Annotated in this window: 197 protein-coding genes, 4 tRNA genes and 6 pseudogenes (2 of these 207 running past the window's edge); 95 read left to right on the top strand and 112 right to left on the bottom strand. The window is 59.9% G+C overall.

Annotated elements, in window-relative coordinates:
* Positions 1-1,292, top strand: the 3' portion of a protein-coding gene (locus tag D7I37_RS16760) for an efflux transporter outer membrane subunit (protein ID WP_061798288.1). It extends 73 nt beyond the left edge of the window; 1,292 of the gene's 1,365 nt are visible here — the last part of the coding sequence; its start codon lies beyond the left edge, outside the window; the stop codon is at positions 1,290-1,292.
* Positions 1,293-1,451: 159 nt separating this feature from the next.
* Here the strand turns inward: D7I37_RS16760 and D7I37_RS16755 are convergent.
* Positions 1,452-2,809, bottom strand: a protein-coding gene (locus D7I37_RS16755) for an IS3 family transposase (RefSeq protein ID WP_129543185.1) whose coding sequence is annotated in 2 segments (ribosomal slippage) — positions 1,452-2,347 and positions 2,347-2,809 — 1,359 coding nt in all. Because the reading frame shifts where the segments join, the coding sequence is not laid out codon by codon here.
* Positions 2,810-3,156: 347 nt separating this feature from the next.
* On the opposite strand from D7I37_RS16755, the gene proP reads away from it, so the two are divergent.
* Complete coding sequence (proP, locus tag D7I37_RS16750; protein ID WP_061798287.1) at positions 3,157-4,659, top strand: glycine betaine/L-proline transporter ProP; 1,503 nt, start codon at positions 3,157-3,159, stop codon at positions 4,657-4,659.
* Between the two features lie 60 nt (positions 4,660-4,719).
* Here proP and D7I37_RS16745 read toward each other — a convergent pair whose 3' ends face one another.
* Positions 4,720-5,127, bottom strand: a complete 408-nt coding sequence (locus D7I37_RS16745; protein ID WP_061798286.1) for a helix-turn-helix domain-containing protein — start codon at positions 5,125-5,127, stop codon at positions 4,720-4,722.
* Between the two features lie 96 nt (positions 5,128-5,223).
* Here D7I37_RS16745 and D7I37_RS16740 point away from each other — a divergent pair, with 96 nt between their 5' ends.
* Positions 5,224-5,832: an FMN-dependent NADH-azoreductase gene (locus D7I37_RS16740; protein ID WP_061798378.1), complete on the top strand. Its 609-nt coding sequence runs from the start codon at positions 5,224-5,226 to the stop codon at positions 5,830-5,832.
* Positions 5,833-5,914: 82 nt separating this feature from the next.
* Entirely contained in the window at positions 5,915-6,823 is a 909-nt protein-coding gene (locus tag D7I37_RS16735; protein ID WP_061798284.1) for a pirin family protein, read from the top strand.
* Positions 6,824-6,936: 113 nt separating this feature from the next.
* On the opposite strand, the gene eptB is transcribed toward D7I37_RS16735, so the two are convergent.
* From eptB to D7I37_RS16710, 5 genes are all read right to left on the bottom strand, one after another.
* On the bottom strand, positions 6,937-8,589 hold the full coding sequence (eptB, locus tag D7I37_RS16730; protein ID WP_061798283.1) for a kdo(2)-lipid A phosphoethanolamine 7''-transferase: 1,653 nt from the start codon (positions 8,587-8,589) through the stop codon (positions 6,937-6,939).
* A gap of 219 nt (positions 8,590-8,808) precedes the next feature.
* Complete coding sequence (gene celB, locus D7I37_RS16725) at positions 8,809-10,170, bottom strand: PTS cellobiose transporter subunit IIC (protein ID WP_061798376.1); 1,362 nt, start codon at positions 10,168-10,170, stop codon at positions 8,809-8,811.
* Positions 10,171-10,232: 62 nt separating this feature from the next.
* Positions 10,233-11,534: a 6-phospho-beta-glucosidase gene (locus D7I37_RS16720; RefSeq protein WP_095096941.1), complete on the bottom strand. Its 1,302-nt coding sequence runs from the start codon at positions 11,532-11,534 to the stop codon at positions 10,233-10,235.
* Positions 11,527-11,850 (bottom strand): PTS lactose/cellobiose transporter subunit IIA, encoded by a 324-nt coding sequence (locus D7I37_RS16715; protein ID WP_061798280.1) that lies wholly within the window; start codon positions 11,848-11,850, stop codon positions 11,527-11,529. The genes D7I37_RS16720 and D7I37_RS16715 overlap by 8 nt, the downstream gene beginning before the upstream one ends.
* A 115-nt stretch (positions 11,851-11,965) precedes the next feature.
* Positions 11,966-12,271: a PTS sugar transporter subunit IIB gene (locus tag D7I37_RS16710; RefSeq protein WP_061798279.1), complete on the bottom strand. Its 306-nt coding sequence runs from the start codon at positions 12,269-12,271 to the stop codon at positions 11,966-11,968.
* 400 nt (positions 12,272-12,671) lie between these two features.
* On the opposite strand from D7I37_RS16710, the gene D7I37_RS16705 reads away from it, so the two are divergent.
* Together D7I37_RS16705 and D7I37_RS16700 are read left to right on the top strand one after the other, a co-directional pair.
* The gene (locus D7I37_RS16705; RefSeq protein ID WP_061798278.1) at positions 12,672-13,820 is read left to right on the top strand and encodes a MurR/RpiR family transcriptional regulator; all 1,149 of its coding nucleotides are present in this window, start codon (positions 12,672-12,674) and stop codon (positions 13,818-13,820) included.
* A gap of 81 nt (positions 13,821-13,901) precedes the next feature.
* The gene (locus tag D7I37_RS16700; protein WP_129544017.1) at positions 13,902-14,171 is read left to right on the top strand and encodes a hypothetical protein; all 270 of its coding nucleotides are present in this window, start codon (positions 13,902-13,904) and stop codon (positions 14,169-14,171) included.
* Positions 14,172-14,282: 111 nt separating this feature from the next.
* On the opposite strand, the gene D7I37_RS16695 is transcribed toward D7I37_RS16700, so the two are convergent.
* The 8 genes from D7I37_RS16695 to uvrY form a co-directional block, all read right to left on the bottom strand.
* Positions 14,283-14,837 carry a hypothetical protein gene (locus D7I37_RS16695; RefSeq protein ID WP_061798276.1) on the bottom strand — a complete coding sequence of 185 codons (555 nt, stop codon included), beginning with the start codon at positions 14,835-14,837 and terminating at the stop codon, positions 14,283-14,285.
* Positions 14,838-14,879: 42 nt separating this feature from the next.
* A complete protein-coding gene (locus D7I37_RS16690) occupies positions 14,880-15,089 on the bottom strand; it encodes a DUF2767 family protein (RefSeq protein ID WP_061798274.1) in 210 nt (69 codons plus the stop codon).
* A gap of 237 nt (positions 15,090-15,326) precedes the next feature.
* Positions 15,327-15,412 (bottom strand) — tRNA-Leu (locus D7I37_RS16685).
* 10 nt (positions 15,413-15,422) lie between these two features.
* Positions 15,423-15,496: transfer RNA gene (locus D7I37_RS16680), tRNA-Cys, on the bottom strand.
* A 55-nt stretch (positions 15,497-15,551) separates the two neighbouring features.
* Positions 15,552-15,627, bottom strand: a tRNA-Gly gene (locus D7I37_RS16675).
* A 145-nt stretch (positions 15,628-15,772) separates the two neighbouring features.
* Complete coding sequence (gene pgsA / locus D7I37_RS16670; RefSeq protein ID WP_061798273.1) at positions 15,773-16,321, bottom strand: CDP-diacylglycerol--glycerol-3-phosphate 3-phosphatidyltransferase; 549 nt, start codon at positions 16,319-16,321, stop codon at positions 15,773-15,775.
* Positions 16,322-16,379: 58 nt separating this feature from the next.
* A complete protein-coding gene (uvrC, locus tag D7I37_RS16665) occupies positions 16,380-18,212 on the bottom strand; it encodes an excinuclease ABC subunit UvrC (protein ID WP_061798272.1) in 1,833 nt (610 codons plus the stop codon).
* Positions 18,205-18,861, bottom strand: coding sequence for a UvrY/SirA/GacA family response regulator transcription factor (gene uvrY / locus D7I37_RS16660; RefSeq protein ID WP_061798271.1), 657 nt, complete (start codon positions 18,859-18,861; stop codon positions 18,205-18,207). The genes uvrC and uvrY overlap by 8 nt, the downstream gene beginning before the upstream one ends.
* Before the next feature lie 700 nt (positions 18,862-19,561).
* Between uvrY and D7I37_RS16655 the strand changes: the two genes are divergently transcribed.
* Positions 19,562-19,786: a DUF2594 family protein gene (locus D7I37_RS16655; protein WP_061798269.1), complete on the top strand. Its 225-nt coding sequence runs from the start codon at positions 19,562-19,564 to the stop codon at positions 19,784-19,786.
* 118 nt (positions 19,787-19,904) lie between these two features.
* Positions 19,905-20,246, top strand: coding sequence for a GlpM family protein (locus tag D7I37_RS16650; protein WP_095096932.1), 342 nt, complete (start codon positions 19,905-19,907; stop codon positions 20,244-20,246).
* Positions 20,247-20,265: 19 nt separating this feature from the next.
* Here D7I37_RS16650 and D7I37_RS16645 read toward each other — a convergent pair whose 3' ends face one another.
* The 3 genes from D7I37_RS16645 to D7I37_RS16635 all read right to left on the bottom strand — a co-directional run bounded on the left by D7I37_RS16645 (position 20,266) and on the right by D7I37_RS16635 (position 22,135).
* Positions 20,266-20,697 (bottom strand): hypothetical protein, encoded by a 432-nt coding sequence (locus D7I37_RS16645; protein ID WP_061798267.1) that lies wholly within the window; start codon positions 20,695-20,697, stop codon positions 20,266-20,268.
* Between the two features lie 180 nt (positions 20,698-20,877).
* On the bottom strand, positions 20,878-21,192 hold the full coding sequence (locus D7I37_RS16640) for a hypothetical protein (RefSeq protein ID WP_083950374.1): 315 nt from the start codon (positions 21,190-21,192) through the stop codon (positions 20,878-20,880).
* Positions 21,193-21,436: 244 nt separating this feature from the next.
* On the bottom strand, positions 21,437-22,135 hold the full coding sequence (locus D7I37_RS16635; RefSeq protein WP_129544016.1) for an extensin family protein: 699 nt from the start codon (positions 22,133-22,135) through the stop codon (positions 21,437-21,439).
* A gap of 175 nt (positions 22,136-22,310) precedes the next feature.
* On the opposite strand from D7I37_RS16635, the gene D7I37_RS16630 reads away from it, so the two are divergent.
* Complete coding sequence (locus D7I37_RS16630) at positions 22,311-22,670, top strand: hypothetical protein (RefSeq protein ID WP_061798263.1); 360 nt, start codon at positions 22,311-22,313, stop codon at positions 22,668-22,670.
* A 53-nt stretch (positions 22,671-22,723) separates the two neighbouring features.
* On the opposite strand, the gene D7I37_RS27070 is transcribed toward D7I37_RS16630, so the two are convergent.
* The 5 genes from D7I37_RS27070 to D7I37_RS16610 are packed head-to-tail and all read right to left on the bottom strand — an operon-like array spanning position 22,724 to position 26,511.
* The gene (locus tag D7I37_RS27070; protein ID WP_165283108.1) at positions 22,724-22,879 is read right to left on the bottom strand and encodes a hypothetical protein; all 156 of its coding nucleotides are present in this window, start codon (positions 22,877-22,879) and stop codon (positions 22,724-22,726) included.
* 45 nt (positions 22,880-22,924) lie between these two features.
* Positions 22,925-24,190 (bottom strand): FAD/NAD(P)-binding oxidoreductase, encoded by a 1,266-nt coding sequence (locus tag D7I37_RS16625; RefSeq protein ID WP_095096930.1) that lies wholly within the window; start codon positions 24,188-24,190, stop codon positions 22,925-22,927.
* Positions 24,183-24,443 (bottom strand): (2Fe-2S)-binding protein, encoded by a 261-nt coding sequence (locus D7I37_RS16620; protein WP_061798261.1) that lies wholly within the window; start codon positions 24,441-24,443, stop codon positions 24,183-24,185. Before D7I37_RS16620 ends, D7I37_RS16625 begins: the two co-directional genes overlap by 8 nt.
* Positions 24,440-25,564, bottom strand: coding sequence for an FAD-binding oxidoreductase (locus D7I37_RS16615; protein ID WP_061798260.1), 1,125 nt, complete (start codon positions 25,562-25,564; stop codon positions 24,440-24,442). Before D7I37_RS16615 ends, D7I37_RS16620 begins: the two co-directional genes overlap by 4 nt.
* A complete protein-coding gene (locus D7I37_RS16610; RefSeq protein ID WP_095096924.1) occupies positions 25,564-26,511 on the bottom strand; it encodes a 4-hydroxyproline epimerase in 948 nt (315 codons plus the stop codon). The genes D7I37_RS16615 and D7I37_RS16610 overlap by 1 nt, the downstream gene beginning before the upstream one ends.
* Positions 26,512-26,902: 391 nt before the next feature.
* Between D7I37_RS16610 and D7I37_RS16605 the strand changes: the two genes are divergently transcribed.
* From D7I37_RS16605 to D7I37_RS16585, 5 genes are all read left to right on the top strand, one after another.
* Positions 26,903-27,748, top strand: coding sequence for an AraC family transcriptional regulator (locus D7I37_RS16605; protein WP_061798257.1), 846 nt, complete (start codon positions 26,903-26,905; stop codon positions 27,746-27,748).
* 208 nt (positions 27,749-27,956) lie between these two features.
* Positions 27,957-28,877: a dihydrodipicolinate synthase family protein gene (locus D7I37_RS16600; protein WP_061798256.1), complete on the top strand. Its 921-nt coding sequence runs from the start codon at positions 27,957-27,959 to the stop codon at positions 28,875-28,877.
* Between the two features lie 55 nt (positions 28,878-28,932).
* Positions 28,933-30,546, top strand: a complete 1,614-nt coding sequence (locus tag D7I37_RS16595; protein WP_061798255.1) for an aldehyde dehydrogenase (NADP(+)) — start codon at positions 28,933-28,935, stop codon at positions 30,544-30,546.
* A gap of 44 nt (positions 30,547-30,590) precedes the next feature.
* Positions 30,591-32,156, top strand: coding sequence for an APC family permease (locus D7I37_RS16590; RefSeq protein WP_061798254.1), 1,566 nt, complete (start codon positions 30,591-30,593; stop codon positions 32,154-32,156).
* Positions 32,157-32,176: 20 nt separating this feature from the next.
* The gene (locus D7I37_RS16585; protein WP_061798375.1) at positions 32,177-33,190 is read left to right on the top strand and encodes an Ldh family oxidoreductase; all 1,014 of its coding nucleotides are present in this window, start codon (positions 32,177-32,179) and stop codon (positions 33,188-33,190) included.
* Positions 33,191-33,230: 40 nt separating this feature from the next.
* Here D7I37_RS16585 and D7I37_RS16580 read toward each other — a convergent pair whose 3' ends face one another.
* Both D7I37_RS16580 and D7I37_RS16575 read right to left on the bottom strand, forming a co-directional pair.
* Entirely contained in the window at positions 33,231-33,659 is a 429-nt protein-coding gene (locus D7I37_RS16580; RefSeq protein ID WP_061798252.1) for a universal stress protein, read from the bottom strand.
* Between the two features lie 180 nt (positions 33,660-33,839).
* Positions 33,840-34,538: an autoinducer binding domain-containing protein gene (locus tag D7I37_RS16575; protein WP_129544015.1), complete on the bottom strand. Its 699-nt coding sequence runs from the start codon at positions 34,536-34,538 to the stop codon at positions 33,840-33,842.
* A 230-nt stretch (positions 34,539-34,768) separates the two neighbouring features.
* On the opposite strand from D7I37_RS16575, the gene D7I37_RS16570 reads away from it, so the two are divergent.
* On the top strand, positions 34,769-35,944 hold the full coding sequence (locus D7I37_RS16570) for an MFS transporter (protein ID WP_129544014.1): 1,176 nt from the start codon (positions 34,769-34,771) through the stop codon (positions 35,942-35,944).
* Between the two features lie 65 nt (positions 35,945-36,009).
* Positions 36,010-36,564, top strand: a complete 555-nt coding sequence (locus tag D7I37_RS16565) for a hypothetical protein (RefSeq protein WP_129544013.1) — start codon at positions 36,010-36,012, stop codon at positions 36,562-36,564.
* A gap of 127 nt (positions 36,565-36,691) precedes the next feature.
* Here the strand turns inward: D7I37_RS16565 and D7I37_RS16560 are convergent, their stop codons facing one another.
* On the bottom strand, positions 36,692-36,994 hold the full coding sequence (locus tag D7I37_RS16560; RefSeq protein ID WP_061798247.1) for a putative quinol monooxygenase: 303 nt from the start codon (positions 36,992-36,994) through the stop codon (positions 36,692-36,694).
* 139 nt (positions 36,995-37,133) lie between these two features.
* Here D7I37_RS16560 and D7I37_RS16555 point away from each other — a divergent pair, with 139 nt between their 5' ends.
* Together D7I37_RS16555 and cycA are read left to right on the top strand one after the other, a co-directional pair.
* Positions 37,134-37,643, top strand: coding sequence for a DedA family protein (locus D7I37_RS16555; protein ID WP_061798246.1), 510 nt, complete (start codon positions 37,134-37,136; stop codon positions 37,641-37,643).
* Between the two features lie 640 nt (positions 37,644-38,283).
* Positions 38,284-39,684 (top strand): D-serine/D-alanine/glycine transporter, encoded by a 1,401-nt coding sequence (cycA, locus tag D7I37_RS16550; protein ID WP_061798245.1) that lies wholly within the window; start codon positions 38,284-38,286, stop codon positions 39,682-39,684.
* 45 nt (positions 39,685-39,729) lie between these two features.
* Here cycA and rutR read toward each other — a convergent pair whose 3' ends face one another.
* A complete protein-coding gene (gene rutR, locus D7I37_RS16545; RefSeq protein WP_061798243.1) occupies positions 39,730-40,368 on the bottom strand; it encodes an HTH-type transcriptional regulator RutR in 639 nt (212 codons plus the stop codon).
* Positions 40,369-40,699: 331 nt separating this feature from the next.
* Between rutR and rutA the strand changes: the two genes are divergently transcribed.
* The 6 genes and pseudogenes from rutA to rutG all read left to right on the top strand — a co-directional run bounded on the left by rutA (position 40,700) and on the right by rutG (position 45,672).
* Positions 40,700-41,800, top strand: a complete 1,101-nt coding sequence (rutA, locus tag D7I37_RS16540; RefSeq protein WP_061798240.1) for a pyrimidine utilization protein A — start codon at positions 40,700-40,702, stop codon at positions 41,798-41,800.
* Positions 41,800-42,584: pseudogene (gene rutB, locus D7I37_RS16535) on the top strand (pyrimidine utilization protein B); the annotation flags it as partial. The gene rutA and the pseudogene rutB, both read left to right, overlap by 1 nt.
* Positions 42,580-42,966 (top strand): pyrimidine utilization protein C, encoded by a 387-nt coding sequence (gene rutC, locus D7I37_RS16530; protein ID WP_061798236.1) that lies wholly within the window; start codon positions 42,580-42,582, stop codon positions 42,964-42,966. The pseudogene rutB and the gene rutC, both read left to right, overlap by 5 nt.
* Before the next feature lie 10 nt (positions 42,967-42,976).
* Entirely contained in the window at positions 42,977-43,762 is a 786-nt protein-coding gene (gene rutD / locus D7I37_RS16525) for a pyrimidine utilization protein D (RefSeq protein WP_061798234.1), read from the top strand.
* A gap of 20 nt (positions 43,763-43,782) precedes the next feature.
* Positions 43,783-44,319: an NADH-dependent FMN reductase RutF gene (gene rutF / locus D7I37_RS16520; RefSeq protein ID WP_095096914.1), complete on the top strand. Its 537-nt coding sequence runs from the start codon at positions 43,783-43,785 to the stop codon at positions 44,317-44,319.
* 33 nt (positions 44,320-44,352) lie between these two features.
* Entirely contained in the window at positions 44,353-45,672 is a 1,320-nt protein-coding gene (gene rutG / locus D7I37_RS16515) for a pyrimidine utilization transport protein G (RefSeq protein ID WP_061798230.1), read from the top strand.
* A 27-nt stretch (positions 45,673-45,699) separates the two neighbouring features.
* Here rutG and D7I37_RS16510 read toward each other — a convergent pair whose 3' ends face one another.
* On the bottom strand, positions 45,700-46,617 hold the full coding sequence (locus D7I37_RS16510; RefSeq protein WP_061798229.1) for a DMT family transporter: 918 nt from the start codon (positions 46,615-46,617) through the stop codon (positions 45,700-45,702).
* 67 nt (positions 46,618-46,684) lie between these two features.
* Between D7I37_RS16510 and D7I37_RS16505 the strand changes: the two genes are divergently transcribed.
* The gene (locus tag D7I37_RS16505; protein ID WP_129544012.1) at positions 46,685-47,260 is read left to right on the top strand and encodes a helix-turn-helix domain-containing protein; all 576 of its coding nucleotides are present in this window, start codon (positions 46,685-46,687) and stop codon (positions 47,258-47,260) included.
* A gap of 9 nt (positions 47,261-47,269) precedes the next feature.
* Here D7I37_RS16505 and D7I37_RS16500 read toward each other — a convergent pair whose 3' ends face one another.
* Positions 47,270-48,193 carry a LysR family transcriptional regulator gene (locus D7I37_RS16500; RefSeq protein WP_129544011.1) on the bottom strand — a complete coding sequence of 308 codons (924 nt, stop codon included), beginning with the start codon at positions 48,191-48,193 and terminating at the stop codon, positions 47,270-47,272.
* Between the two features lie 68 nt (positions 48,194-48,261).
* Between D7I37_RS16500 and D7I37_RS16495 the strand changes: the two genes are divergently transcribed.
* The 4 genes and pseudogenes from D7I37_RS16495 (at position 48,262) to D7I37_RS16480 (ending at position 52,281) form a co-directional block, all read left to right on the top strand.
* The gene (locus D7I37_RS16495; protein WP_095096902.1) at positions 48,262-48,879 is read left to right on the top strand and encodes a LysE family translocator; all 618 of its coding nucleotides are present in this window, start codon (positions 48,262-48,264) and stop codon (positions 48,877-48,879) included.
* A 78-nt stretch (positions 48,880-48,957) separates the two neighbouring features.
* Positions 48,958-49,557 (top strand): NAD(P)H:quinone oxidoreductase, encoded by a 600-nt coding sequence (gene wrbA / locus D7I37_RS16490; protein ID WP_061798222.1) that lies wholly within the window; start codon positions 48,958-48,960, stop codon positions 49,555-49,557.
* Between the two features lie 303 nt (positions 49,558-49,860).
* A pseudogene (locus D7I37_RS16485) lies at positions 49,861-51,320 on the top strand (TrkH family potassium uptake protein).
* Positions 51,321-51,483: 163 nt separating this feature from the next.
* Complete coding sequence (locus tag D7I37_RS16480; protein ID WP_061798374.1) at positions 51,484-52,281, top strand: DNA/RNA non-specific endonuclease; 798 nt, start codon at positions 51,484-51,486, stop codon at positions 52,279-52,281.
* Positions 52,282-52,344: 63 nt separating this feature from the next.
* Here D7I37_RS16480 and D7I37_RS16475 read toward each other — a convergent pair whose 3' ends face one another.
* From D7I37_RS16475 to fes, 5 genes are all read right to left on the bottom strand, one after another.
* The gene (locus D7I37_RS16475) at positions 52,345-52,557 is read right to left on the bottom strand and encodes a hypothetical protein (protein WP_061798371.1); all 213 of its coding nucleotides are present in this window, start codon (positions 52,555-52,557) and stop codon (positions 52,345-52,347) included.
* A gap of 150 nt (positions 52,558-52,707) precedes the next feature.
* A complete protein-coding gene (gene entS, locus D7I37_RS16470) occupies positions 52,708-53,991 on the bottom strand; it encodes an enterobactin transporter EntS (protein ID WP_061798370.1) in 1,284 nt (427 codons plus the stop codon).
* A gap of 98 nt (positions 53,992-54,089) precedes the next feature.
* Positions 54,090-61,229 carry a non-ribosomal peptide synthetase gene (locus tag D7I37_RS16465; RefSeq protein ID WP_129544009.1) on the bottom strand — a complete coding sequence of 2,380 codons (7,140 nt, stop codon included), beginning with the start codon at positions 61,227-61,229 and terminating at the stop codon, positions 54,090-54,092.
* A 35-nt stretch (positions 61,230-61,264) separates the two neighbouring features.
* Positions 61,265-61,483, bottom strand: coding sequence for an MbtH family protein (locus tag D7I37_RS16460; protein ID WP_269458458.1), 219 nt, complete (start codon positions 61,481-61,483; stop codon positions 61,265-61,267).
* Between the two features lie 69 nt (positions 61,484-61,552).
* Positions 61,553-62,875: an enterochelin esterase gene (gene fes / locus D7I37_RS16455; RefSeq protein ID WP_129544008.1), complete on the bottom strand. Its 1,323-nt coding sequence runs from the start codon at positions 62,873-62,875 to the stop codon at positions 61,553-61,555.
* A 310-nt stretch (positions 62,876-63,185) separates the two neighbouring features.
* Here fes and D7I37_RS16450 point away from each other — a divergent pair, with 310 nt between their 5' ends.
* Positions 63,186-65,324, top strand: a complete 2,139-nt coding sequence (locus D7I37_RS16450) for a TonB-dependent siderophore receptor (protein WP_129544007.1) — start codon at positions 63,186-63,188, stop codon at positions 65,322-65,324.
* Between the two features lie 104 nt (positions 65,325-65,428).
* On the opposite strand, the gene D7I37_RS16445 is transcribed toward D7I37_RS16450, so the two are convergent.
* The 8 genes and pseudogenes from D7I37_RS16445 to D7I37_RS16405 all read right to left on the bottom strand — a co-directional run bounded on the left by D7I37_RS16445 (position 65,429) and on the right by D7I37_RS16405 (position 72,649).
* A complete protein-coding gene (locus D7I37_RS16445; RefSeq protein ID WP_129544006.1) occupies positions 65,429-66,853 on the bottom strand; it encodes a VasL domain-containing protein in 1,425 nt (474 codons plus the stop codon).
* A 173-nt stretch (positions 66,854-67,026) separates the two neighbouring features.
* On the bottom strand, positions 67,027-67,464 hold the full coding sequence (locus D7I37_RS16435; protein WP_165283107.1) for a DUF1283 domain-containing protein: 438 nt from the start codon (positions 67,462-67,464) through the stop codon (positions 67,027-67,029).
* A gap of 52 nt (positions 67,465-67,516) precedes the next feature.
* On the bottom strand, positions 67,517-67,966 hold the full coding sequence (gene tssE, locus D7I37_RS16430) for a type VI secretion system baseplate subunit TssE (protein WP_129544005.1): 450 nt from the start codon (positions 67,964-67,966) through the stop codon (positions 67,517-67,519).
* On the bottom strand, positions 67,966-68,514 hold the full coding sequence (gene tssJ, locus D7I37_RS16425) for a type VI secretion system lipoprotein TssJ (RefSeq protein ID WP_242502701.1): 549 nt from the start codon (positions 68,512-68,514) through the stop codon (positions 67,966-67,968). The genes tssE and tssJ overlap by 1 nt, the downstream gene beginning before the upstream one ends.
* Positions 68,420-69,541: pseudogene (gene tssK, locus D7I37_RS16420) on the bottom strand (type VI secretion system baseplate subunit TssK); the annotation flags it as partial. The gene tssJ and the pseudogene tssK, both read right to left, overlap by 95 nt.
* 15 nt (positions 69,542-69,556) lie before the next feature.
* Positions 69,557-71,104 carry a type VI secretion system contractile sheath large subunit gene (tssC, locus tag D7I37_RS16415; protein ID WP_061798179.1) on the bottom strand — a complete coding sequence of 516 codons (1,548 nt, stop codon included), beginning with the start codon at positions 71,102-71,104 and terminating at the stop codon, positions 69,557-69,559.
* Between the two features lie 32 nt (positions 71,105-71,136).
* On the bottom strand, positions 71,137-71,634 hold the full coding sequence (tssB, locus tag D7I37_RS16410; RefSeq protein WP_061797986.1) for a type VI secretion system contractile sheath small subunit: 498 nt from the start codon (positions 71,632-71,634) through the stop codon (positions 71,137-71,139).
* A 927-nt stretch (positions 71,635-72,561) separates the two neighbouring features.
* Positions 72,562-72,649, bottom strand: a tRNA-Ser gene (locus D7I37_RS16405).
* 228 nt (positions 72,650-72,877) lie between these two features.
* On the opposite strand from D7I37_RS16405, the gene yccA reads away from it, so the two are divergent.
* The 3 genes and pseudogenes from yccA (at position 72,878) to tusE (ending at position 75,416) form a co-directional block, all read left to right on the top strand.
* The gene (yccA, locus tag D7I37_RS16400; RefSeq protein WP_061797988.1) at positions 72,878-73,537 is read left to right on the top strand and encodes an FtsH protease modulator YccA; all 660 of its coding nucleotides are present in this window, start codon (positions 72,878-72,880) and stop codon (positions 73,535-73,537) included.
* 120 nt (positions 73,538-73,657) lie between these two features.
* A pseudogene (locus D7I37_RS16395) lies at positions 73,658-74,994 on the top strand (IS4 family transposase).
* 92 nt (positions 74,995-75,086) lie between these two features.
* Entirely contained in the window at positions 75,087-75,416 is a 330-nt protein-coding gene (gene tusE, locus D7I37_RS16390) for a sulfurtransferase TusE (protein ID WP_061797989.1), read from the top strand.
* A 4-nt stretch (positions 75,417-75,420) separates the two neighbouring features.
* Here the strand turns inward: tusE and yccX are convergent, their stop codons facing one another.
* Positions 75,421-75,699, bottom strand: a complete 279-nt coding sequence (gene yccX, locus D7I37_RS16385) for an acylphosphatase (RefSeq protein ID WP_061797990.1) — start codon at positions 75,697-75,699, stop codon at positions 75,421-75,423.
* Between the two features lie 1,775 nt (positions 75,700-77,474).
* On the opposite strand from yccX, the gene D7I37_RS16375 reads away from it, so the two are divergent.
* From D7I37_RS16375 to hspQ, 3 genes are all read left to right on the top strand, one after another.
* Positions 77,475-77,618, top strand: coding sequence for a hypothetical protein (locus D7I37_RS16375; protein WP_207205533.1), 144 nt, complete (start codon positions 77,475-77,477; stop codon positions 77,616-77,618).
* Between the two features lie 124 nt (positions 77,619-77,742).
* On the top strand, positions 77,743-78,927 hold the full coding sequence (gene rlmI, locus D7I37_RS16370) for a 23S rRNA (cytosine(1962)-C(5))-methyltransferase RlmI (protein WP_129544003.1): 1,185 nt from the start codon (positions 77,743-77,745) through the stop codon (positions 78,925-78,927).
* A gap of 61 nt (positions 78,928-78,988) precedes the next feature.
* Positions 78,989-79,306, top strand: a complete 318-nt coding sequence (gene hspQ, locus D7I37_RS16365) for a heat shock protein HspQ (RefSeq protein WP_061797992.1) — start codon at positions 78,989-78,991, stop codon at positions 79,304-79,306.
* Between the two features lie 57 nt (positions 79,307-79,363).
* On the opposite strand, the gene D7I37_RS16360 is transcribed toward hspQ, so the two are convergent.
* Positions 79,364-79,777, bottom strand: coding sequence for a CoA-binding protein (locus D7I37_RS16360; RefSeq protein WP_095096838.1), 414 nt, complete (start codon positions 79,775-79,777; stop codon positions 79,364-79,366).
* Positions 79,778-80,030: 253 nt separating this feature from the next.
* On the opposite strand from D7I37_RS16360, the gene D7I37_RS16355 reads away from it, so the two are divergent.
* Entirely contained in the window at positions 80,031-80,696 is a 666-nt protein-coding gene (locus tag D7I37_RS16355; protein WP_061797995.1) for a DUF2057 family protein, read from the top strand.
* Positions 80,697-80,818: 122 nt separating this feature from the next.
* Positions 80,819-81,277 carry a methylglyoxal synthase gene (locus D7I37_RS16350; protein ID WP_061798181.1) on the top strand — a complete coding sequence of 153 codons (459 nt, stop codon included), beginning with the start codon at positions 80,819-80,821 and terminating at the stop codon, positions 81,275-81,277.
* A gap of 32 nt (positions 81,278-81,309) precedes the next feature.
* Here the strand turns inward: D7I37_RS16350 and helD are convergent, their stop codons facing one another.
* On the bottom strand, positions 81,310-83,364 hold the full coding sequence (helD, locus tag D7I37_RS16345; protein WP_061797996.1) for a DNA helicase IV: 2,055 nt from the start codon (positions 83,362-83,364) through the stop codon (positions 81,310-81,312).
* Between the two features lie 166 nt (positions 83,365-83,530).
* On the opposite strand from helD, the gene D7I37_RS16340 reads away from it, so the two are divergent.
* Both D7I37_RS16340 and yccS read left to right on the top strand, forming a co-directional pair.
* The gene (locus D7I37_RS16340; protein WP_061797997.1) at positions 83,531-83,983 is read left to right on the top strand and encodes a YccF domain-containing protein; all 453 of its coding nucleotides are present in this window, start codon (positions 83,531-83,533) and stop codon (positions 83,981-83,983) included.
* 26 nt (positions 83,984-84,009) lie between these two features.
* A complete protein-coding gene (yccS, locus tag D7I37_RS16335; RefSeq protein ID WP_129544002.1) occupies positions 84,010-86,145 on the top strand; it encodes a YccS family putative transporter in 2,136 nt (711 codons plus the stop codon).
* Here yccS and D7I37_RS16330 read toward each other — a convergent pair.
* Positions 86,142-86,804 (bottom strand): TfoX/Sxy family DNA transformation protein, encoded by a 663-nt coding sequence (locus D7I37_RS16330; protein WP_061797999.1) that lies wholly within the window; start codon positions 86,802-86,804, stop codon positions 86,142-86,144. The two genes, yccS and D7I37_RS16330, sit on opposite strands and share 4 nt — an antisense overlap.
* A gap of 232 nt (positions 86,805-87,036) precedes the next feature.
* Here D7I37_RS16330 and sulA point away from each other — a divergent pair, with 232 nt between their 5' ends.
* Both sulA and ompA read left to right on the top strand, forming a co-directional pair.
* A complete protein-coding gene (sulA, locus tag D7I37_RS16325) occupies positions 87,037-87,543 on the top strand; it encodes an SOS-induced cell division inhibitor SulA (protein WP_061798001.1) in 507 nt (168 codons plus the stop codon).
* Positions 87,544-87,901: 358 nt separating this feature from the next.
* Entirely contained in the window at positions 87,902-88,978 is a 1,077-nt protein-coding gene (gene ompA, locus D7I37_RS16320; protein WP_061798002.1) for a porin OmpA, read from the top strand.
* Positions 88,979-89,078: 100 nt separating this feature from the next.
* Here ompA and matP read toward each other — a convergent pair whose 3' ends face one another.
* Complete coding sequence (matP, locus tag D7I37_RS16315; protein ID WP_061798003.1) at positions 89,079-89,537, bottom strand: macrodomain Ter protein MatP; 459 nt, start codon at positions 89,535-89,537, stop codon at positions 89,079-89,081.
* Positions 89,538-89,746: 209 nt separating this feature from the next.
* Here matP and D7I37_RS16310 point away from each other — a divergent pair, with 209 nt between their 5' ends.
* The 4 genes from D7I37_RS16310 (at position 89,747) to fabF (ending at position 94,011) form a co-directional block, all read left to right on the top strand.
* Positions 89,747-91,498 carry a Lon protease family protein gene (locus tag D7I37_RS16310; protein ID WP_174524361.1) on the top strand — a complete coding sequence of 584 codons (1,752 nt, stop codon included), beginning with the start codon at positions 89,747-89,749 and terminating at the stop codon, positions 91,496-91,498.
* A gap of 68 nt (positions 91,499-91,566) precedes the next feature.
* A complete protein-coding gene (fabA, locus tag D7I37_RS16305; RefSeq protein ID WP_061798005.1) occupies positions 91,567-92,085 on the top strand; it encodes a bifunctional 3-hydroxydecanoyl-ACP dehydratase/trans-2-decenoyl-ACP isomerase in 519 nt (172 codons plus the stop codon).
* Between the two features lie 127 nt (positions 92,086-92,212).
* A complete protein-coding gene (locus D7I37_RS16300) occupies positions 92,213-92,740 on the top strand; it encodes a helix-turn-helix domain-containing protein (protein WP_061798007.1) in 528 nt (175 codons plus the stop codon).
* Positions 92,737-94,011 carry a beta-ketoacyl-ACP synthase II gene (gene fabF, locus D7I37_RS16295; protein ID WP_129544001.1) on the top strand — a complete coding sequence of 425 codons (1,275 nt, stop codon included), beginning with the start codon at positions 92,737-92,739 and terminating at the stop codon, positions 94,009-94,011. The genes D7I37_RS16300 and fabF overlap by 4 nt, the downstream gene beginning before the upstream one ends.
* 65 nt (positions 94,012-94,076) lie before the next feature.
* On the opposite strand, the gene rmf is transcribed toward fabF, so the two are convergent.
* The 6 genes from rmf to rlmKL form a co-directional block, all read right to left on the bottom strand.
* Entirely contained in the window at positions 94,077-94,247 is a 171-nt protein-coding gene (rmf, locus tag D7I37_RS16290; protein ID WP_004928150.1) for a ribosome modulation factor, read from the bottom strand.
* A gap of 271 nt (positions 94,248-94,518) precedes the next feature.
* Positions 94,519-95,079 carry a membrane integrity-associated transporter subunit PqiC gene (gene pqiC, locus D7I37_RS16285; protein ID WP_095096826.1) on the bottom strand — a complete coding sequence of 187 codons (561 nt, stop codon included), beginning with the start codon at positions 95,077-95,079 and terminating at the stop codon, positions 94,519-94,521.
* Positions 95,076-96,722, bottom strand: coding sequence for an intermembrane transport protein PqiB (gene pqiB, locus D7I37_RS16280; protein ID WP_095096823.1), 1,647 nt, complete (start codon positions 96,720-96,722; stop codon positions 95,076-95,078). The genes pqiC and pqiB overlap by 4 nt, the downstream gene beginning before the upstream one ends.
* Complete coding sequence (gene pqiA / locus D7I37_RS16275) at positions 96,709-98,025, bottom strand: membrane integrity-associated transporter subunit PqiA (RefSeq protein ID WP_165283106.1); 1,317 nt, start codon at positions 98,023-98,025, stop codon at positions 96,709-96,711. The genes pqiB and pqiA overlap by 14 nt, the downstream gene beginning before the upstream one ends.
* A gap of 74 nt (positions 98,026-98,099) precedes the next feature.
* Positions 98,100-100,004 (bottom strand): ABC transporter ATP-binding protein, encoded by a 1,905-nt coding sequence (locus D7I37_RS16270; RefSeq protein WP_129544000.1) that lies wholly within the window; start codon positions 100,002-100,004, stop codon positions 98,100-98,102.
* A gap of 5 nt (positions 100,005-100,009) precedes the next feature.
* Complete coding sequence (gene rlmKL, locus D7I37_RS16265; protein ID WP_095100090.1) at positions 100,010-102,130, bottom strand: bifunctional 23S rRNA (guanine(2069)-N(7))-methyltransferase RlmK/23S rRNA (guanine(2445)-N(2))-methyltransferase RlmL; 2,121 nt, start codon at positions 102,128-102,130, stop codon at positions 100,010-100,012.
* Positions 102,131-102,233: 103 nt separating this feature from the next.
* Here rlmKL and D7I37_RS16260 point away from each other — a divergent pair, with 103 nt between their 5' ends.
* Positions 102,234-103,337, top strand: a complete 1,104-nt coding sequence (locus D7I37_RS16260) for a YcbX family protein (RefSeq protein ID WP_129543999.1) — start codon at positions 102,234-102,236, stop codon at positions 103,335-103,337.
* Between the two features lie 6 nt (positions 103,338-103,343).
* Here the strand turns inward: D7I37_RS16260 and D7I37_RS16255 are convergent, their stop codons facing one another.
* Positions 103,344-103,895 carry a cell division protein ZapC gene (locus D7I37_RS16255; protein WP_061798018.1) on the bottom strand — a complete coding sequence of 184 codons (552 nt, stop codon included), beginning with the start codon at positions 103,893-103,895 and terminating at the stop codon, positions 103,344-103,346.
* Between the two features lie 176 nt (positions 103,896-104,071).
* Positions 104,072-105,082 carry a quinone-dependent dihydroorotate dehydrogenase gene (gene pyrD, locus D7I37_RS16250; RefSeq protein ID WP_061798019.1) on the bottom strand — a complete coding sequence of 337 codons (1,011 nt, stop codon included), beginning with the start codon at positions 105,080-105,082 and terminating at the stop codon, positions 104,072-104,074.
* A gap of 258 nt (positions 105,083-105,340) precedes the next feature.
* On the opposite strand from pyrD, the gene ssuE reads away from it, so the two are divergent.
* From ssuE to ssuB, 5 genes are all read left to right on the top strand, one after another.
* Positions 105,341-105,919 (top strand): NADPH-dependent FMN reductase, encoded by a 579-nt coding sequence (gene ssuE, locus D7I37_RS16245; RefSeq protein WP_129543998.1) that lies wholly within the window; start codon positions 105,341-105,343, stop codon positions 105,917-105,919.
* A 69-nt stretch (positions 105,920-105,988) separates the two neighbouring features.
* Positions 105,989-106,906: a sulfonate ABC transporter substrate-binding protein gene (locus D7I37_RS16240; RefSeq protein WP_165283137.1), complete on the top strand. Its 918-nt coding sequence runs from the start codon at positions 105,989-105,991 to the stop codon at positions 106,904-106,906.
* A 16-nt stretch (positions 106,907-106,922) separates the two neighbouring features.
* Complete coding sequence (ssuD, locus tag D7I37_RS16235; protein WP_061798022.1) at positions 106,923-108,068, top strand: FMNH2-dependent alkanesulfonate monooxygenase; 1,146 nt, start codon at positions 106,923-106,925, stop codon at positions 108,066-108,068.
* 11 nt (positions 108,069-108,079) lie between these two features.
* Positions 108,080-108,874, top strand: a complete 795-nt coding sequence (ssuC, locus tag D7I37_RS16230; protein ID WP_129543996.1) for an aliphatic sulfonate ABC transporter permease SsuC — start codon at positions 108,080-108,082, stop codon at positions 108,872-108,874.
* On the top strand, positions 108,871-109,644 hold the full coding sequence (ssuB, locus tag D7I37_RS16225; protein ID WP_061798025.1) for an aliphatic sulfonates ABC transporter ATP-binding protein: 774 nt from the start codon (positions 108,871-108,873) through the stop codon (positions 109,642-109,644). The genes ssuC and ssuB overlap by 4 nt, the downstream gene beginning before the upstream one ends.
* A 47-nt stretch (positions 109,645-109,691) precedes the next feature.
* Here ssuB and pepN read toward each other — a convergent pair whose 3' ends face one another.
* On the bottom strand, positions 109,692-112,310 hold the full coding sequence (gene pepN, locus D7I37_RS16220; RefSeq protein ID WP_129543995.1) for an aminopeptidase N: 2,619 nt from the start codon (positions 112,308-112,310) through the stop codon (positions 109,692-109,694).
* 336 nt (positions 112,311-112,646) lie between these two features.
* On the opposite strand from pepN, the gene D7I37_RS16215 reads away from it, so the two are divergent.
* From D7I37_RS16215 to D7I37_RS16195, 5 genes are all read left to right on the top strand, one after another.
* Positions 112,647-114,347 (top strand): GGDEF domain-containing protein, encoded by a 1,701-nt coding sequence (locus tag D7I37_RS16215; protein ID WP_061798184.1) that lies wholly within the window; start codon positions 112,647-112,649, stop codon positions 114,345-114,347.
* Positions 114,348-114,602: 255 nt separating this feature from the next.
* Positions 114,603-115,808: a nicotinate phosphoribosyltransferase gene (gene pncB / locus D7I37_RS16210; protein WP_061798027.1), complete on the top strand. Its 1,206-nt coding sequence runs from the start codon at positions 114,603-114,605 to the stop codon at positions 115,806-115,808.
* Positions 115,809-116,020: 212 nt separating this feature from the next.
* Complete coding sequence (gene asnS, locus D7I37_RS16205; protein ID WP_061798028.1) at positions 116,021-117,421, top strand: asparagine--tRNA ligase; 1,401 nt, start codon at positions 116,021-116,023, stop codon at positions 117,419-117,421.
* Between the two features lie 301 nt (positions 117,422-117,722).
* Positions 117,723-118,832 carry a porin OmpC gene (gene ompC, locus D7I37_RS16200; protein WP_305792261.1) on the top strand — a complete coding sequence of 370 codons (1,110 nt, stop codon included), beginning with the start codon at positions 117,723-117,725 and terminating at the stop codon, positions 118,830-118,832.
* 244 nt (positions 118,833-119,076) lie between these two features.
* Positions 119,077-120,267: an amino acid aminotransferase gene (locus tag D7I37_RS16195; protein WP_061798031.1), complete on the top strand. Its 1,191-nt coding sequence runs from the start codon at positions 119,077-119,079 to the stop codon at positions 120,265-120,267.
* A gap of 72 nt (positions 120,268-120,339) precedes the next feature.
* On the opposite strand, the gene D7I37_RS16190 is transcribed toward D7I37_RS16195, so the two are convergent.
* From D7I37_RS16190 to cmoM, 7 genes are all read right to left on the bottom strand, one after another.
* Complete coding sequence (locus D7I37_RS16190; protein WP_061798032.1) at positions 120,340-120,987, bottom strand: MBL fold metallo-hydrolase; 648 nt, start codon at positions 120,985-120,987, stop codon at positions 120,340-120,342.
* Positions 120,988-121,055: 68 nt separating this feature from the next.
* On the bottom strand, positions 121,056-121,604 hold the full coding sequence (locus D7I37_RS16185; protein WP_095096804.1) for a YcbK family protein: 549 nt from the start codon (positions 121,602-121,604) through the stop codon (positions 121,056-121,058).
* A 180-nt stretch (positions 121,605-121,784) separates the two neighbouring features.
* Positions 121,785-123,617 (bottom strand): L,D-transpeptidase, encoded by a 1,833-nt coding sequence (gene ldtD / locus D7I37_RS16180; RefSeq protein WP_061798034.1) that lies wholly within the window; start codon positions 123,615-123,617, stop codon positions 121,785-121,787.
* A 221-nt stretch (positions 123,618-123,838) separates the two neighbouring features.
* Entirely contained in the window at positions 123,839-128,287 is a 4,449-nt protein-coding gene (gene mukB, locus D7I37_RS16175) for a chromosome partition protein MukB (protein WP_061798036.1), read from the bottom strand.
* Positions 128,284-129,012 (bottom strand): chromosome partition protein MukE, encoded by a 729-nt coding sequence (gene mukE, locus D7I37_RS16170; protein WP_061798037.1) that lies wholly within the window; start codon positions 129,010-129,012, stop codon positions 128,284-128,286. Before mukE ends, mukB begins: the two co-directional genes overlap by 4 nt.
* Positions 128,993-130,315: a chromosome partition protein MukF gene (mukF, locus tag D7I37_RS16165; protein ID WP_061798038.1), complete on the bottom strand. Its 1,323-nt coding sequence runs from the start codon at positions 130,313-130,315 to the stop codon at positions 128,993-128,995. The genes mukE and mukF overlap by 20 nt, the downstream gene beginning before the upstream one ends.
* Positions 130,312-131,097 carry a tRNA uridine 5-oxyacetic acid(34) methyltransferase CmoM gene (cmoM, locus tag D7I37_RS16160; protein ID WP_061798039.1) on the bottom strand — a complete coding sequence of 262 codons (786 nt, stop codon included), beginning with the start codon at positions 131,095-131,097 and terminating at the stop codon, positions 130,312-130,314. The genes mukF and cmoM overlap by 4 nt, the downstream gene beginning before the upstream one ends.
* 151 nt (positions 131,098-131,248) lie before the next feature.
* Between cmoM and elyC the strand changes: the two genes are divergently transcribed.
* Positions 131,249-132,022, top strand: a complete 774-nt coding sequence (gene elyC, locus D7I37_RS16155) for an envelope biogenesis factor ElyC (protein ID WP_061798041.1) — start codon at positions 131,249-131,251, stop codon at positions 132,020-132,022.
* Between the two features lie 5 nt (positions 132,023-132,027).
* Here the strand turns inward: elyC and D7I37_RS16150 are convergent, their stop codons facing one another.
* The 4 genes from D7I37_RS16150 to D7I37_RS16135 all read right to left on the bottom strand — a co-directional run bounded on the left by D7I37_RS16150 (position 132,028) and on the right by D7I37_RS16135 (position 135,526).
* The gene (locus tag D7I37_RS16150) at positions 132,028-132,924 is read right to left on the bottom strand and encodes a YcbJ family phosphotransferase (RefSeq protein WP_095096795.1); all 897 of its coding nucleotides are present in this window, start codon (positions 132,922-132,924) and stop codon (positions 132,028-132,030) included.
* A gap of 146 nt (positions 132,925-133,070) precedes the next feature.
* Positions 133,071-133,820, bottom strand: a complete 750-nt coding sequence (kdsB, locus tag D7I37_RS16145) for a 3-deoxy-manno-octulosonate cytidylyltransferase (RefSeq protein ID WP_061798043.1) — start codon at positions 133,818-133,820, stop codon at positions 133,071-133,073.
* Positions 133,817-133,999: a Trm112 family protein gene (locus D7I37_RS16140; RefSeq protein ID WP_061798044.1), complete on the bottom strand. Its 183-nt coding sequence runs from the start codon at positions 133,997-133,999 to the stop codon at positions 133,817-133,819. Before D7I37_RS16140 ends, kdsB begins: the two co-directional genes overlap by 4 nt.
* A 300-nt stretch (positions 134,000-134,299) precedes the next feature.
* The gene (locus D7I37_RS16135) at positions 134,300-135,526 is read right to left on the bottom strand and encodes a winged helix-turn-helix domain-containing protein (RefSeq protein ID WP_129543994.1); all 1,227 of its coding nucleotides are present in this window, start codon (positions 135,524-135,526) and stop codon (positions 134,300-134,302) included.
* Positions 135,527-135,760: 234 nt separating this feature from the next.
* Between D7I37_RS16135 and D7I37_RS16130 the strand changes: the two genes are divergently transcribed.
* On the top strand, positions 135,761-136,441 hold the full coding sequence (locus tag D7I37_RS16130) for a hypothetical protein (RefSeq protein ID WP_129543993.1): 681 nt from the start codon (positions 135,761-135,763) through the stop codon (positions 136,439-136,441).
* A 293-nt stretch (positions 136,442-136,734) separates the two neighbouring features.
* Here the strand turns inward: D7I37_RS16130 and D7I37_RS16125 are convergent, their stop codons facing one another.
* On the bottom strand, positions 136,735-136,956 hold the full coding sequence (locus D7I37_RS16125; RefSeq protein ID WP_061798050.1) for a cold-shock protein: 222 nt from the start codon (positions 136,954-136,956) through the stop codon (positions 136,735-136,737).
* Positions 136,957-137,177: 221 nt separating this feature from the next.
* Positions 137,178-137,387: a cold-shock protein gene (locus tag D7I37_RS16120; protein ID WP_004942663.1), complete on the bottom strand. Its 210-nt coding sequence runs from the start codon at positions 137,385-137,387 to the stop codon at positions 137,178-137,180.
* Between the two features lie 527 nt (positions 137,388-137,914).
* Between D7I37_RS16120 and D7I37_RS16115 the strand changes: the two are divergent.
* A pseudogene (locus D7I37_RS16115) lies at positions 137,915-139,320 on the top strand (VOC family protein).
* A 6-nt stretch (positions 139,321-139,326) separates the two neighbouring features.
* Here the strand turns inward: D7I37_RS16115 and lpxK are convergent.
* The 9 genes from lpxK to ansB all read right to left on the bottom strand — a co-directional run bounded on the left by lpxK (position 139,327) and on the right by ansB (position 151,622).
* Entirely contained in the window at positions 139,327-140,307 is a 981-nt protein-coding gene (gene lpxK / locus D7I37_RS16110) for a tetraacyldisaccharide 4'-kinase (protein ID WP_129543992.1), read from the bottom strand.
* The gene (msbA, locus tag D7I37_RS16105) at positions 140,307-142,055 is read right to left on the bottom strand and encodes a lipid A ABC transporter ATP-binding protein/permease MsbA (RefSeq protein ID WP_129543991.1); all 1,749 of its coding nucleotides are present in this window, start codon (positions 142,053-142,055) and stop codon (positions 140,307-140,309) included. The genes lpxK and msbA overlap by 1 nt, the downstream gene beginning before the upstream one ends.
* A 35-nt stretch (positions 142,056-142,090) precedes the next feature.
* Positions 142,091-144,391 carry a ComEC family protein gene (locus tag D7I37_RS16100; protein ID WP_371415261.1) on the bottom strand — a complete coding sequence of 767 codons (2,301 nt, stop codon included), beginning with the start codon at positions 144,389-144,391 and terminating at the stop codon, positions 142,091-142,093.
* A gap of 225 nt (positions 144,392-144,616) precedes the next feature.
* Positions 144,617-144,901 carry an integration host factor subunit beta gene (ihfB, locus tag D7I37_RS16095; protein ID WP_015671760.1) on the bottom strand — a complete coding sequence of 95 codons (285 nt, stop codon included), beginning with the start codon at positions 144,899-144,901 and terminating at the stop codon, positions 144,617-144,619.
* Between the two features lie 62 nt (positions 144,902-144,963).
* A complete protein-coding gene (gene rpsA / locus D7I37_RS16090) occupies positions 144,964-146,637 on the bottom strand; it encodes a 30S ribosomal protein S1 (RefSeq protein ID WP_061798056.1) in 1,674 nt (557 codons plus the stop codon).
* Positions 146,638-146,820: 183 nt separating this feature from the next.
* Complete coding sequence (gene cmk / locus D7I37_RS16085; RefSeq protein WP_061798059.1) at positions 146,821-147,510, bottom strand: (d)CMP kinase; 690 nt, start codon at positions 147,508-147,510, stop codon at positions 146,821-146,823.
* 273 nt (positions 147,511-147,783) lie between these two features.
* Positions 147,784-149,070 (bottom strand): 3-phosphoshikimate 1-carboxyvinyltransferase, encoded by a 1,287-nt coding sequence (gene aroA, locus D7I37_RS16080; protein WP_129543990.1) that lies wholly within the window; start codon positions 149,068-149,070, stop codon positions 147,784-147,786.
* 116 nt (positions 149,071-149,186) lie between these two features.
* The gene (serC, locus tag D7I37_RS16075) at positions 149,187-150,272 is read right to left on the bottom strand and encodes a 3-phosphoserine/phosphohydroxythreonine transaminase (protein WP_061798063.1); all 1,086 of its coding nucleotides are present in this window, start codon (positions 150,270-150,272) and stop codon (positions 149,187-149,189) included.
* Between the two features lie 303 nt (positions 150,273-150,575).
* Positions 150,576-151,622 (bottom strand): L-asparaginase 2, encoded by a 1,047-nt coding sequence (gene ansB, locus D7I37_RS16070; protein WP_061798065.1) that lies wholly within the window; start codon positions 151,620-151,622, stop codon positions 150,576-150,578.
* Positions 151,623-151,770: 148 nt separating this feature from the next.
* Between ansB and ycaO the strand changes: the two genes are divergently transcribed.
* The 5 genes from ycaO (at position 151,771) to D7I37_RS16045 (ending at position 159,667) form a co-directional block, all read left to right on the top strand.
* Positions 151,771-153,534 carry a 30S ribosomal protein S12 methylthiotransferase accessory factor YcaO gene (ycaO, locus tag D7I37_RS16065; RefSeq protein WP_095096778.1) on the top strand — a complete coding sequence of 588 codons (1,764 nt, stop codon included), beginning with the start codon at positions 151,771-151,773 and terminating at the stop codon, positions 153,532-153,534.
* Between the two features lie 459 nt (positions 153,535-153,993).
* Positions 153,994-154,854 carry a formate transporter FocA gene (gene focA, locus D7I37_RS16060; protein WP_129543989.1) on the top strand — a complete coding sequence of 287 codons (861 nt, stop codon included), beginning with the start codon at positions 153,994-153,996 and terminating at the stop codon, positions 154,852-154,854.
* A gap of 59 nt (positions 154,855-154,913) precedes the next feature.
* Positions 154,914-157,196, top strand: coding sequence for a formate C-acetyltransferase (gene pflB / locus D7I37_RS16055; protein WP_061798069.1), 2,283 nt, complete (start codon positions 154,914-154,916; stop codon positions 157,194-157,196).
* A 289-nt stretch (positions 157,197-157,485) separates the two neighbouring features.
* Positions 157,486-158,226: a pyruvate formate lyase 1-activating protein gene (gene pflA / locus D7I37_RS16050; RefSeq protein WP_061798071.1), complete on the top strand. Its 741-nt coding sequence runs from the start codon at positions 157,486-157,488 to the stop codon at positions 158,224-158,226.
* Between the two features lie 83 nt (positions 158,227-158,309).
* A protein-coding gene (locus D7I37_RS16045; RefSeq protein WP_129543185.1) for an IS3 family transposase occupies positions 158,310-159,667 on the top strand; the annotation gives its coding sequence in 2 pieces (ribosomal slippage) (positions 158,310-158,772 and positions 158,772-159,667; 1,359 coding nt in all).
* 55 nt (positions 159,668-159,722) lie between these two features.
* Here the strand turns inward: D7I37_RS16045 and D7I37_RS16040 are convergent.
* The 6 genes from D7I37_RS16040 to lrp all read right to left on the bottom strand — a co-directional run bounded on the left by D7I37_RS16040 (position 159,723) and on the right by lrp (position 168,810).
* A complete protein-coding gene (locus tag D7I37_RS16040; protein WP_061798073.1) occupies positions 159,723-160,874 on the bottom strand; it encodes an MFS transporter in 1,152 nt (383 codons plus the stop codon).
* A 172-nt stretch (positions 160,875-161,046) separates the two neighbouring features.
* Positions 161,047-162,339: a serine--tRNA ligase gene (gene serS, locus D7I37_RS16035; protein ID WP_061798075.1), complete on the bottom strand. Its 1,293-nt coding sequence runs from the start codon at positions 162,337-162,339 to the stop codon at positions 161,047-161,049.
* A 110-nt stretch (positions 162,340-162,449) separates the two neighbouring features.
* The gene (locus tag D7I37_RS16030) at positions 162,450-163,793 is read right to left on the bottom strand and encodes a replication-associated recombination protein A (protein ID WP_061798077.1); all 1,344 of its coding nucleotides are present in this window, start codon (positions 163,791-163,793) and stop codon (positions 162,450-162,452) included.
* Positions 163,794-163,800: 7 nt separating this feature from the next.
* On the bottom strand, positions 163,801-164,412 hold the full coding sequence (gene lolA / locus D7I37_RS16025) for an outer membrane lipoprotein chaperone LolA (RefSeq protein ID WP_061798079.1): 612 nt from the start codon (positions 164,410-164,412) through the stop codon (positions 163,801-163,803).
* A 198-nt stretch (positions 164,413-164,610) separates the two neighbouring features.
* The gene (locus tag D7I37_RS16020; protein ID WP_129543988.1) at positions 164,611-168,195 is read right to left on the bottom strand and encodes a DNA translocase FtsK 4TM domain-containing protein; all 3,585 of its coding nucleotides are present in this window, start codon (positions 168,193-168,195) and stop codon (positions 164,611-164,613) included.
* 120 nt (positions 168,196-168,315) lie between these two features.
* Positions 168,316-168,810 carry a leucine-responsive transcriptional regulator Lrp gene (gene lrp, locus D7I37_RS16015; RefSeq protein ID WP_004928318.1) on the bottom strand — a complete coding sequence of 165 codons (495 nt, stop codon included), beginning with the start codon at positions 168,808-168,810 and terminating at the stop codon, positions 168,316-168,318.
* 651 nt (positions 168,811-169,461) lie between these two features.
* On the opposite strand from lrp, the gene trxB reads away from it, so the two are divergent.
* The 5 genes from trxB to infA all read left to right on the top strand — a co-directional run bounded on the left by trxB (position 169,462) and on the right by infA (position 175,326).
* Positions 169,462-170,433: a thioredoxin-disulfide reductase gene (trxB, locus tag D7I37_RS16010; RefSeq protein WP_061798083.1), complete on the top strand. Its 972-nt coding sequence runs from the start codon at positions 169,462-169,464 to the stop codon at positions 170,431-170,433.
* A gap of 308 nt (positions 170,434-170,741) precedes the next feature.
* Positions 170,742-172,508 (top strand): cysteine/glutathione ABC transporter permease/ATP-binding protein CydD, encoded by a 1,767-nt coding sequence (gene cydD / locus D7I37_RS16005; protein WP_095096771.1) that lies wholly within the window; start codon positions 170,742-170,744, stop codon positions 172,506-172,508.
* Between the two features lie 2 nt (positions 172,509-172,510).
* On the top strand, positions 172,511-174,247 hold the full coding sequence (gene cydC / locus D7I37_RS16000; RefSeq protein ID WP_095096767.1) for a cysteine/glutathione ABC transporter ATP-binding protein/permease CydC: 1,737 nt from the start codon (positions 172,511-172,513) through the stop codon (positions 174,245-174,247).
* 29 nt (positions 174,248-174,276) lie between these two features.
* Complete coding sequence (gene aat / locus D7I37_RS15995; RefSeq protein WP_061798089.1) at positions 174,277-175,002, top strand: leucyl/phenylalanyl-tRNA--protein transferase; 726 nt, start codon at positions 174,277-174,279, stop codon at positions 175,000-175,002.
* A gap of 105 nt (positions 175,003-175,107) precedes the next feature.
* The gene (gene infA / locus D7I37_RS15990; RefSeq protein WP_002211347.1) at positions 175,108-175,326 is read left to right on the top strand and encodes a translation initiation factor IF-1; all 219 of its coding nucleotides are present in this window, start codon (positions 175,108-175,110) and stop codon (positions 175,324-175,326) included.
* 206 nt (positions 175,327-175,532) lie between these two features.
* Here infA and clpA read toward each other — a convergent pair whose 3' ends face one another.
* The gene (gene clpA, locus D7I37_RS15985; protein WP_061798091.1) at positions 175,533-177,812 is read right to left on the bottom strand and encodes an ATP-dependent Clp protease ATP-binding subunit ClpA; all 2,280 of its coding nucleotides are present in this window, start codon (positions 177,810-177,812) and stop codon (positions 175,533-175,535) included.
* A gap of 27 nt (positions 177,813-177,839) precedes the next feature.
* Positions 177,840-178,160: an ATP-dependent Clp protease adapter ClpS gene (gene clpS / locus D7I37_RS15980; protein WP_061798093.1), complete on the bottom strand. Its 321-nt coding sequence runs from the start codon at positions 178,158-178,160 to the stop codon at positions 177,840-177,842.
* 357 nt (positions 178,161-178,517) lie between these two features.
* Between clpS and cspD the strand changes: the two genes are divergently transcribed.
* Positions 178,518-178,739: a cold shock-like protein CspD gene (gene cspD / locus D7I37_RS15975; protein ID WP_004942590.1), complete on the top strand. Its 222-nt coding sequence runs from the start codon at positions 178,518-178,520 to the stop codon at positions 178,737-178,739.
* An 85-nt stretch (positions 178,740-178,824) separates the two neighbouring features.
* Here cspD and macB read toward each other — a convergent pair whose 3' ends face one another.
* Both macB and macA read right to left on the bottom strand, forming a co-directional pair.
* Complete coding sequence (macB, locus tag D7I37_RS15970; protein WP_129543987.1) at positions 178,825-180,771, bottom strand: macrolide ABC transporter ATP-binding protein/permease MacB; 1,947 nt, start codon at positions 180,769-180,771, stop codon at positions 178,825-178,827.
* Positions 180,771-181,886 carry a macrolide transporter subunit MacA gene (macA, locus tag D7I37_RS15965; protein WP_095096758.1) on the bottom strand — a complete coding sequence of 372 codons (1,116 nt, stop codon included), beginning with the start codon at positions 181,884-181,886 and terminating at the stop codon, positions 180,771-180,773. Before macA ends, macB begins: the two co-directional genes overlap by 1 nt.
* Positions 181,887-182,084: 198 nt before the next feature.
* On the opposite strand from macA, the gene D7I37_RS15960 reads away from it, so the two are divergent.
* A complete protein-coding gene (locus D7I37_RS15960) occupies positions 182,085-183,038 on the top strand; it encodes a VirK/YbjX family protein (protein ID WP_061798098.1) in 954 nt (317 codons plus the stop codon).
* A gap of 14 nt (positions 183,039-183,052) precedes the next feature.
* Here D7I37_RS15960 and D7I37_RS15955 read toward each other — a convergent pair whose 3' ends face one another.
* Positions 183,053-184,711, bottom strand: a complete 1,659-nt coding sequence (locus D7I37_RS15955; protein ID WP_095096756.1) for an ATP-dependent endonuclease — start codon at positions 184,709-184,711, stop codon at positions 183,053-183,055.
* Between the two features lie 185 nt (positions 184,712-184,896).
* On the opposite strand from D7I37_RS15955, the gene D7I37_RS15950 reads away from it, so the two are divergent.
* The 5 genes from D7I37_RS15950 (at position 184,897) to ltaE (ending at position 191,707) form a co-directional block, all read left to right on the top strand.
* The gene (locus D7I37_RS15950) at positions 184,897-185,793 is read left to right on the top strand and encodes a lysine exporter LysO family protein (RefSeq protein WP_061798102.1); all 897 of its coding nucleotides are present in this window, start codon (positions 184,897-184,899) and stop codon (positions 185,791-185,793) included.
* Between the two features lie 174 nt (positions 185,794-185,967).
* On the top strand, positions 185,968-187,617 hold the full coding sequence (gene hcp, locus D7I37_RS15945) for a hydroxylamine reductase (RefSeq protein WP_129543986.1): 1,650 nt from the start codon (positions 185,968-185,970) through the stop codon (positions 187,615-187,617).
* Between the two features lie 54 nt (positions 187,618-187,671).
* Positions 187,672-188,673 carry an NADH oxidoreductase gene (gene hcr, locus D7I37_RS15940; protein WP_095096752.1) on the top strand — a complete coding sequence of 334 codons (1,002 nt, stop codon included), beginning with the start codon at positions 187,672-187,674 and terminating at the stop codon, positions 188,671-188,673.
* Positions 188,674-188,866: 193 nt separating this feature from the next.
* Entirely contained in the window at positions 188,867-190,588 is a 1,722-nt protein-coding gene (gene poxB, locus D7I37_RS15935; protein WP_061798106.1) for a ubiquinone-dependent pyruvate dehydrogenase, read from the top strand.
* A 102-nt stretch (positions 190,589-190,690) separates the two neighbouring features.
* Entirely contained in the window at positions 190,691-191,707 is a 1,017-nt protein-coding gene (gene ltaE, locus D7I37_RS15930) for a low-specificity L-threonine aldolase (RefSeq protein ID WP_061798108.1), read from the top strand.
* Positions 191,708-191,741: 34 nt separating this feature from the next.
* Here the strand turns inward: ltaE and D7I37_RS15925 are convergent, their stop codons facing one another.
* On the bottom strand, positions 191,742-192,437 hold the full coding sequence (locus D7I37_RS15925) for an N-acetylmannosamine-6-phosphate 2-epimerase (protein WP_061798110.1): 696 nt from the start codon (positions 192,435-192,437) through the stop codon (positions 191,742-191,744).
* Entirely contained in the window at positions 192,434-193,990 is a 1,557-nt protein-coding gene (locus D7I37_RS15920; RefSeq protein ID WP_129543985.1) for a PTS transporter subunit EIIC, read from the bottom strand. Before D7I37_RS15920 ends, D7I37_RS15925 begins: the two co-directional genes overlap by 4 nt.
* Positions 193,991-194,157: 167 nt before the next feature.
* Here D7I37_RS15920 and D7I37_RS15915 point away from each other — a divergent pair, with 167 nt between their 5' ends.
* Positions 194,158-194,985, top strand: coding sequence for a MurR/RpiR family transcriptional regulator (locus D7I37_RS15915; RefSeq protein WP_095096743.1), 828 nt, complete (start codon positions 194,158-194,160; stop codon positions 194,983-194,985).
* Between the two features lies 1 nt (position 194,986).
* Here the strand turns inward: D7I37_RS15915 and D7I37_RS15910 are convergent, their stop codons facing one another.
* Positions 194,987-195,334, bottom strand: coding sequence for a DUF1294 domain-containing protein (locus tag D7I37_RS15910; protein WP_061798115.1), 348 nt, complete (start codon positions 195,332-195,334; stop codon positions 194,987-194,989).
* Positions 195,335-195,491: 157 nt separating this feature from the next.
* Here D7I37_RS15910 and D7I37_RS15905 point away from each other — a divergent pair, with 157 nt between their 5' ends.
* Positions 195,492-196,931: a DUF2867 domain-containing protein gene (locus tag D7I37_RS15905; protein WP_129543984.1), complete on the top strand. Its 1,440-nt coding sequence runs from the start codon at positions 195,492-195,494 to the stop codon at positions 196,929-196,931.
* Between the two features lie 157 nt (positions 196,932-197,088).
* Positions 197,089-198,099 carry an NAD(P)-dependent oxidoreductase gene (locus D7I37_RS15900; RefSeq protein ID WP_061798119.1) on the top strand — a complete coding sequence of 337 codons (1,011 nt, stop codon included), beginning with the start codon at positions 197,089-197,091 and terminating at the stop codon, positions 198,097-198,099.
* On the opposite strand, the gene D7I37_RS15895 is transcribed toward D7I37_RS15900, so the two are convergent.
* Positions 198,100-198,936 carry an N-acetylmuramoyl-L-alanine amidase gene (locus D7I37_RS15895; RefSeq protein ID WP_095096737.1) on the bottom strand — a complete coding sequence of 279 codons (837 nt, stop codon included), beginning with the start codon at positions 198,934-198,936 and terminating at the stop codon, positions 198,100-198,102. It abuts the gene before it with no gap.
* Positions 198,937-199,058: 122 nt separating this feature from the next.
* On the bottom strand, positions 199,059-199,382 hold the full coding sequence (locus D7I37_RS15890; protein WP_061798123.1) for a heavy metal-binding domain-containing protein: 324 nt from the start codon (positions 199,380-199,382) through the stop codon (positions 199,059-199,061).
* A gap of 159 nt (positions 199,383-199,541) precedes the next feature.
* Here D7I37_RS15890 and D7I37_RS15885 point away from each other — a divergent pair, with 159 nt between their 5' ends.
* The 6 genes from D7I37_RS15885 to artJ (D7I37_RS15860) all read left to right on the top strand — a co-directional run bounded on the left by D7I37_RS15885 (position 199,542) and on the right by artJ (D7I37_RS15860) (position 204,178).
* The gene (locus tag D7I37_RS15885) at positions 199,542-200,090 is read left to right on the top strand and encodes a lipoprotein (protein WP_061798125.1); all 549 of its coding nucleotides are present in this window, start codon (positions 199,542-199,544) and stop codon (positions 200,088-200,090) included.
* A gap of 261 nt (positions 200,091-200,351) precedes the next feature.
* A complete protein-coding gene (gene artP / locus D7I37_RS15880) occupies positions 200,352-201,080 on the top strand; it encodes an arginine ABC transporter ATP-binding protein ArtP (protein ID WP_129544776.1) in 729 nt (242 codons plus the stop codon).
* A gap of 33 nt (positions 201,081-201,113) precedes the next feature.
* Positions 201,114-201,845 carry an arginine ABC transporter substrate-binding protein gene (gene artJ, locus D7I37_RS15875; protein WP_129543983.1) on the top strand — a complete coding sequence of 244 codons (732 nt, stop codon included), beginning with the start codon at positions 201,114-201,116 and terminating at the stop codon, positions 201,843-201,845.
* Positions 201,846-201,854: 9 nt separating this feature from the next.
* The gene (gene artQ / locus D7I37_RS15870) at positions 201,855-202,571 is read left to right on the top strand and encodes an arginine ABC transporter permease ArtQ (protein ID WP_129543982.1); all 717 of its coding nucleotides are present in this window, start codon (positions 201,855-201,857) and stop codon (positions 202,569-202,571) included.
* Positions 202,571-203,239 carry an arginine ABC transporter permease ArtM gene (gene artM, locus D7I37_RS15865; RefSeq protein ID WP_061798134.1) on the top strand — a complete coding sequence of 223 codons (669 nt, stop codon included), beginning with the start codon at positions 202,571-202,573 and terminating at the stop codon, positions 203,237-203,239. The genes artQ and artM overlap by 1 nt, the downstream gene beginning before the upstream one ends.
* A gap of 204 nt (positions 203,240-203,443) precedes the next feature.
* Entirely contained in the window at positions 203,444-204,178 is a 735-nt protein-coding gene (gene artJ / locus D7I37_RS15860; RefSeq protein ID WP_129543981.1) for an arginine ABC transporter substrate-binding protein, read from the top strand.
* A gap of 43 nt (positions 204,179-204,221) precedes the next feature.
* Here artJ (D7I37_RS15860) and rlmC read toward each other — a convergent pair whose 3' ends face one another.
* From rlmC to D7I37_RS15815, 9 genes are all read right to left on the bottom strand, one after another.
* On the bottom strand, positions 204,222-205,349 hold the full coding sequence (gene rlmC / locus D7I37_RS15855) for a 23S rRNA (uracil(747)-C(5))-methyltransferase RlmC (protein ID WP_095096727.1): 1,128 nt from the start codon (positions 205,347-205,349) through the stop codon (positions 204,222-204,224).
* 158 nt (positions 205,350-205,507) lie between these two features.
* A complete protein-coding gene (locus tag D7I37_RS15850; protein WP_061798138.1) occupies positions 205,508-205,987 on the bottom strand; it encodes a YbjO family protein in 480 nt (159 codons plus the stop codon).
* 103 nt (positions 205,988-206,090) lie between these two features.
* Positions 206,091-206,936: a putrescine ABC transporter permease PotI gene (gene potI, locus D7I37_RS15845; RefSeq protein ID WP_061798140.1), complete on the bottom strand. Its 846-nt coding sequence runs from the start codon at positions 206,934-206,936 to the stop codon at positions 206,091-206,093.
* Positions 206,933-207,883, bottom strand: coding sequence for a putrescine ABC transporter permease PotH (gene potH, locus D7I37_RS15840; RefSeq protein WP_061798141.1), 951 nt, complete (start codon positions 207,881-207,883; stop codon positions 206,933-206,935). The genes potI and potH overlap by 4 nt, the downstream gene beginning before the upstream one ends.
* 30 nt (positions 207,884-207,913) lie before the next feature.
* Entirely contained in the window at positions 207,914-209,047 is a 1,134-nt protein-coding gene (potG, locus tag D7I37_RS15835; protein WP_061798142.1) for a putrescine ABC transporter ATP-binding subunit PotG, read from the bottom strand.
* 140 nt (positions 209,048-209,187) lie between these two features.
* Positions 209,188-210,297 carry a spermidine/putrescine ABC transporter substrate-binding protein PotF gene (gene potF / locus D7I37_RS15830; protein WP_061798143.1) on the bottom strand — a complete coding sequence of 370 codons (1,110 nt, stop codon included), beginning with the start codon at positions 210,295-210,297 and terminating at the stop codon, positions 209,188-209,190.
* Positions 210,298-210,703: 406 nt separating this feature from the next.
* A complete protein-coding gene (locus D7I37_RS15825) occupies positions 210,704-211,183 on the bottom strand; it encodes a YbjN domain-containing protein (protein WP_061798145.1) in 480 nt (159 codons plus the stop codon).
* A gap of 136 nt (positions 211,184-211,319) precedes the next feature.
* On the bottom strand, positions 211,320-212,222 hold the full coding sequence (rimK, locus tag D7I37_RS15820; protein ID WP_061798147.1) for a 30S ribosomal protein S6--L-glutamate ligase: 903 nt from the start codon (positions 212,220-212,222) through the stop codon (positions 211,320-211,322).
* A gap of 55 nt (positions 212,223-212,277) precedes the next feature.
* On the bottom strand, positions 212,278-212,592 hold the full coding sequence (locus D7I37_RS15815; protein WP_129543980.1) for a YbjC family protein: 315 nt from the start codon (positions 212,590-212,592) through the stop codon (positions 212,278-212,280).
* A gap of 242 nt (positions 212,593-212,834) precedes the next feature.
* Between D7I37_RS15815 and D7I37_RS15810 the strand changes: the two genes are divergently transcribed.
* Positions 212,835-213,098: a GrxA family glutaredoxin gene (locus tag D7I37_RS15810; RefSeq protein WP_061798151.1), complete on the top strand. Its 264-nt coding sequence runs from the start codon at positions 212,835-212,837 to the stop codon at positions 213,096-213,098.
* Positions 213,099-213,140: 42 nt separating this feature from the next.
* Here the strand turns inward: D7I37_RS15810 and D7I37_RS15805 are convergent, their stop codons facing one another.
* Complete coding sequence (locus D7I37_RS15805; protein ID WP_129543979.1) at positions 213,141-213,530, bottom strand: inner membrane protein YbjM; 390 nt, start codon at positions 213,528-213,530, stop codon at positions 213,141-213,143.
* A gap of 316 nt (positions 213,531-213,846) precedes the next feature.
* Between D7I37_RS15805 and D7I37_RS15800 the strand changes: the two genes are divergently transcribed.
* A complete protein-coding gene (locus D7I37_RS15800) occupies positions 213,847-215,535 on the top strand; it encodes an aspartate:alanine antiporter (protein WP_073970309.1) in 1,689 nt (562 codons plus the stop codon).
* 266 nt (positions 215,536-215,801) lie between these two features.
* Here the strand turns inward: D7I37_RS15800 and D7I37_RS15795 are convergent.
* From D7I37_RS15795 to D7I37_RS15780, 4 genes and pseudogenes are all read right to left on the bottom strand, one after another.
* Positions 215,802-215,978, bottom strand: a pseudogene (locus tag D7I37_RS15795) (immunity protein Tsi6 family protein); the annotation flags it as partial.
* 34 nt (positions 215,979-216,012) lie between these two features.
* Positions 216,013-216,405: a hypothetical protein gene (locus D7I37_RS15790; protein WP_095096706.1), complete on the bottom strand. Its 393-nt coding sequence runs from the start codon at positions 216,403-216,405 to the stop codon at positions 216,013-216,015.
* Positions 216,406-216,526: 121 nt separating this feature from the next.
* The gene (eco, locus tag D7I37_RS15785) at positions 216,527-217,039 is read right to left on the bottom strand and encodes a serine protease inhibitor ecotin (protein ID WP_129543978.1); all 513 of its coding nucleotides are present in this window, start codon (positions 217,037-217,039) and stop codon (positions 216,527-216,529) included.
* A gap of 140 nt (positions 217,040-217,179) precedes the next feature.
* Positions 217,180-218,025 (bottom strand): 5'-methylthioadenosine/S-adenosylhomocysteine nucleosidase, encoded by an 846-nt coding sequence (locus tag D7I37_RS15780; RefSeq protein ID WP_129543977.1) that lies wholly within the window; start codon positions 218,023-218,025, stop codon positions 217,180-217,182.
* A gap of 155 nt (positions 218,026-218,180) precedes the next feature.
* On the opposite strand from D7I37_RS15780, the gene D7I37_RS15775 reads away from it, so the two are divergent.
* Together D7I37_RS15775 and ybjG are read left to right on the top strand one after the other, a co-directional pair.
* The gene (locus D7I37_RS15775; protein ID WP_061798161.1) at positions 218,181-218,915 is read left to right on the top strand and encodes a phosphatase PAP2 family protein; all 735 of its coding nucleotides are present in this window, start codon (positions 218,181-218,183) and stop codon (positions 218,913-218,915) included.
* Between the two features lie 5 nt (positions 218,916-218,920).
* On the top strand, positions 218,921-219,526 hold the full coding sequence (ybjG, locus tag D7I37_RS15770; RefSeq protein ID WP_061798163.1) for an undecaprenyl-diphosphate phosphatase: 606 nt from the start codon (positions 218,921-218,923) through the stop codon (positions 219,524-219,526).
* Between the two features lie 37 nt (positions 219,527-219,563).
* Here ybjG and D7I37_RS15765 read toward each other — a convergent pair whose 3' ends face one another.
* The 3 genes from D7I37_RS15765 to rbsK are packed head-to-tail and all read right to left on the bottom strand — an operon-like array spanning position 219,564 to position 222,851.
* On the bottom strand, positions 219,564-220,577 hold the full coding sequence (locus D7I37_RS15765) for an aldose 1-epimerase family protein (protein WP_061798164.1): 1,014 nt from the start codon (positions 220,575-220,577) through the stop codon (positions 219,564-219,566).
* The gene (fucP, locus tag D7I37_RS15760) at positions 220,577-221,920 is read right to left on the bottom strand and encodes an L-fucose:H+ symporter permease (protein ID WP_129543976.1); all 1,344 of its coding nucleotides are present in this window, start codon (positions 221,918-221,920) and stop codon (positions 220,577-220,579) included. The genes D7I37_RS15765 and fucP overlap by 1 nt, the downstream gene beginning before the upstream one ends.
* Position 221,921: 1 nt before the next feature.
* Positions 221,922-222,851 carry a ribokinase gene (rbsK, locus tag D7I37_RS15755; RefSeq protein ID WP_061798169.1) on the bottom strand — a complete coding sequence of 310 codons (930 nt, stop codon included), beginning with the start codon at positions 222,849-222,851 and terminating at the stop codon, positions 221,922-221,924.
* Between the two features lie 202 nt (positions 222,852-223,053).
* On the opposite strand from rbsK, the gene deoC reads away from it, so the two are divergent.
* From deoC to D7I37_RS15735, 4 genes are all read left to right on the top strand, one after another.
* Entirely contained in the window at positions 223,054-223,734 is a 681-nt protein-coding gene (deoC, locus tag D7I37_RS15750; RefSeq protein ID WP_095096697.1) for a deoxyribose-phosphate aldolase, read from the top strand.
* A 145-nt stretch (positions 223,735-223,879) separates the two neighbouring features.
* Positions 223,880-224,644 carry a DNA-binding transcriptional repressor DeoR gene (gene deoR / locus D7I37_RS15745; RefSeq protein ID WP_061798173.1) on the top strand — a complete coding sequence of 255 codons (765 nt, stop codon included), beginning with the start codon at positions 223,880-223,882 and terminating at the stop codon, positions 224,642-224,644.
* A 957-nt stretch (positions 224,645-225,601) separates the two neighbouring features.
* A complete protein-coding gene (locus D7I37_RS15740) occupies positions 225,602-226,900 on the top strand; it encodes an HAAAP family serine/threonine permease (protein ID WP_061798175.1) in 1,299 nt (432 codons plus the stop codon).
* A gap of 92 nt (positions 226,901-226,992) precedes the next feature.
* Positions 226,993-228,360 (top strand): L-serine ammonia-lyase, encoded by a 1,368-nt coding sequence (locus D7I37_RS15735; protein WP_061798177.1) that lies wholly within the window; start codon positions 226,993-226,995, stop codon positions 228,358-228,360.
* 49 nt (positions 228,361-228,409) lie between these two features.
* On the opposite strand, the gene D7I37_RS15730 is transcribed toward D7I37_RS15735, so the two are convergent.
* Entirely contained in the window at positions 228,410-229,615 is a 1,206-nt protein-coding gene (locus D7I37_RS15730) for a serine hydrolase (protein WP_061798533.1), read from the bottom strand.
* A 466-nt stretch (positions 229,616-230,081) separates the two neighbouring features.
* Between D7I37_RS15730 and D7I37_RS15725 the strand changes: the two genes are divergently transcribed.
* Positions 230,082-230,686, top strand: the start of a protein-coding gene (locus tag D7I37_RS15725; RefSeq protein ID WP_129543975.1) for a cystathionine beta-synthase. The gene runs 763 nt beyond the window's last position; only the first 605 of its 1,368 coding nucleotides appear in the window; its start codon is at positions 230,082-230,084; its stop codon lies off the right edge, out of view.

Below are 230,686 nucleotides of genomic sequence, written 5' to 3'. Positions count from 1 at the left end.
GCGATTATCAAACGCCGCAGGTCGCGTATCCGGCCCAGTGGCAACATGCCGATGCCGGCGACGTTCCGCCGCCGTTTGACTGGCGCGATTTTCGCGATCCGCAGCTCGACCGGTGGCTGCGGCAGGTAATGGCCGGCAACAATGACCTGGCCGCCGCGGTGCTGCGGCTCTACCGCGCCCGGCTGAATGCTGAACGGGTCGACGTCAGCAACGCCCCCAGCCTCAGCGCCACGCTGAACGCCGGCAGCGGCAGACCGTTGTCCGAATCCTCGCCCTGGACCAAGAGCAGCAGCGCCAGCCTCAGCACCGGCTATGAGCTCGACCTGTGGGGCAAGATTGCCCGCCAGCGCGACGCCGCCGAGTGGGCCAGCCAGGCCAGCGAGCAGGATTTGCAGGCATTCCGCCTGACGTTGCTGAGCGACGCCAGCAACAACTACTGGCGCCTCGGCTACATCAACCAGCAGATCGCCGTCAGCCGGCAGAGCATCGCCTATGCCAGAGACACGCTGCGGCTGGCCAACGCCCGCTTTCACGCCGGCAGCATCTCGGCGCTCGACGTGGTGAATGCCGAACGCAGCCTGCTGACTCAGGAAAACCACCTGCTGGCGCTGCGGCATCAACGCCAGCAGGCGCTGAATGTGCAAACGGTGTTGCTGGGCGCGCCGCCGGGTCATGCCGTAGTGGAACCCGCTCATCTGCCGACGCAGCCGCTGCCGCAGGTCAACGGCGGTATTCCGGCCAGCGTGCTGGGCAACCGGCCGGACATTCGCGCCAAAGAGCTGCAGCTGCGCGCCGCACTGGCCAACGTCGACATCAAACGCGCCGAGTATTACCCGACCTTTAATCTGACCGGCTCTCTGGGCACCAGCAGCACCGCGCTGCTGGAGTTTCTGCGCAATCCGATCGGTACCGTCGGCGCCAGCCTGACGCTGCCGTTTCTCCAATGGCGGCAAATGGGCCTGGACGTCAAAATCGCCCGCAACGACTATGAGCAGCGGGTACTGGCGTTCAAGCAGTCGTTGTACAAAGCGATGGCCGACGTGGACGACGCGCTGTCGCTGCGGGCGCAGCTGATGGCGCAGGAGACGCGTCAACGGGCGGTGCTGGCGCTGGCGCGCAAATCAGAACGGCTGAATGAGCTGCGTTACCGACAGGGCGCGGTCGCCATCACCGACTGGCTGGATGCGCAGGAACAGCGCCGACAGGCGGAACTGGCGCTGGATGAAAACCGATTCAGCCAATATCAAAACCTGGCGAAAATTTATCTGGAATTCGGCGGTTCGCCGCCATGATTCACCGGCCTGGCCCTGGCGTCAGGCCGTTCCTTTTCTTCGCGCGAAAACGCATTAATTTTGCCCGCATTCGCCGCGCCGGCTCCTATACTTCAATCACGGTCAATCAGACAAAAAACCGCCGATTTGAACTGACCCCATAAAGTTGGACGGTTTATATTAGGCGGCTATCTGAGCCTGGGTTCGGTACTCTACCGGACTCAGGCCTTTTAATTTCTGTTTTATTCTTTCGTGATTGTAATAGTCGATATATTCGTCAATAGCTACGCGTAATTCACTGATACTTTTATGCTCTTCCAGATACAGGCATTCCACCTTCAGCGTGCCAAAGAAGCTTTCCATCACCGCATTGTCATAGCAGTTTCCTTTGCGGGACATGCTCTGTTTCAACCCTGCGTCCCTGAGCCGTTTCTGATAGTGCCCCATCTGATACTGCCAGCCCTGATCTGAATGCAGCAGCGGATGTTCACCTTCACTCAGCACTGACTGTGCCTTAGTCAGCATATCGTCCACCATCGATAGATGCGGACGAGCTTCCATCTGATACGCGACGATCTCACCGTTGTACAGGTCAAGAACCGGTGATAAATAGAGTTTTTCACCGTTAATTTTAAATTCAGTAACGTCAGTTACCCACTTCTGGTTCGGTTTGTCCGCGCTGAACTGGCGGTTCAGAACATTGCCTGCGGCTTTGCCATAATGACCTTTGTAGGAGGTATATTTCTTCCTTCTGATACAGGATGTTAACGCCAACTGCTGCATCAACCTTTGAACCGTTTTATGATTCAGCTGACTTCCTTCCCGGCGAACGGCAAGCGTTATCCTGCGGTATCCATACCGTCCTTTATGCTTATGAAATAGCGTCAAAATCTGACGCTTATCGTCGGCGTATTTGTCTTCCTTTTTGCCGCTCGTCATCTGCCAGTAAAAAGTACTTCTGGCTAATCCGGCAGCTTTCAGTAAGCGAGCCAGAGGAAACAGCAGCCTTAACTCATTCACGACCTGCGTTTTATCTCGCGCTTTGGTGTGTTCTTTTCCCTGAGTAAGGCCTGCAGCTTTTTTAAATAGGCCACCTCAACGCGTAGCTGCTCAAGTTCTTCACGTTCGTCCGAGCTAAGCGAGTCTTTGGAAGGGAGTACTGACTTATTTCCAGAGATTTCCGGCATCGTTTTTTTCCTGCGACGATTGTCTGTGAGGGCTTCTATACCGCCTTCATCATACAGTCGTTTCCACTGACAAACCGAGGAAAAAGCAGGGATAGTGAACTTTGCACAGGCTTCGCGAACAGACATCTGGCGTTCACGCATATGCAGGATAACGGACTCTTTGAAAGCAGGAGAATAGATGAAATGTCGGGTAATCAGTCCGGCTTCACCATGAAGTTTCCAGGCAACAGACCACTTACGAACGGCGCTGTGGTCGATACCAAAGCGCTTTGCCGTCGCCTTCTGCCCTTCCAGCCCGGAAAGATAGTGCTGCACGACCTGAAGCTTAAAGCTAAGAGAATATTTGCTCATAAAAAACTGCACCTTACTCAGTTGGGTGTCCAACTTTTGGGGTGCAGTTCAGATTTGCACAATTATCATTCTAAAATAGCACTATTTCGGTGCAAACATATAAGATAAACTGCTAAATTTGATCGCCACGGGATATAACGTTAAGCTATAGATGCAAAATAATTAGTCACCTGAATGACATAATATCGGTAAAAACCACTTTGTTTTGTGATCCATATCTCATGAAGATCATGGAGGCTCACCACCTGAAACAACAATATGATTAGCCAAACTGATGGCTCGCGACAGAAAAGTGAACGGGGATTACGAATTCACGAACAACTAAAAATTCATTAAGGGATGATTATATGAAGTTAAGAAAAAAACGTCATAAACCGATGCACATTAATGACATCACCATCATCGACGACAGCAAGCTGAAGAAGGCGATCACCGCGGCCGCATTGGGCAACGCGATGGAGTGGTTCGACTTCGGCGTTTACGGCTTCGTAGCCTACGCCCTTGGGCAAGTCTTCTTTCCCGGCGCCTCTCCCGGCGTCCAGATGATCGCCGCGCTGGCGACCTTCTCGGTGCCTTTCCTGGTACGTCCGCTAGGCGGCCTGTTCTTTGGCGCCATGGGTGACAAATTCGGTCGCCAAAAAGTCCTGTCCATCACCATCATCATCATGGCGGTGAGCACCTTCTGTATCGGCCTGATCCCGTCCTACGCCTCGATCGGCATCTGGGCGCCGATCCTGCTGCTGCTGGCCAAGCTGGCGCAGGGTTTCTCCGTCGGCGGCGAATACTCCGGCGCGGCTATCTTCGTGGCCGAATACTCGCCGGACCGCAAGCGCGGCTTTATGGGCAGCTGGCTTGATTTCGGCTCCATCGCCGGCTTCGTGCTGGGCGCAGGGGTGGTGGTACTGATCTCGAGCATCGTCGGCGAAGCCAACTTCCTCGACTGGGGCTGGCGTATTCCGTTCTTCATCGCCGCGCCGCTGGGCCTGATCGGTTTGTACCTGCGCCACGCGCTGGAAGAAACCCCGGCGTTCCAGCAGCACGTGGACAAGATGGAGAAAGACGATCGCAACGCCATCGAAAACCCGCCGAAGACCTCGTTCAAAGAGATCGCCTCCAAACACTGGAAAAGCCTGTTGGTATGCGTCGGCATCGTGATCTCCACCAACGTGACCTACTACATGTTGCTGACCTACATGCCGAGCTACCTGTCGCATAATCTGCACTATTCGGAAGATCACGGCGTACTGATCATCATCGCCATCATGATCGGCATGCTGTTCGTGCAGCCGGTGATCGGCCTGACCAGCGACCGCGTCGGCCGCAAGCCGTTCATCATCGGCGGCAGCATCGGCCTGATGGCGCTGGCGGTGCCCTGCTTCATTCTGATCAACAGCAACGTGATCGGCCTGATCTTCCTCGGCCTGCTGGTGCTGGCGGTGCTGCTGAACTGCTTCACCGGCGTGATGGCCTCCATCCTGCCGGCGATGTTCCCGACCCACATCCGCTACAGCGCCCTGGCGATTTCGTTCAACATCTCGGTGCTGGTCGCCGGCGCCACCCCAACGGCCGCCGCCTGGCTGGTGGAATCTACCGGCAACCTGTACATGCCGGCCTACTACCTGATGGTGGTCGCGGTGATCGGCCTGATTACCGGGCTGTACATGAAAGAAACCGCCAATAAACCGCTGCGCGGCGCCACGCCGGCCGCTTCGGACCGTGCCGAGGCCAAGGAGCTGCTGCAGGAAACCTACGACAACATCGAACAGAAGGTCGAGGATATCAACGCGCAGATCGCCGAGCTGGAAAAGAAAAAGCAGACGCTGATCGACCAGCATCCCAAGCTGGACTAAGGACGTCTGATGTCAAAAAGCCACCCGCGGGTGGCTTTTTCATTGGTGGCGCGGCGTGAATTATTTGAATTGAGACGGAATATTGCTTTGGCTCGCTTGCTGCGCATCAAATGCCTCTCTGGCGGCATCGATATCTGCAATATGATCATTTGCCCAGGTTCCAAGCGCGATAACAGGCTCCGTAAGCGAGCGTCCAAGCGGCGTCAATTCATATTCCACATGCGGCGGCATCACCGCATAAACCGTTCTTTTGATAAGCCCGTCCCGCTCAAGCCCACGGAGGCACAGCGTCAACATTCTTTGCGATATTCCATTGATAGCCCGCTTGATTTCCGTAAACCTGCGCGGGCCGCTGGCCAGAAGCATAATAATGAGGATGCTCCATTTTTCCCCGACGCGGGCCAATACCTGGCTGATCTTTTGACAGTCGGAATTTCGAAGATCATGGGGTTGGCCGGTTACATTCATGATACTGAGTTCTCTTAATGTGCCGTATTGCACGCGGTTAATGGGGTAGTTACATTGCTAGTCCAGGTTACAATTTTATACCAGAGGACCGAGCAAATGACACTTCTTCATATCGACGCCAGCATTCTGAACGAACAATCAGTGAGCCGCCAGCTCACGGCCGCCATCGTCAAGCGGTTGAGCGAAACCGCTTCTGACATCGAGATCGTCCGCAGCGACCTTGCCGCAGAACCGATCGGCCACCTCTCCACGCCTGAGTTCCTGGCCTTCCAGGGAATCGAGCCAGAGGACGCCGCCGCCAGGCAGGCAGTCAGCCGCAACGCCAAGCTATTGAACGACTTCCTCGCCGCCGACACCGTCGTCGTGGGCGCCCCCATGTACAACTTCTCGCTGCCCTCGCAGCTCAAGGCTTGGCTCGACCGGATCGCCGTGGCCGGCAAAACCTTCCGTTACAGCGCCAGCGGTGTTGAGGGACTGGCCGGCGGCAAGCGGGTCATAGTGGCGTCCACCCGCGGCGGACAGTACAGCGAAGGAGCCCCGGCGGCTTTCCTCGATCATCAGGAAACCTACCTGCGCGGCTTCTTCGGCTTTCTGGGCATCACCGACGTGACCTTCGTACGCGCCGAGGGGCTGGGTTTGGGCGACGACGCCCGCAAGGCGGCCATCGACGCGGCGGTGGCCGACGTCGAGAAACTTAGCGCCTGAGACGCAAAACGACCATTCGAGAAAGGCCGCCATGAGCGCTTCACTGGCGCCAGGCGTGCCGACACCCGACAGGAGAAAGCTTATGAACACCGTTTTTGCCCGTAACGCCGAGCCCCCAATGCGGCGCATCGCGCATCGCACGCGGGGCCAGGGCCACGGGCCTATCACCCGGCTGATGAGTCCTTCCGATCTGGGCCAGGTAGTCAAGCCCTTCGTGTTTCTCGACCTGTTCGATGCGGACCAGCACACCATGCAGGCGATGAGCGCGATGCCACTGCATCCGCACTCGGGCATCGCCACTGTGACCGTGCCGGTCGAAGGCGCTTTCCGCTACGCAGATCCCGCCAGCGGCACCTCCAGCACGCTGACCTACGGTGGCGTGGAATGGTCACATGCCGGGGGCGGCATGTGGCATGGCAAGGAATTGTCCGCCGCCGACGTACCGCGCATTCAGGGTTTTCAGCTTTGGCTGGCCTTGCCCGCGGAACTCGAGGGCAGCGAGTCGATAAGCTGCTACATCGAAGCCCAAAACATGCATCAGGACGGGCCGGCGCACGTCATCGTCGGCAAGCACCAGGGGGCGCAAAGCCCGGTGCCCGCACCGGCAGGCATCAACTACCTGCTGGTGACGCTGCCGGCCGGTGAACGCTGGTCTTACCGCCCGCCTTCCGGCCATACCGTCGGCTGGTTGGCAATGGCGAAGGGCAGCCTCGATGCCGGTGCCGGCGCTTCGGTCAGCGCGGGAGAAATGGTGGTGTTCGAGCCGGGCGAAATGCCCATTGAGCTTGAAGCAACCGGCAAGAAAGATGCCGTATTCGTCCTTGGTTCGGCCGTACCGCATCCCTACCCGCTGCATCTTGGCTCTTACTCGGTGCATACCTCCGCGCAGGCGCTGGAAGCCGGCGAGCGCCGCATCGCTGAACTGGGCAGGAAGTTGAAGGAAGCCGGAGATCGTCGTACGGCATCGGGGACGATCCCGGTATTCCGCTGAGCGCCATAGGCCACCGACGCCCCCATGGCCGCTATCCGGACCGTTTCGCTGCCGAGTCAGCGTTGAATAAAAAAACCGCCGTCCGGCGGTTTTTCTTATTCAACGGCGGCGGATCAGTTAACCTGGCACCAGTTGCGCTGTTTGACGATGCCGCCGTCCGGCGAAGTGTAGCCAATGCAGCCCAATATGCTGTCGAACAGCTTCTCATGGAACACCGGCGTCTTGGCCTGCTGCAGCGCCTTCAGCTGGTTGAACGCCGCCTGATGATCGGGCTGGCTGAGAAACTTGTCCGACGCCCAGACCATGATCGGAATGGTGCGCTGCTCTTTGGGCGCGTGGTCGCGCGGCGTGCCGTGGAAATGCAGGTTCTCGGAGATCGATTCACCGTGATCCGAAGCGTAAAACACGATGGCGTTGCGGCTGCGCAACTGGTTGAACACCTGCTCCAGGAAGGCGTCGGTGTACAACAGGCTGTTGTCATAGGAATTGATCATCTCCTCGGTGGAGCAGGCGTCGTCGATGCCCTGGCATTCCGGCTTATAGCGGGCGAAGGCGCGCGGGTAGCGTTCGGTATACATATAATGCGAGCCTTTGGTGTGCAGAATCACCAGGTGCTTGCCCTGCGGATGGCGGCCCAGAGAGTCCTGCAGCTCGTTAATCAGCGCCATGTCGTCGACGGGTTTGCCGGCGTTGCGTTTTTCCGCCTGAATGGTTTCCCGCAGCGCATAGTCATCTGCCTGAGTCTTGTTATAGAACCAGGCCTCGCTCTGCATCGAGAACAGCTCCGAAGAAAAGCCCTGCTTTTTCAGCACCGAGAAAACGTTCATTTCCTTCAGCGTGCGCTGCGGCGCCTCCGAGGCGCCGCCCTCGCGCACGAACATGCAGCGCAGGGAGAGCTTGGTCGAAGTATCGCAGGAGTAGCCCTGCAACACCGCCAGATTCGCCTCTTTGTCCAGGTTGGGCGTATTGTCGCGCCGGTAGCCGTAAACCCCCATATGGTCACGCCGCGCACTTTCGCCGATCACGAACACCACATAAAGGTCATCGACGTCCTTCGGCGGCTGATAGGTAAAATGCGCCGCCGGGTCGAACAGATTGCGGCTGTCCTCCGCCTGGGTGTAGGCGCTGTAGGTGAATAGGCCCAGCGCGGACAACCAGTTGGAAGGCGAATAGCTGCCGGCCACCACGCCGCCGTAGCTGGCCATCATCTGGTTATTCTCTTTGTCGTGCTGGTCCTGCACCTGCCCCATCAGCTTCAGCGGCAGCCAGCAGCACAGCCCGGCGGCCAGCATGATCCCGCTCTTTTTCAGCAGCGTACGGCGGTTGCCGGCGCGCAGCGAGGCCTCCGCCATCGGCGCCAGCCAGATCAACAGCAGCGGCAGCAGGCTGACCAACACCATCCACACCACGAAATGCCAGCCCACCGATTCTTTGGACAGGTCGACGTCGGTAGTCATCACCGCGGCCAGAATGCCGTAGCCGATATCGACATGGAACAGCACCATATAATAGCTGGCGGCCACCGAGCTCAGCACCAGCAACGTAGCCAGCATGCGGAACAGACGCCGCCCCAAATGGGAAATCAGCAGCATGATGAAGCACACCAGGCTGAAGGCGGCGAACGCTTCAATGCTGATGGACAACACATTGTCATAGCGCAGCTGCTGATAGCGACGATAGAAAATGGGGATATTGAGTAATACGCCAAGATAAAACGCAATGAAGAAGCAGACCTGCAACTGGGTCCAACGTCGGAATTTCTGCATTATTTGATACCGTTCCCGCCAAAAAAAGTAGCTTGTTAGCCGATTGCTGACACAGCTTGTTGAGAGCCATGCCCTCACCTGCTGTTTAATTAATGGATGTCAGACAGACAATATGGCCGGGCGTTGCCGAAAAGGAATGGTTTAGCGTTGTTATAGTGTAACAAGTCATGTGCAACGCGGCGGCGGCGCTGCAGGAACGCCGCCGCCGCGAGGTTGCCGTTAGGACGATACCGGGCTTTCTGCGTTGACGGCAGGCTCCGCCGCCTGCGCCGCCTGATGCTCTTCGCGGTATTTCAGCCGGTCCCAAGCGCGGAAGAACGGATAGTAGATTGCCATCGAGATCAGCAAGTTAACCACCTGAATCACCGTGCCGGAAATATGGCCGCCGGTCGCCAGATAGCCGCTGATGAAAATGGGCGTGGTGAACGGCAGCGCAATCCCTACCGGCGGCGTCACCAGCCCGGTGGCCATCGCGCTGTAGGTGACGATCACCAGCACCACCGGCGTTAAAATAAACGGCAGGAAGAAATACGGGTTCATCACCAGCGGAATGCCGAACACCATCGGCTCGCTGATATTGAACAGGCAGCCCGGCGCGGCGATTTTGCCCAGCTGCTTCATTTGCGCGCTGCGGCTGCGGATCAGCATAAAGATCACCAGCCCCAGCAAGGCGCCGGTGCCGCCGGGCGCGATCCATAAATCATAAAACTGTTGGGTAATGATGTGCGGGATCGGCTGGTTATTCTGGAACGCCACCAGGTTTTCCGACATGTTGGCCAGCCACACCGGCTGGATAAACACCAGCACGATGGCGTCGCCGTGCAGCCCCAGCGTCCACAGCAGCCCGATCAGGATCACCGAGAAAATCATCCCCGGCAGGGTGCCGCCGACGTGATGCATCGGGATGCCGATCAGCGTGGCGATCATGGTGTTGATGTCGCCAAACGGCGTCGCCTCGACGATCAGGCGCAGTATCAGGATCACCGCCAGCACGCAAAAACCGGGGATCAGCGCCAGGAACGATTTGGCCACCGCCGGCGGCACCCCTTCGGGCATGTTGATCACCAGATTGCGGTTGTGGACGAAACGGTAGATCTCCGTCGACAGCAGCGCCACCACGATCGCCACGAACAGCCCCTGGCTGCCGATAAAGTTCATCGGCAGCACCCCTTTGACAATCTGTTCCGCCGCGCCCTTCACCGGGGCGAACAGCGTATGCTGCGGAATGGTCATGATAAACGCCACCAGCGACACCGCGCCGGTGCTGAGCGGATCCATGCCGCGGTACTTCTCCGCCAGCCGGTAGGCGATGCCGAAACTGGAAATGATCGCCATGATGTCGTAGGTCGCCTTGACCGGGTACAGCAGCTTGTCGCGCCAGGCCGCGCCGAACACCTCGCTCATCAGCCCGGCGTAGCTGGGGATCGGCAGGTAGGCGAAAATCAAAAAGAACGAACCGATCAACATGAACGGCATATTCAAAATAATGCCGTCGCGCACCGACAGAATATGTTTTTGCCCGGCAATCTTCAGCGCCGTCGGCAATACGTAACGTTCCAGAATGCTATTGAGTCCCGCCATCGTTCCCCCCGTCCGGCCGCGCCGGCTATCATCATGTGCGATTGTTATTATGGCGCCGCAGCTCAGTTGAACTGCGGCAAGTAATCCCGATTCAGGCTCAACACCTCGTCCAGCAACGGCTCGGCGATGCCGGCGCCGCCGATCAGCGGGTTCACCACCAGCGCCAACAGCGCGCTTTGCCGATCGCCGTGCACCGCCGCCTCGATGGTCAGCCGCTCGAAGTCTTTCACCTGCTGCGTCAGGCCGTTCATCGCCAGCGGCAATCGCCCGAAGCTCAGCGGATGCGCCCCCTGCGCGTCGATCACGCAGTTGGTTTCGATCACCGCATCATCCGGCAACCCCTGAATGGCGCCGTTGTTGCGGGTGTTGACCACCATAACTTTACCGCTGTTGTTGTGAATGGCGCGGAGCAGCTCCACCGCCACCTCGGAATAAAAGGCGCCGCCGCGCAAGCTCAGCTGCTCCGGCTTTTTATCCAGCGCCGGATCGGCATAAAGTTCGAACAGCTCCGCCTCCACCTTCATCACCTGTTCGGCGCGGGTGCCCTGCGCGGCGGCGGCTTCCAGCTCCTCTTCCAGCATGTCGGCGGTCTGATAGAAATAGCGGTGATAAGGGCAAGGAATGGCGCCCAGCGCCTGCAGGAACGCCGGCGGCCAGGGCAAATCCTTGATGTTGTTCATCGACAGCGTTTCGCCGCTGCTCAGCATCTCCAGCACCGCGGCGGTCACGTCGACGCCGTTTTGCGTCACCTGATGGACCCACACCATATGGTTCAGCCCGGCGAAGCGCAGGTCCACCCGATCGAAGGGCGCCTTCAGCATATTGGCTATCATATGGTGCATGGTGATCGGCACGTTGCACAGGCCGATAATCTTCGCCTTGCTGTAACGGGATACCGCCTCGGTGACAATGCCCGCCGGGTTGGTGAAGTTGATGATCCAGGCGTCCGGCGCCACCGCCTCCACCACCCGCGCCACCTCCAGCATCACCGGAATGGTGCGCAGCGCCTTGGCGAACCCGCCAACGCCGGTGGTCTCCTGCCCCAGCCGCCGGTATTTCAGCCCCAGCCGTTCATCGGCGGCGCGCGCCGCCAGCTGCCCGACCCGCAGCTGCGTCAATACGAACTGCGCGCCGCGGATCGCCGGCTCCAGCGAAAAATGCACCGACACTTTCACCTGATCCAGCCCGCTGCGTTTCAGCATTCTTTCGGTCAGTTCGGCGATGGTCGTCACCTTCTCCCGACCGGCCTCAACGTCCACCAGCGCCAGCTCGCTCAGAGGCACCTCCCGGTAGTGGGCGATCAGCCCTTCGACCAGTTCCGGCGTATAGCTGCTGCCGCCGCCGATTACCGCTATCTTAGTCATGGTTCGCTCCCGATGTTGAACGGCGATAAAGTTCGATCATGTCGGTGGCCAGGTCCTGAATCAGCATGGCGTTCATCAAATGATCCTGCGCATGCACCACGATCAGGCTGAGCGGTATTTTTCCCGCGCCCTGGTCGATGCCAATCAGCGCGGTCTGCATGCCGTGCGCTCTGCCTATCGCCGCCCGCGCTTCGGCCAACGACGCCTCTGCGGCGTTAAAGTCGCCGCCGCGCGCCTGCTGCAGGCCCGCAAGCAATGCGCTGCGCGCGCTGCCGGCCTGCACCAACAGCTCCATAACGCTGGTTTCCAAATCCATTCGCTCCTCCCCGCCGGCTTATTCAAGGCAAAACGATGCCGCGGCGAATTAATCAAATAACCCGCCAGCCGAACGATAAATTGTATTATTCGGCGGGAAGTCCGCCGATGACGGTTTAAGCCAGCAGGCCCAGCGCCTTATCCAGCACCTTGTCTCCGCGCAGGGTGCCGTAATCCAGCATATCGATCACCTCCACGGTCTTGCCCAGGGGTGCGGCCAACGCCGACAGCCGCGCATGTTCGTATTTCACCTGCGGCCCCAGCAGTACGATATCCGCTTCCCCGACCACGCGTTCAAAATCCGCCACCGGCACCGCTTCAATCTCGATCTCCAGCGCGCGCTTTTGCGCTTCGGTTTTCATTTTTTGCACCAGCATGCTGGTAGACATGCCTGCGGCGCAGCATAAGACGATTCGTTGCATGTTTTATTCTCCCTGTGGTGAGCCACGTCGGCTGCACAAACATAAAACAACCCTGCAACACGCTTGTAAATACCTTGATTCCATACGATTTAATTATGATTTTCACTTAAATCATATAAAACAATCGGTTAAAGAAAACGTTTCGTGAAAATTTTTTTCAACACTGTGATCCATGATCGGATTATCTTTATGCCGGTGGCTACGGTTAACTATTTATCCTTTAAAAACATAGAAATACTTTGGATCCGAAAAAGATTGCGAGAAGGTCGCGGTTTTTGGCTCCGGCTGATTGAAAATTATTTTCATTAATTTATTCTGTCGGTTATGACTTTATGCCGCACGAAAAACAGGCTAGTTTGGCTAAGATCGCCGGTTGGCGTAACCAAGGGACACCGCTGTCATGGATCTCGTTTACCACATCCAGTTTCGACAAAATCCGTTCAGCCGGCAGGAAGCGAAAGTAGCCCGCACGCTGCTGGATAACCCGGGTTTTGCCGCCACCGCCACCATCGAACAGCTGGCGGCGCGCGCCGGCGTCAGCACCGAGATCGTCGGCCACTTCGCCAAATCGCTCGGTTGCCAGGATCTCAACGATTTTATCGGCCTGATGCGCGCCCAGCCGGCGGCGCAGGCGGCCGACGGCACCGCCGTGCCCCAGCCGGTACTGGGCGGCATGGACGTCGCCTTCGCCACCGCCGCCGACATCGGCAAGCTGCCGGGCGTCAGCCCGGATACCCTCAGCCGCTTCGCACGATCCATCGGCTGTGAAGACATCGCCGACATCGTCTACCAAATTCGCGCCCGGCAAAATCAGCTGAGCCAACAGGAAGCCAAGGTGGCGCAAACCATCCTGGACGATATCGCCTTCGCCTCCTCCGCCACGATCGAACAGCTGGCGGCCCAGGCCGCCGTCAGCCCGGCCACCATCACCCGCTTCGCCAAAACCCTGGGCTGCGACGACATCCGCGATTTGCGCATGAAGCTGGCGCAGGCCAGCGTGGCGGGGTCCCGTTATCTGAACGGCGCGCCGCCCGCCGACGACAGCGGGCCGCGCCTGTGGCGGCAGCGGCTCGGCGATGTGGAAAGCACCCTGCATCAGCAGATGCAATCGCTGGATCACGCCGCGCTGATCGCTGTCTGCCAGCGCCTGAGCCAGTCGAAAAGCGTCCATATTTTTGGCGTCGGCAGCATGACGCTGTATGTCAACGACCTGCAGCAGCGCCTGGTGGGCATGGGCTGCCCGGCCTTCGCCTGCCTGGATCCGGCGTTGATGCGCATGACCGCCTCCACCCTCGGCGCGCTGCAAAGCGTGATCTTGCTGTCGGGCGGCGGCGAAAACGGCGACCTGCTCAATGCCGCCCGGCTGACCGCCGCTACCGGCGCCTACAGCGTCGCCCTTGCGCCCGCCGGCAGCACGCTGGCCGGATTGACGGACAGCCTGTTGCCGATCGGCACCGGCAGCGCGGCGCGCTATGGGCTGATGCTGACCCTCGATCTGCTGCTGGCGCAGCTGTTGCCGGAGAGCCTGAACGCGCAGGCGGCGGATTGATCGCCGGCGCGGCGCTCTGTGGCGCAGAGTCATCTACACTTACTGGCAGCGCAGCCAGATGCCGTGCATAAGGATGATAAAATGACCGACTACGTATTCTGCAATCAGATTTTAACCCGGCTCGCCGCCAACCACCCCGGCACGCTGGACGCCAAAACCTACGAGTATTGGAAGCAGGACGCCACCAGTCCCCACGCCTTCGCCGACCCCTTCGCCTATCAGCAGGCCAAGGGACTGATACAGGCCTACGTGATGAGCGACATCGACGAAAATAATTACGATATCGACCCGCACCAGACCAAAATAACCGCCGCCGGGCTCGATTTCATTCGCGACGGCGGCTTTAAATAACCTTATCGCCCCTCGAATTTCAGGCATAAAAAACTGCACCTTACTCAGTTGGGTGTCCAACTTTTGGGGTGCAGTTCAGAAAGGCGGTTTTTTATTCGCTGGCCGCTGTTTTCAGCCAACCGGGAAGGGGCGGTAAAAGATCCGCAACACTTCAGTATCGCCCGGGCGCACAAATCCGCCATCCGGCTGCCAGCGCAAATCGCGCGCCAGGTTAAGATTCTCCCAACCGACCGCGCCGCCAACGCCGATACAGGCATTCTTGTTACCGGCCGCGAATCCCGCTCCGGTGCCGATCATCGCATGCAGAAGCCGCGGTGCGGCGGCATCCCGCATCGAGAAAAAACCAATGAAACACCCCTGCGGCGCACGCAGCATATCAGCCATGGTGCTTATTTCCGTGTCGTCCGGGCTCACGAAATGCTTATATTGCTTATCGAACACCTTATACCACAGCTGATTATATTTGGCCTGACTGATGGCCCCGGATTTATGGGCGCAGAGCACTACCGCATCCCAACAGATCTCTCCGCTCAGCGACATGAATTCTGCCGAGCCGAACTGCGACTGGTCCGCATAATGTCGCGCATATTCGGCCGCATTCAAATGTGGGGGCACGGTCTGCCTGGCGGCGCCGCCGGTGTTGCGCTTGAAATTAAACCATTGCATGGGGGTTCCTCTCCCTTGTAATTGATGATAACCCCTGCGGGATCATTGTATCAGACGGGCCATCAGGTCCAGGGCGTCGTCAGCGGCCGCAACCGCGCTCTCGGTCACTCCCGGGCGCTCCACCGCCACTTCGATGGCGTCCATCACCGCAGGCGCGCTGGTTTCCCCGCCCAGCTTCACCACCTCCAGGACCGCTCTGCCGATGACCAGGCAAATCTCTTCGTCAAACTCAATGGGTTTATTCGGATGCATAGCCACCTCAGTCAATTTTTTACCGATAAATACTAGACCAGAATGCGCTATTTCGCCTGGGATCGGTTGACGGCTGTCACAACAAGGATGAAAAAATGGCTCTGGAATCAAACAAATCGCGGAACGGCGTAAAATAGCACCGGAGGAGTGGAACGAAATTGCGGGCACAAAAAAACCGCCTCTCGGCGGTCACGACATTACTGCTTATTGCTTTGATTATTCGGTATTTTTATTCCCTGGTACCCGGGGCGGGACTTGAACCCGCACAGCCATAAGCCGAGGGATTTTAAATCCCTTGTGTCTACCGATTTCACCACCCGGGCTCGGGAAAATTGGAGGCGCGTTCCGGAGTCGAACCGGACTAGACGGATTTGCAATCCGCTACATAACCGCTTTGTTAACGCGCCTTAATTCTGTTTGCCTTTTCAGGCTAAAGCCGGAAAACACCAGCTTCATTAAATTTGGAGCGGGAAACGAGACTCGAACTCGCGACCCCGACCTTGGCAAGGTCGTGCTCTACCAACTGAGCTATTCCCGCGTTAATCAGAACTTACTGATTTTTTTGCTATCTTTCGGCGATTCGTCGCTGCCGTCTGATGCGATGCATTCTACTTACCTGACGTAATGAGTCAATAAAATTGTTGGCTCATTACGTTCGTTTGCCGATTTTTGCAGCGCTTTGATCAGGGTTCAAGCAGATCGTTTCGCGCAGCGTTCAAATATTGGAACATCGACCAGAAAGTCAGCACCGCCGCGATGTACAGCAGGCCAAACGACACGTACTCGACGGAGCGATCGGGGCGCCACAACAGCCCGACCAGCGACATCATCTGCGCCATGGTCTTCACTTTGCCGATCCACGATACCGCCACGCTGCTGCGCTTGCCGATCTCCGCCATCCACTCGCGCAGCGACGAGATGATAATTTCGCGGGCGATCATGGTCGCCGCCGGCAGCGTGATCCACCAGCTGTGGTAGTGCTCGGCCACCAGCACCAGCGCCACGGCAACCATCACCTTGTCCGCAACCGGGTCGAGGAACGCCCCAAAGCGGGTGGTTTGCTTCCAGCGACGGGCTAAAAAGCCGTCAAACCAGTCGGTTACAGCAGCAAACACAAAGATGATGGCGCAAACCATCGGAGCCCAGGTGAACGGCAGATAAAATGCCAGCACAAAGAATGGGATCAGAACTACGCGAAACAGGGTAAGCCACGTCGGTATATTCAATTGCATAATGCTACGGTAACTATCTGGCTGGAGTGGGAATTAAGAGTATGTTGCTACATTGCCCTCAGTGTTTCAATGCATTGTAGATCTTTTCTGCCAATGCTTGTGAAATACCCGGCACTTTTGCAATTTCCTCAACGCTGGCGTTCAATAATGGTTGAAGTCCACCCATATACTTCAACAGCACCTGTCGCCGTTTTGGTCCAACGCCATCGATCAGCTCCAATGCGCTGGTATTTCTTACTTTTGCCCTTCTCTGGCGGTGCCCGGTGATCGCATGGTTGTGCGAATCATCGCGGATATGCTGGATCACGTGCAGCGCCGGCGAATCCGGCGGCAGCGAAATCCCCTCGCCTTCCGGCACGAAGAACAGCGTCTCGAGCCCGGCCTTGCGATCGGCGCCTTTCGCGATGCCGATCAGCAGCGGCTTGTTTTTATCCCAGCTGACGTTCAGCGCGTTGAACACCTCGATCGCCATGCCTAGCTGCCCTTTGCCGCCGTCGATAAAAATCACGTCCGGAATTTTTTTCTCTTCCAGTGCCTTACCATAGCGGCGTTTCAACACCTGCGCCATCGCTGCGTAATCATCGCCCGGGGTAATGCCGGTAATGTTGTAGCGCCGATACTCTGAACGCAGCGGCCCGTTGCCGTCGAACACCACGCAGGAAGCGACCGTTTGCTCGCCCATCGTATGGCTGATGTCGAAACATTCCATGCGGTTGATCTCGGAAAGGTTCAATACCTTGGCCAACTCCGCCAGCCGTTGATGAATGGTCGACTGCTGCGAAAGCTTGGTGGTCAGCGCGGTCGCCGCGTTGGTGCGCGCCAGCTTCAGGTAGCGGGCGCGGTCGCCGCGCGGCTTGCTCTGAATTTGAATCTTGCGCCCCGCCAGCTCGGAGAGCGACTCCGCCAGCAGGTCTTTTTCCGGCAGATTGAAATCCAACAGGATCTCCGCCGGCAGCGTGCGCGCCTGGCTGCCCTGCAGGTAGAATTGGCCGACGAAGGTCTGCACCACCTCGCCCATATCCGTGCCGCCCGGCACCTTCGGGAAGTAGCTGCGGCTGCCCAGCACCTTGCCCTGACGGATGAACAGTACGTGCAAGCAGGCCATGCCGGCCTCAAACGCCACGCCGATCACGTCCAGATCGTCGCTGTTGCCGGAAACAAACTGCCGTTCGGTCACCCGCCGTACCGCCTGGATCTGATCGCGAATGCGCGCCGCCTCTTCGAAATTCAGCAGCTTGCTGGCGTTTTCCATTCGCTCGATCAGCTGATGCAGCACCTGCTGATCTTTGCCGGACAGGAACAGGCGCACGTAGTCCACCTGTTGCCGGTACTCCTCTTCGCTCACCAGCCCGGCTACGCAGGGCCCCAGGCAGCGGCCAATCTGATATTGCAGACACGGGCGCGAGCGATTGCGGTATACGCTGTTCTCGCACTGGCGGATCGGGAACAGTTTCTGCAGCAGCGCCAGCGTCTCGCGCACGGCATAGGAATTGGGGAAAGGACCGAAATACTCGCCCTTGGCGTGTTTGGCGCCGCGGTGTACCGCCAGCCGCGGATGGCTATCCGCACTGAGGAAGATCAGCGGATAAGATTTATCGTCACGTAAAAGAACATTATATCGCGGCTGGTACAACTTAATGTAGTTATGTTCCAGCAACAGCGCTTCTGTTTCGGTATGCGTAACAGTTACGTCTATTTGCGCAATATTTTTGACCAACGTCTCGGTTTTGCGGCTGCCGACCTGCTGGCGGAAGTAGCTGGCGAGACGTTTTTTCAGGTCTTTGGCTTTACCGACGTAGATAACCGTGCCAGTGGCGTCATACATACGGTAGACGCCGGGCTGGCTGGTTACGGTGCTGAGAAAAGCTTTGGCATCAAAACGGTCACTCACTGCTTAACAACGTCTCCGCATTGAACAATCCGTGTCGGATAGCCAGATGGGTCAGCTCAACATCGCCGCTGATATTCAGCTTGCTGAACATCCGGTAGCGATAACTGTTCACCGTTTTCGGGCTGAGACTCAGCTGCTCCGAGATCTCATTAACCTTTTTGCCCTTGGTGATCATCAACATGATCTGCAACTCCCGCTCGGACAGGCAGCTGAACGGCGTTTCGGTCTGCGGCTCCAGCTGGCTCAACGCCATCTGCTGGGCGATATCAGACGCGATGTAACGCTGCCCGGCATGCACCGAACGCAAAGCGTTGATCACTTCTTGCGGCGCGGCCCCTTTGCTCAGGTAACCGGCGGCGCCCGCCTGCATCACTTTGGCAGGCAGTGGATTTTCTGTGTGTATAGTCAACATGATGACCTTGACATCCGGCGCGTAACGCACAATTTTGCGCGTGGCTTCCAGCCCGCCAATGCCCGGCATATTCATATCCATCAAAACGATGTCAACGGCGTTGCCACGGCACCATTTTACGGCGTCTTCACCGCACTGAGCCTCTCCGACAACTTTTATACCTTTGATATCTTCAAGAATGCGTCGTATCCCTGCGCGCACCAGTTCGTGGTCATCAACAAGAAGAACGCTAATCAAGGAAAAATCTCCAAAAAAAGGGAGTAACGCAATCAGCCTCTGTTTTCGCCAGAGATATTACTTGTTTTTCAGCCAAGAATGAATACAGATTAATACATATTCCCGATTAACTTTGCGGAGCAGAGCTGATTTTTCAATTTTAGCCGTCTATGCCGCCGATAAACCGTCCCTATAGCGAGAATCAGACGATAAAAATAACCGCGCCCCGCGACCGACAACATATGATACTGCAGCAATCGCGCAACGGAGGGAAAATCAGTGTAAGCAAGCGCAACAGGAATAATATTAGCATGCGCGCCCGGCTTTTGTAATCCTTTGAAATTCAACAATACCGCGAGGGTCCCTGCCAACAGACCGGTATAGTGCCGCACCAAAAAACAATTATTCAGCGAAAACTCCGGAAAAAGCGGAGAAAATGCCGCTATGCCAATTAAAATAACCGGGGATGTTTAACAATGCCGCCTCGGGTAAATACTTATTACCGCGATCAAAATAACTCGGCCATTATTGCGCCCGCCATACCGGCCCCTTCCCACCGGCATGGCGGGCAGTGCGCTCGGTACAGATGAGCGCCGCATGCTATGCTATACTCCGCGCCCAGTTAAATGCGCCTCCGCGCGTCCGGCCGTTCTGCCGCGCCGCGGAGGCGCACCGAAATGCATTGTGCTTCAGGCTTCGGCCTCAAAAATCAGGAGAGAAAATGAGCAACGTTGACTTCACTACGTCTGCAAACCCGGAAATCTTGGCGACCGAAGTCGCCTGCCTTAAAGCCACGCTGACGCTGATCCTTAAATCGATCGGCCAGGCTGACGCCGGGAAAGTCATTATCAACATGGAACGCTTTATCGCTCAGCTCGAGGACCCGACCCAGGCTGAAATCTTCAAAAACAGCATCCAGCAGATTAAACACGCCTACCGTCAATAATCCGCCGCAGTGCAGGTCTGCTCGCCCCGCAGACCTGCTTTTTCTGCCGGCCTCTCGCCAAGGATTGATCTTGCCCGCGCTTTCGGGCAGTGTATTTTCTTTTACTTCAGAGGGGCTTATGGGCATCCTTTTCAAAGCGCTGATCGGCGCTCTGGTGGTGGTGTTAATCGGTGTGCTGGCCAAAACCCGCAATTATTACATCGCCGGCCTGGTGCCGTTATTCCCCACTTTTGCGCTAATCGCCCATTATATCGTCGGCAACGAACGCTCGATCGCCGCGCTGAAAACCACGCTGATTTTTGGCATGTGGGCGGTTTTACCCTACCTGGTGTATTTGATATCGCTGTATTTTTTGCTCAACAGCCTGCGCTTGTCACTGGCGTTGGCCGCGGCGGTACTGTGCTGGATTGCGGCGGCATGGCTGCTGATCACGCTGTGGGGATGGTGGCAAGGGCGCTGAATGCCCCTTGCCGAGCATATCAAGGCTGGCTGGCCTGCAGGACGAACCCGCGCTGCATATCGCCAGCTACGCGGAAGTAACGGCTCTCCCCGGCGCGCAGCGTCATCGGCAATGCGCCGCGGGTGTCGCGCCAGATGCACAGGCTGTTTTCGATCATATCCTGTCCGATGCTCACCTCGTTATTGCCCACCGGTACCCGGAACGTCGCTTTTTCCTTGGCGGCCAAAGAGGCGGCGAACTCGCCGTTAATATAAACGCCGGTACGGCAGCTGCCCGCCAGCATGCCGCTATCACGCACCACCACAATGCTGGCGTAGGGGGTTTGCGGCGTGTTCTGGTACAGCAACAAACGGCTGGGCGGCGGCGACTCGGCCTGCTGAGGCGGAACGGCCTGTGTGGCGCACCCCGTCAACAAAGCAGAAGTAAGAAATAACGCGGCGTAATGCTTCATCCTGAGCTCCTGAGGAAAACCAACGTTTATAGTAGCAATAGAATACCCCGCGCCTGTAGCACTCATCCGCCAGAGAGAGAAAAATAGGATAACTTCCCACTCTCGGCCGGGCTGCCCGGCATGAGGATAAGAAGATTCTGTGTTTAGCGCCTTGAAATAAATAGTATTTTTATGTTTACCTCATAGTTTTACCATGCCGTTTTTGATGTCAGCCTCAAAGAGATTGACGACATAGTTAAATCCATCTCGCGTCACGTACACCCGCGAATATCCGGTATCCAACAGCGCCGTGACCATATATCCCGCACTGATCATCTCTGTAGACGGGGCATTCATCGGCGTCAGAAATCCACGCCCGCGGCACCATTGATAAAAACGGGTACGCCCATACCCCAGGGCGACCCCTACCTCGGAAAGCGGCTTCATTTGATCATAATCGTCTGATAGTGAAGATAAAGCGTCACTACCTTCAGGTGTTTTCTTTTTCCCCTGCAAAATAAAACTCCCTTTATCATTTTGGCATCATCATGACCGCTATCGTTCTGCGCTGAATCTAAAAAAACCGCTATTAAAATGCAAACTCATTACCTCAATACGATATGCAATTATCGAGAAATAAAAAATAAAATTTTGCCCGATTAAAATAGAAAAATGGAGAAATGACGCATAAATCCAGATAAAAATATTGCCGATAGGTAAATATCCTAATTATGAATTTCACTTTTCAGCTAAAAAAAACTCAGCGACAGACGCCATAGCCGCGCATGCCCAGATGAAAATGATTGGCGTGCGCGGCGTTATATTCCGGCCCCAGGGCACTGCCGAAAAACCCGCATCCTTCCTGAAACAATGTCCGCAAATAGCGACCTGACGCGTCCGACGACGCCCAGTCGTTCAACACCCGAAGCCGACGACCGTTGGCCAGACGAAAGCCGGCGATGTCCAGCGCCTCCGCCGTGGCATGCTCGCTGCGCCGGCCTACCGGCCGGTGATACACATTGCGGCAGGCATAACTGCCGAGATAGTCAATGCGCGCCAACCCAACGCCAAACTGCTGCTGCGCCTGCGGCGCGGCGACCTGCGCCACCCACATGGCGCTGCTCAGCGCCAGCGGGCAACTGGCCAGGAAACTTGAGCTGAGGCGCACCGCGCCGAAATTTCTCACCCGCACCGGCGCAACCAGCGGGCATTCGCCGCGGCTGTCGCCCGGCAGGCTGAAGGCGATCATCCCGGCTTCGCGCGCCTGGTTTATGATTCGCATGCAGGCCGCGGGATCTCCGGCCAGCAGTCTGAGCTTAATGCGGGTTATCAAGGTAGGCGGATCGTTCAGCTTTAACGCGGCAAAAGGCCGATAACCGGGCGGAAAATAACGGCTTAGCCAAAAAAACAGCGTCAACAGCGCCAGCAATACCGCGCCAGCTCGGATAATTCGCCCCATCTCCCCTCCTGACATGCTCGGCGAAACGCGCGGCCATGACCTCAATCGCAGTTAAACAAGAACTATTATCATTTCCAATTCACCCCTCAGTTTATTACACTCTTTCGGGCCATTGACTAGGAATATTCCTAGCAAGAGCCGTTTTATAATGGATAGAGGAATCGTTAGGGACACCATGAAGAACTGCCGTTTTTTGATCGTATTATCGATATTGACGCTGACCGCCTGCACGCAATGGGAAAGACCCGGCGCGGTGAACAGCACCCGCGATGCTGAATATGCCGAATGCCGAAGCCGGGGCTATGAGCGTTTTCCGCCCGATATGGTGAGAGACGTTGAGTTCGGCTATGAAGACGAATATGTGCGCTGTGAAAAAAATAAGAAAGACTGCCCGGCAGGTTATCGCTATGAAAAGCAACCGTCGTTTAAAACGGTGCAAAACGATCGCAACGCCGCCGCCCGAGACGCCACCATCGAGGCCTGCATGTATGGCAAAGGCTGGCGCGAGAAAACCTACTACTGGCCACAGTGGTAATGCAGCCCGAAGGCGGAGCCAGGCCCGGCTCCGCCTTCGGGCTTTCCGGCCCGCTATTGATCGTCGCCATGCGGCATGCCGGTTTTAGGCTTGCCTTTGTCCCCCTGCGGTTTTCTATACTTCGCCGAGGCCAGCGCCCGGCCAACCAGCCACAGCAGCAACGGTATCAACAGCAGGCATAGCCCCAGCGTAATCAGTGCGTTAGTCATCCATCAACCGCCTAAATCATCCAATCATTATCTCTGAGTGTAGCATTATTGGCCGTCGCGCTCTCCTCGCCCCAGGCTAACCAAGGTTTCAGTCCGCACCGGCGTTAACGGCGCCCTCGGCGTCGGCAGCGGCCAACCGAACAGCTGGCGCGTGGCGGCAGCGCAAATTTTACCCTGGCAAGCGCCCATGCCACAGCGGCTGGTCAGCTTCGCCGCCCCCCAGTCCGGTTGCCCGGCAACCTGCGATATCGCCACGTCTTCACAGCGACACAGCAGGGTTTCGGGCGTAGCCAGCGAGTTCAGCTGCGGATCGAGCCTGAAGGTTCGCGCCACCGCGCCGGCGAAACGCCGCCATTTATCGCGTTGCGCCATCAGCGCCTCGGCCCGTAGCTCTTCGCCGGCCGCGGCATAGCCGGCGATTGCGCCCTCGACCAGCGACAGCTCGCTGCCGCCAACGCCGGTGCATTCTCCGGCGGCATAGACCTGCGGCAGGCTGGTGCGCTGCCAACCATCGACAGCCACGGCGTCATCAACAATGCGGCATCCCAGCAGCATCGCCGGCTCGATATTGGCCACCAGCCCGAAACCGCAGGCCAGACGATCGCAAGCGATGGTCCTGACGCCGCTCCCCTGCCTGACGCGCACCGCTTCCAGCCGCCGTGAACCCAACGCTTCCAGCACGTGGCTGCCGCTGCGGTATCGGCGATTGAACAGCGAGCAAGCCTGCCGCAGCTTCGTCGGCCAGCGCCACAGGCCGGCGGCGAAGGCCGCCAGGCGCGCCGCGGATGCCTGCTCCGCCAGCAACACCACCTCGCCGCCGCCGCGCACCACGCTGTCCGTCACCGCCAGCAGCAAAGGGCCGCTGCCGGCAATCGCCACCCGTTCGCCCGCGATCGGTACCCCCTGCTTGATCTGCGCCTGCAGCCCGCCGGCGCCGGTCACGCCCGGCAGCGTCCACCCCGGAAAGGGCAACAGCAGCTCCCGCGCGCCGCAGCACAGCACCAGCCGCCGATAGCCGATGACGCCGCAGCCGGCGGCATCCTCATAGACCAATTGCCCTGGGCCGCGCTGCGCCACCAGCCGGCAACCGCGATGCAGCGTCACGTTGGGCAGTTCTTCAACGGCGCGCCGATACTCGCGCGCCAGCGCCGGCAGCCGCACCTGCGGGCCGTCGCGCCAAATTTGCCCGCCCGGGTGCGGATTATCATCCAGCAACCGCACCGCCTGGCCGCTTTCCGCCGCCGCGCGCGCCGCCGCCAGCCCCGCCGGCCCTGCGCCGATAATCAGCACCTCACAGTGAATTTCATTCATCGCCGATCCTCTCGATACGCATCTCGGGCTGACACAGGGTCTGGCACGCCAGGCGTCGCAGCCCGTTGATCGTCACCCGGCATTCCTGGCAAATGCCCATGCCGCAAAAGGGCGCGCGCGGTTTTTGGTTGACCGACAGCCGACAGCGGTCCTGGCCGCTGAGGTTAAGCGCCGCCGCCACGCTGATGCCCGCCGGCACGCGGCGGCGTTCACCGTCGATTGTCAGCGTCAATAGTTTGCGATTTTCGCTCATGCCGTCGCCTCCCCGGCGGTCAGCATGCGCGCCGCAAGATAGGGGGTATCATCAATCTCCGGCCGCCGTCGCCGGATCTGCGCCGCAATCAGGGCGGCGCTGCCCAGGGCGGTTGTCACTCCCAGCCCCTCATGCCCCAACGCCAACCACAGCCAGGGATGCCGCGGATGCGGCCCCAGCAGCGGCAGCCCATCGGCGGAAGCGGCGCGCAGGCCGGTCCAGCAACGGATAATGTTCATCTGCGCCAGAGAGGGTAAAAAATGTTGCGCGCGCGCCAGCATCGCCGCCAGCAGCGGCGGGTCCAGCGAGGCGTCGGGAGCGTCGAACTGCCGGGAGGAGCCGATCAGCAGCTGGCCGGTGGGCCGGGCCTGCACGTTAAAGGCCACCGAAGTGCCGTCGCTGGCGTGCGCGCTGGCGCCATAGCCCAATTCAACCAGCTGATGCCGAACCCGCGGCGGATAACGATCGGTGATCGCCAGGTGCCCCTTCTTGGCCTTCAGCAGCGGCCGCTCCAGCAAACTGTCCGCCCGCAGCCCGCAGGCCAGCACCACCACCGGCGCCGCCAGGCGTTCGCCATCGGCCAGCCGCACCGCCCCCTGCTCCAGCGCAACCGCTTCGCCGCCGGTCACGGTTAGCGCGGCGCCGCCGTCCGCCAGCAGCCAACGCGCCACGTTAGGCGCATACAGGATGCCGTCGCCCGCCACCCGCAACCCTCCGGCCAAACCGGCGCGCAGCATCGGTTCCCGTTCGGCAATCTGGCCGGCGCTCAGCATTTCCGCCGCCACGCCCTGTTCCTCCAGGCGCGCGCGTTTCAGTTCGGCAATGGCCATTTCGTCCGGCCGCTCCGCCAGCCACAGCGTGCCGCAGCCGCGCCAGGCGCAATGCGCCGGCATGCGCGCCACCACGTCGCGCCACAGCCGCAGCGAATAGGCGCTCAGCGCCAGCTCGGCGGGGTTGTCGTCCATGCAAACCAGGTGCCCCATGCCGGCGGCGGTCGCCCCGGCACGCCGATCGTCCACCACCCGCACGCGGTATCCTTCCTGCGCCAGCCGCCAGGCGCAGGCGGCGCCGATGATGCCGGCCCCCACCACAATCGCATCCGCCGATTGGCCGCCGGGCATCAGCGGATCCCCCAGACAAAGGGATCCCGCTCATCCAGCAGCAGCCGGCTGTCGGCGCACACATAGGCTTGCCCGCGGATAAAAGGCGTCACCCGGTCGCCGCTGCGGCGGTAGTGGGCGCTAAACTCGCTGCCGATCACGCTGGCCTGCCGCCAGATCTCGTCCGGTTGCAGCTTGCCGTCCGCCGCCAGGCAGGCCAGCTTGGCGCTGGTGCCGGTGCCGCACGGCGAGCGATCGTAAGCCTTGCCGGGACACAGCACGAAATTGCGGCTGTCGGCCCGCTCATCGTCGGCGAAAAGTTCGATATGGTCGATCGCGCCGCCGTCTTCGCCGCAAATCCCCGCCTGTTCCAGCGCCTGTCTGACCGCCCAGCAGAAGGCGGTCAGGGCGTCCAGATTTTGCGTAGTGATAGCCAACGGCGTCTCGCCAATCAGGAAAAACCAGTTGCCGCCCCAGGCGATATCGCCCACCACCGGGCCATAACCGCTGACCTGAACCTGAACCTGCCGGCGGTAACGGTATGCCGCCACGTTTTCCACCGTGACGCTGCCGTCGTCATGCAGCGTGGCGCTCACCGTGCCGACCGGGGTTTCAATCAGGTGCAGCCCGGCGCCGATGCGGCCCAGATACGCCAGCGAAGCCACCAGCCCGATGGTGCCGTGGCCGCACATGCCCAGATAGCCGGCGTTATTGAAGAAAATCACCCCGGCGGTGGCCTGCGGTGAACAAGGACGGCACAACAGCGCCCCCACCAGCACGTCGTTGCCGCGCGGCTCGAGGATCGCCGCGCTGCGCCAGCGGTCGTAATGCTGCGCAAACCGCGCTTTTCGCTCGGCCATGCTGCCGGCGCCGAGATCGGGAAACCCGTCAATAATCAGGCGGGTGGGTTCCCCGCCGGTATGGGAATCAATCGCCCGCAAGGCGGTCATCTGCGAAGGAAGAGCCATCGGAATCTCCTGAGTTAACGAAATGTTACCAATGGCGTTAGCCTGAACGAATACGCCCGCGGCGGCTTGATGCATTTCGGCGCGGTGAATGAAGAAATCAGCACAGTGCTCACCGCAGGATCCCCCGGGCGCATGCCCCAACGCCGTCGAGGGGCCATAAGAAGAGGTTATTTATCATGGCATTACTTATGTGCTACACCGGATAATTGCGTGATGTGCCGCCGTTTTCCGCAGGTTATCCCAGGGCCGTTCGGCAAAAGTATGCGGCAAACCGCATATTTGGCAGCGGCCGGGAAATAGCGCTTGATAAGTTACATAAAAGTTAATATTGATGCGAAAGCGCCAACCTGAACCTCAGACTCTGCGGCATAACGCCGAAAAAGGTATTGCCATGCGATTAACCCCAGACCATCAGGTTTCCTCCCCGCCGCCACCGGTGATTGGGCCGGCGGAAGATAACGATTTCGCCGTTGAGCACCTTTCACGCCTGTGCGACGGGCTGGCGCAGCAGCGTCCCGGCAGCCTGCGCGACCTGCTGAATTCCCTGGCGTTGATCGCTCCGCTGCTCAACGCCATTCCCAACGTGGTGTTTTTTATCAAGGATGAGCGGGCCCGCTACCTGTTGGCCAACCTGACGCTGGCCAGGCGCTGCGGCTTCAAGACCGTCGCGCCGCTGCTGGGCAAGACCTCGGCCGACGTTTTTCCGGCGCAGCTCGGCTCCGGCTATACCGAGCAGGATCTGCGCGTGTTGCGCCACGGCGTGGTGATTCAGGATCAGTTGGAAATGCACCTGTACAACGGCCGGGAAACCGGCTGGTGCCTGACGCAAAAGCTGGCGCTGTACGACGCGCAGGACAAAATAATCGGCATGGCGGGCATTTCGCACGATCTGCAGGAGGCCAAGGCCAACCACCCGGCCTATCAGCGGCTGGCGGCGATCGATGTGTATATCCGCCGCCATTATGCCCGCGCGATCGCCCTTGAAGAACTGACCGCGCTCACCGGGCTGTCGGTGGCGCAAATCGAGCGTTACTGCAAGCGCATCTTCCATCTCACGCCGCGCCAAATGATCCATAAGGTGCGGCTGGAGAAAGCCACCGAGCTGCTGGCCGGCGATCTGCCGATCACCGATATCGCCCTGCAGTGCGGCTACACCGATCACAGCGCCTTCAGCCGTCAGTTCAAAGCGCTGACCGGCTCCACGCCGCGCGACTTCCGCCTGACGCTTTCGACTTAATGATCTGATTTACCTGATGAATACTCCCGCCTCTGGCGCTCCCGGCGCCAGGCTTTCCCACGCGCGTTTTACCCGGTTACTGTGCCAATTTCGTCATGGCAATCGGCGAAAACCGTCAAGCCCCGGCGCGCAATACCGGTCAATCTGTTAGTGAAGTTCACCAATAATTCACCATTCATTAACAACATTGGACGACAGGATAAACACTATGAGCCATAAAGCCATCAGCTGGAGCGGCGTGTTCCCGGCGGTCAGCACCCAGTTTCGCAGCGATTTCTCACTGGATCTCGACGCCACCCATACGGTGATCAAAAATCTGGTCCGCGACGGCGTGTCCGGCCTGGTGGTTTGCGGCACCGTCGGCGAAAACACCTCGATGACGGTGCAGGAAAAACTGGCGGTGATCGAAGTGGCGAAAGACGCCGCCGACGGCAAAGTGCCGGTGATCGCCGGCATCGCCGAGTTCACCACCGCTTTCGCGCAGAACATGGCGCGTGAAGCGCAAAAGGTCGGCGTCGACGGCATCATGGTGATGCCGGCGCTGGTTTACTCCGCCAAACCGCATGAAACCGCCGCGCACTTCCGCAGCGTCGCCGGGGCGACCGATTTGCCGATCATGGTCTACAACAACCCGCCGATTTACAAAAACGACGTCACGCCCGATATCCTGACCTCGCTGGTCGACTGCGACAACATCGTGTGTTTCAAGGACTCCTCCGGCGATACCCGCCGCTTTATCGACCTGCGCAACGAAGTTGGCGATCGCTTCGTGCTGTTCGCCGGCCTCGACGACGTGGTGCTGGAAAGCATCGCCGTCGGCGCTCAGGGCTGGATCTCCGGCATGTCCAACGCTTTCCCGCGCGAAGGGGAAACCCTGTTCCGCCTGGCGAAAGACAAGCGCTTCGAGGAAGCGCTGGCGCTGTACAGCTGGTTTATGCCGTTGCTGCACCTGGATGCGCGGCCGGATCTGGTGCAATGCATCAAGCTGTGCGAGCAGTTGGTGGGCCGCGGCAGCGCCGTCACCCGCCCACCGCGCCTGGCGCTGCAGGGCGACGCCCTGGCCGAGGTCACCGCGGCGGTTGAAAAAGCGCTGGCCACGCGCCCAGCGCTGCCGAACGTCGGCCTGTAATCCCACTCAGCGCCCGGCCATGCCGGGCCTCGCCATTTCGCTATCGGGGGGACCCATGCCCAACGACCACCACGCCGCCATTCGCGGCCAACAGTTTATCGGCGGTCAGCGCTGCGCCAGCGGGGCGGCAGAGCTGATTAGCCTGCGCGCCGACAACGGCCAGCCGACCGGCTACCGCTTTCATCCGGCCACGCCGGCCGAAGCCGCCGCGGCAGCAGAGAGCGCCGCACGGGCCTTTGCCGGCTACGCCCAGCTCAGCGCCGATCGCCGCGCCGATTTCCTCGACGCCATCGCCGACCAACTGGACGCGCTGGGCGATGATTTCTTCACCTTCGCCACGCAGGAAACCGCCCTGCCTTTGGCGCGCCTGAACGGCGAACGTACCCGCACCAGCGGCCAGATGCGGCTGTTCGCCGGGCTGCTGCGGCGCGGTGACGTGCACGGCGCGCGCATCGACTGCGCCTTGCCGGATCGCACGCCGCTGCCGCGCCCGGATCTGCGGCAATATCGCACCGCGCTCGGCCCGGTCGCGGTGTTTGGCGCCAGCAACTTTCCGCTGGCGTTTTCCACCGCAGGCGGCGACACCGCCGCCGCGTTGGCCGCCGGCTGCCCGGTGGTGTTCAAGGCGCACAGCGGCCACATGATCACCGCAGAGCTGACCGCGCAGGCCATAGAGCGCGCCAGGGTGCAACAAGGCATTCCCGCCGGGACATTCAACATGATTTTCGGCGAACGCGCAGGCGCCGAGCTGGTGCAGCATCCGGCGATTCAGGCGGTGGGGTTTACCGGTTCGCTGCGCGGCGGGCGGGCGCTGTTCGATATGGCGATGCGTCGCCCGCAGCCAATCCCGGTATTTGCCGAGATGTCGAGCATCAACCCGGTGGTGATTTTGCCGCAGGCGTTGGCGCGGCGCGGCCGGCAGATAGCGCAGGAGCTGGTGGGATCCTTCACCTTGGGCTGCGGCCAGTTTTGCACCAAACCGGGGCTGATTATCGGCCAACGCGGCCCGGCATTCAGCCGGCTGATTGACGAACTCGTCGCCAGGGTCAACGCCGCCGCCCCGCAGCCGATGCTGAATGCCGGCACGCTGGAACATTATCACCACGGGCTGCGGGCGCTGGACGCCCATCAAAGCCTCCGCCACCTGGCCGGCCAACGCCAGGCCGCGCCTTATCTGGCGAACGCCCAGCTGTATCAGGCCGACGCCGCCCTGCTGCTGCAGGCCGATCCGCTGCTGCAGCAGGAAGTCTTCGGCCCCGTCGCCGTTCTGGTGGCGGTCGATAGCCCCGAACAGCTGCAAACGGCGCTGGAAGCCCTGCAGGGCCAGCTGACCGCCACGCTGCTGGCGGACGACGATGACCAGGCCGCCGCCGGGCTGGCCCAGCTGCTGACCCGCAAGGCCGGCCGCGTGCTGTTCAACGGCTATCCGACCGGCGTCGAGGTCTGCGACGCGATGGTGCATGGCGGCCCTTACCCGGCCACGACCGATGCGCGCGGCACCTCGGTGGGCTCCCTGGCCATTGAACGTTTCCTGCGGCCGGTATGCCTGCAAAATTATCCCGCCGCGCTGCTGCCGCCGCCGCTGCAGGACGCCAACCCGCTCAACCTGCTGCGGCAGGTTAACGGCGTGTACACCAGAGACCCGATAGATTCATCAGCCAAAAACTAGCCCGGCCGCATCTGCATGCCATCCAATAACAAAAGGGTCATACCATGACAACCCAAGGCAAATTCAAGAAGCAGCTTACGCTCACCGATTTGACGTTTATCGGCCTGGGCGCAATTTTCGGTTCCGGCTGGCTGTTCGCCGCCAGCCACGTCTCTTCCATCGCCGGCCCCGCCGGCATTTACTCCTGGCTGATAGGCGGCCTGGCGGTGCTGTTGCTCGGCATCGTTTACTGCGAGCTGGGCGCGGCGCTGCCGCGCGCCGGCGGCATCATTCGCTATCCGGTGTTTTCGCACGGCGAGTTGATGGGTTACCTGCTGGGCTTTATCACGCTGATCGCCTTCTCCAGCCTGATCGCCATCGAGGTGGTGGCGGCGCGCCAATACGCCGCCGCCTGGTTCCCTTTCCTCAGCCAACCCGGCTCCGGCGACCCGACGCCGATCGGCTGGCTGGTGCAGTTGGCGCTGCTGTGTTTTTTCTTCGCGCTGAATTACTACAGCGTGAAAACCTTCGCCAAATCCAACAACCTGATCAGCGTGCTGAAATTTCTGGTGCCGTTGCTGGTGATCGTGGTGCTGTTCAGCTTCTTCAAGCCGGAAAATCTGCACAGCCAGGGGTTTGCGCCCTTCGGCTCCGCCGGGGTTGAGGCCGCCATATCCGCCGGCGGCATTATCTTCGCCTACCTGGGCCTGACGCCGATCATCTCGGTCGCCAGCGAGGTGCAAAATCCGCAGCGTACCATTCCGATTGCGCTGATCCTGTCGGTGGTATTGTCCACCGTCATCTATGTGCTGCTGCAAATCGCCTTCCTCGGCAGCATCCCCAGCGACATGCTGAACGGCGGCTGGGCCCACATCAGCCAGCAGTTCTCCCTGCCGTTCCGCGACATCGCCATCACTCTGGGCATGGGCTGGCTGGCGTTTCTGGTGGTCAGCGATGCGATCGTTTCGCCGAGCGGCACCGGCAATATCTACATGAACGCCACGCCGCGCGTGATTTACGGCTGGGCGCGCGCCGGCACCTTCTTTAAAATTTTTACCCGCGTCGACGGCGAGTCCGGCATTCCGCGCCCGGCGCTGTGGCTGACCTTCGCCCTGTCGGTGTTCTGGACGCTGCCTTTCCCTTCCTGGGAGAAACTGATCGGCGTAGTGTCCGCCGCGCTGGTGCTGAGCTACGCCATTGCGCCGGTGACCGCCGCCGGCCTGCGGCGCAACGCTCCCGACCTGCCTCGCCCGTTCCGGGTGCGCGGGTTCTGCGTGCTTGGCCCGCTGTCGTTTATCATCTCGGCGCTGATCGTCTTCTGGTCGGGTTGGGACACCGTTTCCTGGCTGCTCGGGCTGCAAATCCTGATGTTTGCGGTCTATATATTGTTCAAAAATCAGGTGCCGACGCACGCCGTCGGCCTGAAGCAGCAGATTTGGTCCTCTCTGTGGCTGATCGCCTTCTATGCGCTGGTGATCGTCGTCTCCTATCTCAGCAGCTTCGGCGGCATCGGCGCCATCAGCCATCCCTGGGACACCCTCACCATCGCGGCGATTGCGCTGGTGATTTACTACTGGGGCGCCTATACCTGTTTACCTCAGGCGAATTTCGTCGGAGATGAAGAAGAGTGATTGAAAAGGAGGAAACGGAGATGACGCAAACCCATAACCTGTCGTTGGATCAGGCCTACCAGCTGGCGCTGCGCGCCCTGCTCAGCAATGGCTTCAGCCAGGCGCACGCCGAAGCGGTGGCGCAAAATGTCACCCGGGGCGAACGCGACGGCTGCGCCTCGCACGGCCTTTACCGCCTGCTGGGCTGCGTCCGTTCATTGCACGCCGGCAAAGTTTCCGCCGACGCGCAGCCCAGGCTTCTCGACAGTGCGCCGGCGATCCTGCGGGTGGACGCCGGCGGCGCCTTCTCGCTGCTGGCCTATCGCCACGCGCTGCCGGCCTTTATCGACAAGGTGCGCGCCAACGGCATCGCCGCGCTGGCGATTAACCGCTGCGTGCATTTTTCCGCCCTGTGGGCCGATATCGAACCCCTGACCGAGCAGGGCCTGGTGGCGCTGGCCTGCACGCCGAGCCATGCCTGGGTGACGCCGGCCGGAGGCAGCCGCCCGCTGTTCGGCACCAATCCCATCGCCTTCGGTTGGCCACGGCCCGGGCTGCCGCCGTTTTTATTCGATATGGCGACCAGCGCGGCGGCGCGCGGCGAAATTGAGCTGCACCGCCGCGCCGGCACTCCGCTGCCCGAGGGCTGGGGCATCGACAGCGCCGGCAATCCCAGCACCGACGCCGCCAGCGTGCTGGAGGGCGCGATGCTGACCTTTGGCGGGCATAAGGGATCGGCGCTGGCGGCAATGGTGGAACTGCTGGCCGGGCCGCTGATTGGCGATCTGACCAGCAAGGAGTCGCTGGCCTACGACGAACGGACCGGCTCTTCGCCCTACGGCGGTGAACTGATTATCGCCCTGGATCCCGAACGCTTTCTCGGCGCGGATAAGGCGAAGTATTTCGCCCGGGCGGAAGCGATGTTTGCCGATATGCGGGATCAAGGCGCGCGCATCCCCGGAGAACGGCGCTATCAGCGGCGACAACAGAGCGAGCGCCTGGGGGTAGAGATCCCGACGGGGCTGTACGACGAGATTGTGGCGCTGTGCCGTTAACGGAGGCAGGCCGCGGGAACGGCGGCCTGCCTTGCGCGAATTAACGGACCACCATCACCGATATATTGGCGTGGCGAACGATAGCGGCGGCGTTGGAGCCCAGCAGGTAGGTTTTCACGCTCGGGCGGCGCGAGCCAATGACGATCAGGTCGGCGTCGATCTCTTCGGCCAGTTCCAGCGCCTGATCGCGCGGCGAGCCAAAGCTGATGGTGTAATTCAGGCGATCCAGCGGAATGTCGATTTCGGACATGATTTTCTTCAGCTTATCGACCGCTTTCACTTCCGCCTGGTTCTCGAATTCCTTGATGCCAAACGAATAAGCGGTAACAAATGCCGAGGCATCCGGCAGCGCATGGAAGAAATGCACCCGGGCGCCGGACATTTTCGCCAGATACTCCACGTGCTGAAGCGCATGCTCGGTCAACAAATCCTCTTCAATGTCTATCGGCACTAAAATGGTCTTGTACATATCACGTCCTTTCTATGTAAACCGGGGAGCTTATAGGGTACTGCCGGGCATGCGCGGGGTGAACCGCTTTATCGCGCTTTTGTGATCGGCGGTAAATACTGGGGCAGGCAATTGATATTTTAACAAAATATAAACATAGCGCGGTTAACGGATAGTCAATTAATTATTATTTTCTCGCGATTAAATAAGCTGCAAATAAACCGCCTTGGCGGTGGCCGCGGTTTTATTGGCGACCGAGAGCTTTCTAATGGCGTTGCCGATATGAAAATTAACCGTACGTTCCGCAAGGCTCATGATAATAGCGATCTCCTGCGCCGTTTTCCCTTCGCTGCACCAGCGTAAAACGTCTTTTTCTCGCGGCGTCAGCACGTCTTTAATCGCCTCGTCGCTTTCCGGGAGCAAGGCTTCGCGCAATGTTTGATGCGCCGCCTGCGCCAGCCCAAGAAACTGGTGCTGCCTCGGCATATCGGCGGCGCTCTCCAGCGGCGGAGCCTGGCTTCCCGCCAACGTCAGAATGCCCACCCGCCCATGGCAATCCTTCACTGACTGCGTCCAGCCGGCGGCCAGCCCCTGTTCGGCCATGCGTTGCCACAGCGCGAGGTTGCCCTGATAGAAGCCATGGTCCCAGGCGAACCTCAGGGTGGAACGCTGCGCCTGTTCAATGACCGGATCGCGCAAATAATCGCGACCATGACGATAATCCTCGATAAATTCCAGCGGATAATTGCTCTCCATCGCCATTTTGGGGTGGCGAAGCGGGTAACCGGAGAAAACAATATAACAAAAGCGCTCAAATCCCAGCGCGCGCGTCTGCACTTCAAGCTGCACCAGGAAATTATCGGCCTGAGCGTTTAACGCCTGTCGGTGGTCAATAATCATCACTGCCTCTTCGATAACCTGAATATTCCGCAGCTAACTGTATAACAGCCAGGCATTTTATCGACAGCCGTTTTATATAACGAAATGGACGGTCATAAAACCCATCGCCACCGTCGCCGGCCTGGCACAGGCGGAGGGCCGGATGAAGCTGTCAGTTTTGCCACTTAGCCGGGATCGGTAAACCGATTATTCTGCCTGCGAACATCACCGTTTTTAACCAGAGAGTTAACATGCTTAAACGCAGTGACGACGGGTACTTGATCGCCTCAGGTCTGATGGCGCTCGGCACCTTTGCCATCGGCACCGACGCCTTTATTGTCGCCGGCATGCTCAGCCCCCTCGCCGCTACCCTGGCGGTCGCTCCCGCTCAGGCGGGGTGGCTGATTTCAATCTTCGCCCTGGCCTACGCGCTGTTCGCTCCACTGAGCGCCTGGCTGCTGGGCCATCTTAACCGCAGGCGCATTCTGCAGTTGGCGCTGGCGTTGTTTATCGTCGGCAATCTGACGTGCGCATTTGCCGCCGGCTATCTGCAGCTTTCGCTTGGCCGCATATTGGCCGCGCTGGGCGCGGCCTGTTACACCCCGCAAGCGGCGGCGGCCGCCGCCGAGCTGGCGCCCGAAAAACGCCGGGGCCGGGCCATTTCCATCGTCTATGGCAGCATGACGCTGGCTATCGCCCTCGGCGTCCCCTTCGGCACCTTCTTCACCCAGCTCATCGGCTGGCGGGAGGTGTTTGCGCTTATCACCCTGCTGGGCGCCGCGGCGCTGCTGGGGCTTTCGCTGGCGCTGCGCCCGCTGGCGGCGCCGGGCAGCTACGGCCTGAAAGCACGGCTTGCCCCGCTGCGGCAAAAAGCGGTGCTGACCACCTTGCTGATCGCTTTCTTCGCCGTCTGTTCCGAACACCTGGTATACAGCTATGTCAGCGTGCTGCTGCGGCATACCCGGCTTGGCTCGGAACGGATCCTGCCCTTCGCGTTGCTGGCGTTCGGCATCGGCGCGGTCATCGGCAATGCCGTTTCCGGCAAGCTGACCGATACGCTCGGCAGCAGGCTTACCCTGTTGCTTTCGATCACGGCCCAGACGCTTACACTGCTGTTGCTCGGTTTCTCCCTGGCCTCGCCCTGGCGGGTGTTGACCCTTTTTCTGGTTTGGGGCATTGCCGGTTGGATGTATCTTGTGCCCCTCCAGCATCACCTGCTGGCACTGTCAAAACGCGCCGGCCCGTTAACCGTCGCACTGAACGGCTCGGCGCTGTACGCCGGCATCGCCGCAGGCGGCATGCTGGGCAGCTTCGCGTTAGCCGGCCAGCCCGCTGACCGGTTGCCGCTGTTCGCGCTGCCGTTCGGTGCCATCGCCCTGCTGCTGACGCTCATCGGCTTCAAGAAAGAGGAAAATACGGGGGGGTAAATCGACCGCCGCGCCAACGTTCGGTAAACTTGGCGCATCAGAGCGATATTTCAGGGAAAGATAACATGGGACTGCTGGACAAGTATTTGCATGAATACCAATTCTCGGAGCGCCACGCTATCGAGATCCTAGCCTCGTCCTCCCGGGTGATCGCGGCCGTTGCGGCCTACGATCCGCAGCATGACCGTTTCTTTCGCGCCATGATAACCATACGGGAGCTGCCATCCCGGCTGATGGCGCGCCAGGCGCCCCCAGCGTCGTTTGGCCTGCATGACTTTTGCCTGCTGGAACAAAACGACGTGGCGCTGGTTTATGGCCTGATTGGCCGCTTCTGGCAGGCCGGCTACGGCCTGGTCAAGATAAACGATGGCGCGGCATTCCTCACCTTTCGGCAGCCGGGAGTGGCCAAGCTGGCATTGGGTTATGCCGTACACCCCGGGCGAAACGGCCGTTGTCGCCTGGTGACGGAGACCCGCATTTTCTGCCCCGATCGCGCCAGCCGCCGGCGATTTACCCCTTATTGGCTCGCCATCCGGTTGGTCAGCGGCCTGATCCGTCGCCGGATGTTGCACGCTATCAAAGCCGCCAGCGAGGCCGCTCCGGCTGCGTCCCGCCCATGATTCACCGCATCAATGTTCGTTTAGGAGCATTCTTAGTGAATGACAATCATTATCAGCCTATTTTTTAATCACTATAAGATATGTTAGAGAAGCCATTGACCCCGCTCCCCTGCGGGGCTTTTTTTGTCTATTCATCGCCCGCATCCGGGAAAGGCTGCATAAACAGAAAGGCGCAGGGCTGGCGCTGATGCAGGTTAATCTGGGGCACCAGGCGCTTGAAATGCTCGCTTTGGCAGTGCGCGTCCAGCGCGGCGCGATCGGGCCAGCTCTCGACAAAGATAAAGTGCCCGGGGTCCTGATGATCGATACACAGCTCATAGGAGATGCACAGCGGTTCCCGCCGGGTTTTCTCCACCAGCTCGCGATACAGCGGCATGACCTTGTCGATATGCTCCGGCTTGATAAAATCTTCTGCTATGACCTTCAACATAATCCTTCCCCTCGTGAGTTTTGCGTTTGTATGGCGTCACCCTAACCTAAAGAGGCGGACGCGCGCCCAGCTGATTGAGCTCTTATTGATGTTATAAATGGGACACTGGTCACCAAACGACAATTATCCGAGGTGGCCGATGGCTCCGCTCACGCAGATGATCGCCAAATACAGCCCGGAACCTGAATTCCTGCTGCTGCTTATCTTTCTGTTCTCGCTGGGGAAGTCGGTTATTTTTGTTTCATCCGTGCTGCCCCCGGCTTCCGTCACGCTGTTGTTGGCGATCCTGGCGGGCAAACATGCGCTGCCGCTCGGCGCTGTCTGGAGCGCCATCACGCTGGGGGCCGCTCTGGGTTCGATCCTGTCATTCCACTGCGGCGCGCTGCTGTGCCGCCGCGGGCCGATGACCTGGCTGCCGGCGCGGTTTGATGCTCCGCTGCGCAAGGCGCGGCTGGCGCTGCAGGAACAAGGCATGCCGCTGCTGTTCGCTTCGCGCTTTTTGGCGGTGATGCGTTACACGGTTCCGCTGATGGCCGGGATGCTTTCGCTGCCGCTGAAGCCGGTATACCTGACTTCGGCGTTTTCTGCCGCCGCCTGGGCGCTGGCGCTGATGTCGGTCGCTCACCTGTTTCCGCCCATTTTGACCTGAAAGATTCTTGGGTGAACCGCGACGCCAGCGCGTGGCCGCACAAAAAATCAGGGGGACGATTGGCCGCCAAAGCCGCCGATAACACCACAATTTGCGCCAGATCACCTTTCTGAACATCGGTCAAAAAACTCGGATTTATTGTTGAACGGCGAGCGGAAAAAACCGCCGAAGAAGCGAAGCGAGAGAAAACGTCGGGCGTAACGCCCTGATTTGGTTGGTGGGTGCTCCAGGATCCGCGCCTGCGCCCCATTGAGTCACCGCCAACGGAGCTGCCCGCTGAGCTCACGGCCCCGCAGGTTAGATTCATCGTCTCCGCATCGTCGGTGTCAAACGCTTACACTCATTACTTTTTTTCATGCGAAATTATCAACCCTCTGTTTTATCAACGAGATAAGCCGCATAAGGTCTGTTAATCCGGCGTTTTGAAGAGTAATCTTCCGCCCCCTGAACGTCCGATTTGCCTCCGCAGTGTAAAGAACAATCGACTTTTATCCCTCGCATAAATGTTGTAAACATGTTGCACAAAGGTGGCGTTATTGCACTACCTTACTGAAACCGGACCAACCGGATAAACGTATAAAAAAGAGCCACTTCAGAGCTCACTATTTCACCAATGACAGGTAAAACAGGACATCATCAGATGGTAGATCACTCTAAAATAGCGACGGATGCGACGCCCGCATCAGAAGATCATCTACGGCGAAACCTAACCAACCGACATATTCAACTGATCGCCATCGGCGGTGCCATCGGTACGGGTCTGTTTATGGGTTCAGGAAAAACCATCAGCCTGGCCGGTCCTTCCATCATCTTCGTGTACATGATCATCGGCTTTATGCTGTTCTTCGTGATGCGCGCCATGGGCGAGCTGCTGCTGTCCAACCTGGAATACAAATCCTTCAGCGACTTCGCGGCGGACCTGCTCGGCCCCTGGGCCGGCTTCTTCACCGGCTGGACCTATTGGTTTTGCTGGGTGGTGACCGGCATCGCCGACGTGGTGGCGATCACCGCCTACGCCCAATTCTGGTTCCCCGGGCTGTCGCAATGGATCGCCTCGCTGTTGTGCGTGCTGTTGTTGCTCGGTCTGAACCTGGCGACGGTGAAGATGTTCGGCGAGATGGAATTCTGGTTCGCGATGATCAAGATCGTCGCCATCGTCGGGCTGATCGTCGCCGGGCTGGTGATGATCGCCATGCAGTTCCAGTCCCCGTCGGGCAGCGTGGCCTCATTCTCGCACCTGTGGAATGACGGCGGCATGTTCCCGAAAGGCATCAGCGGCTTCTTCGCCGGCTTCCAGATTGCGGTGTTCGCCTTCGTCGGCATCGAGCTGGTGGGCACTACCGCGGCGGAAACCAAAGATCCGGAAAAAGTGCTGCCGCGCGCCATCAATTCCATCCCGCTGCGCATCATCATGTTTTACGTGTTCGCGCTGATCGTTATCATGTCGGTCACGCCCTGGAGCTCGGTCGTCGCTGACAAAAGCCCGTTCGTCGAGCTGTTCGTGCTGATCGGCCTGCCGGCCGCGGCCAGCGTCATCAACTTCGTGGTGCTGACCTCGGCCGCCTCTTCCGCCAACAGCGGGGTGTTCTCCACCAGCCGCATGCTGTTCGGCCTGGCGCAGGAAGGCGACGCGCCAAAATCGTTCGCCAACTTGTCAAAGCGCGCGGTGCCGGCCAACGGCCTGACCTTCTCCTGCATCTGCCTGTTGGGCGGCGTGGTGCTGATTTACCTGATCCCGAACGTCATGACGGTATTTACCCTGGTCACCACCGTATCGGCGATCCTGTTCATGTTCGTCTGGACCATCATCCTGTGTTCGTATCTGGTTTACCGTAAACAGCGCCCGGCGCTGCACCGGAAATCGATCTACAAGATGCCGGCCGGCAAGCTGATGTGCTGGGTGTGCATGGCGTTCTTCGCCTTCGTGCTGGTGCTGCTGACGCTGCGCGAAGATACCCGCCAGGCGCTGATCGTCACGCCGCTGTGGTTTGTGGTGCTCGGCCTGTCCTACCTGTTCCTGCGCAAGAAGAAAACCGCTTGATGTGGCAAGGGGACGGGCAACCCGTCCCCAGGCTTCTCCGGCGGCTCAGCGCGGCCGGATCCCATCGATAATCACCCGCTGCACATTCTCTACCGTTTGCCGGAAAAAGGCGTCGTCGTCCAGCGTCTTGCCGGTCACCGCTTCCACCTGCACCCAAAAATCCGCGTAGTGCTGGGTGGTGGCCCACAACATGAAAATCAGATGGTGCGGCTCCACCGCCGCAATGTGGCCTGCGGCCACCCAGCGTTCGATCATCGCCGACTTTTCGTCCACCAGCGTCTTCAGCCCCCCTTCCAGCTCGCGCTTCAGCAGCGGCGCCCCCTGGATCATTTCCAGGCAAAACAACCGCGAAGCCTGCGGATGATGGCGCGAAACCTCCAGCTTCAGGCGAATGTAATCGCGGATCGCCTGCAGCGGCTCCTGATCGGCGCGCAGCGCCTTCAGCGGCGCCAGCCAGACGTCAAGAATGCCTTTCAGGACCGCAACGTACAGATCCTCTTTCGACGGGAAGTAGTACAGCAGATTGGTTTTGGAGACGTCGGCGCGCTCCGCCACCTGATCGAGGCTGGTGCCATGAATGCCGTACAGCGAGAAAAACTCCAGCGCCGCATCCATGATGGTGCTGCGTTTGGCGGCCACCGCGCGTGAACGGCGCGTAGACGGTTTGACGGTGGGTGACTTCACTGCGGCTCCCTGGGGTTAGCGAACTCGGCAGCCAGCATAGCAAAGCCTTCGGGTGAAACCCACGCTTTTGCCTACCTCCTTCAGGGGATAACCTGCACCTTTTACGAGCAAGGCCGCCTGTTTATCGTGCAGTTATTTTTGACCAAATGGTCTGTTTTGGACCATTCGCTCCGACCGGAAACCGCAAACCACAGACAACAAACTGATAAATAACCCGTTTTAAAAACTGGCACCGGGTTTGCAAAACCTCTTCAGCGCCGCGCAATTCGGAACCCGCAGGAAGCACTCAAGCAGCGCCTGAAACCGTCCCTTAGCAGACCGAGGTGTTTACATGAAAATTGGCGTATTTATCCCGATCGGCAACAACGGCTGGCTGATTTCCAGCGCCGCGCCGCAGTACCAACCGACGTTCGAATTGAACAAGACCATCGTGCAGCAGGCGGAACGCTATAACTTCGACTTCGCCCTGTCGATGATCAAGCTGCGCGGCTTCGGCGGCAAAACCGAATTCTGGGACCACAATCTGGAGTCGTTCACTCTGATGGCCGGGCTGGCGGCGGTCACCACCAGGATCAAGATCTACGCCACCGCCGCCACGCTGACCATGCCGCCGGCGATAGTCGCGCGCATGGCGTCCACTATCGACTCCATTTCCAACGGGCGCTTCGGTCTGAACGTGGTGACCGGCTGGCAAAAGCCGGAATACGAGCAGATGGGCATGTGGCCGGGCGATGATTACTTCAGCCGCCGTTACGACTATTTGGCGGAGTATGTCAGGGTGCTGCGCGACCTGTGGGGCAGCGGAAAATCCGACTTCAAGGGCGAGTTCTTCCAGATGGACGACTGCCGCGTCAGCCCGCAGCCGCAGGCGGACATCAAGGTGATCTGCGCCGGTCAAAGCGATGCCGGCATGGCGTTCTCGGCCAAATACGCCGACTACAACTTCTGCTTCGGCAAGGGCGTCAACACGCCGGCCGCCTTCGCGCCGACCGCCGCACGGCTGAAAACCGCCGCCGACGCCGCGGGCCGCAGCGTCGCCTGTTACGTGCTGTTCATGATCATCGCCGACGAAACCGACGAAGCCGCCCGCGCCAAATGGGAAAGCTACAAGGCGGGCGCCGATACCGAAGCGCTGGCCTGGCTGACCGAGCAAAGCGGCAAGGACACCCGCTCCGGCGCCGACGCCAACGTGCGCCAGATGGCCGATCCGACCTCGGCGGTGAACATCAATATGGGCACGCTGGTCGGCTCTTACGCCAGCGTGGCGCGCATGATGGATGAAATCGCCGCCGTGCCCGGCACCGAAGGCGTGTTGCTGACCTTCGATGACTTTATCAAAGGGGTGGCCGACTTTGGCGAACGCATCCAGCCGCTGATGAAAAGCCGCGCCGACGTCTGCCCGCAGACCGCCGAAAAACGCGAGGTGGCCTGATGGAACGCACGAATAGTCAGCCGGTGGTTCATCGCGGTTCGCCGGACGCCGGCCCGGCAGTCACCCTACCCGCCCGTCCGGAGGCCATTGCGTTTTCGCCGCAGGAAACGGCGCTGATCGTGGTCGACATGCAAAATGCCTATGCCTCGCAGGGCGGCTATCTCGATCTGGCCGGCTTCGACGTTTCGGCCACCGCGCCGGTGATCGCCAATATCAAGCGCGCCATCGCCGCCGCGCGCGCCGCCGGCATCCGGGTGATCTTTTTCCAGAACGGCTGGGACAATCGGTACCTCGAGGCCGGCGGGCCGGGTTCGCCCAACTGGCATAAATCCAACGCGCTGAAAACCATGCGCCGGCGCCCGGAGCTGCTGGGCAAGCTGCTGGCCAAGGGGGAGTGGGACTACGCCCTGGTGGATGAACTGCAGCCGCAGCCGGGCGACATCGTGCTGCCGAAACCGCGTTACAGCGGCTTCTTCAACACCCAGCTCGACAGCCTGCTGCGCTCCTACGGCATTCACCACCTGGTGTTTACCGGCATCGCCACCAACGTCTGCGTCGAATCCACGCTGCGCGACGGCTTTTTCCTCGAATATTTCGGCGTCGTGCTGGCGGACGCCACGCATCAGGCCGGGCCGGCGTTCGCTCAGCAGGCGGCGCTGTACAACATCGAAACCTTCTTCGGCTGGGTATCGGACGTCGACAGCTTCTGCGAGGCGTTGAGCGCCCCGCTCCGCCAGTCGGCGTAACCGCGACCTTCAGCCTGCATCAGGAGCAACGCTATGCCAAAAACACCCATTACGCCGCCGGGCAGCGGCACGCCGCTGGCCCCCTTCGTTCCCGGCACGCTGGCCGACGGCGTGGTTTACGTCTCGGGCACGCTGGCGTTCGACCGGCACAATAACGTGCTGCACGTCGGCGACGCCGCGGCGCAAACCCGCCACGTGCTGGAGACCATCAAGCGCGTGATCGAAACCGCCGGCGGCACGATGGACGACGTCACCTTCAATTCGATATTCCTGACCGACTGGCAAAACTACGCCGCCGTCAATCAGGTCTATGCGGAGTATTTCCCCGGCGACAAACCGGCGCGCTACTGCATTCAGTGCGGGCTGGTCAAGCCGGACGCACTGATAGAAATCGCCACCATTGCCCATATCGGACGCTGAGGAACCCTCGATGTATTTTGAAATTACGGGAAAAGACACCCCGCTGGCGCCTACGCTGGTGCTCTCCGCCGGCCTCGGCGGCGCCGGCAGTTTCTGGCAGCCGCAGCTCGCCGCGCTGGGAGAGCATTTTCGCGTGGTGGCGTACGACCACCGCGGCACCGCCCGCAGCCCGGCGAGCCTGCCGGACGGCTACAGCATGGCCGATATGGCGGAGGAGGTGCTGCAGCTGCTGAATTCGCTCGATATTGAACGCTGCCATTTCGTTGGCCATGCGCTCGGCGGCATGATCGGTCTGCAGCTGGCGCTCAGCCACCCGCAACGGGTGGAAAAACTGGCGGTGGTCAACGGCTGGCCGGCGCTGGACAGCCAGACCCGGCGCTGCTTCAGCGTTCGGCAGGATTTGTTGCTCAACAGCGGCGTCGCGGCCTACGTGCGCGCCCAGCCGCTGTTTCTGTTCCCCGCCGACTGGCTTTCCCGCCATGACGCGCTGCTGGCGGAGGAGCTGGCGCATCAGGTGGCGCACTTTCAGGGCACGGAGAATCTGCTGCGGCGCCTGCAGGCGCTGATGAATGCCGACTTTCGCCCCCACCTGGCGGACATCGCCACGCCGACGCTGGCGCTGTGCTCGCGCGACGACCTGCTGGTGCCCCATCACTGCTCCCGCACGTTGGCGGACCTGCTGCCGAACGGCGAACTGGCGCAGATGAGCTATGGCGGCCATGCGATGAGCGTCACCGACCCGGAAAACTTTAACCGCATCCTGCTCGACTGGCTGTTGCAGCCGCGACGGATTTAGGCCACAGGAGACATCTTATTATGCCTGGCACCCCTTTGATCTCCGGCGCGCCGTCGCGGCCGCCGCAGGTGGAAAAACAGGAGTTTCGCGACGCCATGGCCCGCCTGGGCTCGGCGGTGAACATCATCACCACCGACGGCCCCGCCGGCCGCGCCGGATTTACCGCTTCGGCGGTTTGCAGCGTGACCGACTCACCGCCGACGCTGCTGGTGTGTCTGAACCGCGCCGCGTCGGTGTACGCGGCGTTCAAGCAAAATCAGGCGCTGTGCGTCAATACGCTGGCGGCCGAACATGAGTCGCTGTCCAACCTGTTCGGCGGCAAAACGCCGATGGAGCTGCGCTTTTCCGCCGCTCGCTGGTCAACGCTGGCCACCGGCGCGCCGCTGCTGCATGGCGCGCTGGCCTCGTTCGACTGCCGGATCGAGCAAATCGTCAGCGTCGGCACCCATGACATTCTGTTCTGTCGGGTGGTTGCGCTGACGTGCAGCGAAGACGGCCACGGCCTGGCCTATTTCGATCGCCGCTACCACCCGCTCCCGCGGGCGGCCGCGCAGTAACGTTCGACGTTCCCCCACACTCTGGAGATGACGATGGCGAATACCTGGTTTCCCCAATGGCGCATCAAACAAGGCAGCCTGGACGGCGCGGTAGTCGCCCCCGATGAGCGGCTGCCGCTGGGTCAGACCCTGATCATGGGGTTGCAGCACGCGGTGGCGATGTTTGGCGCCACCGTGCTGATGCCGTTGCTGATGGGGTTCGACGCCAACCTGGCGATATTGATGTCCGGCATCGGTACCCTGCTGTTCTTTCTGGTGGTGGGCGGCCGGGTGCCGAGCTACCTCGGATCCAGCGCCGCCTTCGTCGGATTGGTGATCGCCCTGACCGGCTACGGCGGCCAGGGCGCCAACCCCAACATCGCGCTGGCGCTGGGCGGCATTATCGCCTGCGGCATGGCGTATCTGTTGATTGGCCTGGTGGTGATGAGGATCGGCACCCGCTGGATCGAGCGGCTGATGCCGCCGGTGGTCACCGGCGCGGTGGTGATGGCCATCGGGCTCAATCTGGCGCCGATTGCGGTGCGCAGCGTTTCCGCCACCGCATTCGACAGCTGGATGGCGGTGGTGACCATCCTGTGCATCGGCACGGTAGCGGTGTTTACCCGCGGCCTGATGCAGCGGCTGTTGCTGCTGGCCGGGTTGATCGCCGCCTACCTGATTTATGTGGCGGCGACCAACGGCCTCGGGCTGGGCAAACCGGTGGATTACCGCGCGTTGAGCCAGGCGGCCTGGTTCGGCCTGCCGCAGTTCACCGCGCCGGTGTTCAACCTGCACGCCATGCTCTTGATCGCCCCGGTGGCGATCATTCTGGTGGCGGAAAATCTCGGCCACGTCAAGGCGGTGGCCAGCATGACCGGCCAGAATCTCGATCGTTATATCGGCCGCGCCTTCGTCGGCGACGGGCTGGCGACCATGCTGTCCGGATCGGCGGGCGGAACCGGCGTCACCACCTATGCCGAGAATATCGGCGTAATGGCGGTCACCAAGGTGTACTCCACGCTGGTGTTCGTCGCCGCTGCGGCGGTGGCCATCGCCCTGGGCTTTTCGCCGAAGTTCGGCGCGTTGATCCACACCATCCCCGGGCCGGTGCTCGGCGGCGCGTCGGTGGTGGTGTTCGGCCTGATCGCCGTCGCCGGCGCGCGCATCTGGGTGCAAAACAAGGTGGATCTGGCGGACAACGGCAATCTGATTATGGTGGCGGTCACCCTGGTGCTGGGCGCCGGCGATTTCGCGCTGTCGCTCGGCAGCTTCACGATGGGCGGCATCGGCACCGCAACCTTCGGCGCCATCTTCCTCAATGCGCTGCTGCGCAACCGCAGGATTTTACCGCTGGCGGAGAAGCAAGCGCCCTGAAACCGGTGCGGCCCGGTACGCCGGGCCCTATTCCGCCACTGCGGCGGGCTTTCCCTTGCGGCGCAGGCGCAGCTCGCTCACCAGCACCCCGATCACGATCATCGCCCCGCCCAACAGCGCGACGCCCGGCAGACGTTCCCCGGCGATGCGCCCCACCACCCCGGCCCATACCGGTTCACCGGCATAAATCACCGTTGCGCGCGTCGGCGACATGCTGCGCTGCGCCCAGTTCATGGTCAGCTGGATCATCGCGCTGGCGAGCCCCAGACCGATGGCGCTGTACAACAGATAGTCCGAATACGGCGGCGCCGATTCACCGGTCGGCGCCATCATCAGGAACGAGGCCAGCGAAGCGGTCGCCAGCTGTACGATGGTTACCCGGCGGATATTCACCTTGCCGGCGTAGGCGCCGATCAGGACTATCTCCGCGGCCATGCCCAGGGTGCCGACCAGCGTCAGGATCTCGCCGATGCTCAGCGTCATGTCGGCGCTGCTCGGCGCCGCCAGCAGCATCAGCCCGGTGAAGGCCAGTAAAATACCGATCCAGGACATGATGCCGGGGAACCGCCCCAACACCAGCCACTGCAGCAACGGGACAATCGGCACGTACAGGGCGGTGATAAACGCCGACTGGCTGCTGCTGATGGTTTGCAGCCCGACGGTTTGCAACCCGTAGCCGAACATGATCGACACGCCGATCAGCATGCCGGCCTTCAGTTCGTACCAGGTCAGGCCGCGCAGCGCCCGCAGGGAAAACAGCGTCAGCACCAGCGTGGCGGTGGCGAAACGCAGCCCGACGAAAAAGAATGGCCCGCTGACCTGCATCGCATGCTGCACCGCCAGGAAGGTTCCGCCCCAGATCATGGTGATGAAGATCAACACCGCCTCCTGCAATCTAATCTGCGGAATAACGGCGGAAATAAAGGATTTTTTTACTGCTGACACCGGCTTGCCCTTCCTGCTGGGTGCAATATAATGCACAGATCCTGCCAGTATGAGACAAAGCCTTGTTATGAGCAATACGCCGCACAACGCGAAAAGCCACCCGCCCAAGGTGCTGCAATATCTGAGCAGCAACCTGCGCGGTTACCGCCAGCAGGCGGGTCTCAGCCAGATGGCGCTGGCCGAACTTTCGGGCGTCAGCCGCCGCATGCTGGCGGGGATCGAGGCCGGCGATCGCAACGTCAGCCTGGCGGTGTTGGACAAGCTCGCCGCCGCGCTGGGCACCTCGTTCACCGACCTGATCCAGGCGCCGGAAGCGCGCGGCAGCCATCTGGTCGGCGAGCTGGCCTGGCAAGGCGCGCAGCCGGCCAGCCAGGCGCTGTTCGCCGCCAGCGTGCCGGCGCACCAACGGGTGGAGCTGTGGGAATGGACGCTGATGCCGGGTGAACATTACGACTCGGTGCCGGACGCCGAAGGCTGGAACGAGATCATCTATGTGCTCGCCGGCACCCTGACGCTGTTGCTGGAGCGGCAAACCCTGACCCTGGCGGCCGGTGAAACCCAGGTGTTCAACAGCGACCAAAAATACGCCTACGCCAACCGCGGCGAGCAGCCGCTGCGCTTCATCCGCAACGTCGCCTTTTGATTTTCACGTTCAGGCGTCTGCCGCAAGCTGCAGCCATGCCGCCAGCCGGGCCAGCGCGCTGCCCGGCGCGATGGCCTGCCGCGTCAGCAAATAGTAGCCGCTGCCGTCCGGCGTGAAGCCGAAGGGGGCGCTCAGCAGCCCGGCGGCCAAGTCGTCCCGCACCTGCTGCCACGGACCTATCGCCACGCCGAGCCCCGCCGCCGCGGCCTGCAAACTGAAATAGAAATGGTCGAAGCGCTGCTCGGGATGGCCTTCCAGCGAGACTCCCTGTTGCTGCGCCCAGCGCCGCCAGGCGCCCGGCCGGGTCGCGGCATGCAACAGCAGGGCATCGTCCCGCAGCCGCTGCAGACCGCCAACCGCAGACACCACCCGCGGCAACGCCTGCGGCTGGCACACCGGTCCCACTTTTTCGTTGAACAGCGCCACGCTGTGCGTCTGATCGCCCCAGTCAAAATCATTGCGCCTGATCGCCGCCGTAATGCCGTCGTGAAACGAAAACGCCCCGCCGCCGGCCACCAGCTGCAGAGTGATATCCGGATGCGCCCGTTGAAAGGCCGGCAGACGCGGGATCAGCCAGCGCATCAGCAGCGTCGGCTCGCAGGACAATACCAGCGGCGCGTCCTGCGCCTGTTGCCGCAGCTCTTGAGCCGTGTGCTGCAGGATGCCAAACGCCTGCTGCGCCGCCTGAAACAGCCGGCGCCCCGCCGCGGTGAGGTATACCCGCCGGTGGCGGCGCTCGAACAGCGCAATGCCCAGTTCCTGTTCCAACCCCCGCACCGCGCGGCTGACGGCGCCGTGCGTCAGGCTCAGACTATGCGCCGCCTGGGTGAAGCTTTCCAGCCGCGCGGCGGCTTCGAAGCAGCGCAGGCCGCCCAGCGACAGCGGCCTATCGATCTTGCGTGAGTTTTTCTCACCGATATCGTCAGTTTTCATCGTTTGTCACCCTCGGTGATACCCCTTATAAATCAGTCACTCTCTGCTGATTTATCGATAGGATAACTATGACCGAACTCATCGCCGTCGTCACCATCACTTTACTCGCTGTGATCAGCCCCGGCCCGGACTTCGCGATGGTGTCGCGCAACGGCCTGCTGCTTTCCCGCCGCGCCGGCATGCTGACCGCCTGCGGCATCGGCGCCGGCGTGCTGGTTCACGTCAGCTACACGCTGGTCGGCGTCGGCGTGCTGATCCAGCAATCGTTATGGCTGTTCAACCTGCTCAAGGGGATCGGCGCCGCCTATTTGATTTATCTCGGCATCAAACTGCTGCGTAACGCGGCCCGGCACGCCGACGCCGCAGAGGCCCCTGCAGCCGCGATCGGCGATTTCGCCGCGCTGAAAACCGGTTTCCTGACCAACGTGCTGAACCCCAAGACCACCATTTTCATCGTCAGCCTGTTTATGCAGGTGGTGGATCCGCATACCTCGCTCGGGGTGCAAATCGGCTATGGGCTGTTTATCGCCGCAGCCCACGTGCTGTGGTTCAGCGCCGTGGCGCTGCTGTTCTCCGCGCCGGGGATCAACGCCCGTTTCCTGCGGCTGCGCACCGGCATCGACCGCGCCTTCGGCGGGCTATTGATCGCCTTCGGCGCGCTGCTGGCGATAGCCGGCATAAAATGACGCGGCAGGCCAAGTTCGCCATTCGCTTCTATGCTTAGCAAGGCATCTCTGTTAATCATCCAAGCGGGAGTACGGAACATGGCGAAGGTCCTGGTGCTTTATTACTCAATGTACGGACATATCGAAACCCTGGCGCAGGCGGTGGCCGAAGGCGCGCGCCGGGTGAGCGGCGTGGAGGTCAGCGTGAAGCGGGTGCCGGAAACCATGCCGGCGGAGGCGTTCGCCAAGGCCGGCGGCAAAAGCGATCAGCCCGCGCCGATCGCCACCCCGCAGGAGCTGGCCGACTACGACGGCATCATTTTCGGCACCCCGACGCGCTTCGGCAACATGTCCGGGCAGATGCGCACCTTCCTCGATCAAACCGGCGGGCTGTGGGCCTCGGGGGCGCTGTACGGCAAGGTGGGCAGCGTGTTCTCTTCCACCGGCACCGGCGGCGGCCAGGAGCACACCATCACCTCCACCTGGACCACGCTGGCGCATCACGGCTTTATCATCGTGCCGATCGGCTACGCCACGCCGGAGCTGTTTGACGTCTCTCATACCCGCGGCGGCACGCCCTACGGCGCCACCACCATCGCCGGCGCCGACGGTTCGCGCCAGCCGAGCGCCGAAGAGCTGACCATCGCCCGTTATCAGGGCGAACATGTGGCAAAAATCACCGCCAAGCTGAAAAGTTAAGCTATTCCTGCCAGTTAGCCGCCTAATGGGGCCGGGCATACGCCGGCCCCATCTTGTTGCCGACCCGCCGCAGGGTTAAAATGCCGCTCTCCCGCCCTTCACTGCCTGAAGGGCGGGATCCAATTCGTTCTGCCCGTCACTCAGCGGCGCTTGCCCCGAGGACGGGCGTTCTGTTGAGCGGTTAAAAAACGTGCCAACAGTGCCAGGCGATATCAATTTTTACGCCTTTTTTATATCGCCTGCCTTATTCTTTATACACTTAACATTACTGACTCATCATTGGCAGGCAATTCGGGCAACAGCATGGTTAAAACCAAACAGATTCTGGTCGTTATTCATCTTTGCAGTTTTTTGGTCCTTCTTTATAGCCTTTCAATGATCCCCCGCTGGCAGTGGCGCTGTTGTATAAAGAAAAGAGCGTGTTTTCTTTTTTCTATACGCTGGCGATCGCCGGCACCTTCGGTGCGCTGGGATGGTTCAGTACCCGGCAAGCGAAAGTACAGTTGCGCACTCAGGACGGATTTCTGATTATCGTGCTGTTTTGGCTGCTGTTTTCCGTCATCAGCGCCCTGCCGCTGTGGATCGACGACACGTTGAATATCGGCCTCGCCGACGCGATGTTTGAAGGGGTGTCCGGCATCACCACCACCGGCGCTTCGGTACTGAACGATGTCTCGGGCGTGCCGAAGTCCTTCCTCTATTATCGCTCCCAGCTCAATTTTATCGGCGGCCTCGGCGTTATTGTGTTGGCGGTAGCGGTATTGCCGCTGCTGGGCATCGGCGGCGCAAAGCTCTACCAGTCGGAAATGCCCGGCCCATTCAAGGAAGAACGCCTGACGCCGCGGCTGGCCGACACCTCCAAAAACCTGTGGCTCATTTATCTTGGCCTGGGATTGGCCTGCACGCTCGCCTTCCGACTGGCCGGCATGCCCTGGTTTGACGCGCTCTGTCACGGGATCTCCACCGTTTCGCTGGGCGGCTTTTCCACTCGCAACGAAAGTCTGGGCTATTTCGACAGCGCGGCGGTGGAAATGGTCGGCGGTATTTTCTCCATCCTGGCGGCGGTTAATTTTACCCTGTATTTCGTCGCTGTCGGACGCCGCAGCCTGAAACCCTTGTATCGCAACCCAGAACTGCGCTTCTTCCTGCTGGTGCTGGCGATTATCGTCGCTATCGTCTGCATCGAGCTGTACCGCTCCGGCATGTACGGGGCGGAAGATGCCTTCGTGCACGGTTTTTTCCTCACCAGCTCGATGATGACCGACAACGGCCTGGCCATCGCCGACTACGCCAAAATACCCTCGCACACCATCATGCTGTTGTTGGCGGCCAGTTTTTTCGGCGGCTGCGTCGGTTCGACCTGCGGCGGCATCAAGGCACTGCGTTTTCTGATCATGTACAAGCAGAGCCGGCATGAAATCAACCAGCTGGTGCACCCCAACGCTATTTTCACCATTAAGGTCGGCAACGCGCCGATCCAGGATCGGGTGTTGCGCTCGGTATGGAGTTTCTTCTTTCTCTATGTCTTGTTCAGCTGCCTTTTCATCTGGCTGCTTAACCTGATGGGCTATGACATGGTCACCGCTTTCGCCACCGTCGCCGCCTGCATCAACAACATGGGGCTGGGGTATGGCGAAACCGCCGCCGGATTCGGCACGCTGAGCGATGCGGCCAAATGGCTGATGTGCGCCGCGATGCTGCTTGGCCGCCTGGAGATCTACCCCATGCTCATCCTCTGCTCGCGCGCTTTCTGGCGCTTTTGACCGACGGCGCGCCGCCATCGGTGCTTTTCTGCGCCGCTCCCGCCCTGCCAAGCTCGACACATTAATAATATGAATGTGTTGCATTGTTGTATTCACATCACTGCGGTAAGTTCAATTTACTGTAAATACATACAGTATTTTTAAACTTATTGAGGATATGAATATGCGCTTAAACAAGATGTTAGCCCTGGCCACCCTGCTGCTCGCCGCACAGGCTTCAGCCGAAACGCTCGAATCCATCGACAACTGCGCGGTGGGGTGCCCGACCGGCGGCAGCAGCAATATGTCCCTCGTGCGCCATGCCTACACGCTGAACAACAACAGCACCACCAAGTTCGCCAACTGGGTGGCCTATCACATCACCAAGGAGACCCCGGCCAGCGGCAAGACCCGCAACTGGAAAACCGATCCGGCGCTCAACCCGGCGGATACCCTGGCGCCGGCGGACTATACCGGCGCCAACGCGGCGCTGAAGGTTGACCGGGGTCATCAGGCGCCGCTGGCCTCGCTGGCCGGCGTGTCCGACTGGGAATCGCTGAATTACCTGTCCAACATTACGCCGCAGAAATCCGACCTGAACCAGGGCTCCTGGGCGCGGCTGGAGGATCAGGAACGCAGGCTGATCGAGCGGGCCGACGTCAGCTCGGTGTATACCGTCACCGGTCCGCTGTTCGAACGCGATATGGGCAAACTGCCGGGAACCCAGAAGGCGCATACCATTCCCAGCGCCTACTGGAAGGTGATTTTCATCAACAACAGCCCGGCGGTGAACCACTATGCGGCCTTCCTGTTCGATCAGGATACGCCGAAGAACGCCGACTTCTGCCAGTATCGCGTGACGGTGGATGAAATCGAGAAACGCAGCGGCCTGATCATTTGGGCCGGCCTGCCGGAAGACGTGCAGGCCTCGCTGAAAAGCAAGCCCGGCGTGCTGCCGGAACTGATGGGCTGTAAGAACTGATAAAAAACCCCGGTTTCAACGAAGCCGGGGTCATTCAGTAGGCGAGATGGCACAGGCGCCGTATCAGGGCTGTTTTTCTACCCGGGTGATCCCATGTTTTTTCATGACTTCATCCATGGTCAGCTTTTCGTCATAGGGCGTTTCGTCAACCTCTACCCCTTCCGGGCGAACATAGGGCTTGGTCGCACGTTTGAACATCCACCACCAAACGAAAACCAAAAATGCACCGGACTTCAGAAAGATCATGGTCCACAGTGCCACTTGATACCAGTTCATCTCTATCTCCATGAAAGCGTTAAGCGCAGACGATAAGATCGGCGTCCGTCCTGTCTCAGGCGATGATACCCTAAATATTCCGCTGAGAGCCCCTCTTATCGCCCGCAAAATGCGAAAAAAGCGGCGGGCTCCCATCGCCCGGAACGCGTTTTACGAGGACGTCGCCTGCGGCGTTTCGGCCGGCTCTGGCTCCTCATGCAGCGATGGGGCGCCCATCACCGCCTTACGCAGCGGCCCGACGCACAAGGCGATGCCCACCCCGCACAGCGCCGCCACGCCGCCAAACGCCAGCACGCTCAACGCCGGCGTCAACATGCGCCCCAGCACGCCGAGCCCCAGGGCGCCGATCGAATCGCCGGTGACGTCCTGCGTCGTCCACACGCTGTTAACCCGCCCCAGCAGGCGATCCGGCGTGTGGCTTTGCACCAGCGTATATTGCAGCAGCGAAGCCATGGCGCTCAGATAGCCGTAACAGGCCAGCGCGATCAGGGCCAGCGGCAACCAGCCGACCACGCCCAGCGCGGCAATCGCCAGAAAAGCGCCGATCGCGCAACCCAACAGCAGCATGCCCGGGCGGGCGACATGCGTCACCCACCCGCTGGTGAAGGCGCCGATCATCGCGCCCAGCGGGACCGCCGAATACATCAGGCCGATGGCCGCCGGGCCGGCATGGTAGGCCGTTTCTGCCAGCGCCGGAAACAGCACGCGCACCGCGCTTATCACGCTGATCAGCGCGCCGACGATCACCACCGAACAGACGATTTTATGGCTGAAGACAAAGTGAATGCCGGTAGCCAGAGAACGCAGAGGATGCTCCGGCTCTTGCGGTTCCGGGCGCATGCCGGGCAGGCTGAACAACGGGATCAGGGTAATCAGGGTGCCGATCGCCGCAATCGCATAGTTCCATTCGACGCCGTAAGCCACGATCACCACGCCGCCCACCGCAGGCGAAACAATCGCGCCCAGACGCACCGTCAACATGCTCAGCGCCCCGGCGGTCGCCAGATTTTCACGGCCGACCAACGCCGGGATCGCCGCCATTAACGCCGTCATGCCCAGCGCGCCAAAGAAGCCGTCCCAGACCGCCAGAATATACAGCGCCGCCAACGAAGGGGCCGCCAGAAACGCGTTATAGCTGAGCGCGGCAAAGCCCAGGCCGCAGGTGGTGCGGGCGAACAGGATCAAACGGCGGCGATCCAGACGATCGGCCAATACGCCGCCCAACAGCAGGCCGACAAACATGCCGGCGCCGTCCAGCGCAACCGCAATCCCCACCTGCAGGGTGGAGCCTGTCATCGCCTGGATCTGCACCGGCACGCCCACCGCCAGCATGCCCAGCGCCAAAACCGACAGCAGGCGCGCGATAAAAATGGCGCGAAAATTCGCATTACGCTTCAGCAAGCCGAAGTTTACAAAGATTGAGGGTTTAGCCATGTTCATTCCAAACTGCATCAAAAATACGGGCGTGCGGCGACGCATTCCTGCGCCGCCGCACGCGGTTCACGGTCCCGGCGAGCTGCGCCGGGTTTCGGTCAGCGCCCCAACGCGTCGCACCCCGCCAGTATCCGCCGCAGCAAAGGCCCCAATACCGTCATGGTTTCCGGCGACATCATGGTGATGTGCGAGCAGTCCAAAACGTGGGTTTCCAACTGGCTGACATAAGGCGCCCAAACCGCCTGCGGGTCGGCATCCAGCGTCTGCGAGGCGGCAAACAGCGTGATCTTGCCGTCGTAGCGCGGCGTTTTGGCGGCGGACAGCAGGCCGACCGAATCGTCATAGTTGGCCTGGATCTGATCGAACATCGCGCGTTTCTCCGCTTCGTCGTCGCCGGCGGACGCCATAAACAGGGCGCGCTCTCGCTCGACCTCCTCAAGCGCTTCGGCGGAAATCGGCGCATGCCAGTCCTGCGTTTCCGACGGATAGGTGTCGAGCAACCCAAGGAAGGCCACCTCTTCGCCCTGCTCGCGCAGCTTGACCGCGATGGCTTGCGCCACGGTGCCGCCCAGCGAATAGCCCATCAGGTGATACGGCCCGCTCGGCTGCAGCCGCCGCAGGGTGGCCAGATGCTGCTCGCACAGCGCATCCATATCGCGGTTGGCGGCAATCGCCCCGTGCGGCCGCGGCGACTGCAGGCCGACGATGGGGATCTGCCCCGGCAAATAGCGCGGCAACAGGCTGAACTGCCAGGCGAATCCCGATGCCGGATGCACGCAAAACAGCGGGCGCCCTTCGCCGGCGCGCAGCGGCAGCGCTTCGTCGAAGCCCACGCCGTCGGCCGCCGCCTCCGACGCCAACGCCGCCGCCAACGCCGCCACGCTGGAGGCTACCATCACCTGCCCGACGGCCACCGGGCGCATCAGCTCGCGCTTAAGCTCGGCGGCCAGGCGCATCGCCAGCAGCGAATGCCCGCCAAGGGCGAAGAAATCGTCTTCGGCATCGACCCGCTCCACCCCCAGCAAGCGGCAGAACAGCGCGGCGATCTGCCGCTCCAGGCCGGCGGCGGGCGCCCGGCCCTGGCCGGTTTTGCCCGTCGGCGCCGGCAACGCCTTGCGATCCAGCTTGCCGTTGGCGCTAAGCGGGAAGGCGTCCATGGCGACCAGGGCCACCGGCACCATATGCGCCGGCAGGCGTGAAGCCAGCTGGGCGCGCAGCGCGTCGACATCCAACCGGGCGCCGCTCGCCGGGATCACATAGCCCACCAGCTGCCGCTCATCGGCGCCGGCCATGCGCCCCTTGCCCTCGCCCGGCAGGCGCGCATGCACCACCGCCTGCCCTACCTGCGGCAGCTCCAGCAATGCCGCTTCAATCTCCCCCAGCTCAATGCGCTGGCCGCGGATCTTCAGCTGATCGTCACTGCGCCCGAGGTATTCCACCGTGCCGTCCGGCAGCCAGCGCGCCACGTCTCCGGTGCGGTACATGCGCTGCCCCGCGTGAAGCGGGTTGGCGACGAAGCGGGCGGCGTTTAAATCCGGCCGCGCATGATAGCCCTGCGCCAGCTGCACGCCGCCGAGGTACAGTTCCCCCGCCACGCCCAGCGGCACCGGCCGCAACAGGTGATCGAGGATGATCAGCTGCGTGTTCCACACCGGTTTGCCGATCGGCACGCTGACGCCGCTGACCTGCGCCAGGCTGGCGCCAAACGCCGGCTGATAGCTGACATCCACCGCCGCCTCCGTTGGGCCATACAGGTTATGCAGCGGCGCGGCGGACAGCCGCTGCCAGGATCCGCAGAGTTCGCGCTGCAGGGCTTCGCCGCTGCAGAACACCTGACGCAGCGTCGGGCAAGCGCCGCGCCGTTGGTCGAGCGAAGCGACAAAAGCGGCCAGCATCGAAGGAACGAAGTGCAGCGTGGTCACGCCGCGGCTTTCAATCAGCCCGCGCAGAGTTTCCGGTTCACGATGCGCTTCCGGTGGCGCCATAAACAGCCGGGCGCCGACCATCAGCGGCCAGAAGAATTCCCACACCGAGACGTCGAAACTGCACGGCGTCTTTTGCAGCACAACGTCTGCCGGCGTGAGCGGATACTGCGCCTGCATCCAGCGCAGGCGGTTGACGATGGCGCCATGCGACACCACCACCCCTTTCGGCCGCCCGGTCGATCCTGAGGTATAGATCAGATAAGCGGGATGCTGCCGGGTAATGCGCACCGGCCGGAAGCTCGCCTCAGGCAACGGCTCGTCGGTCAGCAGCAGCGGCGCCAGATCATTGAAACGCTCGGCCTGCCGGCTTTCGGTTATCAGCAAACGCGGCTGGGCGTCTTGCAGCATATAGGCCAGGCGTTGATCGGGATATCCGGTATCCAGCGGCAGATAGGCGGCGCCGGCCTGCAGGATGGCCATCAACGCCAGGCTGAGTTCGGCCGAGCGAGGCAAGGCCACCGCCACGCGGTCTCCCGGGCGCACGCCCTGCAGCTGAAGCTGGGCGGCCAGCGCGTTAACCCGCTGCCGCACCTGCCGATAGGTCAACTCGCCGTGAATATCCGCCAGCGCGATCGCCTGCGGCGTCGCCTCGGCCTGGCGCGCCAGCGCATCGCACAGCGTCTCGGCGGGCAGCGCCATCTGGGTGGCGTTCACCCGCTGCTGCAAGGCCATTTCCTCCGGCGTGCGCAGGTCCATCGCCGCCAGCGGCTGCGCCGGGTTTTCAACCAGCGCGGTCAGGATCGTCAGCAACCGCTGGGCCAGCGGCCGCGCATCGCCGACCGCCGCGCGGTATTCCAGCTGCAGACGCAGCCTTTCGCCGGGCAGCGCCAGCAGGGTCAACGGATAGTGGGTATAACCGTGGTTATCCATCGCCGGGCAGCGCAGCCCCTGGAATCGCCGCTGGTGCAGCCCCTCGTCTTCCGGGTAGTTCTCCACCACCAGCATGGTGTCGAACAGCGTGCCGCTGCCGGCCAGGCGCTGAATTTCGCCCAGCCCCAGCCCGTCGTGCTCGAGCATTGGGATCTGTTGCTGCTGTTGCGCCTGCAGTTGGGCCAGCAAGGGCCGCTCAGGCTGCAGGCGGAAACGAACCGGCAGCGTATTGCTGAACAGGCCGACATGCTGTTCGATGCCGCTGATTTCGCTGTAGCGGCCGGATACCGGGGTGCCGAACACCACATCGTCGCGGCCGGCCAGCGCCCCCAGCAAGGTGGCCCAAACGCCCTGCAGCAGGGTGCTGAGCGTAATGCCCTGCTCGCGCAGCAACGCTTTCAGCGCCTGTTCCAACCGCGCCGGGATCGGCACCTCCAGCTCATGGACTTCCCCGGCGATGTCCGCATCCGGGTACAGCAGCGTCGGCACAACGCCGAGCAGCCTTTCCCGCCATGCATCGCGCTGCGCGTTGCGATCGCGCTGCGCCATCTCGCCGATCAACGCCGCATAGTCGACCTTAAGCGCCGGCAGCGTTTCGCCCCCGTACAGGTGCAGCAGGTCGTGCAGCAAGATGGCCGATGACCAGCCGTCGCCCACCAGATGATGCGCCGCGATCAGCAGCGTATGGCGCTGCTCGCCAAGGCGCAGCAACACCGCCGACAGCAACGGCTGCGGGCTGGCCGCCATCAGGTCCTGCGCCAACAGTTCCTTCTCCAGCCGCCCGAGCGCCTCTCGCTGCTGCGGTTCCGCCATGGCGGACAGATCGAGGGTCCGCCATGGCCAGGCCGCGGCGCCGGGCTGCGGCAACACCTGCAGCGGCTCGTCGTGCAGGTCGCTGTCAAAAATGGCGGCCAGCTGAGGATAGCGCACCAGCAATTGCGCCAGCGTATCGCGCAACCGCGCGGCGTCCAGCGGGCCTTCCAGGTCGAAACGGCTGATGGCGTTGTAATTGTTGGCCTGGCTGCCCAGCTGGGCGTGGAACAACAGGCCCTGCTGCAACGGCAGCACCGGCAATACGGCATGCATCGCGCCGTATTTATCCCGGGCGCGCTTCAGGACGGCGTCCGGCAACCGCAGCGCCGCCGCCGGGCGCCGGGTCTGCGCCAGCGCTTGCAGCGCCAACGCCATGCGCGCCGGCGTGCGTTGCGAGAACACCTCTTTCGGCCGCAGCTGATAGCCTTCGCGGCGCAGCAGGGTGCCGAGCCCCATGGCGGAAATGCTGTCGCCGCCCAGGGTAAAGAAGTCGTCGTCCGCCCCCACCCGCGCCAGCCCCAGCAGGCCGGCCATCGCCCGGCAGATCAGGATTTCCTGCGGCGTCTGCGGCGCGCGGCTGGCCTGTTGAACCGGCCGCTCCGGCACCGGCAGCGCCCGCCGGTCGATTTTCCCGTTCACCGTTAAAGGCAGCTCATCGAGCACCACCAATACGGCGGGCACCATATAATCCGGCAGGCTGAGCGCCAGCTGCTCCAGCAAATTCGATGACAGCGCCGGGTTGGCGCGCAGCGCGGCGTCCGGCACCGAGCAGTAGCCGATCAACCGGTGCGTCGCGCCGATCGCCTCGGCGATCGCCACCGCGGTACTGACCTGCGGCAGAGCGACCAACGCATTCTCCACCTCGCCCAGCTCTACGCGGAAGCCGCGCACTTTAATCTGGTGATCGGTCCGCCCGACGAAATCGAGCTGGCCGTCGCAGCGCCAGCGCATCAGGTCGCCGCTGCGGTACATCACGCCGCCCGGCCGGAAGGGGTTGGCCACAAAGCGCGCCGCCGTCAAATCCGGCCGCCGCAGGTAACCGCGCGCCAGCCCGGCGCCGGCGATATACAGCTCGCCCACCACGCCCACCGGCACCTGCCGCAGCTGCCCGTCGAGCAGATACACTTCGGTATTGGCGACCGGCCGGCCAATCACCGGCTGTTCGGCCACCCGCGCGCTGGCGCCCAGGGTATCGATGGTGTATTCCGACGGACCATAATAGTTGTGCACGTTCAATTCAGGATGCTGCCGGAGCAAGTTCCACAGCCGCGGCGTGGCCGCCTCGCCGCCGATCATGATAAAGGCCGGGCGGTGCCTGCCGGCCTCCAGCAGGCCGCCGTCGATCATTTGCGTGAAGAACGACGGCGTAATGTCCATCGCATCGATCGGGATCCGATCCATGGTCTGCACCAGCGCATAGGCGTCGCGCCGCAGCTCTTCGTCGAAGATGTACAGCTCGCAGCCGATCATCATCCAGAACAGGGGTTCCCATGAGGAATCGAAGGAGAAGGAGGCGGTGTGGCCGGCGCGCATGCGGCGCGTATTGTGCCGCTGGAACTCGGCCATCGCCGGGCCATAAAGATGGCTGGCATGGGCGTGCAGCAAATTCAACAGGCCCTGGTGGGTGCTCATCACCCCCTTCGGCCGCCCGGTGGAACCCGAGGTGTAGATCATGTAGGCCAGGTGCGCGCCGTGCAGCGGCACCCGCCGCTCGGCGTCGCTGACCGGCCGCGCCGAATGCCGGGCGCAGGCGGCGAGGAAGTCGGCATCGTCCAGCAGCAGGATCTCCGGCAAAGGCGGCAGCTGCGCCTGGGTGGCGGCATGCGCCAGCAGCAGCCGGGGCCGGGCGTCGTCGCACATCAGCGTCAGACGGTCGCGCGGGTAGTCGAGATCGAGCGGCATATAGGCCGCGCCGCTCGCCAGCACGCCAAGGATCGCCACCAGCGAATCCACCGAACGCGGAATGCCGATCGCCACCACGTCTTCGGCGCCGACGCCGCGCGCGATCAGCTCGCGCGCCAGCTGCGCCACCCGGCCCGCCAATGCCTGATAGCTCAGCTGCGCATCGCCGCAGGCCACGGCGATATCCTGCGGCTGCGCCATGACCCGCTGCCGGAAGATATCCAGAACCGAAACGGCCCCGGCGGGCATCGCCAGCGCCGGGCCCTTGGCCCACTGTTTCATCATGGCCAGTTCGGCATCCGCCGCCAGCGCCAACGCTCCCAACGGGGTTTCGGGCCGCGCGATCAGCTGCCGCAGCAGGAACAGGAGCCGTTCGCCGTGCAGGCGCAGGCTGGCGTCGTCATAGCGGGATGGGTTGGCCGCCAGCTCAATCGTCAGCTCGCCCTGCTGGAGATAAATTTCAAACTCCAGATCGTCCACCGGACCGGTCGCCAGCGCATGGGTGCTGCCCGTAACGCCGCCCAAATCCAGGGCGTAGTCAAACATTTTGAAGTTGAACACCGGGCCATACAGCCCGCGCTGCTGGCCGACCAGCCCCAGATCGCGGCGCAGTTGTTCCGCCTCATAGCGCTGGTGCTTGCGCGCCCGTTTGATTTCCGCCGCCAACGCCTGCGCCACGTCCGCCAGGCGCTGTTCATCCCCCAGTTGCAGCTGCAGCGGCAAGATATTGACCACCGGCCCCAGCGCGTTCAGGGCTGCGGACCCCATTCGGCGCATAAACGGACAACCGATGGAAAGGTGGCTCTCGCCGCTCATGCGATACAGATACACCGCCAGCGCCGCCATCAGCGTTTCCGGCACCGCAACCTGAGCGCCCTGGGCGATGGCCAACAGCCCTTCGACCCCGGCGGCGTCCAGGCTGGCGCGATAGCGCCGCACGCGCAGATCGCCGGCATCCGCCTCGCCGCCGCTCGCCAATGAAACTGCCGCCGGCAGCGCGGCGCAGTGTTGCTGCCAAAATGCCGCGTCGCGCCGTGCGGCTTCGCTCTGCCGATAGCGTTGATACTCCTCGACCACCGCGGCGAACGGCGTAAACGGAGAGTCGCCGATCGGTTTACCCAGCGTTAGCGCGCGGTAAATGTCGACGATGCGCCGGGTCAGCGCGGCGAAGCTGAAACCGTCGATAGTCAGATGATGGAAACGCTGGAACCAGAACCAGCAAGGCGTGGCGCCGCCGTCCGCTGCGGGCACCCGCGCCAGCAGCTGGCGATAAAGCGGCGCATCGCCGTCCGCGGGCAGCTCGGCGGCGAGATCGGCCTGCATCAACGCCAGCGCGGCGGCGCGGCCATCCTGGCGCCCGCTGAAATCCAGCAGCTCCAGCGGCTGCACCTGCGCGGGCGTGCAGCGCCGCGGAATGCGTTGCAAGGGGCCCTGCTCGCCCTGCAGGAAGGTGGCGTGCAGGGTATCGGCCTCCGCCAGGCCATGACGCACGGCGACATCGAGCCGCGCGGGATCGATGTCGCCCTGCAGCTCGATATAGTGAGCGACGGCGAAAATATTACGACGGTCGGCGATTTGTTCGGCCAACCAGATACCGGGTTGCGCGGCAACCAGCGGCAATTCATGATAGCCCGCCGCAAGGGCGGGAGTAACGAGAGCTTCTGACACGATGGCAATTCCTTTGTCCGTTGACGACGTCTGGTTTAGCGGCCGGCGTTTTGCAGCCTGAGCGGGCGCATATCTTGCCAGTGGGCCTCGATATAGCCGACACAGGCCGGGCGCGCTTCGGGGCCGAACACCGCCCGCCAACCGGCGGGCAAAGCGGCGAACGCCGGCCACAGGCTGTATTGCGCTTCGTCATTGACCAGAACGTAAAACGGATGGTTTTCATCGTCGAAGGGATTCGCTTGCATTTGACTCATTTTCCTTACCTTTAAAGTAACGTTGTTCTGCGGCGCCTTTCCGGCTGCCTTATGGGGTAATGCTTTCCTTTAGGAAGTTAAGAGGATCTTCAGGCCGTCGATCAGGCCGCCGCGCCAGCAAACGGCGTCATGCCCGCCGGCCACGGCGCGGTAATGCACCCGATGGCCGGCAGCCGACAACGCCCGGTTCATTTGCCGATTCACGTGCGCGATCTCTTCTTCCCGATCGCCGGCCTCTTGAAACACGGTCAGCGGCGCCGCTGCCCCAACGCCCTGCGCCACCTGCTCCGTCAACCAGCCGACGCTGGCGGGTTGGCCGGCGCGGGCTTCAATGACGAATTCCAGATGCGGCCACCAAAAGGAGCCGGACTGCGTCAATACCCGGCCGAACCGCTGCGGCCAATGCAGACCGGCGTACAACGCCGCCAGGCCGCCGTAGCTCTGGCCCGCCACGACGGTGCGCTGCGGATCCGCGCTATAGCGCGCGCGCTCGCTGACCAGAGGCAACAATTCCGCCTGCACCGCCTGCCAGAAAAGCGGGTTGCACGGCAACTCTTCCGCGCGCTGCGTCATGTCGATGGCGTCAATCAGCAAATAGACCGCCGGCGGCAACGCGCCGGCCTGCGTTTGTGCGTCCAGCGCGCTAAATGCCGGAATGCCCTCAGCCCAGAACTGGCCGTCCAGCAACAGCACCAACGGCCGTTCATCGGCCTGGGCCTCGCCGCCGGTGGTGTAAAGCCAGATGCGCCGTTGGTTCGCCAGGCGATCGCTGTGCCAGTGAAAATGCTGCAGCCGGCGCGGATCGGCGCTGGCGCTTCCGGCGTCGAGCGCCAGCCAGGCGGATTGGTCCGGCGCGGCGGGCAGATGAATGGCGGAAAGCGGGAAACCGCGGCTGCTTCGATGGGGGGCGATCCGATTGAGCGGATCGTGGCGCATCAGCGGAAATAATGAGCACCACCAGCGGCGTTGCCGGCGATTTTGCTCTTCCGGCGTGCCGGAAAATACCGGCGGAAGCTGCTCGCGTTCGATGGGGATAAAACTGTAGCTGCCGCGCCAGTCGTGCTGAATAACCACCTGCCAGTACCACACGTCGGTACCGGGGCAGCGCGCCAGGCTTTGCGGGGAAAAGCTGTGGTGGTCGGTGACGCAATTGACGTCGGCATACACCCTTTCAATCCGTGAATGCCGCTCATCACCCTGCTCATCGCGCCAGATGAACGTCACGCAGACCTGATTAGCGGGTAACGCATCGATCAGCGGCGCGCCAGTCGTCGCCAGCCGTTGCCACCAGGCTTCACTGCCGATATCGGCGGCTTGCAGCCACTGCCGGGCGGTCGACGTTGCCTCTCCATTAGCGCTATCGATAACATATCCATTTGACTTTAAAGACATAAATTAAATCTTTTTTTGCTGCCATTCTCCATAATTGAATGCAAATACTATTGATAATCATTATTGTTTGCAATAACATGTAACACATTCTCAAAAAAAAAAACCTTATTTTGCCGACGCTTCCCACACGAAAACCGGCAGAAGAAATCGGTGCGCCTGTCGGTTCGCCGCCGTTACCGACGGCGGGCCGAGGCTCCGGGAGCAGGCAAGGCTCGCGGCATGCCCGCCATGGCGGGGCGCATTTACCCCATCAATAACAACCTATTGATAACAAGTTCTTATTTAGAGAATGATTTTTAAGGGATGAAATATGTCTGATACATCAAAGAAAGGAACCGGTTTGCTGTTCGCCTCTACGCTGTTCATGGTGCCGAACCTGTACGCGACGGCGGCGGATAACGCCACGGAAAAAGACATTACCGTGGTCGCCGGCAGGCAGGAAAGCGTCGCCGCGCCGCTGAAGGGCATTGTGGCGAAGCAGAGCGCCGCCGGCACCAAAACGGAAACGCCGCTGGTGAAAACCCCTCAGGCGATTTCGGTGGTGACGCGCGATCAAATGGATGCCCAGGGCGCCACCTCCATTCAGGAAGCGTTGCGCTACACCAGCGGCGTGGTCGCCGAGTATCGCGGCTCCTCCAACCGTTTTGACGAAGTGCTGATCCGCGGTTTCCGTTACGCGCCCAAGTATCTGGATGGCCTCAGCTTCGGCGACAGCAGCAAAATGAACGCCTGGCTGTTGGAACGGGCGGAAGTGATACATGGCCCGGCCTCCGTGGTCTACGGCCAGGCCAAACCCGGCGGGCTGGTGATGATGACCAGCAAGCGCCCGACGGCGGAAAATATCCGCAAGGTGCAATTCAGCGCCGGCAATCAACGCTACGGCGAAGCGGCGTTCGACTTCGGCGGTGCGGTAAACGATGACGCCAACCTGCTGTTCCGCCTGAACGGCGTGGCCAGCACCAAAAACAGCTTCGTCAAAGACTACAAGGAGCAGGCATTCGCCATCGCGCCGGCGCTGACCTTTATCCCCAATGAAGACACCACCTTTACCCTGCTGACCAGCTATCAAAAAGAACCCAAGGCCGGATACCGCAATTTCCTGCCGGCTATCGGCACGCGCGTCGCCTCTTCCGCCGGCTATATTCCGCAGGATTTTAACGTCAGCGATCCCAACTTTAACCAGTCCTGGCGCGAGCAGGCGGCTATCGGCTACAGCCTGAGCCACTACATCAACGAGGTGTTTTCCTTCCAGCAAAACCTGCGCTTCGCCAGCACGGAAGAGCGTTACAAATATCTGGTGTTTATGAAGTCTACGACGCCGGATACGCTGCTGAGCCGGCGCCCGCAGCGCGAACAGGTGAAATCGAAAGATCTGGGCATCGATAACCAGCTGAAGGCGGAATTCGCCACCGGGGAGATCGACCACAGCATGGTCGCCGGCCTGGATTACCGCTGGCGCGACGTGGACAGCAAACTGTGGCGCGGCAGCACCAGCGGCTACGACATTGACTGGACGCACCCGGTCTACGGGCTGAACATCGACGCCGGCGCCCTGCCGCTCGCCACCAGCACCCGCAAAAAGCTCGATCAGCTGGGGCTGTACCTGCAAGATCAGCTGAGCTACGGCGGCTGGAATATGACGCTGTCCGGCCGTTATGACTGGAGCGAAACCCGCACCCAGGACCGCGTCGAATCCACCCTGTCGCAGCAAAACGACACGGCCTTCACCGGCCGCGCCGGGTTGCTGTACGCCTTCGATTCGGGCATTTCGCCTTATGTCAGCTACAGCACCTCGTTCGAACCCAATCTGGACACCGGCGCGCCGGGTTCCGACCCCTTCAAACCGACCAAGGGGGAGCAAACCGAAGTTGGGGTAAAATATCAGCCGAAAGGCACGGAGATGATGATGTCGCTGGCGCTGTTCGACCTGACGCAAAAAAACGTCACCAGCTTCAACAGCACCACCAAATATAACGAGCAAATCGGCAAGATCCGCTCAAAGGGCCTGGAGGCTGAAGTGCACGCGCAGGTCACGCCGGCTTTCAACCTGATCGCCAGCTACACCTATACCGATATCATCAATAAGGAAACCAACAGCGCCGACGAGTTGGACAAGACGCCGCCGGCCATTCCGACCCATGCGGCTTCGCTGTGGGGCAGCTACAGCTTCCGGGACAGTCTGTTGCAAGGCTTCACCACCGGCGTGGGCGTGCGCTATACCGGCACCTCTTACGCCAACAGCACCAATACCGCCAAAGTGCCCGCGTTCACCCTGTATGACTGGATGGCGCGCTATGAGCTTGGCGAAGTTTCCCCTGCGTTGAAAGGCGCCGCCGTGCAGGTGAACGTGAATAACCTCAGCAACAAGAAATACATCGCCTCTTGCTCCAACGATTGCTTCTACGGCAACGGCCGCACGGCCTTCGCCACGCTGAGCTACAGCTGGTAACTCCCTCTTTACCGCAGCCGCCTAAACCGGCTGCGGTAAAAAATGCCCAAACAAAAAACCCCGCGCTCATCAGAGCGCGGGGTCAGGGTCAGTATTATTCTTTTTTATTTGTTGATATTACTTTCCGTATCAGTGATACGATCCATTTCGGGCTGGACCAGTCGCGCATATCGGGCAATCAATTGCTTCAGATGCATCTCCAGTTGAGCCTTGGCAGCGGCAGGTAAAGGTTCTCCAGCAGGGTTTTCTGACAATGCTCGCAGTTGCTCTTCAGCCGGTATGGATTGATTAAATGACTGCATGGCGGAAAATACCACTGATTTCAGTTCACTGACCGTCATGTATTTACCCTTCTGCTCGTCCAGCCCGCTCAGCCGGTCACTCAGTTGCTGTAGCTTCGTCATTCCCTGATGCCAGCCATTCAGGTTTTCTGTCGGTATGCTGGCGGCGTTCAACTGCCGCAGCCACTGCTGTGCCAGTGGTTTAGCCTGTTCAGGCCACAGCATCCGAGCCTGTTCTATCAGTTGATTACCGTAGTCAAGAGCCCAATCCGGCGGTAACTGACTCAGGCGAGCAAGCTGCCGCTGTGTCTCTGTGATAAGCGTTTCCGGTAAGGGAGATTGCTGACGCAGCGTATCCCGCTGTTCGGGTGAGAGTACTGCAGGTAAAGGCGCCAGGGAGGCAGCGAACCGAGTCTGCAACGGGTCAGGTCGGTGCGAGACATGCCAGCCCCACCCCGTTGCTGCACTTATCACCAGCATGGTACACATTCCGGCGGTGAAGGATTTCCAGTTTTTTGCCGGAACCGGTACCGCCGCCAACACGGCCACATTCGGCTGATGTGCCGGCTGTGCTGCATCCACCGATTGCACCGCGTTAGCCGATTCGTTGTTCTCTGCGACCGGAATACCAGCCAGAGCATTAACGGATGTTCCTGGATTATTGATTACCGTTACGGGCAGCGCAACACCGGGGCAAGTGACCGCGCCTGGAGCGGACGCGCAATCACTGTTTTCCAGCCGAACCGCACTGTTATGCATCAGGGTGCGCAGCGTATCGAACTGGCTAAGATGCTTGAGCTCCAGGCGCTGCAGCACCGCCCCCAGGCTGGCAAGTTGCTGTTCCGCTCGATAAAGCTGGCTGAGGTCACTGTAATTCAGGGGGAGCGTGCGCATCAGCTGCTGTATCCGCTGGCTCAGACCGCTGAGGATTTCCATCCGGGCGTGTACCGGCTGCGGCCAGAGTACGCCCCACCGATGGCTCATCAACGCGTCCAGTATCGCCAGCCCTTCATTCAGGCCGAGCAACCCGGCCAGTTGCGTACGGGCCAATGTGTACCAGGCCGCCGTCTGCAACTCCACGCCGTTTTGTTCAAACAAGGAGAGACAGAGCTTTTCGGCATAACGCCAGTTCACATCCGGACGCGCCGGATGCGTCAGTTTGCTCAGCTCATCGCGCAGGGCGGCATAATCCGATAGCGTACGCGGGTCGCTGCCGGTTTTAATTTTACGGGAGGGAATGTCATTCATAACCAGATATCCATTTGGCCGCATACAGCATTGGAGAGTTATTATTTAGGCCGCTTCACTCTCTGCATACTCCTTGCTCTGCAGATACTGTAATGCAGCCGGATCGGCAATTTTGTAAACATCTAAAATAAGAAAGGTAAAATAATTGCCTTTCAATACCTTGCTGCTATCGCTCAGGGGATAACCAGTTCTCTTCCCGTGCTTCTGTCCAGGCAGCGCCTGGTAACCGCTTCCCAATAGGCATTGAAATTTTTGCTGTTGATACATTGCACCTGAACATCAGGTGGTGGAGCGACGGGATCTGGCCTGGAGTCGCCAAGGCCTTTATCTCTCCTGACCGAGCCCGTTTTAGCTTTACTCATCCCAATCTCTTTTTTCGTCGAATACGGCTTTGTTTTTTTGGCCGGGGCTGCCGTCGTTTTATTATCCGATTGCTTATCCTGACCATAATAATCAACGCGCCGGCTTTTGCTGCCGTGGCAATGATATTCACCGGTTTTACGGTTGGTATGGCAGCCATCCGCGTTGGTTCGTCCGGGGTGTGCCATGACAGGCGTGGCGATCATGATGCAGAGCAGCAGCGACAATTTAATGCCGGTTTGCAGTTTCATTTGGAATATCCCTATAAGTTAAACGGTGCTGACCTCGCCTGTTTTCTTAAGTTTACGCTGAATTATCAAGATACTGCTGTTGCTTCAGATGCCTCAACAGCACTCTCCCTTCCGGCATAAACTCGGTGCCGTAGCGCACCAACCCCACGCCTTTCAGCTCGACGTCAATGGCATAGCGCAGTTCGCCGGGGACGTTCTGTTCCAGCAGGACAACGGTTATTTTTTTCAGGCGCGGCTCATATTTGAGCAGAACCGCCGACAGGGTGCCCATCAGTTCATGGGCCGTACCCGGCATTCCCTGAAGGATTTTGGTCATATCCGGCAGGCCGTAATCGAGTAAATGGGCCAGCGTGCCGGCGCGACAGTTGAGGATGCGCTGCATGTTGTCCAGTACCGACAGGATAACCTGATTTTCTTCACTGACCTGGCGGAGGCTCAGGCCACCGGAGAAATTACCACTCAGCGTTTCATACAGCGATGGCGTGTTGTGTCCCTGTGGCATCAGTCATCCTTCAGCGGTTGTAACCTCAGGTGGTTATTCCCGGCTTCCAGAATACGGGGCTTATCCGGATCGAGATCTTCACGTTTGAGAACCTGCTTCCAGCCGTTGTCGAGCATATCCGGATGGCGAAACAGCCCTGCCACCGCGACAAACCGTGCGTTTTCTTCCATTGGCATATCAAGATTCGCATCCCCGCCCGGTTTTACCACCACGTCGCGGGTCGCCAGCAGGTCGGCTTTCAGGATCGTTTCGCCGTCCTTGAGCAACTGCTGGTACAGCGTTTTGTCGAAGGTTTTGCGGTCTTTCAACTGGTAAACGCGAACCACAACCGGCTCAGACAGCGAATGGCTCTCTCGGGCATCGGTATTCAGCGCCTCGCGCGCGGTGAAATCCAGACGCAGGACTTTAATCTTCTTGTAAAAAACGGCGGTGAAGGCCGATTTTGTGCCGTCCGTGACGCTCTGCGCCACCCCGCAGCCGGTCAGGCTGAACGCCAGCAGTGCAGGTAGCCAGCATCGGGGAACGCACCGACAGGTAGTAGTCGGCACCTTCACGCAGACGGGGATCGTGCAGACGTGCCTGCCAAAAGTGCAGCCGCTTATCGTGCTCAAGCTCAATTGACACCACCCGAGACGGCAGGCTCGCCTCCAGCAAGTCGCTTAGTAAATCAAACAGCGGTGGGAAAACGGCATTCAGTCGCTCGTGCTGATAGGCCGGTATCACACTCACCTGATGTTCCAGGGAGAAGGTCAGCAGACTGCCGGCCAGGCGGGACAGTTCGGTATGAAGGCGTTCTGCCGGGCTCTGCAGATTGCGCTGGAACTGGCCCAGTACCGGCTCGGCACTGTTCAGGGCATTGAGCAGCCAGAAGAGAGACACGTCGGCCACCGCAAAATCCGCCATCCGCTCATTGCTTTCGCGGCGCATGGCCATCAAACGGGTCAGACGGGCGCGCAGCTGTGTCATCAGCTGTTCGAGTTGGGTCGCCAGCCAGCGGCTGCTCTGTACGGTCAGCAGCGGCGGGAGAAAGCCGTCATCAAGCCGCCAGACGCCCTGCAAGTCCTGCTGCAGACGGGCCACCGGGCAGGTCAGATAATCGCTGTTGTTCTGATGGGCAAAGCGCAGCGTCAGTTCCGGCTGCATCACCGCAATCTGGCGGAGGTCTTCACCAAACTGGTTACGCACGTCTCGCCAACGCTGACGGAAACGCACCGGACGATCGGCCACCTCATCAGGTTTCAGGCAGTTGCCGCCATTCGCCCGCAGCAGGGGCAGCGCCAGTAACACCACCACGTCACGCGATTCGCTGTCCAGTGACAGAACCGGGGGCAGCGCATCGGCATTATCTGTATCGATAAGCGTCCCGTCCGGGAAACGGACATGCAGCTTACGGGCCTGCAGACGGCCGAGCTTCAGTGCGTCCGGTTCAAAGACAGACTCAATCATCCCCCAGGGATGATTGAGTCCCATTCGGGCAATGCATTCCGCGGACCAGGCCGCATACGCGGCCTGTTGCTGGAAATGCTGGGGAGAGATCATGATGCCCCTGCCCCATAACGGTTGTTCCATTTTCATCGGCTTCCTGCCTTATTAGGCTTTTGCTTTCGGCATCTGGGAAACCAGCGACAGGTTCACGTCCATACCTTCCACCTGGAAATGCGGTACCGCATACAGCTTCACGCGGAAGAAACCCGGGTTGTCCTCGATATCTTCCACGATGACTTGCGCATCGCGCAGCGGGTGAGACGCCTGCAGGTCGTCGCCCGGATCGGTCATTTCCGTCACCAGACCGCGAACCCAGGCGTTAAGCTCCAGCTCCAGGAGACGACGGTCCTTGGTAGTACCGATGTTTTCACGCTGAATAAGCTTCAGGTAATGCGCAATACGAGACAGCAGGAAGATGTACGGCAGACGCGCGTTGATGCGGCTGTTGGCCGTCGCATCGGCGGTGTCGTACAGTGCCGGTTTCTGGGTGGAGTTTGCCGAGAAGAAGCAGCTGTAGTCGCGATTTTTGTAGTAGGACAGCGGAATGAAGCCGAGGTTGGCGAATTCAAACTCGCGGGTTTCCGGGATCATCACCTCACTCGGGATCTTCACCTGATTGCCGGTGCCCAGATCGTACAGATGGATAGGCAGGTCCTGAACGGCGCCACCGGCCTGCGGGCCACGGATTTGCACGCACCAGCCGTTGTTGATGAAGCTGCGCACCATGTTGGCGGCAAACGCAAAGGAAGCGTTGGTCCACAGATATTTGTCGTGATCCGGGCCTTTCACTTCTTCGACGTAGTTGAAGCTGCGCACCGGCACGGTGTCCGGACCGTACGGCAGGCGGCCCAGTACGCGCGGCATCACCAGACCGATATAGCGGGAGTCGTCCGTCTCGCGGAAGGATTTCCATTTGATGTATTCGGCGCGGTCAAAGTAGTTACCGATATCTTTGATGGCCGCCACGTCCTCCATATTGTCTTTGAGGAAGAACTTAGGTCCAGCCGAACCGATAAACGGCATATGCGCCGCAGCGGAGACTTTGGAGATATTGCGCAGTAACGCCACGTCCTGCGCTGACGCATCAAATTCATAGGCGGAAATCAGTGCGCCAATAGGTTCGCCACCCGGGGTATCGTACTCATCGATATAGGTGTGTTTATACAGTCCGCTCTGAATAATCTCCGGCGCGTCTTCGAAGTCCTGACGAAGATCGTCTTTCGACAGGTCAAGCAGCTCGATTTTAACGTTCTGACGGAAATCGGTTTTATCGACCAGTGACTTGGCGCCGCGCCACAGTGACTCAACGGACTGGAATGCCTCATGGTGCATTACCGCGTCCAGTTGGCGGCTAATTTGGTAATCCAACTCTGCGATATGGTGGTCAATCAGGGTCTTATCCAGTTTCTCGACTTTTGAGCCCGCTTTAGTCAGGCATTCCAGAAACACTTGCATACCGGCGGTCAGGCGCTCGTCGGCGGTCGCATCCGACATCGCCTGCGCATCCTGCCAGATATCCAGCGCACTCAGCTCGGAAACCGGGTTTAAGTTGATCTTTTCAAACAGGGAGGCGTATACCCCCCCGGCTTCCGGACGCTCCAGTACCACGTTCCCAGCGCCGGCGGTATTCTCATTTTTTACAGACATCAGCATTTCCTTCATTAATCCGTTAAATATCGCGGCCGTTATGGTTGTTTCGGCGCCAGAGCAGACAGCTCACTGCGCAGTTCAGCGCTAAGCGCAGGGTCGAGCAGGATTTTTTCCAACTCTTTGCGGAAGGTCGCGTTGTCCAGCAGGTTAGCCTTCAAGTCGCGCAGCAGATTGCGCATGGCGAGCATGGCCTTCAACTGAGGTATCTGGGCGGCTACCTGCTCGGGTTCGAAATCTTTCATTTCGTGGAAGGAAAGGCTGACGTTTTCTTCGCTGCCGTCACCGGCCAGGGTGTTCTCTACGGAAAGACACACTGAAGGGGAAAACTCAGCCAGCACTTTGTCGAAGTTGTTTTTATTTATGCCGACCGTCTCACGCTCCGACACCGGACGTTGTTCGGCACCGTTGCTGTAATCCCCTACCACCATCAACTTGAGGGGCAATTCGACTTTTTTCTGCGCACCGCCCGTATGCAGGCTTAACTGAATATTAACGCGGGCCTTGGGGATCTCGGACTGATAGGAGTTAGACATGGCTGTCCCTGTTCTATAGAGAATAGAAATGGTCAATGCCACTGAGAAATAATAAGAAAAGCTAACCCTGAAAAAACAACCCTCCGGCTTGCGTTATCCAACGCAAATCAAAATCCGGAAGAAAAGCGGGTATATTCCATTCACCAGCAAGCATGACACGTGTTTTAAGCATTTGTCTGAAACTGAAAAATTTCGGACAAAAACCTATAGGCGGAGTGTAGAAACGTTATCGAGGTGATTAAAATTCATTAATTGTAACCAATTATTACAGTTGGTTGTTTTGCCAAAAAAAGATCACCCTGATGATTTATAAGAACTTTCTTACGAAAACTCATTCAGGCCCTATGGAGCAAGGTATTCAAAAAACGACCGTGCCAGATCGGACCTTCAGGTGGCGCAAAATATAATCAATGGCGAGAAATATCTGATTTTGGCGTTTTTACGAAAAATACAACGTTGATGTCGCCATTTTTCATCTCGGATATAATGAATTGAAAAAACATTCATCAAGCTAATATTTTTTACCGATGCTATTAAGTGAAACGTTTATCGCTCCCCCAAGGCAAACTTGTATTTGCGATGAAGCTATTTACACCGCAACTTAGAGATGCAACGGCCAGTCCGTTGGAAAAGATTTCCCTGACCTGCAATTTAAGGGGGTGAACCGTCGGAGATTAACGAGGGCAATATTCTGGCAACTTTCCAGCGAATGCATCAGAGCAAGGGAGGATCTTGGAGCGTTGAGTAATTAACGCTTTCAATAAATTGCCGGGGTTGTCGGACCGTTACGGTAAAGGGTACGCCCATTTAGGAGGCAGGGAGCAGCAGGAGGTAAAGCACAGCAAATGAAATCAATGACTCATGGCATGCTGCAAAGTTCATAAAGCAAAAAACCCCGCGCTCATCAGAGCGCGGGGTCAGAATGTATGGCGGAGGAGCAGAGATTCGAACTCTGGAACGGTTTCCCGTCGACGGTTTTCAAGACCGTTGCCTTCAGCCACTCGGCCACCCCTCCGCAACGAGCCGAACTATAAACAGAGCGGATCCGCTTGTAAAGCCCAGGGCCGTTCAACCGCGTGAAAAACCAGCAACCGGCATTCGGCCGCTGAAGAAACGCCCGGCCGGCGCTCACTGTTGCAGCAATGATAACTAAGGGTAAAGATTGGTAAACAAACTTTAATCAAATGCTTGCGCTGCCTATCATCGTGATTAATTTTGTGATGACCTGATAAGAGAGATCATTATGGACCGCATTGTCGTCTCATCCTCCGCGCGCGACTCGCTGCTCAGCACGCATAAAGTCCTGCGCAATACCTATTTCCTGCTGTCTTTGACGCTGGCCTTTTCCGCCCTGACCGCCACCGCCAGCACCATGCTGGGCCTGCCGGCCCCGGGCCTGCTGCTGATGCTGGTCGGCTTCTATGGGCTGATGTTCCTGACCCATAAGCTGGCCAACAGCCCGGCGGGGATTCTGGCCGCCTTCGCGCTCACCGGTTTCATGGGGTATGCGCTGGGGCCGATCCTCAGCTCGTTCCTGAATGCCGGCGCCGGCGACCTGATCATGCTGGCGCTGGGCGGCACCGCGGCGGTGTTCTTCTGCTGCTCGGCCTACGTGCTGACCACCCGCAAGGACATGTCGTTCCTCTCCGGCATGATGATGGCGGGCTTCGTGGTGCTGCTGGTGGCGGTTATCGCCAACCTGTTCCTGCAGATCCCGGCCCTGCACCTGGCGATCAGCGCGCTGTTCATCCTGTTCTCCGCCGGCGCTATCCTGTGGGAAACCAGCAACATCATTCACGGCGGCGAGACCAACTATATTCGCGCCACCGTCAGCCTGTACGTTTCGCTCTACAACATGTTCATCAGCCTGTTGAGCATCCTGGGCTTCGCCCGCAGCAACTGATTCGCATCAACGCAGCGTCCAAAGCCCCGCTTTCGCGGCAATGCCGATCAGTTAAGGATCGGTTGACCGATCCTTAATCTGCGGCAATATAACGGCTCCACAACAGGGAGCCGTTTTCATATGCCACTTCTCAACGACTTGCTGGATTTCAACGAAAATCCACTGATGCCACCCCCCTCAGCTCAGCTTTTTGCTGAACACCTGCCCGTTGAGTGGCTCCAGCACTGCCTTTCCCTTTCTTCCCATGCCACCGTCAGACGCCGCCGCTTACCGGGGGATATGGTCGTTTGGATGGTGGTCTGCATGGCGTTTTTCCGCAATGAGCCCATCACCGAGATTGTTCGTCGCCTCAATCTGAGCGCCGATGGAGAGGCCGGAACTCAACTGCTTGCCCGCAGTGCTATCACTCAGGCCAGGCAACGCGTCGGGGCAGCGCCCGTGGAGTGGCTGTTTCGTCAAACGGCTCATGTCTGGGGGCTGAGCGCTATCCCAAAGATGACTGGAAAGGTCTGCAGCTCTTCGCGGTTGATGGTGCACAGCTGCGTACACCGGATGAACCTGAACTGCGTGAACACTTCGGCTCCAGCAACACATCCACGGAGCGGCAGAACCCTTTCCCGGTGATGCGCCTGGTGGCTCTGATGAACCTGAACAGCCATGTCTTGCTGGATGCCGTCACCGGCCCTTATCGCAGCAGTGAGACGCGGCTGGCACAGACCCTGCTTAAGGCCTTGCCGGATAACTCAATCACGTTGTTCGATAAGCTTTTTCACAGTGCAGACCTGCTGCTGACGCTGAATCGCAGTGGCGAAAACCGCCACTGGCTGTTGCCGGCACGCAAAGAGATCGTCTCGGAGGTTCAGGAAAGTTACGGGGCGGGAGACCGGCTACTGAAAATGAAGGTCTCCCCACAGGCCCGAAAACAGAACCCTTCCTTGCCGGAGTTTTGGTATGCGCGGGCGGTCAGCTATGACCTGAACGGGGTGGAGAAAACGGTACTGACATCATTGCCGGCAGACCGTTATCCGGCAAAAGCGGTGGCAGAGCTTTATCATTGTCGGTGGGAGATCGAGGTTGGGTTCAGGAACATCAAAAGCAGCCTGCAGAGTAATGCGCTGGTGTTGAGAAGCCGAAAAGTCGAGCTGTTGCATCAGGAGGTCTGGGGGCTGCTGCTGGCTTATAATCTTATCCGCCGTGAAGCCGCGTTGGCGGCAAAACACCACAAAAGAGCCCCATCGGAAATAAGCTTCAAGTTCGCTTTTGATGTGATATCAGCGCAGCTGCACTGGTTGGGAAACACAATATCACCAGGCACAATCCCCAAGCGGCTCATGCACCTGAGAGGTAGCCTGGAGGCGATGTTCATAACAAAACGCCCCCGACCATCAAGGCCGAGGGCGGTTAAGATGTCAAAAACCCGCTATCCGGTAAACCGCAATGCCGCTCCGCTTAAGTGAACGGCATTGCGCCTACGCGGGGCTTTATTTTTGGCTGCGCCAAAAGTTTGCTAAACTGGCCGCCGTTCCGAATTATCCGTTACCGAGGCAGTATGTTGGAGTTTGAAGGTCAGGTTATCGAGACCGACGCGCAGGGCTACCTGAAAAACAGCGCGGACTGGCACGAAGGATTGGCGCCGCTGCTGGCCGCCGAAGAGGAGATCGCGCTTACCGAGGCGCACTGGGAGGTGGTGCGTTTTGTCCGCGACTTCTACCAGGAATTCAATACCTCGCCGGCGATCCGCATGTTGGTCAAGGCGATGGCGCAAAAATACGGCGAAGAAAAAGGCAATAGCCGCTACCTCTACCGTTTATTCCCGAAAGGCCCAGCCAAGCAGGCGACCAAGATCGCCGGCCTGCCGAAACCGGTAAAGTGCATCTGATCCGCTAATAGCGAATGTCGAACCTCGGGTAGTCCGCAACCCCCCGCGGCTCCACCAGCACGCGGTCGACGCGCGCGCTGCGCGGGCCGCCCTGCTTCAGCCACTCCATCAGCCTGTCCACCTGCGCCGGCTCACCGCAGGCCACCACCTCGACGCTGCCGTCATCGAGGTTGCGCGCGTAGCCGGTTAACCCCAGCGCCGTGGCCTGATGCTGGGTGGAATAGCGGAAGCCCACCCCCTGCACCACGCCATACACATACGCAGCAATGCAAACCTGTGTCATAATCAGCTCCTTATCGATTTCGTTATGGCATTTCCGTGCGCCTGCACGGCGGTGTCACCCTTTTTTATCTAGCTGGCAGCATTGTTAATTATGACCGTACGCTTCGGTGATTCGCGGCTATCCTCGCGCGGATGATGGTTCGGTAGGTGTCATCGCCCAGCGCGGTGAAAACCGCTGCTATCGAACCGACCGCGCCATATTTCCGTTTTCCTCAGCCTTTTGGTCCGGGCCGCATGGAAGGCAGTTGCATACCTTTAGGTAATAGCCACTTTGCGCGGAAATAGTCATACAAATACTCATATTTTTCTCGCTCACCCGGAACAGCGATCACCTGCAGGTTCATACCTTCTTTTACACTACGTTTTTGGAATTATCATTAAAGTCACACACATTGTCATCTAATAACTTGATATAAATGACATAACCAATGATAGCGAGCATAAAAAAACAATACAGGATGCCTTCACATCAATATACTTCACGCCTTTTTTAATATTGCATATTGAAACTACACAAAGCATACCAACAATTTGGTAAAAAAACTGCATAAAAACCCCAAAGGCGCTTAAAAAGTAATCTGTCTTATTGGCCAGAATCCAAAAGAAAACAAACCTAAAGATCACATATGCTATTGCCATTCTTATGTTTTTATATATTACTCCAGCAAAAAGAAACAAACCCAAAACCAAGTAGGAAATCAATTCATAATCATTGAGGTAATAATGCGGAAAGAAAAGCAAATAAAAAAAGAAACCAAGTCAATTAATACCTGGGCCATCATAACATACAGGCTCATGTTAAATAACAATTCAGAACTTACCTTTGTTTTTTTATTCGCACCTAACATAATATAGCCCATTGTCAAATTAACTTACCATTAAACATAATCAAAACCGATAGAAGCACCTCACTGTAGCTCAGCGCATCGCCCCAAGTGTTGCCCTGCGGCTCTGGCGGCTCGCAGGAGACGACAGCAGCACCGGGCCGCCGCCTGTCAATTTTCTCACCCAGCCAGCCATGTTTGTCCCTGAGTACATACGGCGTTTTCCACTTCACGCCGGCTGATAATTGGTGCCGGTCTTTCCCGGCTGTCAGCTATTAACCCAAGCCTAAAATAACACTCAATGAGTGCACGTTTGGGTGCCAGTCTTTCCTGGCTGTCACTTCATATCAGAGGGACGCACTCACAAAACCCTGCCAAGGATTCGATAGTACATATTAAAATGAATGCTCCCTGCTGATACTTGGACTACGGTGCCGGGTGCCTCCCGGTAAGCCTTTGGCCAGCACCATGGCTTGCGTCTTCCAAACCTTGACTCACAACTTGCTGATTCGCCCCGCCGCCAGGGGGATTCACCGTAGAGATAATAAATTAACCCAAACTTCATTAACAAAATCTAAACATGATTGTTATTCAGATTATCCGCAGAGTTTAGTCCGAGTCCTTATGATATTAGAATTTACGGAATTCCCGTATGGTCAGTATAGTTATCAAGCAGCTTGCGCTTCGATATCTGATTATTCACAAATACTGACGTACGTGAACCCATGACCCCAAGCCGCATTAGCGCTTTTGAGCAGCAACGCACTCCCCGGCGCCAAAATTACACGGGAGGATCCATTTGAACCCGCCCCGATTTCGGAATAATCCCAAATTGAAATTGTCATCCAGGATTAACCATCCCTCATGACCTCCTCGTAATACTTGATACGCCAGAATCGCGTCTTCAGCCCGCATTACACTCCATTTCTGGCTGGAACGTTATGAAGAGACCGTGCTGCGCCGTGAATTGAAAGAAAAAACCATGGCCAATCGCCGCAGCAGAATGAAAGCGTTCCGCGAACGCCCACAGGAAAAGCCAGCTTGCGATTTCACGACCGTGGAGGTCAAGCGTGCCCGCCTGCTGCTGAATGAATAGATGACGGCCCGCTATCAGGATTCGCGCGGTAGTGAATGGGATGATATTCAGATATGATTATGAACTTATTTTGACTAATAATGACCCTGGTCATTTAACATGCTGATTATAAAGAAGTTTAAAAATGCGCTTAATTCTCGCCAAAGGACGTGAAAAGTCCTTGCTCCGTCGCCATCCGTGGGTATTCTCCGGCGCCGTTCAACGCGTTGAGGGCAAAGCCCTTTCCGGTGAAACCATCGATATCCATGACAGCCAGGGCAAATGGCTGGCGCGCGGCGCCTACTCCCCCGAGTCGCAGATCCGCGCACGCGTCTGGACCTTCCAGCAGGATGAAGAGGTTAACATCGACTTCTTTATTCGCCGTTTACAGCAGGCGCAAAGCTGGCGCGACTGGGTGGCGCAGCGCGACGGCCTGGACGGTTACCGCCTGATCGCCGGCGAATCCGACGGCATGCCGGGCGTCACCATCGATCGTTTCCAGAACTTCCTGGTGCTGCAGCTGCTGTCCGCCGGCGCCGAGTATCAACGCGCCGCCCTGCTTTCCGCCCTGCAGCATTGCTACCCGGAGTGCTCTATTTATGACCGCTCCGACGTTGCGGTGCGCAAAAAAGAAGGTTTGCCGCTGACGCAGGGCCAGGTGTTGGGCGATCTGCCGCCTGCGCTGTTGCCGATTACCGAACACGGCATGAAGCTGCTGGTGGATATTCAGCAAGGACATAAAACCGGTTTTTACCTCGATCAGCGCGACAGCCGCCTGGCGGCGCGCAATTATTCCGCCGGCCGACGGGTGCTGAACTGTTTCTCCTACACCGGCGCCTTCGCCGTCGCGGCCCTGATGGGCGACTGTGAGCAGGTGATCAGCGTAGATACCTCGCAGGCGGCGCTGGATATCGCCAAACAGAACGTCGAGCTGAACCGGCTGGATTTGAGCAAGGCGGAGTTTGTGCGTGATGACGTGTTCCAGCTGCTGCGCCGCTACCGCACCCAGGGCGAAAAATTCGATCTGATCATCATGGATCCGCCGAAGTTCGTCGAAAACAAAAACCAGCTGGCCAGCGCCTGCCGCGGTTACAAAGATATCAACATGTTGGCGCTGCAGCTGCTGAACCCGGGCGGCATTTTGCTCAGCTTCTCCTGCTCCGGGCTGATGCCGACCGATCTGTTCCAGAAAATTTTGGCCGACGCCGCTGTGGATGCCGGGCGTGATGTACAATTTATAGAGCAGTTCCGACAGGCTGCCGATCACCCGGTTATCGCGACTTATCCTGAAGGGCTGTATTTGAAAGGCTTTGCGTGTCGGGTGATGTAACTTGAAATACGCTGTTTTGCCCTCATATAGAGAGCAAGGCACTGTTTCTCAGGAGGTCATCATGATTGCCAGCAAATTCGGTATCGGACAACAGGTTCGGCATAAGCTGCTGGGGTATTTGGGGGTGGTGATTGATATCGACCCTGAATACTCTTTGGAACAACCAAAAGCTGACGAGATAGCGGCAAACGACGATCTGCGCTTTGCCCCTTGGTATCACGTGGTGATGGAGGACGAGGAAGGCCAACCGGTACATACCTATCTGGCGGAAGCGCAGCTGGATGGCGAGGCCCAGGAGGCTCATCCCGAACAACCCTCGCTGGATGAACTGGCGGAGTCCATCCGCCACCAGCTGCAGGCGCCGCGGCTGCGCAACTGAGCGCGCCAGACCTGAGAAACCCCATGAGGGCCCGGCATCGCGCCGGGCCCTTTTCATTTAACGCTCCAGCCCCAGGCGCGGGATCTCGATTTTCGGGCAGCGATCCATCACCACCTTCAGCCCGGCTTGCGCAGCCAGCGCTGCCGCCTGCTCGTTAATCACGCCTATCTGCAGCCACAGCGCCCTGGCGCCGATGGCTATCGCCTCTTGCGCGACGGCATAGGCCGCCTCTGAATTGCGAAAAACGTCCACCATATCCACCGGATGGGGAATGTCCGCCAGCCTGGCGTAAGCCGGCTGCCCCAACAGGCTCTGCCCCGCCAGCTTGGGGCTGACCGGCGTAACCTGATAGCCCTGGGCCAATAAATAGGCCATGACGCCATAGCTGGGCCGCGCCGGATTATCGCTGGCGCCGACCAGGGCGATGGTTTTCACCTGTTGCAACAGCTCTGCGATCTCATGGTCCTGCATACTCAGCTCCCGGCCATCAACGAAATTGTCTGTTCTGAGTGTAACCGATAGCGCCAAATTCAGCTAAACGCCGCGCGGCTGAAACTCCAGGCCAATTCCATGGTCTGAGGCTGTCACGGTGGGAGACAACGTCGGCATGTCCAAATGCATTTAAATGTGTAAAAATGTAAATCCACTGGCCATATTGAAAAATTTTGACACAACCTGTGGCGTGTCCAACACTATAGCTATGTCGCTTTATAAGGAGATAATGATGAAATTTGGTCTGGTGGTTGCGGCGCTACTCAGCATCAGCATGCCGGCCGCGGCTACGACCCTGAAACTCTCCCCGGACATCGACCTGCTGGCGGTCGACGGCAAGAAAATGACAGGTTCGTTGTTAAAAGGCGCCGACAGCCTCGAGCTGGACGGCGGGCAACATCAGCTGCTGTTTAAGGTCACCAAATCCGTGCGTTCCGGCCAACAGGATCAGATCGCCTACACGTCCCTGCCGCTGATCGCCACCTTCAACACGCAAAACGTCAGCGCCGTGGCGATTGAGCTGCCGCGGATAGAAAACGATCGTGACGCGCAGCGCTTCGACAAAACGCTGAATTACCAGGTGATTGATCCGAAAGGCAACGATCTGCCCATGCGGCACGACGTGTTGCACCCCGACAGCGTGACCTTCAATACCGACCTGGAGAAGGTGATGTCGGACTACAATCGCCAACATCGCCCGGCCTCGGTGCCGGCCTTCGCTCAGGCGCACTCCGCCGCCGCGCTTTCTCCGCAGTCGGCCGCGACGCTGAATTCACCGACCGTCACGCTGAAAGGCGAAAACGTCTCCGAGCAAATGCTGCAGTATTGGTTCCAACAGGCGGACAAGGAAACGCAGAAGCGCTTTCTGCGCTGGGCCAACAAGCAGCCCGTTCGCTAAACAATTCGCGCCTTGCCGGGGTAAAGGCGCGTTTTCTTCGCATTTTCAGGCGCAAACGCTAGGCAGTGAAAAACAGTTTCAGTAATCTGTCGCACATCACCCGATTAGCGAAGGACACCGAGATGGAATTGACCACCCGCACTATCGCCGCGCGCAAGCACATTGCGCTGGTGGCGCACGATCACCGCAAACAGGCCCTGTTGGAGTGGGTTGAAAGCCATAAGGCCATACTGGCGGAGCATCAGCTGTACGCCACCGGCACCACCGGCAACCTGATCCAGCGGGCCAGCGGCCTCCCGGTGCAGAGCATGCTCAGCGGCCCGATGGGTGGCGACCAGCAGGTTGGCGCGCTGATCTCCGAAGGTAAAATCGACATGCTGATCTTCTTCTGGGATCCGCTGAACGCCGTGCCGCACGATCCGGACGTGAAGGCGCTGCTGCGGTTGGCGACGGTGTGGAATATCCCGGTCGCCACCAACCGCTCCACCGCGGATTTCCTGATCGACTCGCCGCTGTTCAAAAGCGCGGTGGAAATCGCCATACCCGACTATCAGCGCTATTTGCAGGAACGCCTGCAGTAATGCCGCGGGTCTGGCTGCCCGCCAGGCCCGGTTTAGGGTTTTTTCTGCAGCGGCACGCCAAGATCCTGCAGCTGTTCGACAAACACCGAGGGGCGTTCGCGATCCTGCAGCAGCCAGACCTGGTGTTTGGCGCGGGTCAGCGCCACGTACAGCAAGCGCCGCTCTTCGGCGTCCGGGAAATCTTCCGGCTGCGGCAGTAAAACATCCTCCAGCACCGACTCGCGCGCCACCGCCGGAAAACCGTCGCCGCCCTCGTGCAAACCGGCAATAATCACATATTCCGCCTGCTGCCCCTTGCTGGCGTGAATGGTCATGAACTCGATATTCAGCTTCGGCCAGCGGGTCGCCGCTTTGGCCAGCGCCTGCGGTTTCAGGTGATGATAGCGCGCCAGCACCAGGATGCTTTCTTCCGGCTTGGCATAGCCGCTCAGCTTGTCCAGCAGCGCTTCCAGCTGTTCGTGCGGCAAAATCGCCACCGATTTTTTGTTGCCCTTGCTCAGGCTGTTCAGCGGTTTTTTCAACTGGTGCGGGTTCTGCAGCACAAAGCGGTTGGCCACTTCGCCGATGCGCTCGTTGAAGCGGTAGGTGGTGTCCAGCGCGCACTGCGCCCCTTCGCCGAAGTTGGCGGCGAACGCCGTGGTCAGCGCCAGCTCGGCGCCGCTAAAGCGATAGATCGCCTGCCAGTCATCCCCCACCGCGAACAGGCAGGTCTGCTTGTTCTGCTTGCGCAGCGCCGCCAGCAGCTGGGCGCGCTGCGGCGAGATATCTTGAAACTCATCCACCAGGATGTGTTTCCACGGGCTGACAAAGCGGCCTTTTTCCAGAATATTGACCGCCTGATGGATCAAACCGGAGAAGTCCACCGCCCCTTCGTCTTTCAAGGCGCTTTTCCAGGCCTTCAACAGCGGCGCCATCAGCCGGATGCGTTTTGAGAACAGGTCGCGGATTTCGTCGTCCGCCTGTTCGATCATTTCCGCCTGGCTGCCGCCGTGCATGCGCATCAACCCCAGCCAGCGTTCGAGCCGCCCGGCCAGCCGCTCCGCCAGCCGCTTATCCTGCCAGAAATCCCCTTCCGGCACTTCCCACTCGAGTTCTTCGGTCAGCCATTGACGCCACCCTTTGGCCTGCGCCTTTTTCTCCGCGCATTGCTGCTGCCAGTTGGCGATCAACAGCGCTTTCCGCGCTTTGCCGTCGGTTTCCAGCTTGCTGATAGCCGGCACTTTTCGATTGCCCTGCTGAATGATCTGCAGCGCCAGAGCATGGAAGGTTTTCGCCTGGATGCCGACGTCGCCCAGCCGTTCCTTGATGCGCTCATTCATTTCGCCGGCCGCCTGGCGGCCGAACGCCAACAGCAAAATTTGCCCGGGTTCGGCTTCCTGACGGCGCAGCAGCCAGCCGGCGCGCGCCACCAGCACCGAGGTTTTACCGCTGCCGGCGCCGGCCAGCACCAGCACCGAGTCTTCGCCGTTCACCACCGCGCGGCTCTGCGAATCATTCAGCGGCGAACTTTCGACCGTCTGGAAAAAGTCGTGATGGGTTTCCAGCATGCGTTCGGTCCACTGCCGGTTGCGCTGTTCGATGCTGTGCAGGCCATGCTGCAGCCACTGCAGGCAGCGTTGATAATCGTCACGGCAGTTGTCGAACTCATCCAGCCGCACCACCGGCATCGGCAACGCGTCGAAGGACTGGCGGATCTGCTGCTGCAGCTTGCCCAGCTCGGATTTTTTAAACCATTTATCCTGCTGTTCGATGCGTTGGATCTGCTCGACCTGCTGCTGCAGCACCCCGGCGCTGACCTCGCTCATCTCCGCGCTCCACTGCTGCCAGGCCTGCTGCAAGTAGTGATAAAAACGCTGGGTCTCCTGCCACTCGGTGCCGTGCAGCCGCACCACTTTCTCGTCGGGCAGTTCAAACTCCAGTTCGCCCCAGACGATGCCGCGCTTGCACCTGACCTGTATCAGCTGGTTGAACGGGATAAGGTATTCATGCTTCTCGCCGCTGACCTCAACGCCGGCGTGCAGCAGCCGCACGCGGTTGTAAGGGTGCTGAGCCAGGTGTTTCCCCAGCGATGTCGCTTTAAGTTCCATATCGTCGCGCCATGACTATGTTGAGATTAAATAACGGATATCTGCCAGTTTACCTGCGATAAGCAGTGGCACTCTAGCGCTAAAAAAAGGGTAGAATAGATTTTGCGTTTTGATAGCGAACGCAACCGCGTCGCGGTTTGACCATCATTAGAGCAGAATGACGACTATGCGTACTGTACTGAATATTCTTAATTTCGTGTTGGGCGGTTTTTTCACCACCCTGGGCTGGCTGATCGCCACGGTGTTCAGCGTCCTGCTGATCTTCACCCTGCCGTTAACCCGCTCCTGCTGGGAAATCACCAAATTGTCGTTTTTGCCTTTCGGCAATGAGGCGATCCACGTCAATGAACTTTACCCGGAAAAAAGCAATGCGCTGCTTTCCGCCGGCGGCTCGCTGCTGAATATCGTTTGGCTGGTGCTGTTCGGCTGGTGGCTGTGCCTGTCACACATCGCGGCCGGCATCGTGCAGTGCGTTTCGATCATCGGCATTCCGGTCGGCATCGCCAATTTCAAAATCGCCGCCATCGCCCTGTGGCCGGTGGGCCGCCGCGTGGTTTCGGTTGAAATGGCTCAGCAGGCCCGTACCGAAAATGCCCGTCGCCAGTATCAACAGCGTTAATTTTTTCTCCGTTTGAGGAGTTTTTCGTGCTCTCTTTTGCACCCGCGCTACGCCGTTACGCCTACAACAGCAATGTGCTTTACCATCTGCGCATCTTCATTGCGCTGACCGGCGCAGCCGCCGTTCCCTGGTGGCTGGGCATTCCCAAGCTGACCATTCCTCTGACGCTGGGCGTGGTCGCCGCGGCCTTGACCGATCTGGACGACAGGCTGACCGGCAGGTTGCGCAACCTGCTGATCACCCTGGTGTGTTTTTTTATCGCCGCCGCCTCGATTGAGCTGCTGTTTCCTTACCCTTGGCTGTTCGCGCTCGGTCTGATGCTCTCCACCTGCGGCTTTATTCTCTTGGGCGCCCTGGGGCAGCGTTACGCCACCATCGCCTTCGGCGCGCTGCTGATCGCGGTTTACACCATGCTCGGCACCTCGATGTATGGCGCCTGGTATCAACAGCCGATGCTGCTGGTCATCGGCGCGCTGTGGTACAACCTGCTGACGCTGACCGGCCATGTGATCTTCCCCATCCGCCCGCTGCAGGAAAATCTGGCCCGCTGCTATGAGCAGCTGGCTAACTATCTGGACGCCAAAGCCAACCTGTTCGACCCCGATGCCGAACACGACGCAGACCTGCCGTGGATGGATGTCGCCATGGCCAACAGCGCGCTGGTGACGCTGCTCAACCAGACCAAGGCCTCTTTGCTGACGCGCTTGAAAGGCGATCGCGGCCAGCGCGGCACCCGCCGTACGCTGCATTATTATTTTGTCGCGCAGGATATCCACGAGCGGGCCAGCTCTTCTCACGTTCAGTATCAGGCGCTGAGCCGGCAGTTCCGCCACAGCGATATTCTGTTTCGCTTCCAGCGCCTGCTGAGCATGCAGGCGCGTGCCTGCCGGCAACTGGCGCAGTCGATCCTGCTGAGGCAAAAATATCAGCACAATCCGCGATTTGAGCCGGTATTTAACCGCATCGAAGAAGCGCTGGCGCGCAGCGCCGCCACGCGGGAAAATGCCGAACTGACCAAAGCGCTCGCGCACCTGCTGAAAAATTTACGCGCCATCGACGCCCAACTGGCCAATATCGAATCCGAACAGGCGCTCGCCAATGGGCAAACGGAAGAGAATAGCCTGGCAGACGATCGCCTGACCGGCTGGAGCGACATCAGGCTGCGCATCAGCCGCCACCTGACGCCGCAGTCCGCCCTGTTCCGCCACGCAATCCGCATGTCGGTGGTGCTGTGCGTCGGTTACGCGTTTATTCAGCTTACCGGCATGCAGCACGGTTACTGGATCCTGCTCACCAGCCTGTTTGTGTGCCAACCCAATTACAATGCGACTCGGCGCCGGCTGGCGCTGCGCATCATTGGCACGCTGGCCGGCATATTGATCGGCCTGCCGATCCTTTACTTCGTTCCGTCGCTCGAAGGCCAGATGGTGCTGATCGTCATCACCGGCGTGCTGTTCTTCGCATTCCGCACCGTGCAATACGCCCACGCCACCATGTTTATTACCCTGCTGGTGTTGCTGTGCTTTAACCTGCTGGGCGAGGGTTTTGAAGTGGCGGCGCCGCGCGTTTACGACACCTTGCTGGGCTGCGCCATCGCCTGGGCGGCGGTCAGTTTCATCTGGCCGGACTGGAAGTTCCGCCAATTGCCGGCGGTGGTGGACAAGACGCTGAACGCCAACTGCCGCTACCTGGACGCCATTCTGGTGCAGTACCATCAGGGCAAAGATAACGGCCTGCCCTATCGCATCGCGCGACGGGATGCGCACAACAGCGATGCCGAACTGGCGTCGGTCATCTCCAACATGTCCGCCGATCCCAAGGCCGATCGGGCGCTGCAGGAGGCGGCTTTCCGGCTGCTGTGCCTGAATCATACCCTGCTGAGCTACATCTCCGCGCTCGGCGCGCACCGTGAACGCCTGAGCAACCCCGCGACGCTGGATTTACTGAATGATGCCGTGTGCTACGTTGACGGCGCCCTGCATCAGGAAGAGCAGGACGGCTCGCGCATTGCGCTGGCATTGGAAAACCTCGCTGAGCGCATCCGGCACACCGTCCCGGAGCCGGAAAGCAAAGATCAATTGGTCTTGCAACAGATTGGGCTGGTGCTTGAACTGCTGCCGGAGCTGACTGCGCTGCACGCGCGTATCAATAAGGCCAATTAATCATTCAGGGCCGCCCGTTGGCGCTGAATGACCGGCTCATGGCCATGGCTGCGCATCGCCATCGTATGCTCGAACCACTGGATCAGCTCGCCGCGCAGTTCGGCGGGCAAAGCGGCATGGTGATAGCCGGCGATCGCGCCCGCCAACGACAGCAGCATCCGCACCCCAAGAGGGTTTTGCTGTTGCAACAGCCGCAGGTAGCTGCGCCTGGCGCCGTACAGCCGCAGGTCGTAGACGTTGCGAATGCCGGCCCGCCACAGCAGCCGCTCCATATTGATATCGATATTGGGCAACGTCCTCAGCCGCCCGTGGCTGCCGGTTTTGCTCTGCTGTTCCCTGCGCGCCTCCCTGACCGCCTGCCACGCCAGACCAATCAGCTCGTTGCGTTCGCGCCAGAGCGCCTCATCGACCCAATAATAACGCATGGTGATCGGCACGCCGCGCTTGGAGTAAATCATATTGACCATGCCGCGGGCGCGAAACGTCGGCTCCAGACCATGAGTCGCCCGCAGATACAGTTCGCCTTCCGCTATCACCGCGAACATGACGCCCTCGGCCAGCAGCCCATAACCGCCGAACTGCGAGCGGATGGTGATGCAGCCCAATACCGAGAAGCAGGCTTTCGCCTGTGCAATCCTTGCCGTCGATATCCCTTTCATGACGAGACTCCCTTGTAGGTTATATGCGTAATATTTCTCACATCAATGAAATAAAGGTAACGTGAACAACTAATTAGAAAAATACGCACTAACGGTAGCCATGCCAATCACAAAAAACGGCAGTATAAAAAATAATCGCGGTTATGCGAGGCGCTACTAAAATTTGGGTTGATCTTATCTCCCACCGGGTATACTGTATATACATACAGTAACACTACGGGCGGGATACTTTATGCGTACTCAATCACTTTACCAACCCCATTTCAGCCGCAACGCTATCGCGGCGCCCCATGCTGCCAAGACCACCGACGCCGGCAACGAAAATGGCCTTATCAGTGAACTTGTTTACAATGAGCATCAGCCCGCGGTCGCACAGTTGTTACTGCCGCTGCTGCAACAGCTTGGCAAACAGTCGCGCTGGCTGCTGTGGCTTACGCCGCAGCAAAAACTCAGCAAACTGTGGCTGCAGCAATCCGGCCTGCCGGTCGAGAAAATGGTGCAGCTGAGCCAAATCAGCCCGCTGGCGACGGTGGAGGCGATGGAAAAAGCGCTGCTGACGGGGAATTACAGCGTGGTTCTCGGCTGGTTGCCCGAGCTTACAGAGGAAGATCGTCTAAAATTAAGGCGTGCGGCAGAATTGGGTAATGCTTACGGCTTCATCATGCGTCCGCAACGTGACATTAACCCGACTCACGGACACTGTTCCACCCTAAAAATTCACTCTTCTTTGTATCATTAAGTAAATTTAGGAATTTTCCCATCATTTTTATCCCCCGCGAAGGGAACCTTTGCCGGATCATGCAGAAAGCGAGTCCGGCTGCGGTTCCGCGAGAGAAAACGCTCAGAAATTCGCCCTGTTTTTTGCCGATTAGTGTTAGCAAATATGTACGATTCCGCGTTTTTTTTTAGAGCTTTATCACATCACACTTGTAACTTTCGCGCCACGTTGTAGACTTTACATCGCCAAGGTTGCTCTATAACGCCAGGAAAACTGGCCGAGTAACAAACGAGGGCTCAAACCTTGGCGAAGGAATTTAACCAAGGGCTTAAAACAGCTTTAAAGCTCATTGCCTATTTGGATGATAACGAGGCGCAAAATGAAAAAGACAGCTATCGCATTAGCAGTGGCACTGGCTGGTTTCGCTACCGTAGCGCAAGCCGCCCCAAAAGATAACACCTGGTACACCGGTGCTAAACTGGGCTGGTCCCAGTACCATGACACTGGTTTCTACGGCAACGGTTACCAGAATGGTATCGGCAATGGTCCGACCCATAAAGATCAACTGGGTGCTGGCGCGTTCCTGGGTTACCAGGCGAACCAATACCTGGGCTTCGAGCTGGGCTATGACTGGCTTGGCCGTATGCCTTACAAAGGCAGCGTGAACAACGGTGCTTTCAAAGCACAAGGCGTTCAGCTGGCAGCTAAACTGAGCTACCCAATTGCTGACGATCTGGACATCTACACTCGTCTGGGTGGTATGGTATGGCGTGCAGACTCCAAAGCTAACTACGGCAACGGCACTCGTCTGAGCGACCACGACACCGGCGTTTCTCCGCTGGCTGCTGTTGGTGTTGAATACGCACTGACCAAAAACTGGGCTACTCGCCTGGACTACCAATTCGTAAGCAACATCGGTGATGCAGGTACTGTCGGCGCACGTCCAGACAACACCATGCTGAGCCTGGGTGTTTCTTACCGCTTCGGTCAGGATGATGTTGTTGCTCCAGCACCAGCTCCGGCTCCGGCTCCAGTTGTTGAAACCAAGCGTTTCACTCTGAAGTCTGACGTGCTGTTCAACTTCAACAAATCCACTCTGAAAGCAGAAGGCCAACAGGCTCTGGACCAGCTGTACAGCCAGCTGAGCTCCATGGATCCTAAAGACGGTTCTGTAGTGGTTCTGGGTTACACCGACGCCGTTGGTTCTGACCAGTACAACCAGAAACTGTCCGAAAAACGCGCACAAAGCGTTGTTGACTACCTGGTTTCTAAAGGCATCCCGTCAGACAAAATCTCTGCACGTGGTATGGGCGAAGCTGATTCCGTCACTGGCAACACCTGTGGCTACAAATCTGGCCGCGCTACCAAAGCTCAGATCGCTTGCCTGGCACCAGATCGTCGCGTAGAGATCGAAGTTAAAGGTATCAAAGACGTTGTAACTCAGCCACAGGCTTAAGTTACCACTGCTTAGTAAAAAACCCCGCAATGCGGGGTTTTTTTTCGCCCTTTTCTCGCCGGGCCGGCAAAAGTAGCACCGTGCAATATGCAGTAAGAGGTTATTCCTGATCCTTGCCGAGGATAGCCTTGAGGTCTTCTTTCAACAGCGACATTTGGCTGGCGTACTTCTCTTTACGCTCGGCATCTTCTATCAGCTGCACTATGGTTTCCGACAGCGTAACGCCGCGGCGACGGGCCAGGGCAGCCAGACGTTGCCAAACCAGAAACTCCAGATCGATAGATTTTTTTCGCGTGTGTTGATGTTCTGCGTTAAAATGACGCTTGCGTCTGGCGCGGATAGTTTGCTTCATCCGGTTATCCAGTTCCGGATTCATATGAGCGGCAATCCATGCGAGGACTTTTACCGGTTCATTTTCCAGCTTCAGCAGCTCGTTGACAGCTTCCTGAGCAACGCTGTTTTCAATGTAGCGGGTAATGAGTTCCCCCTCCCGGTGCTTTTTCACCAGGTATTTCCATTTCCAACCGCTCTCCAGATTTTCCAGTTGCTGATATTTCATCTTGAGCTCTTCAGTGACCGCGTAACTTTATTAAGCATAACAGCTTTGCGCCAAATTTCCCCGGCAATTAAACCGTCTTTTAGACTGTTTTTTGCACAGTCGCGGTGCGATGTCAAACTCCCTGACGCCAACTGCCACTCTGCATGTATCAAGCTGGCGTTATTCTTGTATAATCGCCCTTTCCCTTTTTGACGATTGCATCTAACACTTTGACCAATAACCGACTTGAATGGCAATCTCTGTTGCCGGACGTAACGCCTTATCAGGCGATATTTGATACCGCCGCTCAGTTGGCACCCGTGCCCTTTGCCGCCATTCAGCCCCGGCTGGAAAACGCGCTGACGCTCTTTTGCCACCCGCAGTCGCCCCCGCGCTTCATGCTGTTGAAAGCGCAAGAGACGCGCGAGTATCTGGCGCTGCTCGCAGACGCCGTGCAGCAGTTGCAGCCGCAGAACACCGCCTTCAAAGGCAGTCATTATGTGATTCAGGGCAGCAAAGTCAGCGTGGAGGCCGCCAGCCGTGGCGACGAACCTTTCGCCGCCGGCGGCGCCTGCGTGTTCCAGGAATGGATCGAGCCGGAGCAGCTGTTTGGCTGCGTGCGCATTCACAATGGCGAAATCACCCTGCAACCGGGCCTGGTGCATCAGGCCAACGGCGGCGTGCTGCTCCTGTCGGCGCGCGCTCTGTTGGCTCAGCCGCTGCTGTGGCTGCGGTTGAAACAGATGATCACCCAACGCCAGTTCCACTGGGTTTCTCCGGATGAAACGCGCCCGCTGCCGGTCACCCTTCCGCCGATGCCGCTGGAGCTGCGCCTGATTGTGGTGGGCGACCGTCACGGCCTGGCCGATTTCCACGACATTGAACCCGAACTCTGTGAACAGGCCGTCTACGGGGAATACGAAGACGATCTGCAGCTCACCGAAGCCGAGGATATGGCGCAGTGGTGCGGCTACGTCAACAGCGTCATCGAGCAGCAGCAACTGCCTGCGTTGGCCGCCGATGCATGGCTGCCACTGATGATTCAGGCGGTGCGTTACAGCGGCGATCAGGGCATTCTGCCGCTCTCGCCGCTGTGGATTGGTCAGCAGCTGGCCGAAGCCGCGCTGTATGCCGAAGAAGACCATATCACGGCCAAAGCCTTCGAAGCCGCGCTGAATGCGCGTGAATGGCGAGAAAGCTACCTCGCCGAACGCATGCAGGATGAAATTGAGCTGGGCCAAATCCTGATCGAGACCGAAGGCGAAGTGGTTGGCCAGATTAACGGGCTTTCCGTTCTGGATTACCCCGGCCACCCGCGCAGCTTCGGCGAACCATCACGCATCAGCTGCGTCGTACACCTCGGCGACGGCGAATTCACCGACGTTGAGCGCAAAGCCGAACTGGGCGGTAATTTGCACGCCAAAGGCATGATGATTATGCAGGCTTTCCTGATCTCCGAACTGGAGCTGGACCAACAGCTGCCCTTCTCCGCCTCGATTGTCTTCGAACAGTCCTACGGTGAAGTGGACGGCGACAGCGCCTCGCTGGCGGAGCTGTGCGCATTGATCAGCGCATTGTCGCAGCAGCCTATCACCCAACAGATTGCCGTCACCGGCTCCGTCGACCAATTCGGCAACGTGCAGCCCATCGGCGGCGTTAACGAAAAGGTCGAAGGCTTCTTCGAGGTTTGCCTGCGCCGCGGCCTGACCGGCAAACAGGGCGTTATACTGCCCGCCACCAACGTGCGCCATCTGTGCCTGCGTCAAGACGTGGTCGAGGCCGTGCGCGAAGGGCAATTCCATCTGTGGGCGGTAAACAGCGCCGCAGAGGCCTTGCCATTACTGACCGGTTACCCCTACTCTGACGAACGGCAGCCGAATCTGTTGGCTGCCATTCAGGAACGAATTGCGCAGGTGAATCCACAGGAACGCCGTCGCTGGCCGTGGCCGCTCCGTTGGCTCAACTGGTTCAACCACGGCTGATCGGACTTGTTCAGCGTACACGTGTTAGCTAATCTGCGTCCTTCATTAAAATAAGGCTTACTGAGAACATGGTAGATAAACGCGACTCCTATACGAAAGAAGACCTCGAAGCATCCGGCCGTGGCGAGCTGTTCGGCGCCGGCGGCCCGCCGTTGCCGGCAGGTAACATGTTGATGATGGACCGCGTGGTCAAGATGACCGAAGACGGTGGTACCCACAACAAAGGCTATGTGGAAGCGGAGCTGGATATCAATCCGGACCTATGGTTCTTCGGTTGCCACTTTATCGGCGACCCTGTGATGCCGGGCTGTCTGGGCCTGGACGCAATGTGGCAGCTGGTGGGTTTCTACCTCGGCTGGCTGGGCGGCGAAGGCAAAGGCCGCGCGCTGGGCGTGGGTGAAGTGAAATTCACCGGCCAGGTGCTGCCGACCGCGAAAAAGGTCACCTATCGCATCAACTTCAAGCGCGTCATTACCCGTAAACTGATCATGGGCGTGGCCGATGGCGAAGTGCTGGTCGACGGTCAGGTCATTTATACCGCCAGCGATCTGAAAGTGGGCCTGTTCAAGGACACTGCCGCATTCTAAGCGGCTATGGCGGCCTGCTACGGCCGCCGTTTTATTTTCCCATCGTTATTTTTTGCTTCGGGGCGATGCTCATGCCCATAACGGCCAACCAGTAACTACAATTATTGTAGTAACATTGAGGTGCAGCATGCAAAAAACCCGTTTTGACCAGGCACCCTGCCCGGTCGCTCGTTCACTGGATCGGGTCGGCGAATGGTGGAGCATTCTGATACTGCGCGACGCCTTCCACGGCCTGTCGAAATTTGATGAATTCCAGCAAAGCCTGGGGCTGTCGCCCACCATACTGACACGCCGCCTGAAAGACCTGGTGGCCGGCGGTATCTTGCACAAGCAGCGCTATCAAACGCGCCCGGTGCGCTATCAATATCTGCTTACCGAACGCGGCTACGACTTTTTCCCGGTGTTGGCGGCGCTGTTTCATTGGGGCAATACCCATCTGACGGATGACGGCATCAGCGCGCAGCTGGTCGACCGCCGCAGCGGCCGGCCAATCCAGGTGCAGCTGATCGACAGCCAGACCCGACAACCCATCGAACAACGCCACATCACATTGGCGCCAGGGCCGGCGGCCAGCGAAGGCATGCGCCGGCGCGCCGCCCTGATGCAGCAGAATCACTCTGCCACTTTCCCTGAATCATCCAAGGAGTCACTATGAACAGTCGTCGTATCGTCATTACAGGCATGGGCGTCGTTTCGCCGTTGGGGTGCGGCGTTGAAGCCGTCTGGCAACGCCTGCTGAACGGTCAGTCAGGCATCCGCCCTCTGCCGGAAGCGATCGTCGCCGACCTGCAGGTCAAAGTCGGCGGCCAGGTGCCCTCGCAGGAACAGGATGCCGAAGCCGGCTTTAACCCCGACCTGTCCGTCGCCCCCAAAGACCAGAAAAAAATGGATCGCTTTATCCTGTTCGCCATGGCGGCGGCCGATGAGGCGATCCGCCAGGCCGGCTGGATCGCCGATACCGAAGAGAAGCAGGAACGCACCGCGACCGTGATAGCCTCCGGCATCGGCGGTTTTCCAGCCATCGCTCACGCGGTGCGCACCACCGACAGCCGCGGCGCCAAGCGTCTGTCGCCGTTCACCATTCCTTCATTCCTGGTTAACCTGGCCGCCGGCCACGTATCTATCAAGCATGGGTTCAAAGGGCCGATCGGCGCGCCGGTCACCGCCTGCGCGGCCGGCGTTCAGGCCATTGGCGATGCGGTGCGCATGATCCGTAACGATGAGGCCGATATCGCCCTGTGCGGCGGCACCGAGGCCGCTATCGATACCGTCAGCCTGGGGGGCTTTGCCGCCGCGCGCGCCATGTCTACCGCATCGGCGGACGAGGCGGCGCAGGCCTCGCGGCCTTTCGACAGCGCACGCGACGGTTTCGTGATGGGCGAAGGCGCCGGCATGCTGGTCATCGAAACCCTCGAACACGCACTGGCGCGCGGGGCGGCGCCGCTGGCGGAAATTGTCGGCTACGGCACCAGCGCCGATGCCTACCACATGACCTCCGGCGCCGAAGACGGCGACGGCGCCTACCGCGCCATGAAGATTGCGCTGAAGCAGGCGGGCGTTACGCCGGGCGAAGTCCAGCATCTGAACGCTCACGCCACCTCGACGCCGGTGGGCGATCTGGGGGAAATTAACGCCATCAGGCACCTGTTCGGCGCAGACGGCGGCGTAGCGGTGACCTCGACCAAATCGGCGACCGGCCATTTGCTGGGGGCGGCCGGCGGGCTGGAAACCATCTTCACCGCGCTGGCGCTGCGCGACCAAATCGCCCCCGCCACGTTGAATCTGGATAACCCCGATCCGGCGGCGGAAGGATTGCATCTGGTGGCGAAGCAGGCGGAACCGATGGGCATCACCTACGCCTTGTCCAACGGCTTCGGCTTTGGCGGCGTGAACGCGAGTATTTTACTGAAACGCTGGCAGGGGTAATCGGCAGCTGAAACAAAAACCTCCGCGCGCGGCGGAGGTTGTTCCTTTTTTTGACAGGGAGCCGCTTAAGCGGTCACAGCCCTGTCCTCCATGGCTTCTCGCCAACCTCCCAGCCATTGAGACCGGGCGTCCACCGATGATTGGTAGGGACAATGTTCCCTGGAACGCCCTAAAATGCCTGCCTGATACCCTCTCGAATGCGCCCTTTCCAGACGATCGCGTTTCTGTCTCTTCATGCCTCGTTTCCCTCATTTTTGGTCTGGTGGAAAGAAAACAATGGCTGCTTTTTGCGCAGCCACGATTAAGCAATAGCGCTAAATGACGCGAAGATCAATGCGCAAAATTCACGCCAATGTCATATTTGTGAGCTACGCCCGCGGAAAAAGCTAAGTGGCTGATATGCAGGGAAAGAGGTTAATTCGTTGATATAAATAAAAAATCCCTGCCGACAAGAAAAAGTGATATTTCTCACCGACAGGGATTAGATCATTTTAGTCCAAATTATGTCTAAAAGCCGCCGACCTGCGAAGCGATCGTCTGAGCCTCCTGCTGCCACCCCTGCGCCAGGGTGCGCACCAGCGCATCGTAGCCGTCTTCACCCTGCTTCAGCTCCAGGTTAAACGGCCGCTTAATCAGCCGCCCCTGATGATTCAGCACCCATTCGCCGCGAATGACGGCCTTGCCGTCGAAACGGCCGTGGAAGCCGCTGACGGTGACGTTAAGCACATCCTGATCGCTGTTCATCGGCTGCGAAGACACCACCCAACCCGGCAGCGCGCCGCTCAGGTTGGTGACCAGCGTCTGCTGCAGCTGTTGATCCAGCGGGCTGGCCCACAGGTTGTTCTGGGCGATGACGTACTGCACGTCGTTGGTCTGATAAACCACGCCGTTTTGCGCCAGATAATCGGCGACGCCAACGTGCTCCAGCCACAGCTGGCGCGTAGAGGCGGCACCTCCGCTCACCTGCGCCGACGCCCCCAGCGCCGGCAGCTGATAGTAGGTTTTCTGTGGCGTACTGCTGCAGGCGCTGAGCAACAGCGCCAGGGCTACCGGGATCCATTTCATCATTTATTGGCCTTCTTCGGCTGAGGGTCATTGCTGCCGGCGGCTTCAAACACCAGCGCGTTGCTCTTGTCATTCAGAGTGCGCAGCACCGGCTGCAGTTCGCGCAACACCTGATCCAGTCGTTGCATGTCGCCCACCATCTTGTTGTAGGCAGGTGAACCCGGCTGGAACCCTTTCATGCTGCGGTTCAACTCCTGCAGCGTTTTCTGCATGTCCTGCGGCAGCGCCTTCATCTCTTTGCTGGCGATGATGTCATTCAGCGACTTCATGGTCTGCTGCGTCGACTTCATGGTCTTCTGACTTTCCGCCAGCGTTTTGGTCGCTTCGTTGATCATCGGATTGATCGGCATCGCGTTGATCTTGTCCAGCGTCTGCATCAGCTTCTGCTGGATCTGCGCCAGGCCGCCGCTGGTGGTCGGCATCAGCGGATAACCGAACAGCTCACGCGGACCTTTCCAGGCCTTCTCCTGCGGATAGAAGTCCAGATCGATATACAGCGAACCGGTCAGCAGGTTGGCGGACTTCAGGGAAGCGCGCATGCCGCGCGACTCGGCGTCTTTCAGATGGCCTTCGATGTCGAAGTTGCCGCCCAGCTGTTTCTGGAAGCGATCCGGTTCGATGCGGATCAGCACCGGAATGCGGTAATCGCTGTCCAGCCGCTGCGCCATGCCCTCTTTGGAGAACGGCACCTGCGCCACCGTACCGAGACGAATGCCGCGGAATTCTACCGGCGCGCCCGGCTGCAGGCCGCGAACCGAGTCGGAGAAGAACATCAGGTAATCTTTATGCACGGTGTACAGCGAGTCCTGGATGCTGCGCTGGTTGTCGAACAGCTGATATTCCGCCTTCTCTTTCGCCAGTTCGCCGCGATCCCAACCGTCCGGCACGTCAAAGCTGACGCCGCCGCTGAACAGGGTCGCCAGCGAGCCCATTTCCACGCGCATCCCCTGCGCCGACATGTCGAACGCCACGCCGCTGTCTTTCCAGAAGCGCACGTTGCTGGTCACCAGCTGATCGTAAGGCGCCGAGATAAACAGCTGATAGCGCATGGCGCGCTGCTTGGGATCGAAATAGCTGGTTTCCACCGAGCCGACGCGATAGCCGCGGAACAGCACCGGATCGCCGGCGTTCAACTGGCCCGATTTTTCGCTGTCCAGCACGATGCGCAGGCCTTTGGCGTCCGGCGAGGCCAGCGGCGGCGCATCCAGCAGTTGATAATCGTCCTTGCCGTCCTTGCCCTTGGTGCCCGGCTGTAGCTCGATATAGGCGCCGGATAACAGCGTCCCCAGGCCGGAAACGCCTTCGCGGCCAATCTGCGGCTTCACCACCCAGAAGGCGGTGTCCTGCCGCAGCAGCTTCTCCATGCCGGCGTTGAGCCGCGCCTGCACCATCACCTTGCTCAGGTCGTCGCTCAGCGTCACGGTCTCCACCACGCCAACGTCGACGCTGCGGCTTTTGATTTTGGTTTTGCCCGCTTCCAGCCCTTCGGCGGTGGTGGTGACCAGCGTCACTACCGGTCCCTGATGGCTGAAGTGGTAAAACAGGATCCAGGCGCCGATCAGGGCGGTGACGATGGGAATGATCCACACCGGCGACCAGCGCTTGATCTTCTCTACGTCCGCGACGCTATGATTATTTTCCGTCACCTTGCGGCTCCTTTTTTGTTGTTTCATTTACGCGATCCCAGGTCAGCCGGGGATCGAACGTCATGGCGGCGAACATGGTGAGGATCACCACCAGGGCGAACAGCACCGCTCCGGTTGCAGGATAGATGCTCATCAATTGTCCCATACGTACCAACGCCGACAGTACGGCGATGACAAACACGTCGATCATTGACCAGCGGCCAACAAACTCGACGACTTCATAAATCAGGTGCATGCGTTCGCTGTCGGCGCGGTTTTTCCCCTTGCCGTTGGCGTCCCAGCACAGCCAACCGATCGCCAGCATCTTCAGCGATGGCACCATGATGCTGGCGATGAAAATCACCATCGCCACCGGATAGGATCCTTCGCCCCACAGCAGGATCACCCCGGCCATGATGGTCGAATTCATCTTGTTGCCCAGCGCCTCGGTGACCATGATCGGCATCAGGTTGGCCGGAATATACAGCATAATCGAGGTCACCAGCAGCGCCAGCGTCCACTGCAGGCTGTTGCGGCGGCGCACGTGGCCGTTGGTGTGGCAGCGCGGGCAATGGGTCAGATCGGCCGGCAGGATCGCGGTGCAGCAGCGGCAGGAACGCACGCCCTGGCGCATGCCGGTGCGGCCGACCGTCAGCGGCCGATCCAGCTTCGGCGCCGGTTCGATATCCTGCCACAGCCAGCGGCGGTCCACGCACTGGAAGGCGCGCACCTGCAGCAGGCAGAACAGGCAGTAAGGCACAAAGCTGCTGCCGATGCCGATATCGCCGTAGGCCATCAGCTTGACGAAGCTGACCAGTACCCCGGCGAGGAAGATTTCCACCATGCACCAGGTTTTAAACTGGAACAGCATTTTGGCCATCCACTCTTTCAACGCCAGCGGCATGCGCACTCTGGCGCACAGCAGAATGATCGCCAGCATGCAAAACGCCGGGATCAGCTGCACGAACACCATGAACAACGTGGCCATGCTGGCGTAATCTTCCGCCACCATCACCTGAGGAATTTGAATCAGTCTGATTTCGTTGCCAAGACCGGCAACGCGCATATTGATAAACGGGAAAATATTGGCCAGCAGCAGCATGAACAGCGCGCTGAGGGCGTAGCCGATCGGCCGCTTGCGCGGTTCCTCCCAGCGGGTGCTGAGGGTGGTTTTACAGCGCGGGCACACCGCTTTGGTGCCGAACGCCAGGGGCGGCAAGGCCACCAGCATGTCGCACTGCGGGCACAGCATCAGGTTATCCTGCTGCGGGGCGCCGGGCACCTTGGGGCTATGCTGCTTGTAATTTTCGTGGGAACACACCATATTCCTCCTTAATAACGTTGCTCACCGAGACGGCGATACCGCCCGCAGCAGCGCGCGGGCGGTAGGCGCAACGGTTAGCCGTTTTTCATCGCTTCCAGCTCTTCCCAACGGGCGAACGCCTGCTCCAGCGCCTGTTCGGCGTTGGCCAGCGCCGTCAGCACGCCCTGCGTTTCGCTGTGCGGACGCGTGAAGAAGTCAGCATCGCTCATTTGCGCCTGCAGCGCTTCAATTTCCGCTTCCAGCTGCTCAAGACGCTGCGGCAGCTGTTCCAGTTCGCGCAGCAGGTTATAGCTCAGCTTGGCGGCCGGCTTCTTCGGCTGCTCGGTTTTTTTCTCTGCGGCCGGTTTGCCCTGGCTCGGCGCCGCCTGGCGGATCGGTTTGGCGGTGGCGCGCTGATGGTGCGCGTCGTAGTAGCCGCCGACGAAGGTGCTGATGGCGCCGTTGCCTTCGAAGATCCAGCACTCGGTTACCGAGTTGTCGACAAACTGACGATCGTGGCTGACCAGCAGCACGGTGCCCTGGTAGCCGTCGATCAGCTCTTCCAGCAGCTCCAGCGTTTCGACGTCGAGATCGTTGGTTGGTTCATCGAGGATCAGCAGATTGCTGGGTTTCAGAAACAGCTTAGCCAACAGCAGGCGGTTACGCTCGCCGCCCGACAGCGCCTTCACCGGCGTCATCGCGCGTTTCGGGTGGAACAGGAAGTCCTGCAGGTAGCCCAGCACGTGGCGCGCCCGGCCGTTGACCATCACTTCCTGTTTGCCTTCCGCCAGGTTGTCCATCACCGTGCGCTCGGGGTCGAGATCGGCGCGGTGCTGGTCGAAGTAGGCCACTTCCAGCTTGGTGCCGCAGTGCACGCGGCCGCTGTCGGCTTTCAGTTGACCGAGCATCAGTTTCAGCAGCGTGGTTTTGCCGCAGCCGTTCGGCCCCACCAACGCAATCTTGTCGCCGCGCTGCACCTGAGCGGAGAAACCGCGCACCAGCACCTTTTCGCCGACCTGATAGTTGACGTCTTCCAGCTCAAACACGATTTTGCCGGAGCGGACCGCCTCTTCCACCTGCATCTTGGCGGTGCCCATCACTTCACGACGCTCCGAACGTTCGTTGCGCAGCGCCTTCAGCGCGCGCACGCGGCCTTCGTTACGGGTGCGGCGCGCCTTGATGCCCTGGCGGATCCACACTTCTTCCTGCGCCAGCTTGCGGTCGAACTCGGCGTTCTGCAGCTCTTCCACCCGCAGCGCCTCTTCCTTGCTCAGCAAATACAGATCGTAGTTGCCCGGCCAGGAGACCAACTTGCCGCGGTCCAGATCGACGATGCGCGTCGCCATGTTGCGAATAAACGAACGGTCGTGGGAGATGAACACGATGCTGCCATCGAACTCTTTCAGGAAGCCTTCCAGCCAGTCGATGGTTTCAATATCCAGGTGGTTGGTCGGTTCGTCGAGCAGCAGCACGCGCGGCGAGCTGACCAGCGCGCGGCCCAGCGCCGCCTTGCGCAACCAGCCGCCGGAGAGCGAGGAAAGCTCGGCGTCGCCGTTCAGCCCCAGCTGCAGCAGCACTTCGCTGATGCGGCTGTCGAGTTGCCACAACCCTTGATGATCGAGGATCTCCATAATCTGCGCCATGCGCGTCAGGTTTTTCTCGCTCGGGTCGGTTTCCACCAGGTGAGAGATCGCATGGTAGGCCTTCAGGTGCTCCGCCTGCTCCGCGACGCCTTCGGCCACGAAGTCGAACACGCTGCCGCCGATATTGCGCGGCGGATCCTGTTGCAGACGCGCCACGATCAGATCCTGCTCGTAAATCACCCGGCCGTCATCCAGCGGGATCTCTTTGCCGAGGATCTTCAGCAGGGTGGATTTACCGGCGCCGTTGCGCCCCACCAGACAAACGCGTTCGTTGTCTTCGATATGAATTTCGGTGTTGTCTAAAAGCGGCGCATCGCTGAAGGACAGCCAGGCGCCGGACATGCTGATTAACGACATAGTAATTATTTTCCTTCGCCGGCGTGGGTGACCAGCCAGCAGTTATGAATCTGACGGTTACGGGCAAAATCCTGCGACAGCGTCTGGGCGGTGATCTCTTTCGCCTCCAGACCCAGCTCGCTCAGACCGGCCAAATCCATCTGGAAACCGCGCTTGTTGTTCGAGAACATGATGGTCCCGTTGCGGCGCAGCAACCGTTTCAAATCTTTCATCAGCGCCAGATGATCGCGCTGCACGTCAAAGCTGTTTTCCATTCGCTTGGAGTTGGAGAAGGTCGGCGGATCGATAAAGATCACGTCGAACTGCTCATCGGCATTGCTCAGCCACGACAGGCAATCGGCCTGGATCAGGCGGTGCTGACGGCCGGTCAGGCCGTTGGCGCGCAGGTTTTTCTCCGCCCACTCCAGATAGGTGCGCGACATATCCACCGTAGTGGTGCTGCGCGCGCCGCCCAGCCCGGCGTGCACGCTGGCGGTGCCGGTATAGGCGAACAGGTTGAGGAAGTCCTTGCCCTTGCTCATCTCGCCCAACATGCGGCGCGCGATGCGGTGATCGAGGAACAGCCCGGTGTCGAGATAGTCGGTCAGGTTGACCCACAGCTTGGCGTTGAACTCTTCCACCAGCAGGAATTCGCCCTTCTGCGCCAGCTTCTCGTACTGGTTTTTACCCTTCTGCCGCTCGCGGGTCTTCAGGATCAGCTGATTGGACGGCAATTCCAGCACCGCCAGCGTAGCGTTGATCACGTCGAACAAACGCTGACGCGCCTTCTGCGCATCGACGGTTTTCGGCGGCGCGTATTCCTGCACCACCACCTTGCTGCCGTAGCGATCGACCGCCACGTTGTATTCTGGCAGATCGGCGTCATACAAGCGGTAGCATTCAATGCCCTGCTGCTTCGCCCATTTGTCGAGCTTCTTCAGGTTTTTGCGCAGGCGGTTGGCGAAATCTTCCGCCACCTGCACGCCGCCGGCGCCGGCCGGGTTCGCCGCCAGCTGGTAGTTTTTCTGCACGCAATCCAGCGGGCCGTTTTTAGCCTTGAACTGCCGCTCGGCGCGCAGCTGCAGGCAGCTCAGCAGCTCCGGCGAAGCGCTGAACAGCGACAGCTGCCAGCCGCCGAAGGCGCTCTTCATGATGCGGCCCAGCATGTTATGCAGCGCAATCAGCGCCGGTTCGCTTTCCAGGCGCTCGCCGTACGGCGGGTTGCTGACCACGGTGCCGGTCGGGCCTTCCGGCAGCGGATTGGTCAATTTGCTGACGTCATTGACGTTGAAGGTGATCAGTTCGGCAATGCCGGCGCGGCGGGCGTTGCCGCGCGCCATTTCGATCACCCGGCGATCGATGTCGGAGCCGAAGAAGCGCGAAGGGGTTTCCTGCAGGCCGCGACGAGCGCGCACCTGCGCTTCGGTGGTCAATTCGCGCCACAGGTCGGCGTTGTGGCCGTTCCAGGCGCTGAAGCCCCAGTGCTGACGGTGCAGACCCGGCGCGCGATCGGCGGCGATCATCGCCGCTTCGATCAACAGGGTGCCGGAACCGCACATCGGATCGAGCATCGGCGTGCCCGGCTGCCAGCCGGAACGCTGCACGATGGCCGCCGCCAGGTTTTCCTTCAGCGGCGCCTGGCCGGTCAGATCGCGGTAACCGCGCTGATGCAGGCCTTCGCCGCTCAGATCCAGCGCCACGCTGGCCATATCGCGCTGCAGGAACACGTTGACGCGAATGTCGGGCTGTTGCTTGGCGACCGTCGGGCGCCGATCGATTTTGCGGGTGAAGCTGTCGACGATGGCGTCTTTCACCTTCAGCGCGCCGTATTGGCTGTTGCGGATCTCTTCATTGACGCCGCTGAAATGCACGGCGAAGGTTTTATCCACCCCGAAGATGCTGGTCCAGTCAATCGCCTGCACGCCGAGGTACAGATCCAGATCGCTGTGCACGCGGAATTCGTTCAGCGGCAGCAGAATGCGCGAGGCCAGGCGGCTCCACAGCAGGCTTTGGTACAGAAGACGATCGTCACCCTGAAAATGTACCCCACCCTGCACCACTTTGCAGTCGTGGGCGCCCAGCGCTTCCAGCTCGCTTTTTAACAGTTCTTCCAGTCCACGCGCCGTGCTGGCAAACAGAGAGTTCATATCGTACTTATCACCAAAAAGAAAATTGTTGCGCATTATAGCTAATCCAGACCGCTTGTCATAAAGTTGCTCCCTTCTATTTAATAATCGCACGGAGATAAGGGTGATCACGCTTTCCAGACTCTACGTTCATCCGGTTAAATCGCTGCGGGGTTTGCAGCTTTCCCATGCCCAGGTCTCCAGCAGCGGCCTGGCCTTCGATCGCACCTTTATGATCACCGAACCGGATGGCACCTTTATTACCGCGCGCCAATATCCGCAGATGGTGCTGTTCACTCCGGCGCTGCTGGCGGACGGCCTGTTTCTCACCGCCCCGGACGGCGAAAGCGCCGCTATCCGCTTTAGCGATTTCGCCGCCGAAGCGCAGCCTACCGAAGTGTGGGGCAACCATTTCACCGCGCTGATTGCGCCGGCGGAGATTAACCGCTGGCTAAGCGGCTATTTCCAGCGCGACGTGCAGCTGCGCTGGCTGGGGCCGGAACTCACCCGCCGGGTAAAAAAACATCCGGCCATTCCGCTGTCGTTCGCCGATGGCTATCCTTATCTGCTGATTAACCAGGCTTCGTTCAACGATCTGCAGCGGCGCTGCCCCGGCAGCATCAAGCTGGAGCAGTTCCGCCCCAATCTGGTGGTCACCGGCGCCGGCGCCTGGGCCGAAGACGGCTGGCAGGTGATCCGCGTCGGCGATGTGATGTTCGATCTGGTGAAACCCTGCAGCCGCTGCGTGCTGACCACCGTCAGCACCGAGCGAGGCCGCAAACACCCGAGCGGTGAGCCGCTGAGCACGCTGCAGAAATTCCGCACCGCCGATAACGGCGACATCGACTTCGGCCAAAACATGATTGCGCGCAACAGCGGCATTATTCGCGTTGGCGATACGGTGGAAGTGCTGTCGACCAAGCCGCCGCGCCCGTATGGCGCCGGCACGGTGGTGGAGAGCGTAGCGGCGCCGCAGGACAGCGCGCAGGGCGTGACCATCGAATATGAAGGGAAGGTGTTTACCGGCAATAACCAGCAAATATTGCTCGAGCAGCTGGAGCAGCAGGGAATTCGCGTGCCCTATTCCTGCCGGGCCGGCATCTGCGGCAGCTGCCGTATTACCCTGGTCAGCGGCGAAGTCGCGCCGCTGAAGAAAAGCGCGGTGGCCGAAGACGGCACCATTCTTTGCTGCAGCTGTATTCCGAAAAGCGATTTGACGCTGGCGTAACCGGGCTTATACCGCCCGGTCGTAGGCCGCCGGGGTGGAAGATTCGTCCTGCGCACAAGGCTTCAGCCGATCGTGCATCACCTTAATCGCGTCGCCCAGCACCATGGTGCGACCGGCGACCGACAGTTGGTTCTGCGCCAGCAGGCACAGGCTGGCGTTATCGCCGGCCTCCACCACCAGCAGGCGGGCTTCAACGCCGCTTTCCATCACCTTCACCGCCGCCAGCTCGCCGTTCTTCGGCTGCAGCGGATAATGCTGCTGCGAGAAGTGCCAGCTTTTCGGCATCAGCGGTTTCAGGAAACGGTAGGCGACCAAGGCATTCAACACCAGCTCGGCGCGCTGTTCATGGCTGAGCTTGACCTGTTTGCACTGTTCTTCATAGGTGAAATACAGCGCGGCGTCGTCGACGCAAAAAGCGCATTCGTCAAAGGCGTCCGGGGTTAACATTTTGGCCGGAAAACGCGAGCGAAAGATCATACCATTAGCTAAATCCAGCATTAGCCGATCGTGTTCGGCGTCAAAATACCAACGCCAATTATCGTCAGGTTTTATCTTCATCTCTTATCCTTCTCGCTGCCTATGCCAACGCCGTATTTACCCCAAAAGGTGATTTTATCACCGATAAAGTCGCTTAAACATCGGATAATTCCGCGAACGATATTTATGCTAACGAACAAAATATAGACGAGCCGGGGGAAGAAATAAACCCCCGACATAAAATGAAAGAAAAAATATTAGATATGGGTAACGATATCTTTAATCAGGCGCGGGCCGTGGAAGATAAATCCGGAATAAATTTGCACCAGGCTGGCGCCGGCCGCCATTTTTTCACGCGCCGCCGTCAGCGAATCCACCCCGCCCACGCCAATAATCGGCAGGCGCCCTTGCAGCTCGGTCGACAGGCGACGGATCACTTCGGTGCTGCGCGACTGCAGCGGACGCCCGCTGAGGCCACCCGTTTGCTCGCAATAATTTAATCCCTGGATCAGTTTACGATCCAATGTGGTATTGGTGGCGATCACCCCGTCGATATTATGACGCACCAGGCTATCGGCAATTTGGATCAATTCTTCTTCAGAAAGATCCGGCGCGATCTTTACCGCCACCGGCACATATTTGTGATGGCGCGCATGTAATTCCTGCTGCTTATTTTTAATCGCCGCTAAAAGATCGTCCAGCGCTTCGCCATACTGCAAGGATCGTAACCCCGGCGTATTTGGTGACGAAATGTTAATCGCGATATAACCGGCATACGGATAAACTTTATCCATGCAGATCAGATAATCGTCTTTCCCCTGTTCAACCGGGGTGTCCTTATTCTTGCCGATATTGATCCCAAGAATGCCGCCGAAATGGGATTTCTTAACGTTTTCAACCAGATTATCCACGCCGTGGTTATTAAAGCCCATGCGGTTGATCAGCCCCTCGGCCTCCACCACCCGGAACAGGCGCGGCTTGTCGTTGCCCGGCTGCGGGCGCGGGGTCACGGTGCCCACCTCGACATGGCCGAAACCCATGGCGCCGAACGCGTCGATGCACTCGCCGTCTTTATCCAGACCGGCGGCCAATCCCAACGGGTTTTTAAACGACAGCCCCATGCAGCTGACCGGCTTGGTCGGCACCGACTGGCGGACAAGAAACTCTAACGGGGTGCCGGTTACACGGCGAAGCTGACGAAAGGTCAATTCATGCGCGCGCTCGGGATCGAGCTGGAACAACGCTTTCCTGATGATGGGGTAGTACATGGACTCTCCTGATTTCCCGGTTGCAAACCGGGGGCGTATTATCCGGCATCCCCCGACCAATTGGAATTGATTAAAGGCAAAAAAAGGCCTTTTTACGCAATCGTTTTCTTGGCGCCGAGGGAAAACGCCGCAAATCCGCTTTTACGCATAACAAAATCAAAAAATGAGATTTAAGAAACCCGCCCCTTTGCTGTTAGCTTTAAAACACTTCCCGTTCATTTTCTAATTAAACCTAACATTTAGTTATAAGGAGTGGCAATGCGCGTTATATCACTGGCCGGCAGCCCACGCATCCCATCACGCTCGGCGGGCCTGCTTACCCTGAGCCAGAACTGGCTGCGGCAGCAAGGCGTAGAGGTGATCGCCTATACCCTGCACGATTTCGATGCCGAAGACCTGCTGTACGCCAATTTTAACAGCCCGGCGATCAAAGCCTTCACCGAGCAGCTGGCGCAGGCGGACGGCCTGCTGATTTCCACCCCGGTATATAAGGCTTCATTTTCCGGCGCCTTGAAGACCCTGCTGGATCTGCTGCCGGAACGCGCGCTGGACCACAAGGTGGTGCTGCCCCTGGCCACCGGCGGTTCCGTCGGGCACATGCTGGCGGTGGAGTACGCCCTGAAGCCGGTGCTGGCGGCGCTGAAGGCGCAGGAAGTGCTGCACGGCGTCTTCGCCGACGACAGCCAGGTGCAGCTCAACGGCGAAGACGTCACCCTGTCGGACGGCGTCGCCGGGCGGCTGGAGGAGGCGCTGGAGAGTTTCTACCTGGCGCTCGGCCGCCGCAAGCCGCCCTCTCTGAGGGTAACCCTGCCCCTGTCGACCCGACAGACCGCCTGAAGCACTCCGGAAAAGGACCTCAATATGAAGCGATCTGTTCTGCGGCGCTGGTTTGGCGCCGCCACCCTGATGGGCCTGCTGTCGCTGGCCTGGGCCAATGCCGCCAGCGCGCAGGATCCGGCCCTGTTCCGTATCGGCTACCAAAAAGGATCGGTCAGCCTGGTGCTGGCGAAAAGCCACCAGCTGCTGGAGAAGCGTTTTCCCGCCACCAAAATCAGCTGGGTCGAATTCCCGGCCGGTCCGCAGATGCTGGAAGCGCTGAACGTCGGCAGCATCGATCTCGGCAGCACCGGCGATATTCCGCCGATCTTCGCCCAGGCCGCCGGCGCCGATCTGCTGTATGTCGGCGTTGAACCGCCCAAACCCAAGGCGGAGGTGATCCTGGTGCCGGAAAACAGCCCGATAAAAAGCGTCGCCGAGCTGAAAGGCCATAAGGTCGCCTTCCAGAAAGGCTCCAGCTCGCACAACCTGCTGCTGCGCTCGCTGCAAAAAGCCGGGCTGAAATTCACCGACATCCAAGCGGTCTACCTGACCCCGGCCGACGCGCGCGCCGCGTTTCAGCAGGGCAACGTCGATGCCTGGGCGATCTGGGATCCTTACTATTCCGCCGCGCTGCTGCAGGGCGGCGTGCGGGTGCTCGGCGACGGCACCGACCTGAATCAAACCGGTTCCTTCTATCTGGCGGTGCGCCCTTATGCCGAAGCCAACGGCGCCTTTATCCGGCAGGTGCTGGAGGTGCTGAGCCAGGCCGATGCGCTTACCCGCAGCGACCGCGCGCAGAGCGTTACGTTGCTGGCCAACGCCATGGGGCTGCCGGAAAAGGTGATCGCCAGCTATCTGGATCATCGACCGCCGACCGCCATCAAGCCGCTGGATGCGCACACCATCGCCGCCCAGCAGCAAACCGCCGACCTGTTTTACGCCAATCGCCTGGTGCCGGTAAAGGTGGACATTTCGCAACGCATCTGGCGCCCGAGCGCACAATAATTTTGGAGAACTGACGATGAGCCTTAACGTTTTCTGGTTTTTGCCCACCCACGGCGACGGCCACTACCTTGGCAGTTCGGAAGGGGCGCGCAGCGTCGATCACGGTTATCTGCAGCAGATTGCCCAGGCGGCGGACCGCCTGGGATTCGGCGGCGTGCTGATCCCCACCGGCCGTTCCTGCGAAGACTCCTGGCTGGTGGCCGCGTCGCTTATCCCGGTCACCCAGCGGCTGAAATTCCTGGTGGCGCTGCGGCCCGGCATCATCTCGCCAACCCTGGCGGCGCGTCAGGCCGCCACGCTGGACCGCCTGTCCAACGGCCGCGCGCTGTTTAACCTGGTCACCGGCGGCGATCCGGAAGAACTGGCGGCGGAAGGGCTGCACCTCAATCATGAGGAGCGCTATGAGGCCTCGGCGGAGTTCACGCAGGTCTGGCGTCGGGTGCTGGAAGGGGAAACCGTCGATTTCCACGGCAAGCATATCCAGGTGAAAGGCGCCAAATTGCTGTTCCCGCCGGTGCAACAGCCGCGGCCGCCGCTCTATTTCGGCGGATCCTCCGCCGCGGCGCAGGATCTGGCCGCCGAACAGGTAGAGATGTACCTCACCTGGGGCGAGCCGCCGGCGCAGGTAAAGGAAAAGATCGCCGAGGTGCGCGCCAAGGCGGCGGCCAAAGGCCGCCAGGTGCGCTTCGGCATCCGCCTGCACGTGATCGTGCGGGAAACCACTGAAGAAGCCTGGCGCGCCGCCGACCGACTGATCGCCAACCTGGACGATGAAACCATCGCCAACGCCCAGCAGGCCTTTGCGCGCTTCGATTCCGTCGGGCAACGGCGCATGGCCGAGCTGCACGGCGGCAAAAAAGACAACCTGGAGATCAGCCCCAACCTGTGGGCCGGCGTCGGCCTGGTGCGCGGCGGCGCCGGCACCGCGCTGGTGGGCGACGGCCCGACGGTGGCGGCGCGGATGCAAGAATATGCCGACCTGGGCATCGACACCTTTATTCTCTCCGGTTATCCGCATCTGGAAGAGGCCTACCGCGTCGGCGAACTGCTGTTCCCGCATCTCGACCTGGCGGACAACGCGCCGGCGCAAGTGCGCCCGCTGCGTCCCCAGGGCGAGGTGGTGGCCAATATTTACGTTCCGCAAAAAGTGTCACAGAGCTGAGGAGCAACGATATGGCAAACGGCACGCAACGTATTCTGAACCGGCTGGCGCCCTGGGCGCTGCCGGTGGCGCTGGTGGTCATCTGGCAAATTTCCGTGGAGGCGGGCTGGTTATCCAACCGCATTTTGCCGGCCCCCAGCGCGGTGGTGACCGCCTTCTGGACGCTGACCAAAAGCGGCGAGATGTGGCAACACCTGACCATCAGCAGCTGGCGCGCGCTGATCGGTTTCAGCATCGGCGGCAGCATCGGGCTGATCCTCGGTTTTATTACCGGGCTGTCGCGCTGGGGCGAACGCCTGCTCGACAGTTCGGTGCAGATGATCCGCAACGTGCCGCATCTGGCGCTGATCCCGCTGGTGATCCTGTGGTTCGGCATCGATGAATCCGCCAAGATCTTTCTGGTGGCGCTCGGCACGCTGTTCCCGATCTACCTCAATACCTATCACGGCATCAAGAATATCGATCGCGGCCTGCTGGAAATGGCGCGCAGCTATGGCCTGAGCGGTTTCCGGCTGTTTACCCAGGTGGTGCTGCCGGGCGCGTTGCCGTCGATCATGGTCGGGGTGCGCTTCGCGCTCGGCTTTATGTGGCTGACGCTGATCGTCGCCGAAACCATTTCCGCCAACTCGGGCATCGGCTACCTGGCGATGAACGCCCGTGAATTCCTGCAGACCGATATCGTGGTGGTGGCTATCGTGCTGTACGCCCTGCTCGGCAAGCTGGCGGACGTCGGCGCGCAGCTGCTGGAGCGCGTCTGGCTGCGCTGGCACCCGGCTTATCAACTGAAACAGGGAGAAGCGTTATGACCCTTCCCGCTCGTATTTCGCAAGGCACGCCGGTAACGCTGGAGTCCATCGCCAAGCGTTACGGCAACCGCACCGTGCTGGACGATATCCAGCTGCGCATCACCTCCGGGCAGTTCGTTGCGGTGGTCGGCCGCAGCGGCTGCGGCAAAAGCACCCTGCTGCGCCTGATGGCCGGCCTGGAAAACGCCAGCGGCGGCGCGTTGCTGACCGGCAACGCCCCGCTCAGCAGCGCCAGAGAAGATACTCGCCTGATGTTTCAGGATGCGCGTCTGCTGCCGTGGAAAAAGGTCATCGACAACGTCGGCCTCGGCCTGCGCGGCCATTGGCGCGATAACGCCCTGCAGGCGCTGGACGCCGTCGGCCTGGCGGATCGGGCCAACGAGTGGCCGGCGGCGCTGTCCGGCGGCCAAAAACAGCGGGTGGCGCTGGCCCGCGCGCTGATCCACCGCCCCCGCCTGCTGCTGCTGGACGAACCGCTGGGCGCGCTGGATGCGTTGACTCGCATCGAGATGCAGGGGCTGATTGAAAATCTGTGGCAACAGCACGGCTTTACCGTGTTGCTGGTCACCCACGACGTGAGCGAAGCCATCGCGTTGGCGGACCGGGTGATCCTGATTGAGGAAGGCCGCATCGGCCTGGATCTGGCGATCGATTTGCCGCGGCCACGCCGCAAAGGTTCGGCCAGGCTGGCCGAGCTGGAGGCCGAGGTGCTGGAGCGGGTATTGTCGCCACCGACCTCGGTAGCCGCGTCGCAGCGGGCGATGAATTAAAAAAAGGGACGGCGGATGCCGTCCCTTTTTCTCGTCGAGAGCGTGATTTACGCGTCGAGCGCCTTGCTGATCTTCTCGTACAGATCGCCGGACAGGTTTTCCAACCCCTTCAGCTGTTCCAGCGCTTTGCGCATCAGCGCCTGACGGCCGGCGTCGTAGCGTTTCAGGCGGATCAACGGTTCGATCAGGCGCGCGGCGATTTGCGGATTGCGCTGGTTGAGATCGCTGAGGATTTCCGCCAGGAACTGGTAACCGCTGCCGTCGGCGGCATGGAACGCCGCCGGATTGCCGGAGGCGAAGCCGCCAATCAGCGAGCGGGTGCGGTTCGGGTTGCTCAGGCTGAACGAACGGTGTTGCAACAGTGCGCGCACCTTGCTCAGCACGTCCGCCGCCGGGCTGCTGCCCTGCAGCACGAACCATTTGTCCATCACCAGGCCATCCTGATGCCAGCGCTCATCGAACGCCGCCAGCAGCGCGTCGCGACAAGGCAGCTGAGCCGCCACCGCCGCGGCCAACGCCGCCAGCGAGTCGGTCATGTTATCCGCCTGACGATACTGTTCGCTCACCAACTTGTCGGCCAAGGCCACGTCTTCACCGAAGGCCAGGTAGCCCAGACAAACGTTGCGCAGGGCGCGCTTGGCGATCTCGCCGTGCTCCACGCGGTAACCGTCGGTCCGGTTGGCGTAATACACCGCCAGCCACTCGTCGGCCATTTCCTTCGCCAGGCAGCGAACGATCGCTTCGTGCACCGCGGCGATCGCTTCCGGATCGATGGTGGCGAACAGTTCGGCAACCTCGCTTTCCGACGGCAGCGTCAGGATCTGCGCCGCCAGCGCCGGATCCAGCTGTTCATCCAGCAGCACGGCGCGGAACGCGTCGGCCACGTGCAGCGGCAGCGACAGCGGCTGTTTCTGCTGATGTTTGGCCACGTTCAGCTTGATGTAGGTCGCCAGCAGGCTCTGCGCCGCATCCCAACGGGCGAATTCGTTGCGCGCATGCTGCATCAGGAAGGTCAGCTGCTGATCGCTGTACGGATAGTCCAGCTTCACCGGCGCCGAGAACTCGCGCAGCAGCGACGGCACCGGCTTGTGCTCCACGCCGTCGAACACGAAGGTTTGCTCTGCTTCGGTCACGTTCAGCACGTTACCGATCGGCGCACCCTCTTTTTGCAACGCAATGACGTTGCCTTCGCTGTCGTACAGTTCGATATCCAAGGGAATATGCAGCGGCAGTTTTTCCGGCTGATCGGCGGTCGGCGCGGTTTTTTGGCTGACGAACAGGCGATACTGCTGATTTTCGGCGTCGTAGTCATCGCGCACCGTCAGCAGCGGCGTGCCGGACTGGCTGTACCAGCGGCGGAACAGCGACAGATCGACATTGGACGCGTCCTCCATCGCCTGAACGAAATCATCGCAGGTAGCCGCGCTGCCGTCGTGGCGTTCGAAATACAGCTGTATCCCTTTCTGGAAATTCGCTTCGCCCAGCAGGGTGTGCAGCATGCGGATCACTTCGGATCCTTTCTCATACACCGTCAGGGTGTAGAAGTTGTTCATTTCGATCACTTTATCCGGGCGGATGGCGTGCGCCATCGGGCTGGCGTCTTCGGCGAACTGCGCGCCGCGCATCACGCGCACGTTATCGATGCGGTTGACCGAACGCGAACCCAGATCGGAGCTGAACTCCTGATCGCGGAATACCGTCAGCCCCTCTTTCAGGCTGAGCTGGAACCAGTCGCGGCAGGTCACGCGGTTGCCGGTCCAGTTGTGGAAATATTCGTGGCCGATCACCGCTTCGATATTCAGATAATCCTTGTCGGTGGCGGTTTCCGCCTTCGCCAGCACGTACTTGGAGTTGAAGATGTTTAGCCCTTTGTTCTCCATCGCGCCCATGTTGAAGAAATCGACCGCCACGATCATATAAATGTCGAGATCGTATTCCAGCCCAAAGCGGGTTTCATCCCACTTCATCGAGTTCTTCAGCGACGTCATCGCCCAATCGGCGCGATCCAGATTGCCGCGGTCAACGAACAGCTCCAGCGCCACTTCGCGGCCGGAACGGGTGGTGAAGCTGTCGCGCAGCACGTCGAAGTCACCGGCCACCAGCGCAAACAGATAGCAAGGTTTCGGGAACGGATCCTGCCACTGCACCCAATGGCGGCCATGGTCCAGTTCGCCCTGGCCCACCCGGTTGCCGTTCGACAGCAGGAACGGATAGCGCGCTTTATCGGCCGTAATGCGGGTGGTAAAGCGCGCCAGCACGTCCGGACGATCCTGATAATAGGTAATGTGGCGGAAGCCTTCGGCCTCGCATTGGGTGCACAGCGCTTCACCGGACAGGTACAGGCCTTCCAGCGCGGTATTTTTCGCCGGATGAATGTCATTAACGATGGTGAGAGTAAATTGTGCTGGCAACTCATCAATCAACAGCTGGTTATCCTGCAGACGGTAGGCGCTCCACGCCTGGCCATCAACCTGAATGCTCACCAGCGTCAGGTCTTCACCGTTCAGCACCAGCGGCGCACCGGCGGCGCCCTGGCGTTTGATTTTGCTGACGGCGGTAACCCGGGTGGTCTCTGCGTCCAGATCGAAATCCAAATCGATATCGGTGGTGGTGTAATCTGGCGCGCGATAATCGTGGCGATACTTCGCCTGTGGCTGTTGTGTCATAAAAACCCTTCGACGTCTCAGTGAGTTACAGGTGCCAGGCCGTCATCATCCGCCAATGCCCTGATGCGCATCGCTTCGCGGTTTGGCCGATGGACCCGATTGTAAATAAACTGTATCACAGCTGCGTAAAAAACCCAGAGATGGCAGGCCGCCGAAGCGGAGAAATCAGAGGCGGATCGTAAACCGGCGCGCCCCGTCAGTCCTGTCGACCGCCCCGGACTTGAAAATCAGCATTTAATGCTAAATCCGGCGCGGCGGCGCCGCGGGGTATAGTTAAGGCGGCGCGGACGGCGCGATGTTATAATTGAACGATCAGGCTTAGGGATGTTCGGCGATATGAAAGTTAAATACTTTATCTATTTTTTCACCTTCTGCTTGATGTCGTCGTTCGCCATCTTTATTGCCGATGAGCTGTTGGAAGCCCACGCCGATTATCGCGAAAATCAGCTCGCCCTGTATAAAATCAACCGCGCCAAAGAGATTTCCGAAGCCTTTCAGGCCTCGCTGCAGGCGCACCGTCTGAAGCGCCTGAGCCTGATCAATCCGCAGATTACCCGGGCGCAGTGCCAGGCCGCCGATCGACTGGCGCGCGACAAAATAGCCCTGATCCGCCCCCACCTGGAAACCTGGGTTTCACAGCAGCTGGGCGTGCGGCAAAAAATCGCCGCGCTGTCGATGATCGGCCTGATGGAACAGCTGCTGGACAACGACAATCTTCAGCTTTCGCAGGTTAACGACGCCAACGCCAACCTGTTCAATATCAACAGCGCTTACTATATTTCGCAAACCAGCAAAAGCTATTATCGCTATACCTATGATACCCGCATGCTGGATACCGACTCATTTATGTTCCTCGAGGCGATTCGGCTGAACAACCGGCTCAACATGTCCCTGACCGAGCTCACCGATCAAATCATCGACGTCAATCGCAACCCGCAAGACCGCAAAGACGCTTATTTGAAGTCGATCCAACTGACCGGCGTGTTGAATGCGCTGAGCACCCGACTGATCTTTATGAAAATCAGCTATGACGATGCGCAAACCACCCGCCTCGTCAATATGCTGCTCGAGCTGGTCTCAAAAGATCGGCTCGCGCAGATCACCGGCGGGCTGTATACGGCGATCGATACCCATACCGACTACCCTATCGATTTTATTGAGCGCTATGTCGATGAGCTGAGCGCGCTTTCGCAACGGCTGTACCAGCGCAGTTACGAAATGGAAATCGCCGCCGCGCAGCACCAAATCTACGACAGCCAAACGGCCATCGACGGCATGATTTCTCTCGGCTGCCTGATCACGCTGCTTATTTTGCTGCCGTCGCTGGTGTTCTGTTCAAATATCAACCGCTGGCTGACCAAGACCCACAATAATATTGCCCGGCTGGCGCGCGGCAATATGAACATCGATCGCAACGAGGTGTTCTATAGTCAGGAGCTGATCGCCATCAGCGACGCCATTCAGCAGCTGCGGCAGTACCAGTTGGACAAGGTGTCGCTGGAGAGCGAGAAACAGCTGCTGATTAAAGAGCTCGAGGCATCGTCATTCCTCGACCCGCTCACCAACATCTATAATCGGCGCAAGTTTTTCCTCGAGTGCGAGCTATTGGGCAGCGGCAGCTACCCGCTGGCCTTCTGCCTGATCGACATCGATAACTTCAAAAGCCTCAATGACAGCTACGGCCACGACGTCGGCGATCAGGTGCTGGTGGCGTTCGGCCGCCTGCTGCAGCAGGCGTTTCGCGCCAGCGACATTTTTTGCCGTTACGGCGGCGAGGAGTTCGCGGTGATCCTGGGCAACTGCACGCTGGAGAATGCGCGCAATATTATGGAACAGCTCAGGCAGCGCACGCATCGCCTCAGCCTGACGCTGGCCAACGGGCAACAGGTGCGTTTCACCACCAGCTGCGGCATTGCCCAGGTCAACGCGTTTTCGACGCTGCAAGGCGCTATCAAACGGGCGGACGAAGCGCTCTATTTTTGCAAGAGAAACGGCAAGAACCGGGTGAGCGTGCATACCCTGAGCGGTTTTATCTGAATTGTTGTTTAAAATAATTAACATTATAATTTTTATGACTAATTAGGCTAAGTCATTCACCTTACAGGCTTATCTGGCTTTTCTGTCGCCATCCCGCAAGCAAGCCGCCATAAAGGCACGTTTAATCCTCGACCCGCTCCGGTGATTTGTGGTGTGATGCAGCTTCAATAACAGGATAATCCGGGTATACTCCCCCGACTTTTTTATGATTATCCGGATTTGGACACGCGCCTGACGAGGATGCTGTAACGCGCTATGACTCAATACGCCTCCCCGATTTTGACATCACTGCTTGATACTGACGCTTATAAGCTTCATATGCAGCAAGCAGTGTTCCATCGCTATCCCGCAATCAGCGTTGCGGCGGAATTCCGCTGCCGCAGCGACGAGTTGCTGGGAGAATATGCCGACGAGATCCGTGCGCAGGTCGCGCTGATGAGCCAGTTGGCGCTGACCGACGCCGAGTTCGCCTACCTCTCGGGGCTGCCCTTCTTCCGCCAGGACTATTTGAACTGGCTACGGGATTTTCGCTACGACCCGCAACAGGTGACCATCGATAACCGCGACGGCAAGCTGCAGATCCGCATCGCCGGGCCGTGGCGCGAGGTGATCATGTGGGAGGTGCCGCTGCTGGCGGTGATCAGCGAAGTGGTGCACCGCCACCGTTCGCCGGAGGTCACCCCGGAGCTGGCCGTCGCCCATCTGCGCAGCAAGCTGACGCAATTCAAAACGCTGGCCGGCGATCTGGATCTCTCGCGTTTCAAGCTGATGGACTTCGGCACGCGCCGCCGTTTCTCGCAGGGCGTGCAGCAGGCGATCGTCAGCACCCTGAAAGCGGAATTCCCGTATCTGGTCGGCACCAGCAATTACGATCTGGCGCATCAGTTGGCTCTGGCGCCGGTCGGCACCCAGGCGCACGAGTGGTTCCAGGCCCATCAACAGATCAGCCCGGTGTTGGCCAACAGCCAGCGCGCCGCGCTGCAGGCCTGGCTGGATGAATACCCGGAGCAGCTCGGCATCGCGCTGACCGACTGCATCACCATGGACGCCTTCCTGCGCGATTTCGGCCTGCAGTTCGCCCAGCGCTACCAGGGGCTGCGTCACGATTCGGGCGATCCGTTCGAGTGGGGCGAGAAAGCCATCGCCCACTATCAGAAGCTCGGCATCGACCCGATGAGCAAAACCCTGGTGTTCTCGGATAACCTGGATCTGGACAAGGCGCTGGCGCTGTACCGCCGCTTCTATCGGCGCATCAATTTGGGGTTCGGCATCGGCACGCGCCTGACCTGCGATATCCCGGGCGTCAAGCCCCTGAATATCGTGATCAAACTGGTCGAGTGCAAAGGCAAGCCGGTGGCCAAGCTGTCCGACAGCCCGGGTAAAACCATCTGTCAGGATCAGGCCTTCGTGAAAGCCCTGCGCAAAGCCTTTGACCTGCCGCTGGTGAAAAAAGCCAGCTGAGGTTCCCTTATATAAAGAAAGCCGGCCGGATCACCGCGCCGGCTTTTTCTTTACCTGCGCCTGTCTGCGCCCTTTTTACCCGACGCCGAGAAATGTTGCGCCAATCCGGCGATTTCTGCTTGTGCTCTGCACCGCGGCAAGTAACATAGCAATCATCCCCATATTCTTGGGTTGTAAGCTATTTCTAAACCAAATATTAAAGAGAGAAATCTATGAGCGTAGTGCCTGTAGTCGACGTACTGCAAGGTCGTGCTGCGGTTGACAGTGAAGTCACCGTGCGCGGCTGGGTACGTACCCGGAGAGATTCTAAAGCTGGCATCTCCTTCCTGGCCGTCTATGACGGTTCCTGCTTTGATCCGTTACAGGCCGTCGTTAATAATTCTCTGCCGAATTATCAGGATGAAGTGCTGCACCTGACCACCGGCTGCTCGGTGGAAGTGACAGGTAAAGTCGTCGCGTCTCCGGGCGAAGGCCAGAGTTTCGAACTGCAGGCCACCGCCATCAAGGTGGTCGGCTGGGTTGACGATCCGGACACCTACCCGATGGCGGCCAAGCGCCACAGCATCGAGTACCTGCGTGAAGTGGCGCACCTGCGTCCGCGCACCAACCTGATCGGCGCCGTGGCGCGCGTGCGCCATACTCTGGCTCAGGCCATTCACCGTTTCTATCACGAGAACGGCTTCTTCTGGGTCTCTACCCCGCTGATCACCGCCTCCGATACCGAAGGCGCCGGCGAGATGTTCCGCGTTTCGACGCTGGATCTGGAAAACCTGCCGCGCACCGATAAAGGCGCCGTCGACTTCAGCGAAGACTTCTTCGGCAAAGAGGCCTTCCTGACCGTGTCCGGTCAGTTGAACGGCGAAGCCTATGCCTGCGCCCTGTCAAAAATCTATACCTTCGGCCCCACCTTCCGCGCCGAAAACTCCAACACCAGCCGCCACCTGGCGGAGTTCTGGATGATCGAGCCGGAAATCGCCTTCGCCAACCTGGCCGACATCGCCGAACTGGCGGAGAAGATGCTGAAATACGTGTTCCAGGCGGTCCTGGATGAGCGTATGGACGACATGCAGTTCTTTGCCGAGCGCGTAGACAAAGACGCTATCGATCGTCTGAAACGTTTCGTGTCATCGGATTTCGCCCAGGTGGACTACACCGAGGCGGTAGAGATCCTGATCGCCTCCGGCCAGACCTTCGAAAACCCGGTTTCCTGGGGCATCGATCTGTCGTCCGAACATGAGCGCTATCTGGCGGAACAACACTTCAAGGCGCCGGTGGTGGTGAAGAACTACCCGAAAGACATCAAAGCCTTCTACATGCGCATGAACGAAGACGGCAAAACCGTGGCGGCGATGGACGTGCTGGCGCCGGGTATCGGCGAGATCATCGGCGGAGCTCAGCGTGAAGAGCGTCTGGACGTGCTGGATCAACGCATGGAAGCCATGGGGCTGAATAAGGAAGATTACTGGTGGTATCGCGACCTGCGTCGCTACGGCACCGTTCCTCATGCCGGTTTCGGCCTGGGCTTTGAACGTTTAATCGCCTATGTGACCGGTGTGCAAAACGTGCGCGACGTCATCCCGTTCCCGCGTACGCCACGTAATGCAAGCTTCTAATTAATCAGTTTAAACTTTTTTTTAACCGATTTTGTTACAAAACAAAGGCCAGCTCTGCTGGCCTTTCGCATTTTTTAATATTGACGTCCGTCACAAAGTTCCCTGAATATTACATATTGTTACAAATACTTTCTTTTTGAAACCGCATTAGTATATTCGTAGCATTTTCGTTCTAGATTAACCCGCCGCTGAATGGAACACTGCGTTCAGACACAGGACGACACCAATCTATCAACAATAGTTCAAAAGAATTATTGGCGGCAGTGGCAAAGGTGTCCGAATAACACCAATGAGGGTAATAATGATGAAGCGCAACATTCTTGCAGTGGTAATCCCGGCTCTGTTAGCTGCTGGTGCAGCAAACGCAGCTGAAATCTACAACAAAGACGGCAACAAGCTGGATCTGTACGGCAAAGTTGACGGTCTGCACTACTTCTCCGACGACACAGAAAATGATGGCGATCAGACCTATGTTCGTTTCGGCTTCAAAGGTGAAACCCAAATTACTGACCAACTGACCGGTTACGGCCAGTGGGAATACAACGTTCAGGCTAACCACGCTGAATCTCAGGGCACCGAAGGCACCAAGACTCGTCTGGGCTTCGCGGGTCTGAAATTCGCTGACTACGGCTCATTCGACTACGGCCGCAACTACGGCGTACTGTACGACGTGGAAGGCTGGACCGATATGCTGCCAGAGTTCGGTGGCGATACCTACACCTTCTCCGACAACTACATGACCGGCCGTACCAACGGCGTTGCGACCTACCGTAACAACAACTTCTTCGGTCTGGTTGACGGTCTGAACTTCGCCGTTCAGTACCAGGGTAAAAACGAGAACGACAGCCGCGCTCTGAAGAAACAAAACGGCGACGGTTGGGGTATCTCTTCAACTTATGACATCGGCGAAGGCGTAAGCTTCGGTGCCGCATACGCGTCTTCCGACCGTACCGACGATCAGACTAATCTGTCTACCGCCAAAGGCGACAAGGCCGACGCATGGACCGTGGGCGCGAAATACGACGCCAACAACGTCTACCTGGCCGCCATGTATGCCGAAACCCGCAACATGACCCCATACGGCGAAGCTGATAACACCATCGCCAACAAAACTCAGAACTTCGAACTGACCGCACAGTACCAGTTCGACTTCGGTCTGCGCCCAGAAGTGTCTTACCTGCAGTCGAAAGGTAAAGACCTGGCTGGCCGCACCGCTAACGGCTCTCGCTTCGCCGGCGGCGACGCTGACCTGGTTAAATACGTTTCTGTTGGTACTACCTACTACTTCAACAAAAACATGTCCACCTACGTTGATTACAAAATCAACCTGCTGGACGAGAACGAATTCACCAAGGCTAACAAAATCGCTACCGACGACATCGTTGGTGTAGGCCTGGTTTACCAGTTCTAAGCTGTCGCTTAACGGCGGTTCACCGTCGGACAAGTTAAAAAAACAGGGCTTCGGCCCTGTTTTTGTTTTTACGCCATGCGTGAATTTTTATCCTGCCGATTTGCCCTTCCCCATCATTTTTCCTGCCTAATGCGCCGCCTTCGCAACATCGCGGTGTTTTTGTCGCAAACGGTTGGCAAAGCCGAAAACTGGCGCTACCCTGATGCCTCTGTCTGCTTAACTCCGAGATTTGGAAGCACCTGACATGTTTGAAAAAATCACTGCCGCACCCGCCGACCCGATCCTGGGCCTGACCGACATTTTCCGCGCCGACGCCCGCCCAAATAAAATCAACTTAGGGATTGGCGTTTATAAAGATGAAACCGGCAAAACCCCGGTGCTGACCAGCGTAAAAAAAGCTGAACAGTATCTGCTGGAAAATGAGACCACCAAGAATTATCTCGGCATTGAGGGCATCCCGGCGTTCGCCAGCTGCACGCAAGAGCTGCTGTTCGGCAAACAGAGCCCGATCGTCGCCGACAAGCGCGCACGCACCGCGCAAACGCCTGGCGGCACCGGCGGGCTGCGCGTAGCGGCTGACTTTATCGCCAACCAGACCAGCGCCAAGCGCATTTGGATCAGCAACCCAAGCTGGCCGAACCATAAAAACGTCTTCGGCGCAGTCGGCCTGGAAGTGCTGGAATACGCCTACTATGACGCCGCCAACCACGCGCTGGACTTCGACGGCCTGCTCAATAGCCTGAAACAGGCGCAGGCGGGCGACGTGGTGCTGTTCCACGGCTGCTGCCATAACCCGACCGGCATCGACCCTACCGCCGAGCAGTGGGCCCAGCTGGCTGAGCTCTCCGTGGCCAACGGCTGGCTGCCGCTGTTCGACTTCGCCTATCAGGGCTTCGCCAAGGGCCTGGAAGAAGATGCCGAAGGGCTGCGCATTTTCGCCGCCAAGCATCAGGAACTGATCGTCGCCAGCTCGTACTCGAAGAACTTCGGCCTGTACAATGAGCGCGTCGGCGCCTGCACCATCGTGGCCGCCGATGCGGAAACCGCTGACCGCGCGTTCAGCCAGGTGAAGGCGGCGATCCGCGCCAACTACTCTAACCCGCCGTCTCATGGCGCAGCGGTGGTCGCCACCATCCTTAGCAACGACGCGCTGCGCGCGCTGTGGGAGCAGGAACTGACCGATATGCGTCAGCGCATCCACCGCATGCGGCAGCTGTTTGTGAACACGCTGCAAGAGAAAGGCGCACAGCAAGACTTCGGCTTTATCATCAACCAGAACGGCATGTTTTCGTTCAGCGGCCTGACCAAAGAACAGGTGCTGCGCCTGCGTGAAGAGTTCGGCGTCTACGCCGTAAACTCCGGCCGCGTCAACGTTGCCGGCATGACGCCGGACAACATGGCGCCGCTGTGTGAAGCCATCGTCGCCGTGCTCTGACAATCGCCGCGCGGCAGCCAAGAAAAAGGGGCGCTCAATGCGCCCCTCGTTATTTCTGCCGGGAAATAACCGTTACCAAACCGGCGGTTCTTCCTGCAGGAACGGGTTGGTCTGGCGCTCATGGCCGAAGGTCGACATCGGGCCATGGCCCGGAATAAAGGCCATGTCGTCGCCCTGCGGCAACAGCTTGGTGCGAATGGAGTCGATCAGCGCCTGATGGTCGCCGCGCGGGAAGTCGCTGCGCCCGACGCCGCCGTTAAACAGCACATCGCCCACCAGCGCCAGCCGCGCCTGCTCATTGATGAAGACAATGTGACCCGGGGTATGGCCAGGGCAATGCAGCACCTTGAAATGCATCTCGCCGACCTGCACCTCATCGCCTTCGGCCAGCCAGCGGTTGGGCGCCAGCGGCGCGCACTCTTCCAGGCCAAACATTCGGCTCTGCGCCGGCAGGCCATCCAGCCAAAAGGCGTCTTCCTTATCCGGCCCGTAGATCGGCACCTGATAGTGTTCGGCCAGCTCAGCGGCGGCGCCAACGTGATCGAGATGGCCGTGAGTCAGCAAGATCTGCGAAATTGTCACGCCCTGCTTCGCCACTTCAGCTTTGATTTTTTCCGCTTCGCCGCCGGGATCGACCAGCGCCGCCTGTTGGCTATGCTCGCACCAGATCAGGCTGCAGTTCTGGCTGAAGGCGGTAACGGGAATAATGTGGTATTTCATAAGGCTCCAACAACGACAACGGCGCCATACCCCACGGGCTGGCGCTGTTCACCTATCGGCACAGGCGATTACCAAGTCCGTACCGGGCCGGTATCGATGTGTACAAAGTTGCTACGTGGGTAATATCCTACACCACCGGCGCGCATTTTTAACGCCGCTTTGCGGATATTGCTCAGCTGGACGCCTTCAATATGGAAGTCCATCGCCTGGCCCTTGGTGTGGTAGCTGTGCTTCGCCACGCCGCGGCTATGCGCGCGCAGTTCATTATTGGTGTCCAGAGAGCGGTAACCGGAAATCAGCTGCACCGGCTTGCTGGTGCCCAGCAGCCCCTGCAGGCGGTAAAGATGGTCAAAGAGGCGAGGATCGATCGATTTAACCTTATTGGCGCGATAATCGCGGAACAGATGATTAAGCCGCACCAGCTCTTCTTTATTGTAACCTTTGCCGTCGAAAAACTCGGCTTTAATAGATTCACCGGTATGCAGGTTATTCAATACCAAAATACGCGGACGAGCGGTAGAAAGACTGGCGAACGCCTGCCCAGGGAGCAGCGCTATGCCCATAGCTGCGCCGCCTAGCGCCAGCCATTTACGGCGATGATGATCAATTTTGTCCATGACTCTGTTAAACCCGGCAAGAATGTCAAAAAATATGCACAAGAAAGCGCACTGTCCGAACCATAACCGCCTGCGTATGCTGAGTCAACCCGCGATACGCCTAGGTTTACGGGCCCCCGCGTAAGGGGGCCTGTGGTATAGCCAAACATTCTGACCGTTATTTATTTATAATTACTGCATTTATTGCATTAATTTTTCGGCCTGGGCCAAAATTTGTGCGCCCGATCTCACCGTATTATCATAATTGTAAATATCTGTACGGAATTGCGGCTGGCCGTCGTCAGAAACCCAAGCCGTCAGATAATACAATTTAACCGGAATACGCTGGCGAATATTCACGTAAGTGGTATTCCCCTCTTTCAGCGTGGAAGAAACGCGATTGTTGTTCCAGCCGGCGTCCTGCAGCAGCATATTCGCCAAATCAGACGCTTTGTTCACCCGCACGCAGCCGGAGCTGAGCGCGCGAATGTCTTTCTGGAACAGGCTGTGGTTCGGCGTATCGTGCAGATAGATGGCGTCCGAGCTTGGCATGTTGAATTTGAAGCGCCCCAGCGAGTTGGTAGCGCCCGGCGCCTGGCGCACCCGGTACGGGAAGTTGCGCGCGGAAACCATGCTCCAGTCGATCATCGCCGGGTTAATCACCTCGGCGTCGTTGCTCCAGCCGGAAAGCACGGTATAGCCGTGTTTCTGGAAGTAGTTGCCGTCGCGCATCGCCTTCGGCACGATATCCTCGCGCACCAGCGTAGTCGGCACGTTCCACGGCGGGTTGACCACCACGTTGTTCAGCGCGCTGCTCATCAGCGGCGTTTTACGGCTCGGCCGCCCCACGATCACCCGTGAAGACAGCACCTCGTTGCCGTTTTGGTAGTAGGTCAGCGAATAATTGGGAATGTTCACCATAATCCCGGTGCCGACGTGCCCCGGCAGGATGCGCAGGCGCTGGATATTCAACGCCAGCAGCGCGGCGCGGGTTTTCGGTGAAACATTCAGCCATTCGCGGGTGCGCGCGCCGATCACGCCGTCGGCGCTCAGCCCTTGCCATTTCTGGAAGCGCTTGACCCCTTCCACCAATTCGTCGGTGTACAGGTTATCGCTGACCGTCGCGGGCGCCGTCGGCTGCGTAATCAGCGCGGAGTTGGGCGAGGTGCTGAGATCCTGCACCGGCGCCGCCGCCGGGCTGACCGCCGCCTGGCTTTCGCGGTTTTTCTCTTCATCGACCGACAGACCGCCGTCATCGGGCTCATTGCGCGTCGCCAGCACCACCGCCGGCTCCGGCTGCGCTTCCGGCGCGGCATCGGTCAGCATGCCGGTGCGCTTGAGGATTTCGCGCAGCGCCGGAATGTCATTGCTCAGCTGGCCGGGGCGCAGGCTCGGGCCGTTGGCGACCTGCGGCCACGGCCGGTTATTGGCCAGCATGTCGCGCAGCGCTTGATGCATCTTGGCGTACTGCGGATGCTGCGGCGCCAGCGAATTGACGTAGCCCAGGGTTCTGCCCTGGCGCACCGCCAGTTGCCACTGGTTGATCACCGCGTTCGGCGGCAGACCGAGCTTGTAGGGAATATTGCTGTAGAGCCAGCTGTTGCCGTTGGCGCCGATGGCGGAAACGAACTGCAGATAGCCGAGCATGGCGTCGGACAACACAATGTCGCGCCCCACGTCGTTAATCGCCGGATCGGTGAGCATTTTCACCCATTGGGTGAACTGCGGCTGCACGCCGGACATCGCCAACTCGGCCAACTGCTGTTGAAACTGCTGCACCGCCTCGCGATCCTGCCACATCGGCTGCATATGATTCGCCGCGTAGAGAGGAGCCAAGGTTGAAAGGTAGTGCGGCGCCATGCCTCGCGGCAAGGCGGCCAACAGTTCCGAACGGCTTTGCGCAACGGACATGCCAGATGACGCCACCGGAAACGCCGGCACGGTTGCCCATGCGGGTAACGACGACGCAAGACCACATGCGATAGCGCAACTCAGCGCCAGACGCCGTATTGAGTTTCCATTTTTAAGCAACATCCCTTGCCCCCTGTATGCTCACAAAAAATACATCAAAAACTGCTTATGGTTTCAGTATACAAACAGAAAGGCCATTTCGCCCCGCAGAGCGCCGAATAACTGTTTATTTCATTAAGCTACCCGGTTTTCACCGGATAAAAAAGCAGGTCTATCATCCACGCGCACAAAAAAATAGCCACCCCGGGGCGGCTATTTTCAGAATATTAGCGCGTTTTTTTACGCTAAGGGGTTTCTACCGGCGCATTTCCCAACGCCGGCGGCTCGCTGGCGAAGCCGCGCAGCCCCACGACATGCACATGCTCATGGTTCTGGAACACCTTGCGCACCAGCTTGTAGGTGGTGCCTTTTTCCGGGCTGATGTTCTCCGGCGCCGCGATGATCAGCTGCATTTCCAGACGGTCGCACAGCTCGAACAGCGTAGCGATGGACTTGGCGTCCAGACGCGCCGCCTCATCGAGGAACAGCAGACGGCAAGGCGAGATGTCTTTGCCGCGCAGGCGACGCGACTCTTCTTCCCAGCTCTGCACCACCATCACCAGGATCGACATCCCGGTACCTATGGCTTCCCCGGTCGACAAGGCGCCGCTTTCGGCGCGCAGCCAGCCGTCGGAGCCGCGGAACACCTCCACCTCCAGCTCGAGGTAGTTGCGGTAATCCAGCAGCTCCTCGCCGATGGTTTGCGGCGTGCGCTGCCCCATGTCGATCTGCGGGTTCAGGCGCTGATACAGCTTGGCCAGGGCCTCGGAGAAGGTCAGGCGGTTGCTGTTGAACAGATCCTGATGCTGCTCCTGCTGCTCGGAGAGCACGTCCAGCAGCGTGGCGTGCGCTTCACGCACGTTGACGTTCAGCCGCACGCTCTTCACCTGGCCGAAGGAAACCGCCTGCAGGCCCTGGTTGAGCATGCGGATGCGGTTCTGCTCGCGCTGAATGGTCTTGCGAATGATGTTGGCCACGCTGCGGGAACTGATCGCCAGCTTCTGTTCGCGGGCGGTCAGCTCTTCGGTCAGACGGCCCAGCTCGATCTCCATCTGTTCGATGGCTTCGACCGGATCGTCGGTGCGGATAATATCCTGGCGGATACGCTCGCGCAGGTGTTGGTAGACCGCAATGTAGAACTGGATCTTGCGCTCCGGCCGCTTCGGATCTTCCGACAGACGCAGCACGTCGCGCAGGTGTTCGTTATCCGCTACCGCCAGGCGCAGCGCGCCGAGCGCCTTGTCCGACATCGAGCGCAGCTCGTCGCCGTCCATATACGCCAGCTCGCGGCGGTGCAGGCGGCGCTCTACGCCGTTGTCTTTCACCATGCGCATCACGGCGCACCAGCCCGCCTTGGCGGTCACCACCTGCTCACGCAGCTGATAATAATCGCGTTCCAGCTTGCGCAGCTTCTTCTGCAGGCTGTCCATTTCCGCTTCGCAGAAGGTCAGCTGTTTTTCCAGCTGGTTGCGGCGCGCACGGTTGTTGCTCAGCGCCGCGTGCAGTTCGTCGCGGCGCTGACGCGCACGCGCTTCGGCATTGGCGTCGGCCTGCACGCCGATATCCACCAGCTCCTGGCTCAGCTCTTTCAGCATGTCGCGCTTGGCGTCATAGGAGCTCTTCAGCGAGGCCAGCACCTGGCTGTACTGGGTGAACTGGCTCTGGTATTGGCGCAGCTGTTCGCGCGCGCGCGCGCGTTCCGCCTCCGCCTGCTCCAGACGCTGACGCAGCTTGTCGTTGAGATCGTTGTTGGCGTTCTGCATACCGGCGGAATCGGTATAGCTGAAGTGCGCGCGGCGCTGCACCACTTCGGTGAGCGCAAACGCCTGCTGCTTGGCCTGACGCTGCACGCTTTGCGCCTGCGCATAGTCCTGCTGCAGCTGTTCGTGTTGCTGCGGGTCGCTCTGCAGCACCGACAACAGCGGCTCCAGCTTGGTCAGGGAAACGCCGTGTTGCTGAATGTGACGCGCGGCGTCCTGCGCCTCTTCCAGCTCTTCGCGGATTTCTTCCACCCGATCCTGCAGGGTTTCGTCGTTCAACAGCGAAACCAGCGGCGTCAGGCGGTTCAGCGCGGAAATGCCCTCTTTGGCCTGATCGTACTGCTGGCGCTGCTGCTGGTTCTGCGCCTCATGGTTGTTCAGCGCGCGTTCGATCTCGCCGCGGCGGCCGTTCAGGCTGCGGATTTCCGCTTCCGGATCGGCGTCGAACGCCACCGCCAGATGGGTGCCGATAAAGCGGCTGAAGGCCTGATGCGAACGCTGGGTTTTCTGTACGTCGAACGACAGCGTGGCGTAGCGCTCCGCCAAGGTTTCGCGCTCGGCGTGCAGCACTTCCAGGCGGTTTTCGCGCGCGGCGCGGCCGAACAGCGGCACCTCAGGATAACGCGAGTAACGCCACTGGCGGTCGGCGGTTTTCACCAATACCGCCCGCTCCTGCTCTTCGACGGCGAATACGCTGTCGTCGAACGACTGCGGGTCCCCTTCGATCAGGTAGAGATCTTCCGGGCAGTCTTCCAACCCTTCCAGCATCTCGCGCACCAGCGACAGATCCGGCACCACGATGGCGTGGCGCGAAGGACCGTACAGCGCCGAGAAGTACGGCGCGTCGTCGATGGTGACATCGTCGTAGATTTCAGACAGCAACACGCCGCCAAAGCGTTCGGCCAGGGTAACCAACCGTTGATCTTCGGCGCCGCCAGGCTGGCTGAGGCGTTCGATCTGCGCTTCGACTTGGCGTTTGCGCGCCGCCACTTCGTCGCGTTCGACGGTGGTTTCACGCTCGCGCTCCAGCAGCTGCTGCATGTACTCGGTGACCTGCTGGCTGCTTTCCAGCGCTTCGCCGCTTTGTTCACTGAGCTGGCTCAGGGAATCCTGCGCCGCCAGCCATACCGGCGCGCGCGCCGTCAGTTCGCGGATGCGCTGCTGAAGCTGCTCCAGCTCCTGACGCATTTCCATCCGGCGTTCGCCGGCTTCGCTAACGCTCTGCGACAGCGATTCCAGACGCTCTTCCAGCTCCTGCTGCAGCGCGTCGAGATCGTCCGGCTGATATTCCTGGCCGTGGCGCTTGCAGAACTCCTGCAGCAAGCGTTCGGCGTCTTGCTGGGAGCGCAAACGCTGTTCCAGCTCACTCAGGCGCAGGCGCAGCGGCTGCACACGCTCGGCAAGGTGCTGCTGCGAAGGCCAGTCGCGCAGCAATTCGCGCGCGCACTGCCAGGCTTCGCTGCGGCTGACCTGGCCGGCGATTTTACCCACCAACTGATAGGCCTGTTCAAACTGACCGTGCGCGGCGTCGGCCACGCTCAGCTTTTGTTCCAGCATCAGCAGGGCTTCGGTCGCTTCCTGCTCGCGCGCCTGGAAGGTGTCCAGCCAGTGTTCGGCGTTGTCGGCGGTCAGCTCCGGCAGTTGGCACAACCCGCGGGCGCGCTCCAGCGCCTGCAGCGCCTGCTGGTACTGAATGGCGCGGGTCTGCTGCACGTCGAGCGCCTGCTGGTAGTCGGCGAGCTGGCTTTTCAGCTCATCCACTTCCAGCTCGGCCGCCTCGGCGCGCGCTTCGTTCTCGGCCTGCTGTTCGCCGGCTTCGGCCACCACCTCGTTCTGCTCTTCCAGACGGTAGGTCAGCTCTTCCAGATCGCCCTCATAGCGTTCGATCTTCTCCTGCTGCCGCATCGCCGTCTGCACCAGATTCAGGTGATCGCTGGCGGCCTGGTAGTCGGTTTCCAGATCGGATTCGGCGCCGCTCTGCTCCGCCAGCTCGCGCGCCATCTCTACGTGGCGATACTGCTCGGCGGCCAGCTGTTTGCGGCTGCCCAGCAGATCGCTGCGCAGCGCCAGCGCGCCGTCCAGGTGGATGCGGCGTTCGTTGGCGTGGCGCATGTAGTCCGCCGCCACATAGGAGGTGGCTTCGGAAATCAAATGCTTGAACAGGTCGCGGTCCGACTGGGTCACGCGGATCGCTTCCAGCGTCATGCGGTTTTCGCGCAGCGCGGCTTCCATATCCTGGAACGCCTTGCGCACGCCGCTGTTTTCCGGCAACAGGTAGTCGCGCAGCGAGCGGGTGATGGCGCTGGAGATGCCGCCGTACAGCGAGGCTTCGATCAGGCGGTAGAACTTGCTGCGGTCCGCGGAGGAGCGCAGGCGTTTAGGGATCACGCCCAGATCGAACATCAGGGAGTGGTAATCGGTGATGGAGTTGAACTGCTTGAACTGCACCCCCTCCATCTCTTCAACCCGCTCTTTCAGCTCCTGCAGCGACAGCACGCGCGCCTGACGCTCGCCCACCGTCTGGGTCAGGAGTTCGGTCGGCTGCACCGCGGTCGGCAGGCCCTGAATGGTGAACGGCTTGATGTCGACCTTGCGATCGCGCCCGGCCACCTGCTGCAGACGCACGCCCACCACCACGCGCTGGTGGCGCGAGTTGATCACGTCGAGCGTCGAATAACAGACGCCGGCGCGCAGCTTGCCGTGCAGGCCTTTATCGCGCGAACCGCTGGTGGCGCCCGCCTCGGTGGTGTTGCGGAAGTGCAACAGCGTCAAATCGGGGATCAATGCGGTGACGAAGGCCGCCATGGTGGTGGATTTCCCCGCCCCGTTGCCGCCGGACAGCGTGGTCACCAACTCGTCCAGATCAAAGGTGCGGGCGAAGAAGCCGTTCCAGTTAACCAGCGTCAGCGAGCGAAATTTACCGCGTTCAATCATTCCTGTTCATCCTCTGCACCGTCGGGAGCGTTATCGACCTGCTGATCCTCAGCGTCATTCTCATCGTTCAGCAGCAGGCTGTTCTCTACCGGCATCGCCTCGCCGTCGCGGATCATGCGCAGCTGCGCCTCGCGCGGATCGTCGCCGCTGCGCACATCGGCGCCAAAGCGGAACACCGCCTCGGTGATGCGGAACTTGCTGCTGTCGTTGCCCATGAAATAGACCATGCCCAAACGACGCAGACGGTTCAGCGAGGTGCGCACCTTTTCGTGCAGCTTCTGGCGATCGAGATCCGAGCCGGTGGAACGCTGGTTGACGAACTTCAGCAATTTGCTCTCGTCCGCCAGGCTCAGCAGCTCATCGTACAGCTCCTGATGGCTGAATATGCCCTCGTGCGCCAGGCGTTCCGGGCTGAGATAGAGGTAGCACAGGATCTTGCCGACCATCATGTCCAGCTCGGACAACACCGAGCGCGGGATCAGGGTGGTGGAGCGCGGGCGCAGATAGAAGAATCCTTCCGGCGCCCGGATCAGCTCAACGCTGTAACGGTTGTAAAACTCTTCCAGTTCATCCTGGAAGTCCATTAAGAAGGCATGGTTGTCCAGCTCATCGATACCGATGTGACGACCCGCGCGCAGTTGGCTATCCAGCGCCGGGAACAGCGCGTTGGACAGTGCCTTGGCCAGCTTGACTGGCATTACTTGTTCAATATTTGTCGATGACATGGGCCTGGACCTTGGCTCCGTAATCATTGATTGCCTGCCATTCGGCCGGCAACCCGGAGAAATCTGCTTCAGCCACACCGAGGCGCACCGCCTGGTCGACCACTAAACGCGCCACGTCGAAATGACGGGCACGCGGATATTGCGCCAGATAATCGCGCATCACCGCCCCAAGATTGAGCGGCATCTGTTGTTCCTGATAAACCTTCAGCGCCTGTTCGATCATCGCCGCCAGCTGTTCGCGGATTTCGCTGAACTCTTCGAACTCCAAATCCGCCGGCAGTTCCCCGGTCACTTCCTCACTGCGCAGCGCCAGCTCTTCGTCACGCATATCCAGCAGACGGTCGGCGTTGGCGTGGGTCAGCGTCCACGGGTTGTCGAAATAGTTTTGCACCGACTGGCGCAGGCGCTGGGCGAACACGCGGTTTTTATCCATATCGATGGCGGTACGGATAAACTTGTGCACGTGGCGGTCATAGCCGATCCACAGGTCGATCGCCTGTTGGCCCCAGCTGATGATGCGGTCCAGCTTGCTCTGCAGATCGAACACCAGCTTGTCGACGAAGCCCAGCTCCGCGCCGCCCAACGTCGCGTCCTGAATGCGCAGCAGGTTGGCCTGCAGCTTGTCGCCCGCCGCTTCCAGCGTATCCTGCAGCTCGCGCAGGGTGCCGGAGGTTTCAGACAGCAGCATCTCACAGCTGGAGATCGCCGCGCGCCAGTCCTGGTTCAGCAGCGCCGCGATGTCGTCCTTCACGCCCTGCTGCTGTTCGTCCATCACCCGTTGGGTCATGTCGATGCTGTCGAAGATCTCGGCCACCGAATATTTCAACGGCGCAAACACGTTGCGGTGCCAATGGAAATCATCCCCGCCCTCTTCGGCGGCGTCGGCGGCGCGCTTCAGCTCCTGCGCCACGATCGACAGCTGCATCGACAGCCGCAGCGTGGAAAATTCGCGCTGGCGAATATAGTAATCGGTAATGCCGATACCCAGCGGCGTCAGACGGTAAATCGCGTTGCCGTCCGCCAGTTCGCTGGTAAAGCGGTTCAACAGGCGCTGGCGCACCATGTCGTTGATCGCATTGTTGGCGCGGATGGCGACCGTTTCATGCGTCTGTTCGAAACCTTTGCTGACATGGCGAAATGCATCAACCAGCTCACCTTCGCTCATCTCGCCGTCCAGCCGCTCGCCGTTCAGGGTGGCGATAGCGAGCAGAAATGCGAGACGCTCCGTAGGGAGCGAAATAGAGAAATCATTTTTCCGTGCCCAGGCGACCAGTTCGGGTACTGTCTGGGAAAATTCACTCATAGTTCGTCCTTCAGGTTTGGTTTATGCGCCATGACGTGAATATAGCGCCCCAAACTCACGTACGGCTCCTGCCGGCAGTAGTGCTGTTCAAGCGCCAATAACTCTTCAAATTTTTGTGTCTGCAACTGCCTGCTCTGCAGATAATCATGGAACACCCGCACGCCGGTTTTCCCGCCGATGCGCATGCCCATTCGCTCCAGCCAGCCGTACACCTGCGGCGGACTGTGCGGATACTGCGGCGACAGTGAACGTTTTCTGCGCCTTCTGACCTCGGGATCCACCAGTTGGAAATTACCCAACACCACGTTGCGCATCAAGAGGCCATTGGCGTTAAAGAACATCAGCGACAGCGCGCCCCCCGGCAGCAGACTGTCGAATAACGCCTGGAGCGCGGCTTCGGGTTCGGCGATCCATTCAAGCACTGCATGAAACAATATCAGATCGACCGGCTGTTCCAAATGTTGAGCGATATCCTGCGCCGAACTTTGTATGAATTGCATGTTCTGGCTCACACCTTTCTGCTCGGCCAGCTGCGAGGCGCGTTGGATCATCTCACCAGAAAGATCGCACAACAACACCTGATGTCCTAATTCTGCCAGTTGGCAGGCCATATGGCCTTCGCCGCCGCCGGCATCCAGAATGCGCAGCGGGCGCTGCGGCAACTGCGCCAGCAACGCGGTCAGATCCTGCCAAACCACGGCCTGACGGATCTTCCCTTTGGTGGTGCCGTAAATGTTACGCGCAAACTTTTCAGCAATATCGTCAAAATTGCGATCCTGCATGGACTACGGCTCCGCTGATCTTATCCTGCTGGGGGCAAAGCGCCAGCCCATTCAAACCTGCTATTTTGGCACAGACTGGCTTAGAATGTATCTTCTTGCGGCCTGTTTATGCCCGGATGCCGTTTTTTCACCCAAAAGGATCTGATTTCCGATGCTGTTCAACCTGAAAAAGTTCATCGGCGCCCTGTTAATGCCGTTACCCGCCCTGATGCTGTTGATGGGGTTGGCGTTGCTGCTGCTGTGGTTTACCCGCTGGCAAAGAAGCGGCAAGACGATTTTAACGTTGAGTTGGCTGTTTTTGCTGCTTTTCAGCCTGCAGCCGGTGGCCGATCGGCTGCTGCGGCCGATCGAATCCGAATACCGGACCTATCGCGGCAATGACCCGGTCGACTTTATCGTGGTGCTGGGGGGCGGTTATACCTACAACCCGGACTGGGCGCCGAGTTCGAACCTGATCGGCAACAGCCTGCCGCGGGTAACCGAAGGAGTCAGGCTCTATCTCGCGCATCCGGGCGCCAAAATGGTGTTTACCGGCGCCCGCGGCGCGAATACGCTCAGCAACGCCGCCACCGCCGCGCGCGTGGCGGAAAGCCTGGGCGTGCCGGCGCAGGACATCGTGATCCTGGATCGCCCGCTGGATACCGAACAGGAAGCCGGACAAGTGGCGGCGCTGGTCGGCGCGCAGCCGTTCATTTTAGTGACGTCGGCCAACCATATGCCGCGGGCGATGCGCTTCTTCGTCGCCAAGGGGCTGCACCCTATTCCCGCGCCGGCCAATCAGTTGGCGATCGCCTCGCCGCTGAATATCTGGGACCGCATCATGCCGTCCTCGATGTTCCTCGGCCACAGCGAACGCGCATGGTATGAAACGCTGGGCAGCCTGTGGCAGCGCCTGAAAGGCGCCGGCGAAACCGGCGCCGATTAGCGGACTCAGCCGGCCAGCCAGGGCAACAGCTGCCGCGACGCATAATCAAACGGCTGCCGCTCCAGCTTGCCGGTATGAATCAGGCGCCCCACCGCCTCCCACACCACATACAGCCAGCGCCGCGCCAGGAAGGACTCCGCCACCGGCGCGCGCTGCAGATAATGGAACAGCAGCTGGTTCGGCATTCCCGGCTCGCACAGCCGGAACAGATCGTATTCGCGCGGCGCCCACAGCACCATGCCGGGATTGAGCATCGCCAACAGCTGATCGCTTTTGGCATCCTTCAACATGCTGCGCAACGACAGGTTGCCGTGCACCAGCACGCAGGGATCGTCAAAACCGATAAAGAAATGGGTCAACGATTCGCGGGTGCGGTACAGCAAACGGCGATCGGCCATGGTCAACTGCGGAGTGTGAAGATTGACGATCGTCGACCACAGCACTTCGACCCGCTGCTGGTACCAGCAGAACCAGTCATTTTCCTGGGTGCTGTCGACGCTGCCGACGCTGCCGTGGCTGTCGATGCGGTGCCAGGTCAATATCCCGTCGACGATCTGCTCCATCAGCATCTGCCAGCGATCCGGCGTGCGCGTCGGCGCTTCGGCCGATACGCCGCGCAGCCGCTCAATCAGCAGAATTTCTTTATAGGGCGCCTGGTGGGTGTAGACCACGCCATAGACCGTCGGCAAACGGATATCCCCTTCGCGCGCCAGCATCGACAGCTTATAGGCCTCCTGCTGGGCGATGCCCTGGCAGACAAAGCTTTTCGCCATCAGGGGGATAGCGTTGCCCTGCCGATCGTACAGCGAGTACATGTGCGCGTAAGGCTGCTCGCTAATCCGTTCCAACCGGCTGATCGACTCACCCAGCACGATGCTCAGTTCAGCGCGTAACTGCTCCATAAGGCCATAACCTCAGGTTAAAAGGGGACGCGTAACATCATCGAACGGTGAGCGGAAAAATACTTCAACGCAGATCAACAAAACGGGGATCAGGCAGGGGCACTTCGCCGGCGCGCTGCGTGACGCGCCGGCGGTCAATCAAAGGCTCAAGGTTTGATGCTGTCGCGCACGCGCTGCAGATCTTCCGGCGTATCGACACCCACGGTCGGGATCGCCTTGGCGACCGCTACGTGGATCTTCTCGCCGTACCACAGCACCCGCAGCTGTTCCAACAGCTCGATCTGTTCCAGCCGGCTCGGCTCCCAGCTGACGTAACGGCGTACGAAGCCGGCGCGGTAGGCGTAAATGCCGATGTGGCGCAGCAGGCTATCGCCGACGGTCTCTTGCGATTTGGCGAAACGCTCGCGATCCCAGGGTATGGTGGCGCGCGAGAAATACAGCGCGTAGCCCTGGGCGTCCATCACCACTTTAACCGCATTCGGATTGAACGCTTCTTCCGCGCTGTCGATCGGCACCGCCAGCGTCGCCATGCCGGCGCTGCTGCCGGCCAGGTTCTCCGCCACCTGACGCACGATCACCGGTGGGATCATCGGTTCGTCGCCCTGCAGGTTAACGATGATTTGGTCATCGGCGAAACCGTAATGTTCAATGACCTCCGCCAGGCGCTCGGTGCCGGAATGGTGATCCGGGCTGGTCATGCACACTTCACCGCCCGCGGCTTCCACTGCTTTGGCGACGTCCGGGTGGTCGGTCGCCACGATCACGCGGCTGGCGCCGGATTCGCGTGCGCGCTCCATCACGTGCACCACCATCGGCTTGCCGTGGATGTCGGCCAGCGGTTTACCCGGTAAACGGGTCGACGCGTAACGAGCTGGAATAATAGCGATGAAACTCATGCGTGTTTCTCATCCACTGACAGCGCGCGCGCTTCGTTCTCCAACAATACCGGAATGCCGTCGCGCAGCGGATAGGCCAGGCCATCCACTTTGCAGACCAGTTCCTGGTTTTCTTTATTGAAATAGAGCTTACCGTTGCAGACTGGGCAGGCAACGATTTCGAGTAAACGGTGGTCCATGTTTCCTCCAGGGTGGAGATACGTCATCGGGAAAGTGGATGAGGATACCATAACGGCGGGCCGCAGGTTAATCACCGGCTGTTGCGGCCCGCCGATATTTGCCCGCGGCATTGACGAGAGAGCTTGAATCAGACGGCGCGGCGGCGTAGAATTTTGTGATGCACATCACACAAAAGACCCTCTGACATGATCAAACGTCTGCACAAAATCATCGCCTTGTTCGCTAATTTCAGCCACTGAGGCCAGACAATAACGAGCGGCGCTGCAATCCGTTTTACCCCCCGCTGGCAACGCCGTTCGTTACCCGAGCTCCCAACCCTCCCCCCACTCGCCGGCCAGCGCCGCCGGAACGTCGCCCAGCGCGACACGCTGCGCGCCATGCCATTTTGCGCTGCGGGTAATCGCCTGCCGGATGTCCTGCGCCCGCAGCTTGCCAAGCCGTACCTGCGGTTCGGGATGGAAACTGATGATTTCAAACACCTTCTGCCGGCGATGCATTTTCGCGTCGATACGCCCCACCAGCTCGCCGCGCTGCAAAACAGGCAGGGTGAAGTAGCCATAGCGGCGCTTCTCTTTTGGCGTGTAGCATTCCAGACGATAATCGAAATTAAACAGCTCCAGCGCCCGCCGGCGATCCCAAACCACCGGATCGAAGGGCGACAGCAGGCTGGTTACGCTGGACCTGAGCTCGCCCTGCTCGGCCTGCTGCAGCGCCGCCGTCAGCGAACGATGGACATAAAACTGCGCGTCCAGCCCCTCGACCCGCACCGGCAAGATGTCGCCCTGCTGCTGCAGCGACGCCAGCAGCGCCTTCGGCGCCACGCGCTTGAGCCGGTAATAATCCGCCAGCCATTCGGCCCGAAAAATGCCCAGATAACGGCAGCTGCGGCTCAGCATTTCCCGCCGCGCGGGCTCTTCCGCCAGGGTATGACGCCGGTCATCCCACTGCGGCAACAGGCGCTCGGTCAGGTCGTAGACGCGGTGGAAATTACGCCGTTCGGCCACCATCAGCTTGCCGGCGGTGAACAGGGTCTCGAGGTGACGCTTTTCCGGCTTCCAGTCCCACCAGCCGCTGCTGCCCTTTCCGTTCGCGTTGAAGTCGGCCGAGCGCACCGCTCCCTGCTCGGCGATATGCCGGAGCAGGTCATCCATCGCCGTTTGATGCTCGCGCACCCAGTCGATGGAATATTTCCAGCCCATGCCCTGCGGCTGCAGCATGCGATGGCGCAGCAGGCCAAAATCCTCAATCGGTAAAAAACAGGCTTCGTGCGCCCAATATTCAAACAGCCTGCGGCCGGCCAGCGCCTGTTCCAGCCATTCCGGCCGGTAATCTCCCAGGCGACTGAACAACACCAGATAAGGACTGCGGGCCACCACGCTGATGGTGTCGATCTGCAGCAGCCCCATGCGTTGAATGGCGGTGACTACGTCGTCGGGTCTGGCCTGGCGTTTGAGTGGAGAGAGCAGCCCCTGGGCGGCGAGATGCAGCGCGCGGGCGGAAGCGAGGGAAATAACCGGGGTATTCATCCTGACATCCATAGTGACCAAACAATCGCTTGATAATAGTGGATATCGAAAGATTTATCTTCGCCAGTGCCTGGGGTGGCGGCACCCGCACTGGCGAGGAAGGGGGATCAGAACGCGATAACGTCTGGCCTGTCGGTGACAGATAGGCATCATTTCCAGATGGCCCACAATTGAAACCTCAGACGACGTTGGTTATGGTACAACACTGCTAATGGATGGTGGGTGTTCTCGCCAATGGATATTGAACCTATAGGGACAGCTAAGTTGACGACGAACGCGAAAGAACTGGCGAATAAAATGGCTGACTCGATAAACGTTAAAAGCAATTTTATCCGCAGCTTTGCCAGCGGTGCCTTGGAGTTACCCGTAGATCTGTACTACCTCGGTTATGATTTTCTTGACACTGAACACCGCACGATTAACGGCGTGGACAAGGAGCGTTGCATAAGGCTTATCCAAAAAGGCTCTGCCAACGTAAAGAGCCTTGAGAAAATAGCCAATATTATTATCCGCCGATATCTGGATAAGATTAACGTTGAAAAACTAAAGAATATCGCAGTGAATGGCTCTGGGCATCTTGCCGGTAGTGTGATCGCAAACCGCTTAATCTTGGGCAATGTTGGCGGGATGTTCGCCAGCAATCTCGCGACTAAAATGGTCGTTGGCTTCTCATTCTCGGCCATGCTCTCGTTCGGAGCGCTGATGTCACGAGCCGTTTATTCTTCCCGTGAGTTAAGCCTGCGCGATCCAGAATTATATAGTTACCTCAGGAGGTTAGGAGACCTGGACTTATTGTATTTTTTAATAGAGAAAAGGGTTCGCCCGTTTGAGGATGCCACAAGCATCTGGCATCGAAACCGTCAGCTTTTTGACGAGGTAGCACAGTATTTCTTCCAAAAGGTAAAATGGAAATGAACCTGATTAAACGCTTCCTGTCTCGTGGTATTGCCGGAGTTAGTGACTGCATAATCCTCGCTACGATTGGCTTCATTTTATGGTTCCTGCTGATCTCTGAATCTGAGTTCAGGTTCATCTTTGCCGGGATATCTTGCTTGGGATTTGTCGCAGCTTTTTTAGTGTACAAACTAGCTGACAAAATACACGATGGGATTTAATCAAAGTAGCGAGACCAACGCAGGTGGATGGCCTGGATATTTATCTTCGCCAGTGCCTGGGGTGGCGGCACCCGCACTGGCGAGGAAGGGGGATCAGAACGCGATAACGTCTGCTGCAGACAGCCCGTGAGAGCTGCGATAGATCGAGAACTCGACGTTCTGACCTTCGTTCAACGATTTATTCTTGGTATTGGCGATGGCATGACGGTTTACATAGATTTCGTCGCTGCCGTCTACCGGTGAAATAAAACCATAGCCTTCAGCCTGATTAAACCATTTCACACGGCCCATTTTTAACATAGTATTTTTAAACATAACTTATATCCTTTTACTTGAGCATCCGTAACAACGTCATTTTTATTATTGTTTGGACGCTACCAGCCCATCCTAAAGTTTTTCGTAACAAACCTCTCATGAGCAAAAAATAAAAAAACCCGCACTATGGCGGGCTTGTTGAACTTAATATCTTCCGCAATGAATCGGCTCGGCGCCTCTTCATGGTTGTATCAAGTTCTCTCTACGCGTTCCCTGTTTACTTACAGAGCAACTACGTTGGCGGCAGCCGGCCCGCGCGGGCTGTCCTGGATGCTGTACTCGACACGCTGGCCTTCAGCCAGGGTCTTGAAACCGTCGGTCGCGATAGCGGAGAAATGCACGAATACATCTTTGCCGCCGTCGTTCTGCTCAATGAAACCAAAACCTTTGCTTTCGTTGAACCACTTAACCTGACCCGTCTTCTTAGACATTACATTTACCTTTTAAATATATTTACAAAACCTGCCATAAGAGGCAATCGTGGCCGTTTTCAGAAACATTACTTATGGGAGGTACTTAGAAGGTTCGTCTTTGAAGCGGAATCGGATGATAACGTTTTTGGAGGAACTGCTTAACTCTAAACTCGAACATAAATAGGTCTGTATCACAGGCCGACTTTCATTTACTCATAAAACTGGTGAATGCACAAGAGCTTTGTCGAGTAAATTTCGTCAGCCCGGCGAATTAATTTTTATGTCCCTGATTGTGCATGAATTAATTTCCAAATTTTCGCTCGCCGCCGGCGGGATTTTTCTCGGCAAAACGGGGGTTCCTGGCTGCCGGGCGGCTGCAAATGAGAGCTAACGCATAAAAACCTAATATGCTTGCCCCACCTATAACAAATCCCAGGCGAGATGGCTAAACTTGAGGTGAAAACAAGGCGGATGGCCTTTAGGCCAGCACTTTTGCCGCCAAAAAAACAATTTTTCAGATTATGCTGAATCAAGGAGCTATGCGCATGACCGCCCAGCAGTTCGTCTCACCGAATGAAATTCGCGCCAGATTCTCCCATGCCATGTCAGACATGTACCAGAAAGAGGTACCCCTGTATGGCGATTTGCTGGAGCTGGTGGCGGAAACCAACCGACAGGTCCTGCGCGAAGACGCCGCATTGGCTCATCAGCTGCAAATTACCGGCGAAATCGAGCGGCTGGCCATGGAGCGCCACGGCGCAATCCGGGTCGGCACCCCTGCCGAGCTGGCCACGCTGCGGCGTTTGTTCCGGGTGATGGGCATGGAGCCGGTCGGCTATTACGATCTGGCCGTGGCCGGCGTTCCGGTACATTCCACCGCCTTTCGCGCGGTGCACGAGGATGCGCTGCAGATCAGCCCATTTCGAGTCTTTACCTCCTTGCTGCGTCTGGAGCTGATCGAGGATCCCGCACTGCGTGAGCTGGCGCAGCAGTTGCTGGCCCGCCGCCGCATCTTTACCGAACGGGCGCTGGAACTGATTGTCCTGCAGGAAGCGCAGGGGGGCTGGACGAGGCGCAGGCGCAGGAGTTCGTCGAGCAAGCGCTGGAAACCTTCCGCTGGCACAGCCGGGCGACGGTCAGCGCCGCCGAATACCAGCGGCTGCACGATCAGCATCGCCTGATCGCCGACGTCGTGGCGTTCAAAGGGCCGCACATCAATCACCTGACGCCGCGCACGCTGGATATTGACCGCGTACAGCGCGCGATGCCCGGCCGCGGCATCACGCCGAAAGCGGTGGTTGAAGGCCCGCCGCCGCGCCGCCGCCCTATCCTGCTGCGCCAGACCAGTTTCAAGGCGCTGGAAGAAAGCGTCGACTTCATTGAGCCTGACGGCCACGCCGTCGCCGGCCATCATACCGCCCGCTTCGGCGAGATTGAACAACGCGGCGTCGCCCTGACGCCCAAAGGGCGAGCGCTCTATGACCGCCTGCTGCAGGCCACCAACGATGCGCTGCAGGCGCCGCCGAGCGAAAAAAACGCCGAGCGCTACAACCAACTGCTGGCGGAAAACTTCCAGGCGTTTCCGGACGACTACGCCACGCTGCGCGACCAGCAGCTGGCCTGGTTCCGTTACTACCCGACCGAATGCGGGCTGGCGGCCAAAGAGTCGCTGGATAAGCACAGCACGCTGGAGCAGCTGATCGCCCAGGAATATATTCGCTTCCAACCGTTGGTATACGAAGATTTCCTGCCGGTCAGCGCGGCGGGCATTTTCCAATCCAACCTGGGTGACAGCCGGCACGCGCAGTACAACGCGGCCTCAAGCAGAGCGGCGTTTGAACAGGCGCTGGGCGCGGAAGTGATCGATGAACTGACGCTGTATCAGCAAACGCAACAGCGCTCGCTGGAAGCCTGCGCGCAAGCCCTGGGACTTGGCGCGCTGGCGGAGTGAGGAGGATTATTTAGTCAGCAGTTTTTCAATTTTTTGCAGCAATTGCTCAGCCTGCTCGGAGGGCAGTACCGCATCAACCGGCAGGTACCACCAGTTGGGCTGGGCAAAAGCGCGGCATTTCACCGCATCTTTTTCCGTCATCAGCAGGGTTTGCCCGGCGGACGTCAACGCCGCCAGCGTTGACAGCTGGTATTCCTGATGGTCGGCAAACGCCACTTCCTGCTCCACGGCGACGCCCAGTTTTTCCAGCGTGGCGAAAAAACGCGGCGGATGGCCGATGCCCGCCATCGCCACCACCTGCGGCAACGCTGCCGCCGGGCGGCGCTCGCCGCTGAGCAAGTTTACCGCCTCGCGCGCCTGCAAACGCATGGCGATCTCCCCCGCCTGCGCCACGCCGCCGTTGGCGACGCACGCGTCGACGCTGTTAAGGCGCGCGGCGCGCTCGCGCATCGGGCCGGCGGGCAGCCACCAGCCGTTGCCGAAGCGCCGCACCCCGTCGATCACCACCAGCTCGAAGTCGCGCTGCAGCGCATAATGCTGCAGGCCGTCATCGGTGATCACCAGATCCAGCGGCTGTCGCTGCAGCAACGCCTGCACCGCCTCGGAACGATTGGGTGAAATGGCCACCGGCGCCCCGGTGCGTTGATAGATCAGCACCGGCTCATCGCCCGCTTCGCGGGTGGTGGTATCCGGCCCCAATACCCGCGGATAAACCGCCGATTTGCCGCCGTAGCCGCGCGACACCACGCCGACCCGGTAGCCACGCTGCTGCAGTTGCTCCACCAGCCAGATCACCATCGGCGTCTTGCCATTGCCGCCGGCGGTGAGGTTACCCACCACCACCACCGGCACCGGCGCGCGCCAGCTCTTGCGCAGGCCGCAACGATAGCTGAGGCGGATCAGCGCGCTGACCAATCCATACAGCCAGGACAGCGGCAGCAGCGCCAAGTAAAGCAGCGAGCCGCCGGACCAGATGCGCTCAATCATTATTGACCAAACTGCATACGGTGCAGTTGGGCATAGGCGCCCTTGTGCTCGAGCAATTCGGCATGCCCGCCGCGCTCGACGATGCGGCCGTCTTCCACCACCAGAATTTCATCCGCTTTCTCGATGGTCGACAACCGGTGAGCGATCACCAGCGAAGTGCGGTTTTTCTGCAGTTCGTCCAGCGCCGCCTGGATAGCGCGCTCAGACTCGGTGTCCAGCGCCGAGGTGGCTTCGTCGAGGATCAGGATCGGGCAGTCGCGCAGCAGGGCGCGCGCAATGGCGATACGCTGGCGTTGGCCGCCGGACAGCATCACGCCGTTCTCGCCGATCACCGTATCCAGTCCGTTATCCATCTTTTCGATGAAGTCCATCGCGTAGGCCATGCGCGCCGCCTGTTCGATCTCTTCGCGGCTGTAGCGCTCTTCGCGGGCGTAAGCTATGTTGTTGGCGATAGTGTCGTTGAACAGATGAACGTTTTGCGATACCAGCGCCACCTGATCGCGCAGCGACGCCAGGGTATATTCACGCAGGTCATGACCGTCCATCAGGATCTCACCTTCCTGGATGTCATAGAAACGGGTCAGCAGGTTGGCGATGGTAGATTTGCCTGAGCCGGAACGGCCGACCAGCGCCACCGTTTTGCCTTCCGAAATGCTCAGGTTGATATCACGCAGCGCCGGCGTTTCTTTGCCCGGATAGTAGAAGGTGACGTTACGGAATTCGATATCGCCTTTCGCGCGCGCAACTTCACGGGTGCCGGTGTCTTTCTCTTGCTCCATGTCCAAAATCGAGAACAGCGTCTGGCAGGCCGCCATGCCGCGCTGGAATTGGGCATTGACGTTAGTCAGCGACTTCAGCGGGCGCATCAGCGCGATCATGGAAGAGAACACCACGGTAATGGTACCGGCGGTCAGGGTTTCCATCACGCTCGGGAAGCTGGCGGCAAACAGCACGAAGGCCAGCGCCAGAGAAGCGATCAGCTGAATGATCGGGTCGGAAATGGAAGACGCGGAGACCAGCTTCATGCCCTGCTGACGCATGCGGTTGCTGACCGAGTTGAAGCGTTCGGTTTCCACCTGCTGGCCGCCGAAGATCAGCACTTCTTTATGGCCCTTCAGCATTTGCTCGGCGCTGGTGGTCACCTGCCCCATGGTGTTCTGCATATTTTTGCTGATGTTGCGGAAACGTTTGGAAACCATACGGATGGCGATGGACACGATCGGCGCCAGCACGATCAGGATCACCGACAGCTGCCAGCTGTAGTAAAACATCATGATGAACAGGCCAATGATCGAGGCCCCTTCACGCACCACGGTAACCAGCGCGCTGGAAGAAGAGGACGCTACCTGCTCGGAATCATAGGTAATGCGTGACAACAGCGTGCCGGTGGACTGCTGGTCAAAGAAGGAAACCGGCATTCTCATCATATGGCCGAACAGGCGGCGGCGCATGTGCATCACCACCATGCCGGAAACCCAGGAGATGCAGTAGCTTGAAATAAAACTGGTTACGCCGCGCATCAGCATCAGACCGATAACCACCAGCGGCATCCAAATCAGCACGCTGCTGTCGGTTTTACCAAACCCATCGTCCAACAGTGGTTTAAGCAAGGACAGCATCAGTGTGTCCCCAGCTGCGTTCAAAATCAACGCAATGGCGGCCACAATCAGCCCGGTCTTAAAAGGAGCGATCATCGGCCAGAGGCGACGGAACGTCTGCAAGGTCGAGAGATCTTTATCATTCATCATGCAAATACCAGCATCGGAAGAAATAGCGGCCCATTTTACTCATTATCACCCTCTACGCCAAACCGCTGATGGTACCAACGGGGCATTAATTGTTCACGAAAGCCTTTAATTTGCCAATCGTTGTCGAAAAAGAGCACGGATAACTGCCCCGAGCGCGAAGTATCGCGCCATATGATGTCATTTGCCAGATATCTGGCGACAACTTTAACCGCCGGTAATCGCCATTTGTTGTAACGAGATGCGGAGGCCAGAGCCGCTTGAGGAGCAACCGCACGCAAAAACGGCGGCGTCGAGGACGTTTTGCTGCCGTGGTGCGGAACCTGCAGCACCGTGGCGGCCAACTGCCCGCGCCTCAGCCGCAGCAATTGCGCTTCCGCCTTCTTTTCCACGTCGCCGGTCAGCAGCAGGCTGTAGCGGCCATCATCGACGCGGACCACGCAGGAATCGTCATTGACCGGCCTTTTGAGCGCCTTCGGCGGCCACAGCACCTGGAATTGCAGCGATTGCCATTGCCAGCGCTCACCGGCAACGCAGGGTAAATGACCGCGGTCAAGCATCGGGCTGCGCACGCTGGCCTGCGGAAACGCCTGCCTTACCTCGGCCAATCCGCCGGTGTGATCCTGATGGTCGTGGCTGATGATAATCTGTTCGATAGCGATCCCGCGCCAGTTCAGCATCGGCAAAATATGGCGCTCAGCCGCGCTGCCCGTCGCCCAGCGATCGCCGGTGTCGAACAGGACTCCTTTGCCGTTTCGTTCGATAACGACCGCCAGACCATGCCCGACGTCCAGCATGTCGACCCGCCAGCGATAAGCGGGTTCCTTTTCCCGCCACAGCACGCAGCATATCGCCAGCGTCACCATTCCCGGCGCATAGCGCAGCCACCAATGAAAACGCCAGCAGATCACCAACAGCCAACCGGCGGCGCTGACCAGCAGCGAGGCGGCGCCCAGATCGACCCAGCCGCGCTGCAGATAATGCAGCGGCGTAAAAACCCACAGCAGCGTCATATCGGCCAGCCACCACAGCCCACTGCTCAGCGGCGGCAGCGCGCCGCACATCACCGCCAGCAAAATTAGCGGCACCGTCACCAGCGAGACCACCGGCACCGCCCACAGATTGGCCGGCAGCGAGCTCAGCGTCAGCCCGAGAAACAACGCGGCCTGCATCGGCACCAGCAACAGCGTGATGCCGAACTGCAAATGCAGCCAGCGCATCGGCGCCCAATACCAGGCCGCGCGAAAACGCGCGCTGAGCGGAGCCCATTCGAACCAAAAAATCAGGCAGGCGACCGCCAGCACCGAAAGCCAGAAGCTGTCCGACAGCACCGCCAGCGGGTCGCAAGCCACAATCAAGCCCACGCACCACAGCCAGACTTGCCAAGAGGTGCAATGTACGCCGCGCAGCCGCAGCAGCATCCACAAGGTTAACCCCAGGGCGGTGCGCACCGCCGGCGGTTGTGCGCCGGCCAGCCAGACATACGCCAGGGTACCGAGCCAGCTGACGACCAGGGGGAAGCGGTAACCTATCCAGTGGGCGGGGAAGAACAACTGCAGCGCGCGCAGCGAAGCCCAAATCAGGATGGCCGCCATCGCCACGTGCAGGCCAGAAATCGCCATCAGATGGGCAATGCCGGTTTTCAGCATCAGCGTGCGCAGCGCCGGTTCCAACGCGGTTCTTTCGCCAAACGCCAGGGCCAGCAACACCGATCGGTAACGCAGATCGCCCATGTGGCTTTCGGCATGGCTGATAATGCGTTGCCGCCAGCCGCAGCCGCCGTCCAGCAAGATGGCGTTTTTGACCAGCGCGGTCAGCGGCTGCCGCTGCGCCATTGCCCAGCGCTGGCTGTCAAAACCGCCTTCGTTCAGCTTGCCGTGCACCGGACGCAGCCGCAACCGCAGCTGCCAGCGCTGCCCGGCGCACAATTGCGTGTTATCCGTTTGCCAGACCGTGGTGAAGGCGATTGACGGCGCCAGCCAGCGGCCGTTGATCCTTTCGATACGCATCAGCGTTTGCTTGCCGGCCGCGGGCGTTAGGGTCACGCTGACAACCTGCACCACCGCCGTCACCTCCGGCCCGCGGCTCAGCCGCTCGACCTGCCCCGCCAGGCTGCCGGCGCAGAACACCGCCCACAGAAAACCCAGGGCGCCCCAACCGATGAATTGGCAAGCCGCTGGCCGAAAACGCAGCAGCAGGCAGACGGGCAACGCCACCAGCAGGGTCGTTAACCCGTCGGGCAGCTGCGGCAACACCAGCAACGGCAAAATACCGCAAACGACGGCGGCGACCGCCAGATCCAGTGAGGTTTTGATCGGCCTTCTCCCGTGCCTCCCAATCAGAGAGCGGATTGTTCACCCGCCGCCAGGCGGCCGCCAGCGTCCTTTTCATGCTATGCGCCGAAGGCTGCAGGTTAACGCTTCTGGTTTCACAGGGGGGATGCTGAACTGCGGCACGGCGCGCAGAGCAGGAAGGCGGCGTCAAACGAGGGCCAAAAAAAAAACGGCGCCCTGAGGCACCGTTTTATATTCTTTACAAGCAACAACCCTATGGGCAGTCAGCGACTAGCCATAGATATTGGCGCGGTCACGCAACTCTTTGCCTGGCTTGAAGTGAGGAACGTACTTGCCGTCCAGCTCGACTTTATCGCCGGTTTTCGGGTTGCGACCCACACGCGGAGCACGGTAGTGAAGAGAAAAACTGCCGAATCCGCGGATCTCGATGCGTTCGCCATCGGCCAATGTGGCAGCCATATGTTCGAGCATCTCTTTCACTGCATCCTCAACGGCCTTCGCCGGAATATGAGATTGCTGGCCAGCAAGTCTTTCAATAAGTTCAGACTTGGTCATAGTTCCTCCAAGCTTTGCAGCTAAACTACCGTATCGGGGCGGTCAGAAACCGCCCCCCGTCATTACTCGCCTTTAGCCGCTTTGAAAGCTTCAGCCATTGCGTTAGAGAAGTTGCCTTCTTCCTGTTTGTTGTTAACAGTAGCGATGGCGTCTTTCTCGTCAGCTTCGTCCTTAGCACGTACGGACAGGCTTACAACGCGGTTCTTACGGTCAACGCCGGTGAATTTAGCTTCAACTTCGTCACCAACGTTCAGAACCAGAGTTGCATCTTCAATGCGGTCGCGAGAGGCTTCAGATGCACGCAGGTAACCTTCTACGCCGCCTGCCAATTCAACTGTAGCACCTTTGGCGTCAACTGCAGTGACTTTACCAGTAACAATAGTACCTTTCTTGTTCATAGACAGGTAGTTATTGAACGGATCTTCAGCCAGCTGCTTCACGCCCAGGGAGATACGCTCGCGCTCTGCGTCAACCTGCAGAACAACCGCTGCGATTTCGTCGCCTTTCTTGTATTCACGCACTGCTTCTTCGCCTGCAACGTTCCAGGAGATGTCAGACAGGTGAACCAGGCCGTCGATGCCGCCGTCCAGGCCGATGAAGATACCGAAGTCAGTGATAGACTTGATTTTACCTTCAACGCGGTCGCCCTTGTTGTGGGTTTCTGCGAATTGCTGCCATGGGTTGTTTTTGCACTGTTTCAGGCCCAGGGAGATACGACGACGTTCTTCATCGATGTCCAGAACCATAACTTCCACTACGTCGCCCACGTTAACAACTTTGGACGGATGGATGTTTTTGTTGGTCCAATCCATTTCAGAAACGTGTACCAGACCTTCAACGCCTTCTTCGATTTCCACGAAGCAGCCGTAATCAGTCAGGTTGGTTACACGGCCAGTCAGCTTGGTGCCTTCTGGGTAACGTTTCGCGATAGCAACCCATGGATCTTCGCCCAGCTGTTTCAGGCCCAGGGAAACACGAGTACGCTCGCGGTCGAACTTCAGCACTTTAACAGTGATTTCATCGCCAACGTTGACGATTTCGCTTGGGTGCTTAACGCGTTTCCAAGCCATGTCAGTGATGTGCAGCAGGCCGTCTACGCCGCCCAGATCAACGAATGCACCGTAGTCAGTGAGGTTCTTAACGATACCTTTAACTTCCATGCCTTCCTGCAGGTTTTCCAGCAGTTGATCGCGCTCTGCGCTGTTCTCGGATTCGATAACCGCACGGCGAGAAACGACAACGTTGTTGCGTTTCTGGTCCAGCTTGATGACTTTGAACTCAAGCTCTTTGCCTTCCAGGTGCAGAGTGTCACGTACCGGACGCACGTCAACCAGGGAACCTGGCAGGAACGCGCGGATACCGTTCAGCTCGACGGTGAAGCCACCCTTCACTTTGCCGTTGATAACACCGGTTACAGTCTCAGCGTCTTCGTATGCTTTTTCCAGCGTGATCCAAGCTTCGTGACGCTTAGCTTTCTCACGGGACAGCAGAGTTTCACCGAAGCCGTCTTCAACAGCATCCAGAGCAACGTCAACTTCGTCACCAACCTGGATTTCCAGCTCGCCCTGTGCGTTTTTGAATTGCTCAGCCGGGATGGCAGACTCGGACTTCAGACCGGCGTCAACCAGTACGATGTCTTTGTCGATGGCAACTACTACGCCGCGAACGATGGAACCCGGGCGGGTTTCGATTTCTTTTAAGGATTCTTCAAAGAGTTGAGCGAAAGATTCAGTCATGTTGTTAATCTTCAGGGTTCTTTAGTTTAACGTCCATTTAGCGTCCCGCCGAATGGGGTTGTTTCACATACCCCGCCATTGGCTCCATGCCGACAGGGTTTAGGTTACAGGGGTAAAATTTTACCCGATATATTGCGATACTTCTATGACAAATATGACAAAAAGCCAATAACGCCGCCGCGCTTATTGCTGCGGCAACGCTAAAACTTTCTGTGCATACGTCAGCGCTTGCCGGATAACTTCCTCGATCGACATGCTGGTAGAATCCAGCACGAGGGCGTCAGAAGCGGGCACCAGCGGCGCGATAGCCCGATTACGGTCACGGTCATCCCGTTCCTTTATCTCGGCTAAAAGACGTTCAAAGTTAACATTAAAGCCCTTTTCCTGCAACTGTAGCATACGGCGGTGCGCACGCTCTTGCGAACTGGCGTCGAGGAAAATTTTAACCGGTGCGTCGGGGAACACGACGGTTCCCATATCGCGGCCGTCGGCAATCAGGCCGGGCGCCTCGCGAAACGCGCGCTGGCGGCGCAGCAGCGCCTCACGCACCCGCGGGAACGCCGCCGCCTGCGAAGCGGTGTTGCCGACGGTTTCGGTGCGGATCTCATTGCTGACGTCCTCACCTTCCAAAATCACCTGCAGCTTGCCGTCCTGGGCGATAAAGCGAACATCGAGATGTGCGGCCAGCGGAACCAGCGCGTCCTCAGAAGTGATATCCACCTGATGATGCAACGCCGCCAGCGCCAGCACGCGGTAGATCGCGCCGGAATCCAGCAAACGCCAACCAAGCGACTCGGCCAGCGCTTTACACAGCGTGCCTTTACCTGCGCCACTTGGTCCATCAACGGTTATCACCGGGGCTGTAGCCGTCATTTCTCTCTCCTTCAGGTAGAAAACCTCACAGGGACAACGCCGGCCCTCAGATGGGTGTGAAGGTCTGATTGCCGGCATCCCTGCCGTCTGCCCAATAGGGGGCAGATACGGTGGCGCATTATACGCTGCCACGCGGCGAACTGTTACCCTGGAACCGTCTGGTTGTTGAAAATAAGCGCACAACCGCGAAAAAGTATAGAAGAAACAGCGGGCGCTGAAAGGTAAAAACGATAAAGGCCCGCAAAGGGGCCTTAAAATAAACGATCTGACCGGTTACGCCGGCTGGCTGATCCGCGCCAGCTGCTCGAAATAGTCCGGGAAGGTTTTCGCGGTGCATTTCGGATCGAGGATGGTGACCGGCGTATCCGACAGCGCCACCAGCGAGAAACACATCGCCATGCGGTGATCGTTGTAGGTGCCGATCTCGGCGAACTTCAGCTTGGCCGGCGGCACCACGCGAATGTAGTCCTCGCCTTCGTCAACCTCCGCCCCCACTTTGCGCAGCTCGGTAGCCATCGCCGCCAGGCGGTCGGTCTCCTTCACCCGCCAGTTGTAGATGTTGCGGATGGTGGTCGGGCCTGCGGCAAACAGCGCGGTGGTGGCGATGGTCATCGCCGCATCCGGGATATGGTTCATGTCCATATCGACGCCGCGCAGCTCGCCGCGGCTGCACTCGATAAAATCCTCGCCCCAGGTGATGCGCGCGCCCATTTTCTCCAGCACGTCGGCGAATTTGGTGTCGCCCTGCACGCTCTTGCGGCCAATGCCGGTCACGCGCACGCTGCCGCCCTTGATCGCCGCCGCCGCCAGGAAGTAAGAGGCGGAAGAGGCGTCGCCCTCCACCAGGTAATCGCCCGGCGAACGGTAGGTTTGACCGCCCTGAATGTGGAACACCCGGTAGTTGTCGTGGCTCACTTCAACGCCGAAGCTGCGCATCAGGTGCAGCGTGATGTCGATGTACGGCTTGGACACCAGCTCCCCCTTGATGCGGATCTGCGTGGCCTGCGGCGCCAGCGGTGCGGTCATCAGCAACGCGGTCAGGAACTGGCTGGAGACGCTGCCGTCGACGGTCACCTCGCCGCCCCGGAAACCGCCGCGCAGTCGCACCGGCGGATAGTCGGTCTGCTCCAGATAATCAATCTGCGCGCCGCCCTGGCGCAAAGCGTCCACCAGGTGACCGATCGGCCGCTCTTTCATGCGCGGTTCGCCGGTCAGCACCACGTCGCCATTGCCCAGGCACAGCGCCGCCGCCAGCGGGCGCATCGCGGTGCCGGCATTGCCGAGAAACAGTTCCAGCGGTTGGTCGGCCACCAGCGGCCCGGCGACGCCCGTCACCCGGCAGGTGGTGCGATCGGCGGAAAGCTGATAGCTCACGCCCAGCGCCTGCAGCGCATTCAGCATGTGACGCACGTCGTCGCTGTCCAGCAGGTTGGTCAGCGTGGTCGTTCCCTCCGCCAGCGCCGCCAGCAGCAGAGCACGGTTGGATACGCTCTTGGAGCCGGGTAAGTTGACGGTGCCATTGACCAGGGCGACCGGTTGTAACGTCAGGGAATCCACCATGTGAACAAAACTCTCCAAATTCTGATAAACGAAACGGCCCCGGGGATAAATGCCGGAGCCGCTTTAATGCAAAAGGACAACAGCGGTGGCGGCCCGCGCAATGCGGGCGCCTGGGCTTAACCGTGGCGGCGCTCGAAGTCGGTCATAAACCCGGTCAGCGCCTGCACGCCGGCCAGCGGCATCGCATTGTAAATAGAAGCGCGCATGCCGCCAACTACCCGGTGGCCTTTCAGCGCCTGCAGGCCGATGGCCTCGGCTTCGCTGAGGAACACCTTGTCCAGCGCCGGATCGGCCAGCTGGAACGGCACGTTCATCCAGGAACGGTTGGCCAGCGCCACCTGGCTGCGGTAGAAATCGGAATTGTCGATGGTGGCGTACAGCAGCTCGGCCTTGGCCTGATTGCGCTTTTGCATCTCCACCAGGCCGCCCTGCTCTTTCAGCCACTTGAACACCAGGCCGGACAGATACCAGGCGAAGGTCGGCGGGGTGTTGAACATCGAGTCGTTCTCGGCCAGCACGGTATAGTCGAGGATGGAAGGCACTTCTCGGCGCGCCTGGCCCAGCAGATCTTCACGCACGATCACCAGCGTCAGGCCGGCCGGGCCGATATTTTTCTGCGCGCCGGCGTAGATCACGCCGAAGCGACTGACGTCCAACGGGCGAGACAGAATGGTCGAGGAGTAGTCGCCGATCACCACCTTGTCGCCGAAGTCCGGCGTTTCATCGATGGCCACGCCGTCGATGGTTTCATTCGGGCAGTAATGCACATAGGCGGCGTCATCGCTCAGCTGCCACTCTTTCATCGGCTTGATGCCGCTCAGGCCGTCAACGCGGGTCTTCACGTCGATGACGTTCGGCGTGCAGTACTTCTGCGCTTCGTTAATCGCGCTGTGCGCCCAATAGCCGCCGTCGATATAGTCTGCGGTGGCTTTGTCGCCCAGCAGGTTCAACGGCAATGCGGCGAACTGCGCGCGGGCGCCGCCGTGGCAGAACAGCACTTTGTAGTTGGAGGGGATTTTCAGCAGGTCGCGCAGATCCTGTTCGGACTGCTGTGCAACGGCGATAAATTCTTTGCTGCGATGGCTGATTTCCATCACTGAAGTACCCAGACCGTGCCAGTTGCACAGTTCCTGTTCCGCACGACGCAACACTTCAACCGGCAGCATTGCCGGGCCAGAGCTAAAATTATAAACCTGAGTCATTTCCCCTCACCACATTCACTATACGCCGCGCTAAGCGGCCTGCCGAAATACGCCCGAAGTTAACTCTCATGTTAACCAACCTATCGGTTTTATCACTCACGTAACGCGGCTGCAATGCTTATTCGCCCGCGGGCGGCAAACTGGCGCGGCGCAGAATAACAGGCTCTGCCAAGGCGAGGTTTTTTTGTGCGATAAAACGCTGTGTCATCGGGGAATTCAGTGGGTTAACGCGGTGTTTTATGCTGTATTCAGTCGGGAAGGCTAGTGGGGGGCCTCCCGTCCCCCGGAGAGAACAGCCGGCACTCAGTACTGATTGAACATCTGTTGGATCTGCCCGGCGTCTTTGGTCTGGGTCAGCGCCAACTGCAGCAAAATACGCGCCTTTTGCGGGTTCAGCGTGCCGGCGGCGACGAAGCCGTACTTGGCGTCGTCCACTTCCGCATCCTCGGTAGTGGCGCCGGTCGGCACCCGCGAGGAGCGCACTACCGCCACGCCGTTGTGCGCCGCCGTCGCCAGGGTGTCGAACACCGTCTTGTACAGATTGCCGTTGCCGACGCCGGCGCTGACGATGCCCTGATACCCCTCGGCGATCAGCGCCTTGGCCGGCGCGTCGGAAGCGTTGGCGTAGTTGTAGACGATACCCACCTTCGGCAGCTCGCTCAGCTTGCCGACGTCAAACGGCGTATCGGTGGTGTGCTTGCGGTGCGGCGAGCGCTGATAGTCGACCTTGCCGTTATGAATGTAGCCAAGCGGGCCGAAGTTCGGCGACTGGAAGGTCTGCACCGAGGTGGTGTTGGTTTTGGTCACGTCGCGCGCGTCCAGCACGCTGTCGTTCATCGCCACCAGCACCCCGCGGTTGGCCGACTGCGGATCGGCCGCCGTCACCACCGCATTATACAGATTGAACGGACCGTCGGCGCTCATCGCCGTCGCCGGGCGCATCGCCCCGACGATCACCACCGGCTTGTCGCATTTGACCGTCAGATCGAGGAAATAAGCAGTTTCCTCCAGGGTGTCGGTGCCGTGGGTGATGACAAAACCGTCGGTTTTGCCGCAGTCGCCGTTGATTTTTTTCGCCAGCGTCAGCCACACCTGGTCGTTCATATCCTGCGAGCCGATATTCACCACCTGTTCGCCCTGCACATTGGCGATGTTTTTCAGTTCCGGCACTGCGTTGACCAACGCCTCGACGCCCAGTTTGCCGGCGGTGTAATTGGACTGAGTGGCCGAAGACCCGCCGCCGGCGATGGTGCCGCCGGTCGCCAGCAGGGTAACGTTGGGCAAGGCCAGCGCCGAGCCGCTGCCCCCCGCCAGAAAGAGGGCCAAAACGCTGAGTTTCACTGATTTCATTAGATTTCTCCGTGACAGATAACTCGCTGAATTATGGCCCTTATCCGCAAAAAAACTGTGACTTTGCCACCGCTTTAGGAATACGTGGAGCTTGGGCGCAAAACCCCGTATCATTGCGCGTTTTTAGTACGCTCAAAAAGTGAAGACAATGACGCAAACTTTTATCCCCGGCAAAGACGCCGCACTGGAAGACTCCATCGCCCGTTTCCAACAGAAGCTGAGCGATCTCGGTTTTAATATCGAAGAGGCCTCATGGCTGAACCCGGTGCCGCACGTGTGGTCGGTTCACATCCGCGATCGCGATTGCCCGCTGTGCTTCACCAACGGTAAAGGCGCCAGCAAAAAAGCCGCGCTGGCTTCCGCTTTGGGCGAATATTTCGAACGTCTGTCCACCAACTATTTCTTCGCCGACTTCTATCTGGGCAAGCAAATCGCCGAAGGCGACTTCGTGCATTACCCGAATGAAAAATGGTTCCCGATCCCGGCGGACGACACGCTGCCGGCCGGCATTCTCGACGACCGCCTGCGCGCGTTTTACGATCCGGAGCAGGAGCTGAGCGCCGGCGATCTGATCGACCTGCAGTCCGGCAACGGCGATCGCGGCATCTGCGCCCTGCCGTTTGCCCGCCAGTCTGACCAGCAAACCGTGTATATCCCGATGAACATCATCGGCAACCTGTACGTTTCCAACGGCATGTCCGCCGGCAACACCGCCAACGAAGCCCGCGTTCAGGGGCTGTCCGAGGTGTTCGAACGCTACGTGAAGAACCGCATCATCGCCGAATCAATCAGCCTGCCGGCGATCCCGGCCGAGGTGTTGAACCGCTACCCGGGCGTGGTGGAAGCCATCGCCAAGCTGGAAGAAGAAGGCTTCCCGATCCTGTCGTATGACGCTTCGCTGGGCGGCAACTACCCGGTTATCTGCGTGGTGTTGTTCAACCCGGCCAACGGTACCTGCTTCGCCTCGTTCGGCGCGCACCCGGACTTCGGCGTGGCGCTGGAGCGCACCGTGACCGAACTGCTGCAGGGCCGCAGCCTGAAAGACCTCGACGTGTTCACCGCCCCGACCTTCGACGACGAAGAAGTGGCCGAGCACACCAACCTGGAAACCCACTTCATCGATTCCAGCGGTCTGATCTCCTGGGACATGTTCAAACAGGATGCGGATTATCCGTTCGTCGACTGGAGCTTCAGCGGCAGCACGCAGGAAGAGTTCGCCACCCTGATGAACATCTTCGACAAAGAAGGCGCGGAAGTTTACATCGCCGACTACGAGCATCTGGACGTGTACGCCTGCCGCATCATCGTGCCGGGCATGTCCGATATCTATCCGGCGGAGGACCTGCTGTTGGCCAACAACAGCATGGGTGCGCACCTGCGCGACACCCTGCTGGCCCTGCCGGGCAGCGAGTGGCAGCCTGAGGAATATCTGGCGCTGATCCAACGGCTGGACGACGAAGGGCTGGACGACTTCACCCGCGTGCGCGAGCTGCTGGGTATCGCCAGCGGCAAAGACAACGCCTGGTACACCCTGCGCGTGGGCGAACTGAAGTCGATGCTGGCGTTGGCGGGCGGCGATCTGGATCAGGCGCTGATTTGGGCAGAATGGACGCAGGACTTCAACTCTTCGGTGTTGAGCCCGGCGCGCAGCAACTACTACCGTTGCCTGCAGACCCTGCTGCTGTTGACGCAGGAGCCTGAGCGCGATCCGGCGCAGTACTACGGCGCCTTCGTGAAGATGTACGGCCAGGAAGCGGTCGACGCCGCCTCTGCCGCCATCAGCGGCGAAGAGCGTTTCAACGGGCTGTTCGCCGTTGACGGCAGCCTGAAAGCGCTGCCGGCCCACCAGGCGCTGCTGGCGGCCTACGAAAAACTGCAAAACGCCAAACGCCGCCACTGGGCGCAGGCGTAACCCTGCATTACCCACGCCGGCGGCGCGTCCGCCGGCGTTACTCCTAAAGAAGTATTCGATTGAATTTCCCCGCCGCCGCTATTATTTTGTCGCTTCATTCGCCGTATTTTTCACCCTGAATAACGCACTTAAACGCCAGAAATACAAATAAAACGGCAATTGTTACCGGACGGTGAAATAATAATTAACCGACAATTAAACTTTAACCGCCAAATAGCGACAACAAGCCTGAAAATTTAACCTTTCCGCCGGTGGCGAGGTCACCACTTTCAAAATTTTTTGTAAACATTAAAAAATAGTTTTTCCATAAAAATCATAAAATTAAACCATAAAACCTTGTTTTTTATACGGCTTTTGGCCGCTTTACTTCCCCGCCTTATGATCCAAATCAAATTTTACCCTATACTGCTTTGCTAGTATCTCATTGCGTTGTTTTAACCCTTAAGAGCGAGAGTTAGTGTGAAAACTGACAACCCCTTCGATCTGATACTACCTGCGGCAACGGCGAAAATCGCCGAAGATGCAGGTGTTTATAAAGCCACCAAGCATCCGCTGAAAACTTTTTATTTGGCGATCACCGCCGGTGTCTTCATTTCTATCGCGTTTGTCTTTTACATCACCGCGACTACCGGCACCGCCGGCGTGCCTTTCGGCCTGGCTAAACTGGTCGGCGGCATCTGCTTCTCTCTGGGGTTAATGCTGGTGGTGGTCTCGGGCGCAGACCTGTTCACCTCCACCGTGCTGATCGTGATCGCCAAGGCCAGCGGCCGCATCAGCTGGTGCCAGCTGGGGGTTAACTGGCTGAACGTGTATATCGGCAACCTGGTCGGCGCGCTGTTCTTCGTGGCGCTGATTTGGTTCTCCGGCGAATACATGGTCGATAACGGCCTGTGGGGCCTGAACGTGCTGCAAACGGCAGATCACAAACTGCACCACACCTTTATCGAAGCCGTCTGCCTGGGCATTCTGGCTAACCTGATGGTCTGTCTGGCGGTATGGATGAGCTACTCCGGCCGCAGCCTGATGGACAAAATGTTCGCCATGATCCTGCCGGTCGGCATGTTTGTCGCCAGCGGTTTCGAACACAGCATCGCCAACATGTTTATGATCCCTATGGGTATCGTGGTTAAACACTTCGCCACGCCGGAATTCTGGCAAGCCGTAGGGGCAACACCCGAGCAATTTGCTCATCTGACCGTAAGCAACTTCATCATCGACAACCTGATCCCGGTGACCATTGGCAACATCATTGGCGGCGGCCTGCTGGTTGGGTTGACTTACTGGGTAATTTATCTGCGCGGTGGTGAGCAACAGTACTAAGCTGTTAGTTACCGCGCGCCGGGTTTACAAAGAAATCCACATTAGAAGGTAGGTGTACAATGACCGAACTTAACGAAAAGTTAGCCAAAGCTTGGGAAGGTTTCAGCAAAGGTGACTGGCAGAATGAAGTCAACGTTCGTGACTTTATCCAGAAAAACTACACTCCTTACGAGGGTGATGAATCCTTCCTGGCGGGCGCGACTGAAGCCACCACCACCTTGTGGGACAAGGTTATGGAAGGGATCAAACTGGAGAACCGCACCCATGCGCCAGTTGATTTCGACACCAACGTCGCCGCGACCATCACTTCTCACGACGCAGGCTACATCGCCAAAGAGCTGGAAACCATCGTCGGCCTGCAAACCGACGCACCGCTGAAACGCGCCCTGATCCCCTTCGGCGGCATCAAGATGGTGGAAGGTTCCTGTAAAGTTTACGGCCGCGAGCTGGATCCGCAGCTGAAGAAAGTGTTCACCGAGTACCGTAAAACCCACAACCAGGGCGTATTCGACGTTTACACCAAAGACATCCTGAACTGCCGTAAATCCGGCGTGCTGACCGGTCTGCCGGATGCCTACGGCCGCGGCCGCATCATCGGCGACTACCGCCGCGTCGCGCTGTACGGCATCGATTTCCTGATGGCCGACAAGCTGAACCAGTTCAAATCGCTGCAGACCAAGCTGGAAAACGGCGAAGACCTGGAAATGACCATCCAGCTGCGCGAAGAAATCGCCGAACAGCACCGCGCTCTGGGCCAGATCAAAGAAATGGCCGCCAAATACGGCTACGACATCTCCGGCCCGGCCACCAACGCGCAAGAAGCGGTGCAGTGGACCTACTTCGGCTACCTGGCCGCGGTGAAATCCCAGAACGGCGCCGCCATGTCCTTCGGCCGCGTTTCCACCTTCCTGGACGTGTTCATCGAGCGCGACATCAAAGAAGGCAAACTGACGGAAGAGCAGGCGCAAGAGCTGATTGACCACCTGGTGATGAAGCTGCGCATGGTGCGCTTCCTGCGTACCCCTGAGTACGACGAGCTGTTCTCCGGCGACCCAATCTGGGCGACCGAATCCCTGGCGGGCATGGGCGTTGACGGCCGTACCCTGGTGACCAAAAACAGTTTCCGTTTCCTGAACACCCTGTACACCATGGGCCCGTCGCCGGAACCGAACATGACCATCCTGTGGTCTGAAAAACTGCCGTTGAACTTCAAAAAATACGCCGCGAAAGTGTCTATCGACACCTCCTCCGTACAGTATGAAAACGACGACCTGATGCGCCCTGACTTCAACAACGACGATTACGCCATCGCCTGTTGCGTCAGCCCGATGATCGTCGGCAAACAGATGCAGTTCTTCGGCGCGCGCGCCAACCTGGCGAAAACCATGCTGTACGCCATCAACGGCGGCGTGGATGAAAAACTGAAAATGCAGGTTGGCCCGAAAGAAGCGCCAATGATGGACGAAGTGCTGGACTATGACAAAGTCATGGAACGCATGGACCACTTTATGGACTGGCTGGCCAAGCAGTACGTGACCGCGCTGAACATCATTCACTACATGCACGACAAGTACAGCTACGAAGCCGCGCTGATGGCGCTGCACGACCGCGACGTTTACCGCACCATGGCCTGCGGCATCGCCGGTCTGTCGGTCGCGGCAGACTCCCTGTCTGCCATCAAGTACGCCAAAGTCACCACCATCCGTGACGAAGACGGCCTGGCGACCGACTTCAAAATCGAAGGCGAATATCCGCAGTTCGGTAACAACGATGCCCGCGTCGATGACATCGCCTGTGACCTGGTGGAACGTTTCATGAAGAAAATTCAGAAACTGCGCACCTACCGCAATGCGGTGCCGACCCAGTCGGTGCTGACCATCACTTCCAACGTGGTGTACGGCAAGAAAACCGGTAATACCCCAGATGGTCGCCGCGCAGGCGCTCCATTCGGTCCGGGCGCCAACCCAATGCACGGCCGTGACCAGAAAGGCGCAGTCGCCTCCCTGACTTCCGTAGCCAAACTGCCGTTTGCCTACGCCAAAGACGGGATCTCCTACACCTTCTCCATCGTGCCGAACGCCCTGGGCAAAGACGACGACGTGCGCAAAGCCAACCTGGCGGGCCTGATGGACGGTTACTTCCACCATGAAGCCGCCATCGAAGGCGGCCAGCACCTGAACGTCAACGTGATGAACCGCGAAATGCTGCTGGAGGCGATGGAAAACCCTGAGAAATACCCTCAGCTGACCATCCGCGTATCCGGTTACGCCGTGCGCTTCAACTCGCTGACCAAAGAGCAACAGCAGGACGTAATTACCCGTACTTTCACCCAGTCGATGTAATTGCCCCTCCCGGGCGGGATTTCCCGCCCGGCACCAACGTCGGGGCCGGTTCTTCCGGCCCTTTTATTCAACCGCACTCCCCTCTGACTCTCCGCGAGTCTGTTTTGCCGGACATCTATACTGAATGGATATCCGGCAAAACAGTTATCCGGCTACTGGCCGGCCGACAGGCATCGTTCCACCCCGGCGGCGGGTTCTTCTCCCACCGCTGCATCGCAGATACCTGGCCGGCGGCTACGCGCCTATTTTTAGACTGCGTTTGACAGTCAATATTGGAGAAAACCCCGCAATGTCAGTGAAAGGTCGCATCCACTCTTTCGAATCCTGCGGCACCGTCGATGGTCCCGGGATCCGTTTTATCGTCTTCTTCCAGGGCTGCCTGATGCGCTGCCTGTATTGCCATAACCGCGACACCTGGGATACGCACGGCGGCAAAGAAGTCACCGTGGAAGAGCTGATGAAAGACACCGTCTCTTACCGTCACTTTATGAACGCTTCCGGCGGCGGCGTTACCGCCTCCGGCGGCGAAGCCATTCTGCAGGCCGAGTTCGTGCGCGACTGGTTCCGCGCCTGCCATCAAGAAGGCATCAACACCTGCCTGGACACCAACGGCTTTGTCCGCCGTTACGATCCGGTGATCGATGAGCTGCTGGACACCACCGATCTGGTGATGCTGGATTTGAAACAGATGAACGACGACATTCATCAAAACCTGGTCGGCGTTTCCAACCACCGCACGCTGGAGTTCGCCCGCTACCTGGCGAAGCGCAATCAGCGCACCTGGATCCGCTATGTGGTGGTGCCGGGCTGGTCGGACGACGACCAGTCGGCGCACATGCTGGGCGAATTCACCAAGGATATGACCAACATCGAGAAAATCGAGCTGCTGCCTTATCACGAACTGGGCAAGCACAAATGGGTGGCGATGGGGGAAGAGTACCGGCTGGACGGCGTTCATCCGCCGAAGGCCGAAACCATGGATCGCGTCAAAGGCATCCTGGAGAGCTACGGCCACAAGGTGATGTACTGACCGACCTCAGCACGATAAAAAACCGGCGCGATTGAACTGCACCCCAAAAGTTGGACACCCAACTGAGTAAGGTGCAGTTTTTTATGAGCAAATATTCTCTTAGCTTTAAGCTTCAGGTCGTGCAGCACTATCTTTCCGGGCTGGAAGGGCAGAAGGCGACGGCAAAGCGCTTTGGTATCGACCACAGCGCCGTTCGTAAGTGGTCTGTTGCCTGGAAACTTCATGGTGAAGCCGGACTGATTACCCGACATTTCATCTATTCTCCTGCTTTCAAAGAGTCCGTTATCCTGCATATGCGTGAACGCCAGATGTCTGTTCGCGAAGCCTGTGCAAAGTTCACTATCCCTGCTTTTTCCTCGGTTTGTCAGTGGAAACGACTGTATGATGAAGGCGGTATAGAAGCCCTCACAGACAATCGTCGCAGGAAAAAAACGATGCCGGAAATCTCTGGAAATAAGTCAGTACTCCCTTCCAAAGACTCGCTTAGCTCGGACGAACGTGAAGAACTTGAGCAGCTACGCGTTGAGGTGGCCTATTTAAAAAAGCTGCAGGCCTTACTCAGGGAAAAGAACACACCAAAGCGCGAGATAAAACGCAGGTCGTGAATGAGTTAAGGCTGCTGTTTCCTCTGGCTCGCTTACTGAAAGCTGCCGGATTAGCCAGAAGTACTTTTTACTGGCAGATGACGAGCGGCAAAAAGGAAGACAAATACGCCGACGATAAGCGTCAGATTTTGACGCTATTTCATAAGCATAAAGGACGGTATGGATACCGCAGGATAACGCTTGCCGTTCGCCGGGAAGGAAGTCAGCTGAATCATAAAACGGTTCAAAGGCTGATGCAGCAGTTGGCGTTAACATCCTGTATCAGAAGGAAGAAATATACCTCCTACAAAGGTCATTATGGCAAAGCCGCAGGCAATGTTCTGAACCGCCAGTTCAGCGCGGACAAACCGAACCAGAAGTGGGTAACTGACGTTACTGAATTTAAAATTAACGGTGAAAAACTCTATTTATCACCGGTTCTTGACCTGTACAACGGTGAGATCGTCGCGTATCAGATGGAAGCTCGTCCGCATCTATCGATGGTGGACGATATGCTGACTAAGGCACAGTCAGTGCTGAGTGAAGGTGAACATCCGCTGCTGCATTCAGATCAGGGCTGGCAGTATCAGATGGGGCACTATCAGAAACGGCTCAGGGACGCAGGGTTGAAACAGAGCATGTCCCGCAAAGGAAACTGCTATGACAATGCGGTGATGGAAAGCTTCTTTGGCACGCTGAAGGTGGAATGCCTGTATCTGGAAGAGCATAAAAGTATCAGTGAATTACGCGTAGCTATTGACGAATATATCGACTATTACAATCACGAAAGAATAAAACAGAAATTAAAAGGCCTGAGTCCGGTAGAGTACCGAACCCAGGCTCAGATAGCCGCCTAATATAAACCGTCCAACTTTATGGGGTCAGTTCACGATTGGCCGGTTTTTTTTATCGTCAGGCTGCGGCGAACGGCGTGTGGTGGCGGTCCGGCTTTTGCTTTTTCAGCAGCATCACCAGATACACCATGGCCACGGCGGCAATCATCACGAACAGCACGCGATCGGAATAGTTCTGCATCAGCAGCGCCGTCATCGACGGGCCGAGCAGGCTGCCGATAGTGTAGCTCATCAGCAGCGCCTGGTTCATCGCCACCAGCTCGTGCGGCAGCGCCTTTTCGCAGGCCCAGGACATCGCCACCGGGTACAGCGTAAAGCCGGCGCAGCCGAGGATAAACAGCGACGGCGCCATGGCGTAGTTGCCCAGCATCGCCACGCTGGCGAGGATCACCACGAACACCTGGATGCGCAGCACCAGCAGCCGGCCATAGCGATCCGCCAGCCGCCCGACCGGCCACTGGCCGACGATGCCGGAACTCACCAGCAGCGCCATCCAGTAACCGACGTTGGCGTCGCTCATGCCCTGATGGGACAAATACAGCGGCATCAGGCCGTACAACGATCCCAGCACGATGCCGGAGATAATGCAGCCGTTGATGCCCAGCCGCGCGCTGCGGCGTTTCAGCATCGGCCATACCGCCGCCTGCTGGGGTTCGTCATGCTGGCTGTTTACCCGGGCGAACAGCATCGGCAGCATGGCGCAGATCACGACGCTGGTTACCCAGGGCACCACGTTCAGCAGTTCGGTAGACACCATGCTCAACAGCAGCTGGCCGGTTACCGTGCCGAGGTAATAGACCATCATGTAGGCCGCCAACAGCTGGCCGCGATTGCTGAGGTTGCCGCTGCGCAACAGCGCGCTTTCCACGATCACCCAGATCCAGGCGCAGCCGACGCCGGCGAAGAAACGCCAGCCCAGCCAGCTCCAGAAATCGAGCGACAGCGCCATGCCGGCGGTCGCCGCGGCGAACACCACGCAGGAGAGATGGTAGCTGCGGGTAAAGCCGATGCGCTGGATCAGTTTTCCCGCAATCAGCGTGCCCGCCAGGTTGCCGGTAAAGTAAGAGGAACTTACCATTCCCACCTGCCAGGTTGACAGCTGAGCATGGCTTAACCACAGCGGGACCAACGTATTCAATACGGCGATGGAGACCGTAAGCAACAACAAGCCGCAGAGCAACAGGAGCACTGGGCGGGAGTATGCGGACATAGTGAAATTGAAACCGAACGCGCAAGAGAGAGTGCGCGCATCATGCCACTGGCGATAAAAAAGTCAATCGGCACTTATCGATGGATAGCACGATTTGTTGGCCGGCCATCGCAGAGCCCGTATCGAGGCAAAAAAAAAGCGCCCGCGGGCGCTTTTTTCAACGTTTGTCCGTTCAGCCGATGTATTCCAGGCCGCCCATATAAGGACGCAGCGCCTCAGGCACCTGAATGCGGCCGTCGGCCTGTTGATAGTTTTCCAGCACCGCCACCAGCGTGCGGCCAACCGCCAGCCCGGAACCGTTCAGCGTATGCACCAGGCGCGGCTTCTTCTCGGTTTTGCTGCGGCAGCGCGCCTGCATGCGACGCGCCTGGAAATCCCACATGTTGGAGCAGGAGGAGATTTCACGGTAGGTGTTCTGCGCCGGCAGCCACACCTCCAGATCGTAGGTTTTGCAAGCGCCGAAGCCCATGTCGCCGGTGCACAGCAGCACTTTGCGGTAAGGCAGCGCCAGCAACTGCAGCACTTTTTCCGCGTGGCCGGTCAGTTCTTCCAGCGCCGCCATGGAATCTTCCGGGCGAACGATCTGCACCATTTCAACCTTGTCGAACTGGTGCATGCGGATCAAACCGCGGGTGTCGCGGCCATAAGAGCCGGCTTCCGCACGGAAGCATGGCGTATGCGCGGTCATCTTCAGCGGCAGGGATTCTTCTTCCAGGATCTCGTCGCGCACCAGGTTGGTCAGCGGCACTTCCGCCGTTGGGATCAACGCGTAGTTGCTGCTGTCGGATTCCTCTTCCAGCGGTTTGGTATGGAACAGATCTTCACCGAACTTCGGCAACTGACCGGTGCCGTACAGCGTAGCGTGGTTGACCAGGTAAGGTACGTAGGCTTCCAGGTAGCCGTGCTGTTCGGTGTGCAGGTCCAGCATGAACTGAGACAGCGCGCGGTGCATGCGGGCGATCTGCCCTTTCATCACCACAAAACGCGAACCGGTCAGTTTGACCGCCGCGGCGAAATCCAGGCCGCCGGCCATTTCACCGAGATCGACGTGATCGCGCACCGCGAAATCGTACTGGCGCGGTTCGCCCCAGCGGCTGATTTCCTGGTTTTCGCTGTCGTCTTTACCGTTCGGCACAGAATCGTCAGGCAGGTTCGGCAACGCCAGCGCGTAGTCGCGGATTTGCGCCTGCAGCGCGTCCAGCTCGGCCTTGGCGGCGTCCAGCTTGTCACCCAGCTCGTTCACTTCGCGGCGCAGTGGCTCGATGTCTTCCCCGCGCGCTTTGGCCGCACCGATGGATTTCGATCGGGAGTTGCGTTCTGCCTGCAGCGTTTCAGTTTCTACCTGCAGAACTTTGCGGCGCTCTTCTTGCGAACGCAGCAGATCCAGATCGAGTTTAAAGCCTCGGCGAGCCAGTTTGACGGCGACTGCGTCTAGCTCATTACGCAGCAGATTGGGATCGAGCATGCTAATCCTGTGCTTGTTGTTATTGAAAGAATATTTGTTGTCTTATGCGGCTGATTTATAGCCGTATAAAAGGAAGAGTGATACCCGCTAACCTTACCGCAACGGCAACGCTAGCGGTAGCGTTTTGTCTGGCTATTTTGATCCTGCTCAGCCAGCCATGCCAACTTTTCGCCGATTTTGCCTTCCAGCCCGCGCGAGGTGGGCTGATAGTAACGCGTATTGGCCATTTCAGGCGGGAAGTACTGCTCGCCGGCGGCGTAGGCGTTGGGTTCGTCGTGCGCATAGCGGTATTCCGCCCCCAGCCCCATTTCCTTCATCAGCTTGGTCGGCGCGTTGCGCAGGTGTTCCGGCACGTCGTAATCGGCCCGCTCTCTGGCGTCGCGCATCGCCGCTTTGAAAGCGGTATACACCGCATTGCTCTTCGGCGCGCAGGCCAGATAAACGATCGCCTGCGCGATGGCGCGCTCGCCCTCCGCCGGCCCCACGCGGGTAAAACAGTCCCAGGCGGCAATCGCCACCTGCATGCCGCGCGGATCGGCGTTGCCGACGTCTTCCGAGGCGATCGCCAACAGGCGGCGCGCCACGTACAGCGGATCGCCGCCGGCGGTGATGATACGGGCATACCAGTACAGCGCGGCGTCCGGCGCCGAGCCGCGCACCGATTTATGCAGGGCGGAAATCAGATCGTAATAGCGGTCGCCCTTGTTGTCGAAGCGCGCGCTGCGCTCGCCCGACACCTCTTTCAGCAGCTCCGGCGTCAATACCCGCACGCCTTTGGCGTCGATTTCGGCCATGTCCGCCATCATTTCCAGGCTGTTCAGCGCCCGGCGCGCGTCGCCGCCCACCAGTTCCGACAACATGCGGCGCGTCTCTTCCGGCAGCTCGATGTTCTGGCCGCCGAAACCGCGGCCGCTGTCGTTCATCGCCTGGTCCAGCACCTGGCTGATGTCTTCGGCGGTCAGCGCCTTCAGCAAATAGACCCGGGCACGGGACAGCAACGCCGAGTTGAGCTCAAACGAAGGGTTCTCGGTGGTGGCGCCGATAAAGGTGATGGTGCCGTCTTCGATATGCGGCAGAAAGGCGTCCTGCTGGCTTTTATTGAAGCGGTGCACCTCATCGACGAACAGGATGGTGCGCCGGCCGGCGTCGCGGTTTTGCCGCGCGCGCTCGATAGCCTCGCGGATCTCTTTGATGCCGGAGGTCACCGCCGAAATGCGCTCCACGTCCGCCTGGCCGTAACGGCCGATCAATTCTGCCAGCGTCGTCTTCCCGGTGCCCGGCGGCCCCCATAAAATCATCGAGTGCAGTTGCCCGGCCTCTATGGCGCGCGGCAACGGCTTGCCGGCGGCCAGCAGATGCTGCTGGCCGATGTACTGCGCCAGCGTGGTCGGCCGCATACGCGCGGCCAACGGCTGGAACTCGTTCTGGGAAAAATCGAGCGACATATTACTCACGGGTACCTCACTGGCGCTGGTCGTCCAGCGTCACCCCCTTCGGCGGGGTAAATTTGAATTTGGCGGGATCGGCAGCGACGTTCTGCTGGCTTTTCAGCGCATACGAGCTGCGTTGGCCGTCCTGCTCTACCGCGGCGAAGCTGCGGATGGTGCCGCTGTTGGTCACGGTAATGGCGAACTGTTTCAGGTTGCCGCTGGCGGATTTTGGCGTCAGCTCAAAATCGTCGCCCTTCTGCTTGACGTTGTACTGTTTCCAGTCGCTGGCGTTGTTGCGGGTGATCAGCATGAACGGCGTATTGCCGGTGGCGTTCTTCAGCCAGGTCGCCGTCACCTGCTCAACGAACGGGTTGTAGAACCACAGGGTCTGGCCGTCGGAAACCAGCACGCTCTCATCCGGGGAAGTCATGTGCCAGTTGAACAGGTTCGGACGCTTGACCCACAGCTCGCCTTCACCCTGCTGCACCGCAGCGCCGTCGCCGCTGGTGACGGTCTGAGAGAAGCTGGCGTGGAAACTGTTCACTTTCGCCAGACGACTTTGCAAATCCTGCGCGGCGTCGGCCAGCACCGAGGTGGACGCGAATCCCGAAAGCAGACAACAGGCAACTAACAGTTTTTTCATTATTCCAGATACCTTATGAAATGCGTTAACCGCAAGGCGGCGCCGTGCGGGTCAAATTAACCCTTAACAACCGTTACTCTACCCGAAGGCGACGGCCGTCAGATAGGCCAATGTTCCGAGAAGAAACGGCTTTACGCTTCTTTGCACAAGGGCCGCTAAGCGGCCCTTTATGAGTGAATAACAGCGGTTAAACCAACGTCAATCATGCCGCGGCGGCGCCAGCACCTCACGGTTGCCGTTGTGCCCCTGCTCGCTGACGATGCCCTGCGCTTCCATCTGTTCGATGATGCGCGCGGCGCGGTTATAGCCGATGCGGAACTGACGCTGAACGCCGGAGATAGAGGCGCGGCGTTTATCCACCACGAACTCCACCGCCTGGTCAAACAGCGGATCCAGCTCTTCATCGCCTTCCATGCCGCCGCCTGCACCGCCCTCGCCGTCTTCTCCGCCGCTGAGGATCCCCTCTTTATATTGGGGCCGTTCGCGCGCTTTCCAATCCTTGACCACCGCGTGCACTTCCTGATCGCGCACAAAGGCGCCATGCACACGCACCGGGATCGAAGAGTTCGGCGCCAGATACAGCATGTCGCCCATCCCCAGCAGCGATTCCGCGCCGCCCTGATCGAGGATGGTACGCGAGTCAATCTTGCTGGATACGGTAAAGGCGATCCGGGTCGGGATGTTGGCCTTGATCAGGCCGGTGATCACATCCACCGACGGACGCTGGGTCGCCAGCACCAGGTGAATACCCGCCGCACGCGCTTTTTGCGCCAGACGGGCGATCAGCTCTTCGACCTTTTTGCCGACCGTCATGATCAGGTCGGCGAACTCGTCGACCATCACCACGATATACGGCTCTTTCTCCAGCACCGGCGGCGTGATGTCCATGCTGTCGGTCGGTTTCCAGAACGGATCCGGGATCGGTCGGCCCATGGCTTCAGCCTGATCGACGCGCTCGTTGTAGCCGGCCAGGTTACGCACGCCCAATGCAGACATCAGCTTGTAGCGGCGCTCCATCTCGCCCACGCACCAACGCAGCGCGTTGGCGGCGTCCTTCATGTCGGTCACCACGTCGGTCAACAGGTGCGGAATGCCCTCGTAGACCGAGAGCTCCAGCATTTTCGGGTCGATCATGATAAAGCGCACTTCTTTCGGCGTGGCCTTATACAGGATGCTCAGGATCATGGCGTTGACCCCGACCGACTTACCGGAACCGGTAGTACCGGCGACCAGCAGGTGCGGCATTTTGCCCAAATCGGCCACCACCGGCTCGCCGGAGATGTCTTTACCCAACACGATCGACAGCGGCGACGGATTGTCGCGGAAGGCCGGGCAATCCAGCACTTCGCGCAGGTACACCGTTTGGCGTTTGACGTTCGGCAATTCCAGCCCGACGTAAGGCTTGCCGGGGATCACTTCCACCACGCGCACCGCCGAGGTCGACAATGAACGCGCCAGATCGCGCGACAGGTTGGAAATGCGCGCCGCCTTGACGCCCGGCGCCAGATCCAGCTCGAAGCGGGTGATCACCGGCCCCGGCAGAATATCCACCACGTCGGCTTTAACCCGATAATCGGCCAGGCTGGCCTCCACCAGACGCGCCTTTTGCTCCAGCGCGAAGGTATCCACCGGCTCCACCTCTTTCGGGGCTTCGGTCAGCAGATCCAGCGTCGGCAGCGGCGTGGTCGGCTTCTGCAGCGGCTGATCGTTACGCATCAGGAACGGGTGGATCAGGCTGTCCATCGCCGGCTGCTGCGGTGCGGCCGGGGCCGGTTGCGCTGCAGGCTGCTGATAGGATGGCGGCTGAGCCGGCTGCTGAGGCTGTTGATACGGTTGTTGCTGCGGCTGAGCCGGTTGTTGATAGGCTTGCTGTGCCGGCGGCGTTTGAGGCTGCGGCGGCTGATAGGCCGGCGCTGCGGGTTCAAACTGGCCGAACGGCACGTCGTCTTCCCGTTCGCTTTGCTGCTCGATGCGCTCTTCCAGCTGCGGCGACAGCGTGAACAGCGGCTCGCCAGGGCCGTCGTCCACCAGGTCGTCCATCGGCGAGAAGCTGAACGCATTGCGGGTGTCTACCGGGCTGGCCGCCGGGGTCTGAACCCGGGGTTCAGGCTCGGGCTGCTGGCCGTAACGCGCCTGCTGCTGTTCGGCGAACGCCTGACGCAGCGCGGCTTCCTGCAGCGCCTCTTCATCGTCCTGCTGGTAATCCTCACCGTAGCGCTGATTTTGCTGCTCGGCGAACGCCTGGCGCAGCGCCGCTTCCTGCATGGCTTCTTCATCCTGCGGATTTGCGCCGATCGGCGGCTGCGGTTCTGCCTCGACCTGACGTTGATCCTGCTCGGCGGCGCGCTGCGAAGGCAGTTTGATGCCGTAGGAAGCCAGCTCGCGTCGGGTAGGAATGCGCACCGGATTCGGCCGCGGCAATTCAGGGCCAATACCCTGTTTCACCTGCGGGTTGCCGTCGCTGGTGGCGGTAAAGGCCGGCATAAAGGTAGTGGCTGCGGCGCCGGCAGCAGCGGCCGCCGCGGCGGTGTCCAGCTGAGGCCTGGCGTTGCCGAACGGCGTTGCCGCGGCATCGGCGGCGTCGAAACCGGACGAACCGCTGACGTCGACCTGGTCGCTCTGGGCGGCAGAGAAGTCAAACGGCGAATGGTCGCGCGGCTGCGGCGCGGCAGGCGCCTGCCAGTTGCCGAGCCGCGGTTCATCGTCGTCCTGATAAGGGTCTACCGGGCGCGTTACCTTCGGCGCCGGCGTTTCTTCAGGGATCTCGAACGAATACAACGGCGGCGCGGCGTTTTCCGCCGGCGCGCTCATCGGATGCTGGCTGACCGTGGCCGGGGCCGCGGGCGCCACGGTGACCGACGGCGCCTGGGCGACAACGGGCGCCGCGGTGACAGCTTCGTTAACCGGCGCAGGCGCAGGGGCCGGCGTTGCCGCAGCCGCGTCAATATCGTCGTCATCGCTGGCGCGCAGCCCGCTGAGCAGCGGGTCTTCGGCGTCTTCCGCCGCCGATTTGGCGGTTTCGGCTACCGAAGGCGCGGAGAACAGCACGTCGTCATCCGCTGCAGCGGCGGTCGCTGCGGTAGCGGCAACCGCCGTCGCGCCCTTCTCTGCCAATCCCGGTTCGTCGTCGAGGTAGCGATCGTCGTCGTGATAGCGGTCTTCGCGGCGCGAACGGTTGGTCATAAAGGTCGCCACGCCCAGCACCGCGCCGCCGATCTTCTCGGCGATCACCAGCCAGGACCAGCCGGTGAACAGCGTCAACCCCGCAGCCCAAACGCACAGCAGCGCCAACGTGGCGCCAATGCCGTTGAACCACGGCAGCATGGCGTTGCTCAGCAGGCTGCCGATCACGCCGCCGGAGGCGAAGTAATAGAGATCGTCGACGTTCAGCGCCGCCAGGCCACAGGAGGTGAGCACCAGCGCCAACGTGCCGATCAGGCGCAGCGACAGCGCAAAATAGTCGATATATTCGCCGCTGCCGCGCTGGCGGTAGGCCGCCCAGCACAGCACCAGCATGATCGGCGGTATCGCGTAAGCGAGCACCCCGAAGGTGAAGAACAGCGTATCGGCCATCCAGGCGCCGACGCCACCGCCAAGGTTATGAATAGGCTCATGCCACGCGGTCTGCGACCAGCTGGGGTCAGATGGATTGAAACTGACCAGCGCAGCCATGAGGTAAACGGCAAAAATCGCCACCACGATCAACACAGCCTCCAGCAAACGCCGGCCACTGCTGAGTTTTCTCAGGGTAACTTCTTTATCTTCTGTATATTCCTGGCTCAAGAAAGGCTCTCCAGGTTCCTGTTAGCTGACATAGCAACAGCGCCGAGAAGCTTCCCCGGCGCCGAAACTGTATGAATAAACAGGAGTGTAACCAATTTAATCAGGTTTTGCACCTGCACCTTACCGTGTTTTGATAACCAGACGGTTACTCTGTTTTACTTCTTCCATGACTACGTAGGTACGGGTGTCGTTAACCCCCGGCAAACGCAGCAGGGTTTCGCCCAGCAGCTTGCGGTAAGCCGACATGTCCGGCACGCGGGTTTTCAACAGGTAGTCGAAATCACCGGAAACCAGATGACACTCCTGAATTTCTTCGAGCTTCTGAACTGCCGAGTTGAATTGCTCAAACACATCCGGCGCGCCGCGGTTCAGCGTGATTTCCACGAAAACCAGCAGGGATGCATCCAGATAATGCGGGTTAAGCAATGCGGTATAGCCATGAATGAAACCCTGGCGCTCCAAGCGGCGCACGCGTTCCAAACACGGAGTTGGGGATAACCCCACGCGCTTCGAAAGCTCAACGTTCGAAATACGCCCATCCTTCTGTAACTCGTTCAGGATATTGCGGTCGATACGGTCGAGATCTTTACCCGGGCGTTTCTTGTTGTCTGCCATTATTATTGTCTCTCTTATGTTCTTCCTTGCACTTGCCACACCCTAGCCAACGTCAATGTGTAAGGGTTCGTTCCAAGCGAAGACCCGATGCCTGTCATGTGCTTCTTCACTACCATCATTCGACGTTGCGCAGTCTGTCTGTCCAACCCTGCGCACCGCGTGCAATGACGTTAAGGTGAAGAAAAAATCTGCAAACGCTTGCGCGCCGCTCCCCTCACCCGCCGCGCGACGTTGCCGCCGCGGCGCGAATACGTACGATTTGCTGGCGTTGCGGGGATAATTTCTTCTTCCTATGATGTTTTCGCAAATGCGCAGCGGATTGTCAAAGTAAAAGAAGCAAAATCAGAAGAACGTACCGTCATGAAAAGTCAGCACCCCATTTTTAGTTATGAATCGCTGGCTGGAAAACCCTGTCGCCATGGGCTAAAGACGGCAAGCGCGCGGTTTTCGACCGCCCCCGCTTTGCGGGCGGCAATCAGGCTTCCATAAGTTAAATTGCTGTATCCGGCGCTCACTTTATCCGCAGGCGGCGCATTAATAGGCGCCAACTATCATACAAATCGTTAACAACGTCGCCTGACGCTTTTTTTACTGCGCCGTTTTCCCTACAATCGGTTTCATTGTCCGCCATTGTGGGAAAAGAGGTTATTCATGGGCACGGCTAAACATAGCAAATTATTGATCCTGGGTTCCGGCCCGGCCGGCTACACCGCCGCCGTTTACGCGGCGCGCGCCAACCTGAGCCCGGTGCTGATTACCGGTATGGAACAAGGCGGTCAATTGACCACCACCACCGAAGTGGAAAACTGGCCGGGCGACGCCGAAGACCTGACCGGCCCGGCGCTGATGGAACGCATGCGTCAGCACGCGGAAAAGTTCGATACCGAGATCGTTTTCGATCACGTCAACAGCGTCGATCTGCAGCAGCGCCCGTTCCGCCTGTTCGGCGACAGCGCTGAATACACCTGCGACGCGCTGATCATCGCCACCGGCGCCTCCGCCCGTTATCTGGGCCTGCCTTCCGAAGAGGCCTTCAAGGGCAAAGGCGTTTCCGCCTGCGCGACCTGCGACGGTTTCTTCTACCGCAACCAGAAAGTCGCCGTGGTCGGCGGCGGCAACACCGCGGTGGAAGAAGCGCTGTACCTGTCCAACATCGCCTCCGAAGTTCACCTGATCCACCGCCGCGACAGCTTCCGCTCAGAGAAGATCCTGATCAACCGGCTGATGGAAAAAGTGAAAAGCGGCAACATAGTGCTGCACACCGACCATACCCTGGACGAAGTGCTGGGCGATGAAATGGGCGTCACCGGCGTGCGCATCCGCAGCACCAAGGCCGAGAACGAGACCCGCGAACTGGAACTGGCCGGCGTGTTCATCGCCATCGGCCACAGCCCGAACACCGGCATCTTCGGCGGCCAGCTGGAGCTGGAAAACGGCTACATCAAGGTGCAGTCCGGCATTCACGGCAACGCCACCCAGACCACCATCCCCGGCGTATTTGCCGCCGGCGACGTGATGGACCACATCTACCGCCAGGCGATCACCTCAGCCGGCACCGGCTGCATGGCGGCGCTGGACGCGGAACGCTATCTGGACGGCATCGCCGACGCGGAAGTCTGCTAACCCGGTCTTGTCCCCTCACGACGAAAAGCGGCTGCCACAGCCGCTTTTTTTATCCCCCACGCTCGGCGGACGAACGCCCGACGCAGAATCTTCTTCACTGGCGGCCAGGGCGGACAGTCCGGCGGTAAAATAACCTCGTTGAATGTCTGTTATAGCAAGATTTGGCCGCTTTATTATTTTCAGTCTGCCGGGTGACGAGGTAACATTAGCCTTCGCTTGTTCGCCTCAGGTTGAGGCAAACACTTTTTTTAACAGTACGTTAACCTTGCCTGTAACAAACAGGCGCCGGCGACGCAGACGTAAATCTGATGAAAAAAACCAGACAGCAACAGTTAACCCGTTGGCTCAAAACCCAGAGCTCGTTGGCGCAGCGTTGGCTGCGCCTTTCCATGCTGTTGGGGCTGATAAGCGGCATGTTGATCGTCGCGCAGGCCTGGCTGCTGGCCGCCCTGCTGCACGCCCTGATTATCGAACATACCCCGCGTGAACAGCTGATCCCGAGCTTCGTCGGGCTGGCCGCCACCTTCGCGCTGCGCGCCGTGCTGAGCTGGCTGCGGGAGCGCGTCGGTTTCCTCTGCGGCCAGGTGATCCGCCAACGCATGCGCCAACGGGTGCTGGACAAGCTGCAGCAGCTCGGCCCGGCCTGGATCCAGGGCAAACCGGCGGGCAGCTGGGCCAGCGTCATCGTCGAGCAGATTGAAGACATGCAGGATTATTACTCCCGCTACCTGCCGCAAATGTACCTGGCGGTGTTTATTCCGCTGCTGATCCTGATCACTATCTTCCCGATCAACTGGGCCGCCGGCATTATTCTGCTGGCCACCGCCCCGCTGATCCCGCTGTTTATGGCGCTGGTCGGCATGGGCGCTGCCGACGCCAACCGCCGCAACTTCGTGGCGCTGGCGCGGCTGAGCGGCAACTTCCTCGACCGCCTGCGCGGGCTGGACACGCTGCGGCTGTTCCATCGCGCGGAAGCGGAAACCGCGCAGATCGCCGACTCCTCCGAAGACTTCCGCAGCCGCACCATGGAAGTGCTGCGCCTGGCCTTCCTGTCTTCGGCGGTGCTGGAATTTTTCGCCTCGATTTCCATCGCCGTGGTGGCGGTCTACTTTGGTTTCTCCTATTTGGGTGAACTCAACTTCGGCAGCTACGGCCTCGGCGTCACGCTGTTTTCCGGCTTCCTGGTGCTGATCCTGGCGCCGGAATTCTTCCAGCCGCTGCGCGATCTCGGCGCCTTCTACCATGCCAAGGCGCAGGCGGTCGGCGCGGCGGAAGCGCTGGAAACCTTCCTCGACGCCGAAGGCGAACAAATGGGCCACGGCGCGCAGACGCTGCCCGCCGATGCGCCGCTGGCGCTGCAGGCGCGCGATCTGGAGATCCTGTCGCCCAACGGCGCGCTGCTGGCCGGCCCGCTGAGCTTTAGGCTGCAACCCGGCCAACGCATCGCGCTGGTCGGGTTGAGCGGCGCCGGTAAAAGCTCGTTGCTGAACCTGTTGCTCGGCTTCCTGCCCTATCGCGGCTCGCTGCAGATAAACGGCATCGAACTGCGCGAGCTGGCCGCCGAAGACTGGCGCCGCCAGCTGAGCTGGGTCGGGCAAAATCCGCACCTGCCGGCGCAAACGCTGCGCGCCAATATTCTGCTGGGCCACCCGCAGGCCAGCGAAGCGCAGCTGCAACAGGCGGTCGAACAGTCTTACGTCAGCGAACTGCTGCCGCTCCTGCCGCAGGGGCTGGAGACCGAGATCGGCGACAACGCCGCGCGCCTGTCGGTCGGCCAGGCGCAGCGCGTGGCGGTGGCGCGCGCGCTGATCGGCCCGCGCCGGCTGCTGTTGCTCGATGAGCCGGCCGCCAGCCTGGACGCCCACAGCGAACGGCGGGTGATGCAGGCGCTGAACGCCGCCTCGCACCGGCAAACCACCCTGCTGGTGACGCATCAGCTGGAAGATACCGAAGACTACGACCAGATTTGGGTGATGGACGGCGGGCGCATCGTGCAGCAGGGCGATTACGCCTCGCTCAGCGGCCAGCCGGGCCTGTTCGCCAACCTGATCGCCCACCGCCGCGGGGAGCTCTGATCATGCGCGTTTTGCTGCCGTTCCTGGCGTTGTATCGCCGCCACAGCCTGTTGATCTGCCTGGGCATCATTCTGGCGATCGTCACCCTGCTGGCCAGCATCGGCCTGCTGGCGCTGTCCGGCTGGTTCCTGGCCGCCTCGGCGCTGGCCGGGCTGGCGGGCCTGTTTACCTTCAACTACATGCTGCCGGCCGCCGGCGTGCGCGGCGCGGCGATTTTCCGCACCGCCGGGCGCTACGCCGAACGCGTGGTCAGCCACGACGCCACCTTCCGCGTGCTGTCCCATCTGCGGGTGTTCACCTTCAGCAAGATCCTGCCGCTGACGCCGGGCGGCATCGCCCGCTTTCGCCAGGCCGAACTGCTCAACCGACTAGTGGCGGACGTCGACACGCTGGATCACCTGTATCTGCGGGTGATCTCGCCGCTGGTCAGCGCGGCGGTGGTGATCCTGGCAGTCACCTACGGCCTGAGCTGGCTGGATCCCGCGCTCGCCCTGACGCTGGGCGCCATTCTGTTGGCGCTGTTACTGCTGGTGCCGCCGGTGTTCTACCGCGCCGGCAAACCGATCGGCGGCCAGCTGACCGCCCTGCGCGGCCAGTACCGCACCGATCTGACCGCCTGGCTGCAGGGCCAGGCGGAGCTGGTGGTGTTCGGCGCGGTCGAAGAATTCCGCGCCGGCCTCAACGCCGTCGAGCGGCGGTGGCAGCGCCGCCAATGGCAACAGGCCTCGCTGGGCGGCATGGCGCAGGCGCTGATGATCCTCGCCAGCGGCCTGACGGTCACCCTGTTGCTGTGGCTGACCGCCGCCGGCATCGGCGGCGACAGCCGGCCCGGCGCGCTGATTGCGCTGTTCGTCTTCGCGGCGCTGGCGGCTTTTGAAGCGATGATGCCGGTTGCCGGCGCCTTCCAGCACCTCGGCCAGGTCATCGCCTCCGCGACGCGGGTCAAGCAAATCATCGATCGGCAGCCGGAGGTCAGCTTCCCCGCCGCCGGCCCGGCCGCCGCCGAACGCGCGGCGCTGAGCCTGCAGCAGCTGGCCTTCACCTACCCGGGCCAACCGCTGCCGGTGCTGCGCGGCATATCGCTGGAGGTGGCGGCCGGTGAACATATCGCCCTGCTGGGCCGCACCGGCTGCGGCAAATCCACCCTGCTGCAGCTGCTGACCCGCGCCTGGAACGCCGACCACGGCAAAATACTGCTCAACGGCCAGCCGCTGCAGGCCTATGATGAAGCCACGCTGCGCCAGATGACCACGGTGGTGAGCCAACGGGTGCATGTCTTCAGCAATACGCTGCGGGAAAACCTGCGCCTCGCCGCGCCTGACGCCGGCGACGCGCGGCTGAGCGAGGTGCTGCAGCAGGTCGGGCTGGCCAGGCTGCTGGAGAACGAAGGATTGAACGCCTGGCTGGGCGACGGCGGCCGGCAGCTTTCCGGCGGCGAACAGCGCCGCCTGGGCATCGCCCGCGCGCTGCTGCACCCGGCGCCGCTGCTGCTGCTGGATGAGCCGACCGAAGGGCTGGACGCCGAAACCGAGCGGCAGATCCTGGCGCTGCTGCGCCGCCACGGCCAGGGCAAGACGCTGATTATGGTGACGCACCGTCTGTACGGGCTGGAGCATCTGGATCGCATCTGCGTGATGGACGACGGCCAGATTGTCGAGCAGGGCGACCACGCCACCCTGATGCGCCGGCAGGGGCGGTACGCCCGTTTCCATCGCCGCATCGGCGGCATAGCGCCGTAAATGGCCTGTAGAGGACGCTGAGACCTTATATGCGCATTGTTAAGCTGTCACCGCAGTCGCTGGCCTTCCCCTCGCCTGAGAGCGCCCTGCGCGATCCTAACGGGCTGCTGGCGATTGGCGGCGACCTGACGGCGCCGCGTTTGCTGGCGGCCTATGAACGCGGCATCTTCCCCTGGTATTCGCCCGGCGAAGCCATTCTGTGGTGGTCACCCGATCCGCGGGCGGTGCTGTTTCCGGCCGAATACCACCTCAGTCGCAGCCTGAAACGCTTTCTGCGCGACGAGCCGTTCCGCATCACCCTCAACCATGACTTCGCCGCGGTCATCGCCGCCTGCGCCGACCGGCCGCAAGAAGGCACCTGGATAGGCCCGGAGGTACAGCGCGCCTATTTGCAGCTGCATCGCCTCGGCAGCGCCCATTCGGTGGAGGTCTGGCAGGGCGGGCGGTTGGTCGGCGGCATGTACGGCGTGGCGCAGGGCGCGCTGTTCTGCGGTGAATCGATGTTCAGCCGCGTCACCAACGCCTCCAAGTGCGCGCTGATGGCCTTTTGCCGCCATTTTGCCGCTTATGGCGGAGAATTGATTGACTGTCAGGTGCTTAACGCTCACACTGCCCGGCTTGGAGCGAGAGAAATCCCCCGCCGCCAATTTTTGCAGCAGCTCAGCAACCTTCAGCGCAGGCCGTTAGCGCCGGAATGCTGGGCGCCACAAGTTATACTCCCACAGCAGGTTGAACCACCCTCCCCAACAAACTAATTTGCGGAAACGGTGCAATGTTCACCGACACTTCTTTACATAATGTGGGTTTTTCGGCATTATCTTGCCGGTTAAAAACTAAGGTAGTTAGACCTAGAGGATTCGATGGCCAAAGAAGACAATATTGAAATGCAGGGCACCGTTCTTGATACGCTGCCGAACACCATGTTCCGCGTTGAATTGGAAAACGGGCACGTGGTTACCGCACATATCTCCGGTAAAATGCGTAAAAACTATATCCGCATCCTGACGGGCGACAAAGTCACTGTTGAGCTGACCCCGTACGACCTGAGCAAAGGCCGCATTGTCTTCCGTAGCCGTTAATCGGCTCACCGGTCGCCAGACGCTGGCGGCATCGAGGATGTAATATCCCTCCGGAGCCCTTTCCGTTTACCCCCGTCGCAACGTTCAACACCGAGTTGCAGGTGCGCAGGTAAACTGAGAGGGCTCACTCATTTCTGTTTGCGGTGAATTTCACCCATAAAAAAAGCGATGCCGAAGCATCGCTTTTTCTTTATCCGACCGCGGCCTTAGTGCACCGCGCCCTCGTCCGCTTTGCGCTTCTGCGCGCTGAGGAAGTGGTAGGTCAGCTGTTTCTTGTCTTTATCCAGCTCGACCTTCACCGAGCCGCCGTCCACCAGCGAGCCGAACAGCAGTTCGTTGGCCAACGGTTTCTTCAGGTTTTCCTGCATCACGCGCGCCATCGGGCGAGCGCCCATCGCACGGTCGTAGCCTTTCACCGACAGCCAGTCGCGCGCTTCGTCGCTGACTTCCAGCGAGACGCCCTTCGCATCCAGCTGCGCCTGCAGTTCGACGATGAACTTGTCGACCACCTGCTGGATCACCTCGGTAGACAGATGGTTGAACCAGATGATGTTGTCCAGACGGTTGCGGAACTCCGGCGTAAACACCTTCTTGATCTCTTCCATCGCGTCGGTGCTGTTGTCCTGCTGCACCAGACCGATCGATTTGCGTTCGGTTTCGCGCACCCCGGCGTTGGTGGTCATCACCAGGATCACGTTGCGGAAGTCCGCCTTGCGGCCGTTGTTATCGGTCAGGGTACCGTTGTCCATCACCTGCAGCAGCAGGTTGAACACGTCCGGGTGCGCCTTCTCGATCTCATCCAGCAGCACCACCGAGTGCGGATGCTTGATCACCGCGTCGGTGAGCAGGCCGCCCTGATCGTAACCGACATAGCCCGGAGGCGCGCCGATCAGGCGGCTGACGGTATGGCGTTCCATATATTCGGACATGTCGAAACGCAGCAGCTCGATGTCCATCGCCTTGGCCAGCTGTACGGTGACCTCGGTTTTCCCGACCCCGGTCGGCCCGGCGAACAGGAACGATCCCACCGGCTTGCGATCGTGGCCCAGGCCGGCGCGGCTCATCTTGATCGCCTCGGTCAGGGCTTCGATCGCCTGATCCTGCCCGAACACCAGCATTTTCAGCCGGTCGCCCAGGCTTCTCAGCACGTCGCGATCGCTGGCGGATACGGTTTTTTCCGGGATGCGCGCAATGCGCGCCACCACCGATTCAATGTCCGCCACGTTGACGGTTTTCTTGCGCTTGCTGACCGGCATCAACCGGCTGCGGGCGCCCGCCTCGTCGATCACGTCGATCGCCTTGTCCGGCAGATGGCGGTCGTTGATGTACTTCACCGACAGCTCCACCGCGGCGCGGATCGCCTTGGCGGTGTAGCGCACGTCGTGATGCGCTTCGTATTTGGTCTTCAGGCCGTTGATTATCTGAACGGTCTCTTCCGGCGTCGGTTCGGTAATGTCGATTTTCTGGAAGCGACGCGCCAGCGCGCGGTCTTTCTCGAAAATGTTGCTGAACTCCTGATAGGTGGTCGAACCGATCACCCGGATCTTGCCGCTGGACAGCAGCGGTTTGATCAGGTTGGCGGCATCCACCTGCCCACCGGAAGCCGCACCGGCGCCGATGATGGTGTGAATTTCGTCGATAAACAGGATGCTGTTCTGATCCTGCTCCAGCTGTTTCAGCAGCGCCTTGAAGCGTTTTTCGAAGTCGCCGCGGTATTTGGTGCCGGCCAGCAGCGAGCCGATATCCAGCGAATACAGCGTGCAGTCCGCCATCACTTCCGGCACGTCGCCCTGCACGATGCGCCAGGCCAGGCCTTCGGCGATCGCGGTCTTGCCCACGCCGGACTCGCCCACCAGCAGCGGGTTGTTTTTGCGGCGGCGGCACAGCACCTGAATGGCGCGCTCCAGTTCAGGATCGCGGCCAATCAGCGGATCGATGCCGCCCACGCGGGCCAACTGATTGAGGTTGGTGGTGAAGTTTTCCATACGGTCTTCCCCTCCGGACTGCTCTTCGTTCACCGGGTTTTCCGCATTCGGCGCTTGGCCCGGCTCGTCTTTACGTGTGCCATGTGAAATGAAGTTCACCACGTCGAGACGGCTGACGTCGTGTTTGCGCAGCAGGTAAGCCGCCTGCGACTCCTGCTCGCTGAAAATCGCCACCAGCACGTTGGCGCCGGAAACCTCGCTGCGGCCGGAAGATTGCACGTGGAATACCGCGCGCTGCAGCACGCGCTGGAAGCTGAGCGTCGGTTGGGTGTCGCGCTCTTCTTCGCTGGCGGGCAGCGTCGGCGTGGTTTGTTCGATGAAGGCCTCCAGCTCCTGGCGCAATGCGGCCAGATCCACCGTACATGCCTCAAGCGCTTCCCGCGCGGCAGGGTTGCTGAGCAGTGCCAGCAACAGGTGCTCCACGGTCATAAACTCGTGTCTGTGCTCACGCGCCCTGGCGAAAGCCATGTTGAGACTGAGTTCCAGTTCTTGATTGAGCATAAGCACCTCCCCAATAGATTGCCTTAATCAGGCTTTTTCCAGCGTACAAAGCAACGGATGCTCGTTCTCCCTTGCATAGCGGTTCACATGGACGACTTTGGTTTCCGCCACCTCGGCGGTAAAAACACCGCATGTCGCCTTGCCTTCATAGTGGACCCGGAGCATCAGTTGCGTTGCGCGTTCAATATCATAAGAAAAGAACTTTTGCAGAACGTCAATCACAAATTCCATCGGCGTGTAATCGTCGTTGTTAAGTATAACTTTATACATAGACGGCGGTTTTACCGCATCGATTTGTTTTTCTTCGGCTAAATGTTCGAAATTCAACCAGTCGTTGTTATTGCCCATTGCTGCTCATCTTCTCTGCTCTGCCCTGTTATATGGGGGCAGGTTTCGGTTATTCAAAGTGGGGGATAGTTACTATTTTATCATCTTCGGCGTCATCCCGCCGCACTGTAACGTGCGCAAAAAACGCGAACGAATTGTTACCAAACAATGTCAATAGCGTTACCTGCTTCAAACTTTGGCGAACTGCTCCCCGCCGACAAAAGCCGATCCCTTGACGTGATGATCATTTGCTCTAGAGTGTAAATTCGTGAGCTGGTGGTCTTTTAACCGCCCTCTGCCCACCTGCTGCCCGCCTCTGGCGGGTGCGAAATCAGTTATTCATCTCACTTAAAATAGCGTTGCGAGGGATGTAAAAGCATGGAGACGGGTACTGTTAAATGGTTCAACAACGCCAAGGGCTTCGGGTTTATCTGCCCTGAAGGCGGCGGCGAAGATATTTTCGCTCATTACTCGACCATCAAGATGGATGGTTACAGGACGCTGAAGGCCGGCCAGCAGGTCAGCTTTGACGTGCACCAAGGGCCGAAAGGGAACCATGCGAGTCTTATTGTGCCGCTGGAAAGCGAGGCACTGGCCTAAACGCTTCCCGCAGAGCCGCTCTGCAATAATACGCCGCTAAAAATGCCAGCCGCAGTGTGACTGGCATTTTTTATTTTCGGTAGCTTTACTCGCGCGCCAGGGCGTCTATCGGGTTCAGCCGCGCGGCGTTGCGCGCCGGCAGGTAGCCGAACACCACGCCGATGCCGGTTGAGCAGATAAACGCGCTCAGCAGCGCCGCCGGCGGGAAGCTGATCTGCCAGCCCGGCAACACCAGCTGCACCAGCAGGCCGATGGCGAACGACAGCGCGATCCCCAGCGCGCCGCCGACCAGGCACACCAGTATCGCCTCGATCAGGAACTGCTGCAGCACGTCGCCGGAACGGGCGCCCACCGCCATGCGGATGCCTATCTCGCGCGTGCGCTCGGTGACCGACACCAGCATGATGTTCATCACCCCGATGCCGCCGACCACCAGCGAGATCACCGCCACCAGCGTCAGGAACAGCTGCAGCGTGCGGGTGGTTTTCTCCGCGGTCTGCACCAGGCTGTCCATGTTATAGGTGAAGAAATCCTTCTTGCCGTGGCGCAGCGTCAGCAGGCGCGTCAGCTGCTGCTCCGCCTCCCGGCTGCTGTAGCCGTCGCGGATGCGCACGGTGATCGAGTCGAAATAGGCGTTGCCCATCAGCCGGTTCGCCATGGTGCTGTACGGCACCCACACGCTGAGCGTCTTGCTGCTGCCGAACATCGACTGCTTCTCTTTGGCCACGCCCACTACCGTCGCCGGCATGTTGCCCACCAGGATCACCTCGCCCACCACGTTTTTCTGATGCGGGAACAGCCGGCGCTGGGTATTGGCGTCGATCACCACCGTCTGCGCCTGCGACTGCACCTGCAGCGGGTCGATGCCGGTGCCCTGCGTGAAGGTCATGCCATAGACGCGGAAGAACTGTTCGCTGACGCCGCTGACGTTGGCCGCCACGTCGACGTTGCCCAGCCGCAGCCGCATGCTGCTGCCGATCGACGGCGACAGCGCGCCGACGTAAGGCTGTTCGCGCAGCGCATCGAGATCCTCGTATTTCAGCGACTGGCGAAAAGTCGGATCGTCGTCGCCGAAGTCCTTGCCGGGGTAAATGTCGACGGTGTTGGTGCCGATCGACTTGATATCCGCCAGCACCATTTGCTTGGCGGCGTCGCCGATCACCAGGATCGACACCACCGAGGCGATGCCGATGATAATGCCCAACATGGTCAGCGCGGTGCGCATCTTGTTGGCGGCCATCGCCCGCCAGGCCATCACCAGCGCCTCGCGGAAGCGGCCCGCCACCTGCTGCCAGGACGGGGCGGCCGTCGCCAGCTCCAGCGGTTTGCCCTGCGGATTGTCCTGCCGCGCCGCGCGCGAGTCGGCGATGATCTCGCCGTCGCGGATCTCGATGATCCGCTCCGCCTGCTGCGCCACCGCCGGATCGTGGGTGACGATAATCACCGTATGCCCCTGCGCGCGCAGCTGCTTGAGGATGGCCATCACCTCTTCGCCGGAGTGGCTGTCGAGCGCGCCGGTCGGTTCGTCCGCCAGGATCACCTGGCCGCCGTTCATCAGCGCCCGCGCGATGCTGACGCGCTGCTGCTGCCCGCCTGAAAGCTGGCTCGGCCGATAGCCGACGCGTTCGCCCAACCCCAACCGCTGCAGCAGCGCCACCGCCCGCTCGCGCCGCGCCGCCTTGCCCAGCCCGGCGTAGACCGCCGGCACCTCGACGTTATGCGCGGCGCTCAGATGCGGCAGCAGATGGTAACGCTGGAAGATAAAACCGAAATGCTCGCGGCGCAGCTGGGCCAGCGCATCGCCGTTCAGCGTCGCCACGTCCTGCCCGGCCACCCGATACACGCCGGCGCTCGGTTTATCCAGGCAGCCGAGAATGTTCATCAGCGTCGATTTGCCGGAGCCGGAGGCGCCCATGATGGCCACCATCTCGCCGGCCTCGATGCTCAGACTGACGCCCTTCAGCACGTCCACCGTCTGATCGCCCGACCGATAGCTGCGGCGAATGCCGCTCAGTTGCAACAGCGCCGCCATCAGCCCGCCTCCGCGCCGCCGCGGCTGACGATCACTTCATCCCCCAGCCGCAGGCCGCTGAGGATCTGCACGTCGATATTGTTGCGCATGCCGATGGTCACTTCGCGTTGCTCTTCTTTGCCCTGCTTCAGCACCGCAACATGGTAGCGGTTGTCGGCGATCTGATCGCCCAGCGCCGCCAGCGGGATCACCTGCGCCTGCTGAACGCCCGCCAGCTGAATGTGCACCTGCGCAGTCATCTGCAGGCGCAGCAGCCCTTCCGGGTTAGGCACTTCGAAGCGCGCGTAGTAGAAGATGGCGTTGTTGACCTTTTCCGGCGTCGGCTGAATGTCTTTCAGCACGCCGTCGAAGCGCCGGGTGGGATCGCCCAGCACGGTAAACCAGGCTTTCTGGCCCGGTTTGAGGTTGATGACGTCGGCCTCCGATACCTGCGCCTTCACCAGCATGGTGCTGAGGTCCGCCAGCGTCAGAATGTTCGGCGCCTGCTGCGCGGCGATCACCGTCTGGCCCTGCAGGGTGGTGATCTGCACCACGTCGCCATCCATCGGCGCCTCGATGCGGGTATAGGCCAGGTTGATCTTGGCGGTATCCAGGCTGGCCTGATTTCTGGCGATCTGCGCATTGATGGTGCCCACCTGCGCCTTTTTGACCGCCAGCTGCGTCGCCGCCTGATCCAGATCCTGGCGTGAGACCGCCTGCAGCTTGGCCAGCGCCTGGTTGCGCTGCAGCGTCACCGCCGCCAGCCGTTGCTCCGCCTGCGCCTGCAGCAGCTGAGCGTGCAGCTCGCGCAGCGTCGCCTCCCCTTCGCGGATGCTGTTCTTCGCCTGCTGCGGGTCGATCACCCCCAGCAGCTGGCCTTTCTTGACCTTGTCGCCGATCTCGACATCCAGGCTTTCCAACTGCCCGCTGACCTGGGCGCCGACGTCAACCTTGCGCACTGCGTCCAGCTGGCCGGTCGCCAACACGTTTTGCTGAAGGTCGCGCTTAGCCACCTTCACCGTTTTAAAGTCGGTCGGCGCCGGATGGCGAAAATGCCAGACTGCCGCCGCGGCGATAACCGCGACGGCCACCAGAATGAAGGTCCAGCGTCGTCTATGTCCTTTAAACCACGTCAAAATGGATTCCTGCCTGTTGTGCTTGTTAATGGGGGCCGCCCAACGCGGCGGCGAGGTAAATTATCACGCGACCGGCGAAATAACTAAACCTTAGCTCAACACAGTGTGGAGGGCCTCGGGGTTACAGTTCGGCATTGAACTCTCGTTTAGCGAACCCTTGATGAAATAACGCCATTCAACACAGCCAAGGATTTCATCATGTCACAGCTCAGCTATCCACTCGTATCCGCCCGGCCGCTCAACGGCTGGCAACTGATGACGGCGCTGATTAATGGCGATAAGGCGCCGAGCAACGCCTGGAAAAAAACCTCGTTTCGCCTGAAGTTTCTCAGCCGTTCGCTGCTGAACTGGCGCACCACCCGCGGCCTGCTCAGCACCCTGGCCGCCAATCCGCTGCTGGACGAGATCCTGCGCGCGCAGCCTAACCTGCCGTGCAAGCTGCATCGCCCGTATCTGGCGGCGAACATGAACAAAATCGAGTGCCTGTTCGCGCTGCGCGATCATTACGATCTGCTGGTCCAGCGCATGCCGCTGAAGATGCGCCTCGGCCATCTCGGCCGGCAGCCGTTCGTGCTGGCCAGCGCGCAGGGCAAAAGCGGCGCGCCGGTCACGCTGGAGCTGGCGGCGATCGACACGCTGAATAAGGAAGGGGAAGCGACCCTGCTGCTGCGCAACGCCAATGGCGTGATGCTGGCGGAGATCACCTTTGCGCTGATGCACTATCGGCAGCAGCCGACGCTGTTCATCGGCGGGCTGCAGGGCGCCAATCACCAGGTGCCGCACGCCGAGATCCAGCAAACCACCAAGGAATGCCACGGGCTGTTTCCGAAACGGCTGGTGCTGGAAGGCATCGGCACGCTGGCGCGCCACCTGGGCATCCGCCAGATCGTGGCGGTCGGCAACGCCACGCACATTTATCAGAACTGGCGTTATCAGAGCAAGAAGAAAGATCAGCTGCACGCCGATTACGATCAGTTTTGGATTTCAATGGGCGGCAAACCGCTCGACAGCGGCTATTTTCTGCTGCCGGAGCGCATCGCCCGCAAGCCGATTGATGAGGTCGTCAGCAAGAAACGCGCCGAATACCGCCGCCGTTATCAACTGCTCGATGAGCTGGAGCACGGGCTGGCGGCGCACTTCGGCGCCCGGTAACGCCGCGCGGGCGCTTAGTCCGCCCGGCCGCGCGCCAGCCAGATCACCCGCGAGAACATTTTCTTCAGCAGCGGCGGCACCGCATCCGTGCCCCATTCGCCGGCCTGCATCGCCACCTCGATCGCCAGATCGGGCTTCGACGAGTGATGCACCGCCTTCAGGATCACTTTGCGCATCGGCATCTGCGCGTTGATCGGCACCGACGCCACCCGATGGTAGACGGCGCTGAAGCCTTCGCGGAACATAAAATGCTCCATGTCCGGCGCCGGCAGCGCCGTCAGCCGATCGCGTTCGTTGTCTTCGTGATTGTCCAGCAGGCTGCGCACGGTATTGGCGTATTTTTTACCCGCCTCGTCGCCGTCCACCAGCGCATGCCACTCAATGCCCATGCGCCGGGCGAATCTCAGCAACGGCTTCAGGCCGCACTGGGCGAACTCGATCACCCGCACCCCTTCCGCTTCGAAATGGTAGCCGCACTGGCGCGCCAGCTCGTTCAACAGCCAGACTTCGGTCTCGCCCTCCACCAGCAGCCAACAGCGGGCGAACAGCGACGATGGCCGGTTGAAGCGGATATGAAACGCGATGCGCCGCCCATCTTCGGCGCCCAGCCCGCGCGGCCCGAGACGGTAGGTCGCCACTCGCCCCGACTCGCGCACCAGGCGGCAGACGTGCTCCACCGGCACCAGCGACACCAGCTCGCTGGAATTGGTGGTGGTGATGCGCTGCAGCGGCAGCTGGTTGAGCAGCCCCCAGGCCACCGACAGCATGATCGGGTGCAAACGGGTTTCCGGGTCTTCCACCAGCAGCAGCGGCCGGGCGTGGGGATCCAGTTTGACGTTGCCCTTGGCCTGCAACAGGGTGGAAAACATCCCCAGCAGCACCAAACGCATGCTGCGGCTGTTCGGCTCGGCCACCATACGGTTGATGCCGTCCAGCGCGCGCCACGCATCCTGCTCGGGTTCCTGGCCGCGCCGCCGCGGCCGCGCCACCTGCGACCCCTGCTCGGCAAAGTAATGCTCCAGCAGTTGCTGCATGGCGGCCAGCCCTTGCCGCAGCTCGCCGTTGGTCAGCTTTTGCGGGTTGCGCACCAGTTCGCGCATCAGTTGATCCAGCTGCTGCGCCAGCGCCTGGTGGTCCGCCGGGTTTTCGTCGGTCAGGCTGCTGGGGCGCAGGCGGCGGATGAAACGCGCGTCGCGCAGGCGCAACACCGGGTGAATGCGGATAATGGCATGCGCCAGCTGCTCAATGTGGTGCAGCTGCATCGGGTTGCCGTCGACGTCGAGAAAGCCGCGCCAGGTGCACACCGTGCCGTCATCGGCCAGCTCCCCTTCGCAGCGGTAGTGAATGCGGCTCAGGCTATCGTCGCCCTTGACCCACAGCGGCGTCAAATGCCGATAGCGCGGCAGGTGCGCATGGCCGATGTCTTTTTCGCAAAAGGTGAACACCACCTGCAGATGGCGCTCTTTGGCCGACTCTTCGCCCGGCGGGTAGTGAAAATCCTGCGCCTCGAAGCGGTACAGCTTCTGCTCCGGCGCCAGCAGCAGCGTCAGCGCATCCAGCAGGCTGGACTTGCCCCAGGCGTTTTCACCGAGCAGCAGCGTGTTGTCGTCCAACGTCAGCGACAACCGGTTAATGCCGCGAAAACCTACAATCTCGATACGCTCCAAGAACATCAGCCGCCTCCCGTGCGCGCCGTCACCGTCGTCAATGAGGTGACCTTCACAGAGCATGGTCAAAAAACCCCTTGCAGGTCAAGCGGCCAAGGTCAAATCTGCCGCTTTACTCCGGCGCGGCTTTTGGTTAGCGTGTGGGCCTCGCCGGATCTCCGCGCCCCCGAACAAAGGACGTAAGCTTCACCATGTATTCAGGACTGCTGATTATTCTGTTACCGCTGATTGCCGGTTACCTTATCCCTTTACACAGCCGCCGGCTGCTGCAGCTGATCAACCGGCTGTTAAGCTGGATGGTGTACGTGATCCTGTTCTTTATGGGCATCAGCCTGGCGTTTATGGAAGATCTCAGCAGCAATCTGCTGTTGATCTTCCAGTACGCCGCGGCGTTTTTCCTGTGCATCCTCTGCGCCAACCTGCTGCTGCTGGCGTTGCTGGAGCGCCGCATGCCGTGGCGCAACAGCCATAAACAGGAGAGGCTGCCCTCGCGCCTGCACATGGCGCTGGACTCGCTCAAGCTGTGCGGCGTGGTGCTCGGCGGTTTCCTGCTCGGGCTGACGCAATGGCAATGGCTGCAGTTCGCCGGCAAGGGCAGCGAATACGCGCTGATCTTCCTGCTGCTGCTGGTCGGCATCCAGCTGCGCAACAGCGGCATGACGCTGCGCCAAATCGTCTTGAACCGCCGCGGCACCCTGGTGGCGTTGGCGGTGGCCGTCGCCTCGCTGGCCGGCGGCGCGCTGGCGGCGCAGCTGATGGGCCTGCCGCTGAAGACCGGGCTGGCGATGGCCTCGGGCTTTGGCTGGTATTCGCTGTCCGGCATTTTGATCACCGACGCCTACGGCCCGGTGCTGGGCAGCGCCGCCTTCTTCAACGATCTGGCCCGCGAGCTGGTGGCGATCATGCTGATCCCGACGCTGGTGCGCCGCAGCCGCTCCTCGGCCCTCGGCCTGTGCGGCGCCACCTCGATGGACTTTACCCTGCCGGTGCTGCAACGCAGCGGCGGGCTGGAAATGGTGCCGCCGGCCATCGTGCACGGTTTCCTGCTGAGCCTGCTGGCGCCGGTGCTGATCGCCCTGTTCTCCTGATCCCTGCCCGGGGGCCTGCCGGCCCCCGAAAGCGTAACAATTCCCATCCGCACGGCAAAATTGCGCTAAATCAACGTTGCCCGCGATAGTCGCACAAAAGCCTTTTTCATCCCCGGTCGCCGATCTATGCTTTTAAACAAGCATTATAAATGCAACTTTAAAAAGGAAGCGATTATGTTCTGTGTGCAGTGCGAACAAACTATCCGTACCCCGGCAGGCAACGGCTGCTCTTATGCCCAGGGCATGTGCGGCAAAACCGCCGAAACCTCCGACCTGCAGGACCTGCTGGTGGCGGCGTTGCAGGGGCTGTCCGCCTGGGCGCTGCAGGCGCGATCGCTCGGCATCGTCGATCACGATATCGACAGCTTTGCTCCGCGCGCCTTCTTCTCCACCCTGACCAACGTCAACTTCGATTCCGAACGCATCATCGGCTATGCGCGGGAAACCCTGATGCTGCGCGATTCGCTGGCCGCCCGTTGTCGGCTGCTGGACGCCGGGGTGCGCGTCGATCATCCGCTGGCGGCGCTGCAGCTGGCGGGAAGCGATATGCCGTCGCTGTTGCAGCAGGCGGCGCAGTTCGCCCTCAACAGCGACCAGGCCGAGGTGGGCGACGACGTGCACGGCCTGCGCATGCTGTGCCTGTACGGTCTGAAAGGCGCGGCGGCCTACATGGAGCACGCCCACGTGCTGGGCCAGTTCGACCCGCAGATCTACGCCGACTACCACGCCTTTATGGCCTGGCTCGGCACCCAGCCGCACGACGTCGATACCCTGTTGAACAACGCCATGGGCATCGGCAAGATGAACTTCAACGTGATGGCGATCCTCGATCGCGGCGAAACCCAAGCCTACGGCGATCCGCAGCCCAGCGCGGTTAACGTGCGCCCGGTGGTCGGCAAGGCCATTCTGATCTCCGGCCACGATCTGAAAGATCTGCAGATGCTGCTGGAGCAGACCGAGGGCCAGAACGTCAACGTCTACACCCACGGCGAAATGCTGCCGGCGCACGGTTATCCGCAGCTGAAGAAATTCAAGCACCTGGTGGGCAACTACGGCAGCGGCTGGCAGAACCAGCAGGTCGAGTTCGCCAGGTTCCCCGGCCCGATCGTGATGACTTCCAACTGCATTATCGATCCCAACGTCGGCAATTACGGCGACCGCATATGGACGCGCAGCATCGTCGGCTGGCCGGGCGTCAACCACCTGGAAGGCGACGACTTCGGCGCGATTATCCGCCAGGCCCAGGGCATGAACGGCTTCCCTTACACCGAGATCGAGCACCTGATCACCGTCGGCTTCGGCCGCCAGACGCTGCTGAACGCCGCCGACACGGTGATCGACCTGGTGGCGCAGAAAAAACTGCGCCATGTGTTCCTGGTCGGCGGTTGCGACGGCAGCCGCGACGAACGCAGCTATTTCACCGACTTCGCCCGCAGCGTGCCGCAGGACTGCCTGATCATGACGCTGGCCTGCGGCAAGTACCGTTTCAACAAGCTGGACTTCGGCACGCTGGAGGGCCTGCCGCGCCTGCTGGACGTCGGCCAGTGCAACGACGCCTATTCCGCCATCATGCTGGCGGTCAAGCTGGCCGATACGCTCGGCTGCAGCGTCAATGAGCTGCCGCTCAGCCTGGTGTTGTCCTGGTTCGAGCAAAAGGCGATCGTCATTCTGCTGACGCTGCTGTCGCTGGGGGTGAAGAATATCGTCACCGGCCCGACCGCGCCGGGCTTCCTGACCGAAAACCTGATGGCGGTCCTCAACGAGAAGTTCGGCCTGCGCCCGATCACCACCGTTGAGCAGGATCTGTCCGCCCTGCTCGGCTGATGCCGTTACCTGACGGGGCCGCCTGCGCCGGCCCCCTTGCTTTTGAGGTGTCTGATGACCCAACCCAGCCCGCTGTGCCCCAACCGCGTGCAGGTGCACTCCATTCAGCGGGAAACCGCCGACGTCTGGACGCTGAACCTGATCTGCGACGTCTTTTATCCCTACCAGCCCGGCCAATTCGCGCTGATCGGTATCCGCAACAGCGAAGAAACGCTGCGCGCCTATACGCTGTCGTCGTCTCCCGGCCAGAGCCGCTTCCTCAGCGTCAGCGTGCGCCGCCTGCCGAACGGCGTCGGTTCGCGCTGGCTGACGCAGGAGGTGCAGCCCGGCAACACCCTGTGGCTGTCCGACGCGCAGGGCGATTTCAGCTGCCAGCGCTATCCGGCCGATAGCTACCTGATGCTGGCCGCCGGCTGCGGCGTAACGCCGATCATATCGATGTGCCGCTGGCTGGTGGCCAACCGCCCGTCCTGCGACATCGCCGTCATTTTCAACGTGCGCACCCCGGCCGATATGATTTTCGCCGACCAATGGCACGCCCTGTGCGCCGCGCACCCGCAGCTGAGGTTAACGCTGATGGCCGAACGGGATCCTCTGCCGGGCAGCCTCAGCGGCCGTCTCGATGAGCGGGCGCTGCGCCAGGTGGCGCCGGACGTCGCCGATCGCCGGGTGATGGCCTGCGGCCCGGCGCCCTATATGGATCTGGCGCAGCGGCTGTGCCGGCAACTCGGCGTACCCGCCGACCGTTTCCATAAGGAACAGTTCCATACGCCGGAGGCCGCGGCCCAAGCCGGCGATGGGCTAACGCTGCGCGCCGCTCGCCCGCTGCGCGAGTTTCGCGTGCCGGTCGGCAGCACCCTGCTGGCGGCGATGGAAGCCAACGCGCTGCCGGTCAACGCCGCCTGCCGCGCCGGGGTGTGCGGCTCATGCAAAACCCGCATCCTCGACGGCGACTACACCACCACCAGCAGCATGACGCTGACGGCGGAAGAGATAGCCCAGGGTTACGTGCTGGCCTGCAGCTGCCAACTGCAGGGCGACGTCACCCTGGCCTGACGCCCGGCCGCCCCATCGGCCCGATGGGGCATTTATCGGCAAGCGTAGTTTTCAACTCGCTTCTACACTTCCTCTGTTCCATGCGTATCAATGATTTCATCAGCAAATACTCAAAACGATGCCCAATAGATTTCAAGCCGCAGCCGAGGCGGCGTGAAAGATGCAGGGGATCTTTACCGTGCTTGGGGGAACTATGAAGCAAACCGTAGCCACACTGGTCGCCAAAACTCTGGAACAGGCCGGCGTGAAACGCATCTGGGGCGTCACCGGCGATTCGCTCAACGGCCTCAGCGACAGCCTGCACCGCATGGGCACCATCGAATGGCTGGGCACCCGCCATGAAGAAGTCGCCGCCTTCGCCGCCGGCGCCGAAGCCCAGCTTACCGGCCGGCTGGCGGTTTGCGCCGGATCCTGCGGCCCCGGCAACCTGCACCTGATCAACGGCCTGTTCGACTGCCACCGCAACCATGTGCCGGTGCTGGCGATCGCCGCGCATATCCCCTCCAGCGAAATCGGCAGCGGCTATTTCCAGGAAACCCATCCGCAGGAACTGTTCCGCGAATGCAGCCACTACTGCGAGCTGGTCTCCAACCCGGAACAGCTGCCGCGGGTGCTGGAGATAGCCATGCGCAAGGCGATCCTCAATCGCGGCGTCTCGGTGATCGTGCTGCCGGGCGACGTGGCGCTGCGCATGGCGCCGGAAGACGCCGCCATGGTGTGGCACACCCCGGCGCTGCCGCTGGTGCAACCGCCGATGAGCGAACTCAACCAACTGGCGGAAACGCTGAACAAGGCGAAGAACATCACCCTGATGTGCGGCAGCGGCTGCGCCGGGGCGCACGACCAGGTGGTCAAGCTGGCCGAGCTGCTGCAGGCGCCGGTGGTGCATGCGCTGCGCGGCAAGGAGCACATCGAATGGGATAACCCTTACAGCGTCGGCATGACCGGCCTGATCGGCTTCTCTTCCGGCTACCATGCGATGATGAACGCCGACACCCTGGTGCTGCTCGGCACCCAGTTCCCCTACCGCGCCTTTTACCCGACCAACGCCAACATCATTCAAATCGACATCAATCCCGGCAGCATCGGCGCGCACTGCCCGGTGAATATGGCGCTGGTGGGCGATATCCACACCACCCTGTCCGCCCTGCTGCCGCAGCTCGAAGCGAAAAGCGACCGGGCGTTCCTCGACAAGGCGCTGGAGCACTACCGCAACGCGCGCCAGGATCTCGACGGGCTGGCGACCGCCAATGACGATCAGCCGATCCACCCGCAGTACCTGGCGCAGCAGCTCAGCCACTACGCCAGCGACGACGCGGTGTTCACCTGCGACGTCGGCACGCCGACGGTGTGGGCCGCCCGCTACCTGAAAATGAACGGCAAGCGCCGGTTGCTCGGTTCGTTCAACCACGGCTCGATGGCCAACGCCATGCCGCAGGCGATCGGCGCGCAGGCCACCGAACCGGGCAAACAGGTGATAGCCCTGTGCGGCGACGGCGGTTTCACCATGCTGATGGGGGACTTTCTGTCGCTGGTTCAGCTGAAGCTGCCGGTGAAGATCGTGATATTCAACAACAGCGTGCTGGGCTTTGTGGCGATGGAGATGAAGGCCGGCGGCTACCTGACCGACGGCACCGATCTGCACAACCCGGACTTCGCGGCGATCGCCAACGCCGCCGGCATCAAGGGCATCCGCGTGGAAAAGGCCTCGGATCTGGACGGCGCGCTGCAGGAAATGCTGGCGCACCCCGGCCCGGCGCTGCTGGACGTGGTCACCGCCAAACAGGAGCTGGCGATGCCGCCGCAGATCAAGTTCGAGCAGGCCAAGGGGTTCAGCCTGTACATGTTGCGCGCCATCATCAACGGCCGCGGCGACGAAGTGGTCGAGCTGGCGAAAACCAACTGGCTGCGTTAATAATCGTATCCTCTTTCCCATCACTTATAACTATCCCCAATAGATTTCACGTTGCAGCCAACAACGCTGCGGCTTGAAAGATAAAGGGGATAAAGGAATTGTATGCTTATCGATTTACGCAGCGACACCGTGACCCGCCCCAGCGCCGCCATGCGCGAGGCGATGGCCCGCGCCGAAGTCGGCGACGACGTCTACGGCGATGACCCGACGGTCAACGCATTGCAGGCGGAGGCGGTCCGCCTGTCGGGCAAGGAAGCCGCGCTGTTCCTGCCCAGCGGCACCCAAGCCAACCTGGTGGCGCTGCTCAGCCACTGCCAGCGCGGCGATGAATATCTGGTCGGCCAGCAGGCGCACAACTACAAGTACGAAGCCGGCGGCGCCGCGGTATTGGGCAGCATCCAGCCGCAGCCGATCGAGGCCGATGCCGACGGTACGCTGCCGCTGGCCAAGCTGGCCGCCGCCATCAAACCCGACGACATTCACTTCGCCCGCACCCGGCTGCTGAGCCTGGAAAACACCCTCGGCGGCCGCGTGTTGCCGCAGGCGTATCTGCAGCAGGCCTGGCGATTCACCCGCGAGCACGGCCTGGCGCTGCATATCGACGGCGCGCGCATCTTCAACGCCGCGGTGGCGCTGGATGTGCCGCTGAAAGAGATTGTGCAGTATTGCGATACCTTCACTATCTGCCTGTCGAAAGGGCTGGGCGCGCCGGTCGGCTCCCTGCTGTGCGGCAGCGAGGCGTTCATTCAGCGCGCGCTGCGCTGGCGCAAAATGACCGGCGGCGGCCTGCGCCAGGCGGGCATTCTGGCGGCGGCCGGTCTGTATGCGCTGGAACACAACGTCGCCCGCCTGCGGGACGATCACGACAACGCCAAATGGCTGGAACAGCAGTTGCAAAGCCTCGGCGTGGAGATCGCCGAACCGGGCGCCCAGACCAACGTGCTGTACCTGCGCCAACCTGCCGAACTGGCGGCCAGGCTGGGCCCGTGGATGCGCGAGCGCGGGGTGCTGATCAGCAGCGGCCCGCTGACGCGCATCCTGACCCATCTCGACGTCAACCGACAGGATCTGCAGAAGGTGGTCAGTCTGTGGCGGACGTTCCTGCAACAGCATGCCTGAGCATGCTCCCCGCGCTGGCTCCGCCGGCGCGGGGCTAAGCGTTGCCGATGGCGGCCACAAAGCGCCGGGTGATCTGCTGTGGACGGGTGATGGCACCGCCCACCACCACCGCATGCGCCCCCAGCGCCAGGCAGCGCGCCGCCATTTCCGGCGTCTCTACATTCCCCTCGGCGATCACCGGCAGGCTGACCGCCGCCAGCACCTGACGCAAAAAGTGAAAATCGTCCCGCGCCAGCCGCTCGCCCCGCGTTTCGGCGGTATAGCCGTGCAGCGTGGTGCCCACGCAGTCGAAGCCGAGCCGCGCGGCATCGACCGCCTCTTGGCAGGTGGCGATATCGGCCATCAGCAGCAGGCCGGGGTATCTGGCGCGCACCGCAGCAACCAGCTGCGCCAACGGCAGCGCGCCCGGCCGCCGATGCCCGGTGGCGTCCAGCGCGATCATCTGCGGCGCCACCGTCATCAACTCATCAATCTCCCGCAGGGTCGGGGTGATGTAAACCTCACTGTCCGCATAGTCGCGTTTGATGATGCCGATCACCGGCAGCGCCACCGCGCCCAGGATGGCTTTAACGTCATCGACGCCGTTGGCGCGGATCGCCGCCGCCCCGCCTTGCTCGGCGGCCACCGCCATGCGCGACATAATAAAATCGCTGTGCAGCGGTTCATCGTCCAATGCCTGGCAGGAGACCACCAGCCGGCCCTCAATGTGCTGCAAAATGGAAAGCGTCATAAATCCAACAACTCCTCAACCTCGTTTTTAATGATGGTGACGTGCGGGCCGTAAATCACCTGAACGCCGTTGCCGCGCACGATTACCGCCCGCGCGCCGCTGGCCTGCAGCCCGCTTTCGTCCAACAGCCGGCTCTGTTTCACCGTTACCCGCAGCCGGGTGGCGCAGCAGTCCAGCTCGACGATATTCTCCTTGCCGCCCAGCGCGGCCAGCACCCGCTGCGAACGCGGCGTACCCTCCGCCGCGACGCCCGCCGGCGCATCGGCCCCGCGCCCCGGCGTGTTGAAATTGAAACGCACAATCAGGAAACGAAAGCTGAAGTAGTACAACAAGAACCAGGGCACGCCCACCAGCGGCACATACATCCAGTGAGTTTTGGCTTCTCCCTGCAGTACGCCAAACAGCATGAAATCGATAAATCCGCCGGAAAACGTCTGGCCGATGGTGATATGCAGCAGGTGGGCGATCATGAACGCCAAACCGTCGAACAACGCATGCACCACGTACAGCGCCGGCGCAATAAACAGAAACGAGAACTCGATCGGTTCGGTGATGCCGGTGAGGAACGAGGTCAGCGCCGCCGACAACAGCAGGCCGCCGACGCGTTTGCGGTTCTCCGGACGCGCAGTGCGGTACATCGCCAGACAGGCGCCGATCAGGCCGAACATCATGGTGATAAAGCGGCCGGACATAAAACGCGCCGTGCCGATCGTGAACTGCTGCGTATGCGGATCGGCCAGCTGAGCGAAGAAAATGCGCTGCGCGCCTTCGACCAATTGGCCGTTGACCATTTCGCTGCCGCCGAGTGCGGTGGTCCAGAACGGCAGATAAAAAATATGATGCAGGCCAAACGGCCCGAGCATCCGCAGCACAAAGCCGTAGATGAAGGTGCCGAGATAGCCGCTGGCGTCCACCAGCCCACCCATGCTGAAAATCAGCCGTTGAAAGTGCGGCCAGATCACGGTCATCAGGGCGCCGATCGCCATCGCCGCCAGCGAGCAGACGATCGGCACGAAGCGCGAGCCGCCGAAAAAACCCAAAAACTGCGGCAGCGCCATCTTGTTGTAACGAGCGTGCAGATACCAGGTCGCCAGGCCGATAATCACCCCGCCGAACACCCCGGTTTCCAATGTCTGTATGCCGAGGAGGGTCCCTTGCCCCACCGCGCCGGGATTTTCCGTCGCCAGCGAGCCGTTGATTTTCAGCAGCGCATTGATGGTGGCGTTCATCACCAGATAGGCGATCAGCGACGCCAGGCCCGCGGTGCCTTTATCGCTTTTGGCCAACCCCACCGCCACGCCGACCGCAAACAGCACCGCCAGATTGGCGAATACCGTGGCGCCGGCGCTGGCCATCACGGTAAATGTGCCCTGCAGCCAGCCGACGTCGAGGAACGGATAGGCTTCGACGGTGTTGGGGTTGGACAGCGCGCCGCCGATCCCCAGCAACAACCCCGCAGCCGGCAGCACGGCGATCGGCAGCATGAAGGACTTGCCGAACAGCTGGGCCTTTTCAAACCAGCCGCCGGACTGAATTTCCCCGGACGTTGACATAAATTATCCTCACCATCATTTATTGTGATAAAAATTTTTACCATAATAAAAGTCAGATGTTGAAAATTTTATTCACAACGATGATCGGCTTCACAATAAGCGGATTTAGCTGGCGGGCGGCGGCGACTTTCCGCCACAATAGGCAAGGAGACAATCAGAAAGGTAACGTGATGAATACTGGAAACTTGTTATTGCGGCTGCGGCAGGATCTGACGGGTTATAGCCCGACGCTGCAAAAACTCGGCGGCTATGTCCTCGAAGCGCCCTCCAGAGCCGTTTACTTTACCATCACCGAACTGGCCCGCGAGAGCGGCACCAGCGAAGCCAGCGTCACCCGGCTGTGCCGCCATCTGGGCTGCAAAGGTTATACCGAGTTTAAAATGGCGCTGGCGCTGAGCCTGCAACAGAACCAGCCGGAAACGGCGGCTCGCCACAGCGCCGGCGAAACAGTGCTGGAAGACAGCGTGCAGGCGCTGCGGGACACCGGCGCGCTGTTGGACCGCCGGGCGCTGCAGCTGGCGGCGGAAAGCCTGCATCAGTGCGCGTCGGCGCAAATTTACGGCGTGGCCGCCAGCGCCATCATCGGCGACTTCCTGCACTACAAGCTGCTGCGTCTCGGCAAACCGGCGCAGCTGTTCAGCGATATGCACCTGGCGGCGATGAACGCCGCCGCCCTGGGAGCGCACGACCTGCTGATCGTCATCTCCAGTTCAGGCTCGACCAAAGACGTGCTGCACGCGGTCGCGTTGGCCAAACAGCGCGGCGCGCGCATCATCGCTCTCAGCAATACGCAGCGCAGTCCGCTGGCCAAATTGGCCGATGTCCTGTTGGTGGCGGCCAAGCCGGAAGGCCCGCTGAACGCCGGCGCCCTGCCCGCCAAGGTCGGCGCGATGCTGCTGGTGGAGCTGATGGTGGCCGAGCTGATCCTGCGCGATCCCGCCTATGTGCAGGCGGTGCAGGACACCGCAAGCGCCACCCTGCCGCTGTTGTTGTGAATCAGACTATCCAGCGGCCATACATCCAGTACCACAGCCCCAGCGTCGCCGCCAGATTGAGCGCCACGCTGAGGATAAACCAGGTCTTGAACGGCTGTTTCCGGGTTTTATGGCGAAACAACTGCTGCGCCGCCAGCGCGCCCAACCAGCCGCCCAGCACGCCGAACAGCAACAGCGTGGCCTCGGGTACCCGCCGCCACCCCTTGCGCGCCGCCAGTTTATCCCCGGCGTAAATCATCAGGGTCAACAGGTTGATCAACAGCAGCCACATCCAGACCGGATGCAGGAAAAACAGGCTGGCGACCAACGCCAGGCCCAGCAGAGCGTAACAAAACACATTGAGTTTCATGGCATCCGGTTTTCGAACGATAAAAAGGGCGCGTAGTGTGACCTTGCGTCACCTGTGATGCAACCGAGATATATCCATACAAACAGTGCATTTAAATCGTCGATTTGGCATCCTGTGGCGATGCCCATACTGACTTTCACCGCATAAGGCGGCGCTGATGACACCTCAACGCGTGCTGGTTCTCGGAGCCAGCGGCTATATCGGCCAAAACCTGATCCCCCATTTGATCGCGCAAGGGCATCAAATCACCGCCGCCGCGCGGCGTATCGACTGGCTGCAGGAGCAGAACTGGCCGCAGGTCCGCTGCCTGTACGCCGACCTTTACCGGCCGGAAACCCTGAGCGCGGCGCTGTGGGACATCGATACGCTTTACTATCTGGTGCACGCGATGGGCGACGGCGATGACTTTGTCGAGAAAGAGCGCCAGGCGGCGGAAAACCTGCGCGATGCGCTGCGCGGCGCCGGCGTCAGGCTGGTGGTGTTTCTCGGCGCGCTGCAGCCGGCCGACGACAGCTCGCCGCACCTGGTGGCGCGCAGGCTGACCGGCGAAATTTTGCGCCAGAGCGGCGTTCCGGTGACCGAACTGCGCGCCGGCATCGTCATCGGGCCCGGCTCGGCGGCGTTCGAAGTGATGCGCGATATGGTCTATAACCTGCCGGTGCTGACGCCGCCGCGCTGGGTGCGGTCCAAATCCTCGCCGGTGGCGCTGGCGAATCTGCTGGTTTATCTGGCCGATTTGCTGGAACACCCGGCGCAGGAGAACCGCATTTTCGACGTCGCCGGGCCGGAATACATCAGCTACCAGACGATGTTCGAACGCTTCATCGCCATCAGCGGCAAACGGCGCTGGCTGATCCCGCTCCCGCTGCCGACGCGCCTGATCTCGGTGTGGTTCATCAGCCTGATCACTTCGGTGCCCACCTCCATCGCCCGCGCGCTGATCCAGGGGCTGAAACACGATCTGCCCGCCGACGGCCAGCCGCTGCAGACGCTGATCCCGCAGCGGCTGCAGACCTTCGATCAGGCGGTGGCCGCGACGCTGCAACGCGAACGCGAGGTGGTCGACTCGGCCGACTGGGGTTACGATCCGGCGGCGCGCGCCCGTTGGCGGCCCGGCTACGGCTACTACCCCAAACAGGCCGGCTGCACGCTGGAAACTCAGGCCTCCAGCGAGGCGCTGTGGCAGGTGGTGCAACGGCTGGGCGGCGAGGAAGGCTATTTTTACGCCAACATCCTGTGGAAAATCCGCGCCCGCATGGACGACATGATCGGCAACGGCGTGGTCTACGGCCGCCCGGCGCGCGATGCGCTGGCGCTGGGCGATCGGGTCGACGGCTGGCAGGTGATCACACTCGTTCCCCAACGCCAACTGGCGCTGCTGTTCGGCATGAAGGCCCCGGGGCTGGGGCGTCTGAGCTTCACCATCAAGGATCACGGCGACCGCCGCAGCCTGGACGTCCGCGCCTGGTGGCATCCGGCCGGCTTCAGCGGCTTGCTGTACTGGTTCGCCATGATGCCGGCGCACCTGTTCATTTTCCGCGGCATGGCGAAACGCATCGCCCGGCTGGCGGAGCGGCAGGATCGCCATCAGCCGTAACCGCCGGTCATTTGTCGATCAACCGCACAGTTTGCCGCTGTGGTTAGTCCCTTTCCGATTGCATAGCGCACGAAATCACGGAAGAATGGCATCTTATTTGCTGGGGCGTCGCCAACGGCCCCCGGCATTCTAATTTTTGGTGAGAATAGAGTCCGTTATGAAGGTATTGGTCACCGGTGCAACCAGTGGGTTAGGCCGTAACGCCGTTGAATATCTCCGCCGCCAGGGCATAAAAGTGCGCGCCACCGGCCGCAACCGGGCGATGGGCAGCCTGCTGGAAAAAATGGGCGCGGAGTTCATTCATGCCGACCTCACCAACCTGATCTCTTCTCAGGCCAAAGCGATGCTGACGGATGTCGACGTGCTGTGGCACTGTTCCAGCTTTACCTCGCCGTGGGGCACCGAAGAGGCTTTCGAGCTGGCCAACGTGCGCGCTACGCGTCGCCTGGGCGAATGGGCGGCCGCCTACGGCGTCGCGCAGTTTATCCACATCTCTTCACCGGCGATTTACTTCGACTACCACCATCACCGCAACGTCAACGAGGATTTTCGCCCGGCGCGCTACGCCAATGAGTTTGCGCGCAGCAAGGCGGCCGGCGAGCAGGTGATCCAACAGCTGGCGCTGTCCAACCCGCAGACCCACTTCACCATCCTGCGCCCGCAGGGGCTGTTCGGACCGCACGACAAGGTGATGCTGCCGCGGCTGCTGCAGATGATCAAAAGCTACGGCAACCTGCTGCTGCCGCGCGGCGGCGCGGCGCTGGTCGACATGACCTATCTGGAAAATGCGGTGCACGCCATGTGGCTGGCGACGCAAAAAGAAGACACGCCGTCCGGCCGCGCCTATAACATCACCAACCAGGAGCCGCGCCAGCTACGCAGCGTGGTGCAGCGGCTGATCGACGATCTGGGCATGAAGTGCCGCATACGTTCAGTGCCTTACCCGATGCTCGACATGATGGCGCGCGGCATGGAACGGCTGGGCAGCAAAAGCGAAAAGGAGCCGGTGCTGACCCACTACGGCGTCGCCAAGCTCAATTTCGATCTGACGCTCGACACCACCCGCGCTCGGCAGGAACTGGGCTATCACCCCATCGTTTCGCTGGATGAAGGCATCGCCCGCACCGCCCGCTGGCTGAAAGAACACGGCAAGCTGCACGGCCTGTAATCAGCGCGCCGCGCCATACTTCAGCAACAGCGCATCCACGATCGCCTCACTCTCCGCATCCGGCTCGCCGCGAAAATCGCCGGGCCGGAAATGCATTTGAAACGCCGCCAGCACGTTGCGCTGCTGGCGGGCGTTCCATGTCGGATCTATCGCATAACCGTAGCGCGCCAGCCTGGCGAGCAGCGGCGCCATCGGCACCGGCGCCTGCCGGTCGCGCCCGGCCAGCAGGCGCTGCACGTCGCGTTCGTTCGGCCAGGCGCCGACGCCGGCCTCGGCCAGGGCGTGCCAGGGGAACAAAGGGCCGGGATCCTGCTTGCGCTGCGGCGCGATATCGCTGTGCCCCACCACGTCCTGCGGCTGAATGCCGTAACGGTTGATAATGTCGCGGCTCAGCGGGATCAGCAGCGCAATTTGCTCCGCCGTATAGGGCTGCCAACGGGTGTACAGCATGCTGCGGGTGAACCCGCGGTTGACTATCTCGATGCCTATCGAGGTGTCGTTCAGGTTGCTGCGGCCGCGCCAGCCGCTGGCCCCGGCGTGCCAGGCGCGCATCTCCTCCGGCACCAGTTGAAAGGCCGTCGGCTTGCCGTGCTCAAGCTGCGGGTGCGCCGGCAACAGATAGTGCGCGCTGACGTGTTCGTCGGTCAGCGTCTTCAGCGAAGAATGGAAATCTTCCGCGGTATAGTGCATCACCAGAAAGCGAATGCGCCGATCGGCGCCCTGCGCCTGATGCAGGGTTTCCAACCGGTAATTGCCGCGGTCGACGGTGGTGCCCTGCTGAGGATGTTGGCATCCCGCCAGCAGCGCGGCGGCGAATATCCCTGGCCAAATTTTCACTTATCCCCCTGTGGTTTGACGGCCCGACATAGCGCTAACGTTAATCAATAATCGTCGCGGACGCCATCGACGGCGGCACAAAACAAAACGCCCCGGCGCGGGCCGGGGCGTTTTGGGCGGGATTAGCGGCTGACTTTCACCGCGGTGCCGCTGACGGTCACCATCAGCATGCTGCCGTCTTTACCGACGGTTTCGTAGTCGATATCGATGCCGACCACCGCGTTGGCGCCCAGCTCCTTCGCCTGCTCTTCCAACTCCTTGAAGGCGATCAGGCGCGCCTTGCGCAGCTCTTTCTCATAGGCGCCGGAACGGCCGCCGACTATGTCGCGCACGCCGGCGAAGAAATCGCGAAAAATATTGGCGCCGAGGATCGCTTCGCCGGTGACAACGCCGCAGTATTCGGTAATGGTAAACCCTTCCAGGGTCGGGGTGGTTGAAAGCTGCATCAGGGGTCCTTGTTTGATTAATTCAACACATCTATGACCAGCAATTTGGCATTATGTTCGGTGCAACAATGGCACGCAGTACGAATGCAAGGCCAAAAAACGCATTTATACTGTAAGCTATCGGTCTTCATGGTAGAGACTTTCACATAAGGTAATAAGATGAAAACAAAAACTATTGCGGCTGTTTTTCCTTTAGCGCTGTTGCTGAGTGCCTGCACCACCGTAGAGCCGGCATTCAAGGATATTGGCACCCGCAGCGGCAGCTGTGTGGAAGGCGGCCCGGATGCGGTCGCACAGAAGTTCTATGACCTGCGCATTCAGCAGGGTTCCGCCACCAGCCTGCCGGACAGCAACCGCCTGGCGCAGCTGCAGCCTTACCTGAGCCAGGTGCTGTATCAGGATCTGGTCAGCGCCGGCCAGAATCCGGCTAAACATCAGGTGACCGGCGACCTGTTCTCCGGCAATGCCCAGGGGCCGACCAGCGCATCCGTCGCCAGCGCTTCTACCATTCCCAATACCGATGCGAAAAACATCCCTCTGCGGGTGGCGCTGAGCTACCAGAAAGACGGCGGCAGCGCGGTCAACTGGCAGGATGAAGTCTTGATGGTGCGCGAAGGCACCTGCTGGGTGGTGGACGACGTCCGTTACCTGAACGTGCCGCCGCACGCCGCCAGCGGCAGCCTGCGCCAGGTGCTGGAAAACCAGTAATTCCACTGCGCATACCGGCGCCGCTCTGGCGCCGGTTTTCGTCAAACGCCTTGATTGCGCTCAAAGTTTGCTCTGTTTGAGAAATTTCGCTACGCATCTCACAGCCTGCGCCACAAATCCCCCTTCCGCTCTGAGTCGCGGTATCTTGTGCTATTCTTTTACTGTCCCGCCGCACAGTCATAAATTTTAACGCACAAAGATTGCATAAGTATTCTGTGGAAGTTAACATTCGCGGCATCAATGTCTATTCAATTCTGGCGCATGAGTATTCAACTTAACGGTATCAACTGCTATTACGGCGCGCATCAGGCGCTGTTTGACATCACGCTGGATTGCCCAGCGGGGGAAACCCTGGTGCTGCTCGGTCCAAGCGGCGCCGGGAAAAGCTCATTGCTGCGGGTGCTGAACCTGCTGGAAATGCCGCGTTCGGGCCAGCTGCAGATCGCCGGCAACCGGTTCGACTTCAAGCAGGCGCCGGGTGAAAAATCCATCCGCGAACTGCGCCAGAACGTCGGCATGGTGTTCCAGCAATATAACCTGTGGCCCCACCTCACCGTGGTGCAAAACCTGATCGAGGCCCCCTGCCGCGTGCTGGGCCTGACCAAGGCCCAGGCGATGGAGCGCGCCGACAAGCTGCTGAAGCGTTTGCGCCTCACCGACTTCGCCGACCGTTTCCCGCTGCACCTGTCCGGCGGCCAGCAGCAGCGCGTGGCGATCGCCCGTGCGCTGATGATGGAACCGCAGGTGCTGCTGTTTGACGAACCGACGGCGGCGCTGGATCCGGAAATCACCGCTCAGATCGTCAGCATCATTCGCGAACTGGCCGGCACCGGCATCACCCAGGTGATCGTGACCCACGAAGTGGAAGTGGCGCGCAAAACCGCCAGCCGCGTGGTGTATATGGAAAACGGCCGCGTGGTGGAACAGGGCGACAGCAGCCACTTCACCCAGCCGCGGACCACCGAGTTTGCCAATTACTTATCACACTAAAAATTTAACTTGCTGTAATTTGGGGAGTTTGCGATGAAAAAACTAATAATCGCCGCCGTTCTGGCTGGCATCAGCGTTTCCGCCTCCGCAGCCGAAACTATCCGTTTCGCTACCGAAGCCTCCTATCCTCCGTTTGAATTTATTGACGCCGGCAACAAGATCCAGGGGTTTGACGTCGATTTGGCCAACGCGCTGTGCAAAGAAATGCAGGCCGAGTGCACCTTCACCAACCAGGCGTTCGACAGCCTGATCCCCAGCCTGAAGTTCAAGCGCTTCGATGCGGTGATGGCCGGCATGGACATCACGCCAGAGCGTGAAAAACAGGTATTGTTCACCAAGCCGTACTATGACAATTCGGCGCTGTTTGTCGCCCAGAAAGGCAAAGTGGCCGACGTGGCGGCGCTGAAAGGCAAGAAAGTGGGCGTGCAGAACGGCACCACTCATCAAAAATACCTGACCGACAAGCACCCGGAAATCACCACCGTGCCTTATGACAGCTACCAGAACGCCATTCTGGATCTGAAAAACGGCCGCGTGGATGCGGTATTCGGCGACACCGCGGTGGTCAACGAATGGCTGAAACAAAATGCCGCGCTGGCGACGGTGGGCGACAAGGTTACCGATAAAGACTACTTCGGCACCGGCCTGGGCATTGCGGTGCGTCAGAAAAATACCGAGCTGCAGGGCAAATTCAACGCCGCTCTGGACAAGATCAAGCAGGATGGGACCTATGAGACCATCTACAAAAAATGGTTCCAGCAGTAATACGCCCCGATGAATGAATTTCAACCTCTCGCAAGCGCCGCCGGCATGACCGTCGGCCTTGCCGTTTGCGCCCTGATCCTCGGGTTGATCCTGGCGATGCTGTTCGCCGTATGGGAATCATCCCACTGGAAACTGGTTAGCTGGCTGGGCACCGCCTGGGTGACCCTGCTGCGCGGCCTGCCGGAAATTCTGGTGGTGCTGTTTATCTATTTCGGTTCGTCGCAGCTGCTGCTGATGCTGTCGGACGGCTTTACCCTCAATCTGGGCCTGTTCCAGCTGCCGATCCAGCTGGCGATCGATAACTTCGAAGTCAGCCCGTTCCTGTGCGGCGTGATAGCCCTGGCCCTGCTCTACTCCGCCTACGCCTCGCAAACGCTGCGCGGCGCGCTGAAAGCGGTGCCGCAGGGGCAGTGGGAATCCGGCCAGGCGCTGGGGATGGGCAAGGCGGCGATCTTCTTCCGCCTGATCATGCCGCAGATGTGGCGCCATGCGCTGCCCGGCCTCGGCAACCAGTGGCTGGTGTTGTTGAAAGACACCGCGCTGGTGTCGTTGATCAGCGTGAACGACCTGATGCTGCAGACCAAGAGCATCGCCACCCGCACCCAGGAACCTTTTACCTGGTACGTGATTGCCGCGGCGATCTACCTGCTGGTCACCCTGCTCAGCCAGTACGTCATCAAACGCATCGAGCTGCGTACCACGCGCTTTGAACGAGGGCCGGCCTGATGCTTGAATACTTGCCGGAAATCATCAAAGGGCTGCATACCAGCCTGACGCTGACCGTGACCGCGCTGATCGTGGCGCTGGTGCTGTCGCTGCTGCTGACGGTGATCCTGACGCTGAAAACGCCGATCCTGACGCCGCTGGTGAAAATCTACATCACGCTGTTTACCGGCACGCCGCTGCTGGTGCAGATCTTCCTGATCTACTACGGCCCCGGCCAGTTCCCGGCGATCCGCGACTATCCGTGGCTGTGGAACCTGCTGTCGCAGCCGTGGCTGTGCGCGATGATCGCACTGGCGCTGAACAGCGCGGCTTACACCACCCAGCTGTTCTATGGCGCGGTGCGGGCGATCCCCGCCGGGCAATGGCAGTCCTGCGAGGCGCTGGGCATGTCCCGCCGCCAGACGCTGCGCATCCTGCTGCCGTTCGCCTTCAAACGCGCGCTGTCGTCCTATTCCAACGAAGTGGTGCTGGTGTTCAAAAGCACCTCGCTGGCCTACACCATTACGCTGATGGAGGTAATGGGTTACAGCCAGCTGATGTACGGCCGCACCTACGACGTGATGGTGTTTGGCGCCGCCGGCCTGGTGTACCTGTGCGTCAACGGCCTGCTGACGCTGCTGATGCGGCTGGTCGAGCGCCGCGCGCTGGCGTTCGAACGCCGCAACTGACGGCCAAACGCGCCTGTCGAAGCCCCGTCTCAGCACGGGGCTTTTTTATGCTCGACCGCAATTTTTAATCATTTACATTGCATATCAATTCACTCGATGGCATGGTTATCTTCCGGCACATTCGCGAAAACCCTCTGGTTATTATCAGTAAAATCAAGCGATGGCGAGATAACGACATTCTGAATTCAGACAGGAGCACTACGCATGAAAAAATTACTGCTGGCCGCGACGGTATTGGCGGGGATCGCCTTTAACGCCGGCGCCGCCGACACCATTCGCTTCGCCTCTTCCGCCACCTATCCGCCGTTCGAATCGCTGGACGCCGGCAACCAGATCGTCGGCTTTGATATCGACTTGGCCAATGCGCTGTGCAAACAGATGAAGGCAGAGTGCACCTTCACCAATCAGGCGTTCGACAGCCTGATCGCCGCGCTGAAATTCAAAAAATACGATGCGGTGATCTCGGGTATGGACATCACGCCGGAGCGCAGCAAGCAGGTTTCCTTCACCCAGCCGTATTACGCCAACTCGGCGATCGTCATCGCTCAGAAAGGCAAGTTCAGTTCGCTGGCGGACCTGAAGGGCAAAAAAGTCGGCATGGAAAACGGCACTACCCACCAGAAATACATGCAGGACAAGCATCCGGAAATTAACACCGTTTCCTACGACAGCTACCAGAACGCCATTCTGGAGCTGAAAAACGGCCGTATCGACGGCGTGTTCGGCGATACCGCGGTGGTGAATGAGTGGCTGAAGAGCAACCCCGGCCTGGCGCCGGTCGGCGAACACGTCACCGACGCCCAGTACTTCGGCACCGGCCTGGGCATCGCGGTGCGCCCGGACAACCAGGCGTTGCTGGCCAGGCTGAACGCCGCGCTGGACGACATCAAGGCCGACGGCACCTACAAAGCCATCAACGACAAGTGGTTCCCGCAGTAAGTCTCGCAAATCATCAGGCCCGTTCAAGCGGGCCTTATTTCACTCAGTTTCGCACCAGCAGCGTCAGCACTTCATAGTGCGCGGTATGCGGGAACATGTCGAACAGCTGTACCCGCTCGATGCGGTAATCCGGCAGCATTGCGATGTCTTTCGCCATGCTCTCGGCGTTGCAGCTGGAATACAGGATGTAGCCCGGCGCCATCCGATTCAGATAATCGCACAGCGCCTGGCCGATGCCGCGGCGCGGCGGATTGACCAGCACCAGCTGCGGCACATGGCCTTCGGCGGTGGCGAAACGCGTCGAGTCCAGCGCCTGAAAATCGACCTGCCGCAGGCCCAGCCGCTGCGCCGACTGGCGCGCGCAGGCAATCGCCTCGGCGCTGATTTCGATGCCGGTAAGGCGGGTTTGCGGCTGCGCGCAGTGCAGGCCAAAACCGCCGACGCCGCAGAACAGATCCCACATGCTGTCGATGCCCAGCGCCCGCACCCAATCACGGGCGGTAGCGTACAGGCTGGCGGCCACCTGCGGGTTGGTCTGGAAGAAGCTCTGCGGGCGGATATACAGCGGCACCTGATTAAACCGTTCCTCCAGCGCCTGCCGGTCGGTCAGCGCGATCTCGCGCTCCCCTTCCATGATGGCCATGTGCACCGGCTGAATATTGGCGGAGATCACCCGGAGCTGCGGCAATTGCTGCTGCAGCCACGGCAGCGCGGCGCGCAGCTGCGCCAGCTTGGTTTCCGAACGCAGCACGAAACGCAGCATCACGCCGCCGCCATGGGTGCTTTCGGTCAACAGCAGGTATTTCAGCTCGCCGCGTTTGCGCGCCACGTTATAGGGCGTCAGGCCGGCGCGGGCGATAAAGCTTTTCAGCGCCGCAAACATCGGCGCGAAGCTGGCGGGATACAGCGGGCAGGCGCTGAGATCGGCCGGCGTGCCGTCGCGGTGCAGCATACCGAGCAGCGGGCGTTCAACGCTGCCGCTGACCACCATCTTGGCTTTATTGCGAAACGCGCTTTGCTCCCCCGCCACCGGCGCCCGCCATTGCGCGACGTCGCGCTCGGCCAGCAGCGATTGCAGATGTTGCTGTTTGTCAGTCAGTTGCTGCGGGTACGGCTTGTCCAGCCACTGACAGGAACGGCAGGTGCCCGCCGTATACAAAGCGCAATGCATGAAGAATACTCTGAGTTCAGGATGAAGAATTAAGGGCGCAGATTCTAGCACCCTGCGCCGCTATACCCTATAGCTTTCACCTTGCCAACGGATGAGCTTGCGCGGGCGAGTGGCCGGGATGAGCGAGCGCCGCCGACGGCGCGGCGGCGATATAAGCCTCAGTGGCGCGCGGCGAAGAATCGGCGGCTGGCGGCGGGAACGAATAACAGCGCCAGGATGACCACGTCGGGGATCTTTTGCAGGATCAGCACGTGCAGGATCTGGCTGCTGGTTTCCCCTTCCACGGTGAACACCTCCGGCAGCACGCTGCCGATGGTGGCCAGCAACAGATAGCCCACCACCACGCACTGGCAGGCAACGTAGCCCCAACGCCCCCAGTTGCGGCCGCGCATCACCGCGAAGCCGCAGCTGATTTGCAGGCACAGCAGCAGCAAACCGGCCAGGAAAATAAAGGTGGAATCCCAGGCCTGAGCGCTGGTGCTGACGAATTCCTGCGCGCCGTCGACGCCCAGTTCCCCCAGCAGCAACAGCACGCTGACGCATTTGATAGCCACCATAGCCGTACCGGCCACCATCACCGGCACCGGCGCATCCGAAGTCGATCCCATTCCCTGCCTGCTTTTCAGCATGTCTGACATATCCGTGTTCCGCAACAAAGCGCCACCAATTCAGATGGCACATATAAAATCAGCTAACTAGTTGCAATACCAATGATTTCAAAAATAGCAGGTTTGTTGCCGATCAGCTACGGGCGGCTCTTTGTAATTCACGCGATCGTTGCTTTTCCGAGCGCGCCATAAACCACCAGGCGATCAGACCGAGCAGGCCCACCACCAGCAGGATCAGACTGGCCAGGGCGTTGATTTCCGGGTTCACTCCCATGCGCACGCTGGAGAAGACCAGCATCGGCAGCGTGGTCGCCCCCGGGCCGGAGACGAAGCTGGCGATCACCAGGTCGTCCAGCGACAGCGTAAACGCCAGCATCCAGCCGGAGATCAGCGCCGGCGCGATCATCGGCAAGGTGATGACAAAGAACACTTTCAGCGGCGTCGCCCCCAGATCCATCGCCGCCTCTTCGATCGAGCGGTCCACTTCGCGCAGGCGCGAAGCGATCACCACCGCCACGTAAGCGGTACAGAAGGTGACGTGCGCCAGCCAGATGGTGAACATGCCGCGCTCCGCCGGCCAGCCGAAGGCGTGGCCCATCGCCACGAACAGCAGCAGCAGCGACAGGCCGGTAATGACGTCCGGCATGACCAGCGGCGCGGTCAGCATAAAGGCGAAGCCGGTCGAGCCGCGGAAACGGCCGAAACGCACCATCACCACGGCGGCAATGGCGCCGAGCACCACCGCGGCGGTAGCCGAAGCGGCGGCGATGGTCAGGCTGAGGCCAACCGCACCGATCATCGCCGAATCGTGGAACAGTTCGGTATACCAGCGGGTGGACCAGCCGGCCCACACCGTCACCAGCTTGGAGCTGTTGAACGAATAAATCACCAGCATCAGCATTGGCGCATACAGGAAGGTGAAGCCCATCACCAGAATCGCGATGCGCCACGGCGAGCGCACTACCGGCAAGTTGTTCATCCCTGCCCCCCCATTTCCTTGTTCTGGTGCTTGTGGAACCACAGGATCGGCACGATCAGCAACAGCAGCATGATGGTGGCGACCGCCGAGGCCACCGGCCAGTCGCGGTTGTTAAAGAATTCCTGCCACAGCACGCGGCCGATCATGATGCTGTCCGGCCCGCCCAGCAGTTCCGGGATCACGAATTCGCCCACCGCCGGAATAAACACCAGCATCGAACCGGCGATGATGCCGCCGCGCGTCAGCGGCACGATCACGCTGAAGAAGGTTTTCAGCGGCCGGGCGCCCAGATCCAGCGACGCCTCCACCAGCGAGTAATCCAACCGGATCAGCGCGGTGTAAATCGGCAGCACCATAAACGGCAGGTAGGAGTAAACGATGCCGATATACACCGCCAGGTTGGTATGCAGGATCACCAGCGGCTGATCGATAACCCCCAGCCACAATAAAAAGTTGTTCAGGATGCCGTTGTTTTTCAGGATCCCCATCCAGGCGTACACGCGGATCAGGAACGAGGTCCAGGACGGCAGGATCACCAGCAGCAGCAGAATATTGCGGGTCGAGGCCTTGCTGTGCGCCACCGCCCAGGCCAGCGGATAGCCGATGATCAGGCAGCACAGCGTCGACACCGCCGCCACGCGCAGCGACTGCAGGTAAGCGTCGATATACAGCGGATCGTCGGTCAACTGCAGGTAGTTGGCGAAGTTGAGCGCGATGTCCAACTTGCCGTCGGCCCAGCTCATCAGGTCGGTATAAGGCGGCACCGCCAGCGCCAGCTCCGCCAGGCTGATCTTGAACACGATCAGGAACGGCAGCATAAACAACAGCATCAGCCACAGGTAGGGCAGCGCGATCACCAGCTTGCGGCCGTGGGCCATCTGCAGGCGATGGAACAGCGCCTTGAGCGCGCCGGGCGTTTTGGCCGGCGGCGTGCGTTCGGAAAGCATTGTCATTCGGGTTGCTCCTCAGCCTCTCAACTACACCGTCAACACAACGCAGCTGTCGGTTTCCCAGCACAGACGCACTTCGTCGCCCCAGGTCGGCATGCCCTTGCGGAAACGATGGCCGTTTTGCAGCTGGGCGCTGATGATCTGCCCGCTGTGCAGCTTCACGTGGTAGATGGACAGGTCGCCCAGGTAGGCGATATGCGCCACCTCGCCCACCGCGAAGTTGCAGCCGTCCGCCGGCACATCCTCACACAACATGATTTTTTCCGGCCGCAGCGCCACCTGGATCGGCACGCCGTCCACCACCGAGGCGTCGGGATCGACCTTGATCGCATGGCGCAGGCCAGGGCTTTGCAGGATCAGCGCATCGTCGTGGCGCGCCTGCAGCACGCAGTCAAACACGTTGACCGAGCCGATGAACTCGGCGCTGAAGCGGCTGTTCGGGTGTTCGTAGATCTCTTCCGGCTCACCGATCTGCACGAACTTGCCGCGGTTCATGATGGCGATGCGCCCCGCCATGGTCATCGCCTCTTCCTGATCGTGGGTCACCATCACGCAGGTCACGCCGACGCGCTCCAGAATGTCGGTGACCTCCAGCTGCATGCGGTCGCGCAGCTTTTTATCCAACGCGCCCATCGGTTCGTCCAGCAGCAGCAGCTTGGGCCGCTTGGCCAGGCTGCGCGCCAGCGCCACCCGCTGCCGCTGGCCGCCGGACAGCTGGTGCGGCTTGCGTTTGGCGTACTCCTGCATGTGCACCAGCGCCAGCATTTCGGCCACCCGGGCGGCGATTTCCGCCCGCGGCATTTTGTCCTGCTTCAGGCCGAAGGCGATGTTTTGCTCCACCGTCATGTGCGGGAACAGCGCGTAGGACTGGAACATCATGTTGATCGGCCGCTGATAGGGCGGCACATGCGACATGTCCTGCCCGTCGAGCACGATCTGGCCCTCCGTCGGCTGCTCGAAGCCGGCCAGCATGCGCAACAGCGTCGACTTGCCGCAGCCGGACGGCCCCAGCAGCGCGAAGATCTCGCCCTTGTAAATCGTCAGGCTGACGTCTTCGACCGCGTTCTGGCCATCGAAGGTTTTAGTGAGGTTACGGATTTCCAGCAGAGGGGTGAAAACCTTCTGCGACTTGGCTTGAGGACGAGGGATGGCGTCGTTCAATCGGGGTGCTCTCCGGCGTAAAGCAGTACAAAAAACCACGGCGATTGCCATGGCCCAAAATGGCAATGCAGGCGGGGAGCGCCCGCCTGCCGGTCAAATCGACAGCGATAAGCGGGCCCGGCGCGCCGGGCCCCTGCGCATTACCTTCCGCTTTTAACTTTAGTCCAGGCGCGGGTAATCACACGGTCCAGCTTCGGCGACTGCACGTTGAGCGTGAACAGCTTGGCGCGCAGATCGGCCGGCGGATAGACGTTCGGGTTGTTGCGCACTTCGGCATTCACCAGCGGCGTAGAATCCTTCACCGCGTTGGCGTAATACACGTAGTTGCTGATGCCCGCCATCACGTCCGGCTTCATCAGGAAGTTCAGGAACTGGTAAGCGGCGTCTTTGTTTTTGGCGTCCGCCGGCATGGCGAACATGTCAAAGTAGGTCAACGCCCCTTCTTTCGGGATCGCATAGGCCACGTTCACGCCGTTCTTCGCCTCTTTGGCGCGGTTGGCCGCCTGCATCACGTCGCCGGACCAGCCGATCGCCACGCAGATGTCGCCGTTCGCCAGATCGTTGATGTACTGGGAAGAATGGAAGTAACGGATGTTCGGCCGCAGCTTCAGCAGCAGATCGTTGGCCGCGCCGGTGTAATCCGCCGCGTTGGTGCTGTTGGGATCTTTGCCGAGATAATGCAGCACGGTGGCGTAAACCTCGCTGGGCGCGTCGAGGAACGAAACGCCGCAGCTCTTCAGCTTTTCGAGATTTTCCGGCTTGAGGATCAGATCCCAGCTGTCGACCGGCGCGTCTTTGCCCAGCGCCGCCTTCACCTTGTCGACGTTGTAGCCGATGCCGGTGGTCACCATCAGGTAAGGGATGCCGTACTTGTTGTCCTTGTCGTTGTGCGCCACCAGCTGCAGCATTTCCGGATCGAGGTTTTTGTAGTTCGGCATTTTGCTCTTGTCGAGCGGTTCGAAGATGCCCGCCCTGGACTGGCGCTCGAGGAAGTTGGATGAAGGCACCACCAGATCATAACCGGTACTGCCCGCCATCAGTTTGCCTTCCAGCACTTCGTTGGAGTCAAAGACGTCGTACACCACTTTAATGCCGGTTTCTTTCTGGAATTTGGCTAAGGTGTCCGGCGCGATATAGTCGGACCAGTTATAGACGTGCAGCGTTTTTTCCTCGGCTGACGCTGTGACGGACGCGGCCATCAGCAGGCCGGCAACAACACCCGATAACCACTTTTTACGTTGGGTGACCATCCGTAACTTCCTCCAAAACAGGGGTGAATCATAGAATTGAACTTGTATCCGAAATGATACAAAACCTTTCCTGATTGAGCGCAATCGTTGCAACCGCGGATTGAATGGCTATGCAGTTGATTGCATACGCCTTTTTCAGCTGCCCAGCCCGCGTGGTCACAAGGGGAATCGCAAGCCCTTAGCAGAATCAGCAGCATAACCGCTGCGGCCGAAACCCGCCAGCCTCCAGGGTAAAAAACGCCTTTTATCGATTTTTTATGCAGTTTTCTCTATGTGATACGCCATTAACGGCGCAAAAGACGAGAAATATCTGGCAACAGAGGGCAAAGTGCAGAATATATTATTGCGGAGGGGAATAACGGCGGCATGCCGCCGGCGCAGCGGCATGCATCATGTACAGCGGGGATCAGTGCAGCATTGGCTGACGCTCGGCGCCAGCGGGGTTCTCTTCTTCGTCACCCATAAACAGCAGATCGTTCGCCCGCGCCTCGAGGATCACCATCGAGATCTGCTCTTCGCCCTGCTGCATGAAGTGAACGAACTGCTCCAGCGTCACGCCAACGGCGATGCTCAGCGACTGGCAGACGATCAGCTTCGGCAGGTTGTCGTCCTGAATGTCGACAAACGCCTTGATGGTCAGCGAGCTGGCGTTGATCTGGCTCAGATCGGCCACCAGCGGGATCAGCGCGGTCGGTTTCACCTCGGCCAGCGCCGAGAACAGGATCACGTTGTCCACCAGGTCAATCTTGGCGTCGAACACGCCGTCGAAATTTTGCATGTGCGGCAGGTGCAGCGCCTGACAAGAATCGCACTCAAAGAAAGAAATGCCCGATTGATCCAGCCAGCGCCGCAACAGCGCCAAATCAGGGACAATGAGTGAATCCATATAACCAGCCTCACAATATTCAAAACGCGAAAAGGCGCATAGCTTACGGAATATTCACCCGATGCGCCACGATCAATACGGCTTAATTCACTAAAAGGATAATTATCGGCGAGAAAAAGTCGCGCCGCCGGGCGGCTTATCCGCCCGACTTCAACCTGAATCCCGGCCGCGCCCGCTGCTCGATGTATTCGATCATCATGCCGGCGATATCCAGCCCGGTAGTGGTTTCCACCCCCTCCAGCCCCGGCGAGGCGTTGACCTCCATCACCAGCGGGCCGCGCGCCGCGCGCAGGATGTCGACCCCGGCGATGTCCAGCCCCAGCGTGGCGGCCGCTTTCGCCGCGATCGCCCGCTCCCGGGCGGTGATGCTCACCTTGCGGGCGGTGCCGCCGCGGTGCAGGTTGGAACGAAACTCCCCGGCCTTGGCCTGGCGCTCGATGGCCGCCACCACCCGGCCGCCCACCACCAGGCAGCGCACGTCGCTGCCCTGCGCCTCGCGGATGTATTCCTGCACCAGAATGTGCGCGTTCAGGCCGCGAAAGGCGTCGATCACGCTCTCCGCCGCCTGGCGGGTTTCCGCCAGCACCACGCCGATGCCCTGGGTGCCCTCCACCAGCTTGACCACCAGCGGCGCACCGCCGACCAGCTCAATCAGGTCGCCGGTGTCGTCCGGCGAATGGGCGAAGCCGGTGATCGGCAGATCGATGCCCTGCCGCGCCAGCAGCTGCAGCGAACGCAGCTTGTCGCGCGCCCGGGTGATGGAGACCGATTCGTTCAGCGGATAGCTGCCGAGCAGCTCGAACTGACGCAGCACCGCGGTGCCGTAAAAGGTGATGGCGGAGCCGATGCGCGGGATCACCGCGTCGTAACGGTCCAGCTGGCGGCCGCGATAGTGGATGGTCGGCGCCGCCGGGTTGATGTTCATATAGCAGGAAAGCGGATCGATGACATCGATGCTGTGCCCGCGATCCTCCGCCGCTTCCCGCAGCCGCTTGCATGAGTACAGCGTTCCGTCGCGCGAAAGAATGGCAATTTTCACTCGTCACCCCAAAAAGCCGACGCCTGCCGGGCAGGCGGGTTAACGGCCGCGGCGCTCAGGCGCGCGGATCGCGGTCCCGATGATGGTTCGGTTTGTCGCCGTCCTGCGGCTTATGGCGATCGTGCTCCGGCGGCAGGCCGCCGCGCATCAGCGGGCCAAACCCCTGCACCACGCGCCACACCAGAAACGCCGCCGCCGGCACCATCATCGCCACGCCGAGGAAGATCATGCCGACCGCCGCCTGCTGCGACGCCAGCCAGCCCGGCAGCTGCAGGTGGCCGTGAATGCTGAGATAGGCCAGCACCAGCAGCACCATGCCCAGCCCTTCCAACACCAGTACCGTGCGCGGTAAGTCACCGAATGAACGCATATTTTTCTTCTCCAGAGGCTCTGCCCCCAGTGTAGTGAATTCCCGCCGGCCACGACAGCCCCAGCAGGCTAATTGGTTATATGAATCAGATTAACAGGTAATTCCTGCTTTTTTTTCATCAGCTCAACGGGCATAGTAAACGGCATTAACGCAGGCGATGGGCAGGTTCGGGTCTTTTGGGGCTGACAGAATGTCGTTGCGATTGCGAGTAATTCATCGAATATCAAATTAAGGAGCGTTGCATGTTTGCAGTAATCTTCGGGCGTCCGGGTTGTCCTTATTGTGTCCGTGCTAAAGAGTTGGCGGAAAAATTGACTGCAGAGCGCGACGATTTCAACTTCCGCTATGTGGATATCCACGCCGAAGGCATCACCAAGGCCGACCTGGAAAAAACCGTCGGCAAGCCGGTGGAAACCGTGCCGCAGATCTTCCTGGATGAGAAACACATTGGCGGCTGCACTGATTTCGAAGCCTACGCCAAAGAAAATCTGAATCTGTTCCAGTAAGCCGCAGGCTGAACGACAAACAGGCGCTTAGGGCGCCTTTTTTTATGGCCGCTCGCCGCGGTGCAGCTGCAGCAGCGCCTGCAGCAGCGCGTGGGCGCACAGCATCAGCATCGCGCCGAATACGCACCAGAACACCGCGCTGGTGGCGTAGGCCAGTTCCTGCCAGAACGAAGAGGACGGCGTCAGCCAGAAATGACGGATCACCAGGCACAGCGGCAGCGCGTACAGCGCGCCCAGCAGCGGGCACAGCAGGCGTTTGCGGCTAGACAGGTAGCTGGCGATGGCGCCGGGAATGACGAACAGCAGCAGCCCGGGATCGCCGTGATGCTCATGATCGGTGCTGCCGAACATGCCGCTCTGCTGGCCGAGGAACACCAGGCTGAACAGCAGAAAACAGCTTGAAATGCCCAGCCAATATCGATAACCCGCCATGCGAAATCTCCCCCTTGCCAAATCACCACATCAATAGAAATCAGCCTTGTCACCATGAGTGACGCCTCGCCGTCCACCGGCAACGCTGAACTGAACTTTTTCCTTGGTCAAAAGAGAGTTAAATGCGGCCGACGGCGCAGGAAATCAGCTTTATATGCTGGCTGTCACGCGTCAGAGCGACTAGAATAAACGCCGCCGATCGATGGTTCGAATCGCCTTCCGCTGGTGAGTTATTTATGAAGTCATTTTATGGCTGAATTTATATCTTATAGTTATCCAAATCAAGCACTTACTGGTAAACAATAAGTTATCCTCCGTGAACATAAACGTCGCTAGTTTGTTAAACGGTAACTACATTCTGTTACTGTTCGTGGTACTCGCACTGGGGCTGTGCCTCGGTAAGGTCCGTCTGGGTTCCGTTCAACTCGGTAATTCCATTGGCGTTTTGGTGGTTTCGCTGCTGCTCGGCCAGCAACACTTCGCCATTAACACCGAAGCGCTGAATCTCGGCTTTATGCTGTTTATTTTCTGCGTAGGGGTGGAAGCCGGCCCTAACTTTTTCTCTATTTTCTTCCGCGACGGCAAAAATTATTTGATGCTGGCGCTGGTGATGGTCGGCTCGGCGATGGTGATCGCCATCGGCCTCGGCAAACTGTTCCACTGGGACATCGGCCTGACCGCCGGCATGCTGGCCGGTTCGATGACCTCGACCCCGGTATTGGTGGGCGCCGGCGATACGCTGCGCAATACCATCGTCAACGGCCCGGCGCTGCTGGCGGCCCAGGACCATCTGAGCCTCGGTTACGCCCTCACCTATCTGATTGGCCTGGTCAGCCTGATCTTCGGCGCGCGCTATCTGCCGAAGCTGCAGCACCAGGACCTGTCGACCTCCGCCCAGCAAATCGCCCGCGAACGTGGCCTGGACACCGACAGCCAGCGCAAGGTATACCTGCCGGTGATCCGCGCCTATCGCGTCGGCCCGGAGCTGGTGGCCTGGGCCGACGGCAAGAACCTGCGCGAGCTGGGTATCTATCGCCAGACCGGCTGCTACATTGAACGCATCCGCCGCAACGGCATTCTGGCCAACCCCGACGGCGACGCGGTGCTGCAGGTGGGCGACGAGATCTCGCTGGTCGGCTACCCGGATGCCCATGCCCGCCTGGATCCGAGCTTCCGCAACGGCAAGGAAGTGTTCGACCGCGACCTGCTCGACATGCGCATCGTCACCGAAGAGATCGTGGTAAAGAACAGCAACGCGGTGAACAAACGCCTGAGCCAGCTGAAGCTGACCGACCACGGCTGCTTCCTCAACCGGGTGATCCGCAGCCAGATTGAAATGCCCATCGACGACAGCATCGTGCTCAACAAGGGCGACGTGCTGCAGGTGAGCGGCGACGCGCGCCGAGTGAAGAGCGTGGCGGAGAAGATCGGCTTTATCTCGATCCACAGCCAGGTCACCGACCTGCTGGCGTTCTGCGCCTTCTTCATCATCGGCCTGCTGATTGGCCAGATCACCATTCAGTTCAGCAACTTTTCGTTCGGCATCGGCAACGCCGCCGGCCTGCTGATGGCCGGCATCATGCTCGGCTTCCTGCGCGCCAACCACCCGACCTTCGGCTATATCCCGCAGGGCGCGCTGAACATGGTGAAAGAATTCGGCCTGATGGTGTTTATGGCCGGGGTAGGCCTGAGCGCCGGCGCCGGCATCGGCCACAGCCTGGGTGCGGTCGGCGGCCAGATGCTGATCGCCGGGCTGATCGTCAGCCTGGTGCCGGTGATCATCTGTTTCCTGTTCGGCGCCTACGTGCTGCGCATGAACCGCGCCCTGCTGTTCGGCGCCATCATGGGCGCCCGCACCTGCGCGCCGGCGATGGAGATCATCAGCGACACCGCGCGCAGCAACATCCCGGCGCTGGGCTACGCCGGCACCTACGCCATCGCTAACGTATTGTTAACCCTCGCGGGTTCGCTGATCGTGGTGCTGTGGCCGGGGATAGCGGGATAACCGATAAGCAGCGGCGATGATTTGGCGCTAAAAATATTTTGATTTTTTTGTCGCCGCCGAGAACTTTCGTTGTCGGGGGCAGTCTGAATTAGTGCCACTGCTTTTCTTTGATGTCCCCAATTTGTGGAGCCCGATAATCCCGCCTTTTAGGTTCAAGATTATCGGGTTTTTTGTTGCCATGCGAAAATAGCATTATAAAAAAATAAGATGAAAATCATGAGGTTACCAGCCGGCGACAAGTTAGCTTGTTCAACGGCACTTTGTCCTTACTCCTCGTAGTCGTCGGGAAACTCGGCACGTAGTTGTTGCTGTGTATTTTGAAAATTTGGGTCTACTTGATGAGGTAACTTTACTTTGAGACCTCTTCTTATCTGTGAGGCGATATAAAAAGCATCACCTAAACGATCTTCGAATATAGGATCTGTTGCTTCGAACTCTTTTGTATAGATAATTAGCTGTTCCCGCAACGTCCCCCCCTTATGCCACAAAAGACATCCCGACCAACGCCAGAAATACCGCGATCAACCCCCCATATCCGGCGCTGTACACCCTCATCCATCCTAACGCTTCAGCAGGTTGACTGCGGAAGAACGCATAGCAGGCCTCAGGTAAATATTCACCCGGCGCCGTTTTAACGTTCTTCTCCGCCATAATTTGTCTAAAAAAGAACACCACGGGAAAGCTGCCGAAAAAACCGGTGCGAGTAAGAAATTGGAGGTAGCCCGGCATAAACAGCCCGGCGTCAAGATAGCGTTCGACAATCTGCCGGTAGCAAATTTCATGCTTAATAAACATCATGATGCAGGCTAAAAACAGCAGGATAAATACGATGCCAAGCGCCACAAAGGCTTTTGTGAATAACAGTTCCATCTACTGGCTCTCTGGTGGATCCCGAGACCTATAAAAAACTGAAAACGCCGCTGCTGCAACCGCGGAAACGGATAAGGAAGGCGTATTGTGAAGCCGGGCGATCCCCGGCCTCACCGGAGGTTTACTTCTGCTCTGCCTGCTTGATGGTGTCTTCCGCTTTCCAGATGCGGTATTTCACTTCCACGTCTTTCGGCGCGTAAACCACGATCGGCAGGCGGCTGTTGTAGCGCTGCATGGCGGCGTCGCCCAGGTTGGCGGCGATGAATTTCTGCGTTTTGGTGTTGTCCGGGCAGGCCATCATGGTGGAAGCCGGTTCAGACAGCTTCTCCAGCACCAGATAGTCGTAGCCCCAGCCGGAGAGAGTTTTGCTTTCCAGCGTGCCGCCGATCATGTGGCGGTTGCAGTCCACTTCCAGGGTTTTGCCGATCAGCAGCTCAACCTGGTAGTTTTCTTCGTTTTCTTGCTTCGGCAGGTAGATCACCTGGCGATTCATGCCCTTCTCGGCTTTCGGGTAAGGCGCGACCTTTTCCAGCGGTTGTTTGCTGATGTCGGCGTCGTCTGCAGAGGTAGCCGCAATGGCGCTGGCGGAAGCGGCCATCAGCAGGCCGGAAAATACAACGGATGCCTTGTTCATGTTTTATCCCTACGATTTATCAAATAATCCGCCTATAAACTAATACACTACAGCCAGCCCTGCCACAGGTTTAATCTTCTTTACAATGGGCGATAATCAGTGACAATCGCCTGATATTGCCGATTGGCTGGAGCAATGGGTTATTTGGCGGCCGCGCGGGCGACATAAGCCTTCACTACCTGATAGACATAATCCTGGCACGCCAGCCCGGTCTGCGGATCGTATTTGCCCTGGTTGGTGATGTTATTCGACAGCACGCGAATGCCGACGAACGGAATATTGAACGCGGCGGCGATCTGCGCTGCGGAGGCGGTCTCCATCTCTTCAACCGAGGTATGGTAGCTGTCGCGGAAGTAGCGAATGCGGTCCAGTTCGCTGTTCCACACGTCTGCCGAGCCGATCACCCCTTCCACCACCCGGCCCTGCTTATAGCGGCCCTTCACGCTTTCCGCGATCGCCAGCAACGGCCCGTCCGCCGGGAACTGGCGCATGCTGTGGGCGTTCTTGTCCTCGCCGGCGCTGCCTTTAGAGGCCAGCAGGTCCATCGGCCGCCACTGGCGCGAATCGCTGCCCTCTCCCTGCGCCTTGGCCGGGGTTTTAAACGCCCCCAGGTTAACCGAGTACTTGCCCAGCACGATGTCGTAAACCTTCAGCGCCGGATCGTGGCCACCGGCGGTGCCCTGGTTGATGATCGCCACCGGGTGAAAACGGGTGGCGGCGATCGCCGTAGCCGCCGCCGCGTTAGACATGCCCTTCAGGGTTTCGGAAACCACCACCGGGTAGCCGTCGACGGTGCCATGCCAGAAGCGCCAGCCGCCAACTTGCTCTTCGCGCGGGTTTTCCAACCGTTGGGCGAAACGTTCGGCCTCGACCGGCATCGCCCCCTGCACCACAATCGGCCCGGCGGCCCGCTGCTGCCCAAAGCTCAGGGGAGAAAAGACGGCGCCGCTGGCGGCCAACAGCAAAACGATCGTTTTATTCTTCATCACCACATCATCCCGATAAAAAGCAAACGATTACCTTAGCCGAAAGCCGCTGCCGCGGATATGCCTTTCTCTGGCCGACGGCGGCGGCGGATTAAGGTTTTCTTAAGGCGCAATGATTACAGTAGCCGGATTCAACTCTGCCAGCGAGCCCGCACGTGGATCCAAAACCTTCATTAAATCAATCCTCAACGACACCGCAAATTAAGACAACTGCCCTTTACTCCTTACCGGCATCCTTTTACCGTTGGCACGTTTTCGGCCTGTTGGTCAGCGGGTTGCTGTTCCTCTGGCTGTCGCGCAGCGAGCAGTTGGACTGGGCTATCAGCAATGACTGGTTTGACCCCGCCAGCGGGCATTTTCCCTGGCAGAACAATTATTGGCTGGATCTGATCAACCACCGCCTGCTGAAGCAGCTGGTGATCGCCGGCGCGGTGCCGGCGCTGCTGTGGGGCATCTACCGTCGCAGCCCGCGGCTGATCGTCAGCATGCTGCTGATCGGCATCGGCCCGCTGGTGGTCGGCATTCTCAAGGCCACCAGCGCGCATTCGTGCCCCTGGGATCTGATCGAATACGGCGGCAAAGCGATGTCTTACCCGCTGTTCGGCACGGTGCCGGCAATGCCGGGGCCCGGCCGCTGCTTCCCCGGCGGCCACGCCTCCAGCGGTTTTGCGGTGATGGCGCTGTTCTTCCTGTTTTATCCGCAGCGCCCGCGCCTGGCTTACTGGTGCTGGTTCGGCGGCGTCGCGCTCGGCATGCTGATGGGCTTTGGCCAGGTGATGCGCGGGGCACATTTTCTTACCCATAACCTGTGGGCGGGTTGGTGGGTTTGGTTGAGCCAGTTGGCTATTTATTGGACGGTTAGCGGCTATTTCCACCGCAAGACGAGGTAACGGTTATGGAGCAGTTGAATTATCTTCTTTTCGCCTGGATCAATGCGACCCCGGCGTCCCCCGAGTGGCTGATCGACTTCGCCACCTTTCTGGCGCGCGATCTGATCGCCATCGTGCCGCTGTTGATCGTCGGCCTGTGGCTGTGGGGGCCGCAAAGCCAGCTGGTTTCGCAACGCGAAGTGGTGGCCAAGACGACAATCGCTCTGCTGTTCGCCATGCTGGCCTCCTCCACGATCGGCATGCTGCTGCCGCACGAGCGGCCGTTCGTCGCCGGCGTCGGCTATACCTTCCTGGCGCACGCGCCGGACAGCTCCTTTCCCAGCGATCACGGCACCGCCATCTTTACCTTTGCGCTGGCGTTCCTGTTCTGGCACCGGGTATGGTCCGGCGTGTTGCTGATGATCGTCGCGGCGGGCATCGCCTGGTCACGCGTCTATCTCGGGGTGCACTGGCCGCTGGACATGGTCGGCGGTTTCCTGCTCGGCCTGGTCGGCTGCCTGTTCGCCCAGCTGGTATGGAACCTGTTCGGCGATGCCATCGCCGAACGGCTGGCGCGCCTGTACCGTTTCCTGTTCGCCTTCGCCATCCGCAAAGGCTGGGTAAAAGAATAACCCTCGCAGGCCACAGGGGCGTTGCCGCCCCTGTGCTTCACACCACGCCGGTGGTGACGCAAAACTCTCGCGTTTCCCCCGCCGCCAGCATCAGCAGGCTTCCCGCACGTTTCGCCGCCAGATACCCTTCCGGCCGGCAGGTTGCCGGCAAGATAAAAGCCGCCACTTTCTGATCGCCGTTGTGCAATATCCAGCGCGTGCCGTAGTTGAACTGCGCGGTGGAAAAACGCGTCACGAAACGGTGGCCCTGCGGCGCCAGCATAAAGAACTCCGCCTGATCGACGTACTGCGACAGCTCGTCGGCGAAAAACACGATCTCCGGATCGTAACATTCCGGCTCGTTCAGTTCGCACAGGCCGTGGCCCCGCTCCGCCAGCTTCCGGGTGTACGCCAGCCACTGCGGCGTCGGCTGCACGTGCGCCGGCACACTTTCCCGCAGCTGCAGCGCCGATCCCGGCAGGTTCTGCCGAAAGGTGGCGCCCGGCACATAGGCATAGTTCATATGGCACATGTACTGCAGCGGCATCGCCACGCTGGCCAGGTTGGTTACCCGCATCTCGATGCCGAACTGCCCGCTGCCCGCCGTCAGCCGCACCCGCGGCTGCGCCAGATAATGGTCGCCGAAGCCTTTCACATACTCCACGCTGCCGCCGATCGCCAGCGTATCGCCCTCTACCTCCAGCCAGGCGCGGTCCATCGCCGCGCAGGGCATCTCGCCGTGCAGCGGGTGATCGTCATCCGGCGCCGGGCAGCCGTTGCGCCGCAACCCGGAATGGAAGGCGAAGCAGCCGTAGCTGTCGATGATGCTCTCCCCCCGGCGCGGCTGGCTGAACATGTTTTCCATCTTCAGTTGATGGCCGTCGAACTCGGCGTCCCACACCATCTGGCCGTAATAGGGCAGCACCGTCAGATGCCCGCGGCCGTTGGCCAGCTTCAGCGCGGCGATGCCGCTGTCATAGCGAAACGCGGTCACGCGAAACTCGCCGCAGCGGTACAGCTCGCGCGGCTGTGCGCCGAACTGCTCGGGGATCAGGGCGATAATCGCTTTCATCACAGCCCCCCCATCGATTCGCTGTCGGCCAGCGGCTGGCGCGCATCGCGCCGTTTATGCCGCAGCTCTCCCCAGAAATAGAAGCCGACGTAGGCGAAGCACAGCAGCGACACGCCGAACGCCCGCTGCATCGAGCCCAGGTGATCGGAGACATAGCCCTGCAGCGCCGGCACGAAGGCCGCGCCGACGATCGACATCACGATGATCGCCCCGGCCACCTCGGTGTATTTGTTGTCCACCGTGTCCAGCGTGCCGGCGTAGATGGTGGCCCAGCAGGGCCCGAACAGCACGCTGACGAACACCGCGGCGTAAACGGCGGTGAAGCTCGGCACCAGCACCACGTAGGCCAGCGTCGCTACGCCAAGCAGCGAATAGGCGATAAGCACCTTTTCCGCGCGAAACCGCGTCATCAGGAAGTTGGCGACGAACTTGCCGATAAAGAAGCAAATGAAGCTGTAGATCATAAAGTTGGCGGCATCGCGCTCGTTGGATGCGCCCAGGTTGAGCGCCAGCCGGATGGTGAAGGACCACACCGCCACCTGCATGCCGACATACAGAAACTGCGCGGCGATGCCCTTGCGAAAGCGCGCGTTGCCGGCCAGGTATCTGAGGGTTTCACCCAGCGCCGGCCCCGCCGCCCGCTCGCCGCGCTCGTTCTGCGGTTTGCAGTGCGGGTAGCGGGTGAGCAGAAACAGCAGCATCACCAACAGCAGCACCATGATCAGGTACTTGTACGGTTCCAGCGTATGCTCCAGCATCGTCAAACGGAACTGGTGAATTTGCTCCGGCGACATACCCACCATCTGCGCCTGCAGGCTGTCCCCCTCCTGAAACACCAGGTATTTGCCCAGCACGATGCCCATCAGCGCGCCCACCGGGTAGAAGGTCTGGCTGACGTTAAGCCGCAGCGTGGCGTAGTCGCGATGGCCGATCATCGAGCTGTAGGTGTTGGCGGCGGTTTCGAGGAAGCTCAGGCCGATGGCGATGGCGAAGATCGCCGCCAGGAACATGGTGTAGGTCGCCATATGCGACGCCGGATAAAACAGCATGCAACCGACGATATACAGCGTCAGGCCGATCAGGATCGCCGCCTTGTAGCTGCTTTTCTTGATCACCAGCGAAGCCGGAATGGCGATCAGGAAGTAGCCGCCGTAAAACGCGCTCTGCACCAACGCGCTGGCGAAGTCGCTCAGTTCGAACACGCTTTTGAACTGGGTGATCAGAATGTCGTTCAGGCTGGCGGCGCACCCCCACAGCGGGAACAGGCAGGAAAGCAAAATAAACTGAAACAGCGGCGTTCTGTCGAGATAGCCGTCGGACTGCTGAACGGTATGATGGCGCATGTCATTTTCCTTGCTGCTGGGCGGTTATAAAATCGAGAAACTGCGATGCATCGGGATAGGAACGCTGGGTCCCCTTGCCGGTAACGCTGTAGGCGGCATAGGCCGAAGCCTGGCGCATCGCCTGCAGCACCTCGCCGTGGCGCACGTATTCGTGGGCGAAACAGCCGATGAAGGCGTCGCCGGCGCCGCTGGTATCCACCGCCTTCACCGGCAGCGACGCAACATGCTCCACCCGATCGCCGGTCAGCCACAGCGCGCCGCGCTGGCCGAGGGTGACGATCAGGTTGCGCAGCCCTTTCTCCAGCAGCGTGCGGCCGGCGCGCAGGATATTTTCTTCGCTGTCCACCGGCATGCCGGTCAGGATCTCCAGCTCGGTTTCGTTCGGTATAAAGAAGTCGCACTGGCAGGCATAGGCGATATCCAGCTCGCGCGACGCCGGCGCCGGGTTAAGGATCACCGCAATGCGCTGCCGGCGGGCGAAGTCGATCGCCGCATACACCGTTTCCAGCGGGATCTCGAGCTGCAGGATCATCAAGCGGCACGCCTGCAACGCCGGGGCGGCGCGTTCGATATCCGCCGGCAGCAGCCGGTCGTTGGCGCCTTTGACGATCAGAATGCGGTTTTGCGAGGCGCTGTCGACGAAGATCGGCGCCACGCCGCTGGAAACGCCCGTCACTTTTTTCACATGGCGGGTATCCACGCCGGCCTGCTGCAGATTGCGAACGGTGTTGTCGGCGAACACATCGTCCCCTACGCAGGTCACCATCATTACGCTGGCGCCGAGTTTGGCGGCGGCCACCGCCTGGTTGGCGCCCTTGCCGCCGCAGCCGATTTCAAACGCCGGCGCCTCCAGCGTTTCGCCGGCGTTCGGCATCCGGTCAATGTAGGTAATCAAATCCACCATGTTCGAGCCGATTACTGCGATATCCATGCTGCTTTCCCCTGTTGTCTTTTTGAACATCTAATGTTAGTTAAATAACATTATCAACCGCCGCATGTGATAGCTGTGACATCGATCCCAACAATGCCCACGCCGTTGCACGGTAAAACAAGCTATGTTTGCGCGACGATGAATGTTATTATTCTCACATTAATCACAACCTGATGGGTCAACACCTCACTAAGGAACCGAGATGACTACCGAAAACATTGATTACGCAAGCTATGTCGATCACACCCTGCTGGCGATGGACGCCACCGAAACGCAAATCGCCAAGCTGTGTGAAGAAGCGCAGCAGCACAATTTCTATGCGGTATGCGTCAACTCCGGCTATGTGCCGCTGGCGGCGCACCTGCTGCAGGAAAGCGCGGTGAAAGTGTGCTCGGTGATCGGCTTCCCGCTGGGTGCCGGCCTGACCGTCGCCAAGGCGTTCGAAGCCAAGGCGGCGATCGCCGCAGGCGCGCAGGAAATCGACATGGTGATCAACGTCGGCTGGCTGAAAAGCGGCCTGCTGGACGAAGTGAAAGCCGACATCGCCGCAGTGCGTGAGGTTTGCGCGGCGATCCCGTTGAAGGTAATATTGGAAACCTGCCTGCTCAGCGATGCGCAGATCGTTCAGGTTTGTGAAATGTGTCGCGAACTCGATGTGGCCTTCGTCAAAACCTCTACCGGCTTCAGCACCGGCGGCGCTCGTGAAGAGCACGTCAAACTGATGCGCGCCACCGTGGGCAGCGAGATGGGCGTGAAAGCCTCCGGCGCCGTGCGCGATCGCGCGACCGCCGAGAAGATGATCAACGCGGGCGCCACGCGTATCGGCACCAGCTCAGGCGTGGCCATCGTTTCTGGCGACCGGGCGGCGGCAGGCAGCTACTGATAGCCTGAAGCGCGCCGAGATAATCTGATGCGGGACAATACGGGCGGCGCAGGCGGCCCGATATTGCCCCGCATCGTTGCATATAGCCCCGAATAACGGCAGCACGCACTCTTTTTATCTCTTAAACCTGTGGGAAGACGGACAGATGGAAACGCGGCGCGAAGAACGTATCAACCGGTTAGTGCAGGCGTTAAAACGCGCCGACAAGATCCACCTCAAGGAAGCCGCCGCGTTGTTGGGCGTATCGGAAATGACCATCCGCCGCGATCTCAGCGCCGAGCCGGCGGCCGTGGTGCTGCTCGGCGGCTATGTGGTGACCGACCCGCGCAGCAATGGGGTAACCAACTACTTCGTCTCCGATCAGAAGGCCAAACAGGTCACGGAAAAACGCCGCATCGGCCTGCTGGCCGCCCCGTTGATCAACGAAAACGACACGGTGTTTTTCGACTGCGGCACCACCACCCCGGCGATCATCGACGCCATCGCCGACGAGCTGTCCTTCACCGCGGTATGCCACTCGCTGAATACCTTTCTGGCGCTGCAGGACAAACCCAACTGCAAGGTGATCCTGTGCGGCGGCGAGTTCAAGCCGAACAACTATATCTTCACCGGCGTCGGCCAGCACAACGAGCTGGACCACATCTGCCCGAACATCGCCTTTATCTCCGCCGCCGGCCTCAGCCTGCAGCACGGCGCCACCTGCTTTAACTTCGACGAGCTGGAGATGAAGCACCGCGCCATGGCGATGGCGCAGCAAAAGATCCTGGTGGCCGATCACAGCAAGTTCGGCAAAACCAAGCCGGCCTGCATCGGCCCGCTGACTCGGTTCGATCGGGTGATTACCGATCGCCAACCGGATGCCGAATTCGCGGCGTTTTTCAGCGAAAACGCCATCGCCATTCGATTCTGACTCCCGCCGCCGTCGGCGTTCGACGGCGATGTCCCCACCTTTTCCCCCTCAGTACCCGGCAATATTGTGCAAATAATGCGCAGTCGGTTCGCCGTTTTGGTTTATCCGCACGCAACATCAGGTTAATAAAATGCAACAGCTTCCCCAGGTTATTATTCGCACTGCGGGCAAACCGGCGTTTATTTGCCTGAATTAACCGCTGCGGCCGGCTGTTATATGATCAATGGCGCCGAGCGGCGCGGGGTTAATCTCAACAGAGGTTTAACCTGCCGGCATCAAATAGCGCCAAATCATCTTATTCATATGATGAATGGTTAAGCATTTTTATCCGCTTAAGTACGAATTAGTTTACCTGCGTTATTAAGCGAGATTTAAAATAAAACCATTAAAAAACATAACATTAGATATTATTTGAGTTAAAACAACAATGTGATCTACATCACTAAAACTGCTTAATCCGGGTTTTTAGCTAGATCCCAAACCACGCATAAAATATATTGCTCGGCTTGTTGCTGAGCATAGCGTTTTGTCTGGTTATTTATTGAACACGCCGGATAAACCCAATAGCCGTCGCCAGAGCGATTTCAGCACAAAATATTACACAAATGCGCAACATATGCGTGGAAAATCGATAAAAAAGCAGATAACCGCACAGATTACGCATTTGAGAGCAGGATCACGGTTGTTTCTACTGTAAATCGTTATCTTGCCGCCAACAAAAATCGGCGGGCAAAGACCCATCGGCAGCAGTAACGACTTTTTCGCAAAGGTCTTTTTAGTGCGTTATCCGGCGCTGTGCCAAGGATGACCCACGCCAAACAACCAGGGGGACGCCAACTATCCCCGCAAGCAACACCCGATTCTTACCGCTGGACGCCTTCTGAATATCGCGTTGGGCGGTTTTAACCTTAAGCTTTGTTTTTATTTTAAATTATCGTGTTCACTTCGGAGATATTTATGGACACTACACAGACCGGCACTATTGCCTCTGCGGCTTCTGGCTCCACCAGTACCTGGCGTAAAACGGACACCATGTGGATGCTGGGCCTGTACGGCACCGCCATCGGCGCTGGCGTGCTGTTCCTGCCCATCAACGCCGGCATCGGCGGTTTGATTCCCCTGATCATCATGGCCATCATCGCCTTCCCGATGACCTTCTTCGCCCACCGCGGCCTGTGCCGCTTCGTTCTGTCCGGCAAAAATCCCGGCGAAGACATCACCGAAGTCGTGGAAGAACATTTCGGCATCAGCGCCGGCAAACTGATTACCCTGTTGTACTTCTTCGCCATCTACCCGATTTTGCTGGTGTACAGCGTGGCGATCACCAACACCGTCGACAGCTTCATTACCCACCAGTTGGGCATGACCTCACCGCCGCGCGCCATCCTGTCGCTGATCCTGATCGTCGGCCTGATGACCATCGTGCGCTTCGGCGAGCAAGCCATCGTGAAGACCATGAGCATCCTGGTGTTCCCGTTCGTCGCGGTGCTGATGCTGCTGGCCCTGTACCTGATCCCGAACTGGACCGGCGCCATCTTCGAAAACGTCTCCCTGTCAGGTTCCGGCACCGGCATGGGCCATGGCCTGATCATGACCCTGTGGCTGGCGATCCCGGTCATGGTGTTCTCCTTCAACCACTCGCCGATCATCTCCGCCTTCGCCGTCGCCAAGCGTGAAGAATACGGCCCGGACGCCGAGAAGAAATGTTCGCGCATTCTGGCTTACGCCCACATCATGATGGTGCTGACCGTGATGTTCTTCGTGTTCAGCTGCGTGCTGAGCCTGTCGCCGGAAAACCTGGCGGAAGCCAAGGCGCAGAACATCTCGATCCTGTCTTACCTGGCCAACCACTTTAACAACCCGATGATCGAGTACATCGCGCCGGTCATCGCCTTCGTCGCCATCACCAAATCCTTCCTGGGCCACTACCTGGGCGCCCGTGAAGGCTTCAACGGCCTGGTGGCCAAGTCGATGAAGAGCCGCGGCAAAACCGTCAGCACCGACAAGCTGAACCGCATGACCGCCATCTTCATGCTGGTGACCACCTGGATCGTCGCCACCCTGAACCCAAGCATCCTGGGCATGATCGAAACCCTGGGCGGCCCAATCATCGCCATGCTGCTGTTCCTGATGCCGATGTACGCCATCCGTAAAGTGCCCGCCATGCGCAAGTACAGCGGCCACATCAGCAACCTGTTCGTGGTGGTGATGGGCCTGATCGCCATCTCCGCTATCGTGTTCAGCCTGATCGGCTAATCGCGCCCGGCCGGCGCCCCCGTGCGCCGGCCCTCCCGCACCGCCCCATTTCCCGTATTAACCGCCTGACACCTGAAGAAGGAGGCGAGACTATGGTCAGCGTTTTCGATATTTTCAAAATTGGCATCGGCCCATCCAGTTCCCACACCGTCGGCCCGATGAAAGCCGGCAAACAGTTCATCGACGATTTGATCGCTCACCAACAGCTGATGGACGCCACCCGCGTGGTGGTCGACGTCTACGGTTCGCTGTCGCTGACCGGCAAGGGCCACCACACCGATATCGCCATTATCATGGGCCTGGCGGGCAACCTGCCGCACGACGTGGACATCGACAGCATCCCGGGCTTTATCCGCGACGTTGAACAGCGCGGCCGCCTGCCGCTGGCCAACGGCTGCCACGAAGTGGATTTCCCGCCGCAGGGCGGCATGAATTTCCACCGCGACAATCTGCCGCTGCATGAAAACGGCATGCGCATCCGCGCCTTCGCCGGCGAACGCCTGCTGCACAGCAAGACCTATTATTCCACCGGCGGCGGCTTCATCGTCGATGAAGAGCATTTCGGCCAGACCGCCGGCAATGCGAAGCCGGTGCCCTATCCGTTCGCATCGGCTCGCGATCTGCAGCAGCACTGCAAGGACGCCGGCCTGTCGTTGTCCGGCCTGGTGATGCAAAACGAGCTGGCGCTGCGCAGCAAGGCCGAGATAGACGCCCACTTCGCCGACGTCTGGCAGGTGATGCGCGCCGGCATCGAACGCGGCATGAATACCGAGGGCCTGCTGCCCGGCCCGATGAAGGTGCAGCGCCGCGCCGCGGCCCTGCGGCGCATTCTGGTGACCGGCGACAAGAACAACATCGATCCGATGAACGTGGTCGACTGGATCAACATGTTCGCCTTCGCGGTCAACGAAGAGAACGCCGCCGGCGGCCGCGTGGTGACCGCGCCCACCAACGGCGCCTGCGGCATCATCCCGGCGGTGCTGGCCTACTACGACCAGTTTATCCGCCCGGTTAACCCCAACTCTTACAGCCGCTATTTCCTGGCGTCCGGGGTGATCGGCGCGCTGTACAAGATGAACGCCTCCATTTCCGGCGCCGAAGTGGGCTGCCAGGGCGAGGTGGGCGTCGCCTGTTCGATGGCGGCCGCCGGCCTGGCGGAGCTGATGGGCGGCAGCCCGGCGCAGGTGTGCATCGCGGCGGAGATCGCCATGGAGCACCATCTGGGGTTGACCTGCGATCCGCTGGCCGGCCAGGTTCAGGTGCCCTGTATCGAACGCAACGCGATTTCCGCCGTGAAGGCGGTCAATGCCGCGCGCATGGCGCTGCGCCGCACCAGCGAGCCGCGGGTGTGTCTGGATAAGGTGATCGAAACCATGTACGAGACCGGCAAGGACATGAACGCCAAATACCGCGAGACCTCGCAGGGCGGGCTGGCGATCAAGGTGGTGGCCTGCAACTGACAACAAGGGCGCCGCGGGGCGCCCTTTTCATTCTGCATTAACCGAGTGGTTAACCGAAGATGCCGCCGAACCACTGGGTCAGCTTCATCATCACCATGTCCCAAATGCGGCTGAAGAAGTTACCCTCTTTCACTTCCTGCATCACCACCAGCGGGTGCTGTTCGATGGTTTTGCCATCCAGCTGGAAATCGATGGTGCCGACCACCTGATTCTTGGCCAGCGGCGCCTCCAGCGCCGGTTGGTTCAGCTTGTAGCTGGCCTTCAGGTTTTTCATCTGCCCTTTCGGAATGGTGACCGAGGCGTCTTTGGCGACGCCCAGCGGCACTTCACCGACGTCGCCGAACCACACCTTCTGGGTGACGAACGGCTTGTCGGCCTTGATTGGCGTGGCGGTTTCATAGAAGCGGAAACCCCAGGTCAGCAGCTTTTCGCTTTCGCTAAAGCGGATGCGGTCGCTCGGCGCGCCCAGCACCACCGAAATCAGGCGCATCGGGCCATCGGTGGCCGAAGCCACCAGGTTATGCCCGGCGCCGCTGGTGTAGCCGGTTTTGATGCCGTCGACATTGAGGTTCGAGCTCCACAGCAGGCGGTTGCGGTTCACCTGGCGGATCTTGTTGAAGGTGAACTCTTTCTCTTTATGCAGCGCGTATTCTTCCGGCACGTCGCGGATCAGCGCCTGGCTCAGCAGCGCCATGTCGCGCGCGGTGCTGTATTGCCCTTCGGCATCCAGACCGTGCACCGTCAGGAAATGCGTGTTCTGCAGCCCCAGCGATTTGGCGTAGTTGTTCATCAGGCCGACGAACGAATCCTGGCTGCCCGCCACGTAGTCCGCCAACGCGATGCTGGCGTCGTTGCCCGATTGGATCACGATGCCCTTATTCAGCTCCAGCACCGGCACCTGATCGCCCGGCTTGACAAACATCAGCGAGGAGCCGCGCAGCGCCGGATTGCCGGGCGCCCAGGCGTCTTTGCCGACGGTCACCAAATCTTCCGGTTTGATCTTGCCGGCCTTGATCGCCTGGCCGATCACGTAGCTGGACATGATCTTGGTCAGGCTGGCGGGATCGAGACGGGTGTCCGGATTGCCTTCGGTCAGGATCTTGCCGCTGTTGTAGTCCATCAGCACAAAGGCTTTGGCGTCTACCTGCGGCGGTGCCGGCGGTTCCGCCGCGCGTACGGCGGGTGCGGCCAACAACAGGATGCCAACGCTGAAGGTCAGTTTTTTAAGGGAGGTGGATAAGTTTTTTTTCATCATGACGTCGCCAGAGTGTCCATTCAAATCATTGAAATAGCGTTAACTTTCAAACATGTTCACGTTTTCAGCCAACCAGCGAGAGTGGCCCGATGCGCTTGTGCCCACCGCGAATTCCCTGCGGCGCCCGTAACGGGTGAACAGCGCACCGAAAATGCCCTTGCTGTGAGTTTATGTGATTTATCTTATTTTTGCAGGGTTTAGCGTGAATTTTCAGCATTTTTACATAACTGTACGCTGGCTCCCAGATCTGGCTTAAAAAAGCGCCTTAACGGACATTTCTTATACCGCTCACGGCTAAACGGCCACACTTCCGCACCGCCAAACATCTATGCTTCTTTACGTCCAAACCAGCTTAATATATTCCAAAAATGCATATATGACGGTTATTTGTTCTTTTTGATGCGCTCATTCACAGAGTTATCATCCATACAACGGTTTTTAAACCGAATTATCCTGGAGATGAGTCATGGCAATCCCCCTTTCCGTCATCGATATGATCGGCAACACCCCGATGCTGGAGCTGACCCAGTTCGATACCGGCCCGTGCCGGCTGTTCGTCAAACTGGAAAACCAGAATCCCGGCGGTTCGATCAAGGATCGCGTGGCGCTGTCGATGATCGAGCAGGCCGAACGCGACGGCCGCCTGCAACCGGGCGGCACCATCATTGAGGCCACCGCCGGCAACACCGGCCTGGGGTTGGCGCTGGTGGCGGCGCTGAAAGGCTACAAGCTGCTGCTGGTGGTGCCGGACAAAATGAGCCGCGAGAAGATCTTCCACCTGCGCGCGCTGGGCGTGGAGGTGCTGCTGACCCGTTCGGACGTCGGCAAGGGCCATCCGGCCTATTATCAGGATTACGCCAAACGCCTGGCGGATGAGATCCCCGGCGCCTTTTATATCGACCAGTTCAACAACCCGGCCAACCCGGCGGCCCATGCCAACACCACCGCACCGGAACTGTGGCGGCAGATGGACCATCGGGTGGACGCCATCGCGGTCGGCGTCGGCTCCGGCGGCACGCTGGGCGGGCTGAGCCAGTATTTCGCCGAGGTTTCCCCGCAAACCGAGTTCGT

It is taken from the genome of Serratia sp. 1D1416, from assembly GCF_003641105.1.
GTDB lineage: Bacteria > Pseudomonadota > Gammaproteobacteria > Enterobacterales > Enterobacteriaceae > Serratia > Serratia ficaria.
The sequence above is the reverse complement of the archived record's forward strand: the minus strand, read 5'-3'. Positions and strand labels throughout refer to the sequence as shown.

Bases quoted from the DNA above. Each gene is read 5' to 3' on its own strand.
- D7I37_RS15735 (WP_061798177.1), top strand. From the start codon at position 226,993: ATGGTCAGCGTTTTCGATATTTTCAAAATTGGCATCGGCCCATCCAGT.
- D7I37_RS15850 (WP_061798138.1), bottom strand. From the start codon at position 205,987: ATGTCAGACATGCTGAAAAGCAGGCAGGGAATGGGATCGACTTCGGAT.
- ompC (WP_305792261.1), top strand. From the start codon at position 117,723: ATGATGAAGCGCAACATTCTTGCAGTGGTAATCCCGGCTCTGTTAGCT.
- rutC (WP_061798236.1), top strand. From the start codon at position 42,580: ATGCCAAAAACACCCATTACGCCGCCGGGCAGCGGCACGCCGCTGGCC.
- aat (WP_061798089.1), top strand. From the start codon at position 174,277: ATGCGCATTGTTAAGCTGTCACCGCAGTCGCTGGCCTTCCCCTCGCCT.
- cycA (WP_061798245.1), top strand. From the start codon at position 38,284: ATGGTAGATCACTCTAAAATAGCGACGGATGCGACGCCCGCATCAGAA.
- rlmKL (WP_095100090.1), bottom strand. From the start codon at position 102,130: ATGAACTCTCTGTTTGCCAGCACGGCGCGTGGACTGGAAGAACTGTTA.
- D7I37_RS16690 (WP_061798274.1), bottom strand. From the start codon at position 15,089: ATGCATCCGAATAAACCCATTGAGTTTGACGAAGAGATTTGCCTGGTC.
- artQ (WP_129543982.1), top strand. From the start codon at position 201,855: ATGAATGAATTTCAACCTCTCGCAAGCGCCGCCGGCATGACCGTCGGC.
- D7I37_RS16460 (WP_269458458.1), bottom strand. From the start codon at position 61,483: ATGAGTCAAATGCAAGCGAATCCCTTCGACGATGAAAACCATCCGTTT.
- D7I37_RS16695 (WP_061798276.1), bottom strand. From the start codon at position 14,837: ATGCAATGGTTTAATTTCAAGCGCAACACCGGCGGCGCCGCCAGGCAG.
- D7I37_RS16150 (WP_095096795.1), bottom strand. From the start codon at position 132,924: ATGGAGCAGTTACGCGCTGAACTGAGCATCGTGCTGGGTGAGTCGATC.
- serS (WP_061798075.1), bottom strand. From the start codon at position 162,339: ATGCTCGATCCCAATCTGCTGCGTAATGAGCTAGACGCAGTCGCCGTC.
- D7I37_RS16475 (WP_061798371.1), bottom strand. From the start codon at position 52,557: ATGAACTGGTATCAAGTGGCACTGTGGACCATGATCTTTCTGAAGTCC.
- pqiA (WP_165283106.1), bottom strand. From the start codon at position 98,025: ATGGTGTGTTCCCACGAAAATTACAAGCAGCATAGCCCCAAGGTGCCC.
- proP (WP_061798287.1), top strand. From the start codon at position 3,157: ATGAAGTTAAGAAAAAAACGTCATAAACCGATGCACATTAATGACATC.
- ansB (WP_061798065.1), bottom strand. From the start codon at position 151,622: ATGAAATCAGTGAAACTCAGCGTTTTGGCCCTCTTTCTGGCGGGGGGC.
- deoC (WP_095096697.1), top strand. From the start codon at position 223,054: ATGACTACCGAAAACATTGATTACGCAAGCTATGTCGATCACACCCTG.
- mukB (WP_061798036.1), bottom strand. From the start codon at position 128,287: ATGATTGAACGCGGTAAATTTCGCTCGCTGACGCTGGTTAACTGGAAC.
- D7I37_RS15955 (WP_095096756.1), bottom strand. From the start codon at position 184,711: ATGTTCTTGGAGCGTATCGAGATTGTAGGTTTTCGCGGCATTAACCGG.
- pflB (WP_061798069.1), top strand. From the start codon at position 154,914: ATGACCGAACTTAACGAAAAGTTAGCCAAAGCTTGGGAAGGTTTCAGC.
- D7I37_RS15885 (WP_061798125.1), top strand. From the start codon at position 199,542: ATGAAAACAAAAACTATTGCGGCTGTTTTTCCTTTAGCGCTGTTGCTG.
- D7I37_RS16705 (WP_061798278.1), top strand. From the start codon at position 12,672: ATGGATCTCGTTTACCACATCCAGTTTCGACAAAATCCGTTCAGCCGG.
- eco (WP_129543978.1), bottom strand. From the start codon at position 217,039: ATGAACAAGGCATCCGTTGTATTTTCCGGCCTGCTGATGGCCGCTTCC.
- helD (WP_061797996.1), bottom strand. From the start codon at position 83,364: ATGGAACTTAAAGCGACATCGCTGGGGAAACACCTGGCTCAGCACCCT.
- D7I37_RS16585 (WP_061798375.1), top strand. From the start codon at position 32,177: ATGACGCAAACCCATAACCTGTCGTTGGATCAGGCCTACCAGCTGGCG.
- lolA (WP_061798079.1), bottom strand. From the start codon at position 164,412: ATGAAAAAACTGTTAGTTGCCTGTTGTCTGCTTTCGGGATTCGCGTCC.
- lpxK (WP_129543992.1), bottom strand. From the start codon at position 140,307: ATGATTGAGCGCATCTGGTCCGGCGGCTCGCTGCTTTACTTGGCGCTG.
- D7I37_RS15810 (WP_061798151.1), top strand. From the start codon at position 212,835: ATGTTTGCAGTAATCTTCGGGCGTCCGGGTTGTCCTTATTGTGTCCGT.
- D7I37_RS16140 (WP_061798044.1), bottom strand. From the start codon at position 133,999: ATGGACCACCGTTTACTCGAAATCGTTGCCTGCCCAGTCTGCAACGGT.
- rutF (WP_095096914.1), top strand. From the start codon at position 43,783: ATGCCTGGCACCCCTTTGATCTCCGGCGCGCCGTCGCGGCCGCCGCAG.
- serC (WP_061798063.1), bottom strand. From the start codon at position 150,272: ATGACTCAGGTTTATAATTTTAGCTCTGGCCCGGCAATGCTGCCGGTT.
- D7I37_RS16610 (WP_095096924.1), bottom strand. From the start codon at position 26,511: ATGGCTCTTCCTTCGCAGATGACCGCCTTGCGGGCGATTGATTCCCAT.
- pepN (WP_129543995.1), bottom strand. From the start codon at position 112,310: ATGACACAACAGCCACAGGCGAAGTATCGCCACGATTATCGCGCGCCA.
- D7I37_RS16360 (WP_095096838.1), bottom strand. From the start codon at position 79,777: ATGCAGGACCATGAGATCGCAGAGCTGTTGCAACAGGTGAAAACCATC.
- cydD (WP_095096771.1), top strand. From the start codon at position 170,742: ATGAAAAAAACCAGACAGCAACAGTTAACCCGTTGGCTCAAAACCCAG.
- D7I37_RS16555 (WP_061798246.1), top strand. From the start codon at position 37,134: ATGGCTCCGCTCACGCAGATGATCGCCAAATACAGCCCGGAACCTGAA.
- pflA (WP_061798071.1), top strand. From the start codon at position 157,486: ATGTCAGTGAAAGGTCGCATCCACTCTTTCGAATCCTGCGGCACCGTC.
- D7I37_RS15920 (WP_129543985.1), bottom strand. From the start codon at position 193,990: ATGTCAACGTCCGGGGAAATTCAGTCCGGCGGCTGGTTTGAAAAGGCC.
- cspD (WP_004942590.1), top strand. From the start codon at position 178,518: ATGGAGACGGGTACTGTTAAATGGTTCAACAACGCCAAGGGCTTCGGG.
- D7I37_RS16575 (WP_129544015.1), bottom strand. From the start codon at position 34,538: ATGATTATTGACCACCGACAGGCGTTAAACGCTCAGGCCGATAATTTC.
- D7I37_RS16635 (WP_129544016.1), bottom strand. From the start codon at position 22,135: ATGGGGCGAATTATCCGAGCTGGCGCGGTATTGCTGGCGCTGTTGACG.
- D7I37_RS16710 (WP_061798279.1), bottom strand. From the start codon at position 12,271: ATGCAACGAATCGTCTTATGCTGCGCCGCAGGCATGTCTACCAGCATG.
- cydC (WP_095096767.1), top strand. From the start codon at position 172,511: ATGCGCGTTTTGCTGCCGTTCCTGGCGTTGTATCGCCGCCACAGCCTG.
- tusE (WP_061797989.1), top strand. From the start codon at position 75,087: ATGTTGGAGTTTGAAGGTCAGGTTATCGAGACCGACGCGCAGGGCTAC.
- ompA (WP_061798002.1), top strand. From the start codon at position 87,902: ATGAAAAAGACAGCTATCGCATTAGCAGTGGCACTGGCTGGTTTCGCT.
- hcr (WP_095096752.1), top strand. From the start codon at position 187,672: ATGACCCAACCCAGCCCGCTGTGCCCCAACCGCGTGCAGGTGCACTCC.
- rbsK (WP_061798169.1), bottom strand. From the start codon at position 222,851: ATGGATATCGCAGTAATCGGCTCGAACATGGTGGATTTGATTACCTAC.
- D7I37_RS16195 (WP_061798031.1), top strand. From the start codon at position 119,077: ATGTTTGAAAAAATCACTGCCGCACCCGCCGACCCGATCCTGGGCCTG.
- celB (WP_061798376.1), bottom strand. From the start codon at position 10,170: ATGGCGGGACTCAATAGCATTCTGGAACGTTACGTATTGCCGACGGCG.
- aroA (WP_129543990.1), bottom strand. From the start codon at position 149,070: ATGGTGGATTCCCTGACGTTACAACCGGTCGCCCTGGTCAATGGCACC.
- D7I37_RS16255 (WP_061798018.1), bottom strand. From the start codon at position 103,895: ATGAAGATAAAACCTGACGATAATTGGCGTTGGTATTTTGACGCCGAA.
- D7I37_RS16570 (WP_129544014.1), top strand. From the start codon at position 34,769: ATGCTTAAACGCAGTGACGACGGGTACTTGATCGCCTCAGGTCTGATG.
- fes (WP_129544008.1), bottom strand. From the start codon at position 62,875: ATGTCTTTAAAGTCAAATGGATATGTTATCGATAGCGCTAATGGAGAG.
- D7I37_RS16480 (WP_061798374.1), top strand. From the start codon at position 51,484: ATGCGCTTAAACAAGATGTTAGCCCTGGCCACCCTGCTGCTCGCCGCA.
- rutG (WP_061798230.1), top strand. From the start codon at position 44,353: ATGGCGAATACCTGGTTTCCCCAATGGCGCATCAAACAAGGCAGCCTG.
- artJ (WP_129543983.1), top strand. From the start codon at position 201,114: ATGAAAAAACTAATAATCGCCGCCGTTCTGGCTGGCATCAGCGTTTCC.
- tssB (WP_061797986.1), bottom strand. From the start codon at position 71,634: ATGTCTAACTCCTATCAGTCCGAGATCCCCAAGGCCCGCGTTAATATT.
- D7I37_RS16125 (WP_061798050.1), bottom strand. From the start codon at position 136,956: ATGTTTAAAAATACTATGTTAAAAATGGGCCGTGTGAAATGGTTTAAT.
- D7I37_RS16740 (WP_061798378.1), top strand. From the start codon at position 5,224: ATGACACTTCTTCATATCGACGCCAGCATTCTGAACGAACAATCAGTG.
- D7I37_RS16355 (WP_061797995.1), top strand. From the start codon at position 80,031: ATGAAATTTGGTCTGGTGGTTGCGGCGCTACTCAGCATCAGCATGCCG.
- ycaO (WP_095096778.1), top strand. From the start codon at position 151,771: ATGACGCAAACTTTTATCCCCGGCAAAGACGCCGCACTGGAAGACTCC.
- artM (WP_061798134.1), top strand. From the start codon at position 202,571: ATGCTTGAATACTTGCCGGAAATCATCAAAGGGCTGCATACCAGCCTG.
- D7I37_RS15900 (WP_061798119.1), top strand. From the start codon at position 197,089: ATGAAGGTATTGGTCACCGGTGCAACCAGTGGGTTAGGCCGTAACGCC.
- D7I37_RS16500 (WP_129544011.1), bottom strand. From the start codon at position 48,193: ATGAAAACTGACGATATCGGTGAGAAAAACTCACGCAAGATCGATAGG.
- D7I37_RS15910 (WP_061798115.1), bottom strand. From the start codon at position 195,334: ATGAAACTCAATGTGTTTTGTTACGCTCTGCTGGGCCTGGCGTTGGTC.
- mukE (WP_061798037.1), bottom strand. From the start codon at position 129,012: ATGTCATCGACAAATATTGAACAAGTAATGCCAGTCAAGCTGGCCAAG.
- D7I37_RS16450 (WP_129544007.1), top strand. From the start codon at position 63,186: ATGTCTGATACATCAAAGAAAGGAACCGGTTTGCTGTTCGCCTCTACG.
- pgsA (WP_061798273.1), bottom strand. From the start codon at position 16,321: ATGCAATTGAATATACCGACGTGGCTTACCCTGTTTCGCGTAGTTCTG.
- ltaE (WP_061798108.1), top strand. From the start codon at position 190,691: ATGCTTATCGATTTACGCAGCGACACCGTGACCCGCCCCAGCGCCGCC.
- D7I37_RS15925 (WP_061798110.1), bottom strand. From the start codon at position 192,437: ATGACGCTTTCCATTTTGCAGCACATTGAGGGCCGGCTGGTGGTCTCC.
- D7I37_RS16720 (WP_095096941.1), bottom strand. From the start codon at position 11,534: ATGACTAAGATAGCGGTAATCGGCGGCGGCAGCAGCTATACGCCGGAA.
- hspQ (WP_061797992.1), top strand. From the start codon at position 78,989: ATGATTGCCAGCAAATTCGGTATCGGACAACAGGTTCGGCATAAGCTG.
- D7I37_RS16340 (WP_061797997.1), top strand. From the start codon at position 83,531: ATGCGTACTGTACTGAATATTCTTAATTTCGTGTTGGGCGGTTTTTTC.
- D7I37_RS16135 (WP_129543994.1), bottom strand. From the start codon at position 135,526: ATGAATACCCCGGTTATTTCCCTCGCTTCCGCCCGCGCGCTGCATCTC.
- D7I37_RS16580 (WP_061798252.1), bottom strand. From the start codon at position 33,659: ATGTACAAGACCATTTTAGTGCCGATAGACATTGAAGAGGATTTGTTG.
- macB (WP_129543987.1), bottom strand. From the start codon at position 180,771: ATGGCGGCGCTGTTGCAACTGAGCGGCATTCGCCGCAGCTATCGGTCG.
- D7I37_RS15790 (WP_095096706.1), bottom strand. From the start codon at position 216,405: ATGGAACTGTTATTCACAAAAGCCTTTGTGGCGCTTGGCATCGTATTT.
- cmoM (WP_061798039.1), bottom strand. From the start codon at position 131,097: ATGCAGGATCGCAATTTTGACGATATTGCTGAAAAGTTTGCGCGTAAC.
- fabF (WP_129544001.1), top strand. From the start codon at position 92,737: ATGAACAGTCGTCGTATCGTCATTACAGGCATGGGCGTCGTTTCGCCG.
- D7I37_RS16560 (WP_061798247.1), bottom strand. From the start codon at position 36,994: ATGTTGAAGGTCATAGCAGAAGATTTTATCAAGCCGGAGCATATCGAC.
- D7I37_RS16735 (WP_061798284.1), top strand. From the start codon at position 5,915: ATGAACACCGTTTTTGCCCGTAACGCCGAGCCCCCAATGCGGCGCATC.
- wrbA (WP_061798222.1), top strand. From the start codon at position 48,958: ATGGCGAAGGTCCTGGTGCTTTATTACTCAATGTACGGACATATCGAA.
- pncB (WP_061798027.1), top strand. From the start codon at position 114,603: ATGACTCAATACGCCTCCCCGATTTTGACATCACTGCTTGATACTGAC.
- D7I37_RS15960 (WP_061798098.1), top strand. From the start codon at position 182,085: ATGTCACAGCTCAGCTATCCACTCGTATCCGCCCGGCCGCTCAACGGC.
- D7I37_RS16445 (WP_129544006.1), bottom strand. From the start codon at position 66,853: ATGAATGACATTCCCTCCCGTAAAATTAAAACCGGCAGCGACCCGCGT.
- entS (WP_061798370.1), bottom strand. From the start codon at position 53,991: ATGGCTAAACCCTCAATCTTTGTAAACTTCGGCTTGCTGAAGCGTAAT.
- artJ (WP_129543981.1), top strand. From the start codon at position 203,444: ATGAAAAAATTACTGCTGGCCGCGACGGTATTGGCGGGGATCGCCTTT.
- D7I37_RS16350 (WP_061798181.1), top strand. From the start codon at position 80,819: ATGGAATTGACCACCCGCACTATCGCCGCGCGCAAGCACATTGCGCTG.
- asnS (WP_061798028.1), top strand. From the start codon at position 116,021: ATGAGCGTAGTGCCTGTAGTCGACGTACTGCAAGGTCGTGCTGCGGTT.
- cmk (WP_061798059.1), bottom strand. From the start codon at position 147,510: ATGACGGCTACAGCCCCGGTGATAACCGTTGATGGACCAAGTGGCGCA.
- yccX (WP_061797990.1), bottom strand. From the start codon at position 75,699: ATGACACAGGTTTGCATTGCTGCGTATGTGTATGGCGTGGTGCAGGGG.
- clpA (WP_061798091.1), bottom strand. From the start codon at position 177,812: ATGCTCAATCAAGAACTGGAACTCAGTCTCAACATGGCTTTCGCCAGG.
- D7I37_RS16590 (WP_061798254.1), top strand. From the start codon at position 30,591: ATGACAACCCAAGGCAAATTCAAGAAGCAGCTTACGCTCACCGATTTG.
- D7I37_RS16600 (WP_061798256.1), top strand. From the start codon at position 27,957: ATGAGCCATAAAGCCATCAGCTGGAGCGGCGTGTTCCCGGCGGTCAGC.
- D7I37_RS16605 (WP_061798257.1), top strand. From the start codon at position 26,903: ATGCGATTAACCCCAGACCATCAGGTTTCCTCCCCGCCGCCACCGGTG.
- D7I37_RS16185 (WP_095096804.1), bottom strand. From the start codon at position 121,604: ATGGACAAAATTGATCATCATCGCCGTAAATGGCTGGCGCTAGGCGGC.
- yccA (WP_061797988.1), top strand. From the start codon at position 72,878: ATGGACCGCATTGTCGTCTCATCCTCCGCGCGCGACTCGCTGCTCAGC.
- D7I37_RS16240 (WP_165283137.1), top strand. From the start codon at position 105,989: ATGGGCCTGCTGTCGCTGGCCTGGGCCAATGCCGCCAGCGCGCAGGAT.
- rutD (WP_061798234.1), top strand. From the start codon at position 42,977: ATGTATTTTGAAATTACGGGAAAAGACACCCCGCTGGCGCCTACGCTG.
- D7I37_RS15825 (WP_061798145.1), bottom strand. From the start codon at position 211,183: ATGGATTCACTCATTGTCCCTGATTTGGCGCTGTTGCGGCGCTGGCTG.
- ldtD (WP_061798034.1), bottom strand. From the start codon at position 123,617: ATGTTGCTTAAAAATGGAAACTCAATACGGCGTCTGGCGCTGAGTTGC.
- D7I37_RS15815 (WP_129543980.1), bottom strand. From the start codon at position 212,592: ATGCGTTCATTCGGTGACTTACCGCGCACGGTACTGGTGTTGGAAGGG.
- deoR (WP_061798173.1), top strand. From the start codon at position 223,880: ATGGAAACGCGGCGCGAAGAACGTATCAACCGGTTAGTGCAGGCGTTA.
- D7I37_RS16650 (WP_095096932.1), top strand. From the start codon at position 19,905: ATGGGCATCCTTTTCAAAGCGCTGATCGGCGCTCTGGTGGTGGTGTTA.
- D7I37_RS16495 (WP_095096902.1), top strand. From the start codon at position 48,262: ATGACCGAACTCATCGCCGTCGTCACCATCACTTTACTCGCTGTGATC.
- rlmC (WP_095096727.1), bottom strand. From the start codon at position 205,349: ATGCATTGCGCTTTGTATACGGCGGGCACCTGCCGTTCCTGTCAGTGG.
- D7I37_RS16040 (WP_061798073.1), bottom strand. From the start codon at position 160,874: ATGTCCGCATACTCCCGCCCAGTGCTCCTGTTGCTCTGCGGCTTGTTG.
- D7I37_RS15890 (WP_061798123.1), bottom strand. From the start codon at position 199,382: ATGCAGCTTTCAACCACCCCGACCCTGGAAGGGTTTACCATTACCGAA.
- mukF (WP_061798038.1), bottom strand. From the start codon at position 130,315: ATGAGTGAATTTTCCCAGACAGTACCCGAACTGGTCGCCTGGGCACGG.
- clpS (WP_061798093.1), bottom strand. From the start codon at position 178,160: ATGGGCAATAACAACGACTGGTTGAATTTCGAACATTTAGCCGAAGAA.
- potF (WP_061798143.1), bottom strand. From the start codon at position 210,297: ATGGTCACCCAACGTAAAAAGTGGTTATCGGGTGTTGTTGCCGGCCTG.
- ybjG (WP_061798163.1), top strand. From the start codon at position 218,921: ATGGAGCAGTTGAATTATCTTCTTTTCGCCTGGATCAATGCGACCCCG.
- ihfB (WP_015671760.1), bottom strand. From the start codon at position 144,901: ATGACCAAGTCTGAACTTATTGAAAGACTTGCTGGCCAGCAATCTCAT.
- tssC (WP_061798179.1), bottom strand. From the start codon at position 71,104: ATGCTGATGTCTGTAAAAAATGAGAATACCGCCGGCGCTGGGAACGTG.
- ssuE (WP_129543998.1), top strand. From the start codon at position 105,341: ATGCGCGTTATATCACTGGCCGGCAGCCCACGCATCCCATCACGCTCG.
- D7I37_RS16630 (WP_061798263.1), top strand. From the start codon at position 22,311: ATGAAGAACTGCCGTTTTTTGATCGTATTATCGATATTGACGCTGACC.
- trxB (WP_061798083.1), top strand. From the start codon at position 169,462: ATGGGCACGGCTAAACATAGCAAATTATTGATCCTGGGTTCCGGCCCG.
- lrp (WP_004928318.1), bottom strand. From the start codon at position 168,810: ATGGCAGACAACAAGAAACGCCCGGGTAAAGATCTCGACCGTATCGAC.
- infA (WP_002211347.1), top strand. From the start codon at position 175,108: ATGGCCAAAGAAGACAATATTGAAATGCAGGGCACCGTTCTTGATACG.
- tssE (WP_129544005.1), bottom strand. From the start codon at position 67,966: ATGCCACAGGGACACAACACGCCATCGCTGTATGAAACGCTGAGTGGT.
- D7I37_RS16595 (WP_061798255.1), top strand. From the start codon at position 28,933: ATGCCCAACGACCACCACGCCGCCATTCGCGGCCAACAGTTTATCGGC.
- pyrD (WP_061798019.1), bottom strand. From the start codon at position 105,082: ATGTACTACCCCATCATCAGGAAAGCGTTGTTCCAGCTCGATCCCGAG.
- D7I37_RS16435 (WP_165283107.1), bottom strand. From the start codon at position 67,464: ATGAAACTGCAAACCGGCATTAAATTGTCGCTGCTGCTCTGCATCATG.
- poxB (WP_061798106.1), top strand. From the start codon at position 188,867: ATGAAGCAAACCGTAGCCACACTGGTCGCCAAAACTCTGGAACAGGCC.
- D7I37_RS16625 (WP_095096930.1), bottom strand. From the start codon at position 24,190: ATGAATGAAATTCACTGTGAGGTGCTGATTATCGGCGCAGGGCCGGCG.
- D7I37_RS16215 (WP_061798184.1), top strand. From the start codon at position 112,647: ATGAAAGTTAAATACTTTATCTATTTTTTCACCTTCTGCTTGATGTCG.
- sulA (WP_061798001.1), top strand. From the start codon at position 87,037: ATGCGTACTCAATCACTTTACCAACCCCATTTCAGCCGCAACGCTATC.
- D7I37_RS16190 (WP_061798032.1), bottom strand. From the start codon at position 120,987: ATGAAATACCACATTATTCCCGTTACCGCCTTCAGCCAGAACTGCAGC.
- D7I37_RS15950 (WP_061798102.1), top strand. From the start codon at position 184,897: ATGTATTCAGGACTGCTGATTATTCTGTTACCGCTGATTGCCGGTTAC.
- eptB (WP_061798283.1), bottom strand. From the start codon at position 8,589: ATGCAGAAATTCCGACGTTGGACCCAGTTGCAGGTCTGCTTCTTCATT.
- D7I37_RS16300 (WP_061798007.1), top strand. From the start codon at position 92,213: ATGCAAAAAACCCGTTTTGACCAGGCACCCTGCCCGGTCGCTCGTTCA.
- D7I37_RS16700 (WP_129544017.1), top strand. From the start codon at position 13,902: ATGACCGACTACGTATTCTGCAATCAGATTTTAACCCGGCTCGCCGCC.
- pqiC (WP_095096826.1), bottom strand. From the start codon at position 95,079: ATGATGAAATGGATCCCGGTAGCCCTGGCGCTGTTGCTCAGCGCCTGC.
- artP (WP_129544776.1), top strand. From the start codon at position 200,352: ATGAGTATTCAACTTAACGGTATCAACTGCTATTACGGCGCGCATCAG.
- hcp (WP_129543986.1), top strand. From the start codon at position 185,968: ATGTTCTGTGTGCAGTGCGAACAAACTATCCGTACCCCGGCAGGCAAC.
- D7I37_RS15730 (WP_061798533.1), bottom strand. From the start codon at position 229,615: ATGATGAAAAAAAACTTATCCACCTCCCTTAAAAAACTGACCTTCAGC.
- D7I37_RS16565 (WP_129544013.1), top strand. From the start codon at position 36,010: ATGGGACTGCTGGACAAGTATTTGCATGAATACCAATTCTCGGAGCGC.
- D7I37_RS27070 (WP_165283108.1), bottom strand. From the start codon at position 22,879: ATGACTAACGCACTGATTACGCTGGGGCTATGCCTGCTGTTGATACCG.
- D7I37_RS15805 (WP_129543979.1), bottom strand. From the start codon at position 213,530: ATGGCGGGTTATCGATATTGGCTGGGCATTTCAAGCTGTTTTCTGCTG.
- D7I37_RS16745 (WP_061798286.1), bottom strand. From the start codon at position 5,127: ATGAATGTAACCGGCCAACCCCATGATCTTCGAAATTCCGACTGTCAA.
- D7I37_RS15780 (WP_129543977.1), bottom strand. From the start codon at position 218,025: ATGAAGAATAAAACGATCGTTTTGCTGTTGGCCGCCAGCGGCGCCGTC.
- D7I37_RS16615 (WP_061798260.1), bottom strand. From the start codon at position 25,564: ATGCCCGGCGGCCAATCGGCGGATGCGATTGTGGTGGGGGCCGGCATC.
- D7I37_RS16505 (WP_129544012.1), top strand. From the start codon at position 46,685: ATGAGCAATACGCCGCACAACGCGAAAAGCCACCCGCCCAAGGTGCTG.
- potH (WP_061798141.1), bottom strand. From the start codon at position 207,883: ATGCTTTCCGAACGCACGCCGCCGGCCAAAACGCCCGGCGCGCTCAAG.
- D7I37_RS16620 (WP_061798261.1), bottom strand. From the start codon at position 24,443: ATGAGCGAAAATCGCAAACTATTGACGCTGACAATCGACGGTGAACGC.
- D7I37_RS16330 (WP_061797999.1), bottom strand. From the start codon at position 86,804: ATGAAAGGGATATCGACGGCAAGGATTGCACAGGCGAAAGCCTGCTTC.
- D7I37_RS16270 (WP_129544000.1), bottom strand. From the start codon at position 100,004: ATGTCGTTAATCAGCATGTCCGGCGCCTGGCTGTCCTTCAGCGATGCG.
- matP (WP_061798003.1), bottom strand. From the start codon at position 89,537: ATGAAATATCAGCAACTGGAAAATCTGGAGAGCGGTTGGAAATGGAAA.
- D7I37_RS16120 (WP_004942663.1), bottom strand. From the start codon at position 137,387: ATGTCTAAGAAGACGGGTCAGGTTAAGTGGTTCAACGAAAGCAAAGGT.
- D7I37_RS16715 (WP_061798280.1), bottom strand. From the start codon at position 11,850: ATGGATTTGGAAACCAGCGTTATGGAGCTGTTGGTGCAGGCCGGCAGC.
- rpsA (WP_061798056.1), bottom strand. From the start codon at position 146,637: ATGACTGAATCTTTCGCTCAACTCTTTGAAGAATCCTTAAAAGAAATC.
- D7I37_RS15905 (WP_129543984.1), top strand. From the start codon at position 195,492: ATGACACCTCAACGCGTGCTGGTTCTCGGAGCCAGCGGCTATATCGGC.
- potI (WP_061798140.1), bottom strand. From the start codon at position 206,936: ATGAACAACTTGCCGGTAGTGCGCTCGCCGTGGCGCATCGCGATTCTG.
- rmf (WP_004928150.1), bottom strand. From the start codon at position 94,247: ATGAAGAGACAGAAACGCGATCGTCTGGAAAGGGCGCATTCGAGAGGG.
- fabA (WP_061798005.1), top strand. From the start codon at position 91,567: ATGGTAGATAAACGCGACTCCTATACGAAAGAAGACCTCGAAGCATCC.
- D7I37_RS15740 (WP_061798175.1), top strand. From the start codon at position 225,602: ATGGACACTACACAGACCGGCACTATTGCCTCTGCGGCTTCTGGCTCC.
- kdsB (WP_061798043.1), bottom strand. From the start codon at position 133,820: ATGAGTTTCATCGCTATTATTCCAGCTCGTTACGCGTCGACCCGTTTA.
- D7I37_RS16655 (WP_061798269.1), top strand. From the start codon at position 19,562: ATGAGCAACGTTGACTTCACTACGTCTGCAAACCCGGAAATCTTGGCG.
- rutA (WP_061798240.1), top strand. From the start codon at position 40,700: ATGAAAATTGGCGTATTTATCCCGATCGGCAACAACGGCTGGCTGATT.
- fucP (WP_129543976.1), bottom strand. From the start codon at position 221,920: ATGCGCCATCATACCGTTCAGCAGTCCGACGGCTATCTCGACAGAACG.
- D7I37_RS16645 (WP_061798267.1), bottom strand. From the start codon at position 20,697: ATGAAGCATTACGCCGCGTTATTTCTTACTTCTGCTTTGTTGACGGGG.
- D7I37_RS15765 (WP_061798164.1), bottom strand. From the start codon at position 220,577: ATGAAAGCGATTATCGCCCTGATCCCCGAGCAGTTCGGCGCACAGCCG.
- elyC (WP_061798041.1), top strand. From the start codon at position 131,249: ATGCTGTTCAACCTGAAAAAGTTCATCGGCGCCCTGTTAATGCCGTTA.
- ssuD (WP_061798022.1), top strand. From the start codon at position 106,923: ATGAGCCTTAACGTTTTCTGGTTTTTGCCCACCCACGGCGACGGCCAC.
- rlmI (WP_129544003.1), top strand. From the start codon at position 77,743: ATGCGCTTAATTCTCGCCAAAGGACGTGAAAAGTCCTTGCTCCGTCGC.
- ssuC (WP_129543996.1), top strand. From the start codon at position 108,080: ATGGCAAACGGCACGCAACGTATTCTGAACCGGCTGGCGCCCTGGGCG.
- D7I37_RS16130 (WP_129543993.1), top strand. From the start codon at position 135,761: ATGGATATTGAACCTATAGGGACAGCTAAGTTGACGACGAACGCGAAA.
- msbA (WP_129543991.1), bottom strand. From the start codon at position 142,055: ATGATGAATGATAAAGATCTCTCGACCTTGCAGACGTTCCGTCGCCTC.
- ssuB (WP_061798025.1), top strand. From the start codon at position 108,871: ATGACCCTTCCCGCTCGTATTTCGCAAGGCACGCCGGTAACGCTGGAG.